Raw genomic sequence first — 163,202 nt, forward strand, 5'->3', positions numbered from 1 at the left:
ATCTAAGCGGGAAGCTCGCCTTGAGATGAGGTCTCCCTCCCAGTGATGGGGTAAGGCTCCCGGTAGATGATCGGGTTGATAGGCCGGAGGTGGAAGCGCGGTAACGTGTGGAGCTGACCGGTACTAATAGGCCGAGGACTTGACCACAAAGCAGACTTTCAAGTTTTTGCTCGCGTCCACTAGGCAATTCTGAGACAGCAAACAGGCTGTTTCGGAGGGTTACGGCGGTTATGGCGGGAAGGAAACACCCGGTTACATTCCGAACCCGGAAGTTAAGCTTCTCTGCGCCGATGGTACTGCACTCGGGAGGGTGTGGGAGAGTAGGTCGCCGCCGGACAATCTTTGTGGGGGGTTCGACGTTTCGGGCGTCGGGCCCCCCCTTTTTTTGCGTTGGTGAGGCTTCACGTGTGGTGCGTGGGGCCTTTTTTTGTTTCGCTACGGGGTCTGGAGAAGGGGCTCTATGCGGTAGGGGATCTGGGTTGACAGGGCGATCGTGGTGTCGGTGCGCTGTACGGCCGGTGACGCCAGGATGTGGGCGATGATCTCCTGGAGATGGTCGGTGGTGCGGGCCACCACGCGGCACAGCAGGTCGTGCTGGCCGCTCGTGCCGTGGACCTCCAGGATCTGCGGAACGGCGTCGAGTGCCGCCACCGCCTCCGTCAGCCGGCCCTGGGCGATCTGCAGCCAGACGAAGGCCAGGATGGGGTGGCCGGCGTGGGCGGGGGAGACCGTGGGGCCGAAGTTCTCGATCACTCCTCGGGTCGTCAGTTTCTCCACCCGGGCCTGGACGGTGCCTCTGGCCACGCCGAGCTGGCGGGCCAGTTCGGTCAGGCCGATGCGGGGGTTGGCACGCATGGTCACGAGGAGCCTGGTGTCGAGGTCGTCCATTCGGGTAGCTCCGAGGGTTGTGCGATCCGCTCAAGAAACGGGGGTTCGGGGATGCGGAATCTAGCGTATCGCGCAGTGGAATTGGGCACTCTTGCCAGGTGAAGCCGGGGTTTGGTGTCATCTGAGACATGTTTGAGGAAGCACAGTACTTCGCCCCAGTTGCCGCCCAAAAGGATGGGTCGGTGGTGGTGGAGCTGTCCGCGTCCCATCCGGGGTTCGCGGATCCGGTGTACCGGGAGCGGCGGAACGCGATCGCGCGGTTGGCGCTGGACTATCAGCCGGGGACGCCCATTCCCGCGGCCGAGTACACCGAGCAGGAACACGCGGTGTGGGCGATGGTCACCAGGGAACTGGCGGTCAAGCACCAGAAGTACGCCACCGCCGAATACCTGGCCGGCGCGGCTCGGCTGGGGCTGCCGCAGGACCGGATTCCGCAGCTTGAGGAGGTTTCCGAGCTGCTGGAGCCGCTGACCGGGTTCCGCTATCGGCCGGCGGCGGGGCTGGTGCCGTTGCGGGAGTTCTACGGGGTGCTCGCGGATGGGTTCTTCTATTCGACACAGTACGTCCGGCACCACTCCGTGCCCTTCTACACGCCCGAGCCCGACGTCATCCACGAGGTGATCGGGCATGCCAACGCCCTGGCGCATCCCCGGTACGCCGCCCTCTACCGCCTGGCCGGGCAGGCCGCGCGGCGGGTCGAGGGGGAGCAGGCGCTGGAGTTCGTGTCGAAGGTGTTCTGGTTCACGATGGAGTTCGGGGTGATGGCCGAGGGGCATGAGCTCAAGGCGTACGGGGCGGGGATTTTGTCGTCGTACGGGGAGATCGAGGAGTTTCGCGGCATGGACATCAGGCCGTTGGACCTGGCGGCCATGGGGGCGACCGAGTACGACATCACGAAATACCAGGACGTGCTGTTCCGGGCCGAGTCGCTGCAGCACCTGGAAGATGTCGTGGGAGGCTTCTGGGACTCCTGTGACGACGATGCGGTAGCGAGACTCCTGGCTACTGGTGTCTAGCGATGTGTCAGGAGTTTTCGTGATAATGCTCGGGTGACCGGGGGCAGGCGGAAGGCGACACCGCGGTTGGCCGTCGCGCTCGCCCTGCTCCTGCCACTCGTGGTGCCCCCTCCGAACGTCCCTGAGGCGTCGTACGCGGCCCTTCCCGTCTCGGGTGGTCTGGGACAAGTGGACAGGGCATCTGGGGCGCAAGAGGCGATTCTGGGGCGTATCGAGTCGAGCGTGGAGGTGGAGAACCTCCCCCCGATCCCGGCCAAGGAGATCGGCAAGCGGCTCGACCGGTATCTGGCGGGCCGTCCGGGGCCGGTCAGCGCCATGGTCAAGGATCTGGCGACCGGACGGGTCTATCGCTACCACCCGGGCGAACGCATGATCACGGCCAGCTCTGCCAAGGTGCAGATCCTGCTGGCGCTGTTGCTCAGGACCCCGTGGAAGAAGTTACCGAAGGCCGTCAGGCACGATGCCGAGCAGATGATCCGCTACAGCGACAATCACGCCGCCGACCGGCTCTGGTTGCGGATCGGTGGCGCGACCGGGTTCACCGAGGCGGGCAGGCGGTTCGGGCTCAAGCACACGCACGGCGTGCCCGGCAGCTGCGTGGACCTGTACTGCTGGGGCATCACCCGCACGTCCGCCGAGGACCAGGTCCGTCTCATGCAGGCCCTCGTCTCCAGGAAGAGCCCGCTCTCGAAGAAGGAGCGCGACCAGGTGCTCAGGCTCATGGGCACGGTCGTCGACGGGCAGGACTGGGGCGTCAGCGCCGCGGCGTGCGGGGGCGACCGGGTGGCTCTGAAGAACGGCTGGCTCAAGCGGGTGTCGAACAAGCTCTGGGCGACGATCAGCGTGGGCCTGGTCCGGAGTGACGGCCACGACTACGCCATTGCCGTACTCACTGAGGGCAGTCCCGAGGTGGGGTACGGCATAGCGACCGTCGAAGGCGTAGTGCAGAGAATTATGCAGTCGTTCCGGAAATGCCGGGCGTGACGAGCCGGTAGCCCACCCCGCGTACGGTCTGGATGAGCTGGTCGTCCTCGTCGCCCAGCCGCGCCCGCAGGCGCTTGACGTGTACGGCGATCGTGTTCGTCGAAGTGGTGGCCGCGGCGTGCCACACGTGGCGCATGATCTGCTCCCGGGTGACCGTGCGGTCGGCGTTGCGCATCAGGTACTGCAGCAGCTCGAACTCGCGCAGCGGTAGGTGCACCGCCCGGCCGCCGACGCGTACCTGGTAGGCCTGTACGTCCAGCTCGACCCCGCCGACGGCCAGGATCTTGCGGGACTCGGGCGAGGCCGCCTGGATGAACGGCAGCAGCTCGGCAATCCGGTAGGGCCGGGCCACGCAGGCCGCCGCGCCCGCGGCGAGCGCGCGTACCGCCTGCTCGGCGTGGCCCTCGCCGACGCCGAGCAGCACGGGCACGGCTCTGGCCAGGCGTACCGCGCGGACGAACTCCACCGCGTCGATGACCGGTAGCGAGGCCGAGACGAGCACCACGTCCGGTTGTATGGCGCCCGCCTGCAGCAGCCCTTGAGCTCCATCGGGAACGCCGGTGACGGCCACCCCCTCACGTTCGAGGGCAGTGGCCAGTTCTTCCACGACAGTGCCGTCGGGGTCGGCGATGAGCAGTACGGGCTTGGTCCTCGTGTCCCCGTTCATCGTGGATGCCGCCTGCTGTCGCGTCATCAGCCGAAGCGCCCCGTGATGTAGTCCTCTGTCGCCTTCTGAGTTGGATTGGTGAACATGCGGGAGGTCTCGTCCATCTCGATGACCTTGCCGGGTTTGCCCTGCTCGGCCAGGTTGAAGAACGCCGTCCTGTCGCTGACCCGGGCGGCCTGCTGCATGTTGTGGGTGACGATGACGATCGTGTACTCGTCCTTCAGCTTGGCCATCAGGTCCTCGATGGCCAGCGTGGAGATCGGGTCGAGCGCCGAGCAGGGCTCGTCCATCAGCAGGACCTGCGGCTTGACCGCGATGGCCCGGGCGATGCAGAGCCGCTGCTGCTGACCGCCGGACAGGCCCGCGCCGGGCTTGTTGAGGCGGTCCTTGACCTCGTTCCAGAGGTTGGCGCCCTTGAGCGACTCCTCCACGATCCCGTCGAGCTTCGACTTGCTCAGGCGGCCGTTGAGCCGGAGCCCGGCGGCCACGTTCTCGTAGATCGACATCGTGGGGAACGGGTTGGGGCGCTGGAAGACCATGCCGATCATGCGCCGGACGGAGACGGGCTCGACGTTGGGGGCGTACAGGTCATCGCCGTCGAGCAGCACCTTGCCCTCCACGCGAGCACCGGGGATGACCTCGTGCATGCGGTTGAGCGTGCGCAGGAAGGTCGATTTGCCGCATCCGGATGGCCCGATGAACGCGGTGATCGAGCGGGGCTCGATGGTCATCGACACGTCCTCGATCGCCTTGTGCGACCCGTAGTACGCGTCGAGACCCGAGACCTGGATCTGCTTGGACATTGTGGCGTTTACCCCCTATCGGCCCCTGGCAGGCGCGCGCCACCAGGCGATCAGGCGCGCTACCAGGTTGAGCAGCATGACGATCAGGATGAGCGTGAGGGCACCGGTCCACGCCCGGTCGACGGCGGTGTCGTTGGGCCGGGCCGCCTGGTCGAAGACGAAGAGCGGCAGGCCCATCTGCGGCCCGTTGAACGGGTCGTTGTTGATGGAGTTGGTGAAGAACACCGTCATCAGCAGCGGCGCGGTCTCGCCGGCGACTCTGGCGACGGCCAGCATGACGCCGGTGACGATGCCGGTGAACGCCGTCGGCAGCACGACCTTGAGGATCGTGCGCCACTTGGACACGCCCAGCGCGTACGAGGCTTCGCGTAGGTCGTTGGGCACCAGCCGGAGCATTTCCTCGGCCGATCTGACCACGGTCGGCATCATCAGGATGGCCAGCGCGAGCGCGCCCGCCCAGCCGGAGAACTGGGCGCCCAGGAACAGGATCCAGAACGCGAAGATGAACAGGCCCGCAACGACGGAAGGGACGCCGGTCATGACGTCCACGAAGAAGCTGATGGCGCGGCTCAGCCGGCCGCCCTGGCCGTATTCGACCAGGTAGATCGCGGTGAACAGGCCGATCGGGACCGAGATGACGGAAGCGAGCAGGACCTGTTCCAGGGTGCCGATGATCGCGTGGTAGGCGCCGCCGCCGGCGTCCCTGGCGCCGATGCCGCGCATGGAGTGGGTCAGGAACTCCAGGTCCAGGCGGGCCACGCCGTTGGAGATGACCAGCCAGAGCACGGAGACGAGGGGCACCACGGCGAGTGCGAAGGCCAGGTAGACCAGGGCCTTGACGAAGAGGTCCTTGAACCTGCGGCCCGCCGAGATGTGCTGGATACCTGTCGTCGTTGTCATGCGCCGACCCTCGCGTATTCCTTACGGCGGTTGATGACGAAACGGGCACCCATGTTGACCAGCAAGGTGATGACGAACAGCACCAGACCGGAGGCGATCAGGGCGCCGCGGCCGATGTCGTTGGCCTCGCCGAAGCCGTTGGCGATGTTGGCGGCGATGCTGTTGGCGTGCGGGGTGAGGATCTGGAAGGAGATGTCGAAGGTCGCGGGGAAGATGAGCGCGACCGCGATGGTCTCGCCCATGGCCCGGCCGAGGCCGAGCATCGCGGCGCTGATCACGCCCGGGCGGCCGAACGGCAGGACCGCCATCCTGATCATTTCCCAGCGGGTGGCGCCGAGTGCCAGTGCCGCTTCCTCGTTCATCTTCGGTGCCTGCAGGAAGACCTCGCGGGAGATGGCCGCGATGATCGGCAGGATCATGATCGCCAGGACGACGGCGCCCGCGAACATGGTCTTGCCGCCGATGATGCCCTCGCCGGCGAAGAGCGGGAACCAGCCGAGGTGCTCGTTCAGCCACTGTGACGGCGTGCGCAGCAGCGGCACCAGGAACGTCACGCCCCACAGGCCGTAGACCACGCTGGGGACGGCGGCGAGCAGGTCGATCAGGTAGCCGAGCGGCGCGGCCAACCGGCGGGGTGCGTAGTGGGAGATGAACAGCGCGACGCCGACCGCGATCGGGGTGGCGATGACCAGGGCGAGTGCAGAGCTGAGCACGGTGCCGAAGGCGAGAGCCCCGATGCCGAACACCTTGCTGCTGTTGGGCTCCCAGACCAGGTCGCCGAAGAAGTTACCCTCGTTCGCCCGCAGGGCGGGGATGGCCTCGCTGATGAGGAACACGGCGATGGCCGCCATGATCGCCAGCAGGACGACACCCGCCGCGGTGGAGAGAAACCGGAACAGCCCTTCTCCATGGGTGCGCCGCGAGGCGGACCGGCTCATGGCCGGCCCGCCGTCACGGGTCTTGGTATTGGTCGCCATCAGTCGTTAGGAGATCGCCTCGACCGCGGAACGGACCTTGGTGAGCAGGGCGCCCGACAGCGGGGCGTAGCCGAGCTGCCCCAGAGCCGCCTGACCCTCGTCGCTCGCGGTGTAGGTGAGGAAGGACTTGACCAGCTTGGACTCCTCGGCCGACAGGCCCTTCTCACAGGTGATCTCGTAGGTCACCAGGACGATCGGGTAGGCGCCCGCGGTCTTGGTGGCGTAGTCGATCGACAGGGCCAGGTCGTTGCCGGTGCCCTTGATCTCGGCGGTCTCGACGGTCTTGGCCGCGCTCTCGGGGGTCAGCTCGACGAACTCGCCGGCGCCGTTGGCCACCTTGGCCTTCTGCAGCGAGGAGTTCTCGGCGTAGGAGAGCTCGACGTAGCTGATCGCGCCCTCGGTGTCCTTCACCGAGGAGGCGATGCCGTCGGAGCCCTTGGAGCCCTGGCCCTTGGCCTCGGCCGGCCAGGCCTTGGCGGGCTCGTAGGGCCACTCGGCGGTGGCCTTGAGGAACTTGGTGAAGTTGTCGCTGGTGCCCGACTCGTCCGAGCGGTGGAACGCCTGGATCGGCACGGACGGCAGCGTCGCGTTCGGGTTGTCGGCCTTGATCGCGGCGTCGTCCCACTTGGTGATCTGGCTGTTGAAGATGCCGCCGAGCGTCTTGGGCGACAGCTGCAGGCCGTCGACACCGGGCAGGTTGTAGACGACGGCGACCGGGCCGGTCACCATCGGGATGTTGATCGCCTTGCCGGTCTTGCACCGGGCGTCGGCCTGGGCCGGCTCGTCGTCCTTGAGCGCCGAGTCGGAGCCGGCGAAGGCGATCGTGCCCTGAATGAACGACTGCACACCCGCGCCCGAGCCGCTGGGCTGGTAGTTCAGCGTGACACCGGGGTTGGTGGCCGTGAAGTTCTTCGTCCACTCGGTGATCGCGTTGGCCTGGGCAGAGGAGCCCGCGGCGTTGATCGTGCCACTCAGACCCGCGTCGCTGCCCGCGGAGGCGGTGGCGGAGGTCGTAGTGCCGCTGCCCGCAGGCGCGTTGTCATCAGTGCCGCACGCAGCGAGCGAGAGCGCGCCGACAACGGCGACGGCGGCGAGCCGGCTTGCATACTTCACGGTTTGGGTCCTCCCACTTGGTCCTTAGTCGCCATGAAGCTATGCAGCCAAGGTGACCCGGACCCCCCACCAGGGGTGAACGTTCGGTGAACGCGCCAGGTCGCCCCCATGATGGGTGGTATGACTTATCGCGTATGCCTTGTGTGCATGGGCAACATCTGCCGATCGCCGATGGCGGAGGTCGTCCTCCGCCGCACACTCACGGAGCGTGGCCTGGGAGAACAGGTCACGGTCGACAGCGCGGGAACGGGCGGCTGGCACGTCGGGGATCCCATGGACGAGCGGGCACTCGCCATTCTGGCCCAGAACGGTTACGACGGGGCCGCGCACCAGGCCCGGCAGTTCACCGGGGATTGGTTCAGCCGTTACGATCTGGTCCTCGCCATGGACCGTGACAATCTCGTGACCCTGCGCCGGATGGCGCCCGCGGACGTGGAGGTGCGGTTGTTCCGCTCGTTCGATCCGGCGGCGCCGCCCGACGCCGAGGTGCCCGATCCGTACTACGGGGGGCGCGAGGGGTTCGAGGAGGTGCTCGCCCTGGTCGAGGCGGCCTCCGAGGGGGTGGCCAAGCACATTGCCGATGAGATCGGCTAGGGATCTGGGCGCCTCGCACGGGTGGCGGCTCAAGCGGGGGCTGCTCGACGACGGGCGCGAGGTGTTCGCGAAGACGGGGACGGCCTCGGAGGTGTTCGCGTCGGAGGCCGCCGGGCTGCTGTGGCTCGGCGAGGCGATCGCGGTGCCCGAGGTGGTGGAGGTCGGCGCGGACCGCCTGGTCCTGTCCTGGGTACGCCAGGAGCCGCCCTCTCCCGAGGCCGCCGAGCGGTTCGGGCGCGCGCTGGCCGCCATGCACCGGGCCGGCGCGGCGGGCTTCGGGGCGCCGTGGCCGGGGTTCATCGCCGAGTTGCCGATGGACAACTCGCCCGCGCCCGACTGGCCCGCGTTCTACGGCTCGCGGCGGGTGCTGCCGTTCCTGCGGATGGCCCGGCTGCCCGCGGCCGACGTCGCCCTGGTCGAGCGGGCCGTGGAGCGCTTCGCGGAGGTCGCGGGGCCGGCCGAGCCGCCGGCGCGCATCCACGGGGATCTGTGGAGCGGGAACGTGCTGTGGTCCGGGGGGTCGGGGGTGCTCATCGATCCCGCCGCGCACGGTGGGCATCGGGAAACGGACCTGGCCATGCTCCAGCTGTTCGGGCTGCCGTACCTGGATCGGGTGCTGGGGGCCTATCGGGAGGCGTGGCCGCCGGCGGAGGGGTGGCTGGAGCGGGTGCCGTTGCATCAGCTGCATCCGCTGCTCGTGCACGTGGTGCTGTACGGCGGGGGCTATCGGGACGCCTTGCTGGACGCGGCGCGGCGGGTGCTGGCGCTCTAGCGCGGGGTTGTTCGCCGGGGTGGTTGCGGAACGTGAGCTACGGAGGATCATCCGGGAGGCCGATCCCGTGGGGGTCGGGGACCGTCAAGCCGAGGTCACGTAGTGGGCAATGTGACGCAAAGGGATGAACGGGAAATGAACGCCGCAACCGCTGCCGTTGGTCGCGGCGGACGTGTGGGAGTCAGCGGGCGGTGCCGTTCAGGCGGTTGAGGACTTCCTCGTGCAGGGTGCCGTTGGTGCAGACCAGGCTGCCGCCCTCCAGACCCGGTACGCCTGCCACGTCGCTCCAGGTGCCGCCGGCCTCCTCCACGATCACGGTGAGCGCCGCCATGTCCCACGGCGACAGCTCTGGCTCGGCCGACAGGTCCACCGAGCCCTCGGCGACCATCATGTGCGACCAGAAGTCGCCGTACGCCCTGGTACGCCAGCAGGCGCGGCTGAGGTCGAGGAAATTGTCCAGCCTGCCGGTCTTCTCCCAGCCGCCGAAGCTGGAGTAGGAGAACGACGCGTCGGCCAGGCTGGACACGGAGGACACCTGCATCCGGGAGGCCTTGGTGAGGCTCTTGCCCGTCCACGCGCCGCCCTCGGTCGCCGCCCACCAGCGGCGGCCGAGCGCGGGGGCCGAGACCAGGCCGACGACGACCTTGCCGTATTCCATGAGGGCGATCAGGGTGGCCCAGACGGGGACGCCGCGTACGTAGTTCTTGGTGCCGTCGATGGGGTCGATGATCCACGACCGGGCGCCCCAGCCGGTCTTGCCGAACTCCTCGCCCACGACGGCGTCGCGCGGCCGGGCCCGGCGCAGCGTGCCGCGGATGGCCTCCTCCACGGCGCGGTCGGCGTCGCTGACCGGGGTCAGGTCCGGCTTGGTGTCGACCTTGAGATCGACCGCCTTGAACCGTCGCATGGTCAGGTCGTCGGCGGCGTCCGCCATGACGTGGGCCAGTCGAAGATCATCGTTATAACCCTGCACGATCGCCCACGCTACCGTGTCGGGTATACCGAACATCAGTCGCCAATGGCCCCGTTCTGGTAACTCTCGTCCCAGTTACTCGTCGGTAAGATGCCCGGTGTGTCAATTGATGTCGGATCTTTGCTGCTGGAAATGGTGCCGTTTGCCCGCACTCTAGGTATTACGTGGGATTCGGTGGGCGAAGGGCGGGCCATATGTCGTTTGCCCGATAGAGAGGAATTGCACAACCACGTCGGGGGGCCGCATGCGGGCGTGCTCTTCACCCTGGCCGAGTCGGCGTCGGGGGCCGCGATGTTGTCGGTGTTCGGGGACCAGCTGGAGCGGGCGGTGCCGCTGGCCACCTCGGCGCGGGTCGAATACCGGAAGGTGGCCAAGGGGGAGGTGTGGGCCGAGGCTCGGGTGCTCGGGACCCGGGAGGAGGTCGTGGGGACGTTGGACGCCGGGGAGCGGCCGGTGTTCGAGGTGGGGGTGGACGTCCGGAACGGGGATGGCGAGGTGGTCTGCGTGGTGAACGTGACGTGGACGCTACGCCCTCACCGGCGCTGAGCGAGGCTCGGCGGAGTGTCCACCGCCGGGGTGAGGTGTGGCGCTCACGGCGTCCGGCCCGTCAGGTAGGTCGGTGAACGGTCAGGGGGTGTCGTCGGGGGTGCCTTCGCGGCTGGACAGGAGGCGGCGGAGGGACTCCAGGCGGGCCGGGTCGGCGTTGCCGGCGGCCACCCAGGCTTCCAGGGCGCAGTCCTCGTCCAGGTGGGTGCAGCCCTTGGGACACTCGACCGTACCCTCGATCAGGTCGGGGAACGCGGCCAGGACCGTCTCCACGGACACGTGCGCCAGGCCGAAGCTACGGACTCCCGGAGTGTCGATGATCCAGCCGCCCTCCGGCAGCTCCAGGGCCACAGCCGAGGTGGAGGTGTGGCGGCCGCGGCCGGTCACCGCGTTGACCTGGGAGACCGCGCGGTTGGCGGCAGGGACCAGGGCGTTGACCAGGGTGGACTTGCCGACCCCCGAATGGCCGACCAGGACGCTGATGTGGCCGGTCAGGTGGTCGCGGAGCTCTTCCAGCGAGCCGCCCTTGTGCACGACGACGTGCGGAACGCCGAGTGGCTCGTACAAGGCCACCAGCCCGTCCGGCGGGGCCAGGTCGGACTTGGTGAGGCACAGGAGCGTGTCGATCTCCGCGTCGAACGCCGCCACCAGGATCCGGTCGATCATGCGGGGCCGGGGCGGCGGGTCCGCGAGGGCGGTCACGATGACGAGCTGGTCGGCGTTGGCCACGACCGGGCGTTCGATGCCGTCGGTGTCTTCGGTGTCGTCGGCCGAGCGGCGCAGCATCGAGCTGCGGGGCTCCACGCGGACGACCCTGGCCAGGGTGTCGGGCCGGCCTGACACGTCGCCGACCAGGGCCACCCGGTCACCCACGACGATTCCCTTGCGGCCCAGCTCGCGTGCCTTCATGGCGACCACCAGGCGCCGCTGCGGCGGCTTGCGCTTCTGGGCCGAGCCCCTCGCGCGCTCCGGCTCCACCAGGGTCGTGTAGCGGCCCCTGTCCACGGCCACTACGAAACCCTCTACGGCGTCCTCGTGCGCAGGACGGATCCGGGTCCGCGGCCTGGAGCCTTTGCCCGGCCTGACCCGTACGTCGTCCTCGTCGTATTCCCGCTTTTTCAGCGGTCTGCTCCCATACGCCTGCCGTCCTTTCGTGGGGCTGTGAGTGCTCGTCGGGGGAGTGGGCCGCGTTCGCGCTGGCGGCATCGGTTCGCTCGGGTGGGGTCGTCATGCTCAACGTCCGCGTGCTGCCGTACGTTTCCGTGTGGCAGGTGGCGGCTTGTCGGCACGAGCACGTGCCGCCCATCTCCGGCGTGCCCGGCGCTATCCCCGTGAAACCAGCCGGTGGCGGCCGGCAGCCGGAGCGTGATCATCGGGAGTCCAGCATCGCCGTCCACATCCGGGTGAACTCCGGGAGGGTCTTGGCGGTGGTCGCGATGTTCTCGACCGACACGTCGGGCACCGCGAGACCGATCACGGCGCCGGCCGTGGCCATGCGGTGGTCGTCGTAGCTGTGGAAGACGCCGCCGTGCAGCGGGCGGGGGCGGATGATCAGGCCGTCGTCGGTCTCCTCCGCGTCGCCGCCCAGCCGGTTGATCTCGGTGGCCAGCGCCGCCAGGCGGTCGGTCTCGTGGCCGCGCAGGTGGCTCACGCCCCGGATGCGGCTCGGCGAGGTGGCGAGCGCGGCCAGGGCGGCGATCACCGGGGTCAGCTCGCCCACGTCGCGCAGATCGGCGTCGATGCCGGAGATCTCGCCCGTGCCGGTGACCACCAGGTCGGTGGTGCCGGCCGCAGCCCCTGCGATGTCGACGGTGTCCGCGAGGGCGGCGGGGGCGTCCTGGCGGGTGACCGTGGCGCCCATCGTCGTCAGCAGGTCGCGCAGGGCGTCGCCCGGCTGGGTGGTCTCCAACGGCCAGGCGGGGATCGTGACAGAACCGCCCGTCACCAGGGCGGCGGCCAGGAAGGGGGCGGCATTGGACAGGTCGGGCTCCACCGTCATGTCCCTGGCCGCGATCGGGCCGGGCTCGACCCGCCACACGTCGCGCTCGCCGGCGTCCACCCGGACGCCCACCGCCCTGAGCATCTGCACGGTCATCTCGATGTGCGGCTGCGAGGGCACCGGCGGGCCCACGTGGCGGATGGTGACGCCCTTCTCGAACCGCGCCGCCGTCAGCAGCAACCCCGAGACGAACTGCGACGACCCGGACGCGTCCAGCGTGACCTCGCCGCCCGCCAGCGGGCCACTGATCGTGAACGGCAGCGCGTCGTTGTCGATCCGCGCCCCCAGCGAACGCAGGGCGTCGAGGATCGGGCCCATCGGACGCTTGCGGGCGTGCGGGTCGCCGTCGAAGGAGACCGGGCCGTCGGCCAGGGCCGCCACCGGCGGGACGAAGCGCATGACCGTGCCCGCCAGCCCGGCGTCGATGCGCGCGCCGCCGCGGATCGGGCCCGGCGTCACCTGCCAGTCGACCGCCGCGCTCGTCTCCTCGACCGCCACCAGGCTCGCGCCCAGGGCCCGCAGCGCGGACACCATCAGGTCCGCGTCGCGGCTGCGCAGCGCCCGGCGGACGACTCCCGGGCCGTCGGCGAGGGCGGCGAGCAGGAGCGCGCGGTTGGTCACCGACTTGGAGCCGGGCAGCGGGACGGTGGCGGTGACCGGGGCGGTCGCCGTGGGTGCTGGCCAGTGCGGAGCGGGCATGGTCAAAGCCTACTGGTCCTGCCGGCGGCGGGTCGCGGCCTGTGGACGGAGTGGATCGTGCGGAGGTCTGAGGGGGCGCCGGGCCGTCAGGTGCCGGGTGGGGTGGACGTACGCATGCGGTGGGAACGCCGGCATGGCAGTGTGGGGACATGTGCGGTAGATACGCCTCGGCGCGAAAGAAGCACGAGCTGCTGGAGGAGTTCGAGGTCGAGCTCGACAGCGAGCCGGAGAAGGAACTCGGCGCCGACTACAACGTCGCGCCCACCAAGAACGTCTACGCCGTGCTGAGCCGCGTCCCCCAGGAGGCCGAACGAGCGGTACGGCAGCTCAGGATCGTGAAATGGGGTCTCGTGCCCGCCTGGGCCAAGGATCCGTCGATCGGGTCCCGGCTGATCAACGCCAGGATCGAGACGGTGGCCGAGAAGCCGTCTTACCGTCAGGCGTTCGCCAAGCGCAGGTGCCTGATCCCGGCCGACGGCTACTTCGAGTGGATGCCGGTCGAGGGCGAAAAGAAGAAAAAGCAGCCGTACTACATCCATCCGGCGGACGGCGGGGTGCTGGCCATGGCCGGCCTGTACGAGTTCTGGAAGGACCGCTCGCGCGACGACGACGACCCGCTCAAGTGGCTGGTGACCTGCACCGTCATCACCACCGACGCGGAGGACCAGCTCGGCCGCATCCACGACCGGATGCCCATGATGATCGAACGCGAGCGCTGGGCCGAGTGGCTCGACCCCAAGCTGACCGACATCGACGAGGCCACGGGCCTGCTGGTGCCCGCCGACCAGGGGAGGCTGACGGCGCATCCGGTCTCGACGGACGTCAACAACGTTCGGAACAACGGCCCGGACCTCATCAAACCCCTCATGGACGAGGAGGAAACAGCACTCTTCTAAAGGTGTAAGAAGCACGGTAATTGGGCATCCGGTGAGGAAAGCGATGCATCCGTTCACTCGGTGTCACCGCCAAAAAGCCCCCAATTGCACCGGGCGGGACAACCGGGGAGTCCACGCCGCGGGTTGCCCTCATTTCACCCGGAGGTGCGGATTCGTGGACGTCACGACCGTTCGTGAGCGGCTGGAAGACATGCTCGCGGAATTGGACCGCTCGATCGGGGTCCTGCAGGGCGACCCCGTCGCCGTACGCGAGCATTCGGCGGCCGACGCGGGCTCGGACCTGACCGACGCCGACCGCGCGCAGGCGATGCTCACCGTGGCCACCGCGCAGCGCCGTGCGGTCGTCGAAGCGATCAAACGCCTTGAGGAAGGCACGTACGGCCAGTGCGTCGACTGTGCCAGGCCGGTCCCGGAGGGCCGGCTCGAGGCGCGCCCCGAGGCGGCGCGCTGTGTGCAGTGCCAGGGCAAACGGGAGCGCCGCCGCTGAAAGTCGGAACGGCCGCCGGACACGAAGAACGGCGGCTCCGCGGGTCGCGGCCGTCGTCGGCCCCGCGCGGGAGTGTCAGTTCTTGCGGGCGCTGGCCACCAGGTGGATGCCGACCGTGTCGTCGTCGTCCGGGTGCGCGTCGAGCTCGGTGCGCACCAGCCAGGTCAGCGACCGGGTGTCGGACCCGAGCACGTGGTCCACCGTGGACGGCGACAGCACCGTGCGCGGCCGCACCCACTCCACCTCCAGCCCGGCGCCCATCAGCAGCTCGCGCAGCTGCCCGCTGCTGAAGCACCGGGTGATGCTGCCGTCCGGCCACGGCACCAGCATGACCTCGCCCGTCTGGCGCAGGTGCTGCCACTGCTCCTGCTCGGCCAGGATGGCCATGCCCAGGACCAGGGAGTCGACGCACACCAGGGCCCGCCCGCCCGGCCGCAGCACCCTGGCCACGTCGCTCATCGCCGACTCCGCCATGAGCTCGATCGACATGGCCCGCTCCTCGGCCAGCACCGCGTCCACACTCGCGTCCGGCAGGAACGCCAGGTCGTCGGCCCGAATGTGACGCACCCGGTCGGCGTCCCGCAACCGGGACTGCGCATCGACCGTCCTGCGGAAGTCGAGCACCTCGATCACCCGGTGCCCCGCCCTGGAGGCCTGGCCGGACCAGCGCCCGCGGCCGCCGGAGAGATCGAGGATCACGGAGGGATCGCCGGGGAGCCAGCGGCTCAATTGCTCGGCGGCGACGGCGCGGTAGAAGGTCCAGTACGGCCCGAGCGTCCCTGAGCCGTTCAGTTCCTCGGCCGGAATGGGCAGCACACGCGACTCCTGAGTTCCGGAAAAAGGGCTACCAGCCGGTACGTATGGACGTTCCCCGCACCGGGTCCTTCGTACCTTCTATCTTGCGGGAACAGACAAGGGCGCGGGCGTGTTGCGACGAGCATGCTCACATTGCTCAGACCCCAGCCCGCCGAACACCAGGTCGGCGGCCAGCGGGTATCCTCCCCTGAGTACGGTGTTCCGCCACAGCCGGCCACCGGTGATCTTAGGGGGGTGGGTCCGGTGCCCGCGACAGGCGCGGAGACGCTGGAGCAGCGAAGCGAGCGATTCGAGCGCGACGTCATGCCGTATCTCGATCAGCTCTATTCCGCCGCGCTCCGGATGACCCGAAATCCCGCGGACGCGGAGGACCTGCTGCAGGAGACCTTCGCCAAGGCGTTCGCCTCCTTCCACCAGTTCCAGCAGGGCACCAACCTCAAGGCGTGGCTCTACCGGATCCTGACCAACACCTTCATCAACAGCTACCGCAAGAAGCAGCGCGAGCCGAAGCAGTCGGGCACCGAGGAGATCGAGGACTGGCAGCTCGCGCGGGCCGAGTCCCACACCTCGAGCGGCCTGAAGTCGGCCGAGGTGGAGGCGCTGGAGCACCTGCCCGACGGGGACATCAAGCAGGCGCTCGCCCAGTTGCCGGAGGAGTTCAGGATCGCGGTCTATCTGGCCGACGTCGAAGGCTTCCCCTACAAGGAGATCGCCGACATCATGGGCACTCCGATCGGCACCGTGATGTCGAGGCTGCACAGAGGACGCAGGCAGTTGCGGGGCCTCCTTGAGGACTATGCCCGCGAGCGTGGTCTGGTCCCGGCGGAGGGATCGAAATGAGCTGTGGCAACCCGCATGACACCGACTGTCGCGACGTGCTCGACAAGGTCTACGCCTACCTCGACGGCGAGCTGACCGACGGCGACGTGGTCGAGATCCGCGTGCATCTCGACGAGTGCAGCCCGTGCCTCCAGGAATATGACCTTGACAAGGCGATCAAGGCGCTCGTGGCCAAGCACTGCGGTTGTGACCCGGTGCCCGCTGATCTGCGTTCCAAAGTGCTGGCGCGCATCGCGCAGGTGAGGGCCGAGCTGGCGGACTAGGATTCTGCCCATGCGCGTGTTGGTCACCGGCGGCGCCGGGTTCATCGGCTCGAATCTCGTCGATCGCCTGCTGGCGGACGGCCACGAGGTCGACGTGGTGGACGACCTCTCCACAGGGAGCAGGGAAAATCTGGAGCAGGCCGCGGAAAGCGACCGGTTCCGGCTGCACGCGTTCGACATCCTTGATCCCGCGCTGGTCGGCCTCTTCGCGGAGCGGCAGCCGGAGGTCGTCTGCCACCTGGCCGCGCAGATCAGCGTGCGCAGGAGCGTCGGCGACCCGGCGCACGACGCCAGGATCAACGTCGAGGGCACCGCGGCCGTGCTGGCCGCCGCCCGGGCGGGGCACACGCGCAAGGTGGTGTTCGCCTCCTCCGTGGCCGTCTACGGCCGGCCGCCGACCATCCCGGTGCCGGGCGACGCCGTGCCCGACCCGCGCTCGCCCTATGCCGCCTCCAAACTGAGCGGCGAGATCTACCTCGCCACGTTCCGAGCCCTGTACGGCATCGAATACACCACGCTGGTGCTCTCCAACGTCTACGGCCCGCGGCAGTCGCCCGAGGGCGAGGCCGGAGTGGTGGCGATCTTCGCCGACGCCCTGCTCAACGGCACGCCCACGGTCCTCTACGGCGACGGCACGCAGACCCGCGACTACGTCTACGTCGACGACGTCGTGGACGGCTTCGTACGGGCGTGCGGCGGCCGGGGCAACGGGCGCCGGTTCAACCTCGGCACCGGCATCCAGACCGCCGACCGCCGGCTGCACTCGCTCATCTCCGACGCCGCGGGCGCCCAGGACAAGCCCGGGTTCGCGCAGCCTCGTGTGGGTGACCTGCCGGCGATGGCGGTCGACCCGGTGCCCGCCCACGACGGGCTCGGCTGGGAGCCGCGCACCGACCTGCCCACCGGCGTGAAGAAGACCGTCGAATGGACCAGGAGCCATCGCGTCAGGTAGTTGCTTGATTACGCTTTGCTTGCGATTTCCCGCTCGGCCCATATGGCCACCTCGTCTTCTGTAGCGTGAACCCCAGAAGTCGACATGGAGGCATGTGGATGTTCATGGTTACGGTCGCCCGGCTGCTCGCCGCCATCGCACCTATCGGCGGAGCGGGTCCCCGCGGGGTGTCCTGGATCTGAACACCGTAGGGGGCCGCAATGCGTGATCTGCCGTGGCCTGCAAGGGTCTATCTGGTCGCCGTCATCGGGGTGGCGGCCGCGCTCATCGTCCGTAACGTGATCACTTCCGGCGCTCCGGTGGCGCCGGAGGATCTTGACGTGCTGCTGGTGCTGGCCCTGCTGTTCCTGGTGTGCGAGTCGATGCCGACGCTGCTCAACGTGGAGCAGTTCGCGGTGTCGGTGAGTTTCTCCGCCTCGCTGGCGGCCGTGGTGCTGATCGGTCCCGACGGCGCGGCGCTGGTGGGGCTCACCGCGGTCCTGAGCGTGCGGCCGGGGCTGCCGCTCATCAAGCGGCTGTTCAACGGCGCCCAGTTCGCCATCTGCGGCTACGCGGCCGGCTGGGTCTACCAGGCGCTCGACGGCGCGGTCGGCGTGCCGCAGGTCAACGCCTTCGATGACCTCATCGGCCCTTACGCCGCGGCCACCGGCGTCTTCGTGCCGCTCAACATCGTGGTCACGCTGACCATGATCGCGCTGGCCACCGGGGTCAGGGCGACCGACGTGCCGCTGCGCGGGATGGTGCAGTTCCTGCTGTCCTACCTCGGCTACGGCACCTTCGGGCTGCTGGTGGCCGGGCTGTGGGCGACCGTGCAGTCGATCTCGGCCGTGCTGGTGCTGCTGCCGCTGTTCGTGGCGCGGTGGGCGTTCGGCCACTATCACGCGCAGCAGCGCTCCTACGACGCCACCATCGCCGCGCTCTGCCAGGCCGTGGAGACCAAGGACTACTACACCAGGGGCCACTGCACGCGCGTCTCCCTCGCCTCCTCCATGATCGCCCAGGAGATCGGCATGGGCCTGGAGCGGGTGCGCGCCATCCGCTACGCGGGCATGCTGCACGACGTGGGCAAGCTCGGCGTGCCGACCAAGGTGCTGCAGAAGAACGGGCCGCTCACCGAGGAGGAGTTCGCCGCGATCCAGCTCCACCCGATGCGCGGCCTGGAGATCGTGCGCGGCATCGGCTTCCTCGACGAGGCGTACGCCGGGATCATGCACCACCACGAGCGCCACGACGGCACCGGCTACCCGATGGGGCTCGCCGGTGACGAGATCCCCGAGTTCGCCAAGGTCATCGCCGTGGCAGACGCGTTCGACTCGATGACCTCCGACCGCTCCTACCGTGGTGCCAGGCCCGTCGGCGAGGCGGTCGACGAGCTGCGCAAGAGCGCCGGCACCCACTTCGACCCGGTCATGGTGGCCGCCTTCGTCCGGGCTCTCGAACGCGAGCCGTGGCAGCCCCCGCGCCGCGTCGACCCGCCGCCGCCGGACGCGGCCGAGACGTCGATCAAGGACCACGACGACCCGACGATGCCCATCCAGGTCGTGAGCGGGCCATGATCACCACAGAGCGCCCCAGGCGTACCGAACGCTCGCTCAACACGGTCCTGCGCCGGCTCGACTCCGGGCAGTTGCTGCTCATCTGCGTGGCCGGGCTGGTCGCCGTGGCGGGGATCGCGCACACGGCCTCCGTCGGGCTCGACCGTCCGGAGATCGCGGTCGGGTTCGGGGCGCTCATCGCGATCGGCGAGCTGGCCAGGCTGACCATGCCGGGCAACAGGGAGGTCGCGCCCATCGGCGCCGCCGCCGCGCTCGGCTACACGCTGCTGCTCGACCTCAGCCAGAACCAGTTGCACCACTCCGCGCTGCAGGTCGTGGCCGTGATCGCGGTCGGAATGCTCGCGGGGGCCCTCCCGCACCTGGCCGTGGGCCGGCCGCCGCGCCTGGAGGCGATGGCCCGGCGGCTGCTCACCGGCGCGTTGCTGGCCTTCGCCTTCCGGCCGCTGGCCGATCCGCTCTACAAGCTCACCACGCCGCCGACCAGCACCTGGTGGCCCGCGCTCGCGGTGATGGTCACGCTGATCGCGATCGCCTTGATGATCGACGTGCTGATCGCCGCGCTGCTGCGGGCCGAGCAGGTACGCACCGCGTTCAGGGTGGCGGTGCGCGACGAGATCAACATGGCGTTCCCGCTGGGTGCCGCCGTGGCCTCGTCGGGGGTGCTGCTCGCGCTGGCCACGCACAGCATGGACCTGGTCGCGCTGCTGGTGTTCGCCGCGCCGCTGCTCGTCACGCAGGTGGCCTTCCGGAAATACGCCGGGATCCGCGCCACCTACCTGCAGACCGTACGCGCCCTGTCGCGGGTCACGGAGGTCGGCGGCTACGTCGAGCCCGGCCACTCGCGCCGGGTGAGCCGTCTGGCCGTGGCCATCGGCAGGGAGCTGGGCATGGCCGAGCCCGAGCTGCTGGAGCTCGAATACGCCGCGCTGATGCACGACATCGGCCAGCTCTCGCTGCGCGACCCGATCCCCGGCGGCGCGACCGTGCTCACCGAGCCCGACCAGGCCCGGCGCATCGCCGAGCTGGGCGCCGAGGTGATCAGGCAGACGGGGGTGCTGGACCGGGTGGCCGAGGTGGTCAGGCGGCAGTGCGACCCGATCACCGACGATCCGCCGCTGTCGAGCCGCATCATCAAGGTCGCCAACGCCTACGACGACCTGGTGGGGCCGTCGACCGACCGCGACCGGGCCGGGGCCGCGCTGGAGCGGGTCCGGCTGTCCGGCGGTGGCGCGTACGATCCGCATGCGATCGAGGCGCTCGCCCGCGTGGTGGACCGCGGGCGCGTCTGAGCCGGCCGGTTACGGGCCCCCGGGTGCGACCCGACGTTGCGCGGAGCCCACGCGCCGGATGAGGATGTGGGGACACGGGAAGAGGGGAGCCCTCCGGTGGCCGAGGTACGCGCGGAGATGGTGGCGAACGTGGGGAAGGTCGTCGTCAGCGAGGGCGACACCGTCTCCGACGGCGACACGCTGGTCATCCTTGAGTCGATGAAGATGGAGATCCCGGTCATCGTCGAGGGGGACGGCGTGGTTTCGCAGCTCAAGGTGGCCGAGGGCGACGTGATCCAGGAAGGCGACGTGATCGCCGTCATCGAGTGACCGGACGTCGTCGAGCCGTCAGGCCTTTCGCCGAGTGAGTGTCAGCGGGCGGCGCGGGCGAGGAACGCGGCACGGTCGACCACCATCCGCTCGATGATGCCCTGACCCACGACGGTGCGCCTGTCATGGGCCTCGAAGGCGAAGATCAGCCGCCGGCCGTCCACCTCGATCAGCTCCACGCCGACCTGGACGTGCGTGCCCAGCGGGCTGGCGGCCAGGTGATCGAGCTCGACCCGGGTGCCGACGGAGGTCTGGCCGGGCTGGAGGTGCTTCTCGACGGCCCGGACGCAGGCGGCCTCGGCCAGCGCGACCAACCGCGGCGTGGCGAGCACGGGAACGTCTCCGCTGCCGACCTTCTTCGCGGTGTCCTCCATTTCGACCATGATGAGCAACTGGGCGCGGAGCCCCGGAACGAGCGTCATGAGGCTCAGCCTACTAACGGCAGGCTGAGTTCCTGGAAACGCGGACAAGTAGTGGAGGAAGGCCCCAGGATAGGGTGTATACGGCTTGAGGCTTTTGAGTGGCATGTGAGACTAGTGAGTCGTACACTCTCTGGGTTCCGTGACCACTGTGTTACCTCACCGCGACAAAAGTTCGCTTTGTTGGAGAATCGCGGGGTGGGAGAGCTTATCGAGACAGGGGGGTAACGGGGGAGTCATGGTGGCCCAAGGGACGACGCTGGCGGGGCGGTATCGGCTGGATACCCGCATCGGCGCCGGTGGCATGGGTGAGGTGTGGCGCGGCGAGGACATCGTGCTGGCGCGCACTGTCGCCGTCAAAGTGCTGCTTCCCGGCCGTATGGAGGACCCCGGGTTCGTCGCTCGCTTTCAGGCGGAAGCCAGGGCGATGGCCACGATCAACCACTCCGGCGTCGTTGACGTCTACGACTACGGAGTGAGCGGCGACACCGTCTATTTGGTGATGAAGTTCGTGGACGGCGAGCCGCTCGACCGGCTGCTGGCCCGGCTCGGCAGGATCCCGCCGCAGGCCGCCATGGAGCTGATCGCCCAGGCCGCGTCGGCGCTGCAGGCCGTGCACGATCGGGGGATCGTGCACCGCGACGTCAAGCCGGGCAACCTGCTGGTGCAGCGCGACGGCACGCTGGTGCTGACCGACTTCGGCATCGCGCGCTCCGACATCGCCAGCCGGCTCACCGACGCCGGCATGGTGCTCGGCACCGCCGCCTACTGCGCGCCCGAGCAGGCCGAGGGCGCTCCCGTCACGCCCGCGGTGGACATCTACGCGCTCGGCGTGGTCGCGTACGAGTGTCTGGTGGGGCAGCGGCCCTTCGACGGCGACAGCGCGGTCACGATCGCGCTCAAGCACATCCGGGAGGCGCCGCCGCCGCTGCCCGTCGAGATCCCGCAGCCGGTCCGCACGCTGGTGGACATCGCGCTGTCGAAGGACCCGGCGCGGCGATACCCGACGGCCAAGGCCATGAGCGAGGCGGCCAGGGCCATCGCCACCGGCCAGGAGCTGCCCGCCCCCCAGATGATGCCCACCACCGGGGCCACGATGGCGCCGCCGCCGGCGGCGTACCAGACGGGGGTGCAGCCGGCCCGCCCCGCGGAGACGACCACGGCGATGGCCGACCGGCGTGCCGGCGGGCGGCGCGGCACCAAGGCGCCACGCAGGACCGGGCTGATCGCGGGCATCGCCGCGGTGGTGGTGCTCGGTGTGGGCGCCGGGGCCGTCGCGCTGACAGGTATGGGGGCACCCGTCGGCTCGCAGGACCCGGATACGGGGGCGACCACCTCGAAGGTGACGAACGTGCCGTCGCGGCCCAAGACCTCCAAGCCCGTCAGGCCGCGCACGTCCGAGCCCACGCCGACGGAACGCGAGGAGCAGCCGACCGTCAAGCCGCCGGTGCGCCCCTCTGAGACCGAGAAGGAAGAGGAGCCGACCAAGACGCCCTCCTCGACGCCGACGGTCACCAAGACGCCCACCAACTCACCCTCGCCGACCGTCAAGAAGGTGCAGGTGCCCAAGGTGGTCGGGATGCGGTTCCTGGTCGGCCAGGACAAGATCGCGGCGGCCGGGCTCCAGCCGGAGCTCGTCGACCAGACCAACACCAGCAACGGCCCTTCCTGCGGCACGATCCAGGAGACGGTGCCCGCCGGCGGGAAGTGGGTCGAGAAGGGCGAGACGGTCAAGCTGGTCGTCACCGACGGCCCCTGCCAGTCGGACCCGCCGCCGACGGACGAGCCGACCCCGACCGTCTCGCCCCGGCAGTAGATCAGACCCCCGTCGTGTTGCGGGGGTAGGCGATCTGCGGGTCGGTGGCGATGTTCACCATGTACGGGATGCCGGAGTCGAAGGCCCTGCGCAGCGCGGGGCCGATCTCCGACGGCTTGGTGACCAGCTCGCCGCCGCCGCCCAGCGCGGTCACGACCTGGTCGTAGCGGCACTGCGGTTGCAGCTCCGCCGCCACGTCGTAGCCGTACAGGAGTTGCATGGGGTGCTTCTCCAGGCCCCAGATGCCGTTGTTGCCGCAGATCATGACGACCGGGAGCCGGTGGCGTACGAGGGTGTCGACGTCCATCAGCGAGAACCCGGCCGCGCCGTCGCCGAGCAGCAGCACCACCTGGGAGGAGGGCCGGGCCAGGCGGGCGGCCACGGAGTAGCCCAGGCCGGTGCCGAGGCAGCCGTACGGGCCCGGGTCGAGCCAGTTGCCCGGCTGCTTGGGCTCGACGTATTTGCCCGCGTAGGAGACGAAGTCGCCGCCGTCGCCGATCACCACGGCGTCGTCGGCCAGCAGCTTGCCGAGCTCGCCGTAGATGCGCATGGGGTGGATCGGGTCGGAGTCCGCGGCCAGCAGCTCGGCGTCGCCCGCGATGGCCGCCGCGGCCGTCTCGTGGAGCTTCGACACCCACGTGCCGTACCTGTCCGGCTTGACTCCCGCCTCCCCGCAGGCCGCGCCGAGGCCCCAGAACACCACCGACAGGTCGCCCGCCGCCGAGGCGGCCGGCTGCATGTGCGTGGCGAGCTGTGACGGCGCGTCGGCGATGTGCACCACCCGGGCCAGCGGCGCGCCCTCCTTGCCGCCGAACCAGCCGTAGTTGAGCCGGAAGTCCAGCGGCGTGCCCACCACGATCACCAGGTCGGCCTGGGAGAGGGCGAGGCCGCGGGCGCGGGTGACGAGCAGCTCGTGCCCCGACGGCAGGATGCCGCGGCCCTGGCCGTTGGGGATGACCGGCAACCGCCACGTCTCCGCGAAGTCGCGGGCGGCCTCCTCGGCCCGGTCCATCCACACGTCGGATCCGTAGACCAGCACCGGCCGCTCGGCCTCGGCCAGCAGCCGCGCGATGCCGGCCAGGGCCTCGGGGTCGGGCTCCAGCGGCGAGGGCGTCTGCGAATGCACGTCGTGCGACGGCGAGGGGGCGAACAGGTGGTCCATGTAGAAGTCGAGGAAGACCGGGCCGCGGTGCGGCGCGATGGCCGTGCGGAAGGCCATCTCCACGTCCTGCCCGATCGACTCGGCTCCGGTGGCGGTGAAGGCCAGCTTGGTGATCGGCTCGAGCAGCGGCGGATGGTCCAGCTCCTGCAGGGCGCCGCTGCCCCAGCGCGACTGGGGCGCCCGGCCGCCCATGACGACCACCGGCGAGCCGTTGAAGTGCGCCGTGGCCACGCCGCTGACGCCGTTGGTGATGCCCGGCCCCGCGGTCAGTACGGCCAGTCCGGGCTTCCTGGTCAGCCTCGCCGTCGCCTCGGCGGCGAAGACCGCGCTCTGCTCGTGGCGTACGTCGAGGATGCGCATGCCTTCGTGCACCGCGCCGTCGTAGAGAGGAAAGACATGCCCGCCCGACAGGGTGAACATCGTCTCGACACCATAGGCCTTGGACACGGTGACGGCGGCGTCACCGGCGTGCTTCGCAGACTCCATGCCGGGAACTTACCAACCGGTCACAAGAGTAAACAGATTTCAAGGGCGGTGTACCACCGTCACCGTGACGACGCCTGTGGGGGCCGTGGCGGTGATCTGCCGGGGCGACCGGTCGTCCCTGTGGACGTTCATGATGCTGTCGGCCGCCCGCACCGTCAGGCCGTAGGGGAGGTCGGGCACGGTCAGGCCGACGTTGCCCGATGTCCTGACCACGGCCCTGACCTTCGTCGGCGGCTCGCGGAAGCGCAGGTGCACGTCTCCCGAGCCGACCTCCACGTCGGCCTCCTCGCCGTTGAGGCGGTCGGCGATGACGTTGCCCGTGCCGGTTCTGACCCAGACGGAGCCGGCGACGTCGTGGATGTTGACGTCGCCGGAGAGCGAGGTCAGGCGCAGGCCGCCGAAGAGGCGGTTGACGTTGAGCGCGCCGGAGGCCGTGCCGGCCTCGACGCGGGTCTCCGGCGGCACGAACAGCGAGTAGTCGGCCACGCAGAGCGGGCCGTCCGGCTGGTCGGAGTTGTGGCACTCCGCGTCGAGCCGCAGGGTCCCGCTGTGCTCCTCCCAGGTCTCCGTGACCGTCGGCCGGTCCGCCGACCAGCGCAGTTCCCGGAAGACCAGCAGCTCACCGGCCTCGCCGGGCTCGATGGACACGTTGACGTGGCCCTTGCCGACCTGGATCCGCACGTCGTCCCGGGCGAAGGGGATGGCCCGCGACTGCCGGGTCACCGGCGGCTCCGCGTGGGCGAACAGGCCCCAGAGCAGGGCCGTGGACGTCATGAGCGCGATCAGCGTCGCCACGGCGCCGGAGGCCAGCCAGGCCGCCCTCATGGCAGGCTTCTGATCTTGAGGAACCGCAGCACCGCCAGCACCCGCCGGTGGTCGCCCTCCGCGGGGGACAGGTGGAGCTTGGCGAAGATGTTGCCGATGTGCTTGCCCACCGCCCCCTCGCTGAGCACCAGGGCCTGGCTGATACCGGCGTTGGAGCGGCCCTCCGCCATCAGCGAGAGCACCTCCTGCTCGCGCGGAGTCAGGCGTTCGAGCGGGTCGCTGTTGCCGCGCACCAGGAGCTGGGCGACCACCTCCGGGTCGAGCGCGGTGCCGCCCGAGGCCACCCGGCGCAGCGCGTCGATGAACTCGGTCACGTCCGCCACCCGATCCTTGAGCAGGTAGCCGACGCCACCGGTCGCGGCGGAGGCCAGCAGCCGGGCCGCGTAGCGCTCCTCGACGTACTGGGAGAGCACCAGGACCGCCAAGGCGGGATGCTGGCGGCGCAGCACCAGCGCCGCCCGCAGGCCCTCGTCGGTGTGCGTGGGCGGCATCCTGACGTCCGTGATGACCAGCTCGGGACGGTGCTCCTCGACCGCGCGCAGCAGCCCCTCGGCCTCGTCCACGGCCGCCACCACCTCCATGCCGGCCGCGTCCAGCAGCCTGATCAGGCCCTCGCGCAGCAGCACGGAGTCCTCGGCGAGCACTACTCGCACGGCAGCTCCACCTCGATCGTCGTGGGCCCGCCGAGCGGGCTGGACAGCTTGAGCGACCCGTCCACCGAGTCGATGCGCTGGGCCAGGCCGCGCAGGCCGGTGCCGCCGTCCAGCCGGGCACCGCCGCAGCCGTCGTCGTGAACCAGCAGGTGCAGGCGGTCCCGCTCGCGCCGCACGCCCACCTCGGCCCGGGTGGCCGCGGCGTGCTTGGCGATGTTGGTCAGTGCTTCGGACACGACGAAGAACGCCACCGCCTCGATAGTGGGGGAGGCCCGCCGATCGATGTCGACGCGCAGCTTGACGGGGAAGGGGGCCCGGGCGGCGACGCCGGACAGCGCCGCGTCCAGGCCCTGGTCGTTGAGGACGGCCGGATGCAGCCCGCGGACGAAGTCGCGCAGCTCCTTGAGCGCCTGCTTCGCCTCCTCGTGCGCCTGCTCGATCGCTTCGCGGGCCGGCTCCGGCAGGTCGGTCAGGGTGGCCCTGGCCAGGCCGAGGTTCATGGCGAGGGAGACGAGCCGCTGCTGGGCGCCGTCATGCAGGTCGCGCTCGATCCTGCGGCGCTCGGCGTCGGCCGCGTCGATCACGCCGGCCCGGCTCTCGGTCAGGGTCTCGATCCGGTGTCCCAGCTCGGAACGGCTGGGCCCGAGCAGCGTGCGCGCCACCGAGAGGTCCAGCGCCGCCATGCCCCGGGCCAGGACGGGCGCGAGCAGCAGCAGCGCGAATCCGATCAGGATGTAGGCGGCCAGGATTTTTTCGTCCCGCAGGTCGAACATGAACTCCAGCGGCGGCGGCTGCATATTCGGCCCCAGGAACGCCAGCAGCCCCACCACGGCCCCGCCCCACGACAGCGCCACCAGGAACGCCGCCACAGAGCTCACCAGCGGGGAGAGCAGGTGGTAGCCGATCTGCCGCCAGGTGGTCGCCCTGCGCCACTGGCTGGGGGAGCGTACGGGCGGGATGCGCACCCCGAGGAACGCCTCGAACCTGGACCGCTGCACCCCGCTGAACCGGGGCAGGCCGAGCCGCAGCAGCGGAGGGATCACGGCCAGGAGAAGCGTCAGCCCGCCGAACACCATGGCGACCGGCAGCCCGATCATCACGTGGGCCGTGTCGAGCCAGGCGCGGGCCGACCATGGGCGGGGGACTTTCATACCTCAACCGTATTGAGCCGCATGGAGGACGCGAAATGGGTTTGGTGTGCCGATGGAGGGTGGGGCTAGCCCCACCCCGCCCCAGGCGGCGGCAGGCGGAGCCGCCGCCTGAACTCCGCCGCGTCGAAAGCGCCTCCCAGCGAGGCGCTCAGCCCCGTCCGGGCCACCTCGGCGAACGCCTGCCCGCCGAGCCGGCCCGCCCCGTCCGGCAGCGCGCCCGCCAGCGGCCGGGCCGCCAGCATCTCCAGATCGGCCACGCAGCTCCGCGCGACGGGCCCCGGCACGCCGGGCCACCGCCCGATGACGAGCCCGGCCGGCTCCAGCCCGCGATGGGCGAGCGCCTCCAGGGTGAGCGCGGCGTGGTTGACCGCACCCGCCCCGGTGCCGGCCACCACGAGCACCTGCGCGCCCAGCGAGCGGGCCAGGTCCGCGATCGTCGCGCCGTCCTCGTCGAACCGCTCCAGCAGCCCGCCGGTGCCCTCCACGACCACGAGCCGGTGGCACCCGGCCAGCTCCCGCACCAGCCGTGCGGCCTCCTCCAGGGACACCGGCGGCACGCCCGCGGCCCTGGCGGCGGCGGCCGGGGAGAGCGGGTCGGCGAACCGGCGGAGCTCGAAGGTCGTCGTGACCCCCGACAGGCGGATCACCTGGTCGACGTCGCCCGCGGCATCCGGGTCCGTCCCGGTCTGGGCGGGCTTGACCATGGCCGCCGGGGCGCCGCGCGCCAGCGCCAGGGTCGTGAGCGCCGCCGCCACCACGGTCTTGCCCACTCCCGTATCGGTGCCTGTGACGACGAGGACGCTCATGATTCAAGCGTAGGAGTGCGGCGCGGCCCGACCGGCCGTGACCCTTCAGGGGCGGCGCAGGCGGGTGACGAATTTGTAGCGGTCGCCGCGGTAGAGCGACTGCGCCCACTCGACGGGGTTGCCGTCGGCGTCGAAGGCGTGCCGGGTGAGCAGCAGCATCGGCAGGCCGACGTCCACGCCGAGGGCCTTGGCGTCGTACGGGGTGGCGAGGACGGTCTCGATGATCTCCTCGGCGTCCGTGAGCCGTACGTTGTAGGCGTTGTGCAGGGTCTCGTACAGCGAGGCGTGCACTTCCAGCTCCCGCCGCAGCCGGGGGAAGCGGCGCGCGGACAGGTGGGTCGTATCGATCGAGACCGGCTCCCCGTTGGCCAGCCGCAGGCGGTGGATGCGCAGCACCCGCCCGCCGGGGTTGATGGCCAGGCGGCGCGCCAGCGTCTCGTCCGCGGTGATGTAGCCGATCTCCAGGATCTTGGTGTCCGGCTCCAGGCCCGCGGTGCGCAGGTCCCCGATGTACGAGGTGAGCTGCAGCACCTGCGCCACCTTCGGCTGGGCCACGAAGGTGCCCTTGCCCTGGATGCGCAGCAGCCGCCCCTCCACGACCAGCTCCGTCAGCGCCTGCCTGACCGTGGTGCGCGAGGTCTCGAAACGTACGGCCAGCGTGCGCTCCGGAGGCAGCGCGGTGCCCGGCGAGAGGGACTTGGTGAGCTCAAGCAGGCTGCGTTTGACGTCGTAGTACTTCGGTACGCGGGGGCTGTCGTCTGTCACGCGCTCACCTTCACTTCTGCCACGGCGGTGAGGCGTGTCTGATCACCGCGAGATCATCGGAACTCACTTCGGCCCGAGCGGTCAACCGCGGACCCGGGCGGCCGTCCGGCACCGAGCGCGTGCGGCCCCTGGCACGCGTGGATCCGGGCAGCTCAGGTTGATTGTGAAGGATATCGACAGGGACGCGCTCGATCACAACCGAGGCCGGTACACGCGCCGTGTCGCGGAGGAACCACCCGCCCGTGTAGATCACCTCCGGCATGCCCGGCACAGCCCCATCCCGGATCTGAGCCCGTTCGGCAGTGTGATGGTTTTCACAATATGAGATTTCGGAAAAGGAACCATTCGGAGAACAAAGCCTGATTTGTCGTCACTGTGCGAGGGGCGGCCGGGGGCGCGCGTTCCCGGCGTGCCCGCACGTCCGGGGACCGGTTTGGTTGTCGCGGGGGAAAGCACGCATGATGCAGTCGTGCCGACTCTCAGCGACCTGGTCGCCCGCCACACCGCGCTCGACGAAGCCGACCTCGACTGGCTGCACTCGCTCGTCTCCGACTGGCAGCTGCTGGCCGACCTGTCCTTCGCCGATCTCATCCTGTGGGCGCCGCTGCTGGGGGAGAACGGCTGGATCGCCATCGCCCAGATGCGCCCCACGACGGGCCCGACGGTCTACCACGACGACATCGTGGGCAGCGTGGCCGCCAAGGGCGAGCGCCAGCTCATCGACACCGCCTGGCACGAGCGCCGCATCTGCCGCGAGGGCGATCCCGACTGGTCCACCGGCGTCCCGGTCCGCGAGGAGACCATCCCGGTGCGCAGGGCCGTGGAGAACGGCGAGGGGCGCTTCCTGGCCGTGATCCAGCGCTCCACCAACCTCTCCTCCGCCCGCACCCCCTCCCGCCTGGAGCTGACCTATCTGCAGAGCGCCTCGGACCTGGCGCAGATGGTGGCCGAGGGCCGCTTCCCGTTCTCCGGCGAGGAGCCGATCCTGGTCCGTTCGCCCCGCGTCGGCGACGGCCTGCTCAGGCTCGATCGGGCCGGCCGCGTCACCTATGCCTCCCCGAACGCCCTGTCCGCCTACCGCCGGCTCGGCCTGCACGCCGACCTGGTGGGGGCCGAGCTCGGCCGGGTCACGGCGACGCTGTGCTACTCCGACGAGCCGATCAACGAAGACCTCATGATCGTGGCCAGCGGCCGGGCCGCCAAGGAGACCGAGGTCGAGTCCGGCGGCACGATCGTGCAGCTCAGAGCCATTCCGCTGATCGTCGGCGGCGGGCGGATCGGCGCGCTGGTGCTCATCAGGGACGTGACGGAGCTGCGCAGGCGCGAGCGCGAGCTGATGACCAAGGACGCCACCATCCGCGAGATCCACCACCGGGTGAAGAACAACCTGCAGACCGTGGCCGCCCTGCTCAGGCTGCAGGCCAGGCGGCTGCAGGTGCCCGAGGGACGGGAGGCGCTGGAGGAGGCGGTACGCCGGGTGGGGTCGATCGCGATCGTGCACGAGACGCTCTCTCATGCACCGGAGGAGTTCGTGGACTTCGACGAGATCGCCGACCGCGTGATCGCGATGGCCGGCGAGGTGTCGGCGCCCGAGGTGGCCGTCATGCCGCGCCGGATGGGAGAGTTCGGTGTCCTGCCCTCGCTCATCGCCACGCCGCTCGCCATGGCACTGACGGAGCTGTTGCAGAACGCGTTGCAGCACGGGCGGCCCAAGCGGCTGGAGGTGCTGGTGGACGCGGCACTCGGCCGGCTGAACGTCATCGTGAGGGACGACGGCCGTGGCCTGCCCCCCGGCTTCGATCTCGAGACCTCCACCAGTCTGGGGCTGCAGATCGTCCGTACGCTGGTGGAAGGGGAGCTGTCGGGCCGGCTCTCGATCGAGCCGCGCCTGGAAGGCGGTACCGAGGTCGCCCTGTCCATCCCGCTTCCGCTCCCGCCGGCCTGACCGGGCCGGTCGCTCCGGCTGGGTCAGGCGGTGGCGCGGGCGCGGGCACGGGCGGAGCGGCGCTTGAGCGCCCGGCGCTCGTCCTCGCTCAGACCGCCCCAGACACCGGCGTCCTGGCCGGACTCCAGCGCCCACTTCAGGCACGCGTCGATGGCCGAGCACGAACGGCAGACCTGCTTGGCCTCCTCGATCTGCATGAGCGCGGGGCCGGAGTTGCCGATCGGGAAGAACAGCTCGGGGTCCACGTCACGGCAGGCAGCTCGGTGGCGCCAGTCCATGCGTCCACTCCTTAGTAGATGGAGCCTCTGGTCGGCTCCGTGCGGCTACTTTGTGAAGACTTTCACTAACCTGTGCGAACAAGAACCCGGATCCTGTAAGGACCGGGCCTCCCCGCGGCCGTCGGGAGGACCCTTGGGGTTGTTAAAGGTCCTACGTTCCGACGTCAGTGTTGAGCCTGTCAGCCACGCTGAGTGCACGCAAGAGGGTTGGCGGGAAGTTTTGGCTGTTATGGCTGTCGGATGCGTCACACAATGACCGAATGTAACTATCTAGACCAAAACTTGTAATGCGTTCGGTGTAGACCGGAATGTTACGGTTTCGCGTTCGCCCAGGTAGTCGCCGTCCAGTTGGAAGGCCACCGGCCGCTCGGCGGTGAGCGTGAACTCGGCCTCGTCGTGGAGCTGTACGAGGTGCCGGCCGGACGGAAGGGCCTCACTCTCCGTGAGAATGCGCCGGATCATCCGGGCGACCGCCAGGGGCCCCATGCGCTGCAGCCCCAGCAGATCGAGCCCGGTCTCGAAACTGGCCCACGGGGTCGGGGTCACCGGCCGGCCGCCCACGTAGGTCCACGGTGAGGTGTTGGTGATGATCGCCATGAAGATCCCCTCGGCGGCCGGGATGCCGGGACCCGTCAGGCGCATCGCAGGATGCCGTTTGTCCGTGGCCAGATAGTGCCGTAGAGCGGTGTTCACATACCGCGCGGGGGTAGCCTTCCGGCCGCTGCCCCGCAGGCCCTCCACGGCCCGTATGACCTCGGCGTCGTATCCCAGGCCCGAGCAGAACGTGAAGTAGCGGCTCTCCCCCTCCCAGAGGGCCTGCCCCAGGCCCACGGTCCTGCGCCGGTTGTCCCTGAGCGCCTCCAGCACGGCGCCGGTGGACTCCACCGGGTCGTTCGGCAACCCGAGCGCGCGGGCGAAGACGTTGGCGCTGCCGCCGGGGATGACGACGAGCGCGGGCCGGGTGGCACTCGGGTCGGCGCCCCGCGGGATCTCGCCGCCGTCGACCGGGTTGAGCAGGCCGTTGACGGTCTCGTTGATCGTGCCGTCGCCGCCGAGCACGGCCACCACGTCGTATCCCTTGGCGCGGGCGGTGGCGGCCAGCGCCGCCGCGTGGCCCCGGTAGCGGGTCTCCTCGACGGTGAGCCGCACGGCCGCGCCGAACGCGCGGATCAACACGTCACGCGTGCGAGCGTTTGTGGTGGTGGCCTTGGGATTGACCAGCAGCATTGCGCGCATAGCGCCAGCGTAGCCGGTGATCGTTGTCGCCTTATCGGCCGAACGTCCTATTTCCCGCATCCTCCGTCAGGAGCAGTAGGGTACGGGGCGTGAACCATCGCCCGCTGACCCTGGTCATCGCCGCCGCAGTCGTCGCGCTGGAGGGCCTGACAGCGCTCGGGCTCGGAGTCTTCGTCGGCGTGGAGTCCCTGATGGGGTCTCCGGTGGATCGGATGACCGGCCTCGCGGAGGCGGGGTTCGGGGTGCTGATCGGCGCCGGACTGCTCTGGGTGGCCCTGGGCGGGCTGTTCAGGGTGGAGCGGTGGGGGAGGTCGCCCGCCGTGCTGGCCCAGATCTTCATGCTGCCCGTCGCCGTCACGCTCATCCAGTCGGGCCAGCCGCAGCTCGGCGTCCCGCTGATCGTGGTCGCCGTGGCCGGGCTGGCGACCCTGCTGGCGCCCCCCACCACCCACGCCCTCTACGGCGACGGATAGCCCGATCGTCGGCGACCGGGCTCCACGCCCGCGAGGGCTCAGCCGTCCGCGGTCGGACTCCGCTCCCGCGAGGGCTCAGTCCACGCGGTCAGTCTCCGCTCCCGTGAGGGCTCAGTCGTCCGCGGTCAGGCCCTCGCGCAGCTGGGCGAGCGTGCGGGCGAGCAGGCGTGAGACGTGCATCTGCGAGATGCCCAGCTCGGTGGCGATCTGCGACTGCGTCATGTTGCCGAAGAACCGCAGCAGCAGGATGCGCTTCTCCCGCGGCGGCAGGCGCTCCAGCAGCGGCTTGAGCGACTCGCGATATTCGACGCCCTCCAGCGACTCGTCCACGATGCCGAGCGAGTCGGACACCGCGGGGGCGTCGTCGTCGCCGGAGTCGGGCGCGTCGAGGGAGACGGTCGAGTAGGCGTTGGCCGACTCCAGCCCCTCCAGCACCTCCTCCTCGGTCATCTTGAGGTAGGAGGCCAGCTCCGCCACCGTCGGCGCCCGGCCCTCGCGCTGCGACAGATCGCTTATCGCCTTGGTCAGCGAGAGCTTGAGCTCCTGCAGCCTGCGCGGCACGCGCACGGCCCAGCCCTTGTCGCGGAAGTGACGTTTGATCTCGCCGACGATGGTGGGCGTCGCGTAGGTGGAGAACTCCACCCCGCGGTTGAGATCGAAACGGTCGATGGACTTGATCAGTCCGATGGTGGCGACCTGGGTCAGGTCGTCGAGCCACTCGCCCCTGTTGCGAAACCGGCGGGCCAGGTATTCGACCAGGGGAAGGTGGAGCTCCACCAGCTCGTCCCTGATGCGCTGGCGACGCGGCTCCTCGGGGCCCAGCTCGGCCAACTCGGCGAAGAGGATCCGGGCCCGCACCCTGTCGGGCACGGCGTGTTCGCTGGTGGCCATGGCTCCAGTCCTTTCCGTCACGCCGGCCTCGCCGCGCCTCGGCGCTTACGCAGGACGATCGCCATCGTGTCGGGGGAGCCTGGGGAGGGCGCCACCGCGTCCACCTCATCCGCGAGGGCGGTGAGCACCATCCAGGCGAAGTCATCGCGCTTGGGCGCGGAGCTTCCGACCGTCGCCACTTCGACGCTGACCTGCATCTCCTGACCGGTCAGCTCGAACTCGGCGGTCAGGTCGGTGCCGGGCACCGCCTCGCTCAGCAGCATGGCGCACGCCTCGTCGACCGCGATCCGCAGATCCTCGATCTCGTCGAGCGTGAAGTCCAGCCGCGCCGCCAGCCCGGCGGTAGCCGTACGCAGCACAGACAGGTAAGCGCTTGCGGCGGGGAGCCTGATGCTCACCACGTCGCGGATGCCCGCCACGCCCTCCGCGCGCGTCTCGGTTTCCTCGGTCACGTTCCTCCTCGCGGTATCCGACGCCAACTGCAACTTACCGCCCCTGAGCGGTGCTTGGACGAATCAGACTCGCCAACAACGGAAAAGGCTCTGTGCGGTCCCTTACCACACAGAGCCTTATGTGCCGATTTAGGCGGCCTTGGTCTCCCAGAAGATCTTGGAGATTTCGTCGATCTTGCCCAGCAGGTCCTCCGCCTTGGAGACGTCGACCGTGCCCTTGGCGCCGGCGGCGCCCGCGAGCTTCGTGGCGTCCCAGAAGAGCTGGTGGAGCTGCGGGTACTGCTCCAGGTGCGGCGGCTTGAAGTAGTCGGTCCACAGCACCCACAGGTGGTGCTTGACCAGCTCGGCCCGCTCCTCCTTGATGGTCAGCGCACGGGCGCGGAAGACCGGGTCCTCGTTGCCCGCGTACTTCTCCATGATCGCTTTGACCGACTCCGCCTCGATGCGGGCCTGGGCGGGGTCGTAGACCCCACAAGGCAGGTCGCAGTGTGCGGAAGCGACATGCTTGGGTCGTAGCAGTCGTGCGAGCATCAGAAAGTCCTTCCTTGATGCTGATTCAGCTTGGTCCACAACCGACCTTACTCGGGTCCGAACACCTGAGGAGTAGGGGGTCTCAGCCCATGAGGGTACGTGTCGAGGGCGATTCCATGCGTCCCGCACTGGTTCCGGGGGACTGGCTGCTGGTTCGGCGGGGAGCCGCCGTCCACCCGGGCGACCTCGTGGTGGCCAGACTCCCGGGCGATCCCGATCAGCTCATCGTGAAACGGGCGCAGTGGCACGGCGCGGACGGCTGGTGGCTGGAGAGCGACAACCAGCGGGCCAGCGGGCGGCGCGACAGCTGGGACTTCGGCCCGGTCCACGACATCGTCGGGCGCGTCGTGCTGCGCTACTGGCCGTTGGTACGCCGCCGGGCGCGGTAGGCGGCGACGTTGGCCCGGCTGGCGCAGCGGGCCGAGCAGTAGCGGCGGGAGCGGTTGGAGGAGGTGTCCAGGAACGCCTGGCCACAGTGCGGCTCCCGGCACCGGCCGAACCGGTCCACGCCCAGCTCGGCCACGACCGCGGCCAGGCCCATCACGGCTCCGGCGGCGACGTCCGGGGCCAGGTGCAGGTGCCAGCGGCCGTCGTGGTCCGTGAGCTGCGGGCGTACGGGATAACGCACCAGCAGGGCGTTGAGCAGCGCGGCCACGGCCTGCTCGGCGCCGGCCGCGTCGGACACCGCGGCCGCGTCGAACACGGCGGCGAGCTCGTCGCGCAGCCGCCGGAGCTCGGGCGGCGGGTCGGGATCGTTGACCAGCCGGACTGCCCACTCGGCGTAAGAGGTCAGATCCATGCGGATCTATTACACCAGAACGGGGGCAGGAGCGGGGGCGGCGCCGTGGCGGCGGGGTGCCGGCCCGCCGCCGTACGGCTACTCCTCGGGGTGCAGGACGCGGTGCAGGAACGTACGGGTGCGTTCGTGCTGAGGGTCGCCGATGACCTGGGCCGGGACGCCGTCCTCGACGACGACACCGCCGTCCATGAACACCACCCGGTCGGCCACCTGGCGGGCGAAGCCCATCTCATGGGTGACCACGAGCATGGTCATCCCCTCCTCGGCCAGCTTGCGCATGACCGTGAGCACGTCGCCGACCAGCTCGGGGTCGAGCGCGGAGGTGGGCTCGTCGAACAGCATCAGGTCCGGGTTCATGGCCAGCGCCCTGGCGATGGCCACCCGCTGCTGCTGCCCGCCCGAGAGCTGCCCGGGCAGGGAGTCGCACTTGTCGCTGACGCCGACCTTGTCGAGATTTTCCCTGGCGATGACCTCGGCGTCGGTCTTGCTCCGCTTCAGCACCCGCTGCTGGGCGATCATCACGTTCTGCAGCGCGGTCATGTGCGGGAAGAGGTTGAACTGCTGGAACACCATGCCGATGTGCCGGCGGACGGCGTCGATGTCCACGTCGCGGTCGGTGAGCTCGACGCCCTGGACGTAGACCTTGCCCTTGGTGGGCTGCTCCAGCAGGTTCACGCAGCGCAGCAGGGTGGACTTGCCCGAGCCCGACGGGCCGATGACGCAGACCACCTGGCCGGGGTCGACCGTGAGGTCGATGCCCTTGAGCACCTCGTTCTGGCCGAAGCGTTTGTGCAGGTCCTGCAGCTCGATGGCGTGCGTCATCGTGTCCTTCCCTTACGTCCCTCCAGCCGGGACGCGAGGTAGCCCAGCGGGATCGTGACGATCAGGTATGTGATGCCGGCGACCAGGATGGGCGTGGCGTTGGCGTGCTGGGAGGCCTGGTCGTTGCCGAACTTGGCCAGCTCGACGTACTGGCCGGAGACACCCAGGAAGAACACCAGCGAGGAGTCCTTCAGCAGGGCCACGAACTGGTTGGTGGTCGGCGGGATGACCATCCGGATGGCCTGCGGGATCACCACGGTGATCTGGGCCCTGGTGGCGGACATGCCGAGCGACCTGGCCGCCTCCGTCTGGCCCTTGGGCACGGCCTGCAGGCCCGCGCGGAAGACCTCGGCCTGGTAGGCCGCCCCGATCAGGCCCAGCCCCAGGATGCCCTGGCCGTACGTGCCGCCGGGCACCTCGAACCCGGACAGCGCCAGCGGCATGAACACGATCATCAGGAAGATCAGCAGCGCGGGGAGGCCGCGGAAGATCTCGATGTAGATGATCGCGATCCAGCGGTAGGGCCCGACCTGCGAGAGCCGCATGAGAGCGAGCAGCAGCCCGAGCACGAACGAGAAGACGAATCCGCCCACCGCGTAGATGATCGTGTTGCGTAGCGCGACCGTGAACAGCTCGGGCAGCGATTCGCGGGCGACGTCGAGCTTGGCGAAGTTCTGGGCCAGGCTGCCCCAGTCGGCGAACAGCGCGACGGCGACGAGCGCCACCACCAGGACGACGTACTGGATGCCCCGGCTGATCTGCTGTCTTTTCCGGGGGCTGAGCCCGCCGCGGGCGGGCTCAGCCGTCTTGGGCTGGTCGGCCATGGATCAGCCCAGCTCGCCGGGCTTCTTGTCGAACCACTTCATGAAGATCTTCTCGTAGGTGCCGTCGGACTTGGCCTTGGTGATCTCGTCGTTGATCGTCTTGAGCAGCACCGGGTCGGCGCCCTTCTTGAGGCCGATGCCGTACTGCTCGCCGGTGTTCAGGCTGGCGATCAGCTCGAACTTCGCCGCGACGTCGGGCTTCTTCAGCCAGGTCAGCACGACGGGCAGGTCCTGGATGATGACGTCGGCCTGCCCGGCCTGCAGGGCCAGCAGCTCCTTGGAGGAGTCGGCGTACTCGGTGGGGTCGAAGCCCTTCTCCTGGGCGTACGACAGGCCGGTGGTGCTGGCCTGGGCGCCGAGCTTGAGGTTCTTGGCCTTCACGTCCTCCAGTGACTTGGCCCCCGTGCCCTTCTTGGCCAGCAGCGCCTGCGTGGCGTCGAAGTAGGGGACGGAGAAGTCGATGTTCTGCTGGCGCTCGGGGGTGATGGTCATGCCGGCGGCGGCCACGTCGCACTTGCCGGCGGCCATCGCCGCACCACTCTTGATCACCGCGAAGTCGATGTCCACGATGTTCTGGGTCACACCGAGCTTCTTCGCCGCCAGGTCCACGATGTCGACGTCGAACCCGACGATCTTCCCGCTCGCGTCCTGGAACTGGAACGGCTCGTAAGGGATGTTCGTGCAGACCGTGAGCTTGCCGGGCTCGACCAGCTTGACGCCGCCACCGGCCGCGGAGGCGCTCGCGCTGGTGGTGCCGGAGCTCGAGCCGGTGTCGCTGCCGCACGCGCTCAGCGCGAGGGCGGCGGTCAGGGCGAGCGCGCCGGCGGCGTAGCCACGGCGGCCTTTGGGGCTGAGGGCCATGTATGGCCTCCTCGTTGTTAAATGCCAGAAAGTTGCGTTTTGTGCAGTTTAAATGGGGTTTAGCGGCGGTCCGTCATCGGACATTTAACGATGCGTCAACGGAACGGCGTCGGGGGCGAGACCGACACCATCTCACCATGTGGCAAGATGGGCGGACGGGTGACCCCCGATCCCCCTCGGAGACGGCCGACGAGGGAGTTCTGGCAGCTACCGAAGCCAGCCCGCTCGCCGCGATCGTCCCGCCGAAGGTTTCTTCCGCTCCCGATGACTACAGGGGTCGCTGTGGCTGCCAAGCCCGCTTCTGCTTCCGTTGATTCACTCGATCTCGACCCGGCCTTCGCGCTGCATCGCGGTGGCAAGATCGAGGTTCGCTCCACCGTTTCCGTTCGCGACGCGGACGACCTCTCGCTCGCCTACACCCCCGGCGTCGCCCGGGTCTGCACCGCCATAGCCGACACGCCCGCGCTGGCCCAGGACTACACCTGGGTCTCCAACGTGGTCGCCGTGGTCACCGACGGCACCGCCGTGCTCGGCCTCGGCGACATCGGCCCCTCGGCCGCCATGCCGGTCATGGAGGGCAAGGCGCTGCTGTTCAAGGAGTTCGCCAACGTCGACGCCGTGCCCCTCTGCCTCGACTGCACCGACGTGGACGCGATCGTCGAGACCGTCGTGCGCCTCGCGCCGTCGTTCGGCGGCGTCAACCTGGAGGACATCAGCGCCCCGCGCTGCTTCGAGGTCGAGGACCGGCTGCGCGAGCTGCTCGACATCCCCGTCTTCCACGACGACCAGCACGGCACGGCCATCGTGACGCTCGCCGCCCTGCAGAACGCCGCCCGCCTGACCGGCCGCCCGCTCGGCGACCTGCGCGCCGTCGTGGCAGGCGCGGGCGCGTCGGGCGTCGCGGTCACCCGCATCCTGCTGGAGGCCGGCATCGGCGACATCGCGGTCTCCGACTCCAAGGGCATGATCTACCAGGGCCGGGAGGACCTCAACCCGGTCAAGGAGGCCCTCGCCCGCGACACCAACCGCGCGGGCCGCACCGGCTCCACGGAAGAGGCCCTGGCGGGCGCCGACGTGTTCGTGGGGCTGTCCGGGTCCACCCTCTCCGAGCAGGCCATCGCCTCCATGGCGCCGGACGCCATCGTGTTCGCGCTGTCCAACCCGACGCCGGAGGTGCACCCGGAGGTGGCCGCCAGGCACGCCAAGGTGGTGGCCACCGGGCGCTCCGACTTCCCCAACCAGATCAACAACGTGCTGGCCTTTCCCGGGGTCTTCCGTGGCGCGCTGGACGTGCGGGCCACCGCGATCACCGAGAACATGAAGGTGGCCGCGGCCGGTGCGCTGGCGGACGTCGTCGGCGACGAGCTCTCGGCGACGTACATCATCCCCAGCCCGTTCGACGAGCGGGTCGCGCCCGCAGTCTCCGCCGCCGTGGCCGCCCAGGCCAAGACGGACGGCGTCGCCCGCCGCTGACCCGCTGACCCACTGACCCGCTGACCCGCCGGAGCGAGGGCCCTTTCGGCCCTCGCTCCTTGCTTTGTGCCTCAAGCCTGACCGCGGGCACGGCCCGCGACGGCGGCGGGATGGAGTTGGGATGCTCTTTGGGAACTGCCATAAAACCTTTACCCAAGGTGCTATAACTGTAGCTCTCTGTAAGGGATGTGGGCGCCCACTCCTGTGACGAGGAGAGCGATGGAACGCGAGCCTAATCGACTGCTGCAGCAGCTCATCGCGGAGGCGGGGTTCTCCCACAAGGGATTGGCCAGGCGCCTCAACGATCTGGGCGCTGCACGCGGCACCCCGGGCCTCAAATACGACCACAGCTCGGTTCTGCGCTGGATCGGTGGTCAGAGGCCGCGTGATCCGGTGCCCGGCCTGCTCAGGGAGATCTTCGCACTGCGGCTGGGCCGGCCGGTGACCTCGGAGGACCTGGGAATGCCGGCGAGCATCACACCCCTCGATCTCGGACAGGAGTTCACGCACACGTGGCAGGAGGGGGTCGCGACCGTGACGGCGCTGTGGCGGGCCGACGTGGAAAGACGGAGGTTTCTGATCGACTCCACGTTCGCGATAGGAGCAGGCTCCATCGGAGCCGTGCGCTGGTTGACGTGCCCTTCAGAGGGACGCCCTGGCGGCAGGGGCACGCGGCGGGTGGGCCGCGCGGACATCGCCGCCATCCAAGAGGTCACCCGCTCGTTCGGTGAGCTCGACAACCGTTTCGGCAGCGGACGGGTCCGCTCGTCGGTGGTCAAATACCTCGACACCGCCGTCTCGCCTCTGCTCAAGGACGGCTCGTACGGCGATTCCACCGGCCGCCGGTTGGCCGCCGCGGCCGCCGAGCTGACCCGCCTGGCGGGGTGGATGGCCTACGACATGGAGCAGCACGGGCTCGCCCAGCGCTACCTGATCCAGGCCCTGCGCCTGGCCAGGGGCGCCGACGACCACACCCTGGGCGGCGAGATCCTGGCCGGCATGGCACACCAGGCCGTCTACATGGGCCAGCCGGCCCATGCGCTCGACCTGGCCAGGGCCGCCCAGCTGGCGGCCCGCCGGGCCGGCGTCCACACGCTGCTGGCCTCCGCGCACGTCCTGGAGGCCCACGCCCACGCGGGACTGGGCGACGCCCGCTCCTGCGGCGGCGCCCTGCAGGCGGCCGAGCGCGCCTTCGAGGCCCGCAGGCCCGCCGAGGAGCCCGGGTGGCTGAGCTACTTCGACGAGGCCTACCTGTCGGCCAAGTTCGCCCACTGTTTCCGGGACCTGGGGGAGGGCGAGCGGACCGTGCACATGGCGCGGCGCTCGCTCGACATGGACTCCCGCTACGTCCGCGGGCGCATGTTCAATCTGTCGCTGCTGGCCGCGGGGCTGCTGCAGAGCGGGGAGCTGGAGGAGGCCTGTGTGGCGGCGGCCAGCGCCTTCACGCTGGCCGGTGACCTGCAGTCGGCCCGGTCGCGGTCCTACGTGGCCGATCTGCGGCGGCGGCTGGAGCCGTACAAGAAGGAGCGGCCCGTGCTGGCGCTGCGCGAACACACGCGGGAGCTCACCAGCGCGTGAAAGACCGGCCCGGACGCCGGGCCGCGCAACGGGAAGGCCCGGGAGGCTTCGTGCCTCCCGGGCCTTCCCGTTGTCCCGATCTACTTGAGCAGCTCGCCGTTGGGGCCCACGATCGACTTCGTGGCGGCGTAGTTCGCCTTGTTGTAGACGTCGGCCACCTCTCCGTCGAAGATGGCGGAGCTGATGGTGTCGATCCGGTTGTTCTCGTCGGTGTCGGCGAACAGGCTCGTCACGCCGTTGACGTAGCCGGTGCGCTTGCTGTTGTCGTACTTCATGAGCCAGGGGCCGCCGGTGGCGCCGCCGGTCATGGTGCACTTGAGCGTCTGGTGGGTCTCGACCTTGAACGTGTTGATCTGGGTCGACTTGGTGCTGGTCTTGCCCGCGCACCACTTGGGGGTGAGGCCGGTGAACGCCTTGTCGCCGTCCGGGTGCGGGTCGGCCGGGTAGCCGAAGGCCACCACCTGCTGGCCCAGGGGCTGGTTCCAGGCCACGCCCTGGCCGCCGACGACGTCACCGAGGCGGCCGCGGTCGGTGGCGACGCCGATGTAGTAGTCCGCCACGAAGTACTTGCGGGACGTACCGGGCTTGACCCACTTCTGGGTGTAGTAGTGGGTGATGGTGTAGTTGCCCAGCTTGTCGGGCCCGGTGCCCTTCTCGCCGAGGCCCTTGTAGGCCGCCCACTGCGGCTGGGTGACCTGCTCCACGACCGGCTCGCCGAACTTGCGGCCCTGGCCCTTGCCGGCCCTGGCCGCGGTGTAGGCGTCCTTGTTGACCTCAACCTTCTCCAGCACGGCGCCGGGGAAGTCGGGACCGACCAGGTCCCCGGGCGCGTCCTTGCCCTCGGACCAGCAGTCGCCGAGCTCCAGCCGGCACTTGCCGAATTCCGCGGCGGTGATCTCGCGGGGCTTGACCCACTTGTCGCCGCCCCAGGCCTTGAACTCCTTGGCCGTGACCCGCTTGTCCTTCGCCAGGGAGAAGCCGTTGTGCACCGCGACGAAGGCGAAGTCGCCGTCGTAGTCGTCGTAGGTGTCGAGGTCGTAGGCGGTGAAGGCGTACGCGCCGACGTAGACGCCCCACGGGGCGTTGCCCTGGTAGTAGCCGGGCACGAAGATCCACTTGTCGTACACGTCGTCCTTGCCGTCGGCGAAGACGCACTGCCCCGCCGTGGCGACCAGGTTACGGTTCCTGGCCTGGATGGACGTGGCCGAGCACCAGTGGTACTTGCCGTCGGTGCCGCGGAAGAAGACCTTGCCGATGGTCTTGGGCAGGTTGACGTTCTTGGAGGTGACCGGCTTGGGGTTGGTGGTCGGGCCTGTCATGCCGGGCTTGCCGTCGGGGGCACCCTTGCTTCCCGTTGACACCAGCTTGGGCACGTCCTTGGTGTCCAGGCTGTACTGGGTGGCCTTGCGTAGCGCTGCTCCGTTCGACTCGAGCCAGAAGTAGGCGGCGCTGTACGCGTCGGAAGGCTTGGGGAGGAGGTCGTCTTTCGCCCATTTCGGTGCGGCGGTGGCGGGCTGGACGAGTATGGCGGCACTGAGGCCGGCGACGGCTAGGGGGATGAGCAGGCGCTTCACAGGAGGCTCCACTGTTGTCAAATCGGGTGTAAAAAACCCTATCGACACATCGGTCACTCTGGTGTCGAAAGATATAAATTTTCACTGAAAAGCCGAATGGGCCCGGCTGGATGCCGAGCCCATCGGATGAAGCAGACCGCTAACCGGTTACAGCCGGTCGCTGTCCCCTACTAGAAAAGCTTGGGGGACCACGAAGCGGCAGCGGCGCGGTAGACGGTGTTCGTCTCGCCGTCGAAGTACGGCGACGAGATGTAGTCCACGCGACCGTTCTTGTCCTGGTCGTTGAAGGTGCTGGTGACACCGTTCACGTAACCGAGACGCTTGCCGTTGTTGTAGTTGAGCAGCCACGGACCACCGTCGGCGCCCTCAGTCATGGCGCACTTCAGCGCGACGTGCTCCTCGATCTTCTTCGCCGCGGAGCCGACGAGCTTGTCGGAGGTCGGGCCGTAGCACCACTTCGGCGTAACACCGGTGTAGGCCTTGTTGCCGTCGGGGTGGGGCAGCGCCGGGTAACCGAACACCCGCACCGTCTTCTTGGTGGGCTGGTTCCAGGAGAAGCCCTGACCACCGACGTTGTCGCCCAGACGACCCGCGTCCTTCACGGCGCCTTCGATGATGAAGAAGACGGTCTTGAAGTACTTGGTGTCCTTGCCGGGCTTGTACCACTGCTGCACGTAGAAGTGCGTGATGGTGGCGTTGCCCTGCCGGTCGAGCTTGATGGTGGCGGGAGCTTCCTTGGTCGGCGCCGGGAGCGGGTCGCCAGCCTTCCAGTCCGGCTTCTGCTTGAGGATGTAAGCAAGAGCCTGGTTGTAGGTCACGTTCTCGGTCTCAGGCGCACCGAACTTGCGACCGTTGCCCTGGCCCGCCCTGGCGGCGTTGTACTCAGCCTCGGTGACCTCAACCTTGGTCACCTCGGCACCCGGGAAGTCCGGACCCGACGCCTCAGGCGCGGAGCCCTTGTCACGCCAGTAGTACTCGGCGGACTTGGGGTCGAGGCGGCCCTGGCGGTACTCCTCACGGCTGATCTCGACGTCCTTGGCGTCCTTGATGCCCTTGTAGGCATCGAACTCAGCCTTGGAGACCTTCTTGGCGGTGCCGCCACCGAGGTTGAGACCGTTGAAGACGGTGACGAACGCGTAGTCGCGGTCGAAGTCCTCGTAGACGTCGAAGTCGTAGTGGGTGAACGCCTGGTAACCCACGTAGATGCCCCAAGGCGCACGGCCCTGGTAGTAACCCGGGACGAAGACCCACTTGTCCATGACGTCAGAGCCAGCCGCGGTGTCGTAGACACAGTGACCGGCCGTGGCGACCAGGTTGCGGTAGGTCGACTGGATCGAAGTGGCGGAGCACCACTTCTTCTCGCCCTTGCTGTTGACGAAGAACACCTTACCGATGGTCTTCGGCATGTTGACGTTCTGCACCTTGGCGGCGGTCTTCTTCTCTTCGCCGATCGGAGCGGTCGTGCCCGGCTTGGTGTCCGAGCTGTAACCACCCTTGCTCTGCAGCTGAGCGACGTCCGTCTTGGTCCAGATGTCGGAGGCGGTGGCGGCCTTCAGGGCCGCACCGTTGGTCGCCGACCAGAACTCGACGACTGCCTTGGCGGCAGCCGCGTCGTTCGCGAGCTTGTCCGAGGCATAGCCCGGGTCGGCCTGAGCGGTACCGGCCAGGCCGGCAGCCAGAAGACCAGTGGCCAGAACGGCGCCACCGGCCGGGAGGAGGATGCGCTTCACAGGTAACTCCTTGCGCTGTCGTGGAACGCCTCTTGCGTCCCATGCGTCAGTAAAGGGATGACATGGAACATACAGGTTCGATCTTGAACCGGCATAGCCGCTTTGAAAGGAAATGGGGCGACTAGCGGGGCGTTACCGTTCTGTGATGTTTAAGAGGCTGTGACGCAGGAGTCGGGGGAGACTCGCCTCGTCCCCGTTTGCCCAGATCAGGATAAAGGTGCGATAAGCCGGGCTTGGGTGGCTGGAGGTTTGGTCAAGATCCGGTCGCCTGAGAGGGTGTGACGCAGATCACATACGGTTCGTGGCACCGCTCGGGCGCGGCGTGCGTCCAAGGGCGCTTCACATTTCGGACAGAAAGCCCGAAGGGCCCGGCTGGATGCCGGGCCCTTCGGATGGAACGGTTACTCGAACGGCTTGTGGCCGCTCGTAGCCTCTACTAGAGGATCTTGCCGGAGTACGTGGCAGCAGCGGCCTTGTAGACCGTGTTCGTCTCGCCGTCGAAGTACGGCGACGAGATGTAGTCCACGCGACCGTTCTTGTCCTGGTCGTTGAAGGTGCTGGTGACACCGTTCACGTAGCCGAGACGCTTGCTGTTGCTGTAGTTGTACAGCCACGGACCACCGTCGGCGCCCTCGGTCATGGCGCACTTGATGGCGAGGTGCTCCTCGATCTTCTTCGCGGCAGAACCGACGAGCTTGTCGGAGGTCTTGCCGTAGCACCACTTCGGCGTGACGCCGGTGTAGGCCTTGTTGCCGTCGGGGTGCGGCGCGGCCGGGTAACCGAACACGCGCACGTACTTGCCGGTCGGCTGGTTCCAGGCGAAGCCCTGACCACCAACGTTGTCACCCAGGGCGCCCGCGTCCTTCACGGCGCCATCGATGATGAAGAAGACGGTCTTGTAGTACTTCGCGTCGGAACCGGGCTTGACCCACGACTGCACGTAGAAGTGAGTGATCGTGGAGTTGCCCCGCTGGTCAAGCTTGACGGTCGCGGGAGCCTGCGCGGTCGGCTTCGGGAACGCCTGGCCCGGCTTCCAGTTCGAGTCCTGCTTCTGGAGGTAGGCGATGGCGTCGTTGTAGGTCACGTTCTCGGTGACGGGCTCACCGAACTTGCGACCCGTGCCCTTGCCGGCCTTGGCGGCCCGCCACTGAGCCTCGGTGACCTCGACCTTCTCCACCTCGGCACCGGGGAAGTCGGGGCCGGCCGCCTCAGCGTCCTCACCCTTCTTGCGCCAGTAGCTGTCGGCGGTCTTGGGGTCGAGGCGGCCCTTGCGGAACTCCTCGCGGCTGACCTCGACGTCCTTGGCGTCCTTGATGCCCTTGTAGGCGTCGAACTCGGCCTTGGAGACCTGCTTGGCCTCGCCGCCGCCGAGGGTGACACCGTTGTACACGGTGACGAACGCGTAGTCGCGGTCGAAGTCCTCGTAGACGTCGAAGTCGTAGTGGGTGAACGCCTGCTTACCCACGTAGATGCCCCAGGGCGCGCGGCCCTGGTAGTAACCGGGGACGAAGACCCACTTGTCCATGAGGTCGGAGTTGGTCGCCGTGTCGTAGACGCAGTGACCAGCGGTCGCGACCAGGTTGCGGTGGGTCGACTGGATCGAAGTGGCGGAGCACCACTTCTTCTCGCCCTTGCTGTTGACGAAGAACACCTTGCCGATGGTCTTCGGCATGTTGACGTTCTGGACCTTGGCGGTGCTCTTGGTCTCTTCGCCGATCGGAGCGGTGCTGCCCGGCTTGGTGTCCGAGCTGTAGCCGCCCTTGCTCTGCATCTGAGCGACGTCCGTCTTGGTCCAGATGTCGGACTGGGTGGCGGCCTTCAGGGCCGCACCGTTGGTCGCCGACCAGAAGTTGACGATCGCCTTGGCGGTGGCAGCGTCCTTCGCCAGCTGCTTGGTGGCGTAGACGCTGTCAGCCTGAGCGGTGCCAGCCAGGCCGGCAGCCAGAAGACCGGTGGCGAGCAGGGCGCCACTGGCCGGGATGAGGATGCGCTTCAAGGGAACTGCTCCTTGCTCTGTCGTGGGACGCATCGTGCGTCCCATGCGTCAGTAAAGGGATGGCAAGGAACATAGCGTGAGGATCTCTGCAGGTGGAACCCGATCTAAGTGATCTGGTCGACACCCTTACCGCCGTTACCTTTCCGTTATCAGTCAAGAGCCGACGCCCACAGTGAGCGGAAGGTCACGTTTTCGCAGCGCATGGCGAGGTTGTTGTTCTTGGGACGTAAGTGCCGTTAGTGGTTGGATGCGGAGCGTAGTCGGCTTATCGTGACTCAGATCACAGGAACCGGATCGAAGGCTGCTCCGTCTAATTCCGGTTGATCTCACAGGAGATCTTCAGATTGAGGGCTCTGACGTTCAGTTTTCTCAGAATGGCCGTGGATCTGGAGCCCCATCGGAGCGGCCGTCAGCCTCGGCGGGGGTGGGTGTTCCGGGGTCGGGGCGTCGTGACCCTGGGTGTGCCTCTGCTCGACGACCGCGGCCAGCCAGGCGCGGGAGTGGGCGGCGTGGAGGCGGGCGGCGCCGGGGAGGCTTGGAGCGCGGTCAGCAGGCGCTCCCAGGTGCCGTCGGCGGCCCAGCGGCGGTGGCGCCGGTATATGGAGACCCAGCAGCCGAACCGGTGCGGGAGATGGCGCCAGCGCGCTCCGGTGCGGGCCTGGTAGAGCGCTCCGTTGATGGCCGTACGGGGGTCCTCGCGCCGGCGCCCGCGCTCGCGGGCCGGGGGAAGCAGCGGAGCGAGCCGTTCCCACTCGGCGTTCGTCAGGTCGCCACGATGCATGCGCTAATCGTGACAACGCAAATACTCTGTGTCAGGGGAACCAATAAAGATCTCCCCATCGACCCCCGAAGGGGAGGGCTACCGGTACAGCTCGCCGTCCGGGCCGACGATCTTGTCGGTCCACACGTTCTTGGCGGCGTCGTACACGGCCTCGGTCTCGCCGTCGAAGTACGGGGAGGTGATGTAGTCGACGCGGTCGTTCCCGTCCTGGTCGGCGAACGTGCTGGTGGTGCCGTTCACGTAACCGAGGCGCTTGGAATTGTCGTAGTTCAGCAGCCAGGGGCCGCCGTCGAAACCGGGGGTCACGGCGCACTTGAGGCCGAGATGATCCTCGATCTTCAGCCACGAGGCGCCGAGGGCCTTGGCGGTGGTCCTGCCGTGGCACTGCTTCGGCGTCACGCCGCCGTACGGCCTGTCGCCGTCGGGGTGCCGGGCCGCCGGGTAGCCGAAGGCGCGTACGGTCCTGCCTGCGGGCTGGTTCCAGGCGAAGCCCTGGCCTCCGACGTTGTCGCCGAGGCGGCCCGCGTCCTTGGACAGCAGGAGGTAGTACCGGCCGCCCCACGCGCGCTTGGGACCGGTGAAGCCCTGGTAGTCGCGGCGGTTCACCTGCTTGGCGGCGTTGAGGTGGATGCCGTTGTAGACGGTGACGAAGGCGTAGTCGCGGTCGTGGTCCTCGTACGCCTCGAAGTCGTAGTGGGTGAAGGCCTGCTCGCCCACGTAGATGCCCCAGGGCGCGCGGCCCTGGTAGTAGCCGGGGACGAAGACCCACTTGTCCATGACGGCCCGGTCGGCGGCCGTGTCGTACACGCAGTGACCGGCGGTGGAGACCAGGTTGCGGTAGTTCGACTGGATGGAGGTGCCCGAGCACCAGCGGAACCTGCCGGAGCCGTCGACGAAGAAGACCTTGCCGACGGTCTTGGGGAGGTTCACGTTCTGGGCCGCGATGGCGGCGGGCCTGGAGTCGCTGATCGGGGCCGTGGTGCCTGGTTTGCCGTCAGGGTCGTGGCCGCCCTTGGAGACGACCTTCCTGATCTGCCCGGCGTTCCACGTGTACGGGGTCGCGGAGCGCAGGGCGGCCCCGTTCGACGCCAGCCAGAAGGAGGCCACCGAGACCGCGTCGGCCGTGTCGCGGGCCATGGAGTCCTGGGAGATGTCGCCGAAGGCCCGCGAGGTGCCGCTGAGACCGGCGGTGAGCAGGCCGGTGGCCACGACGGCGACACCGGCGGGAAGGAGGATTCGCTGCAAGGTGACTCCTGGTTACCCTGGCGTGAGGCGCCTCGCGCACCTCCAGAACTCAGCAAAGGGACAGCCCGGAACTTACAACGTGAGATCAGCAGGCGCGTATGCGCCGGAGATCCGGCCGGCCGCCGCGGGGCTCGCCGTGACGGTCCCGAGATCGGGATTTCCCCTGATCGTCCCTGGCGGCAGGGAGAGTGTTATGACTTACGTCACTTTCGACGGCGTCGTCTGGGTGGCGGCGCGCTGGTAGACGTCTCCGGTGGCCGTGTCGAAGTACGGTGACGACACCGCGTCGTACCAGTTCTTGGCGTCCCTGTCCCAGGTCAGGCTGTTGACGCCGGTCAGGTTGCCGAGCATGCGGTTCTGGTCGAAACCGGTCAGCCAGGGGCCGCCGCTCGCGCCGGGGCTGAAGTCGCAGCGCCGCAGCTGCACGCCCTTCTGCAGGTCGAGATTGGGGGCCTGGGTCCAGCGGGTGACGGTGCCCGTGCACGACCGCAGCGTCTTGCCGTCGAACGGCCGGGAGCTGTCCGGCTGCGCGCCCGCCGGGTAGCCGAACGCGACGGCCTGGTACGTGGGCTGCCTGTTGTTCAGCTCCAGCCCCAGCCCGCCCACGTTGTCCTGGAGTCGGCCGACGTCCTTCATGACCCAGCTGCCGTTCTTGGGCGTCCAGACGAAGCCCCGGTGCACGGTCACGAAGGCGTAGTCGTAGTCGTAGTCGCCCTTGCCCGTCCAGTCCTCGTGCATGCTGATCGTGGAGCCCACGTAGATGCCGAAGGGCGTCTGGCCGTTGGGCAGGGGGTTGGGGACGAAGACCCAGTTCTCGGCGGCCTTGGCCTGGCGCGGGTCGTACACGCAATGTCCGGCCGTGGCGACCACGCTGCGGTTGGGGGCCGCGACGGAGCTGGCGGAGCACCAGTACTCCTTGCCCCCGAGCGTGAAGAAGACCTTGCCCATGGTGTTGGCCATCGTGCCCGTGCCCGTGCTCGGCATGGCCGGCGTCGGCAGGTGCGGGTTGCCCGTCCGCTTGCCCGCGGGGACGGGGCCGCCCGGCACGGTGGCGCCGGACGTGGGGGCGGCCTGCGCGCCGGGCGTGGCCGGGATGTAGCTGTCGCTGCGCTGGAGCCGGTCGGGCCGCCAGTATTCGGCGACCCGCTGCACGTCGGACACGGTTTTGGCCAGCGGCACGGCGTAGACCCTGCTGGTGGGGGCGGCGTTCGCGATCCCCGTGAGGGCAGCCTGCACCAGCAGCGCGGCGCTCAGCGCAGCCGCCACCAGGTGCCTGGCCCGGGGGATCATGAAATGCCTTTCTTTGGGGTCGTAAGGGTGGATTTTTCCAGATGGACGGACTCTATTGCAGCCAGGATAGAGATTCGTTACCTGATCTAGGGTGTACCGAGCACTATAAGGATGCTGTCAGACAGTCTCCACACAAACCCCGAAATGATCATTAATCGGTTACATCTTCCCAGGTCAGCGGGGGTGTGCCGAGCGAGCCGAGCGCACGGAATTTCCCCGCTTTCGGCGTCACATTCGCGACCGCCGCAGTGGCGCACGCCACCCTCATAAGCGTTCGCAAGACCCCGGATCCCATGCGGGAGCCGGGGCCTTGGGGCGCCAACTCGTCACGGCATGTTGCCGGTCCACCGGTTGGCGGCGGTCTTGTAGACCTTGTAGGTGTCGGTGTTGAAGTACGGCGACGAGATGTGGTCGTAGCGGTCGTTGCCGTCGGTGTCCCACGCCACACTGTTGACGCCGACCAGGTAGCCGGTGCGTGACGCGCTCCTGTAGCCGTAGAGCAACGGGCCGCCGCTCGCGCCGGCCGTGAAGGAGCATCTGACGCCGACGTGCTGCTGCAGGTCGTACCTGCGGGTCTCGGGCATCGGCTTGGTCCTGCCGTAGCAGAACTTCATCGTGCGGCCGGTGAACGGTTTGTCGCCGTCGGGGTGCCTGCCCGCCGGGTAGCCGAACGCGAACACGTCCAGCTTCGTGCTCCGGTTCCACGTGAAGCCCTGGCCGCCGACGTTGTCGCCCAGCCGGCCGGCGTTGGTGACCTGCCACCGCCACCTGCCGTCGGCCTTCTCCCAGCCGACCTTGATGCCGTTGTAGACGTTGACGAACGCGTAGTCGAAGTCGTAGTCCTCCTTCACCACGAAATCGTCATGCGCGTTGAACGTCTTGGCGGCGTAAATGCCGTAGGGGGCCCTGCCGTCCCAGGCGCCCTTGCCGTCCCAGTACGACGGAATGAAGATCCAGTTGTCGTAGAAGGTGTTCTTCCTGGTGTCGTAGACGCAGTGGGCGGAGGTCGCCACGAGATTGCGGTACGTGCCCTGCACGGAGCTCGCCGAGCAGTAACGCCAGTTTCTCGGGTCGCGCGGGTCGGCCCTGGGCAGCGTGAAGAACACGCGGCCGACCGTGTTCGGCAGGTTGACCTGCTTGCTCCTCTTGGCGCTCGCCTTCTCCCGGCCGGTCGGCGGCACGGATCCGGGCGGGCCGTCGGGGGTGCCGGCGCTGCCCTTGACGCCCTTGGAGGAGAGATCGAGGCTGTCGTCGTAGTTGGTGGCCTGCCGGACGCGGTCCGGAGTCCAGAACTGGATCGCCTGCTCGGCGGGGGTGGCCGAATCCTCCGACACGACGTCGGGGGGTGCGGTCGCGCTCGCGGCGGGGTGGCCGGCCAGTGCGGCCACCAGCCCGGCGAGCGGGACCATGATGCGCCCTGCTCGGGGTTGCATGGGGCTCCTCTCTGCTTTCGGCGGCCCAGCGCGGGGTGCTGCGCCCCGATGGGCCAGGAAAACGTGCGAAACGCTAATGAAAGGCCCCGCCGGGCGACCAGGAAGCGACGGTAAAAAGCATGGGACGGTTCCGTCCCGGCCACGGGACATGGAATGCGCATGTATTCCGAGGGGGCATCCCCGCAGGTGGCGACGGTGGTAAATCTCGTTTGTCACAGCGGTAACGCTGATTATCAAAGGCCACTTCTCATTGACCGAATGTTGTTCTGGTTGAATGGGGGCCATGGATCCTCGCACCCCGTGCCTCATCGGCGTCGCGCAACTCTCGATCCGCTCGCAGCCCGGTCCCGAGCCGCTGGAGTTGTGGGAGCGGGTGGCGCGGTCGGCCGCCGCCGACGCCCGGCTGCCGGTCGGGCGGCTCGACTCGATCCAGATCGTCCACAGCGACTCCTGGCAGTACGACGCGCCGGTCGGCCGCCTCGCCGAGCGCCTGGGCGCCACGCCGCGGCACCGGGTCTACTCCAAGGTCTCCGGTACGGCCCCGCACCTGCTCATCGGCGCCGCGCCGGCCATGATCGCCGCGGGTGAGCTGGACTCCGCGCTGGTCGTGGGGGGTGAGGCGCTGGCGACGCGCCGGGCGTACCGGCTGGCGGGCGAGCACGCGCCGTGGAGCCACCCGGCCCGGCCCAAGCCGCCCTACGGGTGGGAGCGCCCGCCGCACCCCGCCGAGCTGGCGCACGGGCTGTTCCTGCCGGTGCACACCTACGCGATCATGGAGACCGCGCGCCGGGCGGCCCTGGGGCTCTCGATCGAGGAGGAGATGCGGGACAGGGGCCGGCTGCTGGCGCCGATGACCGAGGTGGCCGCCGCGAACCCGTACGCCTGGCGCAGGACCGCCCGCACCCCCGCCGAGCTCGCGAACGGCGGACGCTTCGTGGGCTGGCCCTACACCAGGGACACGGTCGCCGTGCTGGAGGTGGACCAGGCCGCGGCCGTCGTGCTGGCCGGCGCGCGGCTGGCCGACCGGCTCGGGGTGCCCGCGGCGGAGCGGGTCCACCTGCGCGGATGGGCGTACGCGGAGGACACCTGGGAGGTGGCCGCGCGGCCCGCGCTGGGCTCCTCGCAGGCCGTCGGGCACGCCGCGGCGGCCGCCTTCCTGCGGGCGGGGCTGGGGCTGGACGACATGCACGCGCTGGACCTGTACAGCTGCTTCGCGATCGCGCTGCGGCAGGCGTGTGACGCGATCGGGCTGGACCCGCTGGATCCGCGCGGGCTCACCGTCACCGGCGGGCTGCCCTACGCGGGCGGGCCGGCCAGCGACTATGTGCTGCACTCGACGGCGACCATGGCGGGCCTGCTGCGGGCGCGGCCCGGGCACGGGCTGGTGACCGGGGTGGGGATGCATCTGACGAAGCACACGTACGCGGTGTGGTCCAGCGAGCCGGGAGGGCGGCTGGGGGAGGCCGCGCCGGTGTTCGTGGCGGAGGGGGTGCCGATCGTGGGGCGCTATGAGGGGCCGGCCGTGGTGGCGGGCTACACGGTGGCCCACGCGCGGGACGGCGCCGCCGAGCGCGGGATCCTCGTGGTGGACCTGCCCGGCGGCGGGCGGGCGTACGCGGTGGTGCAGCGGCCGGACCTGCTGGCGGACGCCGAGTCCCGCGAGCTCGTGGGACAGCCGGTACGACTCGCGCCCGAGGGCGACGTGAACGTGGCCACCTGGTGATTCGCTAAAGTGTGTGCAAAGTCTGTGATCGTCTGACTACTATCTGCTGTTGACATTTTTATGTCACCAGCGGACGCTGGAGTCATGCGGAGGACTACTGTGCGCATCGACGAGACGCTCCTCAACGAGGCGAAGGCGTACGCGGCACGAAACGGTCGCAGTCTCAACTCAGTGATGGAGGACGCCTTGCGACAACTCCTCAACCGCTCCAACGAAGTGGCGGAGCGCCCCAGAATCAACCTGCCGGTCTCCGGAGCCGCCTCCGGTCCCAGGCTGACCTGGGCCGAGATCAAGGAGATTCTCGAGCAGGAGGACATCGAGCGGGCGCTGGGGGCCGGCCATGCGCATGCTTGACACCAACGTCCTCGTCAACGCGCAGCGGCGTGACTTCGAGCACCACGAGCAGTGTTACGCCCTGCTCATCGAGATGCTGCATGGCGACGAGGCCTACGCGGTGAGTGACTTCGCGCTCAACGGCTTCATCCGCGTGGTGACGAATCCTCGCATCCCGGGCGCCACCTCCTTCGAGGACGCCCGGGAGTTCGCCGACACCGTCCGTCACCAGCCGCATGCGGTGGTGCTGCACGCTGGTCCGAGGCACTGGGAGATTTTCGCCCGGCTGTGCCGGCAGGCCGGTGCCAGCGGCAACCTGATTCCCGACGCCTACCTCGCCGCGCTCGCCATCGAGCACGGTTGTGAATTCGTGACCTGCGACAAGGATTTCGCCCGGTTCGAGGGCTTGCGCTGGAGGTCGCCGCTCAACTGAACTGAACGCAAGGGCGCAAGCCGGCACTTCTCAGCTAGGAACGTCGTGGCTGACCAGTTCGACGTGATCGAGTCAGGCGAGCGCGGCCGTCGTCGCTGGATCGGCCTGGCGGTGGTCGTGGCCTTGCTGCTGATTCCCGTGGTCGGGCTGCTCGCCAGCCGGGAGCCCGAGCCGGAGGCGGCGAGCCCCACTGCCACGCCCGAGCCCATCCGGTCGCTGAGGCGGCTGGACAATCCGCCCAACGTGCTCAACGCGCACTCCACCGGCAAAGGGGATGACGAGCTCATCCAGGTGGTGTTCCCGAACGGGCTGCGGGCCGAGGTGCGTTATCCCGCCGAGCTGGGACTGGACGAGATGGGGTCGCGGCCGTTCCAGGGGTTCTGGATCGGGGACCGATACCGGCAGCTCTCCGCCCCGTACAGTGGCGCGATCGAGGTCACCCGCGGCGGCAGGCCGCTCAGGAACTACGCCGACAACGTCACGCTCTGGCCCCGCCAGGCCGGGAGCGGGACGTATGGGCAGGTGCTGCTGTTCGAGTTCGGGCGGTGGCGGCTGGCGATGTACGACCGGGGGATGGGGCTGACGTTCGACGAGCGGGTGGCGCTCGCGCAGGCCGTGCACGGGAAGGTGACCAAGGACGGCTATCTGGTCCTGTCGGCCGACGACGGGGCGGTGCGGCTGGCCAAGCCGGGGGCGACCGAGCGGGGGGAGCCGGTGGGGCCGCAGCTCTGGTTCGGCGGGGGTGCGGGGGAGATGGTGGTGCTCGCGCCGACACCCGGTTGCAAGAGGGACGCGCCCTTGCCGGATGTGATCAGCGGGCGGGGACGGCCGGCCGCCTCGGTGTGCCGGGGGGACATACAGGTCGCCGCGGTCGGATCGCCGTCGTTCCGCAGGGCGGCCATCGAGGGGATCAAGGTCACGGTGAAGTGAAGTGAAGCCAGGGCGGGGGTCCGGAGGGATGAGATCGCGCTGAAGTAGGGTGCGGCCATGTTCGCCGTAACCGCCACACAGACCGATCCCGACAACCCGCTCGCCGGGCTGACGCTAGGTGAGCACCCCGAGCCGAAGGTCCCGGACGGATGGACGACCGTCTCCGTACGGGCGGCCGCGCTCAACCACCACGACCTGTGGACCCTCAAAGGCGTCGGCATCAGGCAGGACCGGCTGCCGATCGTGCTCGGCTGCGACGCCGCCGGAGTCGACGAGGACGGCAACGAGGTCATCGTGCACTCCGTGATCGGCACCGGCGCCGACGAGACACTCGATCCCAAGCGGTCGCTGCTGTCGGAGACCTACGACGGTACGTTCGCCGAACGGGTGGCCGTGCCGCGGCGCAACCTCGTGCCCAAGCCGTCCACGCTGAGCTTCGAGCACGCCGCGTGCCTGCCGACGGCCTGGCTGACCGCGTACCGGATGTTGTTCGACAAGGCCGGGCTGGAGCCCGGCTCCACCGTGCTGGTGCAGGGGGCGGGCGGCGGCGTGGCCACCGCGCTGATCGCGCTCGGCCGAGCCGGTGGTTACCGGGTCTGGGCGACCAGCCGGTCGGAGGAGAAGCGCGAACGCGCCAGGGAGCTCGGCGCCGACCAGGTGTTCGAGTCGGGTGCGCGGTTGCCCGAGCGGGTGGACGCGGTCATGGAGACCGTCGGGCAGGCCACCTGGGGCCACTCCCTCAAGTCGCTCAAGCCGGGCGGGCGCATCGTGGTGTCCGGCGCCACCAGCGGCGCCGTGCCGCCCGCCGACCTCAACCGGGTCTTCTTCCTGCAGCTCTCCGTGGTGGGATCCACGATGGGGACGCGGGACCAGCTCCGGCGGCTGGCCGTCTTCCTGGAGCAGACCGGGGTACGGCCGGTGGTGGACCGGGTGCTGCCGCTGGCGGAGGCGCGGGACGGGTTCGCCGCCATGGAGGCGGGCGAGATCTTCGGGAAGATCGTCTTCACCCGTGAATAAGTGACGGGTTACTTGGTGGCCTCCTCGGTGATACAAGGATTTAAGGGTTGTATCACCCGGGAGGCCGCCATGGACGTGGAGCCGTTCGGCCCAGGTTCGATGCACTGGGAGACCGCGGGGGAATACCGCAACCTGCTCGTGGCCGGTAGCGCGCTGGTCCTCCAGACGATGCATCCGGCGGTGGGCGCGGCCGTCGCGGCGCATTCGACGTACAAGGAGGATCCGTGGGGGCGGCTCGTCCGCACGCTCGCCTCGATCCAGAAGTGGGTGTACGCGGGCGGCGCGGCCGAGGGCGCGCGGCTCAGGGAGCTGCACCGGCCTATCCACGGGGTGGACGAGCGCGGCCGGCCCTATCACGCGCTGAACGGCGAGGCGTGGGCGTGGGTGCATCTGTCGTTGTTCGAGCGGTTCCTCGTGCTCAACCGCTGTTTCGGCACGCCGTTCACCGCCGAGCAGGAACGGCGCTTCTACGCGGAGTCGCGGCGGCTCGGCGCGATCCTGCGGGTGCCGGAGCGGGAGATGCCCGCGGATCTGGCGGCGTTCTGGCGGTATTTCGAGGGGATGGTGGCGCACCGGCTGGAGCCGCATGCGACCGCGCTGGACGTGCTGGCGGTGCTGCGCGGCACGCCGGCACCACCCTGGCTGCCCCGGCCGCTGCACCCGTTGTGGACGCCGGTGGGGGCGGGCTCGGGGGAGCTCAACCACTTCGTGACCGTCGGCACGCTGCCGCCCGCGGTGCGGGCGAAGCTGGGGCTGCGGTGGACGGCGCGGGACGAGCGGCGGCTGCGGCAGCTCGGGCACGCGGTGGCGATGCTGACGCCGCGCCTGCCCGAACGGCTGCGCTTCATGCCCATCGCCTACCACGCCCGCAAGGCCGCCCGCGGGGCGGCGCGGAGCTCACCCCGCCTCGAACGGCATCCCCGCTCCGCGTAGCCTCCCTCCGCTGTCCCAGGCATCCGGAAGGCCGCGGGCCCTCGGTGGCCTGTCGGAAGGGTGCGGGCTCTCGGAAGGCCGCGATCCCTGGAAGGCCGCGATCCCTGGAAGGCTGCGGTCCCTGGAAGGCTGCGGTCCCTGGGAGGCTGCGGGCCCCTGGAACCGCGGGCCCTCGGAAGGGCGCGAACGGGTCAGGAGCGCAGGATGTCGCGGACGCGGTGGCTTGCCTCGGTGAGCGCCGTGCGTAGCTCGGCCAGCTTCTCCGGCGTCAGGCCGGCCTCCGAGGCGTCCTCGCGGGCCTGGGCGACGAAGTCGGCCAGCAGCTCGCCCACCTCGGCGTCGAGGTCGGCGCGGTGCGGCGGCGGGCCGCCCAGAGTGGCCCAGACCTCGGACCAGATCCTGCGCCACTCCCTGCTGATCCGCTCGCCCTCGCCCTGCCAGCGATAGGCGTTCTCCATCCACTGCCGCTTCTGCTGCTCCTTGATCCGCCGGAAGTCCTCCCGCTGCCTGTCACGTATCCGGCCGACGTCCTCGTGGGTCCCGGTGTGCACGTCCCTGGCCATCCGCGTCAGCTCGTCACGCAGCGACTTGACCGTGTCGCGTACGTCCTCCTTGACCTCGCGGGCGATGTCGCGCACGGAGGCCGAGATCTCCTGCTCCAGATCGTCGAGCTCGTCGAGCCGGGCGTTCAGTTCCTCTCGGCCCTTGTCGGTGATCGAGAACACCTTCTTGCCCTCGACCACCTCGTGCGTCACCAGGCCCTCCTCCTCCAGGCGGGCCAGGCGCGGGTAGATCGTGCCAGGGGAGGGCGAGTAGACGCCGAGGAAGCGGTCCTGGAGCAGCCGGATGACCTCGTAACCGTGGCGCGGGCTCTCTTCCAGCAACTTGAGCAGGTAAAGGCGCAGCCGGCCGTGACCGAAGACAGGGCTCATTCTTTCTCCCCCTTGAGCAGCGTGACCTCGCCGGAGACCGTGGTCGCCGACAACGCGGCCATGCCGCCACCCAGTCGCCCCGACATCGACTTCGAGCCGGGACCGCTCGTGTTGGACAATTTCTCGAACGTGCTGGTCAGCCTGCCGGAGGTGGACCTGACAGTGACGTCGGCCTCGACGTTCTCCGGCAGCCTGACCAGGATGTCACCGGAAACGCTGTTCAGCGTCACATGACCCGTCGGTCTCAGCGCGAGGTCCGCGGTGATGCGGCCGGACACGGTGATCGCCTTCAGCCTGCGCGGGATGCCGTCGGCCACGGTCAGGTCGCCCGAGACGCTGTTGAACGCCAGGTCGCCCTCCATGGCCCGGCTCTCGACGGGGCCCGAGACGGTCGCGGCCACCACTTCGCCGCTCACGCCGTCCAGCACGATCTCCCCCGACACGCTCTTGACGTGCGTCGTCCGCTCGAACCCGGCCACCACGGCGGGCGCGGACACCACGCCGGCGTTGACCCGGCAGGACCTGGGCACGGCGATGGACAGGACCGTCCTGCGCCGGTCGGGCCGCAACCAGCCGAGCAGGCCGTCCCAGGTGAGGTCCTTGTACGCGATCACGAGAGCCCTGGCGTCCTCGTCGTAGGTCACCAGAAGAGGCGACTGCGAGTCGATCTCGGACACCTCGAGCGTGGAGGGGCCGTCACTGGCGAGCACGGCCAGCCGCCCCGCCACGATGCGTACGTCGAGAGACTCCACGGCGCCGAACGTGAGTTGTTCGGGTTGTTCGATCGTCCACCGCTGCATGATCACGCCCTTCTTGGCGACACATCCCTACGCAAACAAGATATGTCGCGTATGGCGAAAACTCAAGATGTATCGCGTCTGTATCCACACTACGCGAGCTCGACGCCGCCCGCGCGGCAGGCGGGAGCGCACCCGGACGCGGGGACCCGCACGGGTACGGAGGAGGGCGCCGGCTAGTCGTCGTCCTCGTCGTCGAGCCTGGCGAGCCAGGTGGCCAGCCGCTCGACCGGAGTCTCGAACTCGGGGTTGAGGTCGACGAACTCGCGCAACCGCTCACCGAGCCAGAGCAGGCTGACCTCTTCCTCGCCCCGCCGCTCGACCAGTTCCTCGATCCCCCGATCGGTGAAGTACATCGCCATCCCCTTCTGGTGCCAGGCAAACCATGAGCCCCCGGCCGCGGCCGGGGGCTCATGAGGTTGTGCGTCGATCAGCCGAACAGCTCGTGGAGGATGTCCTCGAGCTCCGTGTCGTGCGAGTTGTGCGAGCCCGTCGCCGGCGAGCTGTTGGGCGTGCGGGACACGCGGCGCAGCTCACGGCCGCCCAGCGTCTGCGGCTCCTCGGCCAGCCGGAGCGTCAGGTAGGGCCAGGGGCCCATGTTGACCGGCTCGTCCTGGGCCCACACCAGCTCCGCCTGCGCGCCGTAACGCGCCAGCTCGGCCTGCAGCTCCTCCGCCGGGAACGGGTAGAGGCGCTCCAGCCGGACGATGGCCACGTCGTGGCGGCCGACCTTGTCGCGCTGCGCGGCCAGGTCGTAGTAGAGCTTGCCGGAGGTCAGCACGATCCGGGTCACCTTGGCCGGGTCCACGCTTGAGTCGCCGAGCACCGGCTGGAAGGTGCCGGTGGTGAAGTCGGCCGCCTTGGACGTGGCCGCCTTGTGGCGCAGCAGCGACTTGGGCGTGAAGACCACCAGCGGCTTGTGCCGCTCCGACTCCACCTGCCAGCGCAGCAGGTGGAAGTAGTTGGCCGGGGTGGTCGGCTGCGCGACCGTCATGTTGTCGAGCGCGCAGACCTGAAGGAACCGCTCGATGCGGGCCGAGGAGTGGTCGGGACCCTGGCCCTCGAAGCCGTGCGGCAGCAGCAGCACGACCGAGGACTTCTGGCCCCACTTCTGCTCGCCCGACGAGATGAACTCGTCGATGATCGTCTGGGCGCCGTTGACGAAGTCGCCGAACTGCGCCTCCCAGCAGACCAGGGCGTCGGGGCGGACCACGCTGTAGCCGTATTCGAAGCCGAGCGCCGCGAACTCGCTGAGCAGCGAGTCGTAGACGTAGAACTTCGTGGTGCCCTGGTTGAAGGTCTTGAGCGGCGTGTGGTCGGCGCCGGTCATCCGGTCCACCAGGACGGCGTGGCGCTGCGTGAACGTGCCGCGCCGCGAGTCCTGGCCGACCAGGCGCACCGGGTGGCCGTCGATGAGCAGCGAGCCGAACGCCAGCGTCTCACCCATCGACCAGTCGATCGCGTCCTGCTCGACCATCTGGCCGCGGCGCTGCAGCACCGGCGCCAGGCGCGGGTGCGGCGTGAAGCCCTCGGGCAGGTTGAGCTGGGTGTCGACGATGCGCTTGAGCGTCTCGTCGGTGATCGCGGTCTCCGTGTCGTCGTGCGACCACTTGACGACCTCGGTCGGCGGCACCCGCATGGCGCCCGCCTCCAGCGGCTTCTTCGCCGCCTCGCGGGTCTCGGTGAACGCCTGCTCCAGCTTGGCCTGGTAGTCGCGCAGGGCCTGCTCGGCCTCCTCGACCGTGATGTCGCCCCGGCCGATCAGCGCCTCGGTGTAGAGCTTGCGGGTCGAGCGCTTGGCGTCGATCAGGTCGTACATCAGCGGCTGGGTGAAGGCCGGGTTGTCGCCCTCGTTGTGGCCGCGGCGGCGGTAGCAGATGAGGTCGATCACGACGTCCTTGCGGAACGCCTGGCGGTATTCGTAGGCCAGCTCGCCCACGCGCACCACGGCCTCGGGGTCGTCGCCGTTGACGTGGAAGATCGGCGCCTGGATCATCCGGGCGACGTCGGTGGCGTAGACCGACGAACGGGACGAGGCGGGCGAGGTGGTGAAGCCGACCTGGTTGTTGACCACCACGTGCACGGTGCCGCCGGTGCGGTAGCCGCGCAGCTGCGACAGGTTGAGCGTCTCGGCCACCACGCCCTGGCCCGCGAAGGCCGCGTCGCCGTGGATGAGGACGGGCAGCACGGTGAAGCCCTCCTCGCCGCGCTCCAGGAGGTCCTGCTTGGCGCGGACGACGCCTTCGAGCACCGGGTCGACCGCCTCCAGGTGGGAGGGGTTGGCCACGACGGAGGCGGTGATCGTGTTGCCGCTGGGCGCGGTGAACGCGCCGGAGGCGCCCAGGTGGTATTTCACGTCACCGGAGCCGTGCGCGGTGCGCGGGTCGATGTTGCCCTCGAACTCGCCGAAGATCTGCGCGTAGGACTTGCCCACGATGTTGGCCAGCACGTTGAGGCGGCCGCGGTGGGCCATGCCGATGACGACCTCGTCGAGGCCCTCGTCGGCGGCGTCGCTTATCACCGAGTCGAGCAGCGGGATCAGGGACTCGCCGCCCTCCAGCGAGAAGCGCTTCTGGCCGACGAACTTGGTCTGCAGGAACGTCTCGAACGCCTCGGCGGTGTTGAGCCGGCTCAGGATGTTGAGCTGCTCGTCGCGGGCGGGAGAGGCGTGCGGCTTCTCCACCCGTGCCTGGATCCAGGCCCGCTCCTCGGGGTTCTGGATGTGCATGTACTCGATGCCGACCGTACGGCAGTAGGAGTCGCGCAGCACGCCCAGGATCTCGCGCAGCTTCATCAGCGGCCGGCCGCCGAAGCCGCCGGTGGCGAACTCGCGCTCCAGGTCCCACAGCGTCAGGCCGTGCGACTGGATGTCGAGGTCGGGGTGCTTGCGCTGCTTGTATTCGAGCGGGTCGGTCTCGGCCATGAGGTGGCCGCGTACGCGGTAGGCGTGGATCAGCTCGATCACGCGCGCGGACTTGGCCACGTCGTCGTCGTGGGAGGCCGAGATGTCCTGGACCCAGCGAACCGGCTCGTACGGGATCCGCAGCGCCTCGAAGATCTCGTCGTAGAAGCCGTCCTCGCCCAGCAGCAGCCGGTGGATCTGGCGCAGGAAGTCGCCCGACTGGGCGCCCTGGATGATCCGGTGATCGTAGGTGCTGGTCAGCGTCATGACCTTGGAGACGGCCAGCCGCGACAGCGTGTCGGGGGAGGCGCCCTGGTATTCGGCCGGGTATTCCATCGCGCCCACGCCGATGATCGTGCCCTGGCCGGGCATCAGGCGCGGCACGGAGTGCACGGTGCCGATGGTGCCGGGGTTGGTCAGCGAGATCGTGGTGCCGGCGAAGTCGTCGACGCCCAGCTTGCCGCCGCGCGCCTTGCGGACGACGTCCTCGTAGGCCATCCAGAACTGCCGGAAGTCCATCTCCTCCGCGCCCTTGATCGAGGGCACGAGGAGCTGGCGCTCGCCGTTGCTCTTCTGCACGTCGATCGCCAGGCCGAAGCCCACGTGCTCGGGCTTGACCAGGGTCGGCTTGCCGTCGACCTCGGTGTAGGAGTAGTTCATCTCCGGCATGGCCTTCAGCGCCTTGACGATCGCGAATCCGATCAGGTGCGTGAAGGAGACCTTGCCGCCCCGGCCCCGCTTGAGGTGATTGTTGATCACGATGCGGTTGTCGATGAGCAGCTTGGCCGGGATGGCGCGCACGCTGGTGGCCGTCGGGACCGCGAGAGACAGGTCCATGTTGGCGGCCGTGCGGGCCGCGGCGCCGCGCAGCTTGACCTCCTCGGCGCCCTTGGGCACCGGGGTGGCGGGCTGCTTCGGCTTCTCGGCCACGGGTGGCGCCTTCGGTGCCGCCTTTGGCGGCGCCTGCGGGGGAGCGGGTGCGGTCACAGTGCCGTTCGCCGCCTCCCTGGCCGGGGCACGCCCCGGTCCGTAGTCAGGGTTGTAGTCAGCGAAGAAGTTCCACCAGGCCTTGTCGACAGACTCGGGATCCTGGAGGTACTTCTGGTACAGCTCGTCGACAAGCCACTCGTTCTGACCAAAGCTTGCCAGCGGGTTTGTCCGCGACGACTCAGACGACACGGCGGAAATCGCCCTCTTCCGCAGATCGGCGTTGATGTTAGAGAACCTGTCCAAGGCTACTCGCCCGGACTGGCAGCGCGCGCACAAGAGGGCGTGCCGCCTCGAACGATCCTCTCAGGACCGCGCAAAGAGGTCACGCCTCCCTTGTCAATCCGGGTGGTGCCGCGTTTATTACTCTTTGGTATCAACGCCGCGCCGGGGGGTTTATTTCCCGTCAAGTAGCAACCTGCTGCTGATCCGTACCTGAGGGGACAACTCGGACAGGAGCTCGGCCAGCTCCTCGCCCGCCTCCTTGAGCTCCTCCAGGGTCATCGGCTCCAGGCGCTCCAGGAGGAAGATCGCGTTGGTGGTCGTCTCGGTGAGCCGGGTGCGCGCCACCTGCCGCCAGTTCCACCGGCGGCAGGTGACGCCGGCGTCGTCGCGCCAGATCACCTCGCCGGGCTCCGGCTGCCCCAGCGCCTCCTCCGACGCCTCGTCGCCGGCCGCCCTGACCAGCCGGGCCGGGCCCTGGTAGTGGTCGAGGTCCTCGCCGCCGATCGGCAGCGCGTGCTTGACGCTGATCGAGTTGTACGCGTCCACGGCCCGGTTGATCTCCGGCAACGGCATCCGCCGGGTCAGGGCGTCCACCGAGGGCCTGGTCCGCTGCGGCTTGGCCCCGAACGCGCGGTAGGCGTCCTTCCAGGCGTCGATCTTCGCGGTCTGGATCTCCGACTCGGACGCCGCCGCCAGCCACTGCCGGGACCGGTCGTCGGTGGGCCCGTTGCGCAGGCCGTGCGCGGTCATGACCAGCACCGCGAAGTCAGGCCGCAGCGCGAAGACGGAGTCGTCCACCCAGATGTCGTCAAGCATCCGGACAGTCTACGAGCGCGGTGTCCGAGCGGAAAATCGCAAAATCCTCTTTGCAAAATTTTCTTTGCGGTTTACCGTGAGACCCATGGAGGATCGGTACAAGATCAGTGACCCCCAGGTGCTCAAGGTCGTCGCGCACCCGTTGCGGGCCCGCATGCTCGGCCTGCTGCGCAGCGAGGGTCCCGCCACGGCCAGCGAGCTGGGCCGCAGGGTGGGCGAGAGCTCCGGCTCGACCAGCTACCACCTGCGCGAGCTGTTCAAGAACGGCTTCATCGAGGAGGACCCCGAGCGCCGCGACGGCCGCGAACGCCGCTGGCGGGCCCGCCACCGCTACACCTCGTGGAACAGCCGCGAGCTGGCGGACACGCCCGAGGGCCGCGAGACCGTCAAGGCCATGCGGTTGCTGCAGGCCGGACTCCTGGCCCGGATGGCCGAGGACTTCGACGAGGCCGAGTGGTCCCCCGCGTGGGTGGAGGCGGCCGGCCTCAGCGACCACCTGTTCGAGCTGACGCCCGAGGCGCTGCGCGAGTTCGCGGCACGCACCGAGGAGTTGCTGGAGGAGCTGGCCGCGCGGGACGCGGGCGCCCCCGACGCGCGCCAGGTCCACCTCTGGGTCGGGGGCTTCCCCCGGGTGAGCGACCGATGACCGCCCGTTCCGCGTTGCGCCGCTACATGCTCGTCAGTTTCCTGACCTGGCTGCCCGTGGGGCTCATGGTGGCCACCATGGTGCTGCTCATGACCGAGCGCGGCCTCGGCCTGGCCCAGATCGGGCTGTGCGTCACCGTGTTCTCGATCGTCACCGTCGGCCTCGAACTGCCCACCGGCGGGCTGGCCGACGTCGTGGGGCGGCGCGTGGTGCTGGCGGTCTCCGCCGCGTTCACCGTGGCGGCGCTGGCGCTGATGAGCGTGTCCACCACGTTCTGGATGTTCCTGGCGGGCGGCGTGCTGAAGGGCGTGGCCAGGGCGTTGTCCAGCGGCCCCGCCACCTCCTGGTACGTCGACACGCTGCACGCCGTCGAGGGCCCCGACGCGGACCTCAGGCCGGGCCTGGCCCGGGGCGGCGCGATGGAGTCGGTGGCCCTGTGCGCCGGCGTGCTCGTGGGCGGCAGCCTGCCGCTGCTGGTGCCGCCGGGCCTGATGTTCCCGCTGGCGGCGCCGCCCCTGCTGGGCGCGCTGGCGGCGGCGGCCCTGCTGGTCGTGGTGATGCTCGCGCTGCCGGAGCCGGCCCGTGCCCACCGCTCGGTGGCCGGCGTGCTGCGCGAGGTGCCGGCCACGGTCGCCTCCGGCGTGCGGCTGGCGGCCGGCAGGGCGGTGCTGCGCCGCCTGATGCTGGCCGCGGCGGGCTCCGGCCTGGTGCTCATGTCCATCGAGCTGCTCACGCCGGGACGGCTGGCCGAGCTGGCGGGCACGGCGGAGGAGGGCAGCCTGGCCTACGCCGTCGTCGCGGCGCTCGGGTTCGCGGGCAGCGCGGCGGGCAGCGCGCTCGCGCCCGGCGTGGCCCGGCTGGTGGGCGGCTCGGCCAGGGGCGCGATCGCCGGGACGGTGCTGACCGCGCTGTCCGTCGGCACGCTCGCCGCCACTGCGGGGCTCGGCGGCCCGGCCGGGCTCGTGAGCGCGGGGCTGGCCTACGTCACGCTGTTCGTCGGCCTGTCCGTGACGGGCCTGCTGTGCCTGGAGCTGACCCACAAGGCGGTCACCGCCGCCGAGCGCACCACCGTCGCCTCGACCTCCTCGCTCTTCCTGCAGTCCGGCGGGATCGTGGGCAACCTGACGCTCGGCGCCCTGGCCGCCCAGGCGGGCGTGGCCCCCGCCTGGGCGCTCGCCGGGACGGTGCTGCTCGCCTCGGCCCTGCTGTTCGTCCGGATGCCCGCGGCCGTACCCGCGACCGGGCCCGCCGGGAGGCCCGGAGTCACAGACGCCAGTCCAGCTCCGGCCCCACCGGCACGATCCGTGTCGGGTTGATGTTGGTCTGGGTGACGTAGTAATGACGCTTGATCTGATCGAAGTCGGTGGTTTCGCCGAAGGCCGGGATCGCGTGCAACCTGCGCGCGTACGCCCACAGCGCCGGATAGTCGGTCAGCCGCCGGACCGAGCACTTGAAGTGCGCGTAGTAGACCGCGTCGAACCTGGCCAGGGTCGTGTAGAGGCGCACATCACTGTCGGTGAGCGTGTCGAAGAGGTGCTCCGACTCGGCCAGGCGCACCTCCAGGAAGTCGAGGGTGGAGAAGACCCGCGCCACCGCCTCCTCGTACGCCTGCTGGTCACGGGCGAAGCCCGCCTCGTAGACCGCGTTGTTGAGGCCGTGGTAGAGGCGGTCGTTCATGATGTCGATGTCGGGGCGCAGGCGCTCCGGATAGAGGTCCGGCTCGGTGCCCCATGACGTCTCCAGGTCGAGGGTGATCCGGGGGAAGTCGTTGGTGACGATCCGCTTGTCCCTGGTGTCCCAGACGCACGGGACGGTGTAGCGGCCGGTGTAGCCGGGGTCGGTGGCGTGGTAGAGCTCCGAGAGGTATTCCGGGTCGCCGCCGGGGACGCGCCAGCCCTTCTCGTCGCGGATGGGGTCGACGATCGTGACGTCCAGCAGGTCCTCCAGGCCGAGAAGCGCCCGGACGATCAGCACGCGCTGGGCCCACGGGCACGCATAGGAGGCGTAGAGCCGGTAGCGGCCGGGCTCTGGCGGGCCGAGCGGGTCCGTGAAGTGGTTCGGCTGCCGGACGAAGCGGCCATCGTCTGAGATCTCGCGGCTCGGCTTCATGGGCCTAGTAGAACATGATTCGGATCCAGAACTATATTCGGACATATGGCGAAGTTCGTGGTTACCCCGGCCAATCCGGTGCAGCGGGACGCGTGGGCCGGCGGGACCATCCCCGACGTCGAGCGGGTACGCCCTGGTCTGTGGTCCGTCCCGGTGCCGATCCCGGTCAACCCCCTGCGGTACGTCCTCGTCTACGTCCTGGAACTGCCCGACGGCGTGGCGATCGTGGACGCCGGGTGGAACACCGACGAGGCGTACGACGCGCTCGTCGCCGGCCTGGGCGTGGCCGGATACACGATCGCCGACGTCAAGGGCGTGCTCGTCACCCACATCCACCCCGACCACTACGGGCTGGCCGGGCGGGTCCGCGAGCGGTCGGGCGCCTGGATCGCGCTGCACCCGGCCGACGCCCGCCTGGTCCGCGAGCGCTACGACGACGACGTCATCGACACCCTCGTCCAGCGGGAACGCGCGCTGCTGGCCCGCTGCGGCGTGCCGGTGGCCACGCTGGACGAGCTGGCCGGGGCGTCGATGATGATCAGGCACATGGTCTCCATGGCCAAGCCCGACCGGCTGGTCGAGGACGGCGACGAGCTCGGCCTGCCCGGCTGGGACCTGCGGGCGGTGTGGACCCCCGGCCACTCGCCCGGCCACCTGTGCTTCGTCTCGCCCGCGCGCAGGCTGCTGTTCTCCGGTGACCACGTGCTGGCCAAGATCACCCCGATCGTGGCCGTGCACCCCCAGTCCGGGCCGAACCCGCTGGCCGACTACCTCGACTCGCTGGCCGCCGTACGCAAGCTGGACGTGGAGGAGGTGCTGCCCGCGCATGAATACCGGTTCCTGGAGCTGGCCGGGCGCGTCGACCACGTGATGGCGCACCACGACGAGCGGCTGGCCGAGGTCGAGCGGGTCGTCGCCGCCTCCGACGGGGTGACCTGCTGGGCCGTGGCCACCCGACTGACCTGGTCGCGGCCGTGGGAGACGATCCCGTCGTACATGCGGCGGGCCGCCAACAACGAGACGCTGGCCCATCTGGTCTGGCTGGAGGCCAGGGGACGGGTGCTGCGGGTGGCCGGCGAGCCCGACCTGTGGCGCCTGCCCTGAACACGCGGTGGGCCCGGGCCGTGCGGCCGGTCTGCTGACGGGGGACCGTGATCCCGGTCCCGGGTCGGTTATCGTACTTGTACTAGAACGATGTTCTCCTGTGTGGGAGGTTCGATGCTTCGGTTCGATGACAGGGTCGCGATCATCACGGGGGCCGGGCACGGTCTGGGCAGGTCGCACGCGCTGCTGCTGGCCGAGCGGGGGGCCAAGGTCGTGGTCAACGACCTCGGCGGCGCGCTCGACGGCACAGGCGCGTCCGAGGGGCCCGCCGCCGGGGTGGTCGACCTCATCAAGCAGAACGGCGGCCAGGCCGTCGCCAGCACCGACGACATCTCCACGCCGGAGGGCGCCAGGGCCGTGGTGCAGGCTGCCGTGGACGCGTTCGGCAAGGTCGACATCGTGGTCAACAACGCCGGCATCCTGCGGGACAAGTCGTTCGGCAAGATGTCGGTCGAGGAGTTCGACCAGGTGCTGGCCGTGCACGTACGCGGCTCCTACCTGGTGAGCCAGGCCGCCTATCCGCTGATGAAGGCCGCCGGCTACGGGCGCGTCGTCAACACCTCCAGCCCGGCGGGGCTGTTCGGCAACTTCGGGCAGGCCAACTACTCCACCGCCAAGATGGGGCTGGTCGGGCTGACCAAGACGATCGGCATCGAGGGCGCCCGCAACGGCATCAAGGCCAACGCCATCGCGCCCATCGCCTGGACCCGGATGACCGAGGCGCTGCTGCCGGCCGAGTTCGAGGCCAAGTTCGCGCCGGAGCGGGTGAGCGCGCTGGTGGCCTACCTCGTGCACGAGTCTTGCGAGGCGAGCGGCGAGGTGTTCACCGTGGGCGGCGGCCGGGTGGCGCGGGTGTTCGTGGCCGAGGGGCCCGGCTGGCGCACCGACGACCTCACCCCGGAAGCCATCGCGGGCAACTGGGACGCGGTCATGGCCGAGCAGCCGTACGTGCTGACGGCCGCAGACTCGATGAAGGCGATGCTCTAGCTTCCGCCGCTCTCCCCGCCGCCCGACACAGCACGTCGGCGGCGGGGTTTTTTCTTGGGCCTGCTGTTCGAGACCCGCCTCCGGCAAGCCTTGAGGCGGGCACGGCGGACCGAAGGTGGGGTTCCGGAGGTCGCGCAAGGTATGCCGAAATGTTGGGAAATCTAGTCACAAACTTGGCTTTGTTCGACCTTCGGCGGAAGTTGGCGGAGTTTGGTCGATTCCATCTCTTGATTTGCCGCATCGGTGATCTTATTGTCTCGGCATGACCCCCCAGCAGGGTTCGGCCGGTGAGGTGCTGACGCTGATCAGCGCGGGCTCGGCCACCACCCGTTCCGATCTCGCGAGGCTCACGGGCCTGGCCAGGTCCACGATCTCCCAGCGCGTGGACGCGCTGATCGAGCGTGGCCTGGTCGAGGAGACCGAGAGCGGCGAGTCCACCGGCGGCCGTCCGCCGCGCCAGCTGCGCCTGCACACCGAGGACCACGCCTTCGCGGGCGTGGATCTCGGCGCCACGCACTGCCGGGTCGCGCTGATGGACATCTCGGGCAACGTGCTCGCCGAGTGCGAGGACTCGCTGCTCATCGGCGAGGGGCCTGAGAAGGTGCTCGCCCACGTCGACCAGCGGCTCGACCGGCTGCTGGGCGAGGTGGGGCGGCCCAGGGCGGTGCTGCGCGCGGTGGGGATCGGGGTGCCGGGACCGGTGGAGTTCGCCACCGGCCGGCCGAACAACCCGCCGATCATGCCGGGCTGGAACGACTACCCCATCCCGGAGTTCTTCGGCGACGTCGCGGTGCTGGTCGACAACGACGTCAACGTGATGGCACTGGGCGAGCACCGCAACGCCTTCCCCGAGACGAGCCACCTGCTGTTCGTCAAGGTCGGCACCGGCATCGGCTGCGGCATCGTGGCCGAGGGCAAGCTGCACCGGGGCGCGCAGGGCTCGGCGGGCGACATCGGGCACATCAGGGTCAGTGGTCACGAGGACGCCGGCTGCCGGTGCGGCAACAGCGCCTGCCTGGAGGCCGTGGCCGGCGGGGCCGCGATCGCCCGGCGGCTGACCGAACTGGGTCTCGCGGCCGAGTCGGGGGCGGACGTCGTGGCGCTCGTACAGGCGGGCAACACGCAGGCGCTGCGCCTGGTCAGGGAGGCGGGCCGGCTCATCGGCGAGGTGCTGGCGAGCCTGGTCAACTTCTTCAACCCCGAGGTCATCGTGATCGGCGGCGCGTTGTCGCGGGTGCACGAGCACCTCCTCGCCGGGATCAGGGAGACGGTCTACCGCCGCTCGCTGCCGCTGGCCACCCATCACCTGTCCATCACGCCGAGCCGTACCGGGATCAACGCGGCGGCGCTCGGCGCCGGAATCCTCGCCATCGAGCACTACCTGTCACCGGACAACATCAACCGCATCGTCAACGCCTAGAACCAAACGCACTGAAGAGCGCTGAAAGGGACCGCCCGATGCTGGTCATGAAGGGCATCGTCAAACAGTTCCCCGGCGTGCGCGCGCTGGACGGGGTGGACCTGGACGTCAGGGCGGGCGAGGTGCACTGCCTGCTCGGCCAGAACGGCGCCGGGAAGTCCACCCTGATCAAAGTGCTGGCCGGCGCCCACCAGCCCGACGAGGGCACGATCGTCTTCAACGGCAAGGAAGTGCGCCCCGGCAGCCCCATCGACGCCATCAGGCTCGGCTTCGCCACCATCTACCAGGAACTGGACCTGGTCGACGGGCTCAGCGTGGCCGAGAACATCTACCTCGGCCACGAGCACTCCACCTTCGGCTTCGTCAACAGGGCGGCGGTCAGGGCCGCCGCCAGTGAGGTCCTGACGCGGCTGGGCCACCCCGAGATCCGCCCGTCCGTCGAGGTCGGGCGGCTGTCGCCGGCGGCCAAACAGGTCGTGTCGATGGCCCGGGCGCTCTCGCACGACGCCCGCCTGATCATCATGGACGAGCCGTCGGCCGCCCTGGCGCACGACGAGGTGGCCAACCTCTTCCGCATCATTCGCGAGCTCACCGCCGAGGGCGTGGCCGTGGTCTACATCTCCCACCGGCTGGAGGAGATCCGCGAGATCGGTGACCGGGTCACCGTGCTGAAGGACGGCCGTACGGTCGCCGTCGGCCTGCCCGCCAGGGAGACCCCCACGGGGCAGATCGTCTCGCTCATGACGGGCCGCAACGTCGAGTACGTCTTCCCGCCCAAGACCGGCCGCTCGGCCGGCGAGGAGGTGCTCAAGGTCGAGAACCTGACCGCGCCGGGCGTCTTCGCCGACGTCTCGTTCTCGGTACGGGCCGGCGAGATCGTCGGCCTGGCGGGGCTGGTCGGCTCGGGGCGTTCGGAGATCCTGGAAGCGGTCTACGGCGCGCGCTCCGCGTCCGGCCGCGTCCTGCTCGACGGCACCCCCGTCCGGCGCGGCGTCGTCGGCACCGTCAGGCGGGGCATGGGCCTGGCCCCCGAGGAGCGCAAGGCCCAGGCGCTGCTGCTCGACCAGAGCGTCACCGCCAACATCACGCTGGGCACCCTGCCGGAGTTCGCCAAGTTCGGCTGGCTGGACCGCAAGCGCGAGCGGAGCGAGGCCAAGCGGCTGGCGGAGATGCTGGACATCCGGCCACCCGATCCGGAACGCCCGATCAGAACACTCTCGGGAGGCAACCAGCAGAAGGCCGTGCTCGCCCGCTGGCTGCTCGGCGGACGCAAGCTGCTGCTGCTCGACGAGCCGACCAGAGGCGTGGACGTGGGCGCCAGGGCCGAGTTGTACGCCGTGATCCACGATCTGGCCAAGCAGGGCATCGGCGTGCTGCTGGTCTCCAGCGAGGTGCCCGAGGTGCTCGGCCTGGCCGATCGGGTGCTGGTGCTGCGCGAGGGGACGGTCATCCACCAGGGCGAGGCCGCGGAGCTGGACGAGCACCGCGTCCTCGACATGATCATGAATGGGAGGGCGGCCTGATGGGCGAGCCCACAACGGACAGACCCGCGGCCAGGACAGCCGCGCCGGCTCTGTCGTCGCTGCGGGGCTTCGGGGAGATGCGTCATCTCGGCCTGCTCGGAGCCCTCGCGATCCTGGTCGTGGTGGGCCTGGTCACCAGACCCGCGAACTTCGCCACGGCCTCCAACCTGGTCAGCATCCTGTCGCTGGCCGCCACGATCGGCGTCATCACGGTCGGGGCCACGTTCGTCATCATCGGCGGCGGCATCGACCTGTCGGTGGGCGCGGTGATGGCACTGGCCTCGGTCTGGGCGACGACGGTGGCCACACAGTCGTTCGGGCCGGTGGTGATGGCGATCTGCGCGATCCTCGTCGGCACCGGCGCCGGGCTGGTGAGCGGGTTACTTATCGCCTACGGGCGGATGGTCCCGTTCATAGCGACGCTGGCCATGCTGGTGGCCGCCCGCGGGCTGGCACAGCGCATGTCCGACCGCAAGACCCAGCTCATCCAGCCGGAGAACTCCTTCATCGTCGAGCTTTCGACGACCCGGGTGCTCGGGATCCCGATGCTGGTCTACATCTTCGCCCTGGTGGTGGTGCTGGGGTGGATCCTGCTCAATCGCACGACGTTCGGGCGCAGGACGTACGCGGTCGGGGGCAACCCCGAGGCGGCCCGGCTCGCCGGCATCGACGTGCGCAGGCACACGATGCTGCTCTACGCCCTGTCCGGGCTGTGCTGCGGCATCGCGGCCGTCCTGATCATGGCCCGTACCACCACGGGCTCCTCCACCCACGGCGACCTGTACGAGCTCGACGCGATCGCCGCCGTGATCATCGGTGGCACCCTGCTCACGGGCGGCAGGGGGACCATCGTGGGCTCGATCCTGGGCCTGCTGATCTTCACCCTTATTACCAACCTGTTCATCCTCAACGGCCTCAACACCAGCGACCAGCTGATCGCCAAGGGCCTGATCATCGTCGTCGCCGTCCTTCTCCAGCGACGGAACCTGAAGGAGAGAGCACCATGAGTGACAACGTCGCGCGCCGGGGATTCCTCATCGGCGGTCTTGGCGGAGCCGCCCTGTTAGCGGCCGGCTGCACCAGCAACGAGCCCGCCGCCGCGCCGTCCAGCGCCGCGCCGGCCGCCTCCACCGCCCCGGCCGGCGGCAACGACCAGCCGGGCGACAAGGTCGTCATCGGCTTCTCCGCGCCGGCGGCCGACCACGGGTGGATCGCCGCCATCGCCAAGAACGCCGAGACCACCGCCAAGCAGTACACCGACGTCGAGTTCAGGCCGGTCGAGCCGACCAACGACATCAACCAGCAGATCTCGGCCGTCGAGTCGCTGATCTCGGCCAAGGTGAACGCGCTGGTCATCCTGCCCAACGACGGCCAGCAGCTGAACCAGATCGCGTTGCAGGCCACCGAGGCGGGCATCCCGGTCATCAACCTGGACCGGGTCTTCCCCGACAAGCTGGCCTACCGGACCTGGATCGGCGGCGACAACTACGGCATGGGCGTGGCCGCCGGGCACTACATCGGCGAGGCGCTCAAGGCCAAGAACGTCTCCAACCCGGTCATCGTGGAGATCCAGGGCATCGCCACGCTGCCGCTGACGCAGGACCGCAGCAAGGGGTTCGCCGACGCGCTGAAGACGTTCGGGTTCAGTGTCACGGCCAAGCAGGACGCCCAGTTCACCGTGGAGACCGGCAACGAGGTGGCCACCTCGCTGCTGCAGGCGCACGCGAAGATCGACGCGCTCTGGAACCACGACGACGACCAGGGCGTCGGCGTGCTGGCCGCCATCAAGGAGGCCAACCGCAGCGAGTTCATCATGGTGGGCGGGGCGGGCTCGGCCAACGCGATGCGCGAGATCCAGTCAGGAACCTCGGTGCTGCAGGCCACCGTCACCTACAGCCCCACCATGGCCTCCTCGGCCATCAAACTGGCCCGGTTGATCGCTCAGGGCAAGGGCATGAGCGATCTGGTGGAGAACCAGGTGCCGCAGTCCATCACGCTCGCGTCCGAGACAATTACCAAGGATAACGTCGCGCAGTACCTTGAGCTCGGCTTCGAATCCTGATCGGGGGTTGCATGTCAGACAAGACCACCGTCGGCGTGGGAATGGTGGGCTACGCCTTCATGGGCCGCGTCCACTCCCAGGCCTGGCGGAGCGTGGGGGCCTTCTTCGACCTGCCGCTCGTGCCGCGGATGGCGGTGCTGGCCGGCAGGTCGAAGGAGCGCACCGAGGCCGCGGCGGCGCAGCTCGGCTGGGCCGATGTGGAGACGGACTGGAGAGAGCTGGTCCGGCGGGACGACGTGCAGATCGTCGACATCTGCACGCCCGGTGACTCGCACGCCGAGATCGCCATCGCCGCGCTCCAGGCCGGCAAGCACGTGATCTGCGAAAAGCCGCTGGCCAACACGGTCGCCGAGGCCGAGGCCATGGTCGCGGCCGCGGCCGGTGCGGCGGGCAAGAGCATGGTGGCCTTCAACTACCGGCGGGTGCCCGCGGTCGCGCTCGCCCGCCGGTACGTCGAGGACGGCCGGATCGGCGAGATCAGGCACGTGCGGGCGGCCTACCTGCAGGACTGGATCGTCGATCCGGAGTTCCCGCTGGTGTGGCGGCTGCAGAAGGACAAGGCCGGGGCCGGCGCGCTCGGCGACATCGGCTCGCACATCGTGGACGCCGCCCAGTTCATCACCGGGGAGCTGGTGGTGGGCGTGTCGGCGCTGACGGAGACGTTCATCAAAGAACGTCCGCTGGCCGAGGAGTCGGCCGGGCTGGCCGCCACCGGGTCCGCCACCAAGGGCCCGGTCACGGTGGACGACGCGGCGCTGTTCATCGGGCGGCTGTCCGGCGGCGGGCTGGCCTCGTTCGAGGCCACCCGGTTCGCCAACGGGCGCAAGAACGCGATGCGCATGGAGATCTTCGGCTCGCGCGGCAGCCTGGCCTTCGACTTCGAGGCCATGAACGAGCTGTGGGTCAGCTCCGGCGGCGGCGGGTTCGAGCGGATCCTGGTCACCGAGCCCGACCACCCGTACGCGGGCGCCTGGTGGCCGCCCGGTCACGGGCTCGGCTACGAGCACACCTTCACCCACGAGGTCAGGGACTTCCTGGAGGCGGTCGCCACCGGGGCCGACCCCACGCCGTCGTTCGCCGACGGGCTGCGGGTGCAGCGGGTGCTGGCGGCCGTCGAGCAGAGCGCGGCTGAGGACAGCCGCTACACGAACGTGGAGGACTGAAACCGATGCGACCAGTCACGCTGTTCACGGGGCAGTGGGCGGACCTGCCGTTCGAGGAGGTGTGCCGGCTGGCGGCCGAATGGGGTTACGACGGCCTGGAGATCGCCTGCTCGGGCGACCACTTCGACGTGGGCCAGGCCGTGAGCGACCCGTCCTATGTCGAGCAGAAGCGCGCCCAGCTCGACAAGCACGGCCTGAAGGTGTGGACCATCTCCAACCACCTCGTCGGCCAGGCCGTCTGCGACCTCATCGACGAGCGGCACAAGTCCATCCTGCCGGCCCGCATCTGGGGTTCGGGCGACCCGGAGTCCGTCCGCCAGGCCGCGGCCCAGGAGATGAAGGACACCGCCAGGGCCGCCTCGCTGCTCGGCGTGGACACGGTGGTGGGCTTCACGGGGTCGTCGATCTGGCACATGGTGGCCATGTTCCCGCCCGCTTCCGCCGCCATGATCGAGGCCGGATACCAGGACTTCGCCGATCGCTGGAACCCCATTCTCGACGTCTTCGACGAGGTCGGCGTGCGTTTCGCGCACGAGGTCCACCCGAGCGAGATCGCCTACGACTACCACACGACGGTACGGACCCTGGAGGCCATCGGCCACCGCCCGGCGTTCGGCCTCAACTGGGACCCCTCGCACATGGTCTGGCAGGACCTGGACCCGGTGGGGTTCATCCTGGACTTCAAGGACCGGATCTACCACGTGGACTGCAAGGACACGCGCATGCGCGTCGGCGACGGCCGCCGGGGCCGCCTGTCCTCGCACCTGCCGTGGGCGGACATGCGGCGGGGCTGGGACTTCGTCTCGACCGGCCGGGGCGACGTGCCGTGGGAGGACTGCTTCCGGGCGCTCAACTCGATCGGTTACGAGGGCCCGATCTCGATCGAGTGGGAGGACGCGGGCATGGACCGGCTGGACGGGGCGCGGGAGGCGATCGCCTACATCCGCACCCTCAACTCCATCACGCCGCCCACCAGCGCCTTCGACGCCGCCTTCTCCACGACCTGAGCCGCTCGGCCCGCCGTGCTGCGCGGGGGCGGGGGTCGCCCCGCGCGGCACGGCCTCATCCCGGTCGCCCGTGCCCCTGATCGGCCTGGCCGGACGTCAGTCGAGCCTTGAGATCGGCATGGTCACGATGAGGATCTCCTCGTCCGGGTGGTCGTCCCCGACGTGCCGCTCGATGTCGGCCAGCCGCCCGGCGGTCGTGACGACGCCCAGCTGCCAGGCGCTCGTCTCCTCGATCCCGCCCTCCCGCCGGATGAGCCTGGTCACCTCGGAGATGTCGACGGTGGCGGCGAGGCCGGCATGCAGCAGGCCGTGCGCCAGCCGGGATGCCTTGTCCGGTGCGTCGACCGTCAAGTGAACCTCGATGAACTCCACCATGAGGGACCCATCCTCTGCGGGGAGCGCCACGCCGCCAGCTTGAGGGACTCTAGCGTGTCGAGTCCATGACGGAAAGTGATCGCAGGCCGACGCCCTGGTGGAGCCGGTGCCGGGGATCCTGCCTCCCGCGGTCACGTCACCTCGCCGGGCGGTGGGGTCGGCGGGGCGGGAGGAGGATCTCCGGGTGGGCGCTCAGTCCATGAGGACGATCTGGCGGAGGACCTCGCCGCGCCGCAGGGCCTCGACCGCGTCGTTGAGGTCGGCCAGGCGGATGCGGGAGCTGATCATCGACTCCAGGTCCAGCTGGCCGGCCTTGTGGAGCTTGGCGAAGTAGGGGAAGTCACGGCGTACGTCCGCCTCGCCGTACAGGCTGGACAGCAGCCGCTTGCCCTCGAACAGCAGGCTGAACGCCGAGATCGACACCATGTCGTCGAGCGCGCCGGCCCCGACCACGATGACGTCGCCGCCCGCCCGGGTGATCTGCCAGGCGCTCTGGATCGTGGCCGACTTGCCGACCACCTCGAAGCCGTAGTCGAAGCCCGCGCCGGCGGTGAGGTCGTTGAGTGCCCCGGGAACCTGCTCGGGCGTGACCGCGTGCGTCGCGCCGACCTTCCTGGCCAGCTCGTGCTTGGACTCCAGCGGGTCGATGGCGAGGATCGTACGGGCGCCGGAGACCCGGGCGCCCTGGATGACCGACAGGCCCACACCGCCGCAGCCGATCACCGCGACCGTGGAGCCGGGACGCACCTTCGCGGTGTTGAGCGCGGCCCCCACGCCCGTCGTGATGCCGCAGCCGATCAGGGCCGCCGCCTCCCACGACACCTCGTCATCGATCTTGATCGCGCCCTGCTGCGGGATGACGATCTCCTCGGCCCAGGTGCCGCAGCCCGCCATCCCGAACGCCGTCGCCGCGTCGCCGCCGAACCGGAAGTTGCCCTTGCTGAAGGACTCGATGATGTATTTGGGGCACAGGTACGGCTGCCCGCCCAGGCACAGGTCGCAGCTCTGGCACGCGGGACGCCAGCTGATCACCACGTGGTCGCCGGGCCGTACGGAGTCGACGTGGTCGCCCACCTCGACCACCTCCCCCGCGCCCTCGTGGCCGGGGACGAGCGGCATGGGCTGCGGCAGCACGCCCGACATGGCCGACAGGTCCGAGTGGCACACGCCGGTCGCCCTGATCCGGACGCGCACGTCCGTGGGCCCGACCGGAGCCAGCGTGACGTCGTCACGGATGTCGAGCTTGTCGTTGCCGACGGCGTGCAGGATGGCGGCGCGCATGGGGGTTCCTCCTCCACTTGGTCCCTTGGAGGCTAGTCCTCAAGGGAGAGGGCGGCTTTGGGGCACGAGCGGACCGCGTGGCGGACGCGGTCGAGCAGCTCGGGGGGTGGTTCAGGAAGAAGGATGTGGAGCTGGTCATCGTCGTCCACCTCGAACACCTCGGCCGCGAGCCCCACGCACACGGCGTTCGCCTCGCAGACCAGCTCGTCTACTTTGACTCTCACGTCAGCCTCCTGTGGTCCCATGAGACCACTTTGCTGCGCTCCACCACGTAGGCAACCCGTTTGAGCCCGGTCTTCTCCACGTAGGGCCGCAACAGCTCGTCCGGCACGCCCGGCGTCATCCTACGGGCGATCTTCATGCCGATGGCCAGGACGCCCTCCCGGCCGGTCACAGGCTCGGCCCTGCCGTAGACCAGGACGCCGCGCAGCTCGCCGTAGTCCTCGCCGGTCTCGACCAGGCAGCTCACCCGGGGATCGCGGGCCAGGTTGCGCGCCTTCTGCGCCTTCGCGTAGGTCCAGAAGGCGATCCGCCCCTCGTCCATACCGTAGAACATGGTCACCAGGTGCGGCATACCGTCCGGATTGATGGTCGCCAGCTGCAGCTTGCGCGAGCCCTCCAGGAACGCGGTGACGTCGTCGTCCGACATCGCGATGCGAGCGCGCTGATTCACGCTGCCAAGTAGAACAGGTTCCAGAAGGGGCCTGCAAGGGGTCTCTGGAACGTTATTCGGTTCGGTTAGTGTGCATCTCTATGGCTATGTCATCCGATCTGGTCTACGCGGCCAAGCACGCCAAGGGGTTCATGCCGCACGAGGAGGGCACGGCCCTGTTCGAGGCGGCCTGCCGGTACGGCAAGCTCGGGCCGATCTGCGAGATCGGCACCTACTGCGGCAAGTCCGCCATCTACCTCGGCGCGGCTGCCAGGCACGCCGGGTCCGTGGTCATCACCGTCGACCACCACCGCGGGTCGGAGGAGATCCAGCCGGGGTGGGCGCACCACGACCCGACGCTGGTGGACCCGAGGTTCGGGAAGATGGACTCGCTGCCGACGTTCAGGAACACGATCGCGGCCGCCGGGCTGGAGGACGAGGTGATCGCGATCGTCGGCAGCTCCGAGCGGGTCGCCGGGCTCTGGCGGGCGCCGCTGGGCATGCTGTTCATCGACGGCGGTCACTCGGAGGAGCCGGTCACCCGCGACTACGAGGGCTGGGCGCCGCACGTCGTGGAGGGCGGGGCGCTGGTGTTCCACGACGTCTACCCCGATCCCGCGGACGGGGGGCAGGCGCCCTACCGGGTCTATCTGCGGGCGCTGGAGTCCGGGGCGTTCACCGAGGTGTCGGCGCTGGGCTCGGTCCGGGTGCTGGAACGCGTCGGACCCGGCATCTGACCGCCGGGTGCTGGAACGCGTCCGGCCCGGCATCTGAGCGCCGGGTGCTGGACCGCGTCCGGCCCGGCACCTGAGCGGCCTCAGCATGAGGACCGGCCGTCAGTGGCGGTGGCGGCGGGTCCAGGAGCGGCGGGTCTGGGACTGCCAGCTCCTGAAGTCCTCGTGCGTGTGCGCCTGGTGCCCGAGCGCGATGAGCGCCCGGTCCGTCCAGGCCGCCGCCTCCTCGGGCTCGACCCCCGCCAGGATCGGTACGGCCCGCGCCACGTGATCGGGCAGCGCCCCCGACCGCAGCCGGGCGGCCACGGCGAAGGCGCATCCTTGCGCGAGGTGGGCCCGGAACCCGTCGGACCCCGCGTGCTCGGTCAGCCACCACAACTCCTCGGCCTCGGCCCCACCCGCGTAGGTCGCGGCGAACCCGACCCCGCTCCACAGGTCGGCCCGCCGTCCGGCCGGATAGCCGCCGATCCGGACCGAGACGTCGTCGGGCGAGGCGGAGTCGTGGTACCAGAGCAGGCGGCCCAGCCCCTGGTCGAACACGGCACCGTGGGCCCGGGAGAACAGATCCGGCATCGTACGCTCGCCGATCATGCGATCGGCCCTGCTCAGGCTCCACTGGAAGCCGAACCCGTCCACCGCCAGCCACCTCAGCAGCGGATGGGCCCGCCGCGCACCTCGCACCGGACGCAGCCGCACGAGTGCGTAGCCGCGGCCGGCGCCGAGGTAGGCGGCGTGGCGGTGATGTCGGGCGGGGCCGGTGAGTAGCTCGTGAAGGCGCCGGCCCCGGGTCAGGGTGAGAAGGTCGAGCACGGTGCAGGCGGCGGCGGCCCCTTCGTAACCGAAGGGCCGATGCTCAGCCTCGATATCCTCGATTTTCTCGACTTCTCGTGACATCACCGCGTTGTAGCCGAAAACGTAGGACTTTTCGGCATTGGTGAAGGATGTAGTGGAGGTTCCGCTTCTGAGCCGGAACCTTCGCCGGCTCAGATCGGACTCCAGCGGATCCTTGGCCAGGAACTTCCGCAGCCCTCTTGCCGATGAGAGCGCCGGATGGATCCCGACCTGGTCCATGAACGATGTTGTGCCCGTGTCGCCCACGCTTCCCCCGAAGACGTCTCGTACCGGCCACTCAGAAGCTAGTAAGCCCATTGCGCCTTTCGTCGGCGGCGCACCGGATTTCCCCGGCAAAGAACCCGCAAAAGCCCTTGCGGCCGGTCAGGCCGGGTCAGAGCCCTTCGTCGGCGGCGTGAGGCGGGACGCGCAGTCCCGTACCGGCGGCGCACCCGCAGACCTCGGGATCGAACACCGACCTCCCCGCCACGTCCCGGAACACCCCCGACCCCGGCGAGAGCCGCAGCAGCGCGTCGGCCGCCAGCACGGTGGCGGCGGCCGTGTAGCCGGAGCGCTCGTGCGGGAAGTGCTTGCGGTTGGCGAACTGCCAGCCTGTCCAGTACGAGCCGTCCTCGTGCCGCAGGTGCTGCATGTCCGCGAACAGCGCGGTCGCCCGCTCGCGATCCCCCAGCGCGTCGAGGGCCAGCACCAGCTCGCAGGTCTCGGCCCCGGTGACCCAGGGCTGGTCGGAGACGCACCGGATGCCAAGCCCCGGCACCACGAACGTCGCCCACTCACGTTCCAGCAGCTCGAACGCCGCCCGCCCGCGCACCGCGCCGCCGAGTACCGGGTAGTACCAGTCCATGGAGAAGCGGCTCTTGTCGGCGAACGCCTCGGGGTGCGCGGCCAGGACGTGTGCCAGCCGGTCGGCGGCCAGTTCCCAGTGCGGTTGCGGATCTTGCAGGTGCTCGGCGAGCAGCACCCCGCAGCGCAGCCCCTGGTGGATGGAGGAGCAGCCGGTGAGCAGCGCGTACGTCGAGGCCCTGCCCTGCGCGTCGCGCTCCCAGACGATCTCGCCGCGCTCGGTCTGGAGCCCGGCCACATAGTCGAGCGCGGCCTTGACCATGGGCCAGTGCCGCTCGGTCGGCGCCTGGTCGCCGGTGACGAGGTGGTGGTGCCAGACCCCGACGGCCACGTACGCGGCGTGGTTGGTCTCGCCGCCCAGCTCGGTGGGCACGCCGTCGACCAGCCTCATCGGCCAGGAGCCGTCGGCGCGCTGGTGGCGGGCCAGCCACTCGTAGCCGCGCCGCACCGGCTCCGCTAACCCCGCGACGGACATGGCCATCAGGCACTCGATGTGGTTCCAGGCGTCCACGTGCCCCTCGGGCCAGGGCACGCCGCCGTCTTCCTGCTGTATCGCCGCGATGCTCTCGGCCGTGCGCACGACCTCCTCGGGGGAGATCATGGCTTCCTGACATAGAGGACGACGCTCTTGCCGATGATCGGGTTGAGCACGGCCTCGGCGAGCCTGGTCGCGGCGGGACGTTTCATGATGTCCCAGACCAGCAACTCGTGGTACGCCTTCGCCAGCGGGTGGTCGTCGTTGTTGACGCCGACCGCGCACTTGATCCACCAGTACGGCGCGTGCAGCCCGTGGGCGTGGTGGTGCGGGCCGATCTCGAACCCGACGGACTTCAGCTTGGCCGACAGCTCGGCCAGCGTGTAGATGCGTACGTGCCCGCCGGGGGCGGTGTGGTAGTCCTCGTCCAGCGCCCAGCAGATGCGTTCGGGCAGGAAACTGGGGACGGTGACCGCGGCGGTGCCGCCGGGCTTGAGCACCCGGAAGATCTCGCGCATGGCCGCCATGTCGTCGGGGATGTGCTCCAGCACCTCGGCGGCGATCACCCGGTCGAAGCTACCGTCCTCGAAGGGCATGTCGAGCGCCGTGCCCTGGACGGTCTGCCCGCTGGCCCCGGCCGGCACCTCGCCCGCCTTGTCCATCGCCACGAACATGCCCGCCACGCCGTCCAGCTCCGACTGGTCCATGTCGAACGCGATGACGTCCGCGCCCCGGCGCAGCACCTCGAAGGCGTGCCGGCCGCCGCCACAGCCCAGGTCGAGCACGCGCACGCCGGGGCCCACGGGCAGCCGGGCGAAGTCCACGGTCAGCACTTGTCGCTTCTCCTCGTGTTGGGGACGGCCCGTTTCAGGGGCGACGGGCGGCGATGGCCTCGTGGTAGGCCTCGACGGTTCGCTTGGCCACGACGCGCCAGGTGTAGCGCTCCATGACGCGCTCGTATCCGGCCTTGCCCACGCGGTCTCGTTCCTCGGGGGAGTCGTGCAGGCGGCGCAGCACCGCGGCCAGCTCCTCCGGGTCGCCGGGCGGGACCTGGACGGCGGCGTCGCCCACGACCTCGGGCAGGGCCCCGGTACGGCTGGCCACCAGCGGCGTGGCGCAGGCCATGTGCTCGACGGCGGGCAGCGAGAAGCCCTCGTAGAGGGAGGGCACGACCGAGATCTCCGAGGTGGCGATCAGCTCGCCCAGCTCGTCGTCGGAGATGCCGTGCACGAAGCGCACGCGGTCCTGCAGCGACAGCTCCTGGACGAGCTGCTCGGTGGGGCCGCCGGGGGTGGGCTTGCTGACCACGGTGAGATTCACGTCGCGCTCGGTGGCGAGCTTCGCCACGGCCCGCAGCAGGGTCGCCACGCCCTTCATCGGGGAGTCCGCGCTGGCGACGGCGACGATCGAGCCCTTGCGCCTGGGCTTGTCCGGGCGCGGGTGGAAGTAACGGGTGTCGACGCCGAGCGGGATCAGACGCATGTTCGCCTGGGGGACGTTGAAGTCGCGGTGGATGTCGGCCAGCGACGACTCGCTGACGGTCAGGATCGGGCTCAGCCGGGGCGCGACGCGGGACTGCATCTTCACGAACCCGTACCAGCGGCGCATGCTCAGCTTCTTGCCGCCGGTGGCCGCCGCCAGCTCGATGCGCCGGTCCACGCTGATCGGGTGGTGGATGGTGCCGACCACGGGGAACAGCTTCTGGATGCCGAGCAGGCCGTAGCCCAGGGTCTGGTTGTCCTGCACGACGTCGAAGTCGCCGACCCGCTTCTTCAGCTCGCGGTAGGCGCGCAGCGTGAACGTCAGCGGCTCGGGGAAGCCGGCCGTCCACATCGTGCCGACTTCCAGCCAGTCGATCCAGTCGCGGTACTCCTCCAGCTTGGGAGTCCTGAACGGGTCCTCGTCGCGGTAGAGGTCGAGACTGGGCACCTCGCGCAGGATGACGCCCTCGTCCAGCTCGGGGTAGGGCTGGCCGGAGAACACCTCGACGTGGTGCCCGAGTGCGACCAGTTCCCGGCTCAGGTGGCGGAGGTAGACACCTTGGCCACCACAGGTCGGCTTGCTGCGGTAGGACAGCAGTGCGATCCGCAGCGTTCGCTCCCGCACGGACACCCCTTTCTCCGCCGGTAGGGCCCGGAGTCGGGCGTGTACCGTGAAAGATGACCTTAGTCCGACAAAGGCTACCACTCGGTAGTTCGGCTGGAATTGTTAACAATGCCGCTTTTAGGCCGTGCGAACTGCGACGTTGCCGTAACCGAGCGTGGTTCGGTGGAACGTGTTCTATGGGGCCAGATGCCCCGTTGAGGTGCTTGGCTGTACATTCCCGTCCCAAAGGGATGCGGTCCGGCGGGCCCGCGCGGGCAGCGATAGTTGGAGGACTCCTTGGCCAGGCGAGCTCTCATCACCGGCATCACCGGCCAGGACGGTTCCTACTTGGCGGAGCACCTGCTGGAGCAGGGGTACGAGGTCTGGGGGCTGGTCCGCGGGCAGGCGAACCCGCGGATGTCCCGGATGCGCAGGCTGCTGTCCGACGTGCAGGTGGTGCGGGGGGATCTGCTGGACCAGGGGTCGCTGATCTCGGTGGTGGAACGGGTTCAGCCGGACGAGGTGTACAACCTGGGCGCCATCTCGTTCGTGCCCATGTCGTGGGAGCAGGCGGAGCTCACGGCTGAGGTGACCGGGATGGGTGTCCTGCGGATGCTCGAGGCCATCCGGGTGTGCTCGGGGGTGTCGCGGGGGGCCGGCGGGCCTGCCTCCGGACAGATCCGCTTTTATCAGGCTTCGTCGTCCGAAATGTTCGGACAGGTCAGCGAGACGCCGCAGAACGAGGCCACCGCCTTCCACCCGCGCTCGCCGTACGGGGTGGCGAAGGCGTACGGGCACTTTCTCACGCAGAACTACCGGGAGTCGTACGGGATGTTCGCGGTGTCCGGGATCCTGTTCAACCACGAGTCGCCGCGGCGCGGGGCCGAGTTCGTCACCAGGAAGGTGTCGCTGGGGGTGGCCAGGATCAAGCTGGGACTGGCCGGCGAGCTGCGGCTGGGCAACCTGGAGGCGCGGCGGGACTGGGGGTTCGCGGGGGACTACGTCAAGGCCATGCACCTGATGCTGGGAGCCGCCAAGCCCGAGGACTACGTGATCGGGACCGGGCGGATGAAGTCGGTCAGGGAGCTGGCGGAGGCGGCGTTCGCGGCGGCGGGGCTGGACTGGGAGCGGTATGTGGTGACGGACCAGACGCTGCACCGGCCGGCGGAGGTGGATCTGCTGTGCGCGGATCCGAAGAAGGCGCGGGCGCAGCTGGGGTGGGAGCCGCGGGTGTCCTTCGACGAACTGGTGTCGATGATGGTCGACGCCGACCTCCGCCTCCTCACCAACGGCACCGACCCGGATGATTACGACCCGTGGTGATCCTTTTTTGTCTGTTACGCGTTGCCGTGGTTCGCCGACCGCCGTCGCTGGCTCGCGTCTGTCCAGGGGAACGGCCGCTGACCGGTCAGTGGCGCGCCGCCGTTACGGCGCGCAACGTTCACCCCGTCCGTGGTGGCACGCTTGGCCCCGGCGGTGGTGTGGTGGTGGCTTGGCGGTAGGCGCCTGGAGTTAGGCCGAAGTAGCGGGTGAACCAGCGGGTCAGGTGGCTCTGGTCGGCGAAGCCCGTCGCGGTGGCGACCTCGGCGAGCGGAGTGCCGGCGGCAATCAGGGCGCGGGCCGTTCTCAGGCGTAGCTGGCGCTGGTAGTCGCTCGGCGGCATGCCGTATTCCGCGCGGAAGGCGCGGTAGACCGCGTACCGGGTGGTGCCCGCGGCTCTCGCCAGGTCGTCGATGGTGAGGTCATCGGTCAGGTGGGCGTGCAGGAGCTGCCTGGCCTCCCCGGCCACCCGCGCCGACCTCGTGGGCCCGGTGTCCGGGAGCGGCGTCGTGGCGGCCCGGCGTACCAGGTGGGTGATCGTCGCCGTGAGCAGCTCGTCGCGGTGGAGGGCGGTCGTGGGGCTCAGCAGGGACGTGTGGAGGGCGCGGAGCGCGGCCGCGAGGGCTGGGTCGTCCAGCACCGGGGTGGTGAACAGGGGCAGGCCCGTGCGGCGGCCCGTGGCGTCGGCCAGGGCTTCGGCGACCAGGTCAGGGCCTATGTGAACCATCCGGTAGGTGAATCCCAGCGGATTGGTGGCGTGGCCGTCGTGGGGGTCCTCCGGGTTGAAGGCCATGACCATGCCCGCCGCGCTCGTGTGCGCCCCGCCCCGGCAGGTGAACGACTGGGCCCCGGTCTCCGTCACGCCGAAGGAGTAGGTCTCGTGGCTGTGCCGGTGGTAGGCGTGCTGCTCGAAGTGCGCGTACATGGCCTCGATCGGCCGGTCAGGTGACCGCCAGTATCGGGACCAGTCCTGTCGCATGCCTCCATTGTCGCCGGTCACTGACAAGACCGGTGCTGGTGGCCTGGCCCGCCGCACGAGCGTTCAAGACGCGGTGAGGGCGGGCGTCCGAGACTGGTGCCATGCGTTTCGACACCAAGATCGGCATCGTGGTACGCGCGGATCTGGCCGCATGGCAGCAGCTCAACGTCACCGCCTTCCTGGCGAGTGCGGTGGCGGGCGGGGTCCCTCAGACCATCGGCGAGCCGTACGAGGACGGGTCCGGCAACTCCTACTTGCCGATGTTCCGCCAGCCTGTGCTGGTGTATGTGGGGGAATTGGGGGACCTGCGGGTTGTCCGGGAGAAGGCGACGGGGCGGGGCATGGACGTGGCCGTCTACATTGAGGAGATGTTCAAGACGGGGCACGACGCGGACAACCGGGCGGCGGTGCGTGCGGTGGAGGCCGATGAGCTGGGGCTGGTGGGGGTGGCGGTCCACGGGCCAAGGAACGCTGTGGACAAGGTCCTGAAGGGCCTGTCGCTGCATCCCTGAGCGGTCGGTCGCCACGTCCCGTGGCCGGTCAGGTGGTCTGTGGATGGTCAGGTGGCCTGCGAGCGGCCCGGCCGGCGGTGGCCACCAGTACTGGGCACGGCCGAGCCGGGGTATCGCCAGGATCGGTGCGTTGGTCCAGCGCGTGGGTCCTCGCAGGCGTTCGGAGAGCATCTGGCAGGCATGGCGCCCAGCCACGCAACTGCGGCCACTGGAGTTCCGGCTGGACAACTGGCAACCCACTCCGGGTCATTCGAGATCTCCCGCTATGCCCGGCCTGGGGGCTCGTCTCCCGAAAGGGGTGTACGGAAGCCCGCCGTACATGCTTGTACGGGGGTGACCCAACAGGAGGGGGCTCAGCCGTCCGGGCCGAACCCCCTTCCACAAGGCATTAGGAGAGGTCGAACTCTCCCTTGGATGCTCCGTCCAGGAAGGCACGCCACTCATCAGGCCGGAACTGCAGAACTGGGCCTTTTCCCCTGGCCTTGCTGTCTCTGACATGCACGCTGTCATCGTGCAGGCGCATCACCTCGACACAGCTACCACCGTTGTCGCCAGATGCCTGCGCCTTCATCCACACGCCGACGGGCATACTGTTACCCATAGCTCTCCATCACCTCGCGAATGGTTTGCCGACTCCTATCCACGGGATACGCCATGCCAGACAGGGCTTCCCACCGCACAATAAGCGCCTGTACGGTTGCCGCGCGATTCGTTACCCGTCCCTCTTCCGCGCTCTCCAGGTAGGCGTGGTCGGGGCCGCCGTCGAACATGGTGGCTACCTCGAACGCTCCCAGGCACCCCACCGTGAGCCCTGCTGTAAGGGGAATGATCCTTACCGTGACGTACGGAGGGCTGATCACATCGAGGAGCTTTTGAAGCTGCTCACGCATCACTTCCGCACCACCAACGGGGCGATGAAGAACATTCTCGTCGATCAGTGTGGAATACATAGGAGGCTTGGGCGTGCCGAGGATTGCTTGTCGACGGACACGCAGACGCACCGCCTGCTCTGCCTCCTCTGGGGTTGCCCCGGGCCTTCCGAGGAGCACCTCCCGGGCGTAACGCTCCGTTTGGAGTAGGCCAGGGATGAGCATCGGCTCAGACGTTCGGATGGTGTGAGCGAGCGCTTCGACTCGTGGCCACTCTCGGAACCATTTCGGCCCCATCGTGTTCCCGTGGATCGCAGGAAGCAGCTCCATGAGCTGTCCGTCGAGCCCCAGAGCCTTTTCGATCTCGCGGGTGTACTCCTCGGTTGGCTTGCGCATGAGACGTTCGACGTGCCCCACCGCGCTTTCACTGTAGGGCAGCCTGTCTGCTAGACGCTCCTGGCTCAACCCTTGGTCCGTCCGATATTGGAGCTGTCGTCGGGCGTATTCCTTCCACGCCTCCCTGCTGGGATCGTCCCCATTTGCTGCCATGCCACACCCCTTCTCTCCTGAGGGTGATTGCTGCGAGCGGTCACTTAGAGGGTTGACCTACAAGCTGTAAGGAACGGTACGCCCAATCGGTGCGGTGCGCCACGGGACGAGAGTCCATGCTGAGGAGGCTTAACAAATGCGCAGGGATGAAGGCCACAGCAAAGCGCGTACAGGTTCGGATGAGGTCTGTACGCCAACGTTCCGAGGTGACCATGCGAGTAGCCGCGAAAAATCCGCCCTACGCGGGCATCAAAGTGTGGTTCGTCAGCGAGATCGACGACCGAGCCCTATTGCCGGGGCTGGCTCGTAGGGAACTCCGGGCGTGGATGGGGGATCATCCGGCGCTTGCGGACCTTGAGGCCATCGCGTCGGAGCTGGTGACGAACGCCGTGCTTCACGGTGAGGGCGCGTGGGTGCGGATGAGCCTCCGGGCGGTGGAAGAACGGGAACGGCCTTTCTGGCGGTTGAGCGTCGTAGACCCTGGCCTGTCGGCGTCTGTGCCCATGCCGCGCATGCCCGGGCCGCACGAGACGACGGGCAGGGGCCTGTGGATGGTGGACTCACTGACCAACGGGTGTTGGGAGACCAGCCTCACGCAGATGGGCGAACGCGTCGTGTCGGCTTTGCTGCCCCGCTGAATGCCGAGAGGAGGGAGAGAGCGGATGACGGTCAGTACGTACGGGAGTCCGGCGGGACTTCTGGCGCGGGAGTTGGCGGCGGTACTGCGTGGCCGTGGGATCGACTCGCAAGTCTTCGAGGCTCATGGGATCGCGCTGGTGGGGATCTGGTCGGTGAGCTTGGCGGTGTGGTGCGAGTGGGGCCGCGACGGCTGGCGTTTCCGTTGGTGCATGAACGATGCAAGCGGTACGGGGAGATGGGATTACACCGTGTGTCCGTGTTCGACGATGGAGACGGCTGCCCGGCGGATCGAGGGCTTGTACCAGGAGCGATACAGGCGACTGTACGATGCTGCCGCGCTGCGGGCGCACCACGAAGCGCAAGCCGGTGAGGACGGCGGGGTTGGAGCGGCCACAGGAGGGTGATCCCGTATGTGACCGCCTACGGGGGCGAATGCGTGTCTTATCAGCTCGCTCTGGCCTTGCATGCTGAGGCGACTGACGGGTTCCGGCTGTCGTACACGAACGCGACGGCGCATGACTGGATGTTCGGCACGTGCTTGGCGTCGTTCTCTGGCGAGGCGACGGTGCGACGGGCCACCCACGGGCCAAGACGGGTAGCGTAGCCGTAAACCCCAGTTCCACCTCCTGATTGTGGATAAGCGATCTTTCTCCACAGAACCCCGTTCGGTTCCTCGCCACCGCAGCCGTCCGATGCACCCTTGGCTCCATGAGCCCAGCACTCCTCACATCTCTCCCGTCCACGAGCGCCTGTGCCGCCAGCACGAGCCACCCCGGCGACCTCAAGTCCGGCACGGTCGCGGGCCCCTCGTCCCTTCCAACCCCAGTACCACGCGAGGCGTCGCCGCACGAGCAGCACCAACGCCCGAAGTGGCCGGGCGGGGGCTTGCGTCCAGGACGGGGACTTCGCTTGGGGTGGGGCTCTGGTCTGGGACGGGATCTCCGTGTTATGCGGTGCGCGGTTGGAAGGCCACTGTCGTGACCGGCCGCGCCTCACCATCCCTCGCCGAGCGCGCCCGGCGAGTCACCCGCTCAGTCCCTCAGGCAGTTGCCTGTCGTCAGACGGCCGCACACATTTGGGGCCTGGACACTCTGCCAACCAACGAGGAGGACTGGCCCGTCGAGGTGATCGCTTCGGGTCATGTGGCGCTCCGGGGTTGCGTCACCTACCTGACATCCCTCCCGGACGAGGACATCACCGAGCACCAGGGCATCCGCCTGACCACCATAGAACGTACCGCCCTCGACTGCGCCCGCTGGCTGCCACGCATGGAAGCGGTGGCGATCCTCGACCAGTTCGCCCGCAGAGGCTTGGACCTCGACGCCCTGTGGCACCGCCCCACCAACACCTGGCGCCTGCGCGACAACCTCAGCCTGGCCGACCGGGGAGCGGCCTCGCCCAGGGAGAGCTGGCTGAGGGTCATCCTCGTCGAGGGCGGCCTCCCCAGACCCACCACCCAGATCAGGGTCGAGCTGGACCACGGTCGCCACGCCTACCTGGACCTGGGCTGGGAGGAGTTCAAGGTCGCAGTCGAGTACGACGGCCGCGAGCACCACACCTCGGCCGCCGACCAGCAGCGCGACGCCGATCGCCGAGAGGAGCTCCGACGACGGGGCTGGCGCGTGATCGCCGTCCGCAGGGACGTCATCCCCACCCAGATCGCCGACCTCCTCCACCACGTGGCCGACGTCTTGATCGAGCGCGGCTGGCAACCGGGTCCCGAACGCACGACCCGCATCCTCCGCTACATCCGTGCGGCCCGCCGCAATTCCCGCTACAGATCGACAAGGCGTAAGTCCTTCCGGTGACGGCTCCACACCAATGGCCCTACGTGCCGCGCCGTGTGGTCACGCCTGCTGCTCAACGGTGGCTCTACGTGCCGTGCTCCGGGGTCACGCCTGCTGCTCAACGGTGGCCGTGTGTGCCAACGGCGGTCTTGTGTGCCGTGGCTTGGCGTGACATCTACCGCGCAACGGTGGCTCTGTGCCGCGCGTCGGCGGGACGTCCTCCGCGTAACGATGCTCTGTGTGTCGTGCCCGGCGTTACGTCTGCTGCGCCGGGAAGGCGGCGCTTTGGGTGGGGTTATGACCCCCGCCGCTGCGTCGCTTCCAGCGCGGGATCGACCGGCCATGGGAAGAGCGCGGGCGGTGGGCGGGGGTCGGGTCCGGGTGATCGGTGGACCCGAGGGTTCGGTCTCCTTCTTCAGCCGATGGTGACCGGTAGTTCCTTGATGCCGTTGATGAAGTTCGAGCGCAGGCGGCGGGCTGGGCCTGATTGGCGGAGGCGGGGGTGGCGGCGGGCCAGGTGTTCGAACAGGACGCGGAGTTCCAGTTTGGCAAGGTGGTTGCCCAGGCAGAAGTGGGCGCCGCCGCCGCCGAAGCCGATGTGGGGGTTGGGGTTGCGGGCGATGTCGAAGACGTCGGGGTCGGGGAAGACGGCGGAGTCGCGGTTGGCGGAGGAGTAGAAGACCACGACCTTGTCGTCGGCCCGGATCTGCCGGCCTCCGAGCAGTTGGTCGGTGGTGGACGTGCGGCGGAAGAGGTTCACCGGGGAGACCCAGCGGACGATCTCGTCGGCGGCGGTCGCGGCCAGGGTGGGGTCGGCGACCAGGCGCTCCCACTGGTCCGGGTGCTCGAAGAAGGTGAGCATGCCGCCGGAGGCCGCGTTGCGGGTGGTCTCGTTGCCCGCCACCGACAGCAGCAGGACGAAGAGCTCGAACTCGCTCTCGTCGAGCGTCGCGCCGTTCTCGTCGGGTTGCAGCAGCTTGGTGACGATGTCGTCCTTCGGGTGGGCCCTGCGCTGGGTCGCGAGTTGACCGGCGTAGGAGTAGACCTCCATGGCGGCGGCCGAGGCGTCCTCGGGGGAGGAGGCGTAGTCGGGGTCCTGTGAGCCGATCATGCGGTTGGACCAGGAGAAGAGCTTGTCGCGGTCGGCCACGGGCGCGCCGAGCAGTTCGCAGATCACGTACAGGGGGAGGGGCGCGGCGACCTCGGTGACGAAGTCGATCTCGCCGGTGCACTTGTCGAGGAGGTCGTCGCAGATGTCCCGGATGTGCTGTTCGAGGGCACCGATGGTGCGCGGGGTGAATCCCCGGTTGACGAGCGAACGCCGCTTCGTGTGCTCCGGCGGGTCCTGGTTGAGCATCATGAGCCGCTGGAGTGCGATCTGCTCCTCGGGTACTTCGTCGAACAGGGCGAGTCTCCTGGCCGAGGAGAACAGATCGGAGTGGCGCGACACGTGGACGACGTCCTCGTGCCGGGTGACGGCCCAGAAGCCGGGTTCGCCCTCGTGCCAGTGGACGGGGGAGTTGGCGCGGAGCCAGGCTAACTGCTCGTGCGGCGGTCCAGTGGTCGCGTAATGGTCCCGGTCGACGAGGTTGATCTGCACCCGATTTCACCCACTTGATCAAGCGCTTGGTTAGCCTTCTGAAACGTGTTCTATTACGTCGCTGTGCGGTCGTCAAGGATGGGGAGGGCGCGGGGGGGCGTCGGGTGCGACGGGGATCTCGTGCGAGAGGGGTCACGGGGTGGTCGGGTTGGTTGGGGAGTGGAGAGGGGTGCGTACTTTCCGGCTTGTTGTGCTGCTTTATGGAGGAATCGGCGTCCCCTCCGATGTTTTGGGCGGTTGGCATTCGGGAGCGTGAACGGAGGTGGCGGGGCGGTGTATTCGGTTCACACGCCGGGTGGGTCTCTCGGGGGTGTCCTTCGAGGTCACGGATCGGATGTATCCGTCTCGGCGCCCTTGACACGCTCTACCTGGTCGCACCAGCATCTTGAATCAAGACATCCGATGTATATGTGAAGGATGCGGTGTGAAGCTGCTGCGAGTAGGACCTGTCGGACAGGAGCGACCGGTAGTGCTGGACTCTGCCGGTGACCTGCGCGACATCGGAGAGCCCGAGATCGACGGGGCTTTCCTCGCTTCCGGGGGAGTGGCGCGCGTCCGCGACGCGCTGGAGCGTGGTGCCCTGCCCCTCATCGACGCCGAGGGGCTGCGGATCGGCGCCCCCATCGCACGTCCGGGGAAGATCGTCTGCATCGGCCTGAACTACAGCGACCACGCCGCCGAGTCCGGCCAGGCAGCGCCGGACGAGCCCGTCGTGTTCATGAAGGCCGCCAACACCATGATCGGCCCCAACGACGAGGTCCTGGTGCCGCGCGGCAGCGTGAAGACCGACTGGGAAGTGGAGTTGGCCATCGTCATCGGGCAGGAGGCCCGCTACCTGGGCAGCCGGGAGGAGGCGCTGGCCGTGATCGCGGGCTACGCGATCTCCAACGACGTCTCCGAGCGCGCGTTCCAGTTCGAACGCGGCGGGCAGTGGGACAAGGGCAAGTCCTGCGAGACCTTCAACCCGCTGGGCCCGTGGCTGGTGACGGCCGACGAGGTAGGCGATCCGCAGGACCTGCCGCTGCGCCTGTGGGTGAACGGCGAGCAGCGCCAGGACGGCAACACCAAGAACATGATCTTCGACGTGGCCGAGATCGTGCGCTACCTGAGCCAGTTCATGGTGCTGGAGCCCGGCGACGTGATCAACACCGGTACGCCCGCCGGAGTGGCGTTGGGCATGCCGGAGCAGCCGTACCTGCGGGCCGGCGACGTGATGGAGCTGGAGATCGGGGGGCTCGGCCGGCAGCGCCAGACCGTGGGGCAGGCATGACGGGCGAGGACTCGGCTCAGGATCGACCACGGGGTGAGGGAGTGACCGAGATGTCCGGCCAGGGGGCGGGGGCGTACCGGATTGTTGGGATGAAGACGCACGACGTGCGGTTTCCGACCTCGCGGGAGCTCGACGGCTCCGACGCCATGAACCCCGACCCCGACTACTCCGCCGCCTACGTCGTGCTCACGACGGACGACGGGTTCGAGGGGCACGGGTTCGCGTTCACGATCGGGCGCGGGAACGACGTCCAGACCGCGGCGATCAGCGCGCTGGAGCCGTACGTGGTCGGCAAGGACGTCGAAGACCTGGGCGCGCTCTACCTGGACATGGTCAACGACTCGCAGCTGCGTTGGCTGGGGCCGGAGAAGGGCGTCATGCACATGGCGATCTCCGCCGTGGTCAACGCCCTGTGGGATCTCAAGGCCAAGCGGGCGGGTAAGCCGTTGTGGCGGTTGCTGTCGGACATGTCGCCTGAGGAGCTGGTCGGGCTCATCGACTTCCGCTATCTGAGCGACGCCCTGACACGGGACGAAGCCCTCCAGATCCTGAAAAATGCGGAAGCGACCAAGGCCGAGCGGATCAGTACGCTGCTCGAAACCGGCTACCCCGCCTACACCACCTCCCCCGGCTGGCTCGGATACGACGACGACAAGCTGCGCAGGCTCTGCAAGGAGGCCCTCGACCAGGGTTTCACCCAGATCAAGCTCAAGGTCGGCGCCGATCTCGACGACGACAGGCGCCGGTTCCGGGTGGCCCGCGAGGTCTGCGGGCCCGACTTCCCGATCGCCATCGACGCCAACCAGCGCTGGGACGTCGGCTCCGCGATCGAGTGGGTCAACGCGCTGAAGGAGTTCCACCCGCACTGGGTCGAGGAGCCGACCAGCCCCGACGACGTGCTCGGACACGCCGCCATCGCCAGGGGCATCGCCCCGGTCCCGGTGGCCACCGGCGAGCACGTACAGAACCGCATCCTCTTCAAGCAACTCCTGCAGGCCGAGGCGATCTCCTACCTGCAGATCGACTCGGCCCGGGTCGGCGGGGTCAACGAGAACCTGGCGATTCTGCTGCTCGCGGCCAAGTTCGGGATCCCGGTGTGCCCGCACGCGGGCGGTGTCGGGCTGTGCGAGCTGGTGCAGCACCTGTCGATGTTCGACTACGTGGCGGTCACCGGCACCATGGACCACCGCGTGATCGAGTACGTCGACCACCTCCACGAGCACTTCATTGACCCCGTCGTCATCCGCGACGGCCGGTACGTCGCCCCGTCCGCGCCCGGGTTCAGCGCGGAGATGCACGCAGAGTCGATCGCCGCCCATACGTTCCCCGGCGGCGAGGTTTGGAGGGACGAGTGAGCCTGAAAGCAGTCGTGACCGGCGGCGGCTCCGGCATCGGCCTGGCCGCCGCCACCCTGCTCGCCGAGCGGGGCATGAAGGTCGCCTGCCTCGACCTCAACCCGCCGGGCGAGCCGTTCATCGGCATCAAGGCCGACGTCACCGACGACGCGAGCGTGCGTACCGCGGTGGCCGAGGCGGCGGAGCGACTGGGCGGCATCGACGTGCTGGTCAACAACGCCGGCATCGGGGCCCAGGGCACTGTCGAGGACAACCCGGACAGCGAGTGGCACCAGGTGTTCGACGTCAACGTGGTCGGCATGGTCCGGGTGGCCCGGGCGGCGCTGCCGTACCTGCGTCGGTCGGAGCACGCCGCGATCGTCAACACCTGCTCGATCGCGGCCACCGCCGGGCTGCCCCAGCGCGCGCTCTACAGTGCGACCAAGGGCGCGGTGTTGTCGCTGACGCTCGCGATGGCCGCGGACCACATCCGCGAGGGCATCCGGGTCAACTGCGTCAACCCGGGCACCGCGGACACCCCGTGGGTCGGCAGGCTGCTCGACGCGGCCCCCGACCCCGAGGCGGAGCGGGCGGCGCTCAACGCCAGGCAGCCGATGGGCCGCCTGGTGAGCGCCGAGGAGGTGGCGGCGGCCATCGCGTACCTGGCCGGCCCCGAGGCCGGTGCCACCACCGGGACCGCGCTCGCGGTCGACGGCGGCATGCAGGGACTCCGGCTCCGCCCCACCTCATAAGGGCTCCGGCGGGCAGGCACCCTGCCTCAGGCTCACTTCATAAAGATCGGCGTCATGAGGCATCCCGCCTCAGGGCTGCTTCAAGAAGGACAGCGGCATGAGGCATCCAGCCTCAGGCCCATCTCACAAAGGACAGCGGCATGAGGCACCCAGCCTCAGGCCCATCTCACAAAGTACAGCGGCATGGGGCACCCAGCCTCAGGCCGTCTCATCAACAAAAGGTCGGCGGCATGGGGCACCTCGCCTCAAGCCCATCTCATAGACGGTGGCATGCAGGGACTCCGCTTCCGTCTCATCAAGTACGGACGGAGGTGTGCAGGAGCTCCGGCTCCGGCCCACCAGTAAGGAAGGTAACCCCCCATGAAGCTCGGACCGGCGGTCGCGGTCGCGGCCCTCCTTACGATCATCACGGCGTGTGGCTCAGACACTTCGACAGGAGCAGAAGCAGGAGGCGGCGGCGCGAAGGTCGGCATCGATCATCCCCGTGCCGACTCCGACTTCTGGAACAGCTACATCAAGTACGTTCCGCAGATGGCCGGTGAGCTCAAGGTGGACCTCATGCCGGCCACCAACTCGCAGAACGACGTCACCAAGCTGGTCAGCAACGTGCAGGCGCTGACCGGTCAGGGCGCCAAGGTGATCGTCATGGCCCCCCAGGACACCGGAGCGGTGGCCACTACATTGCAGCAGCTCGAAAACAAGAAGATCCCCGTCGTGACCGTGGACACGCGGCCCGACAAGGGCAAGGTCTACATGGTCGTACGCGCCGACAACCGCGCGTACGGGACCAAGGCCTGCGAGTTCCTCGGCGAGAAGCTCGGCGGCAAGGGCAAGGTCGTGCAGCTCCAGGGCGCGCTGAGCTCGATCAACGGCCGGGACCGGTCCGAGGCGTTCCTGGAGTGCATGAAGTCGAAGTTCCCCGGGATCACGGTGTTCAGCGAGCCGACCGAGTGGGAGGGCAGCAAGGCCGCGTCCATGCTGCAGACCCGCTTGGAGCAGAACCCGGACATCAAGGGCATCTACATGCACGCCGGCGGCGTCCACCTGGCCCCGACGCTGCAGGTGCTGAAGCAGAAGGGCCTGCTGGTCCCGCCGACGGACCCCAAGCACGTCTTCGTGGTCTCGAACGACGGCATCCCGCAGGAGTTCGAGGCGATCCGCAAGGGCGAGATCGACGCCACGGTGTCCCAGCCGGCCGACCTGTACGCCAAGTACGCCCTCTTCTACGCCAAGGCGGCGGCCGAGGGCAAGACGTTCCAGCCCGGTCCCACCGACCACGACAGCACGATCATCCAGCTCCCGAACGGCATGGAGGACCAGCTCCCCGCGCCGCTCGTGACCAAGGACAACGTGGATGACAAGGCCCTTTGGGGCAACCAGGTCAACTAATGAAAAATCATGTTGAGGCCCGAGATGTCGTAAAGCGTTTCGGGCCAACCACGGCGCTCAACGGCGCGAAGATCGCGATCGCCGAGGGCGAGACGCACGCACTCGTCGGCAGGAACGGCGCCGGGAAGTCCACCCTGGTGTCGATCCTCACCGGGCTCCAGCGGCCCGACGCGGGCGAGGTGCTGTTCTCGGGAGAGGCGGCGCCCGCCCTCGCCGATCGCGACGCCTGGCGGCAGCGGGTCGCCTGTGTGTACCAGAAGCCGACGATCATCCCGGCCCTGACGGTGGCGGAGAACCTGTTCCTCAACCGTCAGTCGGCCGGGAGGCTGATCAACTGGCGCGGGCTGCGGGCCAGGGCACGCGAGCTGCTGAACACGTACGAGGTGGACGTCGACGCGCAGGCGCTGGCAGGCGACCTGACCGTCGAGCAGCGCCAGCTCGTGGAGATCGCCCGCGCGCTGTCGTTCGGGGCCAGGTTCATCATCCTCGACGAGCCGACCGCGAGGCTCGACGGGCCGGCCATCGAGCGGTTGTTCACCCGCATGCGGTCCCTGCGCGAGCAGGGCGTCACGATGATGTACATCTCCCACCACCTGGACGAGATCTACGAGATCTGCCAGAGCGTCACGGTCTTCCGCGACGCCCGGCACGTTCTCACCAGGCCGGCGGCCGACCTCCCGCATGACGAGCTGGTCGCCGCGATGACGGGCGAGGCCACGACCGCGTACGAGGCCCGCACCCGCACCCCCGGCGACACGGTCGTGCTGTCGGGGGAGGGTCTGTCACTGGCCGGCCGCTACCAGGACGTGGACATCTCGGTCAGATCCGGCGAGGTCGTCGGCCTGGCCGGATCCGCCAGCAGCGGCAAGGTCGGCCTGGCCGAGACCCTGGTCGGGCTGCGCAAGGCGGACACGGGCACGGTCACGGTCAACGGCACCCAGGTCCGGCAGGGCGACGTGCCCGCCGCCATGCGGGCGGGTCTCGGCTTCGTGCCCGAGGACCGGCACCACGAGGGTTTCGTCCCCCTGCTGTCCGTGGGGGAGAACGCCACCTTCCCGATCGCCCGCAAGCTCGGGCGGTACGGCATGGTGTCCCCGACGCGACGCCGGGACAAAGCAGTAGAAATGATCAAAAATCTAGATATCAAGACCGAAGGACCGGATCAGCCGGTCGGGGACCTGTCCGGGGGCAACGCGCAGAAGGTCGTCTTCGCGCGGGCGCTCGTGGACGACCCGACGGTGCTGGTCGTGATCAACCCGACCGCCGGTGTCGACGTCAAGGCCAAGCAGGCCCTGCTCGGCGCGGTCGAGGACGCGGTCGATCGGGGAGCGGGGGCCGTGGTCGTCTCCGACGAACTGGACGACCTGCGCATTTGTGACAGGGTGCTGGTGATGTTCCACGGCAGGGTGGTGCAGGACGTGCCGCGTGGCTGGGCCGACCACGAGCTCGTGGCCGTGATGGAAGGCATAGAAGAGTGACCACTGTGACTGCGCCGGCACCCCGGCTACGGCTGGCCAGGTTCCGCGACCTGACGCTCGTGCCGGTGATCCTGCTCCTGCTGGTGGTGGGCGCGTTCCTGGACCCGACGTTCCTGACGGCGGGCAACCTGACGAACGTCCTGCAGCAGCAGGCCGCGATCTCGCTCCTGGTGCTGGCGGAGGCGATGATCCTGATCGCCGGCAAGTTCGACCTGTCGCTGGAGTCGACGGTCGGCACCGCCCCGGCCATCGCGGTCATGCTGATCATCCCGGTGTCGGCGGGCGGGTTCGGCCTCGGGTTGCCCGGGGTGCTGGTGATCCCGCTGGCCCTGCTGATCGGCGCGGCCATCGGGGCGTTCAACGGTTTCCTGATCATCAGGTTCCAGCTGTCGGCGTTCATCGTCACGCTGGCCATGCTGATCATCGTGCACGGCTTCCTGCAGGGGCCGACGGAGGGCAAGACGCTGTTCCAGCTCCCCGACTCGATCCTCTACCTGGGCAGCGCGATGTGGCTGGGCCTGCCCGCGGCCATCTGGATCGCCGGGGCGCTGTTCGCCGCGGGCATGTTCGGGCTGGGCTACCTCCGGGCCGGCCGCTCGCTCTACGCGATCGGCGGCAACTCCGACGCCGCCCGCGCCGCGGGCATCCGGGTGGACCGCGTCCTGTACGGGGTGTTCATCCTCGGCGGCACGCTCGCCGCCCTGGCGGGCATCCTGGAGACCGGCCGCCTCGGCGCGATCGGCAACAGCATGGGGGTCGGCTGGATCTTCATGGTGTTCGCCGCGGCGGTCATCGGCGGCGTCAGCATGGACGGCGGCAAGGGCACGATCCTCGGCGCGCTGACCGGCGTGCTGGTGATCGGCCTGGTGCAGAACATCCTGACCCTCATCGGCGTCTCGGGCTTCTGGCAGCCGGTGATCTACGGCGGCATCATCCTCATCGCCCTGATGATCAGCCGCATAGCAGGTGGAAAGGCACAAGATTGATGGCCGGCGTGATCGACCTACCACGTCACGGCTTCGGCGGCGCGCCGATCGGCAACCTGTACGAAGGGGTGACCGACGAGCAGGCGAGCGCCACCGTCCAGGCCGCCTGGGAGCGCGGGGTGCGGCTGTACGACACCGCGCCCCACTACGGGCTGGGCCTGTCGGAGCGCCGCCTGGGTGCGGCGCTGGCCGGTCGCTCCGGTTACCTTCTGTCCACGAAGGTCGGCCGGCTGCTGGTGCCCGCCGCCGACGGCGGGGCCGACGCCGAGGGCTTCGACGTACGTGCCGGCCTGGAGCGGCGCTGGGACTTCTCCCGCGACGGCGTACGCAGGTCGCTGCGCGAGTCCCTGGAACGCCTGGGGCTCCCGGCCGTCGACCTCGCCCTCATCCACGACCCGGACGACCACGCGGACCAGGCGATCGAGGAGGCGTACCCGGCGCTGGCGGAGCTGCGGGCCGAGGGCGTGATCCGGGCGGTCGGCATCGGGATGAACCAGTGGCAGGTCCCGCTGCGCTTCGTCCAGGAGACCGACATCGACGTGGTCATGCTCGCCGGCCGCTACACGCTGCTCGACCAGTCGGGCCTGCCGCTGCTGGAGGCGTGCGTGGAGCGCGGCGTACGGGTGCTGGCGGCGGGCGTCTTCAACAGCGGCATCCTGGCCACGCCCACGCCGTCGGGCACGTACGACTACGCCCCGGCCCCCGCGACGCTGCTGGAGAAGGCCACCAGGATCGCCAAGGTCTGCGAGCGCCACGGCGTCACGCTCCCGCAGGCGGCGATGGCCTTCCCGCTGCGCCACCCGGCGATCGCCACGATCGTCCTGGGCGCCCGCACCCCGCAGGAGGTCACCACCAACGCCGACCTGTGGTCCCGCCCGGTGCCGGAGGAGCTCTGGGCGGAGCTGGAGTCGGAGGGGCTGCTGGCCCGGTCACGTTAGTGCATGCCCCCCGGAGCGCGCTAACGGGCGGTCGGCGCATCGGGAGGTGGTCGCTTCACGACGGGAGCAGCAGCCAGGACGTGGACGTACCCGGCTCGTACGGGGAGTCCAGGCGCTTGGCGAGCACCCCCGGCAGCCCCTGTTCCCTGGCAGCCTGGCGCACCGGGTCGAAGTCGCCCGGCCAGGCGGGGGCGGTCTGCCAGTGGCCGCCCGTCACCCCGAGTGCCTCCAGGGCGGCCCGCCGGGTCGTGTAGGGCTCGGCGAGCAGGGAGTGGCCGTCGTCGTACAGGAGGTCGTAGAAGACCAGGATCTCCGCGCCGCCGAGGGTGGTCAGCTCCCCGTCCAGCACCGCCGTACGGCTGCCGAACGACTCCGCCAGCGCGCGCAGCCACGGATGCTCGCGGGCGGCCGTGGTGCGCCCGCCCTCGATGGGGACCAGCAGGCGGCGACCGCCCCAAGCGAACTCGAAGGCGTAGGCCGCTGGGTCCCGCGGCGGCTTCGCGCGCCGGGTGGGGAGCATGGGGTCCACGTCGGGGAACGGGTCGCGGGCCGCGGCGCCCATGCGGTGGATCATCCAGTTCTTGCCCCTGGTCCGGAAGAGCACGAAGCGGCCGTCGGCCCGCTCGCCGTGCAGGACGAACTTGACCTCGCGATCCGACCACTTCTCCGTCTCGTACGTGCCGGTGTCCCAGACGGTCATGGTGCCGCCGCCGTATTCGCCCTGGGGGATCTCGCCGTGGAAGGTCAGGTACTCCATCGGGTGGTCCTCGGTCCGCACGGCCAGGTGGTTGGTGCCGGGGTCGGCGGGCAGGCCCTTGGGGACGGCCCAGGAGACCAGCACGCCGTCGCGTTCCAGGCGCAGGTCCCAGTGCAGGGACCGCGCGTGGTGCTCCTGGATGACGAACGCGTTGCCGTCCGGCGAGGAGGAGAGCGAGTCGGGGACGGGCTCGGGGGTACGTTCGGCGTCGCGTTTGCTCCGATATTTCGAGAGTTTGTCGGGCACAAGGACGGTCCTACCCGCTCGTACCCTTCCGGATCACGAGCCGGTGCCGCCACCAGGACCTCATGAGCTCACCCCGAGGTCCTGGATGCCGACGACCTTCAACAGCCGCAGCGCCTCGTACGACGGCGACCCGGGCGCGGCGGTGTAGAACACGACCCACTGGTCGGACTCGGGCACGTGCAGCGCGTCGCAGTCGAGCTCCAGCCATCCCACCACCGGGTGGTTGAGCCGCTTGCGCACGGACCGCCGCACCGTCACGTCGTGCCCCGCCCACAACTCGGCGAACTCGGCGGAACCCGCGAGCAACCGGCCGATCAGCCGCTTGACGCCGGGGTCGGCCGGATAGCGCGCGGCGACGGCACGCAGGTCGGCCACCGCCGCCCGGGCGAAGTGCCAGGTGTCCTCGGCATCGAGGAAGGACTCGGCCCGCGGGTCGGTGAAGAAGCGCCAGACGATGTTGCGCTCGTCGGCGGGCAGGGTGGAGAAGTCCGTGAGCAGCGCGGCGGCCAGCGCGTTCCAGGCCAGGACGTCGAACTTGGCGTCCAGCACGATCACCGGGTTGTCGGGCAGCCGGTCGAGGAGATGCAGCACACTGGGCCGCAGGTCGCGCGGCGGCCCCGACGGCGGCCCCGGCGGCTCGCCGGTCAGGTAGTGCAGGTGGGAGCGCTCGTCGTCGGACAGGCGCAGGGCCCTGGCGATGGCGCCGAGCATCTGGCGCGACGGGCGCGGCCCGCGCCCCTGCTCCAGGCGGGCGTAGTAGTCGACGGACATCCCGGCCAGCTGGGCGACCTCCTCACGGCGCAGCCCCGGGGTGCGGCGGCGCTTGCCCGCCTCCAGGCCCACGTCCGCCGGCCGCACGAGCGCGCGCCGGCTGCGCAGGAACGCCGCCAGTTCCTCCCTGTTGACCCGATCCATACCTGTCAGCATGCCTGACCTGCGGGCCCGGTAACCAGGGACCGCCGATCCGTGGTTCAACGGTTCTCTGCCGGTCCGGCGCGTTCGCGGCGAGGCTGGGGCCATGACCGAACAGAAGATCGTTCTCATCACCGGTGCCAACAAGGGGATCGGGTACGCCACCGCCCGCGTCCTGGGCCAGGCCGGAAACGTCGTGTTCGTCGGCGCCCGCGATCCCGAACGCGGCACGAAGGCGGCCGCCGAGCTGGTGGCCGAGGGGCTGGATGCCCGGTTCGTCCGTCTGGACGTCACCGACCTCGGCACCGTCGAGGCGGCGGCCGACCTGGTCGACCGCGAGTTCGGCCGGCTGGACCTGCTGGTCAACAACGCCGCGGTCACCCGCGACCAGCACCACAGGCCGAGCGAGATGCCGGTCGATCTGCTGCGCGAGGTCTACGAGACGAACGTGCTCGGCGTCGTCGCCGTCACCAACGCCATGCTCCCGCTGCTGCGCAGGTCGGCCGCCGGCCGCATCGCGAACGTGTCCAGCGGCCTCGGCACATTCGCCTTCCTGACCGACTCCGCCTCGGAGTTCCGTGCCTACGCGACGCTGCTCGGCTACAACTCCTCCAAGGCCGCGCTCAACGCCGTCACCCTCATGTACGCCGAGGAACTGCGGGACACGCCGATCAAGGTGAACGCGGTGTCGCCCGGTTTCTGCGCCACCGACCTCAACGGGTTCACCGGCGTACTGCCCGCCGACGAGGGCGGCGCGCACGTCGCCCGCCAGGCGACCATGCCCGACGCCCCGACCGGCGTCTTCCTCAGTGAGCTGGGCGGCGTCTATCCCTGGTGATCAGGCCAGGGCCTTGCGCAGCCACGACTCCACGCCCGCGACGTGCACGGTGGCCCAGGAACGGGCGACGTCGGCCTGGCGGGCGGCGATGGCCTCGTAGATCGCGGTGTGCTGCTCCCGCGTCTTCTGCATCGCGCCTTCCTGCGTGAGCCCGCGCCAGATCCGCGCCCGAGTGGTCGGACCTGACAGGCTCTCGATGAACGAGCACAACACGCTGTTACCCGACCCCAGAGCGATGCGCTGGTGGAACTTCAGATCGTTGGCGACCAGCTCCTCGACCGTGGGCCGGGCGGGCAGCGACTCCAGGATCACCCGCAGCTCCTCGATCTCGGTGTCGGTCATCAGCTCGGTGGCCATCGCCGTGGCGGCCGGCTCCAGGATGCGCCGCACCTCGAAGAACTGGATCACCGTGTCGTCACGGTGCAGGTCGAGCACGAACGACATGGTGTCCAGCAGTAACCGGGGCTCCAGGCTGGTGACATAGGTGCCGTCGCCCTGCCGCACGTCCAGCACGTTGATCAGCGACAGCGCGCGGACGGCCTCGCGTAGTGAGTTGCGTGACAGGCCCAGGCGTTCGGCCAGGTCGGCCTCCTTCGGCAGCCGGTCGCCTGGGGCCAGCTCGCCTGAGAGGATCATCTGCTTGATCTTGTCGATGGCCGCGTCGGTGACCGCCACGCTTTTCTCCCTAGACATCGGATGTCTAGGAGTCTAGAGCCTGAAAGCGCACGGGATCGACACCGGAGAGGCGACGTATCCGGCCTCTGGCCTCCAGCGTGCGCAAGTGAGCGGCGGCCTCCCCGGCCGCCATGCTCCTGAGCACGGGGGACAGGGCGTCCCACGGCCTGTTCCACGTCATCATCGCGGCGACCTCCCAGATGGTCGGCGGGTCCGGCCGCTCCGCCAGGAGGGCGAGCAACCGGTCGAGCTTCTCCTCGTGATGGTGGCGGATCTGGGCGGCCCGCGCGGCCACATCAGGAAATATCCATTCATGAGCGGGCAGGGCGGCGAGCGGTCCCAGCTCGCCGACCCGGGTCAACGACTCCAAGAAATCACCCAATGGATCGACATCATCGCGATCAAAGGGATAAATGCCGACGTGTGGGGTGATGTCGGGAAGTACGTGGTCGCCGGTGAACAGCCGGTCGGCGTCCTCCAGGTGCAGGCAGATGTGCCCGGGGGTGTGGCCGGGCGTGTGCACGGCCCGCAGCTTGCGGCCCGGCAGGTCCACCAGGTCGCCGTCGCGCAGCTCGCGATCGGGGGCGGCGGGCGGCGTGGGCCTCTCGCCCATCGACCGGCCGGCCTCGGCGGGGTCGGCCCCGGCCCGCCGCAGCATGTCGGCCTGGAACCTGTCGTGCTCGCCGGCCGCGTACGCGGTCATGAGCCTGACCAGCGCCGCGTCGTTCTCGTGCATGGCGATCCAGGCGCCGGAGACGTCCCTGACCTGCCCGGCCAGCCCGGCGTGGTCGGGATGGAAGTGGGTGACGACCACCCCGCTCACCGCCGTCACGTCGAGCCCGAGCGCCGCCAGGCCGCCGCTGAGCGCCTCCCAGGCGTCCGGGTGGTTCCACCCGGCGTCGACCAGGACGGGGCCCCTGGGCGACTCCAGGGCGTAGACGAGGGTGTAGCCCAGCGGGTTGCCGGGGATCGGCACCGGCACGCTCCACACCCCGCCGCCGAGATCCTGCGGCCGCTGCTCCGCGTACGGCCTGCGCTTGCTCTTCATCTGCCCCCCGATACGTGACGAGTGCCGTGGACCCGTGCCGGACAACCGATCAGCCGTGCCGATGCGTCGCTTGCTCACCGAGCCGGGTCCGGGGCGATCCGTTCCAGGATCGTCGCCGTGGCCAGCGCCCCGCCCGCGCACATCGTGACGAGCGCGGTCGTCGAGTCCGAGCGTTCCAGCTCGTGCAGGGCCGTGGTGATCAGCCGCGCGCCGGTGGCGCCCACCGGGTGCCCGAGGGCTATCGCACCGCCGTTCACGTTGACGCGGTCGAAGTCGGGCTCGTGCACGCTCGCCCAAGACAGCACGATCGACGCGAAAGCCTCATTAACCTCGAACCTGTCGAGGTCGCCCATCGTCATGCCGGCCGCCGCCAGCACCCTGGCCGTCGCGTCCACCGGCCCGTCCAGGTGGTAGTACGGCTCCGCCCCGACCAGCACCTGCGCCAGGATCCGCGCCCGGGGCCGCAGCCCGTGCCGCCGGGCCGCCTGCTCGCTCATCACCAGCACGGCGGCGGCGCCGTCGGAGATCTGCGAGGACGTGCCGGCGGTGTGCAGGCCGCCCTCGACGACGGGTTTGAGCCCGGCCAGCGTCTCGGTGCTCGTCTCCCGTAAACCCTGGTCCCGGCGCACGTCACCGACGGGCACGATCTCGCGCTCGAACCGCCCGTCGGCCCACGCCTTGGCGGCCAGCCGCTGCGAGCGAGCCCCGAACCAGTCGAGCCGCTCCCGCGTCAGCCCGCGCCGCCGCGCGACCCGCTCCGCGGCGGTGAACTGGCCGGGCAGGTCGATGCTCCAGTCGTCCGGCTTCGGGCGCGCGGGCAGCACGTTGCTCCCGAGCGGCGCCCGGCTCATCATCTCGACGCCGCAGCCGACGCCGACCTCGATCACGCCGGCGCTGACCATCGCCGCCGCCAGGTGCACCGCCTGCTGCGAGGAGCCGCACTGGGCGTCCACGGTGGTGACGCCCGCCTGGTACGGCAGCCCGGCATAGAGCCATGCGTACCGGCCGACGTGCCCGCCCTGCTCGCCCGCCTGGGTGACGCAGCCCGCGAAGACCTGGTCGACCGCCGCCGGGTCGATCCCCGACCGCTCGACCAGCCCGATGAGCGCCGTGGCGAGAACCTGTTGCGGCTTCAGACCGGCCAACTGGCCCGCCCGCTTGCCGATCGGAGTCCGTACCGCTTCGACGATCACGGGTGTGCCCACGGTCACCTCCAGAACGATGTACTGGCGTGACTGTAACGCGTTCTACTTTGCTGCGGAAGCCTCCAGCGTCTCCGGCAGCCCGAAGGGCTCGAACAGGCTCAGGTCGAAGAACATCCCCACGTGGCTGAGGCTCTCTCCGGAAAAAGTGAGCACCATGATCGCGAACTTCCGGTGCACGCCGTCGGTCCGGTAGTAGACGGCGAAGGCCGGCTGCCCGTTGGCGCCGATGGGGATCAGCCGGAGATCGCCGGCTCCTTTGGCCGGGCAGTGCGTCCTGGTGAGCTCCACGATCGCGTCCGGCCCCTGGTACCAGCCGACGAACGGCGGCATCTCCCAGACCGCGTCCTTGGTGAACAGGTGCACCAGACTGTCGACGTCGTAGTTCTCGAACGCCGCCACGTAACGGTCGAGCTGGTCCCGCTGCTCCCGCGACAGCGGCTCCACCGGATCGTCCAGGCTCGGCGCGACCTCGTTGAGCTGGGCACGGGCGCGCTGCAGGATGCTGTTGACGGCCGCGGTGGAGGTGCCGACCGCCTCGGCCACCTCGGCCGCCCGCCACTTGAGCACGTCACGCAGGATCAGCACCGCCCGCTGCCGGGGCGGCAGGTGCTGCAGCGCCGCGATGAGCGCGAGCCTGATGCTCTCGCGCGAGGTGACGATCGAGGCGGGGTCGTCGGCGCCGCCCACACCCGTCATCGCGTCCGGCACGGGCTCCAGCCACGGCACCTCGGCGTCATATGAGAGAGGGGCGTTCGCCTCGATGCTCGGCGCGCCCAGCCCGGTCGGCAGCGGCCGCCGGTTGCGGCTGTCGAGCGCGGTCAGGCACGCGGTGGTGGCGATGCGATAGAGCCACGTACGCAACGAGGAACGCCCCTCGAATCCGTCATAGGCGCGCCACGCGCGAAGGTAGGTCTCCTGGACGAGGTCCTCGGCGTCGTGCACCGACCCCATCATGCGGTAGCAGTGCGCCAGCAACTCCCGCCGCATCGGATCGGCCGCCTGGAGGAAGTCCTCATTCGTCGGCTTGTCGGTCATACCACCTGTATAGACGGCGCCACCGACAGACCGATGAATTCTTTACCTTCGACCGGTCAATCAGTGCGATGCACGCCCCTCGACGGGCGGCATCACCGCGGCGGGACCGCCCTCGCCCTGGCAGGGGCACGGCGAGGGCGATCCCGGCCCGGCGCGCGTGGTCAGTGCGGGACCGTGACGACGATCTTGCCGGTGGTGCGGTTGGTCTCGCCGAGCTCGTGCGCCTTGGCCGTCTCCGCCAGCGGCAGCACGGCGGCGATCTCCGCCCGCAGCCGGCCCGCCTCCATCAGGGCGGCGAGCGCCCGCATCGCGGCGTGGTCCGGCTCCACCAGCATGGTCTCGGAACGGAGGCCCAGCTCGGCGACGGCCTCGGCGTGAACGCCGCGATCCAGCAGGCTGAGGACGAGCGAGACGATCGTGCCGCCGGGGCGCAGGGTCCGCAGCGAGCGCGGCCCGTACTCGCCGCCGACGGTGTCGATCACGACGTCCACGTCCCGCACCACTTCGGCGAAGTCCTGGGTCCGGTAGTCGACCAGCTCGTCGGCTCCCAGGCCGCGCAGGAAGTCGTGCTTGGCGGCGCTGGCCGTGCCGATCACGTAGGCGCCGCGCGCCTTGGCGATCTGCACCGCCAGGTGGCCCACCCCGCCCGCGGCGGCGTGAATGAGCACCCGCTGGCCCGCCCGCACGTCGGCCAAGTCCACGAGCGCCTGCCAGGCGGTCAGCCCGGCCAGCGGGACCGCCGCCGCCTGGACGTGGTCGACGCCCGCCGGCTTGCGTACGAAGTGCCGGGAGGGCGCCGTGACGTACTCGGCGAACGAGCCGTGCCCCTGCGGGTACTTCAGCATGCCGAACACCTCGTCGCCCGGCCGGTAGAGGGCCTGCCCGACGCCCGAGGACTCGACGACGCCGGAGACGTCGTAACCGAGCACGAACGGCGGCTGTCCCAGCATGCCGCCGGTCGCTCGGGTCTTCCAGTCGGTCGGGTTGAGCGAGGTCGCCTCCACCCGTACCAGGACCTCCGTCGGGCCGGGGGTCGGCTTGTCGGCCTGTATCAAATGCAGCACGTCCGGGCCGCCGAGGGCGTCCTGGCTGATGGCGTTCATCTTCATGCCGTACAGCGTGCTCGGACCCGAGCCGGCGCGCGAGTGGCCCGAAGGTCAGGATGGGTAAAAATCGGGCCATGTCGGGCACGACGGCCGGACCGGACGCCCTGTCAGTGAAGGAAGGGGCTCAGACGTCGGCGAGCAGCCGCGCGGACGCGGTCTCGATGCGCCGCTGGATCTGGTCGTAGGTGCGCCGGCCGCGCAGCATCTCCAGCAGCTCCTGCACCCACACGCTGGCCAGCGATCCCGCGAGGTCGAGCTGCTCCTCGGTGGCCTGGTCGATCGTCAGGCCGTCGGCCGAGACCCGCAGCAGCAGCCCCGTCATGCGGTCGCCGAACGGGGTCTGCACCTCGGCCATGATCAGCGACCGGATCAGCGCGTCGGCCAGCTCCGGCTCGCGCATCAGCCCGCGGGTCGCCCGCATCAGCACGTCGACCGCCCGGCTCGACGGCGTGGCCGCGCTCGGCGGGCGGCGCTCGATGCTGCTCTCCAGCAGGTCGAGCTCCTCGCCCACCACCGCCACGACCAGGTCCATCTTGGAGGGGAAATAGCGGTAGAGCGTGCCCAGCGCCACGCCCGCGCGCTCGGCCACGGTGCGCATCTGCATGGCCTCGACCCCGCCGCGCGAGGCCAGCGCCGCGGCGGCCTGGACGATGCGCTTGCGGCGTTGGTGCTGGCTGCGCGTACGGACGCTGTGCCCGCCCGGTGGGGTGGAATGGGTCTCCATGGTCCCCTCGGGGTCGCTTGAGGGCGCGGCGATCGACGCGTGCGAGGTACGCATAAGAACACGTTATCTGATTTCTCGACAACGCGGCTTGTTACTCGCCGGTCACAAACCAGCCGTATAGCCCCATGTCTACGGCATTACCGGCATATATCAATACTTGTCCGCGCGGGCGGCCACTGGACAGAGATTAGAATGTGTTCTAGTTTGCCATTCGGCTGACCTAGCGCTTGCTGCTGGAGGAGCGATGACCGCGAACACCCTCGCGTCCCTGCTTCTCGCCCGGGCCGAGGACGATCGACCTGGGCTGATGTTCGAGGACGCGACGTGGTCGTGGCGCGAGCACATCGCCGCCTGCCGTGCCGCCGGAGCCTGGCTGTCCGGTCGGGCCGCCCGCCCGCACGTCGGCGTGATCAGCGAGAACGTCCCCGAACTGGTCTTCCTCGTGGGCGCGGCGGCACTGGGCGGCCCCGTGGTGGTGGCACTGAACCCCACCCGATCGGTCGAGGAGCTGATCCGCGACGCCCGCGCGACCGACGTCGGATTGCTCCTGGCGGACGACCCGCACGCCGGGCTCGCCGGGCCGGTGGCGGCGGCGCTCGGACTGGAGGTCCTGCCCCTGTCCGCCGTGTCCCCCGGGCTCCTGGAGCCCGCCGGGCCGGCGGGCACGGTCGAGCCCGGTGATCTGGTGATGCTGATCTTCACCTCCGGCACCTCGGGCCGTCCCCGTGCCGTGCGCGTCACGCAGCGGAAGATCGCCGTCCCCGGGGAGAGCCTGGCGGCGTTCCTCACGCCCGAGGACGTCGTCTACTGCTCGATGCCGCTGTTCCACTCCGGCGCCCTGATGGCCGCCTACGCCCCCGCCGTCGCCTCGGGGGCCGCGCTGGCGCTGCGGCGGCGCTTCTCGGCCTCGGGACTGCTGCCCGACATCAGGCGCTACGGCTGTACGTATGCGCACTACGTGGGCAAGGCGCTCTCCTACGTCCTGGCCACCCCGGAACGCTCCGACGACGCCCGCAACCCGCTCAAGATCGCGTTCGGGAACGAGGGGAGCGCGGTGGCCACCAGGAGGTTCTCGGAGCGGTTCGGCTGCCTGGTGATCGACGCCTTCGGCTCCACCGAGACGGCCATCTCGCTCACCCCCGACCCCGCCGGGCCGCCGGGCTCGCTCGGCAGGCTGCCCGACGGGGTGCGGATCCTTGACCCGTTCACCGGGCGGCCCTGCCCGCCGGGCCTGATCGAGCACGGCCGGCTGCTCAACCCGGACGAGGCCGTCGGCGAGCTGGTCAACACGGCGGGGCTCGGGCTGTTCGACGGCTACTACAACGACCTGGAGGCGGACGCCGAGCGCATCAGGCAGGGCGCGTTCTGGTCCGGTGACCTGGCCTACGCCGACGCGGACGGCCACGTGTTCTTCGCCGGCCGGGGCACCGAACGCCTCCGCGTGGACGGCGAGAACCTGGCCGTGGCGCCCATCGAGGCGGCGTTGCGGGAGTTCGCCGGGGTGGTGGAGGCGGCGGTGTACCCGGTGCCCGACGCGGCGGCCGGTGACCAGGTCATGGCGGCGCTCGTGCTGGAAGGGGCCTTCGACCCGGACGCGTTCCTGGCCTTCCTGACGTCCCGTCGCGATCTGGGAGCCAAGTCCTTACCCCGCTACATCCGGCTTTCCCGGCGGTTGCCCCTGACGCCTTCGCACAAGGTCATCAAGCGGGTGCTCGCCCGCGAGCGCTGGCGCGGCGCGGACCCGGTCTGGTGGCGTACCGCCGCCGGGCTCCGGCTCCTGACCGACGCGGACGTCAAGGGGATCGAGGAGGAGTTCGTACGGCACGGCAGGCAACACCTCTTGGAGACCTGATGGATTTCAACCTGGACGAGACCCAGCAAGACCTGCGGAAGCTGGCGGCCGAGGTGCTGGCCAGGGACGGGGACCCCGGCGAGCGGTTGTGGCAGGCCGGGCTCATGAGCGTGTGCGTTCCCGAGGAGGCCGGCGGGGCCGGGCTCGGGCCGGTGGAGCTGGCCGTGGTGCTGCGGGAGGTGGGCGCCAGGGCGGCCGCGGCCGGTGCGCTGCCCGTGCTGGTGGGCACGCTGGCCCTGGCCCGCCATGGCACCCCTGAACAGCGACAACGCCTCGGGTCGGAGGAGGGAGGAGGGGCGGGGCTCGCGGTCGCGCTGCACGAGCCCGGCCGGGCGCTGGCCGATCCGCCCTTGACGACCGCGCGGCGGACCGCCGACGGCTGGGCGCTGAACGGACGCAAGACCTCGGTTCCCTACCCGGCGCTGCCCCTGCTGGTCACCGCCGACGAAGGGCTGTTCCTCGTCGACCGGCCGCCTGGCGACCGGCCGCCCGTGGACCGGCCGCTCGGCGATCAGTCGCTCGGCGACCAGCCGTCGGGTGAGCGGTCGTTCGGCGAGCAGGGGACCGGTGGAGGCGGGGTCGGCGAGGTCGCCGGTGGTGCCGGGGTCGCCGGGGTCGCCGGGGTCGCGGTCAGCTCCGAGTACACCTCTACCGGCGAGCCCGCCGCCACGATCGTGCTCGACGGTGCCCCGGGCGAGCGGGTGGGCGGGGGTGAGGCGGTCGCCGGGGTGCGGCAGCTGTTCATGGCCGCCGTCGCCGCCCAGGCCAGCGGCGTGCTGGCAGGGGCTCTGCAGCTGACCACCGCCTACATCAAGGAGCGCAGGCAGTTCGGCCGGGCGCTGGCCGAGTTCCAGGCGGTGACCATGCAGATCGCCGACGTCTACATCGCCGGCCGGGCCCTGGACGTGGCCATGTGGTCGGCGGTGTGGCGGCTGGGCGAGGGGCTGCCCGCCGAACGGGACGTGGCGCTGGCTGCCTATCACGTGAGCGAGGCGGTCAAGGCCCTCTACACCTGCCAGCACCTGCACGGGGGGCTGGGGCTGGACGTGACGTACCCGCTGCACCGCTATTTCGCGCAGGCCAGGCACCTGTCCCAGCTGCTCGGCGGCGCCGACGCCCAGCTCGACCTGATCGGAGCGCTCGTCTGATGCTGATCGACCTGACCGACGGCCAACGCGCACTTCGCGACGAACTCCGCGAGTACTTCCGTACGTGCCTCTCCGGCGACGACCGCAGGAAGATCGGGGCGGACCCGTTCGGCGAGGCGTACATGGAGCACTGCCGCCGCCTCGGCCGGGACGGCAAGCTTGGCCTCGGCTGGCCCAAGGAATACGGCGGAGGCGGCTACGGCCCGCTGGAGCAGCAGATCTTCGCCAACGAGATAGCCCGGGCGGGCGTGCCGTACCCGATCATCACGGTGCAGACCGTGGGGCCCACGATCATGCAGTACGGCACCCAGGAGCAGAAGGACCTCTTCCTGCCGCGCATCCTCGCCGGGGAGTGCCACTTCGCGATCGGCTACAGCGAGCCCGAGGCGGGCACGGACCTGGCCTCCCTGCGTACGACGGCGGTGCTCGACGGCGATCACTACGTGGTCAACGGCCAGAAGATCTTCACCAGCGGCGCGCACTACGCCCAGTACATCTGGCTGGCGGTCCGTACGAACCCCGAGGCCAAGAAGCACAAGGGCATCACCATGATGATCGCCGCCACCGACGACCCCGGGTTCTCCTGGACGCCGATCGTCACCATGGACGGCCGCCACCACACGAACGCCACGTACTACTCCGACGTCCGCGTGCCGGTGAACATGGTGGTCGGCGAGGTGGACCGGGGCTGGGACCTGATCGTCAACCAGCTTAACCACGAACGCGTCACCCTCGGCCCGGCCGGGAACCTCGGCCAGACCTACGACCGCTTCCTCGCCTGGGCCCGCCGCACCGGGCTGGCGGAGCACCCGGACGTACGCCGGGCGCTGGCCAGGGTGTGGGCGGCCTTCCGCACGAACGAGCTGCTGAACTGGCAGGTCGCCGCGAACATGGACCTCGGCTGGCTGGGCGCCCCCGACGCCTCGGCCACCAAGATCTACGGCTCCGAGCGGATGCAGGAGATCGGCAGGATCGTCGGCGACGTCCTGGCCAGGTATGGCGACCCGGCGGACCCGGAGACGGCCGAGCTGCTGGAACGTACGGATGCCGGGGTCAAGGGAGGGGTGGTGCTGACGTTCGGCGGCGGCGTGAACGAGGTGCAGCGGGAGCTGATCGCGATGCTCGGCCTGGGCCTGCCGAGGCCGCCGCGATGACCCGCGAGGACAGAATCCACGAGGAGCTGCGCGAGCTCGCGGCCAAGCAGGTGGCGCTGGGCGAGGTGCGGGGCGTGCCGGCCGCCGATCCGGTGAACGTGCCGATGATCAGGCACTGGCTGGCCGCGATGGGCGACGCCAACCCGGTCTACCTGGACCAGGGGCTGGCCCCGCCGGCGATGGCGCAGGTGTGGACCATGCAGGGCCTGCGCACCGGGGCCAGGGGACGCTCGCCGGTGGACGACATGATGACGGCGCTCGACGCCGGCGGGTACACGGGCGTGGTGGCGACGAACTGCGAGCAGACCTACCACCGGTACGTGCGCGTGGGCGAGCGGCTCACCGCCGCCACCAGGTTCACGGACCTGGCGGGGCCCAAGCGGACGGCCCTGGGCGTGGGCTACTTCGCCACCTGGAACATCACCTGGTACGTCGAGGACGACGAGCCGGTAGCGGAAATGCTCTTCCGAGTCCTGAAATTCCGCCCAGCCGAGCGCCCAGCCGAGCGCCCAGCCGAGCCCTCGCCCGAGCCCTCGCGCCGCGAGCCGTATCCGCTGCGGCCCGCGACCAACCAGGACACCGCCTTCTTCTGGGAGGGCACGAAGCGCGGCGAGCTGCGCATCCAGTCCTGCGCCGACTGCGGCGAGCTGCGCCACCCGCCCGGCCCCCTGTGCCCCCGCTGCCGCTCGGCCGACCGCACCCACACGCTCGCGACCGGCACGGGCACCCTCTACAGCTACGTCGTCCACCACCACCCGCCCGTCCCGGGGCGCGAGGCCCCGTTCGTGGTGGGCGTGGTGGAGCTGCCGGAAGGCGTACGCATCGTCGGGAACGTCGTGGACTGTCCGATCGAGGAGGTGACCATCGGCATGCCGCTGCGCGTGACCTACCGTTCGATGGACGACCGGCTCGTCCTGCCGATGTGGACACCCGGGGAGGCGTGATGCGGACGCTGACGGCACACGAGGTCACGACCGGCACCGCGCTCCCGCCGTCGTCCGTCGAGCTCACCCCCACCATGGTCATCTCGACGGCGCTGGCCACGATGGACTTCACCCCGGTGCACCACGACACCGCGCTCGCCAGGGCCCAGGGCTCGAAGGACATCTTCCTCAACATCCTGACCACGATGGGCCTGGTCGAGCGCTACGTGACGGACTGGGCGGGCCCGGCGGCCGTCATCGGGGGCATCAACGTCAGGCTCGGCGTCCCCGCGTACGCGGGCGACCGACTCAGCTTCGAGGGCACGGTCGTGTCGGACGCGGACGGCCGGTTCACGGTCGAGGTGCGTGGCCGGGTGAGCCTGGGTGACCACGCCACCGGCACGGTCACCCTCACCCTCCCGGCCGGCCGGGCCGGATGACCAGGAAGGAGACGGGGGAGTTGGCACAGGCGCGGGCGGCCGTGGCGGGCATCGGGGCCACCGAGTTCAGCAAGAAGTCAGGGCGTTCCGAGCTGCGGCTGGCCGCCGAGGCCGTACTGGCCGCGCTGGACGACGCCGGGTTGTCGCCCGGCGACGTGGACGGCATGGTCACCTACAGCCAGGACACCAACCAGGAGATCGCCGTGGCCAGGGAGACCGGCGTCGGCGACCTGACGTTCTTCTCCCGGGTCGAGTACGGCGGCGGCGCGGCCTGCGCGACCGTGGCCCACGCGGCCATGGCCGTGGCCACCGGGATGGCCAGGACGGTCGTGTGCTACCGGGCGTTCAACGAACGTTCCGGGCGCCGCTTCGGCCGGCCGAACGCCGGGCTGACCGGCGAGCCCACCTCCCAGGGCCTGGAGATGAGCTGGCACGTGCCGTACGGGCTGATGACGCCCGCGGCGTGGGTGGCCATGTTCGCGCGGCGATACATGCATGTGCACGGCGCGACGTCGGAGGACTTCGGGCGGGTGGCGGTGGCGATGCGCAGGCACGCGGCCACCAACCCGGCGGCCTGGTTCCACGGGCGGCCGATCACGCTGGCCGAGCACCAGGCGTCCCGGTGGATCGTGGAGCCGCTGCACCTGCTCGACTGCTGCCAGGAGAGTGACGGCGCGGTGGCCCTGGTGGTGACTTCCGCCGAACGCGCCCGCGACCTGCGCCGATCCCCGGCCGTGATCACGGCGGCGGCCCAGGGCGCGGGCGCCGGCCAGATGATGATGACCAGCTACTACCGCGATGACATGACCGGCCTGCCGGAGATGTCCGTGGTGGGCGGGCGGCTCTGGGAGATGTCGGGACTGTCACCGCGGGACATCCGGACGGCCATCCTGTACGACCACTTCACCCCGTTCGTCCTGGCCCAGCTGGAAGAGCTCGGCTTCTGCGGCCGGGGCGAGGCGCCGGACTTCGTCAAGGACGGCGGCATCGAGCTGGACGGCCACCTCCCGGTCAACCCGCACGGGGGCCAGCTCGGCGAGGCCTACATCCACGGCATGAACGGCATCGCGGAGGCGGTCCGCCAGATCAGGGGCACCGCCGCCAACCAGCTGACCGGCGTCGCGAACGTCCTGGTCACCGCGGGCACCGGGGTGCCGACGAGCGGCCTCATCCTCTCGGCGGGCTGACCCCCGGCCGCACCAGGCACGGTACGTTTCCGGAGGTAGCTCCGCAGGGCAGGAGAAATGGGAGGAATAGGCGCCGCCTCTCAGCGCTGCGGGGGACACCATGCACTGGCACGCCTACCGGTGGACGGGGGTGGGCGACGAGCTGTCCGACGAGGCCGAGCGCCGCCCGGACGCGCCCGGCTTCCGGTCCTCGCCGCTGCCGCCGATGCGGACCGGCGACTGGCTGGCCAAGCCCGCCTCCCGGATCGCGGCCACGTTCGAGGACGTGGCGGGCGCGGTGGGCTGGCTGGCGGCCGAGTACGACCAGGTGCGCTCCGCGCTGCCGCCGCCCCAGCGGATCACGCCGGAGGAGCGGCTGGCCACCGCCCGCGACCTGCTGCCGCGCGGCGTGGACGTGGAGTGGGGCGAATGGCTGCAGGGCGGCCGGTTCGCCAGTATCGCCGTGATCTGCTGCCCGAACCGCCACGTCCCGCACCCCTGCCCGATCAGAAGACGCCAGTACGGCTGACGCCCGTCGGATCAGGGCCCGAGGAACTGCGGCACCGAGAAGAACACGATCATCGCGATGGCCACGCACACCAGGAACCCGATCAGCTCCCAGGCCCAGTCGTGATGACGCTCCCGGCGCCGCCGCGCCTTCGGCGGCCGTGCGGTGATCTCCGGCTTCCGCTTGGTCTGCGGGCGGGCGCGCACCGGGCGCGGAGCCAGCAGGGACGCTTCCCGGCGAAGCGGAAACGGAGCCTCCGAGCGCAGGGCCGACACAGGCGCGTCACCCGCCGGAACGTCAGGGCGCGGGGACGGCTCAGGCACGGCTCCCAGGTCCCTCACGGACGGCTGCGGACCCGTGCCGGAAAGCTCGTCCTCGGGCTGCGGCAGCCGGTAGACCGGCTCGGGGGGCTTGGCGCCGAACAGCGGCGCCGCGGGATCGGTCAGCGGACGCGGCTCCGCGGGCCTGGAACGCGGCTGGAAGAGCGGCGCCGCCACCCGGCCCGCGTCCTCGGACCGCTGCGCCCCCGTCCATCGCGGCAACCTCCGCTGCGCCCCCGTCCACCGGGTCTCCGCAGGCTGGGACTCCACCGGCTGGGACCGCAGGCGGTCCTCACGCGCCGGCGCCGGGTCGAAGGGACGCGCGGGACCCTTGTGCACCAGCACGTCCTCGATCGCGGACGGCGGCGGCGGGTTCCTGGGCAGCAGCACATCGCCGGTCGCGAAGGGCTCGTCCGCGTCGCCGGGCAGGATCACGTCGCCCGTCACGAACGGCTCCGGCCCCGTCGGCGCCGCCAGGAAGAACGGCCGTTCCCCCGGCACCGGCGAGCCCGGGAAGAACGCGGCGGCGTCCAGCGCGCCCAGCGGGTCGCGGAGCTTGGGCATCGGGGCCGTGGTCGCCTCGTGCTCGCGGGCCCGCGACGGTGACGGCGGTGTCAGCAACTCGGTAGGGAAGATCACCGTACTGGTCGCCGGGTCGGCCTCCGCCAGCGGCTGCGGCCAGACCGGCGGCCCCGGCCAGCGCGGCTTGACGAACAGCGGCCCGGGGCTGGCCGTACGGGAGCCCGCGAAGTGGATGCGCAGCCCGCCCGGCGGCTCCGGCCACGGCAGGCGGCACAGCACGTCGCGCAGCGGCGCGATGCCCAGCGCGCCGTAGACGTCCTCGGCGGACCTGTCGACGCGGGCCCCGAGGCCGAGCAGCGCCATGCCGAGCGACTGCCGGAAGCGGTGCGCCGCCCCCACCACCAGCTCCTCGGCGGTGTCCGGCGCGACGTCGAGCACCCACGCCAGCTCGGCCATGCTCAGCCCGCACACCGTGCACAGCACCAGCACCTCGCGCTGGTGCGGCCGCAGCTCGCGCAGGGTGCGCTCCACGAGCGCGGAGGCCGGGTCGGTGAGCGGATCGACGGTGGGCGGCGAGTAGACGATGTCCCGCCGGTGGATCTCCCGGCGGGCGAGCGCGTAGAGAGCGGCACGGGGAGGCTCGGCGTCGGGGACGCCGGTGAGCACGGCCAACAGGACATCGGACGCGGAGCCTGGGTCGCCGAGCTGGTCAGCGCAGTACGCGAACAGCCCGGCGGCATGACGGTCGTAGAGCTCTGCGACCAGTTCTGCGCGGGGGCGCTGACCGGTGAGCGGCTGAGACACGGGGCCGGATCCTTGCTGCTGGTGCGGACGCTGACGATGACTCTTGCTGCTGCTGACTCTGTGAGGGCTGAGCGTGCGGAGGAGCGAATGCGGTCGTTGGACGTCTGTGGGGTAATCATGCCAACACACCCTGGTCTGGCGCACTACCAGATCCGGATTTCATGTGAATAACCCTGGTCAGTGAAGCGTTTAAGCTGGGCCCAGGGGGACAGAGCGGCGCGCATGACCGTAGTCTGTGGTGTCAATAGATCATGCGGCGGTCGTGGCAGGGGGGCTGCGGCCCTGCCACGAGCGAGAGGTCGCGCGTGATCACATTCGACGCGGTCACCAAACGTTATCCGGACGGCACGGTCGCCGTGGACGGCCTCAGCCTGGAGGCGCCCACCGGGGAGATCACCGTGTTCGTCGGGCCCTCGGGCTGCGGTAAGACGACGTCCCTGCGGATGATCAATCGGATGATCGACGCCACGGAAGGGCAGATCCTGCTCGACGGCGTTCCCGTGCAGGGCATCGACCCGCCGACGTTGCGGCGCGGCATCGGCTACGTCATCCAGCAGGCCGGGCTGTTCCCGCACCGCAGGATCGTGGACAACGTGGCCACCGTCCCCTACCTGCTCGGCTGGGACCGGCGCAAGGCCAGGGCCAGGGCCATGGAGCTGCTCGAACGTGTCGGGCTCGACTCGGCGCTCGCCCGGCGCTACCCGTTCCAGCTCTCCGGCGGGCAGCAGCAGCGGGTCGGGGTGGCCAGGGCGCTGGCCGCCGATCCGCCCGTGCTGCTGATGGACGAGCCGTTCAGCGCGGTCGATCCCGTGGTGCGCACGAGCCTCCAGGACGAGCTGCTCAGGCTCCAGGCGGAGCTGAACAAGACCATCGTCTTCGTCACCCACGACATCGACGAGGCCATCAAGCTCGGCGACCGGGTGGCCGTGCTGCGGGTGGGCGGCCGGCTGGCGCAGCTCGCCGACCCCAAGACACTGCTGTCGGATCCGGCCGACGACTTCGTCCGCGAGTTCCTCGGGCGTGACAGGGGGATCAGGCGGCTGCAGTTCGTCTCCACGGCGGGGCTGCGGCTGCGTACCGACCTGACCGTGGAGGAGGGGTTCGGGGGCGGCACGGCAGAGCCGTGGGCGCTGGTCGTGAGCGCGGACGGCGCGCCGGTCGGCTGGGTGGCCGACGCGCGGCCGGACGTGCTGGAGCCGTTCGGGACGTTCGTCCACGGCCGCGACTCCATGCGGTCCGCGCTCGACGCGGCGCTGCTGTCGCCGTCCGGTTGTGCCGTGGGTGTGGACGAGAACGGCAAGGTCGTCGGCGTGGCCACCCGGGAGGCGCTCGACGAGGCGCTGGCGGAGGCGGCAGATGGGTGATGGTCCCCCCTCGATCTGGGAGTGGATCGCACGGAACTGGGACACCGGCCGGGTCGACAGCATCAGAAACCTGCTCACCGACCATCTGACCATGTCGCTCGTGCCGATCCTGCTCTCGCTGGTCGTGGCGCTGCCGCTGGGCCTGGCCTGCGTACGGTGGCGCTGGCTCTACCAGCCCACCTCCGGCCTGATGAACATCGTGTACGCGATCCCCTCGCTGCCCATCTTCATGCTGCTGATCTCGGTGACCGGGTTGTCGCAGACCACCGTGATCATCCCGCTCACCTTCTACGGCATGGCGGTGCTGATCCCGGCCGTGGTCGACGGGCTGGGTTCGGTGCCCGACCACGTGCGGCAGTCGGCCGTCGCCATGGGGTTCACCCCGCTGCGCCGCCTGCTCGCGGTCGAGCTGCCGATCGCCGTGCCGGTGGTGCTGGCCGGGCTGCGGGTCGTCGCGGTCTCCAGCATCAGCCTGGTCAGCGTGGGCGCCCTGATCGGCCAGGGCGGGCTCGGGAGCCTGTTCACCAGGGCGTACCAGAACCCCTTCATGCCGCCGGTGATCGTCGGGATCGTGCTCATCGTGGCGCTGGCCCTGGTCGCCGACGGGCTGCTGGTGCTCGCCCAGCGGCTGCTCACCCCGTGGGTACGCGCCAGAAAGGGCAGGGCATGAGCTGGCTGATCGCGTTCTTCGACTGGCTGGTCGAGTTCTTCGGCGACCCCGCGCGCTGGTCAGGCCCCGACGGCATTCCGGCGCGGCTGCTGGAGCACCTGGAGTTCTCGGCCCTGGCCCTGGCGCTGGCGGTGCTGATCGCCGTGCCGCTCGGGCTGCTGATCGGGCACACGGGTCGGGGCGAGGTGGTCGTGGTCGTGTCCGCGAACCTGGCCAGGGCGCTGCCCACGCTGGGCCTGCTGGTGATGTTCGTGCTGCTGCTGGGCGCGGCCTCGGTCTGGCCGGTGATCATTCCCTTGGTGCTGCTGGCGGTGCCGCCGATCCTGGTGAACACCTTCGAGGGCATCAAGGGGGTCGATCCCGAGCTGCGCGACGCGGCGTACGGGATGGGGCTGCGCGGCGGGCAGGTGCTCGGGCGGGTGCTGGTCCCGGTGGCGCTGCCGCTGATCCTGCTGGGCTGCCGGCTCTCCGCGATCCAGGTCGTGGCCACCACCACGGTCGCCGCCTACACCGGGCTGGGCGGGCTGGGACGCTTCATCATCGATGGTTTCGCGACGAAGGATTACGCCAGGGTCGTTGGTGGTTCAGTACTGATTGTGCTTTTTGCGCTGGTAGTGCAGATCTTGTTCGCCCTCGCGCAGAGGGTGACGGTCTCACCCGGGGTGAGCCGGCGGCTTAAAGTTCGATAGTCTCCCCTATTACCTCCCGCTTAGAAGGGAAAAGCAAGATGAGACGGAAGTACGGCATCGCGGGGGTGCTGATCTCGGCGATGCTCGCGCTGACCGCCTGCGGTGGTGGCAGCACCGGGGGAAACCCGCTCGACACCACGAGCGCGGCCCCCAGCGGGTCCGCCTCGGGCGGGGGTGGCAAGGCCGTCGTCGGATCGTTCGACTTCCCCGAAAGCGTGCTGCTCGCCTCCATTTACGCCCAGGCACTGGAGGCCAAGGGTGTGCAAGTGGACGAGAAGCCCAACATCGGCACCCGTGAGGTCGTGATCGACCAGGTCAAGAGCGGTGGCCTGACCATCGTGCCGGAGTACAACGGCAACCTGCTCGCCTTCCTCGACCTGAAGAACACCGCCGCGACCACCGACGAGGTGGACACGGCGCTGCAGCAGAAGCTGCCTGCCGAACTGGAGGTGCTCGACTCCTCGCCGGCCGAGGACAAGGACAGCCTGTCCATCACCAAGGACACCCAGACCAAGCAGTCGCTGAACACCATGGAGGACCTGGCCAAGGTCTCCAAGGACATGACCTTCGGCGGGCCGCCCGAGTTCAAGGAGCGGTGGGAAGCGCGGCTGAAGGAGGTCTACGGGATCGAGTTCAAGGAGTGGAAGTCCACCGGCGCGACCACCGCCGACGCCCTGAAGGACGGCTCGATCCAGGTCGGCAACGTGTTCACCACCGACCCCAAGATGGCGGCCAACAACCTGGTCGCCCTCCAGGACACCAAGAACATCTTCCCCGCCCAGAACGTGACCCCGCTGCTCAACAAGGCGGCGGCGACCGACACGATCAGGACCACGCTCAACGACATCTCGGCGAAGCTCTCCACGCAGTCCCTGCTGGACATGATGCAGAAGATCGCCGTCAACAAGGACGAGCCCGCCACGGTGGCCAAGGAATGGCTGACCACCAACGGCCTCGGCTGACGCCCGCCGCGCCGAGGGCTCCCCACTGCGGGGGGTCCTCGGCGTGAGCGAGCTCACGGAGGCGATGGCGCAACTGGCGGCCGGCGTGGCGGTGGTGACCGCCCGCGACGGGCGCGACGACCTCGGTGTCACCGTGTCGGCGCTGATGTCCGTCTCCCTGGAACCTCCGCTCGTGCTGGTGAGCCTGGCCAGCGGCGGCTACCTCAACGAGGTGCTGCTGCGTCAGGACCGCTGGGCGGCTTCGCTGCTGTCGGCGGACCAGGCCGCCATCGCCAGCCGCTTCGCCACCGCGGGCCGCCCCAGCGCCCGCCTGCTGGTCGCGGGCATCCCGCACCACCGGGGGCCGCACACGGACGCGCTGGTGGTGGAGGACGGAGTGGCCGCCCTGGAGGCCGAGACCACCAAGGTGATCCCGGCCGGCGACCACACGCTCTTCCTGGCCACCGTCCTCGCGGTCTGCTACGTCAACCCCGCCCTCAACCCCCTGATACGCCTCCGCGGCCGCTACCGCTCAACCGGATCCTGACGCCCCCTGCTACCGGGGCTCTCCGGTGGTGGTCTCGCCGTGCTCGCCGAGGCGGTCCCGTTGTCACCACCTAGACGGTCCAGGAGACGCACGTAACGGCGCCCGGCCCTGTGCGGGTCAGCGGGCGTTCTCCTGGAGGCGCCCGGCCGGGTGCGGCGGGTGGCGGCCGGCTTGGCTCTGCCGTAAAGGATGAAGGTTTGGGTGTGGGTCAGCGGATCGTGTACCAGGAGGGGAGCAGGAGGGGGCCGGCGGCGGGGAGGCCGAGTTCGGCGGACAGGCGGGCCAGCGGGCCCCAGGCGTCCATCCGGATCCTCGCCAGGGCGGCCGACCTGTCCTCGCTGGACTCCGGGCCGCGCAGGCGGTCCAGCGGGTTGAGCCGCGGATAAGTGCGTACGGGGGCGTCCTCGGCCAGGCCCGTGCGCTTCCTGGCCAGGGCGAGCGCGTCCTCCAGCCCGCCGAGCTCGTCCACCAGGCCGCCCGCCTGGGCGTCGGCGCCGGTCCAGACGCGGCCGCGGGCCAGCTCGTGGGCGCGTTCGCGGGTGAGGTCGCGGCTCTTGGCCACCTTGCTCACGAAGTCGTCGTAGATGCGGTCGAGCCAGGCGTTCACGCGTTCCCACTGCTCGGGGGAGAAGCCGCGGGAGGTGGAGAACATACCGGCGTTCGCCCCTTCGGCCACCATCTCCGAATTTATCCCGATTTTTTGGAGCATCTCGGAAATGACGGGCTTTCCGCCGTACACGCCGATCGAGCCGGTGAGCGTGCCCGGCTGGGCGACGATCACGTCGGCGCCCATCGACACGTAGTAGCCACCGGACGCCGCCAGGTCTCCCATGGAGACGATCAGCGGCTTGACCTTGCGGGTCAGCACCACCTCGCGCCAGACCGTGTCGCTGGCCACATAGGAGCCGCCGGGGCTGTCCACCCGGAACACGACGGCCTTGATGTGCTCGTCGCGCCTGGCGGCGCGCAGCGCGGCGCTGATCGTGTCGGAGCCCATCGCCCCGCCCCCGCCCAGCGGGCTGCGGCCGCTGCGGCCGGTCCTGATCATGCCGGTGCCGTGGACGAGGGCGATCCCGTCGGTCATCGGGTGCGGCAGCTTCCTGACGGCCGCGCCCCTGGCGTAGCGGGAGACGTACAGGAGGTGGGCCTCGCCGCCCGCGGAGCGCTTGACCTCGTCGTAGACCTCGTCCCGGTAGGCCAGGTGGTCGACCAGCCCGGCCTCCTGCGCCTCCGCGCTGGAGAACGGGCCGCGGTCGATCAGCTCGCGCACCTTGCCGGGGTCCAGCCGGCGGCCGTCGGCGATGCCCGCGACGAGGGTCTCGGTGACCGACTCCACGATGCGGCCCGTGGACTCGCGGTGCGGATCGGTCATGTGGTCCTGGGTGAAGGTGTTGACGGCGGTCTTGTACTCGTGGCGCTGGCCGGCCTCGTAGCCCACGCCCAGCTTGGTCAGCGCCCCCTTGAGGAAGCGCTGCTCCAGGGCCACCCCGGTCAGCCCCACGTCGCCGCTCGGCTGCAGGTAGACCCGCTCGAAGGCGCTGGCCAGGTAGTAGGGCACCGTGCCGCCGCCGAACTCGCCGAACGTCTCCGCGAAGGCCACGGTCAGCTTGCCGGAGGCCCTGAAGTGGATCACGGCCTGGCGCAGCTCCTGCACCATGGCCAGGCCCAGCGGGGCGCCGCCGAGCCGTACGATCAGCGCCTTGACCCTGGAGTCCTGCCTGGCCCGCTTGAGCCCGGACAGCACGTCGGACAGGCGGGGCTTGCGCATGGACAGGACCGCGGCGAGCGGATCCGTCGGCGGGCCCTCGGTGAGGCCCTCGGTGAGATCGAGCTCCAGCACCAGCGGGGCGGTGCGCCGCTGGCGAAGCTTGTCGACGGTTTCGAAGATCGCCCTGCCTGCGTCCATAGAGCCACCCTAAGCGACGCAATTCGAAATGCGCCGGGGAGTGAGAACCGTTCACGTCCAACCGGGGAAGCGCCCGCGTGCGGGGCTGGATCCAGCGGGACCCCGCATGGGAGTTTCTTCATGATTCTTCGCCAACACTGATGACGAGTGGTCACTCTCGGCGTAGCGTCGATTACACCGCGATACCTCACGTCGAGAGGTTGGCCTCCCCATGACCAGTCAAGACAAGATCATGGAAGCCAGGCAAGCGCTTGCCGGCCGGCTCAGGGAACTGCGCGTCAACCGCACCGTGGCCGGTCGGCGCATGACGGGCGACCGGCTCGCCGAGGCGATGGGCTGGCCGGGTCACCAGGCCATGATCTCCAAGATCGAGACCGCCGCTCAGCTGCCCAGCGTCGAGGACGTACGGACCTGGGCCATCGCGTGCGGCGCCGAGGACCAGATCCCCGACCTCATCGCCCAGACACGGGACATCGACTCCATGTACGCCCAGTGGCGCCGGATCGAGCGCACCGGCCTGGGCGAGATCCAGCAGGCCTTCAAGAGCCTGTACGAGCGCACCAAAGAACTGCGGGTGTGGCAGCACTCGGCGATCCCGGGCCTGCTGCAGACCGAGGACTACGCCCGCGCCCACCTGGCCACGATCATCGACTTCCGCGGCATCCCCGACAACCTGGACCGGGCCGTGGCCGCCCGCATGGAGCAGCAGGAGATCCTGAGCGGGGCCCGCCGGTTCATGTTCCTGCTCGGCGAGCAGGCGCTGCGCACGCCCGTGGTGCCGCTGGAGCGGATGGACGAGCAGCTCGACCGGCTGGCCGGGTTCACGCGCGAGAGCCCGAACGTCAGCCTCGGCATCCTGCCCGGCACGGCCCGCCCGCCGGTGATGCCGCCGGAGAACTTCTGGATCTACGACGGGGGCGAGGTCCGCGTGGACGGGGTGGCCGCCCAGTTCCGCCTCAGGAAGCCCGAGGACGTCGCGGTCTACGAGCGGACGTTCGGCGAACTGGCCGACGTGTGCGTCTACGGGGCGGCGGCGCGGGCGCTCCTGGAGGACGCCCGCCGGGCCCTGCGGGTCGGCGCCGGATGAGCCCCGGTCGGCAGGGCCCGCCGGTCCCGCTAGCGCTTGGAGCGCAGGGCCGCGTACCCGTCTTAACTGTTCGTCCGGGGGTTCAGGGGGAGCTTGTCGTCAGAAGTCTATAAATCAGAGAACTGAGGTCAGTGGGGCGGGAGCGGCGGATCGCCTGAGTCGCCGTTTCAGACCCGGGGGTCGGTCGCCGCCATCGCGCGTTCCGCGTCGATGCGGGTCGTGGTCACCTGCCTGCCCTCCGCGTCGTACCGGATGCCGGGGCCGCTGGTCTGCAGCCGCCGCAGGCTCTCCGCGACCGTCAGGGTCGGGAACGCCTGCTTCATCAGCGCGAACAGCCCGGTCACGTGCGGCGCGGCCATCGAGGTGCCGCTCTTGACGCCGTACGTGCCGCCGGGCAACGAGGAGTTGACGTTCACTCCCGGCGCGAGCAGGTCGAGCATCGGCCCCCGGTTGGTGAACGGGGCCAGCTCGTCCCTGTCGTTGGTGGCGCCCACCGTGACGGCCGTCGAGATGCACGCGGGGTGTGCGACGCCGTTCTGGAAGCCGTTGTTGCCGGCGGACACCACGGGCGCCACGCCCAGCGCCACCAGGGCGTCGAACTCCGGCTTGAGCGCGCCCGCGGTGGCGTCGGAGTCGCAGGCCGTGCTGTACGGGCCGCCGCCGCCGAGGCTCAGGTTCACCGCGGCCACGTTGTGGTTCCTCGCCACCCTGGCCACGTATTCGAGCGCCAGCTTCTGGTCCGAGGTGTAGGTGAGGAAGCAGGGGGTCGAGGCGCCCCTGACCGAGCAGGTCAGGGCGCTGTTCACGCGGCTGAACACCTGGATGGGCAGGATGCCGGCGGCCGGGGCGACCCCGTTGGAAGGGGCTCCGGTGGTCATGCGGCCCGCCGCGATGCCGGCCACGTGGGTGCCGTGGGAGCAGGCGTTCGTCGAGTTGATCAGGCACTGCTGGGTCTCGGCGTCGGCCGAGCCGGGGCCGATCTGGCTGGACTGGTTGTTCGGGCAGAGCGAGCCAGCGCCGTCCGCGGGGTCGGAGGAGGAGAAGCAGGCCTCGTCCACGAGCCGGCCGGCGAAGTACGGGTGGTCGCGGTCGATGCCCATGTCCAGGATCGCGACCGTCGCGCCGCGGCCGGTCCAGCCGGCGTCGTTCGCCCGGTTGGAGCGGATCACGTTGGTGGTGACGTCGAGGGTGGGCATGCTCAGCTCGTCCTTGTAGACGGACTGGACACGCGCGTCCTTCCTGAGCCTGGCCAGCAGTGGGCGGTCCACCTCGGCGACGAAGAAGTGCGGCGACTGGGCCGCCTCCAGAACCTGGCTGCCGGCGGAGGTCTGTTCGAAGTCCCTGGCGACGGCGGCGACGCTCTGCCCCGGCTTGAGCTGGATGATGGAGCGGACCTTGGACCTCTCCTGGATCTCCGCGATGAGCGCGGGGCTGATGATCGGGCCGCCCGCGTCCCGGGTGTCGGCCTGGAGCTCCGGGGGCGCGGAGAGCGCGGCGAATGTCATGGCCAGCGTGGCGCAGGCCAGAAGAGACCGTAGCCTCACGGGTTTCCTCCGAGCGTCGGGGCGGGAAGCCGTGAAGCTCCTCCGCTCCCGGCTGCGTACAGGCGTTTACATCCCCCGTGTGACAAGTGCGATGTCAGCGACGTATGCAGCCCAGAGAAACGTTGGGGCCCTTTTTGCGGTGACCAGGCCAAAGAAGAAAGGCCGGTCGAGAAGCGACCGGCCTTTCGCGATATTTAGTTATTTGACGCCTTTGAGGACGTTCTTGGCGGCCTTCTTCAGCGTCGCCGCGGAGGGCTTGCTACTCATCCGCACCTTCTCCGCGGCCGTCAGCGCGGTGGTGCCGTTCGTGCCGTGCGCCCAGTTCAGCCAGGCCGTGAGCACCGCGCTGTCGAGCGCGGCCTTGCTGGTCTTGGTGTTCTTCAGCACCCGGTACGCCTTGCCCAGCGACGACGCCTTCGTCAGCTCGGGGAACACCTTGCTCGCCTTGGCGATCAGCTTCAGGTAGCAGTTGAGCGTGGCGTCCGGGATCTTGCCGCTGCTGCGGTGGATCTCGACGGCCCACGCCTTGGCCGCCATCTTCTTGGCGGCCGTGCCGCGCGTGCACACCGCCGCCGTGGTGACCGGGCTCGGCGTGACGGTCACCGTGACCGTGACGGTGGGCAGCGGCACCGGCTGGCCGGACGGCGCGGGATCCGGCGCCGGGTCGGTCGGGTCGTCGGGCTCGGGGTCCGGGACGCTGCTGTCGCCGGGGTCGGGCAGCGGGTTCGGGCTCTGGGTGATCGGCGGTTGCGGCGCCGCATCCGCCAGGGCCACCGCCAGGTCCAGGCGCGGCGTGGTGACCTGGGTGCCGTTGGCCTCGTACACGTACGGCCTGCCGGTCGTCTTCAGCGTGTTGACCAGGTCGGCCATCGGGGTCTGCGGCCCGGCCTCCTTCATCAGCGCCAGCGCGCCGGCCACGTGCGGGGTCGCCATCGACGTGCCGCTGTAGACGGCCGTGGCGTTGTCCGGCACCGCCGACTCGATGTCCACGCCCGGCGCGAACAGGTCCACCAGCGACCCGCGGTTGGAGAAGTCCGCGATCGCGTCACCGCCGTCGTTCGCCCCGACGGCCACCGCCGTCGAGATGCAGGCCGGGTACGACGTCCCCTCGAAATACTCGTTCCCCGCCGCGACCACGGTCGCGGTGCCCCTGGCCAGCAGGGCGTCGATCTTCGGCTTGAAGATCGCCCCCTCCTCGCTGGCGTCGCAGTCGGTCTCGGTCAGCTCGCCGCCCAGGCTGAGGTTCACGGCGGCGACCGGCTGGCTCAGCCCGGCCACGTAGTCCATGGCCTGCCGCAACGACGACTCGAAGGCCAGCAGGCACGACGGCTCGCCGCAGACGTCCTCGTCGTCGAGCCGGCTGAACACCTGCACCGCCACGATGCCCGCGCCTGGCGCCACGCCACCGCTGCCGGCCGCGATGCCCGCGACATGGGTGCCGTGGTCGCACAGGTTCACGCCGCCGGCCAGGCACTTGGGCGTGGTCGCGCTCGCCGCCCCCGGGCCGATCTCCTCGGTGCGGCCGTTCGGGCAGAGCGACTCGACGCCCGGCTCGACGGCGGAGAAGCACGCCTGGGCCACGATGCGGTCGCCGAAGGCCGGGTGGTCGGTGTCGATGCCGGTGTCCAGGATGGCCACCGTCTGGCCGGTTCCGGTGATGCCCTTGGCGTGGACCTGGTCGGCGCCGATCTGCGTCAGGTTGGAGCCGTCCAGCGCCGCCACGTCGGCCGGCGTGTAGGTCCTGTCCCGGTGGATCGAGCTGACCCGCGGGTCCTCGGCCAGCTTGGCCAGCTCCTCGGCGGTGCCCTGCACGACCATGAACGACTGGCTCTGGGGCTGCAGCAGCACGTCCACGCTCTTGGCCGCCGCCTGGGTCGCGACGGGCGCGGCCTGCGCGGGATCGGTCAGCTCGACGATGGCCCGCTCGGAGCCGCCGTCCACGCCTAACCCGTCCTCGACCTTCTCCTCGGGAGTGCTGGGGGTGGGGGAGGGGCTGTCCTCGGGAGCGCCGGGGGAGGCGCTCGGCGAGGGGGCCGGGGTCGAGGCGGCGGGGGGCGGTGTCAGCGCCGGTGCCGGATCCTCCGCGTTGGCCGGGCTGGACAGCGGCAGCAGGGCCAGCGCGGTTAAGCACACGATGAGAGGGCGAAGTCGCACGCGTCCTCCGAGAGGGGGATGATCTCGGAGTTTATGGTGATTTGCCGGGGAGGCACAGGCCCCCGGCCGGGTTTCCCACCGAACTTTCAGCTCGCGTTTCCCGCGATCACCCTCCCGGCTCGGGGCCTGCGACCGTGCACCCGCGACTGCGCGCTCCCGTCACAGGACCCCGCGCTCACGCCTCGGGCGGTCCCTCGTGCGTGAGCCAGACCGCGCCGAGCGGCGGCACCCGCAACGTCGTGGAGTACGGCAGCCCGTGCCACGGCTCCGCACTCGCCTCGACCACCCCCATGTTGCCCACGCCGCTGCCCCAGTAGTCGTAGGCGTCGGTGTTGACGATCTCCGACCAGTTCCCGGCGTACGGCAGGCCGAGCCGGTAGTCCTCGTGCGGCCCGCCGCTGAAGTTGACCACGCACGCCACCGCGGCCCCGTTGGACGCGTAGCGGACGAACGAGAACGTGTTCCCCGAGGCGTCGTCGGCGTCGATCCACCGGAACCCGTCGGGGGTGGCGTCCTGCTCCCACAGCGCCGGGGTCTCCCGGTAGATCCGGTTGAGGTCGCGTACGAGCCGCTGGACGCCCTGGTGTCCGTCGAACTCCAGCACCCACCAGTCCAGCCCGCGCTCCTCCGACCACTCCGAGCCCTGGCCGAACTCGCCGCCCATGAACAGCAACTGCTTGCCCGGATGCGCCCACATGAACGCCAGCAACGCCCTGAGCTGCGCGAACCGCTGCCACTCGTCGCCCGGCATCTTGCCCAGCAGCGAGCCCTTGCCGTGCACGACCTCGTCGTGGGACAGCGGCAGCACGTAGTTCTCGGAGTAGGCGTACAGCAGCGAGAACGTCATCTGATGGTGGTGATACTGGCGGAAGACCGGCTCGTGCCGGAGGTATTCCAGCGTGTCGTGCATCCAGCCCATGTTCCACTTGAACCCGAACCCGAGCCCGCCCAGGTGCACCGGGCGCGACACCCCAGGCCAGGCCGTCGACTCCTCGGCCACGGTCGAGATGCCGGGCGCCTCCCGGTAGCAGACGGCGTTCAGCTCCTTGAGGAAGTCGACCGCGTCGAGGTTCTCCCTGCCGCCGTAGACGTTGGGCGTCCACTCGCCCTCGCGCCGCGAGTAGTCCAGGTAGAGCATGGAGGCCACCGCGTCCACCCGCAGGCCGTCCACGTGGAATTCCTTGAGCCAGAAGAGCGCGTTGGCCACCAGGAAGTTCCGCACCTCCCTGCGCCCGAAGTCGAACACGTACGTGCCCCAGTCAGGGTGCTCGCCCCTGGCCGGGTCGGCGTGCTCGTAGAGCGGGGTGCCGTCGAAGCGCGCCAGCGCCCATTCGTCCATCGGGAAGTGCGCCGGCACCCAGTCCAGCACCACCCCGATGCCGCGCTGGTGCATCACGTCCACGAAACGGCGGAACTCGTCCGGCGTGCCGAACCTGGCCGTCGGCGCGTAGTAGGACGTCACCTGGTAACCCCACGACCCGCCGAACGGGTGCTCGGCCACCGGCAGCAGCTCCACGTGCGTGAACCCCAGGTCGGCCACGTATTCGGACAGCTGCTCGGCCAGCTCCAGGTATGACAGGCCGGGCCGCCACGACCCCAGGTGCACCTCGTAGACGCTCATCGGCCCGCGCTGCGGCTGCTTCTCCCGCCGGTCGGCCATCCAGGCGTCGTCGCCCCAGACGTGTTCCGACCGCTCCACCACGGACGCCGTCATCGGCGGCACCTCGGTCCGCCGGGCCATCGGGTCGGCCTTCTCTCGCCACACCCCGTCGGCGCCCAGGATCCGGTACTTGTACCGCTCACCCGGCCCCAGCCCCGGTACGAACAGCTCCCAGACCCCGGAACGCCCCAGCGACCGCATCGGGTGGGCGCTGCCGTCCCAGTGGTTGAAGTCGCCGACGATCCTGACGCCGCGCGCGTTCGGCGCCCAGACGGCGAACGCGGTGCCCTCGACGTCCTCGTGCTCCATCACCCGGGCGCCGAGCACCTCCCACAGTCGCTCGTGCCGGCCCTCGCCGATGAGATGCAGGTCCACCTCACCGAGCGTGGGCCAGTGCCGGTACGGGTCCCGCGACTGGTGCGGCTCCGCATCGGCGTATTTGACGCTCAGCATGTAGCCGGGCACCTTGTCCAGACCCGGGACGGTGACCTCGAACACCCCGTGCGCCTGGTGTTTCATGTCATGGGCCGTGCCGTCGTCCAGCACGACGCGCACCCGTTCGGCCAGCGGGCGCAGGGCGCGGAAGACGATCCCGCCGGGCACGGGATGCGCTCCCAGCACGGAATGCGGATCGTGATGTGCCCCGCCCGCGAGGCGGTCGAGCTCTGTCCTCATCGGCATGCTCCAAACCTTGCCCTATGATGACCGTCCTTCCCAGGCACTGCCCGCTTTGGCCGAGACAATCACTGGAAGGGCAAATTACGGGTTCATCCCAAGCGGATTCTTGGGGCGAGTCCGGCCAACAGGTCTTCCAGCGGCAGCTCCGCTCCCCGTGACAGCGCCGCCTCGAACGCCGCCCTGCCCAGCGCGTTCGCCACCCCGGCACTGATCCTCTCGACGTCGCCCCGCTCGCCGGGCGGCAGCGGGGCGTTCACGGAGGCCCGCAGCGCCGCCGCCTTGCCCAGCAGCGGGCCCGCCTCATCCGGGCGCCCGCCCGCCGCCAGCGCGCCCGCCAGCCCTTCCAGCGCCAGCGCGGTCGCCCGGGGATCGCCGACCAGGCGGGCCGCCGCCAGCCCTTCGAGCTGGAGCCCGAGGGCGGCCGCGGGATCGCCCCGCTGTTCGGCGACGAACCCCAGCTCTGCCAGGACCAGCGCCGCCCCGGGCGCGCCCGCGACCTCCCTGACCCACTCCAGCCAGGCCCGCAGCCGCCGCTCGGCCTCGTCGAGCCGGCCCTGCCGCCGGGCCCCGAGCGCGAGGCCGATGTCGGCGAAGTGCTCGGCGGGACGGTTCGACTGCGTGACCGCCAGCCGCCTGGCCCGCTCGTGGTAGTCCTCGGCCCGCGCGTGGTCGCCCGTCAGCAGGGCGATCCGGCCCAGCCGGGACAGCGCGTCGGAGACCGAGCTCCACAGCCCGAGGTCCTCGGCCATGCGCAGGCCCTCCGAGCGCAGGTCGGCGGCCCGTTCGTAGTCGCCGGTGATCTCGGCCAGCGTGCCGAGGCCCTCCGTGGCCCGCATCTCGCCCCATCGGTCGCCCAGCTCCCTGAACAGCGCCAGCGCCTGTTCCCCTGCCTGCCGCAGCGCCGCCAGGTCACCGCTCAGCATGGCGTAGCGGGCCAGGACGTTGAGCGCGGCGGCCGTGCCCCACTTGTCGTCGAGTTCGCGGAAGGTCGTGAGCGCCGTCTCGACGAGCGTGCGGCTGACAGTCGCGTCGCCGTACCCGACCAGGGCGAAGCCGACGAACCACTGCGCCCTGGCCCGGGCCCGGCGCCCGGGGACGGCCTCGAACAGCGCGGCGTCGGGTACCTGCAACCGCCCGGCCAGCAGCCGCAGCCCGGCCAGCCACACCCTGGCCTGCGCGGTGCCCGGGGCCTCCCCGATCGCCAGTGCCGCCTCCAGCGCCCGCTGCCCCTCGCCCAGCCTGCCGCGTAGCACCCAGTACCAGGCCATGGCGTTGACCAGCCGTAGCGCCTCGCCGGCCGCGCCGAGCCGGACCGCCGTCTCCAGCGCCGCCCGCAGGTTGGCGCCTTCGGCGTCGAGCTCGGCCAGCGCGTGCCGCTGCCGGTGCCCGCGCAGGTGCGGCTCGGCCCGCTCGGCCCGGCCGGTGTAGTGCCGCAGGTGCCGGAGCCGCACCTCGCCCGCCTCGCCCGCCTCGTCCAGCCGCTCGTGGCAGTAGGCCGCCACGGACTCCAGCAGCCGGAACCTCGGCTCACCGCCGGGCTCGTGCGCCGGGGCGGGGACCCGGGTCACCAGGGACCGGTCCACCAGCCTGGCCAGGGCGTCGAGCACGTCCACGCCGGGCTCGGCGCACACCTCCTCGGCCGCCTCCAGCGTGCAGCCGTCGGCGTGCACGGCCAGCCGCCGCAGCACCACGCGCTCGCCCTCGGCCAGCAGCTCCCAGCTCCAGTCGATCATCGCCCGCAACGTCCGCTGCCGGGCCGGAGCGCCGCGCCGCCCGGAGGCCAGCAGCCGGAACCGGTCGTCCAGCCGTTCGGCGAGCTGGCGCGGGGTCAGCGTTCGCATCCTGGTGGCGGCCAGCTCCAGTGCCAGTGGCAGCCCGTCGAGCCGGGCGCAGATCTCCGCCACGTACGTGTCCGGTTCGACCCCCGCCCGTGCCGCGAACAGCGCCATGGCGGCCTCCCGCGCCAGCGGGGGCACGCTCCACAGGGTCTCGCCCTCGATCCGCAACGGCTCCTGCCCGGTGGCCAGGATCCGCAGCCCCGGGGCGGCCCGCAGCAGCCGCCCGGCCAGCGTGGCGACCTGGTCGACGACGTGCTCGCAGTTGTCCAGGACGAGCAGCGTCTCCTTGCCGCTCAGCGCGGCGCCCAGCCGGTCGAGCACGGAGGCGGCGAGCCGGTCGCCGGCCGCGTCGTCCCGCAGGCCCAGTACGGTCGCGACCGCCTCGGCCACCTCGACCAGCGGCGCCCCAGGTCGCAGCGCCGCCAGCTCCACCAGCCACACGGCCGTGTCGCGGGACGGCTCCGAGGCGGCGGCCAGGGCGAGGCGTGTCTTGCCCACGCCGCCCGGTCCTATGAGGGTGACCAGCCGCTCGGACCGGAGGAGAGCGCCCACCTCGGCCACCGCCTCGTCCCGTCCCACCAGGCTCGTCAGCGGGGCGGGCAGGTTGGTACGCGGGCGGGCCGGGGCCGCCAGGGCGGGATCGCGCCGGAGGATCGCCCGTTGCAGCGACACCAGCTCGGGCCCGGGGTCGAGCCCCAGGTCGTCGGCCAGGTGCCGGCGCAGGTCCGCGTAGCTCGCCAGGGCCTGGCTCTGGAGCCCCGATCGGTACAGGGCCCGCATGTGGACCGACCGCAGCCGTTCGCGCAGGGGATGTTCGGCCACCAGGTCGCCCAGCTCGGCGGCGAGCAGCCCGTGCTCGCCCGCCCCCAGCCGCGCCTCGGCCAGCTCCTCCACCGCCACCAGCCGTTGCTCGGCCAGCCGCGCCACCGCCGCCCTGGCGAACGGCTCGTCGGCGAACTCGGCATAGGCGGTGCCGCCGCGCCACAGGTCCAGCGCCCGGCGCAGCAGCGAAGCGCGTACGCGGGGATCGGCGGTGTGCTGCGCGCGGGCGACCAGCGTCTCGAACAGGACCGCGTCCACGGACTCCGGGTCCGCCCGCAGCACGTAACCGGGCGGCCGGTACGCCACCAGCTCCCGCTCGCCCAGCACCCGGCGCAGTTGCGACACCTTGACCCGCAGCGCCGCGGCGGCGTTCGCGGGCGGGCGGCCAGACCAGAGGTCCTCGATCAGGCGGTCGGCGGAGACGGGCCGGCCGGCGTGGATCAGCAGGCCGGCGAGGAGCGCGCGGACCTTGGCCTCCGGCACCCGGACCGGCTCCCCGTCCGGTGCCCACACCGCGAGCGGACCCAGCACCCCGAACCGCATCCGCCCCCCATAACCATCTCCGAACCATGCCATAACCCACGACCGGCAGGGTGAACGCATCACCCACACAGAAGGAAACACTGAAATGTCAGAAAACATATCCGTGCTCGGCCTCGGCCTCATGGGCGCCGCCCTCGCGCGCACTCTGCTGGCCGCCGGACACCACGTCACCGTGTGGAACCGCTCGCCGGAGAAGGCGGCGCCCCTGGTCGCCCAGGGCGCGATGAGCGCGCCCACTCCGGCGGCGGCGGTCGAGGCCAGCCCGCTGGTGATCGCCTGCGTGCTCGACTACCCCGCCGTCGAGGAGGTGCTGGCGCAGGCCCCGCTGGCGGGCCGCGTCATCGCGAACCTCACCACGGGCCGCCCAGCCGAGGCCCGCGAGACGGCGGCCCGGGTGGCCGGGCGCGGCGGCGACTACCTGGACGGCGGGGTCATGGCCGTGCCGCAGATGATCGCCACCCCCGGCGCGCTGATCCTCTACAGCGGCTCCCGGTCGGCCTACGACCGCTATGAGCAGGCCCTCGGCGTCCTCGCGCGGCCCCGCTACGTCGGCGAGGACCCCGGCCTGGCGCCGCTCCTGGACCTGGCCATGCTGACCGGCATGTACGGCCAGATCGCCGGTTTCCTGGAGGCCGTGGCGCTCGTCAGATCGGTGAAGTACCCGTTGACGGAGTTCACCTCGGAGCTGCTGGTCCCGTGGCTCAACGCGATGGCGGCCAGTCAACCGCGTATGGCCACGGCGATCGAGGCGGGCGACCACCGCACGGAGGTCTCCAACCTGGAGGTCAACAGGTCGGGCATGGAGAACCTGGTCCGCGCCTTCGAGGACGAGGGCGTCCCGCTGGACCTGCTGCTCCCCATGAAGGCCATCATCGACCGGCGCGTCGCCCGCGGACTCGGCCACGAGGGCCTCTCCGGCCTCGCTGAGGAGCTGCTCTAGGCCGACGGTGCCATGCCGCGCGGTGCCATGCCGTGCGGTGCCATGCCGTGCGGTGCCATGCCGCGCGGGGGAAGACCGCCGGCGGGGGCTATACCGGGCGGGGGCGGAAGGCCGCCAGCGGGATCGACACCCAGGTGGGGCGGTTGCGGGCCTCGTAGACCACCTCGTACACGGCCTTCGACAGCTCGAACGCGCGCAGCAGCGCCGCGTCGGCCCGGGTGATGACCCCGCCGCCCGACCGGTAGCCCTCCAGGAACGCCTCCCGGTTGCGGTCCGCCCACTCCTCGGCCCGCGGCTCCAGGTCGGCGGCCCCGGACCGGCCGGCCAGCAGGTGCCTGGCCGCGTAGTCGAACGAGCGCAGCATGCCCGCCACGTCCCGCAGCGGCGAGTACAGCGCCCTGCGCTCGGCCAGCGGCTGCCCCGGCTCGCCCTCGAAGTCCAGCACCACCCAGTCCGTCGGCGTGCGCATCACCTGGCCGAGGTGGTAGTCGCCGTGAACCCGCTGCACGGGCACCGCGTTGGTGAGCAGCTCCACCTGGTGGTAGGCGTCCTCGACGGCCTCCACATGCTGGCGCAGCTCGGGCACCTCGGCCACGGCCCGGCCGAGCCGGCGCCTGAAGGTCTCGGCCATGCGCTTGATCTCGTGGATCTCCACGGTCTCCGTGGGGAAGGCCTGGGCCAGCTCGTGGTGCACCCGGGCGGTGGCGACGCCCAGCCGCAGCGACTCGGCCGCGAAGTCCCCGCCCGCCTCGGCGGCCGAGATCTCGGGCATCGAGGCGTACAGGTCGCGCACGCTGGTCAGCGCCAGGTCCCAGCCGTCGTTCGCGGTGGCCAGGTATTCCTGCATGATGGCGAGGGTCGTCCCCGTGCCGTCCAGGTCGGCCTCGATCCACCCGTACGGCTGCGCGATGTGCGGCGCGTGCCTGGCCGCCAGCGCCGTCACGACCTCCAGCTCGGGGTTCACCCCGGGGATGAGACGGCGGAAGAGCTTGCAGATGTAGGCGTCCCCGTACACCAGGGAGGTGTTGGACTGCTCGGCCCCGAGGACCAGGCTGCGCTGGGAGGTGTCGATGGTGACGCCGGGCACGTGGCGCATGCGCAGGGCTCCGGAGACGCGGGTCTCGTCGCGGGCCATGCCCTCCAGCAGCCAGCTCATGCGGTCGGAGTCGTGTACGGCGTCGTACAGGTAGTGGTCCCCCACCGTGCCGATCAGGGCGTGGGACAGCCGGTCGGGCAGGGAGTCGCGCTCGCCGAGCAGGACCTGGTAGCGGTCACGCGAGCCCTCCTGCCAGACGGCGACGATCAGGTGTCTCAGGCCGGGCGTCAGTTCGACGTCCGAGTCGATCGACAACTCGTCGATCGGGCGCCCCTTGCCACCGAACCAACGTTGACGGCTGATCCATGCGGCAAGGAGCTCACTAAGCACGTCCTACTCCTCCTGGATGACGGCCGGCGGGAGTGTGAACCAGTAGAACCCATGCCCTGGAAGCGTCAAAAGATACGGAAGTTCGCCAATTGCCGGGAATGGAACGCCTCCCATGGTCTCCACGGGAGACACGCCGACGAACCGGCGCAGGTCAAGCTCGACCGGCTGCGGGAAGCGCGAGAGGTTGTTCACGCAGAGCATGCGGTCATCGCCCAGCTCCCTGACGAACGCCAGCACGCTGGGGTTGGAGGAGTTGAGCTCGGCGTAGCCGCCGAGGCCGAAGACCGGGTGGCGCTTGCGGATCTCGATCATGCGCTTGGTCCAGTGCAGCAGCGAGCCGGCGCTCTTCTGCTGGGCCTCGACGTTGAGGCCCTGGTAGCCGTAGATCGGGTCCATGATGACCGGCAGGTAGAGCCGGCCGGGGTCGCAGTCGGAGAAGCCGGCGTTGCGGTCGGGGTCCCACTGCATGGGCGTGCGCACGCCGTCGCGGTCGCCGAGCCAGATGTTGTCGCCCATGCCGATCTCGTCGCCGTAGTAGAGCACCGGGGAGCCGGGCAGCGACAGGAGCAGGGCGGTGAACAGCTCGATCTGGTTGCGGTCGTTCTCCAGCAGCGGCGCCAGGCGGCGGCGGATGCCGACGTTCGCCCGCATGCGGGGGTCCTTGGCGTATTCGGTGTACATGTAGTCGCGCTCTTCGTCCGTGACCATCTCCAGCGTCAGCTCGTCATGGTTACGGAGGAAGATCCCCCACTGGCAGTGCTCCGGAATTTTCGGCGTTTGAGCCAAGATTTCGGAAATGGGGTAGCGAGACTCCCGGCGTACGGCCATGAAGATCCGGGGCATGAGCGGGAAGTGGAAGGCCATGTGGCACTCGTCCCCGCCGCCCACCGGATCGCCGAAGTACTCCACGACGTCGGAGGGCCACTGGTTGGCTTCGGCGAGCAGCACCCGGTCCGGGAACAGCCGGTCCACCTCGGTCCTGATCCGCTTGAGGTACTCGTGGGTCCTCGGGAGGTTCTCGCAGTTGGTGCTCTCCTCCTCGAAGAGGTACGGCACCGCGTCCAGCCGGAACCCGTCGATGCCCAGGTCCAGCCAGAACCGCAGCACTTCGAGCATCGCGTCCTGCACGGCCGGGTTCTCGTAGTTGAGGTCCGGCTGGTGGTGGAAGAAGCGGTGCCAGTAGTACTGGCCGCGCACCGGGTCGTAGGTCCAGTTGGAGGTCTCGGTGTCGATGAAGATGATCCGGGCGTCCTGGTATTTCTCGTCGCTGTCGGACCACACGTAGAAGTCGCCGAAGGGGCCCTCGGGGTCGTGCCGCGAGGCCTGGAACCACGGGTGCGCGTCGCTGGTGTGGTTCATGACCAGGTCGGCGATGACGCGCATGCCGCGCTTGTGCGCCTCTTCCACCAGCTTCACGAAGTCGCCGAGATCCCCGAACTCGGGAAGGATCTTCATGAAGTCCGCGATGTCGTAACCGCCGTCGCGCAGCGGCGACTCGAAGAGCGGCAGCAGCCAGAGGCAGTCCACGCCGAGCCACTGCAGATAGTCGAGCTTGCTGATGAGGCCCTTGATGTCGCCGGTGCCGTCGCCGTTGGAGTCGGCGAAGCCCCTGATCAGGACCTCGTAGAAGACCGCGCGCTTGTACCAGTAGGGATCGCGCGGCTTTTCCTCGTCAAAGGTGTTGGGAATGGGTGTGGTGGAGCTCATGAGCCACCCCACGAGGGGCTCACGAGGGAGGCGCTTTCACACACGTCGAAGACTCCCCGCTGAATTCAGTTCTACCGTGGCGCGGCCCGAACGGTGAGAATGTGGGCTGGGTGGATGTGGGGGTCGAGGCGCACATAGTTGCTCTGCCGCCACCGGTACGACTCGCCCGACAACTCGTCGTCGACGACGAACTCGGCGTTCCAGTCGAGGCCGATCGCCGGCAGGTCCAGATCCACGGTCGCCTCGTGGGTGTGGTGCGGATCCAGATTGATGACCGCCAGAACGACGTCGCCCATTCCGTGCCTTCGTGTGGCCGCGTCATAGGCGCCGGGGAGTCGCTTCGAGAAGCAGACGATGTCCGGTTGGTCGACCCGGTGGAACCGTAGATTACGCAATTCCTGGAGGGCCGGATGAGCTCTTCGAAACAAATTCAGGTGAGTGATGAAAGGAGCGAGACTCCGGCCCTCGCGTTCAGCGGTAACCCAATCGCGAGGTTTGTACTGATATTTCTCACTATCGAGGTATTCCTCGCTTCCTGGACGTACGGGCATGTTTTCTCCGAGTTCGTACCCGGAATACACGCCCCAGCTCGGTGAGGCCAGCGCGGCCAGCACCGCCCTGATCTTGAACGCCGGGATCCCCCCGTGCTGCAGGAACTCGTGCAGGATGTCCGGCGTGTTCACGAACAGGTTGGGACGCAGGTAGCCGGAGGTCTCGCGGGACAGCTCCGTGAGATAGCTCTCCACGTCCGGCTTGGAGTTTTTCCACGTGTAGTACGTGTACGACTGGTGGAAGCCGGTCTTGGCCAGCATGCGCATCATCGCCGGCCTGGTGAAGGCCTCCGACAGGAAGATCACGTCGGGATCGGTCGTGCGGATGTCGGCCAGCAGCCGCTCCCAGAACGCCACCGGCTTGGTGTGCGGGTTGTCCACCCGGAAGATTCGTACCCCGTGGTCCATCCAGTGCCGCAGCACCCGCTTGACCTCGGTGTAGACGCCCTCGGGGTCCTTGTCGAAGTTGACCGGGTAGATGTCCTGGTACTTCTTCGGCGGGTTCTCCGCGTACGCGATCGAGCCGTCCGCCCTGATCGTGAACCACTCGGGGTGCTCCTTCACCCACGGGTGGTCGGGCGAGCACTGCAGCGCGAAGTCGAGCGCGACCTCCATGCCCAGCTCCCGGGTGCGCGCCACGAACTCCGCGAAGTCCGCGAGCGTGCCCAGGTCAGGGTGGATGGCGTCGTGGCCGCCGTCCTCCGACCCGATCGCCCACGGGGAGCCGGGGTCGTCGGCCTCGGGGTTCAGCGTGTTGTTGCGCCCCTTGCGGAACGTCGTGCCGATGGGGTGGATGGGCGGCAGGTAGACGACGTCGAAGCCCATCTTGGCGATGGCGGGCAGGCGCTTGGCGGCGGTCTGGAAATTTCCGGACTTGGAGATGCCGGACCCGTTGACGACCGCGCCCTCCGACCGGGGGAAGAACTCGTACCAGGAGCCGTACAGCGCCCTGCGCCGGTCCACCCTGATCTTGTGTGACTTGGACCTGGTCACCAGCTCCCTGAAGGGGTGCGCCGCCAGCAGCGAGGTCGTCTCCGGGAGTTGCGCGATCGACAGCCGGGCCCGCGGGTCGAGGCTCTCGTCGCGGAGCGTGGCCGACACCGACAGCAGCGCCGCCCGGTGCCCGCACGCCGTGTCTCCCCGGTTCCTGGACGCCGTGTCACCGTTGCCGTTGGGCCGGGGCTGGCCGTTGGGGCAGTCGGTGGCGCGGACGGCCGCGGCGGCCCGCTCGAACAGCCGGGCGCCCTCCTCGCACATGAGATCGACGTCCATGCCGCGCGGGATCTTGATTTCGGCGTCGTGCAGCCACGTACGGATCGGATCACTCCAGGCCTCCACCCGGAACACCCAGTCGCCCTCGGCGGGCAGGCACACGTCAACGCCCCAGCGGTCGGTGCCGGGGGCCAACTCGCGCATGGGTTTCAGGCGGCCGCGCTGTCCGTCGGGCGCGGTGAGCACCACGCCCGCCGCGACGGCGTCGTGGCCCTCTCTGAACACGGTCGCCGAGACCTCGAAGGTCTCGCCGGCGACCGACTTGGCGGGCCACTGCCCGCAGTCGACGACGGGGGAGATGTCCGTGATGGGAATTCGTCCGATCATCGCATTCAAGGGTTTGCGGCGGCACGCTCGGTGCAGCCGGAGGCTTTCGTGTAAGAACGATCCTTGCACGTAAATTATGGACAGCAGCGGATGGACCTCCCGAGTGTGGCCGCAGGAGACCCAACAAAGAGGAAAGTTGCCCCAATCGTGCCGCTTCATGCTTGTTCCCGGAAGGGGTTTGAAGGGCAGCCGTGGGGGTGAAGGACTGAGAGGTCCCTCCTAGCCCGTAGGGTGCAGAATCGTGAGAGCTATCCGCCGGTTTACCGTCCGCACCGTCCTGCCCGCGGAGCTGGCCGCCCTCGGCGAGCTCGTGCATAATCTCCGATGGTCCTGGCACCCGGAGACGATGGACCTCTTCGCCGATGTCGACTCGGCGCTGTGGGAGCAGGTCGGGCACGACCCCGTGGCCCTGTTGGGCGCCGTCACCCCGGCGCGGCTGACCGAGCTGGCGGCCGACCGCCGGTTCCTGCGCCGCCTCGCCGACGCCGCCGACGACCTGCGCGAGTACATGACCTCCCCGCGCTGGTACCAGACCCTGCCCGACACCGCACGTGCCATCGCCTACTTCTCCCCCGAATACGGCATCGCAGCCGCGCTGCCGCAGTACTCGGGCGGGCTCGGCATCCTCGCCGGCGACCACCTCAAGGCCGCCAGCGACCTGGGCGTGCCGATCCTCGCGGTCGGCCTGCTCTATCGGCACGGCTATTTCACCCAGTCGCTGTCGCCCGAGGGCTGGCAGCTGGAGCACTACCCCTCGCTCGACGCGGGTGGCCTGCCGCTGAGCCTGCTCAAGGACGCGGACGGCGCCCCGGTCAAGATCCGCGTCGCCCTGCCCGCGGAGCGCGTGCTGCACGCGCAGGTGTGGGTGGCGCAGGTGGGGCGGGTGCCGCTGCTGCTGCTCGACTCCGACGTGGCCGACAACGACACCGCCGCCCGCGACATCACCGACCGCCTGTACGGCGGCGGCACCGACCACCGGCTCATGCAGGAGCTGCTGCTGGGCGTGGGCGGCGTCCGCGCCATCCGCGCCTACTGCAAGATCACCGGACATGCCGAGCCTGAGGTGTTCCACACCAACGAGGGACACGCCGGATTCCTCGGGCTCGAACGGATCCGTGAGCTCACCGAGGCCCGGCTCTCCTTCGACGAGGCGCTGGAGGCCGTGCGGGCCGGCACCGTGTTCACCACGCACACGCCCGTGCCCGCGGGCATCGACCGGTTCCCTGTGGACATGATCGAGCGGCACTTCGGCGGCGCCAACGCCTGGCCGACCGTGCCCGTCGAGCGCATCCTGGCCCTCGGGGCGGAGTCCGATCCCGGCCGGTTCAACATGGCGATCATGGGGATGCGGCTGGCCCAGCGCGTCAACGGGGTGTCCCTGCTGCACGGCGCGGTCAGCCGGGAGATGTTCAAGGGACTCTGGCCGGGATTCGACCTGGACGAGGTGCCGATCGGGTCGATCACCAACGGCGTGCACGCCCCCACCTGGGTCGGGCGCGAGTTCATGGAGCTGGCCGGGCGCGAGCTGCCCTCGCTCATCGAGCGGGCCCGCGGCTGGGACGGCATCCAGAAGATCTCCGACACCGAGATCTGGCAGATCAGGCGCACGCTGCGGCGGCGGCTGGTCGAGGGCGCCCGGGTACGCCTGCGCCGGTCCTGGCGCGAGCGTGGGGCCTCCGACGCCGAGCTCGGGTGGATCGACGACGCCCTCGACCCCGAGGTGCTGACGATCGGGTTCGCCCGGCGGGTGCCGTCGTACAAGCGGCTCACGCTCATGCTGCGCGACCCGAAGCGGCTGACCGACCTGCTGCTCGACCCGGACAGGCCGGTGCAGATCGTGATCGCGGGCAAGGCCCACCCGGCCGACGAGGGCGGCAAGAAGCTGATCCAGCAGATCGTCAAGTTCGCCGACCAGCAGAAAGTACGCCACCGCATCGTCTTCCTGCCCGACTACGACATGGCCCTCGGCCAGCTCATGGTCCAGGGCTGCGACGTCTGGCTGAACAACCCGCTGCGCCCGCTGGAGGCCTCCGGCACCTCCGGGATGAAGTCCGCACTCAACGGCGGACTGAACCTGTCGATCCGCGACGGCTGGTGGGACGAGTGGTACGACGGCACCAACGGCTGGGCGATCCCGACCGCCGACGGGGTGACCGACCCCGACCGGCGCGACGAGCTGGAGGCCGCCGCCCTCTACGACCTGATCGAGCACGAGGTGTCCGACCGGTTCTACGACCGGAGCGCCGACGGGCCGCCCCGGCGCTGGATGGAGATGGTCAAGCACACGCTGACCTCGCTGGGACCGAAGGTGCTGGCCGGGCGCATGCTGCGGGACTACGTCATGGACCTGTACAACCCGGCCGCCGGGTCGGCCCGCGCGCTGTCGGACGACGGCTACGCGCCGGCCAAGGCGTTCGCCGCCTGGCGGGTCCGGGTCACGCGGGCCTGGCCCGGGGTCCGGGTGGAGCACGTCGAGGCGGCCGGGGTGGATGACACGCCGGAGGTCGGGGCCTCCATCGAGCTGCGTGCCACCATCGCGCTCGGTGACCTGGAGGTCGGCGACGTGCTGGTGCAGGCCGCCTACGGCAGGGTCGGGCCGCACGACGAGCTGGTGCGGCCGGCGTACGCGCGGCTGGAGGTGGCGGCGGTGGACGACGACGGGCACGCTCACTACACGGGCGTCGTGCCGCTCGACCACACCGGGGCCTTCGGTTACACCGTACGCGTCGTCCCGGATCACCCACTGCTCGTCACCGCAGGCGAGCTCGGACTGGTCGCCGTACCCGAGGAACCCGCGGGCATGACGAACGGCACTTTGCGTTAGCCGGATCCCTCCGATTGCCGGGCACTCCCCGGCAATCGGGCGCAGGGCATAATCAGGACGTGGACGACAGCGGGAACGGCCTGCGGGCTGACACTCTGGTGGCCACGGTCCGCGGTGTGCTGCCGTCCTTGACGCCCGCCGCCCAGACCGTGGCCCGCCTCATCCTGGAGGACCCGGCGACGGTGGCCAGGAGCACCATCACGGAGCTCTCCGCCGCCTCCGGCACCAGCGAGGCCACGATCGTACGCACGGCCCGATTGCTCGGGTTCGCCGGCTATCCGCAGCTGCGGCTGGCCTTAGCCGCGGCGGCGGCGCAGCCTGACCGGCTGGTGCCCGGTGACCTGGCGCCCGACGACCCGCTGTCCGAGGTCATCCAGAAGGTGGCCAGGGCCGAGTCCGAGGCGATCAACGACACCGTGGCCCAGCTCACCTCCGAGCGGCTCGGGCTCGTGGTCGAGGCCATCGTCGGCGCGCGCCGCATCGACGCCTACGGGGTCGGCGCCTCCGGGCTGGTCGCCGAGGACGTCGCCCAGAAGCTGCTGCGGATCGGGTTGTCCAGCCACGCCTTCCAGGACGCCCACCTGGCCCTCACCAGCGCGGTGCTGCTGAAGCCGGGGGACGTGGCGATCGGGATCAGCACCTCGGGCGAGACCCCCGACGTGATCGAGCCGCTGACCCGGGCCCGGGAGGCGGGGGCCACGACCGTCGCCATCACCAACAACCCCCGTTCCTCCATCGCGGAGCTGGCCGAACACGTGCTGATCTCCGCCGGGCGGGAGACGGAGTTCCGTCCCGGCGCCCTGGCCAGCAGGATCAGCCAGCTCCTCGTCGTCGACTGCGTCTTCGTCGGCGTCGCCCAGCGGACGTTCGACTCCTCTCAGGAGGCGCTCGCCAGCACCCGGCGGGCCGTCAAGGAGTTCACCCGGAGAACGTCACCCGCACGTCGTCAGCCTTGACGTACATCACACGGTGGCCGAACTGGATCTGCAGGTACTTCGTCCGGCCCCGCACCACCTGGTGGTCGGCCAGGTCGAAGGTGACCGCCCGGTAGTACTCGGCGGCGGCCGGACCCGCGAGGGTGTACTGCTCGCCCGCCGAGAACGTGTACTGCAGCGGGGTCACCGCCTGGTACGGGACGCCGGCCGGGTACGCCTCCTGCTCGGGGTAGGCCCGGCCGTACACCGGGACGGTGGCCATGCCCGGCTTCGGGGTCACCACCAGGCCCATGGACGGGACGGCGGTGGGTGCGGCGGCCGGGTTGTGGAACCACGCCTTCTGGCCGAGGTACCAGATGGCCGTCCAGTCGCCCCGGCGCTCGGCCACCGCGAAACGCTGGCCGGTGCTGGCGCGGGCGCTGTGGTCGTAGACGCTGTAGAGGGACTCGCCCGTCGGGTGCTTGCCGATGTCCTTGACCAGCGGCGCGTCGGCGCGGGGCTCGGTGCGGAGCCAGACGGTGTGCGCGGGGAGCGGCGGGCAGGCGGCCTCGGGGTTCGCGCGGTCGCAGCCGTAGAAGTACGGCTTATTGGTGGCGAAGTCCGGCTTTATCATGATTGATCCGGATTTGGGGCCGCCGAACCGGCGCAGCGGGGCGCCCATGAGCTCGAAGTAGTGGGCCCAGTCCCAGAACGGGCCCGGGTCCTCGTGCATCCCCCGCACGGTCGTGGGCAGGGTGCCGGGGACGTTGTCGTGGCCCAGGATGTGGGCGCGGTTCAGCGGCACGCCGTACCTGAGCGCCAGATAGCGGACCAGGCGCGCCGAGCTGCGGTACATCGCCTCCGTGTACCAGGTGCCGCCCTCGGCCAGGAAGCCTTCGTGCTCGATGCCGATGGACTTGGCGTTGATGTACCAGTTGCCGGCCTGCCAGCCGATGTCCTTGGCCTTGATGTGCTGGGCGATGTGGCCGTCGGCGGCGCGTACGGAGTACTGCCAGCTCGCGCCGTAGGTCGGGTCCTGGTTGAGGCCGATGGAGGGCAGGAAATATCCCTCCATGTCGTGAATGATGATGTACTCGATCTGCTGGCTGGCCGGGCGGTCGGCCAGGTCGTAGTGGCCGTAGCCGTTCGGCGGCAGCTCCTGGTAGGCCGCGGGGATCCACTCGCAGGAGATGGAGGCCGGGCACTCCACGCCGTCGGGGCGGGGGTGGCGCAGGCCGAGCCGGTCGAGCCACTTCTCGGCCTTCGCCAGCCCTGGCACGGCCGCCAGCCTGACCCGCTGGCCGTCGTCCGTGGTCCGCTCCGCGCCGTCCTTGATCGTCGCGAAGACCTCGTCGGCGAAGAACCTGGCCGCGCCGGCCTCCTCGGCGCCCGAATAGCGGGCGACGGCGCCGTACCACTGGCCGGGATCGTCGCTCAGCGGCGCGCCCAGCGCCTTCTGGTAGTCGGCCAGCAGCGCCGCGCCGCCGCGGATGTTGGCGGCGGCGTCCGTACGCAGGCGCTCGTGGCTCTCGCCGGTGAGCGCGGCGGCCCGCTCCATGGTCCGCAGGGAGCCCGGAAGGTTGGCGGGGGCCGGCGGGGCGGCGGGCGCGGGCAGGGGCCTGCTTTCGTCGCCGCGGGCGTCCTCCGCGCCCTCGCTGTGGTGGTTGGCGGCGGAGAAGGCAGCGGCGTCGGTGAGGTGCATGGGGCCGAACCCGGCGTCGCTGGACGGCCGGCCGGCGTGGGCGTCCCAGCGGGACGCCAGGTAGGAGACGCCGAGCAGCACACTCTCGGGGACCTGGAACTCCGCGGCGGCGGCCGCGAAGGACTGTTGCCGGGTCTCGGGTTCCTGGGCGCGGGCCGCGGTGGCGTTCGTTAAGGGCAGCACGGCGACGAGGGAGATCGCCAGTAGTCGGCGCATGAACCGCTCCTTGGGGCTGGGGTGGCGCAGTCCAGCGTCTCAATATTTTCCTTCTCTGGCGATAACCTTGCGAAGATATTCTTCACTCCTTGACATCCCGGTAACAAGGGGTGACCAGCGGGAGCGGACATTCTGCCTGCTCGATTGCATAGCGGACGGCTTCCGGGGCGTTGTCGGCTATTCCTGGAACCAGGCCGGGGGCGCTGATCGTTGGGCGGGGCGGCACTACAACCAGATCTTCGACAGGAGAGCAAGCCGTGGTCTTCAAACGCATGCTGGGTGCACTCGGCGTCGGCGGTCCCTCAGTGGACACCGTCCTGGCAACGCCGCGTACCCAGCCGGGCGGGACGCTGGCCGGCGAAGTCCGTCTCAAGGGCGGTGACTTCGACGCCCAGATCGAGCACATCACCCTCGGACTGGTGGCCCGGGTGGAGATGGAGCACGGCGGCGGGGAGGGCTCCGGGGTCGGGGAGTTCACCCGTTCCCAGGTCTCCGGGCCGTTCACGCTGCGCGAGGGCGAGGAGCGGACGATCGACTTCCAGATCCCGGTGCCGTGGGAGACGCCGATCAGCGAGATCGGCGGCCAGCACCTGAACGGGATGGCGCTCGGCGTACGCACCGAGCTGGCCGTCGCCAAGGCCGTCGACAAGGGTGACCTGGACATGGTGGCGGTCGAGCCGCTGCCCTCCCAGCTGCGCATTCTCCAGGCGTTCCTGCAGCTCGGGTTCCACTTCAAGTCCGCGGACCTGGAGCTGGGCCACCTGTACGGGGTGCGCCAGGAGCTGCCGTTCTACCAGGAGATCGAGTTCTACCCGGCCGCCCAGTACGCCGGGGTGGTGGGGGAGATCGAGGTCACCTTCGTGGCCGGCCCTGGCGGGCTGGAGGTCATCCTGGAGGCCGACAAGCGGGCCGGCCGCTACTCCGGCGACGCCATCGGGCGCTTCCAGGTCAGCCATGAGGACGCGCTGCGTACGGACTGGCCGAGCGAGATCGACCGCTGGCTGACCGGCCTGGCCCAGTACGGCCACCACGCGCCGCACCACGGCGAGCACTACGGCCACCACGATTCGCACCACGACTCGCACCACGGCGGTCACTACGGCCACCACGACTCGCACCACGACTCGCACCGCGGCGGCGGCATGGGCATCGGCGCGGTGGCCGCCGGCGCCGCGGCCGGCGTGGTGGGCGGCCTCGTGGCCGGAGAGATCATCGACGAGGTCTTCGAGGAGGACGAGGGCGGGGACGAGGAGTGGTGACCAGCTGACCGCGTGACGCTCGGGGGCCGGGCCCCCTGACCGCTCCGGCGAGAAAGCCGCCGCCATGTCTCCAGGCCCCACCCTGGAGACACGGCGGACGACGGTGCCATGGTGGTGCGGCGCACGACGATGCCATGGTGGTGCGCCGAGCGACGGTGCCATGGTGGTGCGCCGGGCGACGGTGTCATGGTGGTGCGCCGGGCGACGGTGTCATGGTGGTGCGCCGAGCGACGGTGTCATGGTGGTGCGGCGCACGACGGTGTCATGGTGGTGCGCCGGGCGACGGTGTCATGGTGGTGCGCCGGGCGACGGTGTCATGGTGGTGCGGCGCACGACGGTGTCATGGTGGTGCGCCGGGCGACGCACTGCGGCCTGCGCGCCGGCGGTCACCTCGGTGTGGTGGGCGGTGTGCTCACCGGCATGATGGGCGGCGGCGCCGTCTCCCCGGTGGTGGCCGACGGCGGTCCTCCCGGCGTGGGCGTCGCCGGCGGCGAGCCCGACGGCACGGGCGTCAGGCTCGCGTACTGCCCGACCCGCGCCTTGACCGGCACCTCCAGCTGCACGGGCTCGGCCCCGCTGAAGAAGAACGTCATCGGCACCGTGTCCCCCCGCACCCCGCTGACCGTGCCGAGCGGCTGGTCATCGACGCCGACGGGCTGATCGGGCGGCAACGTCAGAGCCCCGGCCAACTGCACGGACCCACCCCCACCCACGGTGACCCGTTCAAGCCGGACCGGCCGGTCCCCGCTGTTGATCAGCACCCCGTACAGGACCTGCTGCGGCCCAGGCGACCCCGTCTCCGCCCCGCCCACCAGGAAGACGTTACGCAGGTACAGCTCACCGTCCAGATCGGCGTTGGCCCCGTCGTTCTGCGGCTCGGTCTGCGTGGTGTCCAACCCCGCCTGCGAACACCCCGTGACGGCCACGGCCGACATGAACGCGGTAAGCACGATGCGACGCATCCCCCGCCTCCTCCTAGCACCCGACGCTGCCACCCCGCTACCCCCGAACCCCCCACCGAACCCCTTCGCCCCGTCGCGGCGGCAGCGGTTCGATGGACCGGGGGTGGGAGGCGTGCGAGGCTCGGGGCGTGCCGGACTACTACCGCGACCTCGCCGCCGACCGGGACCTCCGCGGACAGCAGGGAGTTCATCCAGGGGATCGTCGGCGCTCTGCCACCCGGCGCGCCCGTGCTGGACTGCGCGTGCGGGATCAGGACGGATGCCATGGCGCTCGCGCACCCGCCACCGACGCCGGCTCCGCCATGGTGGGCGCGCTCGCGGCGATGCGGCGGGTGCTCTCGCCCACCGGCACGCTGATCGTGGACTCCCGTGACTGGGAGGCGCTCTATCGCGAACGCCCCGCACCGTGGCCGCCGACCGGGTGCGCGAGCGCGGCCACGCCTTCTGACACCACGGATGGGGGCAGGCGGGCGGCGGGGCGGCTCTAGGGGACGAGCCGGAGTGAGGGGCGCTGGTCGGGCAGGCCGATGAGCTCGCGTACGCGGCCGATCGGCCAGGCCAGCTCCCTGGCCAGGACGGCGGCGGTCAGGTCGCTCTCCCGCGAGGCCAGCTCGAACGCCTGGGCGAGCAGGACGGGCTGCTCACCGGGATAGCCGGAGACGGGCTCGTTGGTGAACCCCGGCTGCTCGCGCAGGGCGTTGAGGCGCTGGTAGGCACGGCCGGCGGCGGAGTCGGACAGCAGCCCGGTCTCCCGGCAGCGGTAGAGCAGCGAGTCGACCGACACCCCCCACGTCTGCCGCAGCTCGGCGAGTCTGCGCAGGTCGGCCCGCAGGGGAAGGTGCGGCAGGATGCTGTCGCGAGGGGTGAGGAACTCGGCGGCGAACGCGTCGGCCTCCCGCTCCTGGTGGCTGTCGCCCGCGGCGGTGTCGCCGTGCAGGACCAGATGGCCCAGCTCGTGGGCGGCGGTGAAGCGGTGGCGGTAGATGTCGTCGAACCGGTTGGGGGTCAGCACGACGATCGGCCGCGGCAGGCTGGAGGTGGAGAAGGCGTCCACGGTGACCGCGTCGGGGTCGTGGCGGGGGAAGGCGACCACGATGCCGTGCGCCTCCATGTGCCGCACCAGGTGGCTGACCGGGCCGGTGCCGAGCCCCCAGTGGGCCCGCAGCGCCCGGGCCGCGCCCGCCGGGTCGCGCGGCAGCGCCGGATGCAGCTCGCCGCCGGCGAAGCCGGGCAGGTCGATCAGGGGGAGCTGGATCCGCTTTTCCAGGGCGTAGGTCAGCTCCCACACCTGCTCGACGAAGGCCACGGCCTTGGCCCGCTGGTAGGCGCGGGTGGAGCGCAGGCTGCGGAAATGGGCCATGGAGCCGTCGAGCTTGCCGTGCGGGCGGCCCGGCAGGAAGAACGCCATCGGCACGGCCAGCACCTCGGCCAGGCGCGGGATCAGGTCGGGCCGGGGCCGGGTGACGCCCGATTCGTACTGGCCGACGGCGGCGGGGGAGACGCTGAGGTGCTCGGCCACCTCCTTCTTGGTGAGCGCGGCGAGGTGCCGGGCCTGGGTGAGGCGGGTGGCGTCGAAGGCGTCGGCGACGGCCTGCGGACTCGGCCCGCCCGTCCTGGAGTCACTCACCGGCGGCGGCTTCTGACCTGGCCGGGGCGGCCTCGCTGACCGGCGGCGCGAGCCGCTCGGCACCGGTGCGCGCGTTGAGCGACGGCGTGGGCATGTCGCCCGTGTCGAACGTGAGCGACAGCGTCGAGGAGTAGGCGGCGGGCGTGTCCTGCGCCAGCGGGATCTCCTCGCAGTGGTGCCAGCGCAGGCTGCCGGTGCGGTCAAGCAGCTCGGCCTCGCCCCACCAGGCGTCGAGCAGCCCGGCGTGCGCGTTGCAGGCGTAGGCGATCAGCACCAGGCTCGTCCCTTCTGGCAGGTCGCCCAGCGCCTCGGCGATCGGGACGGCCTGCGGCGCGATGCCCTGCAGCGCGAGCTGCCGCATCCGCGGCTCGGGCCCGAACCGGTTGAACAGCGCCTGCACCAGCGCGGACGGCCGGCCGTCGCCGATGCGCGCGCTCATCACGCTCAGGGAGCGGTCCTTGGCGTAGCGGAACGGGAACAGCAGCCTGCCGTCCAGCACCACCAGCTCGTGCTGCGACCCCGCGGGCTTGACGATCCGCACGTCCCCCATGTCCTCGAACGCCTCGGCCAGCGCCTCGAACTTGCGCGACATGAGCGTGAACCCGAACGGGTGCAGGTGGTCGGTCTGGGCCATCCGCTGGGCGTCGCGGGCGTTTTCCAGCGCGACCGACAGGGCCTCCGCGACCGCCTGCCTGATGGCGGGCGCGCGCTGCCCGAACGTGTCATGAGCCCATTGCGACACCGGGGAAACCTCCGCAGCCCGGCGGCGGCCGGGGGACGGCGCCGCTTCATTTTCCAACATCATAGACCCGCCACGGCTTCACGAAGCCGCTCCGGCGCGCGGGGCCCGAGGGCGATCTCACGGATGATCTCGTCCTTGTCATGCTTGATTTCTTGTATGACAATATTTCGCGTCTGACAAAAAGCCTGACGAAAAGGTGTGTCACGATGCGAACTTCCGACTGGCCCAGAACCGCGACCCGCTGGACGCAGCTCACGCTGGCCGAGGACGACCCGGCGCATCTCGATGTCGACTTCTGGACCTCGGTGATGCGTGACAGCAGGTCGAACGCGGTCTGCATCAGCGCCGGCGGCTACATCGCCTACTATCCGACCCGGATCCCGTTCCACCATCGCAGCACCTTCTTGGGCGACACCGACCCCTTCGGCGCCCTCGTGGAGCGGGCCAGGGGATTGGGCATGCACGTCATGGCGCGGGTGGACCCGCACGCGGTGCACGCCGACGCCGCCAGGGCGCACCCGGAATGGCTGGCACGCGACGCGCAGGGCACGCCGATCGAGCACTGGTCGTACCCCGACATCTGGCTGACGTGCGCTTTCACCGGCTACCACCGCGAGTTCATCACCGAGGTGGCGCGGGAGATCGTGCGCGAGTACGACGTGGACGCGATCTTCGCCAACCGCTGGGAGGGCTATGCCGGCATCTCCCACAGCGAGGCCGCGCAACGCTCCTTCCGCGACGAAACCGGCTTCGAGCTGCCCGAACGCGCGGGCGACGGCACCGGCCCCGCCTGGCCCGCGTACGTGGCCTGGCGCCGGCGCCGGCTCAGCGAGCTGGTGGCGATCTGGGACGCGGCGGTCAAGGACGTACGGCCGCACGCGCGCTTCATCCCCAACCTGGGCGCGTTCGCCGCCCGCGACCTGGAACCGGAGCTGGTGCGCCGGGTCTATCCGATGTTCGTGGTGGACAAGCAGGGCCGCTCGGGCATCGAGGCGCCGTGGGCGGCCGGGCGGGTGGCCAAGCGCAGCCGCGGCCTGTTCCCGGACCGGCCGGTCGGGCTCATCACCTCCGTCGGGCCCGAGCACCACCAGCACCGGTGGAAGGACGCGGTGGCCCCGCCCGAGGAGGTCAAGACGTGGATCGTGGACGGGTTCGCGCAGGGCGCGTTCCCGTGGTTCACCAAGTTCAACGCCACGATCTCGGATCCCCGGTGGGTGCCGGCGATCGTGGAGGCGTTCGGCCTGCACGCGCGGCTGGAGCCGGTGCTGGCGGAGCTTCCGGTCAGCGCCGAGGTCGCGCTGCTCGACCCGGACCGGGTGGGCCGGGTGCGTACCGGGGCGGCGCACACCTTCCCCGACGAGGACGGGTTCTACCAGGCGCTGGTCGAGGCGCGGATCCCGTTCGACCTGCTGGCCGACCAGGCGTTGTCCGCGGAGCGGCTGCGGCCGTACAAGGTGCTGGTGCTGGCCGACGCCGAGCAGCTCAGCGACGCGCAATGCCAGGTGATCCGCGAGTACGTCGCCGCGGGCGGCGGCCTGGTGGCCGCCCACCAGTCCTCCCTGTACGACGAGCGGGGCGAGCCGCGCGAGGGCTTCGGCCTGGCGGACGTGCTGGGCGTGGACCTGGTCGAGTCCGTCAGGGGGCCGGTGAAGAACAACTACATCGCGCTGACCGGCGACCACCCCGTGAACGCGGGCTTCGACGGCGCCAGGCGCATCATCGGCGGCACCCGCCTGCTGCGCGTCGCGGCCCGCGCGGGCACGCGGGTGCCGCTCAGGTTCGTGCCCGACTTTCCCGACCTGCCGATGGAGGAGCTGTACGCCCGGGAGCGGCCGGACGCCCCCGCGGCCGTCATCAGGCAGGCCGCCGACGGTGGCGGGCGGGTCGTGTACTTCCCGTTCGACCTCGGCGCGGTCTACTGGGAGGCGCTCCAGGCCGACCACGGCCGGCTGATCGCCAACGCCGTGCGGTGGGCACTCGGCGGCGAGCCCGAGGTGACCGTGCGCGGACCCGGCCTGGCCGACCTCGCCGTACGCCGGGACGCAGACGCCGTCGCGGTCGCCCTGGTGAACCTCACCAACCCGATGGCCATGCGGGGCGCCATCAGGGAGACGATCCCGCTGCCCGCGCAGACGGTGACGGTCGCCCTGCCGCCCGGCGTGCGGGGCGCGAAGGCCAGGCTGCTCGTCGCGGAGGCCGACGCCGCCACGGAGGTCCGCGACGGCCGGGTGGAGGTCGAACTGACGGGCGTGGGCCTCATCGAGGTCGTGCACCTCACCTGGGACCGCGCATGACGGGTGCTCAGTGGTGGCGGGAGCCGTTCCGGGTGTTCCAGACCAATCTCCGCGAGGTGGACGCGGGGCTGGACGTCGAGCGGGTGCTCGACTACCTGGAGGAGTTCGGTGCCGACACGTGGCTGCTCAGCGTCGGCGGCATCCTGTCCAACTACCCGACCGACCTCGACTTCCAGACGCGCAACCCGTGGCTGGCCGAGCGCCCGTCCGGTGATCTGGTCGGCGACGCGGTCGCCGCGGCCCGGCGCAGGGGCGTGCGGGTGCTCGCCCGCATGGACTTCTCCAAGATCGACCAGCGGCGGGCCGAGCGGCACCCCGAGTGGTGCTTCGTGGCCCCCGACGGCGCCTCCCAGGTCTACAACGAGCTGGCCAGTGTGTGCCCGAGCGGCGACTATTACCAGGTCAAGCTGTTCGAGGTGATCGGCGAGGTGCTCGACCGGTACGAGATCGACGGCTTCTTCCTCAACTGGATGTCGTTCAACGAGGTCGACTACAGCAGGCGCTACTGGGGAGTGTGCCACTGCCTGGCATGCGTACGCCGCTTCGGCGACCCGCTGCCCACAGGCCCGGACTCGCCCGGTTACCAGCGCTGGCGGCGGCTGGCGAACGAGACCCTGGAAGAGCTCAACGCCCGGATCAGGGCCGAGATCGCCGGCCGGCGGCCCGGGGCGGCGCTGATCCTGGGGGAGCGCGCCGACCTCGTCTTCCACGAGGCCAACAACGCCGTCGGCCGGCCGCTCTGGCACCACAGGACCAGCGAGCACGTCAGCGCGGCCAAGTCGTACCGGCCGGAGGTTCCCGTGCTGGTCAACGCGGTGGGGTTCGTGGACATGCCGTACCGGATGGCGGGGGAGGAGCCGTACCACTTCGCCCAGTATCTGATCCAGGCGACCGCGCGGGGGGCGATCCCGTCCACGTACGTCATGGGGACGCCCGACGACAGCCCGTACGAGTGCCTGCGGGTCGCGGGCGAGATCACCCGCTTCCACCGCGACCACGCGGACGTCTACCGTGACCTCGTCCCCGCGGCCCGCACGCTGCTGGTCAGGCCCGACCCGTCGCCTGGCGGGGCGACCAGCGAGTTCCAGGGGCTGTACCTGTCCCTGCTGGAGCGGCACATCCCGTTCGACGTGCTGCCGGAGGACAAGCTGGCGGTGAGCGACCTGTCCAGGTATCGGCTGGTCGTGCTGCCCGACCTCGGGCCGTTGCGGGAGCCCGAGGTGCTCGACGCGTACGTGTGGGCGGGCGGGACGGTGCTGGCCACCGGCTCGACCGGGTTCGAGGCGGACCGGGCGCGACTCGCCTGCCTGCCCGTGGCCCGCCGTCTGGCGAGCAGGGAGAGCGAGGAGGCCGTGCGCTCGCTGCACCTGCGCGGCGAGCGGGGCATGCTGCCGGTGATCGGCGCCTTCCACGTGGTCGAGGCGCGCGAGGGGGCACGGGCGGGCCTGCTCGCGCTGTCCAGGGCCAGGTACGGCCCGCCGGAGAAGTGCCACGGACACCAGGAGACCGGCCACCCCGGCTGGCTGAGCGCCCGCTACGGGCAGGGCACCGGCGTGCTGATGCCGTGGACGGTCGGCCGCGGCTATCGGGAGACCGGGCTGAGCGCCCATCGCGACGAGTTCGCGGACCGCGCGCTCGACGCCGCCGGCGCGGACCTGACGATGGAGACCGACCTGCCGGAGCAGGTGGAGATCGTGCTCGGCCGGTCCGCGTACGGCGGGGTGATCCACCTGCTCAACCGCTCGGGCGACGCCGACCAGCGGTTCCGCCGCCCGCTGGAGATCGGGGAGTGCCGGCTCACGCTGCCCTGGCCGGGCGAGGTCCACGCCCTGCGCGCCGGCCGCGTGCTGGAAACCGATGCCGCGAACCGCGTGCTCCTGCCCCGGATCGGGCTCTACGAGGTCCTCGTCGTCAGATTGTCAAACAAGTATTCATGACCTATTGACGGTCTCGTCTGACAAATGAACACTAGGTCATCACCGGGGTAGCCGATCCCCTGTGAGGACGACGGGAGAAGAGTGATGAGCGGACTCGATCGGCGGGGCTTCCTGAAGCTGGCCGCGGCCGGTGCGCTGGGCGCCGGGCTCACGGCATGCGGCGGCGGCTCCGAGGGCGGCGCGGGCGGTCTCTCACTGAGATACGCCTGGTGGGGCAACAACATCCGGCAGCAGAACTACATGAAGGCGCTCAAAGAGTTCACCACCCAGAACAAGGACATCCAGGTCGAGCCCGAGTTCGCCGAATACAGCGCCTTCCAGGAGCGCATGACCACGCAGATGGCCGCCCGCGACGTGGCCGACATCTTCTGGATCGCCTCTCCGCAGGTGCTCACCTACCACAAGAGCAAGCTCTACCGCCGCCTCGACGACATCCCGACCCTTGACCTGTCCGGTTATTCCAAGGCCGACCTGGACTCCTTCAAGCTCGGCGGCGAGCTCAACACGATGCCGTTCGGCATCTTCGTCCCCGTCATCCGCTACAACGAGACCTGGGCCAAGGAGGACGGCGTCGAGCTCCCGGCCGTCGACACCGACTGGGACGCCTGGGCGGCCTTCCTCGTCGACTACACCAGGAACAACCCCGGCAAGCGGAAGGGCATGGCGTACGAGCCCGACGCCGACCTGCCGTTCGAGTCCTGGCTGCGGCAGCGCGGCGAGCAGTTGTGGACCGAGGACGGCAGGGCGGGCTTCACCGTCGACAGCACGCGCGCCTGGTTCGACTGGTGGGACAAGCTGCTCAAGGCCGGGGCCGTGCTGACGCTCAGCGAGCAGGAGGGCATGTCGCCCGACTGGGCGCTGGTCGGCAAGAAGGTGCTGGCCAAGGTGGGCAACTCCAACCACATCATCGACGACGCCAAGATGTTCCCCGACCAGCGCTTCAAGCTCCGCCCCACGCCGGTCGCCGCCGGGGCTCAGGCGGGGCACCCGTTCCTGTACTTCCCGCGGATGGCGATATATCAGGGCATCGACGATGAGAAGGTGCAGGCCGCCGGCAAGCTCGTCAACTACAACACCAACAACGTGGCGATGCTCAAGACCGTCGGCCTGACCATGGGGGCGCCGGTCAACCCCAAGGTGTTCGAGCAGTCGAAGGACTTCGCCGGTCAGGACGAGAAGGAGATGCTCGCCGTCGTACAGGCTGCGCGCGAGGCCGAGCGCAAGCCCCGCTTCGAGGCGCCGCCGGGCACGAGCACCTGGCGCACGGCCATGGCCAGGGTCGCCGAGGAGATCGCGCTGGGCCGGGTGAACACGGCCGACGGCTCCAAACGCTTCCTGGACGAGGTCCAGGCCGGCATCGAGCGGACCCGCAAGTGAGCCGTGTGTCGAGACTCCATCGCCAGGGCGGGGCCGCGCACGTCTTCCTCATCCCCTGGTGGCTGGGGCTCGTCCTGGTGACGGCTGTGCCCCTGGTCGCCTCCCTCTACCTCTCCTTCACCGACTACAACATCCTGTCCACGCCGGAGTTCAACGGCCTGGAGAACTTCCGCCGCATGTTCCAGGACGAATACTTCTGGGCCGCCGTCAAGGTGACGGTGATCTACGTCCTGGTCTCCATCCCGCTGCAACTCGGCTTCGCGCTGCTCCTGGCCCTGATCCTGGACCGGGGGCTGCGCGGCCTGGCCTTCTACCGCAGCGCGTTCTACCTGCCCTCGCTGCTCGGCACGAGCGTGGCCGTGGCCATCCTGTGGCGGCAGATCTTCGGCGACGACGGCCTGATCGACCGGGCGCTGTCGGTGTTCGGGCTGGAGCTGGGGAGCTGGTTGCAGAACCCGAGCCTGTCCCTCTCGACGCTGATCGTGCTGAACGTCTGGACGTTCGGCTCCCCGATGGTCATCTTCCTGGCCGGGCTCCGCCAGATCCCCGAGGAGCTCTATGAGGCCGCCAAGGTGGACGGCGCCGGGATCGTCCGCCAGTTCACCAGCGTCACGATCCCGCTGCTCACCCCGATCATCTTCTTCAACCTGATCCTGCAGACGATCGGCGCGTTCCAGACCTTCACCCAGGCCCACGTCGTCAGCGGCGGCACCGGCGGCCCGGCGAACTCGACGCTGTTCTACACGCTCTACATCTACCAGCAGGGATTCACGAACTTCGACATGGGTTACGCCTCCGCGCTGGCCTGGGTGCTGATGATCGCGATCGGCCTGGTGACGGCCGTGCACTTCGTCCTGTCGAAGTACTGGGTCTTCTACGGAGACGACTGATGACGACCGCGACCCTCGAAACCACCCGCAGGAGCGCCAGGGCGGCCGTGCGCCGGCGTGGCCGCCGGGACCTGCTCAAGCACCTCGGGCTCGGCGCCTTCGTCCTGCTGATGCTCTATCCGCTGATCTGGATGATCGTCAGCTCGTTCAAGCCCGACCACCTGATCCTGACCGAGCCGGGGCTCATCCCCAGCGAGATGACCTTCGACAACTTCGCCGAGGGCTGGAACGCGCTGAACCGCCCCTTCTCCGTGTTCTTCGCCAACTCCCTCATCGTCACCGTCGGCGCCATCGTCGGGAACCTCTTCTCCTGCTCGCTGACCGCGTTCGCGCTGGCCAGGCTGGAGTTCAGGATGCGGAAGGTGTATCTCGCCATCACGCTCGTCTCGGTGATGCTGCCGATGCACGTGCTGGTGATCCCGCAGTACATCTTCTTCTCGCAGCTCGACCTGGTGAACACGTACTATCCGCTGCTCATCCCGAAGTTCCTGGCCACGGACGCGTTCTTCGTCTACCTGATGGTGCAGTTCATCAGGACCATCCCGCGCGATCTCGACCGCGCGGCCTGGATCGACGGCTCGGGCCCCTTCCGTACCTTCTGGTACGTGATCCTGCCGCTCATGCGGCCCGCGCTCGTCACCACCACGATCTTCACCTTCATCTGGACCTGGAACGACTTCTTCGTGCCGCTGATCTATCTGACCTCGCCCAAGATGTTCACGGTGCCGGTGGCGCTGAACTCCATGGTCGACTCCGAGACACAGAGCGGGGTGGGCATGCTGTTCGCCATGTCGCTCCTGTCGCTGCTGCCGGTGCTGATCTTCTTCGCCGTGGCCCAGAAGCAGCTCATCCGCGGCATCGCCACCACGGGGCTCAAATGAGGATCATCATCACCGGTGACCACGACGAGAGCGCGCGCCGCCGGATCCGCGCGGCGGCCCCGGCGGCGCGCATCGACTTCACGGCGGACCTGAACGGGATCGAGCACGCGGACGCGGTCGTCGGCCACGTACCGGAGGCGCTGCTGGCCAGGGCGTCCCGCCTGCGCTGGGTGCACAGCCCGGCCGCGGGCGTGGACGCCATCCTGTCCGACGGCCTGCTGGCCGGCGACGTCACGCTCACCTCCGCCACCGGCAACGGCGCGATCCCGCTGGCCGAGCACGCGATGCTGCTCACGCTCATGCTGAACAGGGACGTGCGGCGCTGGTCGCGTGCCCAGGAGGAGCGCCGCTGGGACCGCTTCACGCACGGCGAACTGGCGGGAAAGACCATCGGCCTGTACGGGCTCGGCCACGCAGGGCTGGACCTGGCGGCCAAGGCCCGGGCGTTCCACATGCGGGTGCTCGGCATGCGCAGGACGGCGGCGCCCGCGCCGGGCGTGGACGAGCTGTTCGGTCCGGACGACTTCCCTCGTTTCCTGGCCGAGTCCGACTTCGTCATCGTCACCGCGCCGCTCACGGCGGCCACCGCGGGACGCTTCGGCCGGGAGGCGTTCGCGGCGATGAAGCCCACCGCCTGCTTCGTCTGCGTCTCGCGTGGCGGCATCGCCGACGACGACGCCCTGCTCGACGCGTTGCGGCGGGGCGAGATCGCGGGCGCCGGGCTGGACGCGCACGGCGTGGAGCCGCTGCCCGCCGACAGCCCGTTCTGGACACTGCCGAACGTGATCGTCACTCCGCACAACGGCGCCACCACCAGGGAGACGGCCCGCAGGGGCCTCGACATCCTGGTGGACAACTTGGAAAGATTCGCCCGCGGCGCGCCGCTGCGGAACGTCGTCGACAAGGCGGCCGGCTACTGAGGTAGCCAGTATACTTGTCTGACGATTTGGCGACGTGCGGGAGGAGTTCTGTGGACGGCCAGCCCAGTTTTTCCCTCGGACCGTCATCCCTGACGGAAGCGCTTTACGAGTCGGTCCGCAAGCGCATCGTCAACGGCGAGATCGCCCCCGGCGAGAAGCTCACCGAGATCCGCATCGCCGGCGAATACAGCGTGGCGCGCCCCACGGCCAAGGCCTGTCTCGAACGGCTAACCGCGCTCGGGTTGTTGCGCCGCACCACGCACAAGACCGCCGTCGTGCCCAAGCTGGACGAAAGCGAGATCCGCGACCTCTACTTCAGCCGCGAGACCGTCGAGCGGGCCGCGGTCGCGGCGCTGGCCCGCACGGCCACCGTGCCGCCCGACGCCGTGCGAGCCCAGGCGGCGATGAAGGCGGCGGCAGGCGACATGGCGTTCGCCAGCCAGGTGGAGGCCGACATCGCCTTCCACTCCGCACTGGTGGCCGCCGTGGGCAGCCGCCGCCTGTCGCGCATGCACGAGGTGATCCTCGGGGAGGTGCACCTGACCATGGGCCAGTTCCAGGCCCACCGCACCACCCACCCGATGAACGTGGTGCACGAGCACGACGACATCCTCAAGGCGATCGGCGACGGCGACCCCGAGCGGGCGCAGCAGCGCCTCACCCACCATCTCGACCAGGCCCAGGGCCGCCTGGTCAGCCAGCTACGCCGCGAACAGACAGAAGAGGCGCGCACGTGAACTGGGCCGGCGTTTTCGAGGAGCTCATGTGACCGGGGTCGGCGTTTTCGAGGAGTTCATGTGACCGGGGTCGGCGTTTTCGAGGAGTTCATGTGATCAGGTGGACCGTCAACTGCTCGATCCTCTACACCGACCTGCCGCTGCTGGAACGCCCCGCCGCGGCGGCGGCCGACGGGTTCTCCGCGGTCGAGTTCTGGTGGCCGTGGCCGGTCGCGGTGCCCGCCGACCGGGACGTGGACGCGTTCGTACGCGCCGTCCAGGACGCCGGGGTCCGGCTGACCGGGCTCAACTTCTTCGCCGGAGACATGCCCGCCGGTGACCGCGGCCTGGTGTCGTGGCCCGCGCGGGCGCAGGAGCTGCGGGACAACATCCCCGTGGTGGCGGACATCGGCGAGCGGCTCGGCTGCCGGGCCTTCAACGCCCTTTACGGCAACCGCGTCGCCGGGGTCGAGGCGAAGGAGCAGGACGAACTGGCCGCCGAGCTGCTGACGGCCTGCGCGGCGGGCGTGGCGGGGACCGTGCTGCTGGAGCCGGTCAGCGGTGCGCCGCGCTATCCGCTGCTGACGGCCGACGCCGCCGTGGCCGTGCTCGACCGGCTGGGCGAGGTGCCCAACCTGGGGCTGCTGGCCGACTTTTACCACCTGGCGACCAACGGTGACGACGTACCGTCCGTCATCGAGCGGTACGGTACGCGCATCGCCCACGTACAGATCGCCGACGCCCCCGGCAGGGGCGCGCCGGGGGAGGGCGCGTTGCCGCTCCGCCAGTGGATCGACGATCTGTACGCAGCCGGATACGACGGATACATCGGCCTCGAATACCGCTCCGAGGGCCCGGCCGCGTTCGCCTGGCTGCCGCGCGAGCAGCGGGCCGCGGACTCGGGAGGATCATCGTGACCAGCATCGCCTTCATCGGCCTCGGCATCATGGGCAGCCCCATGGCCGTGCACCTGGTCAAGGCCGGACACAGCGTGACCGGCTACAACCGCACACCGGCGAAGGCCAGGGCGCTGGCCGAGGCCGGCGGCCGGGTGGCCGACTCGATCGCCGAGGCGGCGCGGGGGGCCGAGGTGGTCGCGCTCATGCTCCCCGACTCCCCGGACGTGCGGGGCGTGCTGACCGGCGAAGCCGGGGTGTTCGCGCACGCCGCGCCCGGCACGCTGATCATCGACTTCTCCTCGATCCGTCCCGACGTCACCCGCGAACTGGCGGGCGAGGCGGCCCGGCACGGCCTGCGCTACCTCGACGCCCCGGTCTCCGGCGGCGAGGCGGGCGCCAGGAACGCCGCCCTGTCGATCATGGTGGGCGGCGAGAGCGACGACTTCGAGGCCGCCAAGCCGATCTTCGACGCGGTGGGCAGGACGGTCGTGCACGTGGGGCCGAGCGGCGCGGGCCAGACGGTCAAGGCGGCCAACCAGCTCGTCGTGGCCGCCAACATCGAGGCGCTGGCGGAGGCCGTGGTGTTCCTGCGGGCGTACGGGGTGGACCTGGAGGCCGCGCTGGAGGTGCTCGGCGGCGGGCTGGCGGGCTCGGCCGTACTGACGCAGAAGCGCGCCAACATGCTGAACCACTCCTTCGAGCCGGGCTTCCGCATCGAACTGCACCACAAGGACATGGGCATCGTCACGTCGGCGGCCCGCGAGGCGGGCGTCGTGCTGCCGCTGGGCGCGCTGGTCGCCCAGCTCGTCGCGGCGGCGAAGGCCGCGGGGGACGGCGGGCTGGACCACTCCGCGCTGCTGCGCGGCGTGGAGCGCCTCTCCGGCACCTCGTAACACCTGCTTCAAGATTGTCGCCCAAAGTGACAATTGGGCGCGGGCGCGACTACTGGGAGTAATTTCCGTTGTTAGTCGTTGCCCATGCTCTCATTGCGATCATGGCAACCCGCGGTGGCGGCGTTCGCCGCCGCCGCGTCCTTCGTCGTGCTGGCCCCGGCCGCGTCGGTCGCGGCGCCCGCCGAACTCCCGCCCCCGCTGTCTCCAGCGGCCGCCTACCAGCGGCTGAGCGAGCTCACCGTGGCCGACCCGCGCCCGATGCAGGGCTACAGCCGCGCCCGGTTCCCGCACTGGACCCAGCGGGGCGAGGACTGCGACACCCGCGAGGTCGTGCTGGCCCGCGACGGCGAGGACGTCAAGCAGGACGAGAGGTGCCGCGCCGTCTCCGGGACCTGGTTCAGCGAGTACGACGGCAGGACCTTCACCAGCGGCTCCGAACTCGACATCGACCACGTGGTCCCGCTGGCCGAGGCCTGGCGTTCGGGGGCCGACGCCTGGACCGACGCGCAGCGCAGGAGGTTCGCGAACGACCTGGACGGGCCGCAGCTCATCGCGGTCTCCGCCGCCTCGAACCGGTCCAAGGGCGACCAGCCGCCCGACCAGTGGCGGCCGCCGCGGCGCGGCTACTGGTGCACGTACGGCAGGGCCTGGGTCGACGTCAAGTCCCGCTACGAGCTGACCGTCACCGGGCCCGAGCTGGACGCGCTGGCGGACATGATCTCGACCTGCGACTGGACGGACGGTGGCTGAACCCCTGCCGGGCGACGGCATCACCCGTTACGAGAGCCACGTCGTCGCGGGCCCCGGCGGGGTCATGACGGATGAGGTGGGCGTCATCACCGGCGAGGTGACCGTGCGCACGGAGGTCAACGGGGGGCGGGCGACCGTATGTATCCAGTATTTCCAGGCGGATGAATGGTACGAGATCGAGGGCAGCCCCCTGGGCCTGACCACCGATCCAGGCCCAAGCCTGCACCAGGAGATCGTCCAGGCCGTACGGCGGGGCATGCCCGACGGCCTGGCGAATTTCCGCTCCTGAGACCCATAGCCGGGCCCGCTCGCCCCTGAGGTTCTGACCGGGCCCGCTTGCTCGTGAGACCCTGGCCGGGCCTGCTCGCTCCTGAGACCCTGGCCGGGCCAGCCCTTCGCGGCCCTGATCGGGGCGGGCCCGGCCAGGTCGGAAACTGTCGGTGGCATGGCGTTCAATGTCCCCATGGGTACGCAGCCAGGCCGGGGCCTGTTCTGGGACATGCACGAGGGGCGGGTGCCGCCACCCGCCGCGGCCGAGACGCTGGGCTGGGAGCTGCTGAGCGTGGACCCCGACCAGGGGACCATCGAGGTGGCCTTCCAGGCGAGCGACCGTTTCACCAATCCGGTGGGCGTGGTCCAGGGCGGTTTCCTGGCGGCGATGCTCGACGACACGCTGGGGCCCGCGCTGGCCGCGACGTTGCCCGAGGGCCGCTTCGCACCGACGCTCGACCTGCACGTGCAGTTCCTGCGCCCGGCCAAGCCCGGCCGGCTGGTGGGCCGAGGCCGCGTCGTGCGCCGCGGCAGTCAGGTGTGCTTCATGTCCGGCGAGCTCCTGGGGCCCGACGGCGAGCCCGTGGCCGTCGCAACCGCAACCGCACAGATCCGAACAATCCACCCGCCCACACCCGCCACCCGACCCGACCAAGCCGACCGGGCCGTCCCGACCCTCCGATCCGACCAATCGAGCCACCCCGGCCACCCCACCTGATCAAGCCGACCGGTAGCAGCAGGGGCCGCGGTGACGGCCTACCCGCGGCCACCTATGCCCGGCGACCCTCCAATCCGACCAAGCGGGCCACCCCCGCCACCTCGACTGACGAAGCAGTGGGGCCACCCGCCTCCAGCGCTCAAGCGCGCCAGCGATCCGCCCTCAACCGCTCAAGGTCAGCCGCGACGGGCACCCGGCCGCTCAGGTCAGCCGCGTCGTCGGCGCCCGAGCGCTTGAGGGGTCACGTCATGAGCGCCCGAGCGCTCACAGCGGCCGGATCGCCGGTGTCCCATGCCATGGCGGCCGCTATCTCGACCGACCGGTTCAGCCGGGGCCTGGACGGTGTCCTCAGGGGCCTGACCTGACCGCTCCAACGGCATGTCCACCCTCGGTCCCTAAGCCCCGTGCCACCATGGGGTTCACCGTCGCCACGGATTGATCCCGGCCCCACCGGTTCACCTCCGCCCCATTGGTTCACCACCCCCAGGGGTTCACCCCCGCCCCTCGGTTCACTACCGCCTGGGTTTACCCACCCCCATGCGTTCACTTGGTCCCACAAATTCACGCCGGCCCCTGGGGCGGACCCCATGGAAGCATGGCCTCGGGCCTCGTCCCGTGTGAGGACGAAGCCGTGGAGACCACTACCTGCTGCGAATGGGAGTGCTGGACCGGATGGCGGCCTCCAGCCCTATGCAACGGGGAGCTCCAGCCCCGTGCGCACGGGAAGGGGAGCCTCCGGCCCCACGTGAAGGGGAGCCTCCGGCCCCACGCGAAGGGGGGCCGTAAGACCGCCCCCGGGCGGAGGGAGATGGGCCCCTGATGCGTCGGGGTCGTATCTCAGGCTCGCCGGTCCAGGCGGAACATCGGCTGTCCCGGGATGCCCGGCTGGGCGTCCAGCGACTTGTCGTCGAGGATGGGCACGGCGTCCTCCGCAACGAACACCCGTACGTCCTCCTTCTCGACCACCTGGTCGCCCGCCTCCGGCACGCTGGCCAGGAAGAGCTCGAGCGTACCCGCCTCATCGACCTTCGGGGCGATCCGCAGGCCCGCCTCGGCGGGGACGTCCTCGCCGACCATCAGGTCCCGGATCGCCACGACGGCGTTGTCAGTCAGTGTCAGCACGATGAGCTCCTTTGCCACGAAGACCCTCCGCCTCCCCTGCGGCCCAGGTCCCAAACCCGGGCATGCGCGGATGGAGGCCGGGTAGCTGGCCCTCATGGGGAAAACCGGCAAAAACGACAAAGCTGTCATGGATGCCCTGCTCGACCGTTATGGCCGTACGTTTGCCCTGGAGAGCGGGATCAAGCTCTCGGACCGCCCCAAACCGCTCTACCAGCTCCTGGTGCTGGCCATGCTGCTCAGCGCGCGCATCTCGGCGGAGATCGCGGTGGCGGCCGCGAAGGAGCTGTTCGCGGCCGGGTACGGCACCCCGGCGGGCATGCGCGACGCGAGCTGGCAGGACCGGGTGGACGCGCTGGGCCGCGGCCACTACCGCCGCTACGACGAGCGGACCTCCACGATGCTCGGCAAGGGCGCGGAGCTGCTCATCGACCGCTGGAAGGGCGACCTGCGCCGCCTGCGGAACGCGGCCGAGGGCGACCCGCGGCGGATCGCGGAGTTGCTCATGGAGTTCCCCGGCATCGGCCCGACCGGTGCGGACATCTTCCTGCGCGAGGTCCAGGCCGTGTGGCCGCAGGTCGCGCCCCATCTCGACCAGCGGGTACTGGAGGGCGCGGGCAAGCTCGGCCTGCCGCGCCAGGAACGTCCGCTGGCCAGGCTGGCCCACTCCAACGACGAACTGGCCCGCCTGTCCGCGGCGCTCGTCCGAGTGTCACGCAGCAAGAAGTCCGCAGACGAAATCAAGGCCGCCGCCCGCTGACCCCCCGCTCGGCCGCCGCCGCCCGTTGGCCGCCCGCGCAGCCTCCGCCCGCTGACCGCCTGCTCGGCCGCCGCCCGTTGACCGTCCGCGCAGCCCCCGCC

Annotated in this window: 152 protein-coding genes and 2 rRNA genes; 81 read left to right on the plus strand and 73 right to left on the minus strand. The window is 70.0% G+C overall.

Features of this window, described 5'->3' with window-relative positions:
• Positions 1 to 147, plus strand: a 23S ribosomal RNA gene (locus tag BLS95_RS40930); the annotation flags it as partial.
• A gap of 73 nt (positions 148 to 220) precedes the next feature.
• Positions 221 to 337: ribosomal RNA gene (gene rrf, locus BLS95_RS40935) — 5S ribosomal RNA — on the plus strand.
• A 98-nt stretch (positions 338 to 435) separates the two neighbouring features.
• Here rrf and BLS95_RS40940 read toward each other — a convergent pair.
• The gene (locus tag BLS95_RS40940; RefSeq protein ID WP_090944803.1) at positions 436 to 888 is read right to left on the minus strand and encodes an Lrp/AsnC family transcriptional regulator; all 453 of its coding nucleotides are present in this window, start codon (positions 886 to 888) and stop codon (positions 436 to 438) included.
• 128 nt (positions 889 to 1,016) lie between these two features.
• On the opposite strand from BLS95_RS40940, the gene BLS95_RS40945 reads away from it, so the two are divergent.
• Together BLS95_RS40945 and BLS95_RS40950 are read left to right on the plus strand one after the other, a co-directional pair.
• Entirely contained in the window at positions 1,017 to 1,904 is an 888-nt protein-coding gene (locus tag BLS95_RS40945) for a phenylalanine 4-monooxygenase (protein WP_090944806.1), read from the plus strand.
• Positions 1,905 to 2,126: 222 nt separating this feature from the next.
• Positions 2,127 to 2,888 (plus strand): serine hydrolase, encoded by a 762-nt coding sequence (locus BLS95_RS40950; protein WP_245765600.1) that lies wholly within the window; start codon positions 2,127 to 2,129, stop codon positions 2,886 to 2,888.
• Here the strand turns inward: BLS95_RS40950 and BLS95_RS40955 are convergent.
• The 5 genes from BLS95_RS40955 to pstS are packed head-to-tail and all read right to left on the minus strand — an operon-like array spanning position 2,857 to position 7,348.
• Positions 2,857 to 3,582 (minus strand): response regulator transcription factor, encoded by a 726-nt coding sequence (locus BLS95_RS40955; protein ID WP_090944809.1) that lies wholly within the window; start codon positions 3,580 to 3,582, stop codon positions 2,857 to 2,859. The genes BLS95_RS40950 and BLS95_RS40955 overlap by 32 nt on opposite strands.
• Complete coding sequence (gene pstB / locus BLS95_RS40960; protein WP_090944812.1) at positions 3,582 to 4,358, minus strand: phosphate ABC transporter ATP-binding protein PstB; 777 nt, start codon at positions 4,356 to 4,358, stop codon at positions 3,582 to 3,584. The genes BLS95_RS40955 and pstB overlap by 1 nt, the downstream gene beginning before the upstream one ends.
• Before the next feature lie 15 nt (positions 4,359 to 4,373).
• A complete protein-coding gene (gene pstA / locus BLS95_RS40965) occupies positions 4,374 to 5,258 on the minus strand; it encodes a phosphate ABC transporter permease PstA (protein WP_090944815.1) in 885 nt (294 codons plus the stop codon).
• The gene (gene pstC, locus BLS95_RS40970; protein WP_090944818.1) at positions 5,255 to 6,235 is read right to left on the minus strand and encodes a phosphate ABC transporter permease subunit PstC; all 981 of its coding nucleotides are present in this window, start codon (positions 6,233 to 6,235) and stop codon (positions 5,255 to 5,257) included. Before pstC ends, pstA begins: the two co-directional genes overlap by 4 nt.
• A 6-nt stretch (positions 6,236 to 6,241) precedes the next feature.
• Positions 6,242 to 7,348 carry a phosphate ABC transporter substrate-binding protein PstS gene (gene pstS, locus BLS95_RS40975; RefSeq protein WP_090944821.1) on the minus strand — a complete coding sequence of 369 codons (1,107 nt, stop codon included), beginning with the start codon at positions 7,346 to 7,348 and terminating at the stop codon, positions 6,242 to 6,244.
• Between the two features lie 120 nt (positions 7,349 to 7,468).
• Between pstS and BLS95_RS40980 the strand changes: the two genes are divergently transcribed.
• Entirely contained in the window at positions 7,469 to 7,942 is a 474-nt protein-coding gene (locus BLS95_RS40980; protein ID WP_090944824.1) for a low molecular weight protein-tyrosine-phosphatase, read from the plus strand.
• Entirely contained in the window at positions 7,929 to 8,714 is a 786-nt protein-coding gene (locus tag BLS95_RS40985; protein WP_090944827.1) for a fructosamine kinase family protein, read from the plus strand. Before BLS95_RS40980 ends, BLS95_RS40985 begins: the two co-directional genes overlap by 14 nt.
• Positions 8,715 to 8,895: 181 nt before the next feature.
• On the opposite strand, the gene hisN is transcribed toward BLS95_RS40985, so the two are convergent.
• Positions 8,896 to 9,687 carry a histidinol-phosphatase gene (gene hisN, locus BLS95_RS40990; protein WP_090945118.1) on the minus strand — a complete coding sequence of 264 codons (792 nt, stop codon included), beginning with the start codon at positions 9,685 to 9,687 and terminating at the stop codon, positions 8,896 to 8,898.
• A gap of 132 nt (positions 9,688 to 9,819) precedes the next feature.
• On the opposite strand from hisN, the gene BLS95_RS40995 reads away from it, so the two are divergent.
• On the plus strand, positions 9,820 to 10,233 hold the full coding sequence (locus BLS95_RS40995; RefSeq protein ID WP_342742818.1) for a PaaI family thioesterase: 414 nt from the start codon (positions 9,820 to 9,822) through the stop codon (positions 10,231 to 10,233).
• Positions 10,234 to 10,314: 81 nt separating this feature from the next.
• Here BLS95_RS40995 and rsgA read toward each other — a convergent pair whose 3' ends face one another.
• A complete protein-coding gene (gene rsgA / locus BLS95_RS41000) occupies positions 10,315 to 11,355 on the minus strand; it encodes a ribosome small subunit-dependent GTPase A (protein WP_090945119.1) in 1,041 nt (346 codons plus the stop codon).
• 247 nt (positions 11,356 to 11,602) lie between these two features.
• Positions 11,603 to 12,931, minus strand: coding sequence for a 3-phosphoshikimate 1-carboxyvinyltransferase (gene aroA / locus BLS95_RS41005; RefSeq protein ID WP_090944838.1), 1,329 nt, complete (start codon positions 12,929 to 12,931; stop codon positions 11,603 to 11,605).
• A 149-nt stretch (positions 12,932 to 13,080) separates the two neighbouring features.
• On the opposite strand from aroA, the gene BLS95_RS41010 reads away from it, so the two are divergent.
• A complete protein-coding gene (locus BLS95_RS41010; RefSeq protein ID WP_090944842.1) occupies positions 13,081 to 13,827 on the plus strand; it encodes an SOS response-associated peptidase in 747 nt (248 codons plus the stop codon).
• A gap of 154 nt (positions 13,828 to 13,981) precedes the next feature.
• Positions 13,982 to 14,314, plus strand: a complete 333-nt coding sequence (locus BLS95_RS41015) for a TraR/DksA family transcriptional regulator (RefSeq protein WP_090944845.1) — start codon at positions 13,982 to 13,984, stop codon at positions 14,312 to 14,314.
• A 75-nt stretch (positions 14,315 to 14,389) separates the two neighbouring features.
• Here BLS95_RS41015 and BLS95_RS41020 read toward each other — a convergent pair whose 3' ends face one another.
• A complete protein-coding gene (locus BLS95_RS41020; RefSeq protein WP_090944848.1) occupies positions 14,390 to 15,130 on the minus strand; it encodes a class I SAM-dependent methyltransferase in 741 nt (246 codons plus the stop codon).
• Positions 15,131 to 15,364: 234 nt separating this feature from the next.
• On the opposite strand from BLS95_RS41020, the gene BLS95_RS41025 reads away from it, so the two are divergent.
• The 6 genes from BLS95_RS41025 (at position 15,365) to BLS95_RS41050 (ending at position 20,339) form a co-directional block, all read left to right on the plus strand.
• Positions 15,365 to 15,970 carry a sigma-70 family RNA polymerase sigma factor gene (locus BLS95_RS41025; RefSeq protein WP_090944851.1) on the plus strand — a complete coding sequence of 202 codons (606 nt, stop codon included), beginning with the start codon at positions 15,365 to 15,367 and terminating at the stop codon, positions 15,968 to 15,970.
• On the plus strand, positions 15,967 to 16,233 hold the full coding sequence (rsrA, locus tag BLS95_RS41030) for a mycothiol system anti-sigma-R factor (RefSeq protein ID WP_090944854.1): 267 nt from the start codon (positions 15,967 to 15,969) through the stop codon (positions 16,231 to 16,233). The genes BLS95_RS41025 and rsrA overlap by 4 nt, the downstream gene beginning before the upstream one ends.
• A 10-nt stretch (positions 16,234 to 16,243) precedes the next feature.
• Entirely contained in the window at positions 16,244 to 17,185 is a 942-nt protein-coding gene (locus BLS95_RS41035; RefSeq protein WP_090944857.1) for an NAD-dependent epimerase/dehydratase family protein, read from the plus strand.
• Between the two features lie 200 nt (positions 17,186 to 17,385).
• Entirely contained in the window at positions 17,386 to 18,741 is a 1,356-nt protein-coding gene (locus BLS95_RS41040; RefSeq protein WP_090944860.1) for an HD-GYP domain-containing protein, read from the plus strand.
• Positions 18,738 to 20,030 (plus strand): HD-GYP domain-containing protein, encoded by a 1,293-nt coding sequence (locus BLS95_RS41045; RefSeq protein WP_090944865.1) that lies wholly within the window; start codon positions 18,738 to 18,740, stop codon positions 20,028 to 20,030. Before BLS95_RS41040 ends, BLS95_RS41045 begins: the two co-directional genes overlap by 4 nt.
• A 96-nt stretch (positions 20,031 to 20,126) precedes the next feature.
• Positions 20,127 to 20,339, plus strand: coding sequence for a biotin/lipoyl-binding carrier protein (locus tag BLS95_RS41050; RefSeq protein WP_143044085.1), 213 nt, complete (start codon positions 20,127 to 20,129; stop codon positions 20,337 to 20,339).
• 41 nt (positions 20,340 to 20,380) lie between these two features.
• On the opposite strand, the gene BLS95_RS41055 is transcribed toward BLS95_RS41050, so the two are convergent.
• Complete coding sequence (locus BLS95_RS41055; protein ID WP_245765601.1) at positions 20,381 to 20,761, minus strand: thioesterase family protein; 381 nt, start codon at positions 20,759 to 20,761, stop codon at positions 20,381 to 20,383.
• A 235-nt stretch (positions 20,762 to 20,996) separates the two neighbouring features.
• Here BLS95_RS41055 and BLS95_RS41060 point away from each other — a divergent pair, with 235 nt between their 5' ends.
• Positions 20,997 to 22,574: a protein kinase domain-containing protein gene (locus BLS95_RS41060; protein WP_090944868.1), complete on the plus strand. Its 1,578-nt coding sequence runs from the start codon at positions 20,997 to 20,999 to the stop codon at positions 22,572 to 22,574.
• A 1-nt stretch (position 22,575) separates the two neighbouring features.
• Here BLS95_RS41060 and BLS95_RS41065 read toward each other — a convergent pair whose 3' ends face one another.
• The 6 genes from BLS95_RS41065 to BLS95_RS41090 all read right to left on the minus strand — a co-directional run bounded on the left by BLS95_RS41065 (position 22,576) and on the right by BLS95_RS41090 (position 28,422).
• Entirely contained in the window at positions 22,576 to 24,222 is a 1,647-nt protein-coding gene (locus tag BLS95_RS41065; RefSeq protein ID WP_090944871.1) for an acetolactate synthase, read from the minus strand.
• A gap of 39 nt (positions 24,223 to 24,261) precedes the next feature.
• A complete protein-coding gene (locus BLS95_RS41070; protein WP_090944874.1) occupies positions 24,262 to 25,047 on the minus strand; it encodes a DUF4097 family beta strand repeat-containing protein in 786 nt (261 codons plus the stop codon).
• Positions 25,044 to 25,700 (minus strand): response regulator transcription factor, encoded by a 657-nt coding sequence (locus tag BLS95_RS41075; protein ID WP_090944876.1) that lies wholly within the window; start codon positions 25,698 to 25,700, stop codon positions 25,044 to 25,046. Before BLS95_RS41075 ends, BLS95_RS41070 begins: the two co-directional genes overlap by 4 nt.
• Positions 25,691 to 26,851, minus strand: a complete 1,161-nt coding sequence (locus tag BLS95_RS41080) for a sensor histidine kinase (RefSeq protein WP_090944879.1) — start codon at positions 26,849 to 26,851, stop codon at positions 25,691 to 25,693. Before BLS95_RS41080 ends, BLS95_RS41075 begins: the two co-directional genes overlap by 10 nt.
• 65 nt (positions 26,852 to 26,916) lie before the next feature.
• The gene (bioD, locus tag BLS95_RS41085) at positions 26,917 to 27,657 is read right to left on the minus strand and encodes a dethiobiotin synthase (protein WP_090944882.1); all 741 of its coding nucleotides are present in this window, start codon (positions 27,655 to 27,657) and stop codon (positions 26,917 to 26,919) included.
• 45 nt (positions 27,658 to 27,702) lie between these two features.
• Positions 27,703 to 28,422: a GntR family transcriptional regulator gene (locus BLS95_RS41090; protein ID WP_090944885.1), complete on the minus strand. Its 720-nt coding sequence runs from the start codon at positions 28,420 to 28,422 to the stop codon at positions 27,703 to 27,705.
• Positions 28,423 to 28,891: 469 nt separating this feature from the next.
• On the opposite strand from BLS95_RS41090, the gene BLS95_RS41095 reads away from it, so the two are divergent.
• Complete coding sequence (locus BLS95_RS41095) at positions 28,892 to 30,367, plus strand: PAS domain-containing sensor histidine kinase (protein WP_090944887.1); 1,476 nt, start codon at positions 28,892 to 28,894, stop codon at positions 30,365 to 30,367.
• A 23-nt stretch (positions 30,368 to 30,390) separates the two neighbouring features.
• Here BLS95_RS41095 and BLS95_RS41100 read toward each other — a convergent pair whose 3' ends face one another.
• Positions 30,391 to 30,645 carry a WhiB family transcriptional regulator gene (locus tag BLS95_RS41100; protein WP_090944890.1) on the minus strand — a complete coding sequence of 85 codons (255 nt, stop codon included), beginning with the start codon at positions 30,643 to 30,645 and terminating at the stop codon, positions 30,391 to 30,393.
• 270 nt (positions 30,646 to 30,915) lie between these two features.
• Positions 30,916 to 31,881, minus strand: a complete 966-nt coding sequence (locus BLS95_RS41105; RefSeq protein WP_090944893.1) for a diacylglycerol/lipid kinase family protein — start codon at positions 31,879 to 31,881, stop codon at positions 30,916 to 30,918.
• Between the two features lie 89 nt (positions 31,882 to 31,970).
• On the opposite strand from BLS95_RS41105, the gene BLS95_RS41110 reads away from it, so the two are divergent.
• On the plus strand, positions 31,971 to 32,354 hold the full coding sequence (locus tag BLS95_RS41110; protein WP_090944896.1) for a hypothetical protein: 384 nt from the start codon (positions 31,971 to 31,973) through the stop codon (positions 32,352 to 32,354).
• Positions 32,355 to 32,465: 111 nt separating this feature from the next.
• Here the strand turns inward: BLS95_RS41110 and BLS95_RS41115 are convergent, their stop codons facing one another.
• From BLS95_RS41115 to sodN, 3 genes are all read right to left on the minus strand, one after another.
• On the minus strand, positions 32,466 to 33,245 hold the full coding sequence (locus BLS95_RS41115) for an RNA polymerase sigma factor SigF (protein ID WP_176993655.1): 780 nt from the start codon (positions 33,243 to 33,245) through the stop codon (positions 32,466 to 32,468).
• Positions 33,246 to 33,262: 17 nt separating this feature from the next.
• The gene (locus tag BLS95_RS41120) at positions 33,263 to 33,697 is read right to left on the minus strand and encodes an ATP-binding protein (RefSeq protein WP_090944899.1); all 435 of its coding nucleotides are present in this window, start codon (positions 33,695 to 33,697) and stop codon (positions 33,263 to 33,265) included.
• 129 nt (positions 33,698 to 33,826) lie between these two features.
• Positions 33,827 to 34,228: a superoxide dismutase, Ni gene (gene sodN, locus BLS95_RS41125; RefSeq protein ID WP_090944902.1), complete on the minus strand. Its 402-nt coding sequence runs from the start codon at positions 34,226 to 34,228 to the stop codon at positions 33,827 to 33,829.
• Between the two features lie 17 nt (positions 34,229 to 34,245).
• Here sodN and BLS95_RS41130 point away from each other — a divergent pair, with 17 nt between their 5' ends.
• Positions 34,246 to 34,617 carry a S24 family peptidase gene (locus BLS95_RS41130; protein WP_281250096.1) on the plus strand — a complete coding sequence of 124 codons (372 nt, stop codon included), beginning with the start codon at positions 34,246 to 34,248 and terminating at the stop codon, positions 34,615 to 34,617.
• Here the strand turns inward: BLS95_RS41130 and BLS95_RS41135 are convergent.
• From BLS95_RS41135 to BLS95_RS41150, 4 genes are all read right to left on the minus strand, one after another.
• The gene (locus BLS95_RS41135) at positions 34,584 to 35,027 is read right to left on the minus strand and encodes a CGNR zinc finger domain-containing protein (protein ID WP_090944907.1); all 444 of its coding nucleotides are present in this window, start codon (positions 35,025 to 35,027) and stop codon (positions 34,584 to 34,586) included. The two genes, BLS95_RS41130 and BLS95_RS41135, sit on opposite strands and share 34 nt — an antisense overlap.
• A gap of 78 nt (positions 35,028 to 35,105) precedes the next feature.
• Positions 35,106 to 35,849 (minus strand): amino acid ABC transporter ATP-binding protein, encoded by a 744-nt coding sequence (locus tag BLS95_RS41140; protein ID WP_090944910.1) that lies wholly within the window; start codon positions 35,847 to 35,849, stop codon positions 35,106 to 35,108.
• Entirely contained in the window at positions 35,846 to 36,673 is an 828-nt protein-coding gene (locus BLS95_RS41145; RefSeq protein ID WP_090944913.1) for an amino acid ABC transporter permease, read from the minus strand. The genes BLS95_RS41140 and BLS95_RS41145 overlap by 4 nt, the downstream gene beginning before the upstream one ends.
• Before the next feature lie 3 nt (positions 36,674 to 36,676).
• Positions 36,677 to 37,534: an ABC transporter substrate-binding protein gene (locus BLS95_RS41150; RefSeq protein WP_090944916.1), complete on the minus strand. Its 858-nt coding sequence runs from the start codon at positions 37,532 to 37,534 to the stop codon at positions 36,677 to 36,679.
• A 264-nt stretch (positions 37,535 to 37,798) separates the two neighbouring features.
• On the opposite strand from BLS95_RS41150, the gene BLS95_RS41155 reads away from it, so the two are divergent.
• Entirely contained in the window at positions 37,799 to 39,007 is a 1,209-nt protein-coding gene (locus BLS95_RS41155; RefSeq protein ID WP_090944919.1) for an NAD(P)-dependent malic enzyme, read from the plus strand.
• Between the two features lie 219 nt (positions 39,008 to 39,226).
• Positions 39,227 to 40,585: an NsdA family TPR-like regulatory protein gene (locus BLS95_RS41160; RefSeq protein WP_090944922.1), complete on the plus strand. Its 1,359-nt coding sequence runs from the start codon at positions 39,227 to 39,229 to the stop codon at positions 40,583 to 40,585.
• Between the two features lie 80 nt (positions 40,586 to 40,665).
• Here the strand turns inward: BLS95_RS41160 and BLS95_RS41165 are convergent, their stop codons facing one another.
• The 7 genes from BLS95_RS41165 to BLS95_RS41195 all read right to left on the minus strand — a co-directional run bounded on the left by BLS95_RS41165 (position 40,666) and on the right by BLS95_RS41195 (position 50,634).
• Positions 40,666 to 42,159, minus strand: a complete 1,494-nt coding sequence (locus BLS95_RS41165) for a trypsin-like serine peptidase (RefSeq protein WP_090944925.1) — start codon at positions 42,157 to 42,159, stop codon at positions 40,666 to 40,668.
• 170 nt (positions 42,160 to 42,329) lie between these two features.
• Positions 42,330 to 43,889, minus strand: a complete 1,560-nt coding sequence (locus tag BLS95_RS41170) for a trypsin-like serine peptidase (RefSeq protein ID WP_090944927.1) — start codon at positions 43,887 to 43,889, stop codon at positions 42,330 to 42,332.
• Positions 43,890 to 44,325: 436 nt separating this feature from the next.
• The gene (locus tag BLS95_RS41175) at positions 44,326 to 45,885 is read right to left on the minus strand and encodes a trypsin-like serine peptidase (RefSeq protein WP_090944930.1); all 1,560 of its coding nucleotides are present in this window, start codon (positions 45,883 to 45,885) and stop codon (positions 44,326 to 44,328) included.
• 409 nt (positions 45,886 to 46,294) lie between these two features.
• A complete protein-coding gene (locus tag BLS95_RS41180; protein ID WP_090944933.1) occupies positions 46,295 to 46,666 on the minus strand; it encodes a transposase in 372 nt (123 codons plus the stop codon).
• Positions 46,667 to 46,744: 78 nt separating this feature from the next.
• Positions 46,745 to 47,911 carry a trypsin-like serine peptidase gene (locus tag BLS95_RS41185; RefSeq protein WP_090944936.1) on the minus strand — a complete coding sequence of 389 codons (1,167 nt, stop codon included), beginning with the start codon at positions 47,909 to 47,911 and terminating at the stop codon, positions 46,745 to 46,747.
• Positions 47,912 to 48,109: 198 nt separating this feature from the next.
• Entirely contained in the window at positions 48,110 to 49,201 is a 1,092-nt protein-coding gene (locus tag BLS95_RS41190) for a trypsin-like serine peptidase (RefSeq protein WP_090944939.1), read from the minus strand.
• A 326-nt stretch (positions 49,202 to 49,527) separates the two neighbouring features.
• A complete protein-coding gene (locus BLS95_RS41195) occupies positions 49,528 to 50,634 on the minus strand; it encodes a trypsin-like serine peptidase (protein WP_090944941.1) in 1,107 nt (368 codons plus the stop codon).
• Between the two features lie 283 nt (positions 50,635 to 50,917).
• Between BLS95_RS41195 and BLS95_RS41200 the strand changes: the two genes are divergently transcribed.
• The 6 genes from BLS95_RS41200 (at position 50,918) to BLS95_RS41225 (ending at position 56,003) form a co-directional block, all read left to right on the plus strand.
• A complete protein-coding gene (locus BLS95_RS41200; protein ID WP_090944944.1) occupies positions 50,918 to 52,357 on the plus strand; it encodes an acetyl-CoA synthetase in 1,440 nt (479 codons plus the stop codon).
• Positions 52,358 to 52,456: 99 nt separating this feature from the next.
• Complete coding sequence (locus BLS95_RS41205) at positions 52,457 to 52,711, plus strand: hypothetical protein (RefSeq protein ID WP_090944947.1); 255 nt, start codon at positions 52,457 to 52,459, stop codon at positions 52,709 to 52,711.
• Positions 52,698 to 53,123 carry a type II toxin-antitoxin system VapC family toxin gene (locus tag BLS95_RS41210; protein ID WP_090944950.1) on the plus strand — a complete coding sequence of 142 codons (426 nt, stop codon included), beginning with the start codon at positions 52,698 to 52,700 and terminating at the stop codon, positions 53,121 to 53,123. Before BLS95_RS41205 ends, BLS95_RS41210 begins: the two co-directional genes overlap by 14 nt.
• A gap of 45 nt (positions 53,124 to 53,168) precedes the next feature.
• Positions 53,169 to 54,053, plus strand: coding sequence for a hypothetical protein (locus BLS95_RS41215; RefSeq protein WP_090944952.1), 885 nt, complete (start codon positions 53,169 to 53,171; stop codon positions 54,051 to 54,053).
• A 57-nt stretch (positions 54,054 to 54,110) separates the two neighbouring features.
• A complete protein-coding gene (locus BLS95_RS41220; protein ID WP_090944955.1) occupies positions 54,111 to 55,070 on the plus strand; it encodes a zinc-binding dehydrogenase in 960 nt (319 codons plus the stop codon).
• A gap of 69 nt (positions 55,071 to 55,139) precedes the next feature.
• Entirely contained in the window at positions 55,140 to 56,003 is an 864-nt protein-coding gene (locus BLS95_RS41225; protein WP_090944958.1) for an oxygenase MpaB family protein, read from the plus strand.
• 191 nt (positions 56,004 to 56,194) lie between these two features.
• Here BLS95_RS41225 and BLS95_RS41230 read toward each other — a convergent pair whose 3' ends face one another.
• The 5 genes from BLS95_RS41230 to BLS95_RS41250 form a co-directional block, all read right to left on the minus strand.
• Positions 56,195 to 56,935, minus strand: a complete 741-nt coding sequence (locus BLS95_RS41230) for a PadR family transcriptional regulator (protein WP_090944961.1) — start codon at positions 56,933 to 56,935, stop codon at positions 56,195 to 56,197.
• Positions 56,932 to 57,735, minus strand: coding sequence for a DUF4097 family beta strand repeat-containing protein (locus BLS95_RS41235; protein ID WP_090945123.1), 804 nt, complete (start codon positions 57,733 to 57,735; stop codon positions 56,932 to 56,934). The genes BLS95_RS41230 and BLS95_RS41235 overlap by 4 nt, the downstream gene beginning before the upstream one ends.
• Before the next feature lie 173 nt (positions 57,736 to 57,908).
• On the minus strand, positions 57,909 to 58,088 hold the full coding sequence (locus BLS95_RS41240; RefSeq protein WP_090772809.1) for a DUF6104 family protein: 180 nt from the start codon (positions 58,086 to 58,088) through the stop codon (positions 57,909 to 57,911).
• A gap of 74 nt (positions 58,089 to 58,162) precedes the next feature.
• Entirely contained in the window at positions 58,163 to 61,813 is a 3,651-nt protein-coding gene (locus tag BLS95_RS41245; RefSeq protein ID WP_090945124.1) for a multifunctional oxoglutarate decarboxylase/oxoglutarate dehydrogenase thiamine pyrophosphate-binding subunit/dihydrolipoyllysine-residue succinyltransferase subunit, read from the minus strand.
• A gap of 204 nt (positions 61,814 to 62,017) precedes the next feature.
• A complete protein-coding gene (locus tag BLS95_RS41250) occupies positions 62,018 to 62,662 on the minus strand; it encodes a B3/B4 domain-containing protein (protein ID WP_090944964.1) in 645 nt (214 codons plus the stop codon).
• A gap of 85 nt (positions 62,663 to 62,747) precedes the next feature.
• Here BLS95_RS41250 and BLS95_RS41255 point away from each other — a divergent pair, with 85 nt between their 5' ends.
• Positions 62,748 to 63,308 (plus strand): helix-turn-helix domain-containing protein, encoded by a 561-nt coding sequence (locus BLS95_RS41255; RefSeq protein WP_090944967.1) that lies wholly within the window; start codon positions 62,748 to 62,750, stop codon positions 63,306 to 63,308.
• Positions 63,305 to 64,624 (plus strand): MFS transporter, encoded by a 1,320-nt coding sequence (locus BLS95_RS41260; RefSeq protein WP_090944970.1) that lies wholly within the window; start codon positions 63,305 to 63,307, stop codon positions 64,622 to 64,624. The genes BLS95_RS41255 and BLS95_RS41260 overlap by 4 nt, the downstream gene beginning before the upstream one ends.
• Here the strand turns inward: BLS95_RS41260 and BLS95_RS41265 are convergent.
• The gene (locus BLS95_RS41265) at positions 64,572 to 65,417 is read right to left on the minus strand and encodes a glutathione S-transferase family protein (protein WP_090944973.1); all 846 of its coding nucleotides are present in this window, start codon (positions 65,415 to 65,417) and stop codon (positions 64,572 to 64,574) included. The two genes, BLS95_RS41260 and BLS95_RS41265, sit on opposite strands and share 53 nt — an antisense overlap.
• A 45-nt stretch (positions 65,418 to 65,462) precedes the next feature.
• Between BLS95_RS41265 and BLS95_RS41270 the strand changes: the two genes are divergently transcribed.
• The 8 genes from BLS95_RS41270 to BLS95_RS41305 all read left to right on the plus strand — a co-directional run bounded on the left by BLS95_RS41270 (position 65,463) and on the right by BLS95_RS41305 (position 74,683).
• Positions 65,463 to 66,521, plus strand: a complete 1,059-nt coding sequence (locus BLS95_RS41270; RefSeq protein WP_090944976.1) for an MBL fold metallo-hydrolase — start codon at positions 65,463 to 65,465, stop codon at positions 66,519 to 66,521.
• A gap of 114 nt (positions 66,522 to 66,635) precedes the next feature.
• On the plus strand, positions 66,636 to 67,508 hold the full coding sequence (locus tag BLS95_RS41275) for an SDR family oxidoreductase (protein ID WP_090944978.1): 873 nt from the start codon (positions 66,636 to 66,638) through the stop codon (positions 67,506 to 67,508).
• A gap of 262 nt (positions 67,509 to 67,770) precedes the next feature.
• A complete protein-coding gene (locus tag BLS95_RS41280) occupies positions 67,771 to 68,928 on the plus strand; it encodes an ROK family transcriptional regulator (RefSeq protein ID WP_090944981.1) in 1,158 nt (385 codons plus the stop codon).
• 38 nt (positions 68,929 to 68,966) lie between these two features.
• A complete protein-coding gene (locus BLS95_RS41285; RefSeq protein ID WP_090944984.1) occupies positions 68,967 to 70,451 on the plus strand; it encodes a sugar ABC transporter ATP-binding protein in 1,485 nt (494 codons plus the stop codon).
• Positions 70,451 to 71,458 (plus strand): ABC transporter permease, encoded by a 1,008-nt coding sequence (locus tag BLS95_RS41290; RefSeq protein WP_090944988.1) that lies wholly within the window; start codon positions 70,451 to 70,453, stop codon positions 71,456 to 71,458. The genes BLS95_RS41285 and BLS95_RS41290 overlap by 1 nt, the downstream gene beginning before the upstream one ends.
• Positions 71,455 to 72,513 carry an ABC transporter substrate-binding protein gene (locus BLS95_RS41295; protein WP_090944990.1) on the plus strand — a complete coding sequence of 353 codons (1,059 nt, stop codon included), beginning with the start codon at positions 71,455 to 71,457 and terminating at the stop codon, positions 72,511 to 72,513. The genes BLS95_RS41290 and BLS95_RS41295 overlap by 4 nt, the downstream gene beginning before the upstream one ends.
• A gap of 11 nt (positions 72,514 to 72,524) precedes the next feature.
• A complete protein-coding gene (locus tag BLS95_RS41300) occupies positions 72,525 to 73,676 on the plus strand; it encodes a Gfo/Idh/MocA family protein (protein WP_090944992.1) in 1,152 nt (383 codons plus the stop codon).
• Between the two features lie 5 nt (positions 73,677 to 73,681).
• On the plus strand, positions 73,682 to 74,683 hold the full coding sequence (locus BLS95_RS41305; protein WP_090944995.1) for a sugar phosphate isomerase/epimerase family protein: 1,002 nt from the start codon (positions 73,682 to 73,684) through the stop codon (positions 74,681 to 74,683).
• Between the two features lie 96 nt (positions 74,684 to 74,779).
• Here BLS95_RS41305 and cutA read toward each other — a convergent pair whose 3' ends face one another.
• The 4 genes from cutA to BLS95_RS41325 all read right to left on the minus strand — a co-directional run bounded on the left by cutA (position 74,780) and on the right by BLS95_RS41325 (position 77,012).
• Positions 74,780 to 75,058 carry a divalent cation tolerance protein CutA gene (gene cutA / locus BLS95_RS41310; RefSeq protein ID WP_090944998.1) on the minus strand — a complete coding sequence of 93 codons (279 nt, stop codon included), beginning with the start codon at positions 75,056 to 75,058 and terminating at the stop codon, positions 74,780 to 74,782.
• Positions 75,059 to 75,250: 192 nt separating this feature from the next.
• A complete protein-coding gene (locus BLS95_RS41315; RefSeq protein WP_090945001.1) occupies positions 75,251 to 76,339 on the minus strand; it encodes a Zn-dependent alcohol dehydrogenase in 1,089 nt (362 codons plus the stop codon).
• A 32-nt stretch (positions 76,340 to 76,371) separates the two neighbouring features.
• On the minus strand, positions 76,372 to 76,563 hold the full coding sequence (locus BLS95_RS41320) for a ferredoxin (protein WP_090945004.1): 192 nt from the start codon (positions 76,561 to 76,563) through the stop codon (positions 76,372 to 76,374).
• Positions 76,560 to 77,012 carry a pyridoxamine 5'-phosphate oxidase family protein gene (locus BLS95_RS41325; protein ID WP_090945007.1) on the minus strand — a complete coding sequence of 151 codons (453 nt, stop codon included), beginning with the start codon at positions 77,010 to 77,012 and terminating at the stop codon, positions 76,560 to 76,562. The genes BLS95_RS41320 and BLS95_RS41325 overlap by 4 nt, the downstream gene beginning before the upstream one ends.
• Positions 77,013 to 77,098: 86 nt before the next feature.
• On the opposite strand from BLS95_RS41325, the gene BLS95_RS41330 reads away from it, so the two are divergent.
• Positions 77,099 to 77,728 carry a class I SAM-dependent methyltransferase gene (locus BLS95_RS41330; RefSeq protein WP_090945010.1) on the plus strand — a complete coding sequence of 210 codons (630 nt, stop codon included), beginning with the start codon at positions 77,099 to 77,101 and terminating at the stop codon, positions 77,726 to 77,728.
• A 99-nt stretch (positions 77,729 to 77,827) separates the two neighbouring features.
• Here BLS95_RS41330 and BLS95_RS41335 read toward each other — a convergent pair whose 3' ends face one another.
• From BLS95_RS41335 to BLS95_RS41350, 4 genes are all read right to left on the minus strand, one after another.
• Entirely contained in the window at positions 77,828 to 78,796 is a 969-nt protein-coding gene (locus BLS95_RS41335) for a DUF1702 family protein (protein ID WP_176993656.1), read from the minus strand.
• 154 nt (positions 78,797 to 78,950) lie between these two features.
• Entirely contained in the window at positions 78,951 to 80,021 is a 1,071-nt protein-coding gene (locus BLS95_RS41340; protein ID WP_176993657.1) for a glycoside hydrolase family 15 protein, read from the minus strand.
• Positions 80,018 to 80,728, minus strand: coding sequence for a class I SAM-dependent methyltransferase (locus BLS95_RS41345; RefSeq protein WP_176993658.1), 711 nt, complete (start codon positions 80,726 to 80,728; stop codon positions 80,018 to 80,020). The genes BLS95_RS41340 and BLS95_RS41345 overlap by 4 nt, the downstream gene beginning before the upstream one ends.
• A gap of 34 nt (positions 80,729 to 80,762) precedes the next feature.
• Positions 80,763 to 82,007 (minus strand): glycosyltransferase family 4 protein, encoded by a 1,245-nt coding sequence (locus BLS95_RS41350; protein ID WP_090945015.1) that lies wholly within the window; start codon positions 82,005 to 82,007, stop codon positions 80,763 to 80,765.
• A gap of 270 nt (positions 82,008 to 82,277) precedes the next feature.
• Between BLS95_RS41350 and BLS95_RS41355 the strand changes: the two genes are divergently transcribed.
• Positions 82,278 to 83,303, plus strand: a complete 1,026-nt coding sequence (locus tag BLS95_RS41355; protein WP_090945127.1) for a GDP-mannose 4,6-dehydratase — start codon at positions 82,278 to 82,280, stop codon at positions 83,301 to 83,303.
• Between the two features lie 118 nt (positions 83,304 to 83,421).
• Here the strand turns inward: BLS95_RS41355 and BLS95_RS41360 are convergent, their stop codons facing one another.
• Complete coding sequence (locus BLS95_RS41360; RefSeq protein WP_090945018.1) at positions 83,422 to 84,279, minus strand: AraC family transcriptional regulator; 858 nt, start codon at positions 84,277 to 84,279, stop codon at positions 83,422 to 83,424.
• A 101-nt stretch (positions 84,280 to 84,380) separates the two neighbouring features.
• Between BLS95_RS41360 and BLS95_RS41365 the strand changes: the two genes are divergently transcribed.
• The gene (locus BLS95_RS41365) at positions 84,381 to 84,791 is read left to right on the plus strand and encodes a DUF2000 domain-containing protein (protein ID WP_090945022.1); all 411 of its coding nucleotides are present in this window, start codon (positions 84,381 to 84,383) and stop codon (positions 84,789 to 84,791) included.
• Positions 84,792 to 85,179: 388 nt separating this feature from the next.
• Here BLS95_RS41365 and BLS95_RS41370 read toward each other — a convergent pair whose 3' ends face one another.
• On the minus strand, positions 85,180 to 85,380 hold the full coding sequence (locus tag BLS95_RS41370) for a DUF397 domain-containing protein (protein WP_090945025.1): 201 nt from the start codon (positions 85,378 to 85,380) through the stop codon (positions 85,180 to 85,182).
• 4 nt (positions 85,381 to 85,384) lie between these two features.
• The gene (locus tag BLS95_RS41375; RefSeq protein WP_143044087.1) at positions 85,385 to 86,209 is read right to left on the minus strand and encodes a helix-turn-helix domain-containing protein; all 825 of its coding nucleotides are present in this window, start codon (positions 86,207 to 86,209) and stop codon (positions 85,385 to 85,387) included.
• A gap of 212 nt (positions 86,210 to 86,421) precedes the next feature.
• Here BLS95_RS41375 and BLS95_RS41380 point away from each other — a divergent pair, with 212 nt between their 5' ends.
• Together BLS95_RS41380 and BLS95_RS56265 are read left to right on the plus strand one after the other, a co-directional pair.
• Complete coding sequence (locus BLS95_RS41380; RefSeq protein ID WP_483869880.1) at positions 86,422 to 86,847, plus strand: ATP-binding protein; 426 nt, start codon at positions 86,422 to 86,424, stop codon at positions 86,845 to 86,847.
• Between the two features lie 1,143 nt (positions 86,848 to 87,990).
• Entirely contained in the window at positions 87,991 to 88,656 is a 666-nt protein-coding gene (locus BLS95_RS56265) for a DUF559 domain-containing protein (protein ID WP_176993659.1), read from the plus strand.
• Positions 88,657 to 89,050: 394 nt separating this feature from the next.
• On the opposite strand, the gene BLS95_RS41400 is transcribed toward BLS95_RS56265, so the two are convergent.
• Positions 89,051 to 90,235, minus strand: a complete 1,185-nt coding sequence (locus BLS95_RS41400) for a cytochrome P450 (RefSeq protein ID WP_090945043.1) — start codon at positions 90,233 to 90,235, stop codon at positions 89,051 to 89,053.
• 424 nt (positions 90,236 to 90,659) lie between these two features.
• Between BLS95_RS41400 and BLS95_RS41405 the strand changes: the two genes are divergently transcribed.
• The 7 genes from BLS95_RS41405 (at position 90,660) to BLS95_RS41435 (ending at position 98,382) form a co-directional block, all read left to right on the plus strand.
• Positions 90,660 to 91,505 (plus strand): fumarylacetoacetate hydrolase family protein, encoded by an 846-nt coding sequence (locus BLS95_RS41405; protein WP_090945045.1) that lies wholly within the window; start codon positions 90,660 to 90,662, stop codon positions 91,503 to 91,505.
• A 50-nt stretch (positions 91,506 to 91,555) separates the two neighbouring features.
• Positions 91,556 to 92,860 (plus strand): L-fuconate dehydratase, encoded by a 1,305-nt coding sequence (locus BLS95_RS41410; RefSeq protein WP_090945128.1) that lies wholly within the window; start codon positions 91,556 to 91,558, stop codon positions 92,858 to 92,860.
• Entirely contained in the window at positions 92,857 to 93,591 is a 735-nt protein-coding gene (locus tag BLS95_RS41415) for an SDR family NAD(P)-dependent oxidoreductase (RefSeq protein WP_245765603.1), read from the plus strand. Before BLS95_RS41410 ends, BLS95_RS41415 begins: the two co-directional genes overlap by 4 nt.
• Before the next feature lie 360 nt (positions 93,592 to 93,951).
• Entirely contained in the window at positions 93,952 to 94,980 is a 1,029-nt protein-coding gene (locus BLS95_RS41420; protein WP_090945047.1) for a sugar ABC transporter substrate-binding protein, read from the plus strand.
• Positions 94,980 to 96,458, plus strand: coding sequence for a sugar ABC transporter ATP-binding protein (locus tag BLS95_RS41425; protein WP_090945049.1), 1,479 nt, complete (start codon positions 94,980 to 94,982; stop codon positions 96,456 to 96,458). The genes BLS95_RS41420 and BLS95_RS41425 overlap by 1 nt, the downstream gene beginning before the upstream one ends.
• A gap of 5 nt (positions 96,459 to 96,463) precedes the next feature.
• A complete protein-coding gene (locus tag BLS95_RS41430; RefSeq protein WP_090945130.1) occupies positions 96,464 to 97,444 on the plus strand; it encodes an ABC transporter permease in 981 nt (326 codons plus the stop codon).
• Positions 97,444 to 98,382, plus strand: coding sequence for an aldo/keto reductase (locus tag BLS95_RS41435; RefSeq protein ID WP_090945051.1), 939 nt, complete (start codon positions 97,444 to 97,446; stop codon positions 98,380 to 98,382). Before BLS95_RS41430 ends, BLS95_RS41435 begins: the two co-directional genes overlap by 1 nt.
• Positions 98,383 to 98,437: 55 nt before the next feature.
• Here the strand turns inward: BLS95_RS41435 and BLS95_RS41440 are convergent, their stop codons facing one another.
• Together BLS95_RS41440 and BLS95_RS41445 are read right to left on the minus strand one after the other, a co-directional pair.
• Positions 98,438 to 99,385: a DNA polymerase ligase N-terminal domain-containing protein gene (locus tag BLS95_RS41440; protein ID WP_090945053.1), complete on the minus strand. Its 948-nt coding sequence runs from the start codon at positions 99,383 to 99,385 to the stop codon at positions 98,438 to 98,440.
• 60 nt (positions 99,386 to 99,445) lie between these two features.
• Positions 99,446 to 100,300 (minus strand): helix-turn-helix transcriptional regulator, encoded by an 855-nt coding sequence (locus tag BLS95_RS41445; RefSeq protein ID WP_090945055.1) that lies wholly within the window; start codon positions 100,298 to 100,300, stop codon positions 99,446 to 99,448.
• Positions 100,301 to 100,403: 103 nt separating this feature from the next.
• Here BLS95_RS41445 and BLS95_RS41450 point away from each other — a divergent pair, with 103 nt between their 5' ends.
• The gene (locus BLS95_RS41450) at positions 100,404 to 101,135 is read left to right on the plus strand and encodes an SDR family oxidoreductase (RefSeq protein WP_090945057.1); all 732 of its coding nucleotides are present in this window, start codon (positions 100,404 to 100,406) and stop codon (positions 101,133 to 101,135) included.
• Here BLS95_RS41450 and BLS95_RS41455 read toward each other — a convergent pair whose 3' ends face one another.
• The 6 genes from BLS95_RS41455 to BLS95_RS41480 all read right to left on the minus strand — a co-directional run bounded on the left by BLS95_RS41455 (position 101,136) and on the right by BLS95_RS41480 (position 106,982).
• On the minus strand, positions 101,136 to 101,810 hold the full coding sequence (locus BLS95_RS41455; protein ID WP_090945059.1) for a FadR/GntR family transcriptional regulator: 675 nt from the start codon (positions 101,808 to 101,810) through the stop codon (positions 101,136 to 101,138).
• 25 nt (positions 101,811 to 101,835) lie between these two features.
• Positions 101,836 to 102,858, minus strand: coding sequence for an MBL fold metallo-hydrolase (locus tag BLS95_RS41460; protein ID WP_090945061.1), 1,023 nt, complete (start codon positions 102,856 to 102,858; stop codon positions 101,836 to 101,838).
• 74 nt (positions 102,859 to 102,932) lie between these two features.
• Positions 102,933 to 104,063, minus strand: a complete 1,131-nt coding sequence (locus tag BLS95_RS41465) for a steroid 3-ketoacyl-CoA thiolase (RefSeq protein ID WP_090945063.1) — start codon at positions 104,061 to 104,063, stop codon at positions 102,933 to 102,935.
• A 42-nt stretch (positions 104,064 to 104,105) separates the two neighbouring features.
• Positions 104,106 to 105,098 (minus strand): sigma-70 family RNA polymerase sigma factor, encoded by a 993-nt coding sequence (locus BLS95_RS41470; RefSeq protein ID WP_090945065.1) that lies wholly within the window; start codon positions 105,096 to 105,098, stop codon positions 104,106 to 104,108.
• 161 nt (positions 105,099 to 105,259) lie between these two features.
• Positions 105,260 to 106,201, minus strand: coding sequence for an NADP-dependent oxidoreductase (locus BLS95_RS41475; protein ID WP_090945067.1), 942 nt, complete (start codon positions 106,199 to 106,201; stop codon positions 105,260 to 105,262).
• A gap of 127 nt (positions 106,202 to 106,328) precedes the next feature.
• Positions 106,329 to 106,982 carry a TetR family transcriptional regulator gene (locus tag BLS95_RS41480; protein WP_090945069.1) on the minus strand — a complete coding sequence of 218 codons (654 nt, stop codon included), beginning with the start codon at positions 106,980 to 106,982 and terminating at the stop codon, positions 106,329 to 106,331.
• A gap of 190 nt (positions 106,983 to 107,172) precedes the next feature.
• On the opposite strand from BLS95_RS41480, the gene BLS95_RS41485 reads away from it, so the two are divergent.
• The 7 genes from BLS95_RS41485 (at position 107,173) to BLS95_RS41515 (ending at position 114,140) form a co-directional block, all read left to right on the plus strand.
• Positions 107,173 to 108,780, plus strand: a complete 1,608-nt coding sequence (locus tag BLS95_RS41485) for an AMP-binding protein (RefSeq protein ID WP_090945071.1) — start codon at positions 107,173 to 107,175, stop codon at positions 108,778 to 108,780.
• Positions 108,780 to 109,928, plus strand: coding sequence for an acyl-CoA dehydrogenase family protein (locus BLS95_RS41490; protein WP_090945073.1), 1,149 nt, complete (start codon positions 108,780 to 108,782; stop codon positions 109,926 to 109,928). The genes BLS95_RS41485 and BLS95_RS41490 overlap by 1 nt, the downstream gene beginning before the upstream one ends.
• Positions 109,928 to 111,082, plus strand: coding sequence for an acyl-CoA dehydrogenase family protein (locus BLS95_RS41495; RefSeq protein WP_090945075.1), 1,155 nt, complete (start codon positions 109,928 to 109,930; stop codon positions 111,080 to 111,082). The genes BLS95_RS41490 and BLS95_RS41495 overlap by 1 nt, the downstream gene beginning before the upstream one ends.
• A complete protein-coding gene (locus BLS95_RS41500) occupies positions 111,079 to 112,026 on the plus strand; it encodes a bifunctional MaoC family dehydratase N-terminal/OB-fold nucleic acid binding domain-containing protein (RefSeq protein ID WP_090945077.1) in 948 nt (315 codons plus the stop codon). The genes BLS95_RS41495 and BLS95_RS41500 overlap by 4 nt, the downstream gene beginning before the upstream one ends.
• Entirely contained in the window at positions 112,026 to 112,445 is a 420-nt protein-coding gene (locus BLS95_RS41505) for a MaoC/PaaZ C-terminal domain-containing protein (RefSeq protein ID WP_090945131.1), read from the plus strand. The genes BLS95_RS41500 and BLS95_RS41505 overlap by 1 nt, the downstream gene beginning before the upstream one ends.
• Positions 112,442 to 113,632, plus strand: a complete 1,191-nt coding sequence (locus tag BLS95_RS41510; RefSeq protein ID WP_090945079.1) for a lipid-transfer protein — start codon at positions 112,442 to 112,444, stop codon at positions 113,630 to 113,632. The genes BLS95_RS41505 and BLS95_RS41510 overlap by 4 nt, the downstream gene beginning before the upstream one ends.
• A gap of 100 nt (positions 113,633 to 113,732) precedes the next feature.
• Complete coding sequence (locus tag BLS95_RS41515) at positions 113,733 to 114,140, plus strand: hypothetical protein (RefSeq protein ID WP_090945081.1); 408 nt, start codon at positions 113,733 to 113,735, stop codon at positions 114,138 to 114,140.
• An 11-nt stretch (positions 114,141 to 114,151) separates the two neighbouring features.
• Here BLS95_RS41515 and BLS95_RS41520 read toward each other — a convergent pair whose 3' ends face one another.
• Positions 114,152 to 115,765, minus strand: a complete 1,614-nt coding sequence (locus BLS95_RS41520) for an RNA polymerase sigma factor (protein ID WP_090945082.1) — start codon at positions 115,763 to 115,765, stop codon at positions 114,152 to 114,154.
• 305 nt (positions 115,766 to 116,070) lie between these two features.
• Here BLS95_RS41520 and BLS95_RS41525 point away from each other — a divergent pair, with 305 nt between their 5' ends.
• The 5 genes from BLS95_RS41525 to BLS95_RS41545 are packed head-to-tail and all read left to right on the plus strand — an operon-like array spanning position 116,071 to position 119,976.
• Positions 116,071 to 117,129, plus strand: a complete 1,059-nt coding sequence (locus BLS95_RS41525) for an ABC transporter ATP-binding protein (RefSeq protein WP_090945084.1) — start codon at positions 116,071 to 116,073, stop codon at positions 117,127 to 117,129.
• The gene (locus BLS95_RS41530) at positions 117,122 to 117,799 is read left to right on the plus strand and encodes an ABC transporter permease (protein ID WP_090945085.1); all 678 of its coding nucleotides are present in this window, start codon (positions 117,122 to 117,124) and stop codon (positions 117,797 to 117,799) included. The genes BLS95_RS41525 and BLS95_RS41530 overlap by 8 nt, the downstream gene beginning before the upstream one ends.
• On the plus strand, positions 117,796 to 118,488 hold the full coding sequence (locus BLS95_RS41535; protein ID WP_090945086.1) for an ABC transporter permease: 693 nt from the start codon (positions 117,796 to 117,798) through the stop codon (positions 118,486 to 118,488). The genes BLS95_RS41530 and BLS95_RS41535 overlap by 4 nt, the downstream gene beginning before the upstream one ends.
• Positions 118,489 to 118,526: 38 nt before the next feature.
• Positions 118,527 to 119,450 carry an ABC transporter substrate-binding protein gene (locus tag BLS95_RS41540; protein WP_090945087.1) on the plus strand — a complete coding sequence of 308 codons (924 nt, stop codon included), beginning with the start codon at positions 118,527 to 118,529 and terminating at the stop codon, positions 119,448 to 119,450.
• A 43-nt stretch (positions 119,451 to 119,493) separates the two neighbouring features.
• Positions 119,494 to 119,976, plus strand: coding sequence for a flavin reductase family protein (locus BLS95_RS41545; protein WP_245765604.1), 483 nt, complete (start codon positions 119,494 to 119,496; stop codon positions 119,974 to 119,976).
• Positions 119,977 to 120,184: 208 nt separating this feature from the next.
• Here BLS95_RS41545 and sppA read toward each other — a convergent pair whose 3' ends face one another.
• Complete coding sequence (sppA, locus tag BLS95_RS41550; RefSeq protein WP_090945088.1) at positions 120,185 to 121,882, minus strand: signal peptide peptidase SppA; 1,698 nt, start codon at positions 121,880 to 121,882, stop codon at positions 120,185 to 120,187.
• Positions 121,883 to 122,093: 211 nt separating this feature from the next.
• Between sppA and BLS95_RS41555 the strand changes: the two genes are divergently transcribed.
• Positions 122,094 to 122,969, plus strand: coding sequence for a helix-turn-helix domain-containing protein (locus BLS95_RS41555; RefSeq protein WP_090945089.1), 876 nt, complete (start codon positions 122,094 to 122,096; stop codon positions 122,967 to 122,969).
• Positions 122,970 to 123,136: 167 nt separating this feature from the next.
• On the opposite strand, the gene BLS95_RS41560 is transcribed toward BLS95_RS41555, so the two are convergent.
• The 4 genes from BLS95_RS41560 to BLS95_RS41575 all read right to left on the minus strand — a co-directional run bounded on the left by BLS95_RS41560 (position 123,137) and on the right by BLS95_RS41575 (position 132,208).
• On the minus strand, positions 123,137 to 124,513 hold the full coding sequence (locus tag BLS95_RS41560; protein WP_143044088.1) for a S8 family peptidase: 1,377 nt from the start codon (positions 124,511 to 124,513) through the stop codon (positions 123,137 to 123,139).
• A 198-nt stretch (positions 124,514 to 124,711) separates the two neighbouring features.
• The gene (locus BLS95_RS41565; protein WP_143044089.1) at positions 124,712 to 126,667 is read right to left on the minus strand and encodes a S8 family peptidase; all 1,956 of its coding nucleotides are present in this window, start codon (positions 126,665 to 126,667) and stop codon (positions 124,712 to 124,714) included.
• Between the two features lie 175 nt (positions 126,668 to 126,842).
• Positions 126,843 to 129,002: a 1,4-alpha-glucan branching protein GlgB gene (gene glgB, locus BLS95_RS41570; RefSeq protein ID WP_090945092.1), complete on the minus strand. Its 2,160-nt coding sequence runs from the start codon at positions 129,000 to 129,002 to the stop codon at positions 126,843 to 126,845.
• Between the two features lie 92 nt (positions 129,003 to 129,094).
• The gene (locus tag BLS95_RS41575) at positions 129,095 to 132,208 is read right to left on the minus strand and encodes an AfsR/SARP family transcriptional regulator (RefSeq protein ID WP_090945093.1); all 3,114 of its coding nucleotides are present in this window, start codon (positions 132,206 to 132,208) and stop codon (positions 129,095 to 129,097) included.
• Positions 132,209 to 132,293: 85 nt separating this feature from the next.
• Here BLS95_RS41575 and BLS95_RS41580 point away from each other — a divergent pair, with 85 nt between their 5' ends.
• Positions 132,294 to 133,148: an NAD(P)-dependent oxidoreductase gene (locus BLS95_RS41580; protein ID WP_090945094.1), complete on the plus strand. Its 855-nt coding sequence runs from the start codon at positions 132,294 to 132,296 to the stop codon at positions 133,146 to 133,148.
• 88 nt (positions 133,149 to 133,236) lie between these two features.
• Here the strand turns inward: BLS95_RS41580 and BLS95_RS41585 are convergent, their stop codons facing one another.
• The 3 genes from BLS95_RS41585 to BLS95_RS41595 form a co-directional block, all read right to left on the minus strand.
• Positions 133,237 to 134,574, minus strand: coding sequence for a maltokinase N-terminal cap-like domain-containing protein (locus BLS95_RS41585; RefSeq protein WP_090945095.1), 1,338 nt, complete (start codon positions 134,572 to 134,574; stop codon positions 133,237 to 133,239).
• 3 nt (positions 134,575 to 134,577) lie between these two features.
• Complete coding sequence (treS, locus tag BLS95_RS41590; protein ID WP_090945096.1) at positions 134,578 to 136,281, minus strand: maltose alpha-D-glucosyltransferase; 1,704 nt, start codon at positions 136,279 to 136,281, stop codon at positions 134,578 to 134,580.
• Positions 136,282 to 136,352: 71 nt separating this feature from the next.
• Positions 136,353 to 138,431: an alpha-1,4-glucan--maltose-1-phosphate maltosyltransferase gene (locus tag BLS95_RS41595; RefSeq protein WP_090945097.1), complete on the minus strand. Its 2,079-nt coding sequence runs from the start codon at positions 138,429 to 138,431 to the stop codon at positions 136,353 to 136,355.
• A gap of 241 nt (positions 138,432 to 138,672) precedes the next feature.
• Between BLS95_RS41595 and glgP the strand changes: the two genes are divergently transcribed.
• The gene (gene glgP / locus BLS95_RS41600) at positions 138,673 to 141,255 is read left to right on the plus strand and encodes an alpha-glucan family phosphorylase (protein WP_090945098.1); all 2,583 of its coding nucleotides are present in this window, start codon (positions 138,673 to 138,675) and stop codon (positions 141,253 to 141,255) included.
• Positions 141,256 to 141,314: 59 nt separating this feature from the next.
• Positions 141,315 to 142,211, plus strand: coding sequence for a MurR/RpiR family transcriptional regulator (locus BLS95_RS41605; RefSeq protein ID WP_090945099.1), 897 nt, complete (start codon positions 141,315 to 141,317; stop codon positions 142,209 to 142,211).
• Here the strand turns inward: BLS95_RS41605 and BLS95_RS41610 are convergent.
• The gene (locus BLS95_RS41610) at positions 142,174 to 144,087 is read right to left on the minus strand and encodes an N-acetylmuramoyl-L-alanine amidase (RefSeq protein WP_090945100.1); all 1,914 of its coding nucleotides are present in this window, start codon (positions 144,085 to 144,087) and stop codon (positions 142,174 to 142,176) included. The genes BLS95_RS41605 and BLS95_RS41610 overlap by 38 nt on opposite strands.
• Positions 144,088 to 144,344: 257 nt before the next feature.
• Between BLS95_RS41610 and BLS95_RS41615 the strand changes: the two genes are divergently transcribed.
• On the plus strand, positions 144,345 to 145,346 hold the full coding sequence (locus BLS95_RS41615) for a sporulation protein (protein ID WP_090945101.1): 1,002 nt from the start codon (positions 144,345 to 144,347) through the stop codon (positions 145,344 to 145,346).
• Positions 145,347 to 145,732: 386 nt separating this feature from the next.
• Here the strand turns inward: BLS95_RS41615 and BLS95_RS41620 are convergent, their stop codons facing one another.
• Positions 145,733 to 146,308: a copper chaperone PCu(A)C gene (locus tag BLS95_RS41620; RefSeq protein ID WP_090945102.1), complete on the minus strand. Its 576-nt coding sequence runs from the start codon at positions 146,306 to 146,308 to the stop codon at positions 145,733 to 145,735.
• A gap of 128 nt (positions 146,309 to 146,436) precedes the next feature.
• Here BLS95_RS41620 and BLS95_RS54840 point away from each other — a divergent pair, with 128 nt between their 5' ends.
• Positions 146,437 to 146,796 carry a hypothetical protein gene (locus tag BLS95_RS54840; protein ID WP_143044090.1) on the plus strand — a complete coding sequence of 120 codons (360 nt, stop codon included), beginning with the start codon at positions 146,437 to 146,439 and terminating at the stop codon, positions 146,794 to 146,796.
• Here the strand turns inward: BLS95_RS54840 and BLS95_RS41630 are convergent.
• Complete coding sequence (locus BLS95_RS41630) at positions 146,793 to 147,935, minus strand: helix-turn-helix domain-containing protein (protein ID WP_090945104.1); 1,143 nt, start codon at positions 147,933 to 147,935, stop codon at positions 146,793 to 146,795. The two genes, BLS95_RS54840 and BLS95_RS41630, sit on opposite strands and share 4 nt — an antisense overlap.
• Positions 147,928 to 148,677: a hypothetical protein gene (locus tag BLS95_RS41635; RefSeq protein WP_090945105.1), complete on the minus strand. Its 750-nt coding sequence runs from the start codon at positions 148,675 to 148,677 to the stop codon at positions 147,928 to 147,930. Before BLS95_RS41635 ends, BLS95_RS41630 begins: the two co-directional genes overlap by 8 nt.
• 206 nt (positions 148,678 to 148,883) lie before the next feature.
• Between BLS95_RS41635 and BLS95_RS41640 the strand changes: the two genes are divergently transcribed.
• From BLS95_RS41640 to BLS95_RS41695, 12 genes are all read left to right on the plus strand, one after another.
• Positions 148,884 to 150,971 carry an alpha-amylase family protein gene (locus BLS95_RS41640; protein ID WP_090945106.1) on the plus strand — a complete coding sequence of 696 codons (2,088 nt, stop codon included), beginning with the start codon at positions 148,884 to 148,886 and terminating at the stop codon, positions 150,969 to 150,971.
• Positions 150,968 to 152,908 carry an alpha-amylase family protein gene (locus BLS95_RS41645; protein WP_090945107.1) on the plus strand — a complete coding sequence of 647 codons (1,941 nt, stop codon included), beginning with the start codon at positions 150,968 to 150,970 and terminating at the stop codon, positions 152,906 to 152,908. Before BLS95_RS41640 ends, BLS95_RS41645 begins: the two co-directional genes overlap by 4 nt.
• 84 nt (positions 152,909 to 152,992) lie before the next feature.
• Positions 152,993 to 154,285 (plus strand): ABC transporter substrate-binding protein, encoded by a 1,293-nt coding sequence (locus tag BLS95_RS41650; RefSeq protein WP_090945108.1) that lies wholly within the window; start codon positions 152,993 to 152,995, stop codon positions 154,283 to 154,285.
• Complete coding sequence (locus BLS95_RS41655; protein ID WP_090945109.1) at positions 154,282 to 155,175, plus strand: carbohydrate ABC transporter permease; 894 nt, start codon at positions 154,282 to 154,284, stop codon at positions 155,173 to 155,175. Before BLS95_RS41650 ends, BLS95_RS41655 begins: the two co-directional genes overlap by 4 nt.
• Positions 155,175 to 156,056 (plus strand): carbohydrate ABC transporter permease, encoded by an 882-nt coding sequence (locus BLS95_RS41660; protein ID WP_090945110.1) that lies wholly within the window; start codon positions 155,175 to 155,177, stop codon positions 156,054 to 156,056. Before BLS95_RS41655 ends, BLS95_RS41660 begins: the two co-directional genes overlap by 1 nt.
• Positions 156,053 to 156,976 carry a D-2-hydroxyacid dehydrogenase gene (locus BLS95_RS41665; protein WP_090945111.1) on the plus strand — a complete coding sequence of 308 codons (924 nt, stop codon included), beginning with the start codon at positions 156,053 to 156,055 and terminating at the stop codon, positions 156,974 to 156,976. The genes BLS95_RS41660 and BLS95_RS41665 overlap by 4 nt, the downstream gene beginning before the upstream one ends.
• A gap of 50 nt (positions 156,977 to 157,026) precedes the next feature.
• Entirely contained in the window at positions 157,027 to 157,713 is a 687-nt protein-coding gene (locus BLS95_RS41670) for a GntR family transcriptional regulator (protein ID WP_090945112.1), read from the plus strand.
• 92 nt (positions 157,714 to 157,805) lie between these two features.
• The gene (locus tag BLS95_RS41675; protein ID WP_245765606.1) at positions 157,806 to 158,609 is read left to right on the plus strand and encodes a hydroxypyruvate isomerase family protein; all 804 of its coding nucleotides are present in this window, start codon (positions 157,806 to 157,808) and stop codon (positions 158,607 to 158,609) included.
• Positions 158,606 to 159,484 (plus strand): 2-hydroxy-3-oxopropionate reductase, encoded by an 879-nt coding sequence (locus BLS95_RS41680; protein ID WP_090945113.1) that lies wholly within the window; start codon positions 158,606 to 158,608, stop codon positions 159,482 to 159,484. Before BLS95_RS41675 ends, BLS95_RS41680 begins: the two co-directional genes overlap by 4 nt.
• 84 nt (positions 159,485 to 159,568) lie before the next feature.
• Entirely contained in the window at positions 159,569 to 160,234 is a 666-nt protein-coding gene (locus tag BLS95_RS41685; RefSeq protein WP_090945114.1) for an HNH endonuclease family protein, read from the plus strand.
• Complete coding sequence (locus BLS95_RS41690) at positions 160,227 to 160,523, plus strand: hypothetical protein (RefSeq protein WP_218136242.1); 297 nt, start codon at positions 160,227 to 160,229, stop codon at positions 160,521 to 160,523. The genes BLS95_RS41685 and BLS95_RS41690 overlap by 8 nt, the downstream gene beginning before the upstream one ends.
• Before the next feature lie 174 nt (positions 160,524 to 160,697).
• Positions 160,698 to 161,222 carry a PaaI family thioesterase gene (locus BLS95_RS41695; protein ID WP_245765607.1) on the plus strand — a complete coding sequence of 175 codons (525 nt, stop codon included), beginning with the start codon at positions 160,698 to 160,700 and terminating at the stop codon, positions 161,220 to 161,222.
• Positions 161,223 to 162,059: 837 nt separating this feature from the next.
• On the opposite strand, the gene BLS95_RS41700 is transcribed toward BLS95_RS41695, so the two are convergent.
• Complete coding sequence (locus BLS95_RS41700) at positions 162,060 to 162,344, minus strand: hypothetical protein (RefSeq protein ID WP_090945135.1); 285 nt, start codon at positions 162,342 to 162,344, stop codon at positions 162,060 to 162,062.
• A gap of 127 nt (positions 162,345 to 162,471) precedes the next feature.
• Between BLS95_RS41700 and BLS95_RS41705 the strand changes: the two genes are divergently transcribed.
• On the plus strand, positions 162,472 to 163,101 hold the full coding sequence (locus BLS95_RS41705; protein WP_090945116.1) for a hypothetical protein: 630 nt from the start codon (positions 162,472 to 162,474) through the stop codon (positions 163,099 to 163,101).
• The last annotated feature ends 101 nt before the right edge of the window (positions 163,102 to 163,202 follow it).

Origin of the sequence: Nonomuraea jiangxiensis, assembly GCF_900099965.1 — a bacterium.
Taxonomy (GTDB): Bacteria; Actinomycetota; Actinomycetes; order Streptosporangiales; family Streptosporangiaceae; genus Nonomuraea; species Nonomuraea jiangxiensis.

Coding starts and splice junctions, on each gene's coding strand:
- BLS95_RS41435 (WP_090945051.1), top strand. CDS start 97,444: ATGGCCGGCGTGATCGACCTACCACGTCACGGCTTCGGCGGCGCGCCG.
- BLS95_RS41530 (WP_090945085.1), top strand. CDS start 117,122: ATGGGTGATGGTCCCCCCTCGATCTGGGAGTGGATCGCACGGAACTGG.
- BLS95_RS41080 (WP_090944879.1), bottom strand. CDS start 26,851: ATGAAAGTCCCCCGCCCATGGTCGGCCCGCGCCTGGCTCGACACGGCC.
- BLS95_RS41645 (WP_090945107.1), top strand. CDS start 150,968: ATGACGGGTGCTCAGTGGTGGCGGGAGCCGTTCCGGGTGTTCCAGACC.
- BLS95_RS41010 (WP_090944842.1), top strand. CDS start 13,081: ATGTGCGGTAGATACGCCTCGGCGCGAAAGAAGCACGAGCTGCTGGAG.
- BLS95_RS41160 (WP_090944922.1), top strand. CDS start 39,227: ATGGAACGCGAGCCTAATCGACTGCTGCAGCAGCTCATCGCGGAGGCG.
- BLS95_RS41265 (WP_090944973.1), bottom strand. CDS start 65,417: ATGAAGCCGAGCCGCGAGATCTCAGACGATGGCCGCTTCGTCCGGCAG.
- BLS95_RS41275 (WP_090944978.1), top strand. CDS start 66,636: ATGCTTCGGTTCGATGACAGGGTCGCGATCATCACGGGGGCCGGGCAC.
- BLS95_RS41420 (WP_090945047.1), top strand. CDS start 93,952: ATGAAGCTCGGACCGGCGGTCGCGGTCGCGGCCCTCCTTACGATCATC.
- BLS95_RS41640 (WP_090945106.1), top strand. CDS start 148,884: ATGCGAACTTCCGACTGGCCCAGAACCGCGACCCGCTGGACGCAGCTC.
- BLS95_RS41315 (WP_090945001.1), bottom strand. CDS start 76,339: ATGCGCGCCGCCATCCTGCACGCCGTCGGCAACGACAAGCTCGACATC.
- BLS95_RS41045 (WP_090944865.1), top strand. CDS start 18,738: ATGATCACCACAGAGCGCCCCAGGCGTACCGAACGCTCGCTCAACACG.
- BLS95_RS40985 (WP_090944827.1), top strand. CDS start 7,929: ATGAGATCGGCTAGGGATCTGGGCGCCTCGCACGGGTGGCGGCTCAAG.
- BLS95_RS41180 (WP_090944933.1), bottom strand. CDS start 46,666: ATGCATCGTGGCGACCTGACGAACGCCGAGTGGGAACGGCTCGCTCCG.
- glgB (WP_090945092.1), bottom strand. CDS start 129,002: ATGAGGACAGAGCTCGACCGCCTCGCGGGCGGGGCACATCACGATCCG.
- sppA (WP_090945088.1), bottom strand. CDS start 121,882: ATGGACGCAGGCAGGGCGATCTTCGAAACCGTCGACAAGCTTCGCCAG.
- BLS95_RS41685 (WP_090945114.1), top strand. CDS start 159,569: ATGCTCTCATTGCGATCATGGCAACCCGCGGTGGCGGCGTTCGCCGCC.
- BLS95_RS41225 (WP_090944958.1), top strand. CDS start 55,140: ATGGACGTGGAGCCGTTCGGCCCAGGTTCGATGCACTGGGAGACCGCG.
- BLS95_RS41240 (WP_090772809.1), bottom strand. CDS start 58,088: ATGTACTTCACCGATCGGGGGATCGAGGAACTGGTCGAGCGGCGGGGC.
- BLS95_RS41130 (WP_281250096.1), top strand. CDS start 34,246: ATGCTGATTCAGCTTGGTCCACAACCGACCTTACTCGGGTCCGAACAC.
- BLS95_RS41155 (WP_090944919.1), top strand. CDS start 37,799: ATGACTACAGGGGTCGCTGTGGCTGCCAAGCCCGCTTCTGCTTCCGTT.
- BLS95_RS41500 (WP_090945077.1), top strand. CDS start 111,079: ATGACCCGCGAGGACAGAATCCACGAGGAGCTGCGCGAGCTCGCGGCC.
- BLS95_RS41135 (WP_090944907.1), bottom strand. CDS start 35,027: ATGGATCTGACCTCTTACGCCGAGTGGGCAGTCCGGCTGGTCAACGAT.
- BLS95_RS41190 (WP_090944939.1), bottom strand. CDS start 49,201: ATGATCCCCCGGGCCAGGCACCTGGTGGCGGCTGCGCTGAGCGCCGCG.
- BLS95_RS41220 (WP_090944955.1), top strand. CDS start 54,111: ATGTTCGCCGTAACCGCCACACAGACCGATCCCGACAACCCGCTCGCC.
- BLS95_RS41365 (WP_090945022.1), top strand. CDS start 84,381: ATGCGTTTCGACACCAAGATCGGCATCGTGGTACGCGCGGATCTGGCC.
- BLS95_RS41425 (WP_090945049.1), top strand. CDS start 94,980: ATGAAAAATCATGTTGAGGCCCGAGATGTCGTAAAGCGTTTCGGGCCA.
- BLS95_RS41210 (WP_090944950.1), top strand. CDS start 52,698: ATGCGCATGCTTGACACCAACGTCCTCGTCAACGCGCAGCGGCGTGAC.
- BLS95_RS41255 (WP_090944967.1), top strand. CDS start 62,748: ATGGAGGATCGGTACAAGATCAGTGACCCCCAGGTGCTCAAGGTCGTC.
- aroA (WP_090944838.1), bottom strand. CDS start 12,931: ATGCCCGCTCCGCACTGGCCAGCACCCACGGCGACCGCCCCGGTCACC.
- BLS95_RS41485 (WP_090945071.1), top strand. CDS start 107,173: ATGACCGCGAACACCCTCGCGTCCCTGCTTCTCGCCCGGGCCGAGGAC.
- BLS95_RS41620 (WP_090945102.1), bottom strand. CDS start 146,308: ATGCGTCGCATCGTGCTTACCGCGTTCATGTCGGCCGTGGCCGTCACG.
- bioD (WP_090944882.1), bottom strand. CDS start 27,657: ATGAGCGTCCTCGTCGTCACAGGCACCGATACGGGAGTGGGCAAGACC.
- BLS95_RS41665 (WP_090945111.1), top strand. CDS start 156,053: ATGAGGATCATCATCACCGGTGACCACGACGAGAGCGCGCGCCGCCGG.
- BLS95_RS41610 (WP_090945100.1), bottom strand. CDS start 144,087: ATGCGCCGACTACTGGCGATCTCCCTCGTCGCCGTGCTGCCCTTAACG.
- BLS95_RS41280 (WP_090944981.1), top strand. CDS start 67,771: ATGACCCCCCAGCAGGGTTCGGCCGGTGAGGTGCTGACGCTGATCAGC.
- BLS95_RS41055 (WP_245765601.1), bottom strand. CDS start 20,761: ATGACGCTCGTTCCGGGGCTCCGCGCCCAGTTGCTCATCATGGTCGAA.
- BLS95_RS41705 (WP_090945116.1), top strand. CDS start 162,472: ATGGATGCCCTGCTCGACCGTTATGGCCGTACGTTTGCCCTGGAGAGC.
- BLS95_RS41495 (WP_090945075.1), top strand. CDS start 109,928: ATGCTGATCGACCTGACCGACGGCCAACGCGCACTTCGCGACGAACTC.
- BLS95_RS41490 (WP_090945073.1), top strand. CDS start 108,780: ATGGATTTCAACCTGGACGAGACCCAGCAAGACCTGCGGAAGCTGGCG.
- sodN (WP_090944902.1), bottom strand. CDS start 34,228: ATGCTCGCACGACTGCTACGACCCAAGCATGTCGCTTCCGCACACTGC.
- BLS95_RS41510 (WP_090945079.1), top strand. CDS start 112,442: ATGACCAGGAAGGAGACGGGGGAGTTGGCACAGGCGCGGGCGGCCGTG.
- BLS95_RS41540 (WP_090945087.1), top strand. CDS start 118,527: ATGAGACGGAAGTACGGCATCGCGGGGGTGCTGATCTCGGCGATGCTC.
- BLS95_RS41380 (WP_483869880.1), top strand. CDS start 86,422: ATGCGAGTAGCCGCGAAAAATCCGCCCTACGCGGGCATCAAAGTGTGG.
- BLS95_RS41580 (WP_090945094.1), top strand. CDS start 132,294: ATGTCAGAAAACATATCCGTGCTCGGCCTCGGCCTCATGGGCGCCGCC.
- BLS95_RS41370 (WP_090945025.1), bottom strand. CDS start 85,380: ATGCCCGTCGGCGTGTGGATGAAGGCGCAGGCATCTGGCGACAACGGT.
- BLS95_RS41650 (WP_090945108.1), top strand. CDS start 152,993: ATGAGCGGACTCGATCGGCGGGGCTTCCTGAAGCTGGCCGCGGCCGGT.
- BLS95_RS41460 (WP_090945061.1), bottom strand. CDS start 102,858: ATGAAGAGCAAGCGCAGGCCGTACGCGGAGCAGCGGCCGCAGGATCTC.
- pstB (WP_090944812.1), bottom strand. CDS start 4,358: ATGTCCAAGCAGATCCAGGTCTCGGGTCTCGACGCGTACTACGGGTCG.
- BLS95_RS41595 (WP_090945097.1), bottom strand. CDS start 138,431: ATGATCGGACGAATTCCCATCACGGACATCTCCCCCGTCGTCGACTGC.
- BLS95_RS41575 (WP_090945093.1), bottom strand. CDS start 132,208: ATGCGGTTCGGGGTGCTGGGTCCGCTCGCGGTGTGGGCACCGGACGGG.
- BLS95_RS41200 (WP_090944944.1), top strand. CDS start 50,918: ATGGATCCTCGCACCCCGTGCCTCATCGGCGTCGCGCAACTCTCGATC.
- BLS95_RS41145 (WP_090944913.1), bottom strand. CDS start 36,673: ATGGCCGACCAGCCCAAGACGGCTGAGCCCGCCCGCGGCGGGCTCAGC.
- BLS95_RS40940 (WP_090944803.1), bottom strand. CDS start 888: ATGGACGACCTCGACACCAGGCTCCTCGTGACCATGCGTGCCAACCCC.
- BLS95_RS41270 (WP_090944976.1), top strand. CDS start 65,463: ATGGCGAAGTTCGTGGTTACCCCGGCCAATCCGGTGCAGCGGGACGCG.
- BLS95_RS41140 (WP_090944910.1), bottom strand. CDS start 35,849: ATGACGCACGCCATCGAGCTGCAGGACCTGCACAAACGCTTCGGCCAG.
- BLS95_RS41060 (WP_090944868.1), top strand. CDS start 20,997: ATGGTGGCCCAAGGGACGACGCTGGCGGGGCGGTATCGGCTGGATACC.
- BLS95_RS41260 (WP_090944970.1), top strand. CDS start 63,305: ATGACCGCCCGTTCCGCGTTGCGCCGCTACATGCTCGTCAGTTTCCTG.
- BLS95_RS41295 (WP_090944990.1), top strand. CDS start 71,455: ATGAGTGACAACGTCGCGCGCCGGGGATTCCTCATCGGCGGTCTTGGC.
- BLS95_RS41065 (WP_090944871.1), bottom strand. CDS start 24,222: ATGGAGTCTGCGAAGCACGCCGGTGACGCCGCCGTCACCGTGTCCAAG.
- BLS95_RS41360 (WP_090945018.1), bottom strand. CDS start 84,279: ATGCGACAGGACTGGTCCCGATACTGGCGGTCACCTGACCGGCCGATC.
- BLS95_RS41290 (WP_090944988.1), top strand. CDS start 70,451: ATGGGCGAGCCCACAACGGACAGACCCGCGGCCAGGACAGCCGCGCCG.
- BLS95_RS41040 (WP_090944860.1), top strand. CDS start 17,386: ATGCGTGATCTGCCGTGGCCTGCAAGGGTCTATCTGGTCGCCGTCATC.
- BLS95_RS41695 (WP_245765607.1), top strand. CDS start 160,698: ATGGGTACGCAGCCAGGCCGGGGCCTGTTCTGGGACATGCACGAGGGG.
- BLS95_RS41285 (WP_090944984.1), top strand. CDS start 68,967: ATGCTGGTCATGAAGGGCATCGTCAAACAGTTCCCCGGCGTGCGCGCG.
- BLS95_RS41250 (WP_090944964.1), bottom strand. CDS start 62,662: ATGCTTGACGACATCTGGGTGGACGACTCCGTCTTCGCGCTGCGGCCT.
- BLS95_RS40955 (WP_090944809.1), bottom strand. CDS start 3,582: ATGACGCGACAGCAGGCGGCATCCACGATGAACGGGGACACGAGGACC.
- BLS95_RS41115 (WP_176993655.1), bottom strand. CDS start 33,245: ATGGCCACCAGCGAACACGCCGTGCCCGACAGGGTGCGGGCCCGGATC.
- BLS95_RS41555 (WP_090945089.1), top strand. CDS start 122,094: ATGACCAGTCAAGACAAGATCATGGAAGCCAGGCAAGCGCTTGCCGGC.
- BLS95_RS41150 (WP_090944916.1), bottom strand. CDS start 37,534: ATGGCCCTCAGCCCCAAAGGCCGCCGTGGCTACGCCGCCGGCGCGCTC.
- treS (WP_090945096.1), bottom strand. CDS start 136,281: ATGAGCTCCACCACACCCATTCCCAACACCTTTGACGAGGAAAAGCCG.
- BLS95_RS41515 (WP_090945081.1), top strand. CDS start 113,733: ATGCACTGGCACGCCTACCGGTGGACGGGGGTGGGCGACGAGCTGTCC.
- BLS95_RS41195 (WP_090944941.1), bottom strand. CDS start 50,634: ATGCAACCCCGAGCAGGGCGCATCATGGTCCCGCTCGCCGGGCTGGTG.
- BLS95_RS41235 (WP_090945123.1), bottom strand. CDS start 57,735: ATGCAGCGGTGGACGATCGAACAACCCGAACAACTCACGTTCGGCGCC.
- BLS95_RS41450 (WP_090945057.1), top strand. CDS start 100,404: ATGACCGAACAGAAGATCGTTCTCATCACCGGTGCCAACAAGGGGATC.
- pstA (WP_090944815.1), bottom strand. CDS start 5,258: ATGACAACGACGACAGGTATCCAGCACATCTCGGCGGGCCGCAGGTTC.
- BLS95_RS41105 (WP_090944893.1), bottom strand. CDS start 31,881: ATGCGCGCAATGCTGCTGGTCAATCCCAAGGCCACCACCACAAACGCT.
- BLS95_RS41445 (WP_090945055.1), bottom strand. CDS start 100,300: ATGGATCGGGTCAACAGGGAGGAACTGGCGGCGTTCCTGCGCAGCCGG.
- BLS95_RS41375 (WP_143044087.1), bottom strand. CDS start 86,209: ATGGCAGCAAATGGGGACGATCCCAGCAGGGAGGCGTGGAAGGAATAC.
- BLS95_RS41480 (WP_090945069.1), bottom strand. CDS start 106,982: ATGCGTACCTCGCACGCGTCGATCGCCGCGCCCTCAAGCGACCCCGAG.
- BLS95_RS41535 (WP_090945086.1), top strand. CDS start 117,796: ATGAGCTGGCTGATCGCGTTCTTCGACTGGCTGGTCGAGTTCTTCGGC.
- BLS95_RS41305 (WP_090944995.1), top strand. CDS start 73,682: ATGCGACCAGTCACGCTGTTCACGGGGCAGTGGGCGGACCTGCCGTTC.
- BLS95_RS41300 (WP_090944992.1), top strand. CDS start 72,525: ATGTCAGACAAGACCACCGTCGGCGTGGGAATGGTGGGCTACGCCTTC.
- BLS95_RS41335 (WP_176993656.1), bottom strand. CDS start 78,796: ATGGACCAGGTCGGGATCCATCCGGCGCTCTCATCGGCAAGAGGGCTG.
- BLS95_RS41230 (WP_090944961.1), bottom strand. CDS start 56,935: ATGAGCCCTGTCTTCGGTCACGGCCGGCTGCGCCTTTACCTGCTCAAG.
- BLS95_RS41505 (WP_090945131.1), top strand. CDS start 112,026: ATGCGGACGCTGACGGCACACGAGGTCACGACCGGCACCGCGCTCCCG.
- BLS95_RS41100 (WP_090944890.1), bottom strand. CDS start 30,645: ATGGACTGGCGCCACCGAGCTGCCTGCCGTGACGTGGACCCCGAGCTG.
- BLS95_RS41410 (WP_090945128.1), top strand. CDS start 91,556: ATGTCCGGCCAGGGGGCGGGGGCGTACCGGATTGTTGGGATGAAGACG.
- BLS95_RS41330 (WP_090945010.1), top strand. CDS start 77,099: ATGTCATCCGATCTGGTCTACGCGGCCAAGCACGCCAAGGGGTTCATG.
- pstC (WP_090944818.1), bottom strand. CDS start 6,235: ATGGCGACCAATACCAAGACCCGTGACGGCGGGCCGGCCATGAGCCGG.
- BLS95_RS41470 (WP_090945065.1), bottom strand. CDS start 105,098: ATGACCGACAAGCCGACGAATGAGGACTTCCTCCAGGCGGCCGATCCG.
- cutA (WP_090944998.1), bottom strand. CDS start 75,058: ATGGTGGAGTTCATCGAGGTTCACTTGACGGTCGACGCACCGGACAAG.
- BLS95_RS41340 (WP_176993657.1), bottom strand. CDS start 80,021: ATGATCTCCCCCGAGGAGGTCGTGCGCACGGCCGAGAGCATCGCGGCG.
- BLS95_RS41660 (WP_090945110.1), top strand. CDS start 155,175: ATGACGACCGCGACCCTCGAAACCACCCGCAGGAGCGCCAGGGCGGCC.
- rsrA (WP_090944854.1), top strand. CDS start 15,967: ATGAGCTGTGGCAACCCGCATGACACCGACTGTCGCGACGTGCTCGAC.
- BLS95_RS41475 (WP_090945067.1), bottom strand. CDS start 106,201: ATGAACGCCATCAGCCAGGACGCCCTCGGCGGCCCGGACGTGCTGCAT.
- BLS95_RS40945 (WP_090944806.1), top strand. CDS start 1,017: ATGTTTGAGGAAGCACAGTACTTCGCCCCAGTTGCCGCCCAAAAGGAT.
- BLS95_RS41035 (WP_090944857.1), top strand. CDS start 16,244: ATGCGCGTGTTGGTCACCGGCGGCGCCGGGTTCATCGGCTCGAATCTC.
- BLS95_RS41070 (WP_090944874.1), bottom strand. CDS start 25,047: ATGAGGGCGGCCTGGCTGGCCTCCGGCGCCGTGGCGACGCTGATCGCG.
- BLS95_RS40980 (WP_090944824.1), top strand. CDS start 7,469: ATGACTTATCGCGTATGCCTTGTGTGCATGGGCAACATCTGCCGATCG.
- BLS95_RS40995 (WP_342742818.1), top strand. CDS start 9,820: ATGGTGCCGTTTGCCCGCACTCTAGGTATTACGTGGGATTCGGTGGGC.